The 227,520-nt window shown below is 61.7% G+C and carries 224 protein-coding genes, 1 tRNA gene, 1 pseudogene and 3 riboswitches (2 of these 229 running past the window's edge); of the genes and pseudogenes, 71 read left to right on the forward strand and 155 right to left on the reverse strand.

Going from position 1 to position 227,520, the window contains the following annotated elements; translation table 11 throughout:
- The 4 genes from glmU to NCT04_RS13800 all read right to left on the reverse strand — a co-directional run.
- On the reverse strand, positions 1-452 hold the 5' portion of the coding sequence (glmU, locus tag NCT04_RS13785) for a bifunctional UDP-N-acetylglucosamine diphosphorylase/glucosamine-1-phosphate N-acetyltransferase GlmU (protein ID WP_250465972.1). It extends 913 nt beyond the left edge of the window; 452 of the gene's 1,365 nt are visible here — the first part of the coding sequence; its start codon is at positions 450-452; its stop codon lies beyond the left edge, outside the window.
- A gap of 97 nt (positions 453-549) precedes the next feature.
- Entirely contained in the window at positions 550-1,509 is a 960-nt protein-coding gene (gene ttcA, locus NCT04_RS13790) for a tRNA 2-thiocytidine(32) synthetase TtcA (protein WP_250465974.1), read from the reverse strand.
- Positions 1,506-1,907, reverse strand: coding sequence for a dihydroneopterin aldolase (locus NCT04_RS13795; protein WP_250465976.1), 402 nt, complete (start codon positions 1,905-1,907; stop codon positions 1,506-1,508). The genes ttcA and NCT04_RS13795 overlap by 4 nt, the downstream gene beginning before the upstream one ends.
- A 34-nt stretch (positions 1,908-1,941) precedes the next feature.
- Positions 1,942-2,787, reverse strand: coding sequence for an SDR family oxidoreductase (locus tag NCT04_RS13800; RefSeq protein ID WP_250465978.1), 846 nt, complete (start codon positions 2,785-2,787; stop codon positions 1,942-1,944).
- A 13-nt stretch (positions 2,788-2,800) separates the two neighbouring features.
- On the opposite strand from NCT04_RS13800, the gene NCT04_RS13805 reads away from it, so the two are divergent.
- Together NCT04_RS13805 and NCT04_RS13810 are read left to right on the forward strand one after the other, a co-directional pair.
- A complete protein-coding gene (locus NCT04_RS13805; protein ID WP_250465980.1) occupies positions 2,801-4,006 on the forward strand; it encodes a class I SAM-dependent methyltransferase in 1,206 nt (401 codons plus the stop codon).
- 9 nt (positions 4,007-4,015) lie between these two features.
- A complete protein-coding gene (locus NCT04_RS13810) occupies positions 4,016-4,210 on the forward strand; it encodes a DUF2905 domain-containing protein (RefSeq protein ID WP_244826503.1) in 195 nt (64 codons plus the stop codon).
- Between the two features lie 3 nt (positions 4,211-4,213).
- Here NCT04_RS13810 and NCT04_RS13815 read toward each other — a convergent pair whose 3' ends face one another.
- From NCT04_RS13815 to NCT04_RS13830, 4 genes are all read right to left on the reverse strand, one after another.
- Positions 4,214-5,443 (reverse strand): multifunctional CCA addition/repair protein, encoded by a 1,230-nt coding sequence (locus tag NCT04_RS13815; RefSeq protein WP_250465983.1) that lies wholly within the window; start codon positions 5,441-5,443, stop codon positions 4,214-4,216.
- Positions 5,440-6,063, reverse strand: a complete 624-nt coding sequence (locus NCT04_RS13820) for a glutathione S-transferase family protein (RefSeq protein ID WP_250465986.1) — start codon at positions 6,061-6,063, stop codon at positions 5,440-5,442. The genes NCT04_RS13815 and NCT04_RS13820 overlap by 4 nt, the downstream gene beginning before the upstream one ends.
- A gap of 11 nt (positions 6,064-6,074) precedes the next feature.
- Positions 6,075-7,031 (reverse strand): complex I NDUFA9 subunit family protein, encoded by a 957-nt coding sequence (locus tag NCT04_RS13825; protein WP_244826506.1) that lies wholly within the window; start codon positions 7,029-7,031, stop codon positions 6,075-6,077.
- Between the two features lie 120 nt (positions 7,032-7,151).
- Positions 7,152-9,119 (reverse strand): lytic transglycosylase domain-containing protein, encoded by a 1,968-nt coding sequence (locus tag NCT04_RS13830; RefSeq protein ID WP_250465987.1) that lies wholly within the window; start codon positions 9,117-9,119, stop codon positions 7,152-7,154.
- A gap of 8 nt (positions 9,120-9,127) precedes the next feature.
- Between NCT04_RS13830 and NCT04_RS13835 the strand changes: the two genes are divergently transcribed.
- On the forward strand, positions 9,128-9,745 hold the full coding sequence (locus tag NCT04_RS13835) for a 5-formyltetrahydrofolate cyclo-ligase (RefSeq protein WP_502800667.1): 618 nt from the start codon (positions 9,128-9,130) through the stop codon (positions 9,743-9,745).
- A gap of 1 nt (position 9,746) precedes the next feature.
- On the opposite strand, the gene NCT04_RS13840 is transcribed toward NCT04_RS13835, so the two are convergent.
- Complete coding sequence (locus NCT04_RS13840; RefSeq protein ID WP_244826509.1) at positions 9,747-10,259, reverse strand: winged helix DNA-binding protein; 513 nt, start codon at positions 10,257-10,259, stop codon at positions 9,747-9,749.
- A gap of 181 nt (positions 10,260-10,440) precedes the next feature.
- On the opposite strand from NCT04_RS13840, the gene pxpB reads away from it, so the two are divergent.
- From pxpB to NCT04_RS13865, 5 genes are all read left to right on the forward strand, one after another.
- Positions 10,441-11,094 carry a 5-oxoprolinase subunit PxpB gene (gene pxpB, locus NCT04_RS13845; RefSeq protein ID WP_250466008.1) on the forward strand — a complete coding sequence of 218 codons (654 nt, stop codon included), beginning with the start codon at positions 10,441-10,443 and terminating at the stop codon, positions 11,092-11,094.
- A complete protein-coding gene (locus tag NCT04_RS13850; RefSeq protein WP_244826511.1) occupies positions 11,091-12,137 on the forward strand; it encodes a 5-oxoprolinase subunit C family protein in 1,047 nt (348 codons plus the stop codon). Before pxpB ends, NCT04_RS13850 begins: the two co-directional genes overlap by 4 nt.
- A 22-nt stretch (positions 12,138-12,159) precedes the next feature.
- The gene (pxpA, locus tag NCT04_RS13855) at positions 12,160-12,906 is read left to right on the forward strand and encodes a 5-oxoprolinase subunit PxpA (RefSeq protein WP_250466011.1); all 747 of its coding nucleotides are present in this window, start codon (positions 12,160-12,162) and stop codon (positions 12,904-12,906) included.
- A 106-nt stretch (positions 12,907-13,012) separates the two neighbouring features.
- Positions 13,013-13,732 carry a DUF969 domain-containing protein gene (locus NCT04_RS13860; RefSeq protein ID WP_250466012.1) on the forward strand — a complete coding sequence of 240 codons (720 nt, stop codon included), beginning with the start codon at positions 13,013-13,015 and terminating at the stop codon, positions 13,730-13,732.
- Complete coding sequence (locus NCT04_RS13865) at positions 13,729-14,685, forward strand: DUF979 domain-containing protein (RefSeq protein ID WP_250466013.1); 957 nt, start codon at positions 13,729-13,731, stop codon at positions 14,683-14,685. Before NCT04_RS13860 ends, NCT04_RS13865 begins: the two co-directional genes overlap by 4 nt.
- A gap of 13 nt (positions 14,686-14,698) precedes the next feature.
- On the opposite strand, the gene NCT04_RS13870 is transcribed toward NCT04_RS13865, so the two are convergent.
- The 12 genes from NCT04_RS13870 to NCT04_RS13925 all read right to left on the reverse strand — a co-directional run bounded on the left by NCT04_RS13870 (position 14,699) and on the right by NCT04_RS13925 (position 27,316).
- A complete protein-coding gene (locus tag NCT04_RS13870; RefSeq protein WP_244826514.1) occupies positions 14,699-15,805 on the reverse strand; it encodes a TraB/GumN family protein in 1,107 nt (368 codons plus the stop codon).
- A 124-nt stretch (positions 15,806-15,929) separates the two neighbouring features.
- Positions 15,930-16,934: a peptide ABC transporter ATP-binding protein gene (locus NCT04_RS13875; RefSeq protein ID WP_250466014.1), complete on the reverse strand. Its 1,005-nt coding sequence runs from the start codon at positions 16,932-16,934 to the stop codon at positions 15,930-15,932.
- Positions 16,931-17,923: an ABC transporter ATP-binding protein gene (locus tag NCT04_RS13880; RefSeq protein ID WP_244826516.1), complete on the reverse strand. Its 993-nt coding sequence runs from the start codon at positions 17,921-17,923 to the stop codon at positions 16,931-16,933. Before NCT04_RS13880 ends, NCT04_RS13875 begins: the two co-directional genes overlap by 4 nt.
- A gap of 1 nt (position 17,924) precedes the next feature.
- Positions 17,925-18,845, reverse strand: a complete 921-nt coding sequence (locus tag NCT04_RS13885) for an ABC transporter permease subunit (RefSeq protein WP_244826517.1) — start codon at positions 18,843-18,845, stop codon at positions 17,925-17,927.
- Positions 18,846-19,104: 259 nt separating this feature from the next.
- On the reverse strand, positions 19,105-20,115 hold the full coding sequence (locus tag NCT04_RS13890) for an ABC transporter permease subunit (RefSeq protein ID WP_244826518.1): 1,011 nt from the start codon (positions 20,113-20,115) through the stop codon (positions 19,105-19,107).
- Between the two features lie 149 nt (positions 20,116-20,264).
- Positions 20,265-21,896, reverse strand: a complete 1,632-nt coding sequence (locus NCT04_RS13895) for an ABC transporter substrate-binding protein (RefSeq protein ID WP_250466015.1) — start codon at positions 21,894-21,896, stop codon at positions 20,265-20,267.
- 366 nt (positions 21,897-22,262) lie between these two features.
- The gene (metF, locus tag NCT04_RS13900; RefSeq protein WP_250466016.1) at positions 22,263-23,102 is read right to left on the reverse strand and encodes a methylenetetrahydrofolate reductase [NAD(P)H]; all 840 of its coding nucleotides are present in this window, start codon (positions 23,100-23,102) and stop codon (positions 22,263-22,265) included.
- 41 nt (positions 23,103-23,143) lie between these two features.
- A complete protein-coding gene (locus NCT04_RS13905) occupies positions 23,144-23,497 on the reverse strand; it encodes a phage holin family protein (RefSeq protein WP_244826521.1) in 354 nt (117 codons plus the stop codon).
- Between the two features lie 96 nt (positions 23,498-23,593).
- The gene (gene ahcY, locus NCT04_RS13910; RefSeq protein WP_250466021.1) at positions 23,594-25,015 is read right to left on the reverse strand and encodes an adenosylhomocysteinase; all 1,422 of its coding nucleotides are present in this window, start codon (positions 25,013-25,015) and stop codon (positions 23,594-23,596) included.
- 32 nt (positions 25,016-25,047) lie between these two features.
- A riboswitch (S-adenosyl-L-homocysteine riboswitch) is annotated at positions 25,048-25,164 on the reverse strand.
- 111 nt (positions 25,165-25,275) lie between these two features.
- Positions 25,276-26,034, reverse strand: a complete 759-nt coding sequence (locus NCT04_RS13915) for a glycosyltransferase family 2 protein (RefSeq protein ID WP_250466022.1) — start codon at positions 26,032-26,034, stop codon at positions 25,276-25,278.
- A gap of 97 nt (positions 26,035-26,131) precedes the next feature.
- Positions 26,132-26,854, reverse strand: a complete 723-nt coding sequence (locus tag NCT04_RS13920) for an LrgB family protein (RefSeq protein ID WP_250466023.1) — start codon at positions 26,852-26,854, stop codon at positions 26,132-26,134.
- Between the two features lie 3 nt (positions 26,855-26,857).
- Complete coding sequence (locus tag NCT04_RS13925; RefSeq protein WP_250466024.1) at positions 26,858-27,316, reverse strand: CidA/LrgA family protein; 459 nt, start codon at positions 27,314-27,316, stop codon at positions 26,858-26,860.
- Between the two features lie 112 nt (positions 27,317-27,428).
- Here NCT04_RS13925 and NCT04_RS13930 point away from each other — a divergent pair, with 112 nt between their 5' ends.
- A complete protein-coding gene (locus NCT04_RS13930) occupies positions 27,429-28,370 on the forward strand; it encodes a LysR family transcriptional regulator (protein WP_250466025.1) in 942 nt (313 codons plus the stop codon).
- 118 nt (positions 28,371-28,488) lie between these two features.
- Here the strand turns inward: NCT04_RS13930 and NCT04_RS13935 are convergent, their stop codons facing one another.
- The gene (locus NCT04_RS13935) at positions 28,489-30,204 is read right to left on the reverse strand and encodes an OmpA family protein (protein WP_250466026.1); all 1,716 of its coding nucleotides are present in this window, start codon (positions 30,202-30,204) and stop codon (positions 28,489-28,491) included.
- A gap of 314 nt (positions 30,205-30,518) precedes the next feature.
- Here NCT04_RS13935 and NCT04_RS13940 point away from each other — a divergent pair, with 314 nt between their 5' ends.
- Positions 30,519-32,207 carry an isovaleryl-CoA dehydrogenase gene (locus NCT04_RS13940; protein ID WP_250466028.1) on the forward strand — a complete coding sequence of 563 codons (1,689 nt, stop codon included), beginning with the start codon at positions 30,519-30,521 and terminating at the stop codon, positions 32,205-32,207.
- Here the strand turns inward: NCT04_RS13940 and NCT04_RS13945 are convergent.
- The 5 genes from NCT04_RS13945 to fliE form a co-directional block, all read right to left on the reverse strand.
- Complete coding sequence (locus NCT04_RS13945; RefSeq protein ID WP_244826529.1) at positions 32,204-32,503, reverse strand: EscU/YscU/HrcU family type III secretion system export apparatus switch protein; 300 nt, start codon at positions 32,501-32,503, stop codon at positions 32,204-32,206. The genes NCT04_RS13940 and NCT04_RS13945 overlap by 4 nt on opposite strands.
- The gene (gene fliK / locus NCT04_RS13950) at positions 32,500-33,822 is read right to left on the reverse strand and encodes a flagellar hook-length control protein FliK (RefSeq protein ID WP_250466031.1); all 1,323 of its coding nucleotides are present in this window, start codon (positions 33,820-33,822) and stop codon (positions 32,500-32,502) included. The genes NCT04_RS13945 and fliK overlap by 4 nt, the downstream gene beginning before the upstream one ends.
- A gap of 75 nt (positions 33,823-33,897) precedes the next feature.
- Positions 33,898-34,227, reverse strand: coding sequence for a flagellar protein FliT (locus NCT04_RS13955; RefSeq protein ID WP_244826531.1), 330 nt, complete (start codon positions 34,225-34,227; stop codon positions 33,898-33,900).
- A gap of 29 nt (positions 34,228-34,256) precedes the next feature.
- The gene (fliS, locus tag NCT04_RS13960) at positions 34,257-34,676 is read right to left on the reverse strand and encodes a flagellar export chaperone FliS (protein ID WP_250466032.1); all 420 of its coding nucleotides are present in this window, start codon (positions 34,674-34,676) and stop codon (positions 34,257-34,259) included.
- 241 nt (positions 34,677-34,917) lie between these two features.
- On the reverse strand, positions 34,918-35,283 hold the full coding sequence (gene fliE, locus NCT04_RS13965; RefSeq protein WP_244826533.1) for a flagellar hook-basal body complex protein FliE: 366 nt from the start codon (positions 35,281-35,283) through the stop codon (positions 34,918-34,920).
- Between the two features lie 297 nt (positions 35,284-35,580).
- On the opposite strand from fliE, the gene fliF reads away from it, so the two are divergent.
- The 13 genes from fliF (at position 35,581) to fliR (ending at position 47,190) form a co-directional block, all read left to right on the forward strand.
- Positions 35,581-37,374 (forward strand): flagellar basal-body MS-ring/collar protein FliF, encoded by a 1,794-nt coding sequence (fliF, locus tag NCT04_RS13970; RefSeq protein ID WP_250466033.1) that lies wholly within the window; start codon positions 35,581-35,583, stop codon positions 37,372-37,374.
- The gene (gene fliG / locus NCT04_RS13975; protein ID WP_244826535.1) at positions 37,364-38,359 is read left to right on the forward strand and encodes a flagellar motor switch protein FliG; all 996 of its coding nucleotides are present in this window, start codon (positions 37,364-37,366) and stop codon (positions 38,357-38,359) included. Before fliF ends, fliG begins: the two co-directional genes overlap by 11 nt.
- Positions 38,352-39,023, forward strand: coding sequence for a flagellar assembly protein FliH (gene fliH, locus NCT04_RS13980; RefSeq protein WP_250466034.1), 672 nt, complete (start codon positions 38,352-38,354; stop codon positions 39,021-39,023). Before fliG ends, fliH begins: the two co-directional genes overlap by 8 nt.
- Positions 39,024-39,031: 8 nt before the next feature.
- A complete protein-coding gene (gene fliI, locus NCT04_RS13985) occupies positions 39,032-40,546 on the forward strand; it encodes a flagellar protein export ATPase FliI (RefSeq protein WP_250466294.1) in 1,515 nt (504 codons plus the stop codon).
- 71 nt (positions 40,547-40,617) lie between these two features.
- Positions 40,618-41,067, forward strand: coding sequence for a flagellar export protein FliJ (gene fliJ / locus NCT04_RS13990; RefSeq protein WP_244826537.1), 450 nt, complete (start codon positions 40,618-40,620; stop codon positions 41,065-41,067).
- A 31-nt stretch (positions 41,068-41,098) separates the two neighbouring features.
- Positions 41,099-42,541 (forward strand): flagellar hook-length control protein FliK, encoded by a 1,443-nt coding sequence (locus tag NCT04_RS13995; RefSeq protein WP_250466035.1) that lies wholly within the window; start codon positions 41,099-41,101, stop codon positions 42,539-42,541.
- A gap of 297 nt (positions 42,542-42,838) precedes the next feature.
- Positions 42,839-43,330 (forward strand): flagellar basal body-associated protein FliL, encoded by a 492-nt coding sequence (gene fliL / locus NCT04_RS14000; RefSeq protein WP_244826542.1) that lies wholly within the window; start codon positions 42,839-42,841, stop codon positions 43,328-43,330.
- 36 nt (positions 43,331-43,366) lie between these two features.
- The gene (gene fliM / locus NCT04_RS14005) at positions 43,367-44,365 is read left to right on the forward strand and encodes a flagellar motor switch protein FliM (protein WP_244826543.1); all 999 of its coding nucleotides are present in this window, start codon (positions 43,367-43,369) and stop codon (positions 44,363-44,365) included.
- Between the two features lie 46 nt (positions 44,366-44,411).
- Positions 44,412-44,804, forward strand: a complete 393-nt coding sequence (gene fliN / locus NCT04_RS14010) for a flagellar motor switch protein FliN (protein WP_244828135.1) — start codon at positions 44,412-44,414, stop codon at positions 44,802-44,804.
- Positions 44,801-45,316 (forward strand): flagellar biosynthetic protein FliO, encoded by a 516-nt coding sequence (gene fliO / locus NCT04_RS14015; RefSeq protein WP_250466037.1) that lies wholly within the window; start codon positions 44,801-44,803, stop codon positions 45,314-45,316. The genes fliN and fliO overlap by 4 nt, the downstream gene beginning before the upstream one ends.
- Positions 45,316-46,086 carry a flagellar type III secretion system pore protein FliP gene (gene fliP, locus NCT04_RS14020; protein ID WP_244826545.1) on the forward strand — a complete coding sequence of 257 codons (771 nt, stop codon included), beginning with the start codon at positions 45,316-45,318 and terminating at the stop codon, positions 46,084-46,086. Before fliO ends, fliP begins: the two co-directional genes overlap by 1 nt.
- 28 nt (positions 46,087-46,114) lie before the next feature.
- Positions 46,115-46,384, forward strand: a complete 270-nt coding sequence (fliQ, locus tag NCT04_RS14025; protein ID WP_244826546.1) for a flagellar biosynthesis protein FliQ — start codon at positions 46,115-46,117, stop codon at positions 46,382-46,384.
- 8 nt (positions 46,385-46,392) lie between these two features.
- Positions 46,393-47,190: a flagellar biosynthetic protein FliR gene (fliR, locus tag NCT04_RS14030; protein WP_250466038.1), complete on the forward strand. Its 798-nt coding sequence runs from the start codon at positions 46,393-46,395 to the stop codon at positions 47,188-47,190.
- A gap of 23 nt (positions 47,191-47,213) precedes the next feature.
- On the opposite strand, the gene NCT04_RS14035 is transcribed toward fliR, so the two are convergent.
- The 13 genes from NCT04_RS14035 to flgB all read right to left on the reverse strand — a co-directional run bounded on the left by NCT04_RS14035 (position 47,214) and on the right by flgB (position 59,919).
- On the reverse strand, positions 47,214-47,636 hold the full coding sequence (locus NCT04_RS14035) for a hypothetical protein (RefSeq protein ID WP_250466040.1): 423 nt from the start codon (positions 47,634-47,636) through the stop codon (positions 47,214-47,216).
- Positions 47,637-47,881: 245 nt separating this feature from the next.
- Positions 47,882-49,117, reverse strand: coding sequence for a flagellar hook-associated protein FlgL (gene flgL / locus NCT04_RS14040; RefSeq protein ID WP_244826549.1), 1,236 nt, complete (start codon positions 49,115-49,117; stop codon positions 47,882-47,884).
- Positions 49,118-49,128: 11 nt separating this feature from the next.
- Positions 49,129-51,054: a flagellar hook-associated protein FlgK gene (gene flgK, locus NCT04_RS14045; protein ID WP_244826550.1), complete on the reverse strand. Its 1,926-nt coding sequence runs from the start codon at positions 51,052-51,054 to the stop codon at positions 49,129-49,131.
- Between the two features lie 352 nt (positions 51,055-51,406).
- On the reverse strand, positions 51,407-52,159 hold the full coding sequence (locus NCT04_RS14050) for a flagellar brake protein (RefSeq protein WP_244826551.1): 753 nt from the start codon (positions 52,157-52,159) through the stop codon (positions 51,407-51,409).
- A 308-nt stretch (positions 52,160-52,467) separates the two neighbouring features.
- A complete protein-coding gene (gene flgJ / locus NCT04_RS14055; RefSeq protein WP_250466042.1) occupies positions 52,468-53,508 on the reverse strand; it encodes a flagellar assembly peptidoglycan hydrolase FlgJ in 1,041 nt (346 codons plus the stop codon).
- Between the two features lie 13 nt (positions 53,509-53,521).
- On the reverse strand, positions 53,522-54,649 hold the full coding sequence (locus tag NCT04_RS14060) for a flagellar basal body P-ring protein FlgI (protein WP_244826553.1): 1,128 nt from the start codon (positions 54,647-54,649) through the stop codon (positions 53,522-53,524).
- A 6-nt stretch (positions 54,650-54,655) separates the two neighbouring features.
- Positions 54,656-55,351 carry a flagellar basal body L-ring protein FlgH gene (locus NCT04_RS14065; protein WP_244826554.1) on the reverse strand — a complete coding sequence of 232 codons (696 nt, stop codon included), beginning with the start codon at positions 55,349-55,351 and terminating at the stop codon, positions 54,656-54,658.
- A gap of 27 nt (positions 55,352-55,378) precedes the next feature.
- On the reverse strand, positions 55,379-56,167 hold the full coding sequence (flgG, locus tag NCT04_RS14070) for a flagellar basal-body rod protein FlgG (protein WP_244826555.1): 789 nt from the start codon (positions 56,165-56,167) through the stop codon (positions 55,379-55,381).
- A gap of 33 nt (positions 56,168-56,200) precedes the next feature.
- Positions 56,201-56,953 carry a flagellar basal-body rod protein FlgF gene (gene flgF, locus NCT04_RS14075; RefSeq protein WP_244826556.1) on the reverse strand — a complete coding sequence of 251 codons (753 nt, stop codon included), beginning with the start codon at positions 56,951-56,953 and terminating at the stop codon, positions 56,201-56,203.
- Positions 56,954-56,987: 34 nt separating this feature from the next.
- The gene (gene flgE / locus NCT04_RS14080; protein WP_244826557.1) at positions 56,988-58,205 is read right to left on the reverse strand and encodes a flagellar hook protein FlgE; all 1,218 of its coding nucleotides are present in this window, start codon (positions 58,203-58,205) and stop codon (positions 56,988-56,990) included.
- A gap of 27 nt (positions 58,206-58,232) precedes the next feature.
- Positions 58,233-58,964 carry a flagellar hook assembly protein FlgD gene (locus NCT04_RS14085; protein WP_250466045.1) on the reverse strand — a complete coding sequence of 244 codons (732 nt, stop codon included), beginning with the start codon at positions 58,962-58,964 and terminating at the stop codon, positions 58,233-58,235.
- A gap of 11 nt (positions 58,965-58,975) precedes the next feature.
- On the reverse strand, positions 58,976-59,401 hold the full coding sequence (flgC, locus tag NCT04_RS14090) for a flagellar basal body rod protein FlgC (RefSeq protein ID WP_244826559.1): 426 nt from the start codon (positions 59,399-59,401) through the stop codon (positions 58,976-58,978).
- Positions 59,402-59,415: 14 nt separating this feature from the next.
- Positions 59,416-59,919 (reverse strand): flagellar basal body rod protein FlgB, encoded by a 504-nt coding sequence (gene flgB / locus NCT04_RS14095; RefSeq protein WP_244826560.1) that lies wholly within the window; start codon positions 59,917-59,919, stop codon positions 59,416-59,418.
- 461 nt (positions 59,920-60,380) lie between these two features.
- Between flgB and flgA the strand changes: the two genes are divergently transcribed.
- From flgA to flhA, 5 genes are all read left to right on the forward strand, one after another.
- A complete protein-coding gene (flgA, locus tag NCT04_RS14100) occupies positions 60,381-61,868 on the forward strand; it encodes a flagellar basal body P-ring formation chaperone FlgA (protein WP_250466047.1) in 1,488 nt (495 codons plus the stop codon).
- A 303-nt stretch (positions 61,869-62,171) separates the two neighbouring features.
- Entirely contained in the window at positions 62,172-62,495 is a 324-nt protein-coding gene (gene flgM / locus NCT04_RS14105) for a flagellar biosynthesis anti-sigma factor FlgM (protein ID WP_244826562.1), read from the forward strand.
- Positions 62,496-62,604: 109 nt separating this feature from the next.
- On the forward strand, positions 62,605-63,039 hold the full coding sequence (locus NCT04_RS14110; protein WP_250466048.1) for a flagella synthesis protein FlgN: 435 nt from the start codon (positions 62,605-62,607) through the stop codon (positions 63,037-63,039).
- 681 nt (positions 63,040-63,720) lie between these two features.
- On the forward strand, positions 63,721-64,929 hold the full coding sequence (flhB, locus tag NCT04_RS14115; protein WP_244826564.1) for a flagellar biosynthesis protein FlhB: 1,209 nt from the start codon (positions 63,721-63,723) through the stop codon (positions 64,927-64,929).
- A complete protein-coding gene (flhA, locus tag NCT04_RS14120) occupies positions 64,926-67,022 on the forward strand; it encodes a flagellar biosynthesis protein FlhA (protein ID WP_250466049.1) in 2,097 nt (698 codons plus the stop codon). The genes flhB and flhA overlap by 4 nt, the downstream gene beginning before the upstream one ends.
- Here the strand turns inward: flhA and NCT04_RS14125 are convergent.
- The 9 genes from NCT04_RS14125 to NCT04_RS14165 form a co-directional block, all read right to left on the reverse strand.
- The gene (locus NCT04_RS14125; protein ID WP_250466051.1) at positions 67,003-67,899 is read right to left on the reverse strand and encodes a DUF7946 domain-containing protein; all 897 of its coding nucleotides are present in this window, start codon (positions 67,897-67,899) and stop codon (positions 67,003-67,005) included. The genes flhA and NCT04_RS14125 overlap by 20 nt on opposite strands.
- A gap of 182 nt (positions 67,900-68,081) precedes the next feature.
- Positions 68,082-69,470, reverse strand: coding sequence for an L-serine ammonia-lyase (locus NCT04_RS14130; protein WP_250466053.1), 1,389 nt, complete (start codon positions 69,468-69,470; stop codon positions 68,082-68,084).
- A 33-nt stretch (positions 69,471-69,503) separates the two neighbouring features.
- On the reverse strand, positions 69,504-70,550 hold the full coding sequence (locus tag NCT04_RS14135) for an alginate lyase family protein (RefSeq protein ID WP_250466296.1): 1,047 nt from the start codon (positions 70,548-70,550) through the stop codon (positions 69,504-69,506).
- Positions 70,551-70,722: 172 nt separating this feature from the next.
- A complete protein-coding gene (gene gcvP / locus NCT04_RS14140) occupies positions 70,723-73,653 on the reverse strand; it encodes an aminomethyl-transferring glycine dehydrogenase (protein WP_250466055.1) in 2,931 nt (976 codons plus the stop codon).
- Positions 73,654-73,710: 57 nt separating this feature from the next.
- Complete coding sequence (gene gcvH, locus NCT04_RS14145; RefSeq protein WP_250466057.1) at positions 73,711-74,091, reverse strand: glycine cleavage system protein GcvH; 381 nt, start codon at positions 74,089-74,091, stop codon at positions 73,711-73,713.
- Between the two features lie 75 nt (positions 74,092-74,166).
- A complete protein-coding gene (gene gcvT / locus NCT04_RS14150) occupies positions 74,167-75,288 on the reverse strand; it encodes a glycine cleavage system aminomethyltransferase GcvT (protein ID WP_250466060.1) in 1,122 nt (373 codons plus the stop codon).
- 123 nt (positions 75,289-75,411) lie between these two features.
- Positions 75,412-75,529, reverse strand: a riboswitch (glycine riboswitch).
- Between the two features lie 22 nt (positions 75,530-75,551).
- Positions 75,552-75,665: riboswitch (glycine riboswitch) on the reverse strand.
- 105 nt (positions 75,666-75,770) lie between these two features.
- Positions 75,771-76,163: a hypothetical protein gene (locus NCT04_RS14155; RefSeq protein WP_250466062.1), complete on the reverse strand. Its 393-nt coding sequence runs from the start codon at positions 76,161-76,163 to the stop codon at positions 75,771-75,773.
- Positions 76,160-76,960 (reverse strand): hypothetical protein, encoded by an 801-nt coding sequence (locus NCT04_RS14160; RefSeq protein WP_250466063.1) that lies wholly within the window; start codon positions 76,958-76,960, stop codon positions 76,160-76,162. Before NCT04_RS14160 ends, NCT04_RS14155 begins: the two co-directional genes overlap by 4 nt.
- Positions 76,961-77,114: 154 nt before the next feature.
- Positions 77,115-78,158 (reverse strand): oxidoreductase, encoded by a 1,044-nt coding sequence (locus NCT04_RS14165; protein WP_250466065.1) that lies wholly within the window; start codon positions 78,156-78,158, stop codon positions 77,115-77,117.
- A 311-nt stretch (positions 78,159-78,469) separates the two neighbouring features.
- Between NCT04_RS14165 and NCT04_RS14170 the strand changes: the two genes are divergently transcribed.
- Entirely contained in the window at positions 78,470-80,557 is a 2,088-nt protein-coding gene (locus tag NCT04_RS14170; RefSeq protein ID WP_244826576.1) for a UvrD-helicase domain-containing protein, read from the forward strand.
- Positions 80,558-80,741: 184 nt separating this feature from the next.
- Here NCT04_RS14170 and NCT04_RS14175 read toward each other — a convergent pair whose 3' ends face one another.
- Positions 80,742-81,641 (reverse strand): c-type cytochrome, encoded by a 900-nt coding sequence (locus NCT04_RS14175; RefSeq protein ID WP_244826577.1) that lies wholly within the window; start codon positions 81,639-81,641, stop codon positions 80,742-80,744.
- Between the two features lie 304 nt (positions 81,642-81,945).
- On the opposite strand from NCT04_RS14175, the gene NCT04_RS14180 reads away from it, so the two are divergent.
- Positions 81,946-82,021, forward strand: a tRNA-Arg gene (locus NCT04_RS14180).
- A 54-nt stretch (positions 82,022-82,075) separates the two neighbouring features.
- Here the strand turns inward: NCT04_RS14180 and NCT04_RS14185 are convergent.
- The 11 genes from NCT04_RS14185 to NCT04_RS14235 form a co-directional block, all read right to left on the reverse strand.
- On the reverse strand, positions 82,076-83,107 hold the full coding sequence (locus tag NCT04_RS14185) for a tyrosine-type recombinase/integrase (protein WP_250466298.1): 1,032 nt from the start codon (positions 83,105-83,107) through the stop codon (positions 82,076-82,078).
- A complete protein-coding gene (locus tag NCT04_RS14190) occupies positions 83,020-83,355 on the reverse strand; it encodes a helix-turn-helix domain-containing protein (RefSeq protein ID WP_250466067.1) in 336 nt (111 codons plus the stop codon). Before NCT04_RS14190 ends, NCT04_RS14185 begins: the two co-directional genes overlap by 88 nt.
- 408 nt (positions 83,356-83,763) lie before the next feature.
- Positions 83,764-83,916: a hypothetical protein gene (locus NCT04_RS14195; RefSeq protein ID WP_250466069.1), complete on the reverse strand. Its 153-nt coding sequence runs from the start codon at positions 83,914-83,916 to the stop codon at positions 83,764-83,766.
- A 4-nt stretch (positions 83,917-83,920) separates the two neighbouring features.
- Positions 83,921-86,707: a toprim domain-containing protein gene (locus NCT04_RS14200; protein WP_250466072.1), complete on the reverse strand. Its 2,787-nt coding sequence runs from the start codon at positions 86,705-86,707 to the stop codon at positions 83,921-83,923.
- Positions 86,708-86,709: 2 nt separating this feature from the next.
- The gene (locus NCT04_RS14205) at positions 86,710-86,973 is read right to left on the reverse strand and encodes a hypothetical protein (protein ID WP_250466074.1); all 264 of its coding nucleotides are present in this window, start codon (positions 86,971-86,973) and stop codon (positions 86,710-86,712) included.
- A gap of 152 nt (positions 86,974-87,125) precedes the next feature.
- The gene (locus NCT04_RS14210; RefSeq protein WP_250466076.1) at positions 87,126-87,329 is read right to left on the reverse strand and encodes a hypothetical protein; all 204 of its coding nucleotides are present in this window, start codon (positions 87,327-87,329) and stop codon (positions 87,126-87,128) included.
- 2 nt (positions 87,330-87,331) lie between these two features.
- Positions 87,332-87,544 (reverse strand): hypothetical protein, encoded by a 213-nt coding sequence (locus NCT04_RS14215; protein ID WP_250466077.1) that lies wholly within the window; start codon positions 87,542-87,544, stop codon positions 87,332-87,334.
- Between the two features lie 13 nt (positions 87,545-87,557).
- Positions 87,558-88,106: a BRO-N domain-containing protein gene (locus NCT04_RS14220; protein ID WP_250466078.1), complete on the reverse strand. Its 549-nt coding sequence runs from the start codon at positions 88,104-88,106 to the stop codon at positions 87,558-87,560.
- Between the two features lie 86 nt (positions 88,107-88,192).
- Positions 88,193-88,441, reverse strand: coding sequence for an Ogr/Delta-like zinc finger protein (locus tag NCT04_RS14225; RefSeq protein WP_250466080.1), 249 nt, complete (start codon positions 88,439-88,441; stop codon positions 88,193-88,195).
- 117 nt (positions 88,442-88,558) lie between these two features.
- Positions 88,559-88,855, reverse strand: a complete 297-nt coding sequence (locus NCT04_RS14230; RefSeq protein ID WP_250466082.1) for a DNA-binding protein — start codon at positions 88,853-88,855, stop codon at positions 88,559-88,561.
- Positions 88,856-88,858: 3 nt separating this feature from the next.
- Positions 88,859-89,095, reverse strand: a complete 237-nt coding sequence (locus NCT04_RS14235) for a hypothetical protein (protein ID WP_250466084.1) — start codon at positions 89,093-89,095, stop codon at positions 88,859-88,861.
- 79 nt (positions 89,096-89,174) lie between these two features.
- On the opposite strand from NCT04_RS14235, the gene NCT04_RS14240 reads away from it, so the two are divergent.
- Both NCT04_RS14240 and NCT04_RS14245 read left to right on the forward strand, forming a co-directional pair.
- Positions 89,175-89,603 (forward strand): helix-turn-helix domain-containing protein, encoded by a 429-nt coding sequence (locus NCT04_RS14240; protein WP_250466085.1) that lies wholly within the window; start codon positions 89,175-89,177, stop codon positions 89,601-89,603.
- A 23-nt stretch (positions 89,604-89,626) separates the two neighbouring features.
- Positions 89,627-90,205 carry a hypothetical protein gene (locus NCT04_RS14245; RefSeq protein WP_250466087.1) on the forward strand — a complete coding sequence of 193 codons (579 nt, stop codon included), beginning with the start codon at positions 89,627-89,629 and terminating at the stop codon, positions 90,203-90,205.
- Positions 90,206-90,254: 49 nt separating this feature from the next.
- On the opposite strand, the pseudogene NCT04_RS14250 reads toward NCT04_RS14245, so the two are convergent.
- From NCT04_RS14250 to NCT04_RS14390, 29 genes and pseudogenes are all read right to left on the reverse strand, one after another.
- A pseudogene (locus NCT04_RS14250) lies at positions 90,255-90,843 on the reverse strand (phage late control D family protein); the annotation flags it as partial.
- Positions 90,844-90,848: 5 nt separating this feature from the next.
- Positions 90,849-91,583 (reverse strand): class I SAM-dependent methyltransferase, encoded by a 735-nt coding sequence (locus NCT04_RS14255; RefSeq protein ID WP_250466089.1) that lies wholly within the window; start codon positions 91,581-91,583, stop codon positions 90,849-90,851.
- A 299-nt stretch (positions 91,584-91,882) separates the two neighbouring features.
- Positions 91,883-92,929, reverse strand: a complete 1,047-nt coding sequence (locus NCT04_RS14260) for a hypothetical protein (RefSeq protein WP_250466091.1) — start codon at positions 92,927-92,929, stop codon at positions 91,883-91,885.
- Between the two features lie 303 nt (positions 92,930-93,232).
- Positions 93,233-94,288 (reverse strand): phage late control D family protein, encoded by a 1,056-nt coding sequence (locus NCT04_RS14265; protein WP_250466092.1) that lies wholly within the window; start codon positions 94,286-94,288, stop codon positions 93,233-93,235.
- A 2-nt stretch (positions 94,289-94,290) separates the two neighbouring features.
- Positions 94,291-94,698, reverse strand: a complete 408-nt coding sequence (locus tag NCT04_RS14270) for a phage tail protein (RefSeq protein ID WP_250466094.1) — start codon at positions 94,696-94,698, stop codon at positions 94,291-94,293.
- Between the two features lie 16 nt (positions 94,699-94,714).
- Complete coding sequence (locus NCT04_RS14275; protein ID WP_250466096.1) at positions 94,715-97,339, reverse strand: hypothetical protein; 2,625 nt, start codon at positions 97,337-97,339, stop codon at positions 94,715-94,717.
- Positions 97,340-97,341: 2 nt separating this feature from the next.
- Positions 97,342-97,455 (reverse strand): GpE family phage tail protein, encoded by a 114-nt coding sequence (locus NCT04_RS14280; protein WP_250466098.1) that lies wholly within the window; start codon positions 97,453-97,455, stop codon positions 97,342-97,344.
- 8 nt (positions 97,456-97,463) lie between these two features.
- Positions 97,464-97,793 carry a phage tail assembly protein gene (locus NCT04_RS14285; RefSeq protein WP_350030012.1) on the reverse strand — a complete coding sequence of 110 codons (330 nt, stop codon included), beginning with the start codon at positions 97,791-97,793 and terminating at the stop codon, positions 97,464-97,466.
- A gap of 53 nt (positions 97,794-97,846) precedes the next feature.
- Positions 97,847-98,356: a phage major tail tube protein gene (locus NCT04_RS14290; protein ID WP_250466101.1), complete on the reverse strand. Its 510-nt coding sequence runs from the start codon at positions 98,354-98,356 to the stop codon at positions 97,847-97,849.
- Positions 98,357-98,498: 142 nt separating this feature from the next.
- The gene (locus NCT04_RS14295) at positions 98,499-99,671 is read right to left on the reverse strand and encodes a phage tail sheath protein (protein ID WP_250466103.1); all 1,173 of its coding nucleotides are present in this window, start codon (positions 99,669-99,671) and stop codon (positions 98,499-98,501) included.
- Between the two features lie 47 nt (positions 99,672-99,718).
- Positions 99,719-100,051, reverse strand: a complete 333-nt coding sequence (locus NCT04_RS14300) for a hypothetical protein (RefSeq protein ID WP_250466105.1) — start codon at positions 100,049-100,051, stop codon at positions 99,719-99,721.
- 23 nt (positions 100,052-100,074) lie between these two features.
- Positions 100,075-100,614 (reverse strand): phage tail assembly chaperone, encoded by a 540-nt coding sequence (locus NCT04_RS14305; protein WP_250466107.1) that lies wholly within the window; start codon positions 100,612-100,614, stop codon positions 100,075-100,077.
- A gap of 2 nt (positions 100,615-100,616) precedes the next feature.
- Positions 100,617-101,870: a hypothetical protein gene (locus NCT04_RS34870; protein ID WP_502800664.1), complete on the reverse strand. Its 1,254-nt coding sequence runs from the start codon at positions 101,868-101,870 to the stop codon at positions 100,617-100,619.
- A gap of 201 nt (positions 101,871-102,071) precedes the next feature.
- A complete protein-coding gene (locus NCT04_RS14315; RefSeq protein WP_250466109.1) occupies positions 102,072-102,611 on the reverse strand; it encodes a phage tail protein I in 540 nt (179 codons plus the stop codon).
- On the reverse strand, positions 102,604-103,518 hold the full coding sequence (locus NCT04_RS14320) for a baseplate assembly protein (RefSeq protein ID WP_250466110.1): 915 nt from the start codon (positions 103,516-103,518) through the stop codon (positions 102,604-102,606). Before NCT04_RS14320 ends, NCT04_RS14315 begins: the two co-directional genes overlap by 8 nt.
- Positions 103,515-103,871 carry a GPW/gp25 family protein gene (locus tag NCT04_RS14325; RefSeq protein WP_250466112.1) on the reverse strand — a complete coding sequence of 119 codons (357 nt, stop codon included), beginning with the start codon at positions 103,869-103,871 and terminating at the stop codon, positions 103,515-103,517. The genes NCT04_RS14320 and NCT04_RS14325 overlap by 4 nt, the downstream gene beginning before the upstream one ends.
- Entirely contained in the window at positions 103,868-104,680 is an 813-nt protein-coding gene (locus tag NCT04_RS14330) for a phage baseplate assembly protein V (protein WP_250466114.1), read from the reverse strand. Before NCT04_RS14330 ends, NCT04_RS14325 begins: the two co-directional genes overlap by 4 nt.
- 92 nt (positions 104,681-104,772) lie before the next feature.
- Positions 104,773-105,252 carry a phage virion morphogenesis protein gene (locus NCT04_RS14335; protein WP_250466116.1) on the reverse strand — a complete coding sequence of 160 codons (480 nt, stop codon included), beginning with the start codon at positions 105,250-105,252 and terminating at the stop codon, positions 104,773-104,775.
- A gap of 302 nt (positions 105,253-105,554) precedes the next feature.
- Positions 105,555-105,977 (reverse strand): phage tail protein, encoded by a 423-nt coding sequence (locus tag NCT04_RS14340; RefSeq protein WP_250466118.1) that lies wholly within the window; start codon positions 105,975-105,977, stop codon positions 105,555-105,557.
- Positions 105,970-106,221 carry an Rz1-like lysis system protein LysC gene (gene lysC, locus NCT04_RS14345; protein ID WP_250466300.1) on the reverse strand — a complete coding sequence of 84 codons (252 nt, stop codon included), beginning with the start codon at positions 106,219-106,221 and terminating at the stop codon, positions 105,970-105,972. Before lysC ends, NCT04_RS14340 begins: the two co-directional genes overlap by 8 nt.
- Positions 106,109-106,549, reverse strand: a complete 441-nt coding sequence (locus NCT04_RS14350) for a protein lysB (protein WP_250466317.1) — start codon at positions 106,547-106,549, stop codon at positions 106,109-106,111. Before NCT04_RS14350 ends, lysC begins: the two co-directional genes overlap by 113 nt.
- Positions 106,546-107,379: an N-acetylmuramidase domain-containing protein gene (locus NCT04_RS14355; RefSeq protein WP_250466120.1), complete on the reverse strand. Its 834-nt coding sequence runs from the start codon at positions 107,377-107,379 to the stop codon at positions 106,546-106,548. The genes NCT04_RS14350 and NCT04_RS14355 overlap by 4 nt, the downstream gene beginning before the upstream one ends.
- Positions 107,376-107,648, reverse strand: a complete 273-nt coding sequence (locus NCT04_RS14360; RefSeq protein WP_250466122.1) for a phage holin family protein — start codon at positions 107,646-107,648, stop codon at positions 107,376-107,378. Before NCT04_RS14360 ends, NCT04_RS14355 begins: the two co-directional genes overlap by 4 nt.
- A gap of 1 nt (position 107,649) precedes the next feature.
- Entirely contained in the window at positions 107,650-107,994 is a 345-nt protein-coding gene (locus NCT04_RS14365; protein ID WP_250466124.1) for a putative holin, read from the reverse strand.
- 15 nt (positions 107,995-108,009) lie between these two features.
- Positions 108,010-108,216, reverse strand: a complete 207-nt coding sequence (locus NCT04_RS14370; protein WP_250466302.1) for a tail protein X — start codon at positions 108,214-108,216, stop codon at positions 108,010-108,012.
- Positions 108,216-108,692, reverse strand: a complete 477-nt coding sequence (locus NCT04_RS14375) for a head completion/stabilization protein (RefSeq protein WP_250466126.1) — start codon at positions 108,690-108,692, stop codon at positions 108,216-108,218. Before NCT04_RS14375 ends, NCT04_RS14370 begins: the two co-directional genes overlap by 1 nt.
- A gap of 119 nt (positions 108,693-108,811) precedes the next feature.
- Positions 108,812-109,474 carry a phage terminase small subunit gene (locus tag NCT04_RS14380; RefSeq protein WP_250466128.1) on the reverse strand — a complete coding sequence of 221 codons (663 nt, stop codon included), beginning with the start codon at positions 109,472-109,474 and terminating at the stop codon, positions 108,812-108,814.
- Positions 109,471-110,481 (reverse strand): phage major capsid protein, P2 family, encoded by a 1,011-nt coding sequence (locus NCT04_RS14385; protein ID WP_250466130.1) that lies wholly within the window; start codon positions 110,479-110,481, stop codon positions 109,471-109,473. The genes NCT04_RS14380 and NCT04_RS14385 overlap by 4 nt, the downstream gene beginning before the upstream one ends.
- Positions 110,482-110,513: 32 nt before the next feature.
- A complete protein-coding gene (locus tag NCT04_RS14390) occupies positions 110,514-111,326 on the reverse strand; it encodes a GPO family capsid scaffolding protein (protein WP_250466132.1) in 813 nt (270 codons plus the stop codon).
- A 143-nt stretch (positions 111,327-111,469) separates the two neighbouring features.
- On the opposite strand from NCT04_RS14390, the gene NCT04_RS14395 reads away from it, so the two are divergent.
- From NCT04_RS14395 to NCT04_RS14405, 3 genes are all read left to right on the forward strand, one after another.
- A complete protein-coding gene (locus tag NCT04_RS14395) occupies positions 111,470-113,239 on the forward strand; it encodes a terminase ATPase subunit family protein (RefSeq protein WP_250466133.1) in 1,770 nt (589 codons plus the stop codon).
- A complete protein-coding gene (locus NCT04_RS14400) occupies positions 113,236-114,297 on the forward strand; it encodes a phage portal protein (RefSeq protein ID WP_250466135.1) in 1,062 nt (353 codons plus the stop codon). The genes NCT04_RS14395 and NCT04_RS14400 overlap by 4 nt, the downstream gene beginning before the upstream one ends.
- Positions 114,298-115,161: 864 nt before the next feature.
- Positions 115,162-115,656, forward strand: coding sequence for a hypothetical protein (locus NCT04_RS14405; RefSeq protein ID WP_250466137.1), 495 nt, complete (start codon positions 115,162-115,164; stop codon positions 115,654-115,656).
- A 115-nt stretch (positions 115,657-115,771) separates the two neighbouring features.
- Here the strand turns inward: NCT04_RS14405 and NCT04_RS14410 are convergent, their stop codons facing one another.
- From NCT04_RS14410 to NCT04_RS14425, 5 genes are all read right to left on the reverse strand, one after another.
- Positions 115,772-115,978, reverse strand: a complete 207-nt coding sequence (locus NCT04_RS14410) for a DUF2188 domain-containing protein (RefSeq protein ID WP_250466139.1) — start codon at positions 115,976-115,978, stop codon at positions 115,772-115,774.
- A 91-nt stretch (positions 115,979-116,069) separates the two neighbouring features.
- Entirely contained in the window at positions 116,070-116,201 is a 132-nt protein-coding gene (locus NCT04_RS34430; RefSeq protein WP_284509356.1) for a hypothetical protein, read from the reverse strand.
- A gap of 173 nt (positions 116,202-116,374) precedes the next feature.
- Positions 116,375-116,806, reverse strand: a complete 432-nt coding sequence (locus NCT04_RS14415) for an ImmA/IrrE family metallo-endopeptidase (RefSeq protein ID WP_250466141.1) — start codon at positions 116,804-116,806, stop codon at positions 116,375-116,377.
- Between the two features lie 113 nt (positions 116,807-116,919).
- Positions 116,920-117,282 carry a helix-turn-helix domain-containing protein gene (locus NCT04_RS14420; RefSeq protein ID WP_250466143.1) on the reverse strand — a complete coding sequence of 121 codons (363 nt, stop codon included), beginning with the start codon at positions 117,280-117,282 and terminating at the stop codon, positions 116,920-116,922.
- A gap of 377 nt (positions 117,283-117,659) precedes the next feature.
- Complete coding sequence (locus NCT04_RS14425) at positions 117,660-119,897, reverse strand: glycosyltransferase (RefSeq protein ID WP_250466145.1); 2,238 nt, start codon at positions 119,895-119,897, stop codon at positions 117,660-117,662.
- 290 nt (positions 119,898-120,187) lie between these two features.
- On the opposite strand from NCT04_RS14425, the gene NCT04_RS14430 reads away from it, so the two are divergent.
- From NCT04_RS14430 to NCT04_RS14470, 9 genes are all read left to right on the forward strand, one after another.
- Positions 120,188-121,360 (forward strand): DegT/DnrJ/EryC1/StrS family aminotransferase, encoded by a 1,173-nt coding sequence (locus NCT04_RS14430; RefSeq protein ID WP_244826579.1) that lies wholly within the window; start codon positions 120,188-120,190, stop codon positions 121,358-121,360.
- A gap of 166 nt (positions 121,361-121,526) precedes the next feature.
- Positions 121,527-123,077: an amino acid adenylation domain-containing protein gene (locus tag NCT04_RS14435; protein ID WP_250466148.1), complete on the forward strand. Its 1,551-nt coding sequence runs from the start codon at positions 121,527-121,529 to the stop codon at positions 123,075-123,077.
- 65 nt (positions 123,078-123,142) lie between these two features.
- Positions 123,143-123,379 carry an acyl carrier protein gene (locus tag NCT04_RS14440; protein ID WP_244826581.1) on the forward strand — a complete coding sequence of 79 codons (237 nt, stop codon included), beginning with the start codon at positions 123,143-123,145 and terminating at the stop codon, positions 123,377-123,379.
- Entirely contained in the window at positions 123,376-124,443 is a 1,068-nt protein-coding gene (locus tag NCT04_RS14445; RefSeq protein WP_250466150.1) for a 3-oxoacyl-ACP synthase III family protein, read from the forward strand. The genes NCT04_RS14440 and NCT04_RS14445 overlap by 4 nt, the downstream gene beginning before the upstream one ends.
- A gap of 13 nt (positions 124,444-124,456) precedes the next feature.
- The gene (locus NCT04_RS14450; protein ID WP_250466152.1) at positions 124,457-124,678 is read left to right on the forward strand and encodes an acyl carrier protein; all 222 of its coding nucleotides are present in this window, start codon (positions 124,457-124,459) and stop codon (positions 124,676-124,678) included.
- A gap of 6 nt (positions 124,679-124,684) precedes the next feature.
- Entirely contained in the window at positions 124,685-125,437 is a 753-nt protein-coding gene (locus NCT04_RS14455) for an SDR family NAD(P)-dependent oxidoreductase (RefSeq protein ID WP_244826584.1), read from the forward strand.
- Positions 125,438-125,448: 11 nt separating this feature from the next.
- Complete coding sequence (locus NCT04_RS14460) at positions 125,449-126,198, forward strand: SDR family NAD(P)-dependent oxidoreductase (protein ID WP_244826585.1); 750 nt, start codon at positions 125,449-125,451, stop codon at positions 126,196-126,198.
- The gene (locus tag NCT04_RS14465; protein ID WP_250466154.1) at positions 126,195-126,875 is read left to right on the forward strand and encodes an acetyltransferase; all 681 of its coding nucleotides are present in this window, start codon (positions 126,195-126,197) and stop codon (positions 126,873-126,875) included. The genes NCT04_RS14460 and NCT04_RS14465 overlap by 4 nt, the downstream gene beginning before the upstream one ends.
- A gap of 1 nt (position 126,876) precedes the next feature.
- Entirely contained in the window at positions 126,877-127,716 is an 840-nt protein-coding gene (locus tag NCT04_RS14470; protein ID WP_250466156.1) for an arylamine N-acetyltransferase family protein, read from the forward strand.
- Positions 127,717-127,740: 24 nt separating this feature from the next.
- Here NCT04_RS14470 and NCT04_RS14475 read toward each other — a convergent pair whose 3' ends face one another.
- On the reverse strand, positions 127,741-128,724 hold the full coding sequence (locus tag NCT04_RS14475; RefSeq protein WP_250466158.1) for a Rieske 2Fe-2S domain-containing protein: 984 nt from the start codon (positions 128,722-128,724) through the stop codon (positions 127,741-127,743).
- 203 nt (positions 128,725-128,927) lie between these two features.
- On the opposite strand from NCT04_RS14475, the gene NCT04_RS14480 reads away from it, so the two are divergent.
- Positions 128,928-130,022, forward strand: a complete 1,095-nt coding sequence (locus tag NCT04_RS14480) for a GGDEF domain-containing protein (RefSeq protein WP_250466160.1) — start codon at positions 128,928-128,930, stop codon at positions 130,020-130,022.
- A gap of 94 nt (positions 130,023-130,116) precedes the next feature.
- Here the strand turns inward: NCT04_RS14480 and NCT04_RS14485 are convergent, their stop codons facing one another.
- The 3 genes from NCT04_RS14485 to flhF are packed head-to-tail and all read right to left on the reverse strand — an operon-like array spanning position 130,117 to position 133,564.
- Positions 130,117-130,848, reverse strand: coding sequence for an RNA polymerase sigma factor FliA (locus tag NCT04_RS14485; protein ID WP_244826590.1), 732 nt, complete (start codon positions 130,846-130,848; stop codon positions 130,117-130,119).
- Between the two features lie 18 nt (positions 130,849-130,866).
- Positions 130,867-131,787 carry a MinD/ParA family ATP-binding protein gene (locus NCT04_RS14490; protein WP_244828138.1) on the reverse strand — a complete coding sequence of 307 codons (921 nt, stop codon included), beginning with the start codon at positions 131,785-131,787 and terminating at the stop codon, positions 130,867-130,869.
- Positions 131,780-133,564 carry a flagellar biosynthesis GTPase FlhF gene (gene flhF / locus NCT04_RS14495; protein ID WP_250466162.1) on the reverse strand — a complete coding sequence of 595 codons (1,785 nt, stop codon included), beginning with the start codon at positions 133,562-133,564 and terminating at the stop codon, positions 131,780-131,782. Before flhF ends, NCT04_RS14490 begins: the two co-directional genes overlap by 8 nt.
- Before the next feature lie 404 nt (positions 133,565-133,968).
- Here flhF and NCT04_RS14500 point away from each other — a divergent pair, with 404 nt between their 5' ends.
- The 4 genes from NCT04_RS14500 to NCT04_RS14515 all read left to right on the forward strand — a co-directional run bounded on the left by NCT04_RS14500 (position 133,969) and on the right by NCT04_RS14515 (position 137,662).
- Positions 133,969-135,651, forward strand: a complete 1,683-nt coding sequence (locus NCT04_RS14500; protein WP_250466164.1) for a thiamine pyrophosphate-binding protein — start codon at positions 133,969-133,971, stop codon at positions 135,649-135,651.
- A 78-nt stretch (positions 135,652-135,729) separates the two neighbouring features.
- A complete protein-coding gene (locus NCT04_RS14505; protein WP_250466166.1) occupies positions 135,730-135,993 on the forward strand; it encodes a PepSY domain-containing protein in 264 nt (87 codons plus the stop codon).
- A gap of 12 nt (positions 135,994-136,005) precedes the next feature.
- Positions 136,006-136,566, forward strand: a complete 561-nt coding sequence (locus NCT04_RS14510; RefSeq protein ID WP_250466168.1) for a cytochrome b/b6 domain-containing protein — start codon at positions 136,006-136,008, stop codon at positions 136,564-136,566.
- Between the two features lie 196 nt (positions 136,567-136,762).
- A complete protein-coding gene (locus tag NCT04_RS14515) occupies positions 136,763-137,662 on the forward strand; it encodes an NYN domain-containing protein (protein ID WP_250466170.1) in 900 nt (299 codons plus the stop codon).
- Positions 137,663-137,733: 71 nt separating this feature from the next.
- Here the strand turns inward: NCT04_RS14515 and NCT04_RS14520 are convergent, their stop codons facing one another.
- The 4 genes from NCT04_RS14520 to hemE all read right to left on the reverse strand — a co-directional run bounded on the left by NCT04_RS14520 (position 137,734) and on the right by hemE (position 147,153).
- Positions 137,734-138,882: a branched-chain amino acid ABC transporter substrate-binding protein gene (locus NCT04_RS14520; RefSeq protein WP_244826596.1), complete on the reverse strand. Its 1,149-nt coding sequence runs from the start codon at positions 138,880-138,882 to the stop codon at positions 137,734-137,736.
- 92 nt (positions 138,883-138,974) lie between these two features.
- The gene (putA, locus tag NCT04_RS14525) at positions 138,975-142,904 is read right to left on the reverse strand and encodes a trifunctional transcriptional regulator/proline dehydrogenase/L-glutamate gamma-semialdehyde dehydrogenase (protein WP_250466173.1); all 3,930 of its coding nucleotides are present in this window, start codon (positions 142,902-142,904) and stop codon (positions 138,975-138,977) included.
- A gap of 465 nt (positions 142,905-143,369) precedes the next feature.
- On the reverse strand, positions 143,370-145,607 hold the full coding sequence (locus NCT04_RS14530) for a primosomal protein N' (protein ID WP_250466175.1): 2,238 nt from the start codon (positions 145,605-145,607) through the stop codon (positions 143,370-143,372).
- 448 nt (positions 145,608-146,055) lie between these two features.
- Complete coding sequence (hemE, locus tag NCT04_RS14535; RefSeq protein ID WP_250466177.1) at positions 146,056-147,153, reverse strand: uroporphyrinogen decarboxylase; 1,098 nt, start codon at positions 147,151-147,153, stop codon at positions 146,056-146,058.
- Between the two features lie 198 nt (positions 147,154-147,351).
- Between hemE and NCT04_RS14540 the strand changes: the two genes are divergently transcribed.
- Positions 147,352-148,134: a transporter substrate-binding domain-containing protein gene (locus NCT04_RS14540; RefSeq protein ID WP_502800665.1), complete on the forward strand. Its 783-nt coding sequence runs from the start codon at positions 147,352-147,354 to the stop codon at positions 148,132-148,134.
- Between the two features lie 4 nt (positions 148,135-148,138).
- Here the strand turns inward: NCT04_RS14540 and NCT04_RS14545 are convergent, their stop codons facing one another.
- The 27 genes from NCT04_RS14545 to NCT04_RS14675 form a co-directional block, all read right to left on the reverse strand.
- Positions 148,139-149,086 carry an alpha/beta hydrolase gene (locus NCT04_RS14545; protein ID WP_250466180.1) on the reverse strand — a complete coding sequence of 316 codons (948 nt, stop codon included), beginning with the start codon at positions 149,084-149,086 and terminating at the stop codon, positions 148,139-148,141.
- A 601-nt stretch (positions 149,087-149,687) separates the two neighbouring features.
- On the reverse strand, positions 149,688-151,418 hold the full coding sequence (locus tag NCT04_RS14550) for an AMP-binding protein (RefSeq protein WP_250466182.1): 1,731 nt from the start codon (positions 151,416-151,418) through the stop codon (positions 149,688-149,690).
- Between the two features lie 219 nt (positions 151,419-151,637).
- Entirely contained in the window at positions 151,638-152,063 is a 426-nt protein-coding gene (locus tag NCT04_RS14555) for a F0F1 ATP synthase subunit epsilon (RefSeq protein ID WP_244826603.1), read from the reverse strand.
- 70 nt (positions 152,064-152,133) lie between these two features.
- The gene (gene atpD, locus NCT04_RS14560; protein ID WP_244826604.1) at positions 152,134-153,528 is read right to left on the reverse strand and encodes a F0F1 ATP synthase subunit beta; all 1,395 of its coding nucleotides are present in this window, start codon (positions 153,526-153,528) and stop codon (positions 152,134-152,136) included.
- Between the two features lie 44 nt (positions 153,529-153,572).
- Positions 153,573-154,469 (reverse strand): F0F1 ATP synthase subunit gamma, encoded by an 897-nt coding sequence (gene atpG, locus NCT04_RS14565; protein WP_244826605.1) that lies wholly within the window; start codon positions 154,467-154,469, stop codon positions 153,573-153,575.
- Positions 154,470-154,539: 70 nt separating this feature from the next.
- Entirely contained in the window at positions 154,540-156,081 is a 1,542-nt protein-coding gene (atpA, locus tag NCT04_RS14570; RefSeq protein WP_244826606.1) for a F0F1 ATP synthase subunit alpha, read from the reverse strand.
- 57 nt (positions 156,082-156,138) lie between these two features.
- The gene (locus NCT04_RS14575) at positions 156,139-156,681 is read right to left on the reverse strand and encodes a F0F1 ATP synthase subunit delta (RefSeq protein WP_250466184.1); all 543 of its coding nucleotides are present in this window, start codon (positions 156,679-156,681) and stop codon (positions 156,139-156,141) included.
- 2 nt (positions 156,682-156,683) lie between these two features.
- Positions 156,684-157,154, reverse strand: a complete 471-nt coding sequence (locus NCT04_RS14580; RefSeq protein WP_244826608.1) for a F0F1 ATP synthase subunit B — start codon at positions 157,152-157,154, stop codon at positions 156,684-156,686.
- Positions 157,155-157,290: 136 nt separating this feature from the next.
- Complete coding sequence (gene atpE / locus NCT04_RS14585) at positions 157,291-157,560, reverse strand: F0F1 ATP synthase subunit C (protein WP_244826609.1); 270 nt, start codon at positions 157,558-157,560, stop codon at positions 157,291-157,293.
- A gap of 90 nt (positions 157,561-157,650) precedes the next feature.
- Complete coding sequence (gene atpB / locus NCT04_RS14590) at positions 157,651-158,502, reverse strand: F0F1 ATP synthase subunit A (protein WP_244826610.1); 852 nt, start codon at positions 158,500-158,502, stop codon at positions 157,651-157,653.
- 167 nt (positions 158,503-158,669) lie between these two features.
- Positions 158,670-159,149 carry an ATP synthase subunit I gene (locus NCT04_RS14595; protein ID WP_250466303.1) on the reverse strand — a complete coding sequence of 160 codons (480 nt, stop codon included), beginning with the start codon at positions 159,147-159,149 and terminating at the stop codon, positions 158,670-158,672.
- A gap of 303 nt (positions 159,150-159,452) precedes the next feature.
- The gene (locus NCT04_RS14600; protein ID WP_244826611.1) at positions 159,453-160,589 is read right to left on the reverse strand and encodes an SLC13 family permease; all 1,137 of its coding nucleotides are present in this window, start codon (positions 160,587-160,589) and stop codon (positions 159,453-159,455) included.
- A gap of 3 nt (positions 160,590-160,592) precedes the next feature.
- Entirely contained in the window at positions 160,593-161,495 is a 903-nt protein-coding gene (locus NCT04_RS14605; RefSeq protein ID WP_250466186.1) for a ParB/RepB/Spo0J family partition protein, read from the reverse strand.
- A gap of 46 nt (positions 161,496-161,541) precedes the next feature.
- A complete protein-coding gene (locus tag NCT04_RS14610) occupies positions 161,542-162,312 on the reverse strand; it encodes a ParA family protein (protein ID WP_250466188.1) in 771 nt (256 codons plus the stop codon).
- Positions 162,313-162,387: 75 nt separating this feature from the next.
- The gene (gene rsmG, locus NCT04_RS14615; protein ID WP_250466190.1) at positions 162,388-163,053 is read right to left on the reverse strand and encodes a 16S rRNA (guanine(527)-N(7))-methyltransferase RsmG; all 666 of its coding nucleotides are present in this window, start codon (positions 163,051-163,053) and stop codon (positions 162,388-162,390) included.
- Complete coding sequence (gene mnmG / locus NCT04_RS14620) at positions 163,050-165,014, reverse strand: tRNA uridine-5-carboxymethylaminomethyl(34) synthesis enzyme MnmG (protein ID WP_250466306.1); 1,965 nt, start codon at positions 165,012-165,014, stop codon at positions 163,050-163,052. Before mnmG ends, rsmG begins: the two co-directional genes overlap by 4 nt.
- Before the next feature lie 150 nt (positions 165,015-165,164).
- Positions 165,165-165,917, reverse strand: coding sequence for an ABC transporter ATP-binding protein (locus NCT04_RS14625; protein WP_250466191.1), 753 nt, complete (start codon positions 165,915-165,917; stop codon positions 165,165-165,167).
- The gene (locus tag NCT04_RS14630) at positions 165,917-167,701 is read right to left on the reverse strand and encodes a branched-chain amino acid ABC transporter ATP-binding protein/permease (RefSeq protein WP_250466193.1); all 1,785 of its coding nucleotides are present in this window, start codon (positions 167,699-167,701) and stop codon (positions 165,917-165,919) included. The genes NCT04_RS14625 and NCT04_RS14630 overlap by 1 nt, the downstream gene beginning before the upstream one ends.
- A 4-nt stretch (positions 167,702-167,705) precedes the next feature.
- The gene (locus NCT04_RS14635) at positions 167,706-168,761 is read right to left on the reverse strand and encodes a branched-chain amino acid ABC transporter permease (RefSeq protein ID WP_250466195.1); all 1,056 of its coding nucleotides are present in this window, start codon (positions 168,759-168,761) and stop codon (positions 167,706-167,708) included.
- 156 nt (positions 168,762-168,917) lie between these two features.
- Positions 168,918-170,090 (reverse strand): ABC transporter substrate-binding protein, encoded by a 1,173-nt coding sequence (locus NCT04_RS14640; protein WP_250466197.1) that lies wholly within the window; start codon positions 170,088-170,090, stop codon positions 168,918-168,920.
- Between the two features lie 247 nt (positions 170,091-170,337).
- Entirely contained in the window at positions 170,338-171,504 is a 1,167-nt protein-coding gene (locus NCT04_RS14645) for an ABC transporter substrate-binding protein (protein WP_250466199.1), read from the reverse strand.
- Positions 171,505-172,008: 504 nt separating this feature from the next.
- Positions 172,009-172,980 carry a branched-chain amino acid ABC transporter permease gene (locus NCT04_RS14650; protein WP_244828141.1) on the reverse strand — a complete coding sequence of 324 codons (972 nt, stop codon included), beginning with the start codon at positions 172,978-172,980 and terminating at the stop codon, positions 172,009-172,011.
- Positions 172,980-173,864, reverse strand: coding sequence for a branched-chain amino acid ABC transporter permease (locus tag NCT04_RS14655; RefSeq protein ID WP_250466201.1), 885 nt, complete (start codon positions 173,862-173,864; stop codon positions 172,980-172,982). The genes NCT04_RS14650 and NCT04_RS14655 overlap by 1 nt, the downstream gene beginning before the upstream one ends.
- A gap of 83 nt (positions 173,865-173,947) precedes the next feature.
- On the reverse strand, positions 173,948-175,165 hold the full coding sequence (locus NCT04_RS14660) for an ABC transporter substrate-binding protein (protein WP_244826621.1): 1,218 nt from the start codon (positions 175,163-175,165) through the stop codon (positions 173,948-173,950).
- 95 nt (positions 175,166-175,260) lie between these two features.
- The gene (locus tag NCT04_RS14665; RefSeq protein WP_250466203.1) at positions 175,261-176,022 is read right to left on the reverse strand and encodes an ABC transporter ATP-binding protein; all 762 of its coding nucleotides are present in this window, start codon (positions 176,020-176,022) and stop codon (positions 175,261-175,263) included.
- Entirely contained in the window at positions 176,019-176,798 is a 780-nt protein-coding gene (locus NCT04_RS14670; RefSeq protein ID WP_244826623.1) for an ABC transporter ATP-binding protein, read from the reverse strand. The genes NCT04_RS14665 and NCT04_RS14670 overlap by 4 nt, the downstream gene beginning before the upstream one ends.
- A gap of 312 nt (positions 176,799-177,110) precedes the next feature.
- Positions 177,111-178,787, reverse strand: a complete 1,677-nt coding sequence (locus tag NCT04_RS14675; protein WP_250466205.1) for a GMC family oxidoreductase — start codon at positions 178,785-178,787, stop codon at positions 177,111-177,113.
- A gap of 125 nt (positions 178,788-178,912) precedes the next feature.
- Between NCT04_RS14675 and NCT04_RS14680 the strand changes: the two genes are divergently transcribed.
- Positions 178,913-179,815 (forward strand): LysR family transcriptional regulator, encoded by a 903-nt coding sequence (locus tag NCT04_RS14680; protein ID WP_250466207.1) that lies wholly within the window; start codon positions 178,913-178,915, stop codon positions 179,813-179,815.
- Positions 179,816-179,903: 88 nt separating this feature from the next.
- Positions 179,904-180,443 (forward strand): class IV adenylate cyclase, encoded by a 540-nt coding sequence (locus NCT04_RS14685; protein ID WP_244826626.1) that lies wholly within the window; start codon positions 179,904-179,906, stop codon positions 180,441-180,443.
- Here the strand turns inward: NCT04_RS14685 and NCT04_RS14690 are convergent.
- Positions 180,419-180,904, reverse strand: coding sequence for an Lrp/AsnC family transcriptional regulator (locus tag NCT04_RS14690; protein WP_250466209.1), 486 nt, complete (start codon positions 180,902-180,904; stop codon positions 180,419-180,421). The two genes, NCT04_RS14685 and NCT04_RS14690, sit on opposite strands and share 25 nt — an antisense overlap.
- A 2-nt stretch (positions 180,905-180,906) precedes the next feature.
- On the opposite strand from NCT04_RS14690, the gene NCT04_RS14695 reads away from it, so the two are divergent.
- From NCT04_RS14695 to NCT04_RS14705, 3 genes are all read left to right on the forward strand, one after another.
- Positions 180,907-181,170: a hypothetical protein gene (locus tag NCT04_RS14695; RefSeq protein ID WP_250466211.1), complete on the forward strand. Its 264-nt coding sequence runs from the start codon at positions 180,907-180,909 to the stop codon at positions 181,168-181,170.
- A 282-nt stretch (positions 181,171-181,452) separates the two neighbouring features.
- A complete protein-coding gene (locus NCT04_RS14700) occupies positions 181,453-182,139 on the forward strand; it encodes a response regulator transcription factor (protein WP_244826629.1) in 687 nt (228 codons plus the stop codon).
- Positions 182,140-182,159: 20 nt separating this feature from the next.
- Positions 182,160-183,680, forward strand: a complete 1,521-nt coding sequence (locus NCT04_RS14705; protein WP_370652049.1) for a sensor histidine kinase — start codon at positions 182,160-182,162, stop codon at positions 183,678-183,680.
- A 54-nt stretch (positions 183,681-183,734) separates the two neighbouring features.
- Here the strand turns inward: NCT04_RS14705 and NCT04_RS14710 are convergent, their stop codons facing one another.
- The 8 genes from NCT04_RS14710 to NCT04_RS14745 form a co-directional block, all read right to left on the reverse strand.
- The gene (locus NCT04_RS14710) at positions 183,735-184,184 is read right to left on the reverse strand and encodes an SET domain-containing protein (protein ID WP_244826630.1); all 450 of its coding nucleotides are present in this window, start codon (positions 184,182-184,184) and stop codon (positions 183,735-183,737) included.
- Positions 184,185-184,401: 217 nt separating this feature from the next.
- A complete protein-coding gene (locus tag NCT04_RS14715; RefSeq protein ID WP_244826631.1) occupies positions 184,402-185,514 on the reverse strand; it encodes an NADH:flavin oxidoreductase/NADH oxidase in 1,113 nt (370 codons plus the stop codon).
- A gap of 101 nt (positions 185,515-185,615) precedes the next feature.
- Positions 185,616-186,344, reverse strand: coding sequence for a glutamine amidotransferase (locus NCT04_RS14720; protein ID WP_250466213.1), 729 nt, complete (start codon positions 186,342-186,344; stop codon positions 185,616-185,618).
- 145 nt (positions 186,345-186,489) lie between these two features.
- The gene (locus tag NCT04_RS14725) at positions 186,490-187,134 is read right to left on the reverse strand and encodes a MarR family winged helix-turn-helix transcriptional regulator (RefSeq protein ID WP_244826633.1); all 645 of its coding nucleotides are present in this window, start codon (positions 187,132-187,134) and stop codon (positions 186,490-186,492) included.
- A gap of 803 nt (positions 187,135-187,937) precedes the next feature.
- Entirely contained in the window at positions 187,938-189,053 is a 1,116-nt protein-coding gene (locus NCT04_RS14730; RefSeq protein ID WP_244826634.1) for a YbdK family carboxylate-amine ligase, read from the reverse strand.
- Between the two features lie 44 nt (positions 189,054-189,097).
- Positions 189,098-190,300, reverse strand: a complete 1,203-nt coding sequence (locus tag NCT04_RS14735) for a cation:proton antiporter (RefSeq protein ID WP_250466215.1) — start codon at positions 190,298-190,300, stop codon at positions 189,098-189,100.
- A 779-nt stretch (positions 190,301-191,079) separates the two neighbouring features.
- The gene (gene mnmC / locus NCT04_RS14740) at positions 191,080-192,870 is read right to left on the reverse strand and encodes a bifunctional tRNA (5-methylaminomethyl-2-thiouridine)(34)-methyltransferase MnmC2/FAD-dependent 5-carboxymethylaminomethyl-2-thiouridine(34) oxidoreductase MnmC1 (protein ID WP_350030013.1); all 1,791 of its coding nucleotides are present in this window, start codon (positions 192,868-192,870) and stop codon (positions 191,080-191,082) included.
- Between the two features lie 82 nt (positions 192,871-192,952).
- Positions 192,953-193,978, reverse strand: coding sequence for a DedA family protein/thiosulfate sulfurtransferase GlpE (locus NCT04_RS14745; RefSeq protein ID WP_250466218.1), 1,026 nt, complete (start codon positions 193,976-193,978; stop codon positions 192,953-192,955).
- Positions 193,979-194,277: 299 nt separating this feature from the next.
- Here NCT04_RS14745 and NCT04_RS14750 point away from each other — a divergent pair, with 299 nt between their 5' ends.
- The gene (locus tag NCT04_RS14750; protein WP_008352404.1) at positions 194,278-194,556 is read left to right on the forward strand and encodes an HU family DNA-binding protein; all 279 of its coding nucleotides are present in this window, start codon (positions 194,278-194,280) and stop codon (positions 194,554-194,556) included.
- Positions 194,557-194,700: 144 nt separating this feature from the next.
- Here NCT04_RS14750 and NCT04_RS14755 read toward each other — a convergent pair whose 3' ends face one another.
- Together NCT04_RS14755 and NCT04_RS14760 are read right to left on the reverse strand one after the other, a co-directional pair.
- A complete protein-coding gene (locus NCT04_RS14755) occupies positions 194,701-195,909 on the reverse strand; it encodes a GTP-binding protein (RefSeq protein WP_250466220.1) in 1,209 nt (402 codons plus the stop codon).
- 183 nt (positions 195,910-196,092) lie between these two features.
- A complete protein-coding gene (locus NCT04_RS14760) occupies positions 196,093-196,539 on the reverse strand; it encodes a lytic transglycosylase domain-containing protein (protein WP_250466222.1) in 447 nt (148 codons plus the stop codon).
- 624 nt (positions 196,540-197,163) lie between these two features.
- On the opposite strand from NCT04_RS14760, the gene gspD reads away from it, so the two are divergent.
- From gspD to NCT04_RS14820, 12 genes are all read left to right on the forward strand, one after another.
- The gene (gene gspD / locus NCT04_RS14765; protein ID WP_244828143.1) at positions 197,164-199,587 is read left to right on the forward strand and encodes a type II secretion system secretin GspD; all 2,424 of its coding nucleotides are present in this window, start codon (positions 197,164-197,166) and stop codon (positions 199,585-199,587) included.
- The gene (gspE, locus tag NCT04_RS14770) at positions 199,584-201,095 is read left to right on the forward strand and encodes a type II secretion system ATPase GspE (protein ID WP_370652050.1); all 1,512 of its coding nucleotides are present in this window, start codon (positions 199,584-199,586) and stop codon (positions 201,093-201,095) included. Before gspD ends, gspE begins: the two co-directional genes overlap by 4 nt.
- A gap of 5 nt (positions 201,096-201,100) precedes the next feature.
- A complete protein-coding gene (gene gspF / locus NCT04_RS14775; protein ID WP_250466224.1) occupies positions 201,101-202,318 on the forward strand; it encodes a type II secretion system inner membrane protein GspF in 1,218 nt (405 codons plus the stop codon).
- The gene (locus NCT04_RS14780; protein ID WP_244826641.1) at positions 202,318-202,731 is read left to right on the forward strand and encodes a type II secretion system protein N; all 414 of its coding nucleotides are present in this window, start codon (positions 202,318-202,320) and stop codon (positions 202,729-202,731) included. The genes gspF and NCT04_RS14780 overlap by 1 nt, the downstream gene beginning before the upstream one ends.
- Positions 202,732-202,848: 117 nt before the next feature.
- Entirely contained in the window at positions 202,849-203,307 is a 459-nt protein-coding gene (gene gspG / locus NCT04_RS14785) for a type II secretion system major pseudopilin GspG (protein WP_244826642.1), read from the forward strand.
- A 13-nt stretch (positions 203,308-203,320) separates the two neighbouring features.
- On the forward strand, positions 203,321-203,803 hold the full coding sequence (locus NCT04_RS14790) for a GspH/FimT family pseudopilin (protein WP_244826643.1): 483 nt from the start codon (positions 203,321-203,323) through the stop codon (positions 203,801-203,803).
- The gene (gspI, locus tag NCT04_RS14795) at positions 203,803-204,189 is read left to right on the forward strand and encodes a type II secretion system minor pseudopilin GspI (protein WP_244826644.1); all 387 of its coding nucleotides are present in this window, start codon (positions 203,803-203,805) and stop codon (positions 204,187-204,189) included. The genes NCT04_RS14790 and gspI overlap by 1 nt, the downstream gene beginning before the upstream one ends.
- The gene (locus tag NCT04_RS14800) at positions 204,167-204,838 is read left to right on the forward strand and encodes a PulJ/GspJ family protein (RefSeq protein WP_250466226.1); all 672 of its coding nucleotides are present in this window, start codon (positions 204,167-204,169) and stop codon (positions 204,836-204,838) included. Before gspI ends, NCT04_RS14800 begins: the two co-directional genes overlap by 23 nt.
- The gene (gene gspK, locus NCT04_RS14805) at positions 204,835-205,947 is read left to right on the forward strand and encodes a type II secretion system minor pseudopilin GspK (protein WP_244826646.1); all 1,113 of its coding nucleotides are present in this window, start codon (positions 204,835-204,837) and stop codon (positions 205,945-205,947) included. The genes NCT04_RS14800 and gspK overlap by 4 nt, the downstream gene beginning before the upstream one ends.
- Positions 205,948-205,964: 17 nt before the next feature.
- Complete coding sequence (gspL, locus tag NCT04_RS14810) at positions 205,965-207,278, forward strand: type II secretion system protein GspL (protein WP_250466228.1); 1,314 nt, start codon at positions 205,965-205,967, stop codon at positions 207,276-207,278.
- Positions 207,275-207,778, forward strand: coding sequence for a type II secretion system protein M (locus tag NCT04_RS14815; RefSeq protein ID WP_250466230.1), 504 nt, complete (start codon positions 207,275-207,277; stop codon positions 207,776-207,778). Before gspL ends, NCT04_RS14815 begins: the two co-directional genes overlap by 4 nt.
- 1 nt (position 207,779) lies before the next feature.
- Positions 207,780-208,559: a type II secretion system protein N gene (locus NCT04_RS14820; protein ID WP_244826649.1), complete on the forward strand. Its 780-nt coding sequence runs from the start codon at positions 207,780-207,782 to the stop codon at positions 208,557-208,559.
- 223 nt (positions 208,560-208,782) lie between these two features.
- Here NCT04_RS14820 and NCT04_RS14825 read toward each other — a convergent pair whose 3' ends face one another.
- Together NCT04_RS14825 and NCT04_RS14830 are read right to left on the reverse strand one after the other, a co-directional pair.
- Positions 208,783-210,381 (reverse strand): efflux transporter outer membrane subunit, encoded by a 1,599-nt coding sequence (locus tag NCT04_RS14825; protein ID WP_250466232.1) that lies wholly within the window; start codon positions 210,379-210,381, stop codon positions 208,783-208,785.
- A gap of 190 nt (positions 210,382-210,571) precedes the next feature.
- Entirely contained in the window at positions 210,572-210,853 is a 282-nt protein-coding gene (locus NCT04_RS14830; protein WP_244826651.1) for a hypothetical protein, read from the reverse strand.
- Positions 210,854-211,052: 199 nt separating this feature from the next.
- Here NCT04_RS14830 and NCT04_RS14835 point away from each other — a divergent pair, with 199 nt between their 5' ends.
- Positions 211,053-211,553, forward strand: a complete 501-nt coding sequence (locus NCT04_RS14835; RefSeq protein ID WP_250466233.1) for a MarR family winged helix-turn-helix transcriptional regulator — start codon at positions 211,053-211,055, stop codon at positions 211,551-211,553.
- A 96-nt stretch (positions 211,554-211,649) separates the two neighbouring features.
- Positions 211,650-213,209 (forward strand): DHA2 family efflux MFS transporter permease subunit, encoded by a 1,560-nt coding sequence (locus NCT04_RS14840; protein WP_250466235.1) that lies wholly within the window; start codon positions 211,650-211,652, stop codon positions 213,207-213,209.
- Positions 213,210-213,212: 3 nt separating this feature from the next.
- Here NCT04_RS14840 and NCT04_RS14845 read toward each other — a convergent pair whose 3' ends face one another.
- The 12 genes from NCT04_RS14845 to NCT04_RS14900 all read right to left on the reverse strand — a co-directional run bounded on the left by NCT04_RS14845 (position 213,213) and on the right by NCT04_RS14900 (position 226,279).
- Positions 213,213-213,722 carry a hypothetical protein gene (locus NCT04_RS14845; protein ID WP_244826654.1) on the reverse strand — a complete coding sequence of 170 codons (510 nt, stop codon included), beginning with the start codon at positions 213,720-213,722 and terminating at the stop codon, positions 213,213-213,215.
- A 141-nt stretch (positions 213,723-213,863) separates the two neighbouring features.
- Positions 213,864-215,477 carry a glutamate--cysteine ligase gene (gene gshA / locus NCT04_RS14850; RefSeq protein WP_244826655.1) on the reverse strand — a complete coding sequence of 538 codons (1,614 nt, stop codon included), beginning with the start codon at positions 215,475-215,477 and terminating at the stop codon, positions 213,864-213,866.
- Between the two features lie 147 nt (positions 215,478-215,624).
- Positions 215,625-216,713 (reverse strand): bifunctional DNA-binding transcriptional regulator/O6-methylguanine-DNA methyltransferase Ada, encoded by a 1,089-nt coding sequence (gene ada, locus NCT04_RS14855; protein WP_250466237.1) that lies wholly within the window; start codon positions 216,711-216,713, stop codon positions 215,625-215,627.
- A gap of 352 nt (positions 216,714-217,065) precedes the next feature.
- Entirely contained in the window at positions 217,066-218,412 is a 1,347-nt protein-coding gene (hslU, locus tag NCT04_RS14860) for an ATP-dependent protease ATPase subunit HslU (RefSeq protein ID WP_250466239.1), read from the reverse strand.
- Between the two features lie 24 nt (positions 218,413-218,436).
- Positions 218,437-218,973, reverse strand: a complete 537-nt coding sequence (hslV, locus tag NCT04_RS14865) for an ATP-dependent protease subunit HslV (RefSeq protein WP_244826658.1) — start codon at positions 218,971-218,973, stop codon at positions 218,437-218,439.
- A gap of 342 nt (positions 218,974-219,315) precedes the next feature.
- A complete protein-coding gene (dksA, locus tag NCT04_RS14870) occupies positions 219,316-219,732 on the reverse strand; it encodes an RNA polymerase-binding protein DksA (protein WP_035962045.1) in 417 nt (138 codons plus the stop codon).
- 564 nt (positions 219,733-220,296) lie between these two features.
- Positions 220,297-221,376, reverse strand: a complete 1,080-nt coding sequence (locus NCT04_RS14875) for a CobW family GTP-binding protein (RefSeq protein ID WP_250466241.1) — start codon at positions 221,374-221,376, stop codon at positions 220,297-220,299.
- A 133-nt stretch (positions 221,377-221,509) separates the two neighbouring features.
- Positions 221,510-222,709, reverse strand: a complete 1,200-nt coding sequence (locus NCT04_RS14880) for a class I SAM-dependent rRNA methyltransferase (protein WP_250466243.1) — start codon at positions 222,707-222,709, stop codon at positions 221,510-221,512.
- Between the two features lie 40 nt (positions 222,710-222,749).
- Positions 222,750-223,673: a tyrosine recombinase XerC gene (gene xerC, locus NCT04_RS14885; protein WP_244826661.1), complete on the reverse strand. Its 924-nt coding sequence runs from the start codon at positions 223,671-223,673 to the stop codon at positions 222,750-222,752.
- A gap of 7 nt (positions 223,674-223,680) precedes the next feature.
- The gene (locus NCT04_RS14890; protein ID WP_250466245.1) at positions 223,681-224,394 is read right to left on the reverse strand and encodes a DUF484 family protein; all 714 of its coding nucleotides are present in this window, start codon (positions 224,392-224,394) and stop codon (positions 223,681-223,683) included.
- A 36-nt stretch (positions 224,395-224,430) separates the two neighbouring features.
- Complete coding sequence (dapF, locus tag NCT04_RS14895; RefSeq protein WP_250466247.1) at positions 224,431-225,315, reverse strand: diaminopimelate epimerase; 885 nt, start codon at positions 225,313-225,315, stop codon at positions 224,431-224,433.
- Positions 225,316-225,394: 79 nt separating this feature from the next.
- Complete coding sequence (locus NCT04_RS14900; RefSeq protein WP_250466249.1) at positions 225,395-226,279, reverse strand: lipid A biosynthesis lauroyl acyltransferase; 885 nt, start codon at positions 226,277-226,279, stop codon at positions 225,395-225,397.
- Between the two features lie 279 nt (positions 226,280-226,558).
- Between NCT04_RS14900 and metK the strand changes: the two genes are divergently transcribed.
- Positions 226,559-227,520 carry the 5' portion of a methionine adenosyltransferase gene (gene metK / locus NCT04_RS14905; protein WP_244826665.1) on the forward strand. 226 nt of this gene lie beyond the right edge of the window, so 962 of the gene's 1,188 nt are visible here — the first part of the coding sequence; the start codon lies at positions 226,559-226,561; the stop codon falls past the right edge of the window.

Raw genomic sequence — 227,520 nt, forward strand, 5'->3', positions numbered from 1 at the left:
TGTTCGACGATTTTCTGCACGGAACCGCTGGCATCGCGCACGATCCGGCCGTAGCCGGTCGGATCAGCCACCGTTACCGTCAGCACGCCGTAGCGTTCGCCGCCGGCAGCATCGAGCAGGCGTTGCAACGTGCTTGCGCGCGTGAGCGGCACGTCGCCGTAGAGCACGAGCGTCGGCACGGAGGGATCGAGCAGCGGCAGCGCCTGTTGCACCGCGTGGCCCGTGCCGAGTTGCTTGTCCTGGACGGCGAACTGCACGTCGGGCGCGCCGACGGCTTCGCGCACTTTCTCCGCGCCGTGACCGATCACCACGACGAGCCGCGTTGGCGAAAGCGTGCGCGCCGTGTCGATGACATGCGCGAGAAGCGGCTTGCCCGCCAGCGGATGAAGGACCTTCGGCAGAGCGGAGCGCATGCGCTTGCCCATGCCGGCAGCCAGAATCACGATGTTCATTGACGGATTTCTTGCGAAGAATGGTTGCGGCCAATATAGCACGCAGGCCTTTTGACGCAGTGCGGTAAATGCCACGCTGCGCCTTGTCGGGAAAGGCTCAAAGGTCGTCGAACTGCACGATTGAAATCGCGTTTGCCGGCCCGGACGGTTCGCTCGCGCACGGTTCTTCGTCGAAGGCAATATCGCCGTTTGCGTCCGCCTCGCCCGTCGCGCGCAATCCGGCAAACGGAAAGAGCTTGTGATCCATCAAATGCGACGGCACGACATTGGTCAGCGCGTTGAACATGTTGTCCACTCGACCGGGAAAACGCTTGTCCCAATCGCGCACCAGCGCCTTCATTTCCGCGCGCTTCAAGTTGGGCTGACTGCCGCACAGATTGCACGGGATGATCGGAAACTCGCGCAACGCGGCGTATTTTTCCAGATCGGTTTCCTTCACGTAGGCAAGCGGGCGAATTACGATGTTCTTGCCATCGTCCGATTGCAGCTTGGGCGGCATGCTCTTCAGCTTGCCGCCATAGAACATGTTGAGCAAAAGCGTCTGCAGAATGTCGTCGCGATGATGCCCGAGCGCGATCTTGGTCGCGCCCAGTTCGCCCGCCACGCGGTACAGAATGCCGCGCCGCAGCCGCGAGCACAGCGAACACGTCGTCTTGCCTTCCGGCACCAGCCGCTTGACGATGCTGTACGTATCCTGGTTCTCGATATGAAACGGAATGTCGAGCTTGCTCAGATATTCGGGCAGCACATGCTCCGGAAATCCCGGTTGCTTCTGATCCAGATTGACGGCCACGAGTTCGAAGTTGATCGGCGCGCGCTCGCGCAGGCGCATGAGAATTTCGAGCATCGCGTAACTGTCCTTGCCGCCGGACAGACACACCATGACCTTGTCGCCTTCCTCGATCATGTTGAAGTCGCCGATCGCCTCGCCGACTTGCCGCGCGAGCCGCTTGAAGAGCTTGTTGTTCTCGTAGGCTTCCTTCTGCTGACGGCGCGTCAGCGCTTCGCGCGCGGGCTTTTGCTCGTCGGGCGCTTGCAGTGTCTCGGGCGCGTTCATGCTCGTTCCTCTTTGATACGGAAGACTTCGACGCCCACCGCGTCGCAGTCGGGATACACGTCGGGTTTTTCTGTCGATACCGCCACGGCCCGCACATTCGGATGCGCGAGCAGCGCGGCGGCGACATCGTCGCAGAGTGTTTCCTGCAGATGGATGTGGCCGCGCTTCACGCGCTCGGCGATGGTCGAGCGCATGAAGTCGTAGTCGACGACTTCGGCGAGCTTGTCCGCGACGGGCGTGGACAGCGCGAGCGGCACGAACAGTTCGACGTTGATCACGACGCGTTGCTCGCCGCGCTTCTCGAAGTCATGCACACCGATATTGATGCGCACTTCGTAGTTGCGCAGAAAAAGCCGCCGGCAATCGGCCAGCCGGGGATGCGAAAGTGCGGCAAGCATGGGTTCGTTCCAAAAGTTGATACGCGGCGCGCGGCTACAGCTTCGGCGCGCCGAACAGGTACATCACGTCGCGCGGGCTCGGCACGAGATGCTGGCCGCCATCGACCACGAGCGTCGTGCCGGTCATGCCGTGCGCGTTCGCCAGAAAGCACGCGGCCTCCGCGACGTCGCGCACCGTGGACGCCCGCTTGAGCGGCGTCACGCGATGCGCCGCCGCGAACGATTCCGGCGTCTGCCCGGCGGAAATCAGCGTCAGTCCCGGCGCGAGGCCGACGACGCGCAGCTTCGGCCCCAGCGCCTGCGCGAGCGCGACAGTGGCGTTTTCCAGCGCGGCCTTCGTGAGCGTGTACGACAGGTAATCCGGGTTCATGTTGTACAGCTTCTGATCGAGCACGTTGATGACAACGCCGCGTTTCGTGTCGTCATCGGCGGCGGATTCAGGCGTGATTTCGTGCAACAGACGCGCAAGCGTGAGCGGCGCGGCGACGTTGATCGCGGTCATCTCGAGCAGCTTCGCGTAGCCGAAGTCGGTGGCCGTGTCTTCGTCGAAACGCGATGCGCAGTTCACCACGCAATTCAGCGCGCCGAATGCCTCGACACACGCCGGCACGAGCCGCGCCACGTCCGCTTCGATGCCGAGATCCGCGTGCAATGCGGCCGCGCGCCGGCCAAGCGCTTCGATTTCGGCGACGGTTTCGAGCGCTTCACGCGCAGAGCCGCCGTAGTGCACGGCGACGTCCCAGCCCTGGCGAGCGAATTCCAGCGCGACGCCGCGCCCGATGCGCCTGGCGCCGCCGGTCACGAGTACGACGCGGGACCGCGCAGCCGAAGCGGGCGAAAGCGGCGAATTTGCGGAAGATAACGGCGTGGAGGCGCTCATTTACAATACTGGGATGAATCCGAAAGCTCGACAATCCGACAGTTTACCTGCTCCCGGCGCGGATGCACTCGCCCAGTCCGACGCACTTTCCGCGCTGATTCGCGAGCGTATCGCCGAGGCGGGCGGCTGGCTGCCATTCGACCGCTACATGGACCTCGCGCTGTACGCGCCCGGACTCGGCTATTACAGCGGCGGCGCGACGAAGTTCGGCCGGCGCGCGGAAGACGGCAGCGACTTCGTCACCGCGCCCGAATTGTCGCCCTTGTTCGCGACGACGCTCGCGCGGCCCGTGGCGCAGGCGCTCGAACAGAGCGGCACGCGCCGGCTGATGGAGTTCGGCGCGGGCACGGGCAAGCTCGCGGCGGGTTTGCTCAACGCGCTCGCCGAACTAGACGTGGCCTTCGATAGTTACGCAATCGTCGATCTTTCCGGCGAATTGCGCGCGCGCCAGCGCGAGACAATCGAAGCGCAGGCGCCCGCGCTCGCCGCCAAGGTCATCTGGCTCGATGAATTGCCGGATTCGTTCGAAGGCGTGGTGATCGGCAACGAAGTGCTGGACGCCATGCCGGTGCGGCTCGTGGTGCGCAAGCTCGGCGCGTGGCACGAGCGCGGCGTGGTCGTGCTGAACGACCGTTTTGCTTTCGATGACCATCCCGTGGAAATCGACGAGCAAATCGAATTGATCGATGCCGCCATCGACGAAGCCAACGACGAGCCATTCACCGAATACGTGACCGAAACGCACGAGGCGGCGCTCGGCTTCACGAAGACCGTTTGCACCATGCTCACGCGCGGCGCGGCGTTTTTCATCGACTACGGATTTCCGCGCCGCGAGTTCTATCACGCGCAGCGCGCGACCGGAACGTTGATGTGTCATTACCGGCATCGCGCGCACACGGACCCGTTTCTCTATCCGGGCTTGCAGGACATCACGGCGCACGTCGAATTCACGGGGATCGCGGAAGCAGGCACGGAAGCCGGCGCCGATCTGCTGGGCTTCGCATCGCAGGCGCGCTTTTTAATGAACGCCGGTATCACCGACGTACTCAACGAACTCGATCCGGCCGACGTGCGGCGCTTTTTGCCCGCCGCCAACGCCGTGCAGAAATTGCTTTCGGAAGCAGAGATGGGCGAACTCTTCAAGGTGATCGCGTTTTCGCGCGGCATTCCCGGCACGCTCGACGCCTTCTCGGCCGGCGACCGTTCCCATACGCTCTGAGCCATTGCCATGATCCGCTGGCTTCTGACTACGTTTGTCGCGCTGATGGTGCTGTCGGCTTGCTGGCCGTGGCTCCGCAAGCTCGGCGTCGGGCGCTTGCCGGGCGACTTCACGCTGCGCATCTTTGGACGCGAATACTCGTTTCCGTTCATGTCGACGCTGCTGCTGTCGATGTTGCTGTCGCTGATCGCGCGCGCGCTCTAGCCGTTACAGAACCGCCTTCACCGCTTCGACCCGCGCATCGTGCACGGCGTCTTTTATGCCCGCGGGCTGATTGGCGAAGCGTTGCGCGACCGCGCCGGCATCGACGGAACGGGCCGCGACTAGCGCCTCGCGCAGCCGTTCAGCCTGTGGATAAGGCTGCTGTTCCAGACCGAGCCGACCGCGCGCATCGGCAAGACATGCCTGCAGGGCTTCCGCGAAACGCGCGGGTTTGCGCAACGCGTCGGCGCGTTCGAAGAGGCGCACCAGCGCGGCCGCGCCCGCGTCCATGACGCGATGAATGTTGCCGTGCTCGCGCGCGACGAGTACCGCCAGATCGCGGCACTCGTTCGGCACGCGCAAGCGGTCGCAAAGCGGCTTCAGGAGATCGACGCTGCGCCCTTCGTGACCAATATGGCGCGGCAGGATATCGTCCGGCGTGGTCGCCTTGCCGAGATCGTGAGTGAGCGCGGCGAAGCGCACCGGCAACGCAAACCCCTGCGACGCCGCGTAGTCCACCACCATCATCACGTGGACGCCGGTGTCCACTTCAGGGTGATAGTCGGCGCGTTGCGGCACGCCCCAAAGCGCGTTCACTTCGGGGAGAATGCGCGCCAGCGCGCCGCAACCGCGCAGGACCTCGAACATGCGAGAAGGCTTCTTTTCCATTAGACCGCGCGAGACTTCCTGCCATACGCGCTCGGGCACGAGGGCATCGACTTCGCCCGCCTCGACCATTTTCTTCATCAGCGCTTCGGTTTCCGGCGCGACTGAAAAATCGGCGAAGCGCGCCGCGAAACGAGCGAGACGAAGAATACGCACCGGGTCTTCGATGAACGCATCGCCCACATGCCGGAAGAGTTTCTGCGCGAGATCGGCGCGGCCGTTGAACGGATCGATCACCGGGCCGGTCAGTTCGCCATCGGGATTCACTTCGCGCGCCATTGCATTGATGGTCAGATCGCGCCGCGTCAAATCTTCTTCGAGCGTCACGTCCGGCGAGTAGTAGAACTGGAAGCCGTGATACCCCGCCGCCGTCTTGCGCTCGGTGCGCGCGAGCGCGTATTCCTCGTGCGTCCGCGGATGCAAAAACACCGGGAAATCCTTGCCCACCGGCTTATAGCCTTGCGCCACCATTTGCTCGGGCGTGGCTCCAACCACGACATAATCGCGATCCACCACTGGCACGCCGAGCAACTCGTCGCGGATCGCGCCGCCAACCGCGTAAATGTTCATTGCGCGATTTCCTGCTTTGCATCCTCGATCCACGCCGCGACTGCGGGCAATGCGGTCACGCGCTGCGCATAGGCACGCGATTCATCGTCAAGCGACGGCTCGTAGGAATTGAAGCGCATGACGACCGGCGCGAACATGGCATCCGCAATACCGAACTCGCCGAACAGAAACGGCCCGCCCGACTTCGCCAGGCAATCGGCCCACAACGCTTCGATGCGCGCGATATTCGTCAATGCGCCTTCGCTTGCGCCTTTGCCTGGCGCGTGCGTGTGAATTTCCATGGGCATCGACTGACGCAAGTCAGCGAAACTCGCGTGCATCTCGGCGCTGATGCTGCGCGCACGTGCCCGCGCAGCGGCATCGCGCGGCCACATCGCGTGGTCGGAAAAGCGCTCGGCGAGGGTCTCCATGATCGCAAGCGACTCCCACACGGAGGCGCCGTCGTCGGTGACGAGACACGGCACCTTGCCCGATGGCGACACTTCAAGAATGCGCGCCTTGGTATCGGGCTGACCGAGACGGATCAGCGTTTCCTCGAAGGGAATGCCGAAGTGCTTCGCCAGCACCCAAGGGCGCATGGACCAGGAAGACGTGTTCTTGTCACCAATGACGAGTTTCATGCGATCGATGTTCAGCGATGCGCCGTGGCGCGAAAAGAATTGAAGCGCGAGCGATTCGACGCGCCCGTCAGATACAACGGCGCAATCGCCTCGATGCTCGCCGGTTCGCCGATGCCCAGTTCGGGCGCAAGCGGGCCGCTCGCAATATTCGGCGTTTTCATGGAATCGAGATTGTCGCGCGAAATCAGCGGTTCACCGGGCGCGAGTTCGAGCGTCATCGCCTGAAGGCGGCCAAGGCTCTCGGGCAGCTTGATGATGCGCGAATGCTTGCCGATGGTCGCGCCCGCAAAGCGCACCAGCTCCGCGAGCGTGAAGACGCCCGGCCCCGCGAGTTCGTAGACCATGCGGTTGGCCGCGTCGAGGTCCAGCACGTTGACCATGGCCTTGGCCACGTCGCCGACGAAAATAGGCTGGAACTGCGCGTCGGCGCAAGCCAGCGGAATCACCGGGAACATGCGTTCGAGGAAGGCGAACTGATTCAGCAGATTGTCCTCGGGACCGAAAACGACGGAGCTTCGGAAAATGGTCCAGTCGAGGCCCGAGTCGCGCACCGCCTTTTCGCCGTCGCCCTTCGAGCGCAAATACATGCTCGGACCTTCCGAATCCGCGCCGATCGCGCTCATGTGCAGCAGCCGGCGCACGCCTTTCGCCGCGCACGCCGCCGCGATCTTGCGCGGCAACTCGACGTGCGCTTTCTCGAACTCAGGCCCATAAGGCTCGCCGCGCCGCCCTTGCAGCACGCCGACGAGGTTGATCACCGCGTCGGCCTCCGCGACGAAAGCCGCGAGTTGCGCGGGATCGTGAATATCGGTTTCGATGACATCGACGGGAAGAAGCGTCAGATGCGCCGCGTTGGAACGGCGCCGCGTGGCAATTCGCACGTTCTTGCCGAGATCGACCAGCGCGTTGACGAGATGACTTCCGATGAAACCCGAACCGCCGATGAGCGCTACCTTTTGATGTCGCATATTCGCCTCTTGAGTCGCGGCTTTGTGAGTGCGCTTTGACGAATGCGAACGGCGAAGGGGCAGCCGCGCGCCCGTTCCGTTTATTCGTGCAACGAAACCGCGACGCGCGGTGCAAAAGAACTACGGCGCGATGTATCCCAGCCGCGTCTTCAGCGATTGCGGACGGCCTTCGAACAGTGCCGCGTAATAGACGGTGTTCGACAGCACGTTCTTGACGTAATCGCGCGTCTCGGTGAACGGAATGGTTTCAGCAAAAATCGCGCCCTCGACAGGCGCGCGCAAATCCTGCCGCCATTGCTTCGGCCGGCCGGGACCTGCGTTGTAACCGGCAGTGGCGAGCACGGGTGAGTTATCGAATTGATTGTAGATCATCGACAGGTAATTTGTGCCGAGCAGAATGTTGGTGTTGATGTCGTTCATTTGCGCGCGCGACACCGGACCCATGCCGATTTTCTTGGCGACGAGTTGCGCCGTGCCAGGCATCAGTTGCATCAAGCCGCCCGCGCCTACTTCCGAACGCGCGTTGATGATGAAGCGCGATTCCTGGCGAATAAGCCCGTATGCCCATTCGATATCGAGCCCGGTGGTTTGCGCATCGCGCTCGACGATATCGCGGAACGGCGACAGATAACGCAGCGTGAAGTCGTGCTCGGTCTTCGTCTTGTCGGCGGTGTTCACCGTGCGGTCGAACAGTTCGATGCGCTTTGCATACTGCGCGGCGGCGATGAGTTGCCGGTCCGTCATGCTGCGCAACGGCCAGTTCCATTCGCGGTTGCCTTCGAGCCGCATGTTCAGCGAGTAGAAACGTTGCGCCAGCGCGAAGCCCGGCACCGACTGCATCTGCGCGATTTCAGCATCGCTCACGGTGGTGCGCGGCGGGACGCTGATCTTCTGGCCGGTTTCTTCCAGCGCGAGCTGGCCGTAGAAGTTGTATTGGTCCGCGATCGACTGGAATTCCTGATTGGCCGTTGCGGCGTCGCCCGCTTGCTTGACCGCGCGGCCGTGCCAGTAAGTCCACGCAGGCTGGCTGCGCAAGGTGGGCGGCATCTGGTCGATAGACCAGCGCACCATGTTCCAGTCGCCCGCGAGCAACGCGCTGCGCGTGCGCCATTCATATGCGGGGTTCGACAACTGCGCGTTCGCCGATAGCCGATACCAGTCCGACGCGGCCGGCATGCGCTTGATCGCCGCCTGATAGCCGATGGTGCCCCAGCCGATCGCGCGTTCCTGCGCGGTGAGACTCGGCGCGACCGAACTGAACGTGGCCGCGGCCATTGCCGGATCGTTGCGAGCCATGCGCGTGATGGCGAGCAAGGTCAGTTGGTGCGCCGGCGTGTTCGGCATGACGCCGCGCGCGAGGTAAAGCGGCGGCTTGTTGACCGCGTCGTCGAGAAGCGAGCCTTTCGGCTTTTCCTGCCCGAGCGCTTCGACGATATTTAATCCGGTCGACGTGTAGTTCTGTTCGTAAGCGATGCGAATCTGCTGCCAGATGTCGTCGCTCGTGAACTGGCCTGACTCCGCAAGCGCGCCGATGAGATCGACGCAGCCGTCGCCGTACCATTTGGGATCGACGAGCAGCGCGCGCGCCGCTTCCGCGACGTTCTCGCCCTTCGAGAGACGCGCTTCGAGTGCATAGCACTTAACCTGCGTGTCGTCGTTGAGCACGAAGCGGGCATATTGCTGCTCGAAGTTCTTCCAGTCGTGACGGCTGCCGAGCACGACGAGATAATCGTTGCGCATGCGGTCGGCAATGGCCTGGCCGTCGTTGCGCTGCAGGAACGAGAGCACCGGCGCATCGGGCGCGTCGATGCGCGCGTGGCCTTGCGAATCGAAGAGTTGCGGCTTGATCGTGAAGTACTCGACGTAACTCGGCGCCGGATAGTTCGGGATTTGCGCGGCAAGAACGGCGGCTTTGGCCGGATCGTTCGCGCGCGCGGCATCGCGCAACTGCATGAAGATGCGGTCGTCGGACGACGGCGAGAAGTCTTCGTCGGGGCGAACCGCGGAAGCTGTTCCACAAGCGACGAGCGTCACTGCGGCAAGTGCGGTACCAGCCGCAAGATATACTCGGTCGAGGCGTTTTGACATCGTTATTACTGGAGCGCGAGGTGGTCCAAAGATCGGTTGAAAGCATAGCACGCAACGTTTGCGCGGAACCTAAAAGCGCATTGCGTTCCACGCTTCTCGCAAGCCGCGAAGCACAGCGTGACGATCCCGCGCAAGCCGAAAGAAACAAGGCGCTCGCGACACGCATCGAGGCGTTGCTCGCGGAGCATGCGGTCAAGTGCATCGGCTTTTATTGGCCCGTTGCGGGCGAATTCGATGCACGCGCTTTGCTCACGCGCTGGCTCGCGGCAGACGCGACGCGCGCCGCCGCGTTGCCCGTGGTGGTCGAGCCCAAGGCGCCGATGGCCTTCCACGCATGGCATGCGCAAATGCCGATGAACGAAGGCCGTTATCGCATTCCCGTGCCTGCGCAGGAAACCCGCGTGACGCCGGATCTGTTGCTGATTCCATGCGTCGGTTTCGATCTTCAGCGCTTGAGACTGGGTTACGGCGGCGGCTACTACGATCGCACGCTCGCCGCCTGGCCGAATGGCGAGCGCCCCGTGACTATCGGGATTGCCTACGAATCGGGCAAATGCGATGCGCTCCCGCGCGAGACTCACGACTTGCCGCTTGGAGCCATCGTCACCGAGGCTGCCATCTACTGACTCAAAGCGATGTCGCCGCGCGCGCGGCGGTATCGTAAAGACCGGATGCGTTGCGCATGAGTTGCGCGGCGTCGCCAATCTGCTCGTTTGTCAGCCCGCTCTCGCGCAGCGTCGACATAAGACAGCTCTCCCGCACTTCACGATACTTCCCGCACAACTCGCGCCCTGCCGCCGTTGCGGAAAAGAACACTTCCTTGCCCGTCTTCTCGCTTTTCACGTAACCGCGCGCCACCAGTTTCTTGAGTGCATACGTGGCAACGTGGGTATCCTCGATATTGAGGACGAAGCAGATATCGGCGAGCTTTTTCTTGCGATCGCGATGGCTCACGTGATGCAGCAGCGATACTTCCACGGCGGTCATGTCCTTCGCGCCCGCCGCCGACATGCAACGCACCATCCAGCGATTGAACGCGTTGCTCACCATGATGAGCGCGTATTCGAACTCCGATAACTCGGCGCTGACTTCTGACACGAGATGCTCGGAAGAGACGATCTTGGTAGGGTGACGCGACATGGCGAGGACCGTTGAAAAGTGCGTGGAGTGTATCCGAACGATATCGCGCAGCCGCGACCTTGCGTCACGAACTACACTCCGAACAAACGCTTATTGATAAATTGTCGATAATTTATTGACAATGTAGCATTCTGACGCGTTGCTGGCCGCATGGACGGCGCGCGCAAGGGACCAGAGAGGCATGACGAAACCACGTATTCATCCGCTTGGCGACAACGCGCTCGTGTGCGAATCCGCGCCACCGGCGACGCTCGATTGTCAGCGCCGCATCTGGGCGCTCGCCGACATCGCGCGGCTCATGCCGCACGTCGTCGAAGTCGTGCCGGGCATGAACAACCTGACCATCGTCTTCGACCCGCTCGAAGCCGATTACGAAGCCCTCGCGGCGCAACTCGAAGAAGGTTGGGAAGCGGCCACGCCATCGGACACGGGCGGCGCGGAGATCGAGATTCCGGTGCGCTACGGCGGCGCGGACGGCCCCGATCTGAGTTCGCTCGCCAAGCACGTCGGCCTTTCCGTCGATGAAGTCGTGAAGCGTCACACCGAAGCCGAATACGTCGTCTTCTTTCTCGGTTTTCAGCCGGGCTTCGCCTACATGGGCGGCCTCGATCCCGCGCTGCACACGCCGCGCCGCGCGGAACCGCGCCTCGAAGTGCCGGCGGGTTCGGTCGGCATCGGCGGGGCGCAGACGGGTATCTATCCCGCTGTATCGCCCGGTGGATGGAATCTGCTCGGCCGCACCGACCTCAAGCTTTTCGATCCGGCCCGCAACCCGCCGACGCTCATGCAGCCCGGCGACCGCGTGCGCTTCACGGCGCTGGAGGTGCGCGCATGATCGAAGTAAAACGCGCGGGCGTGCTCTCGTCCGTGCAGGATCTCGGGCGCCACGGTTATCGGCATCTCGGCGTGAGTTCGGGCGGCGCGCTCGATGCGCTGTCGCTGGAAATCGGCAATCGTATCGTCGGCAACAAGGCGGATGCGGCGGGTATTGAAGTCACGTTCGGGCCGACCGTGCTGCGCTTCTCGCGCGCGACGCGCGTCGCGATTACCGGCACGGACTTCGGCGCGACGCTCGACGACGAGCCGGTTTATTCGTGGTGGAGTTTGCCCGTGCGCGCGGGCCAGGAACTGACGCTGCGCGCGGCCAAGCGCGGCATGCGCGGCTACGTGTGCATTGCGGGCGGTATCGACGTCTTGCCGATGCTCGGCTCGCGCAGCACCGACCTCGGCGCATGCTTCGGCGGCCTGGGCGGACGCGCGCTTGCCGACGGCGACCGTTTGCCTGTCGGCGTGCCGCAACCGCACAAGGGCATCGCGTTTTCGCCGGAAGAACCGGCCTTCGGCGTGAAGGCGCCCGCGTGGTGCAAGTTCGTGCTCGTCGATGAACCCGTGCGGCGCGGCCGACATGCGCCGGGCGTCGACTGGGCCGTGCCCATTCGCGTGCTGCGCGGTCCGGAATACGCGAGCTTCACTGAGAAGGCGCAGCGCGACTTCTGGAACGAGGAATGGACCATCACGCCAAACAGCAACCGCATGGGCTTTCGCCTCGCGGGCACGGAGCTCGAACGCGGCGAGAAAATCGAACTGCTGTCGCACGCGGTCTTGCCCGGCACGATTCAAGTGCCGCCGAACGGCCAGCCCATCGTCCTGATGGGCGACGCGCAATCCACGGGCGGCTATCCGAAGATCGGCGCGGTCATCAAGGCGGATTTGTGGAAGCTCGCGCAAGTACGGTTGAACGGCGGCGTGCGCTTCATCGAAACGTCGCTGGAAGAAGCACGCCATGCGCTCGCCGAAGAGCGGCGCTATGTCAGTCAGGTGGGCACGGCCATCGCGATGCACGAGGAACGCTGCGCGCGTCTGGCTAAATCAACGTAACAACTTTGAACGATACGACATCATGGAAATCGATCTGAACGCCGATCTCGGCGAAGGCTGCGGCACCGACGAAGCGCTGCTCGAACTCGTCAGCTCCGCGAACATCGCGTGCGGCTGGCATGCGGGCGGCGCCACCGCGATGCGCGAGTGCGTGCGCTGGGCGGTGCAAAAAGGCGTGGCGATCGGCGCGCATCCGAGCTTCAACGATCCCGAGAACTTCGGCCGCAAGGAAATGGACTTGCCGCCCGAGGAAATCTACGCGGGCGTGCTGTATCAACTGGGCGCGCTGTCGGCCATTGCGCGGGCGGAAGGCGGACGTATCGCGCATGTGAAGCCGCACGGCGCGCTCTACAACCAGGCCGCGAAAAGCCCCGGGATAGCGGATGCCATCTGCTCCGCCGTGCATGACTTCGATCCGTCGCTGCTGATCTTCGGGCTCGCCAACAGCGGTCTCGTCGATGCGGCGCGGCGCGCGGGCTTGGTCGCCATCGAGGAAGTCTTCGCGGATCGCGGCTATCGCGCGGATGGCTCGCTCGTGCCGCGCAAGGAACCGGGCGCGCTGCTCGAAGATGAAACCGAAGTGCTCGACCGCACGCTCACGATGGTGCGCGAGCAACGCGTGCAGGCCGTGTCCGGCGAATGGGTGCCGCTCAAGGCGCAGACCATCTGCCTGCATGGCGATGGCGCGCACGCACTCGAATTCGCGCGGCGCATTCGCGGCGCGCTCGCCGATGCGGGCGTCGATGTCCGCGCCGCCCGCGCCGAATAAGCGATTTTCCGATGCATCGAACGCCCCGCCTGCCGGGGCGTTTTAACAAGCGCTATTTACGCGTCCGCTTCGAGGCGCGATGTCTAACCCCTGGTTTGGAGATCTCATGGCAACCGCAGTTAACTTATGGCCGCTCATCGGCGTGGCCGTCATCATCGTGGGCTTCGTGCTGCGCTTCAATCCGATGCTGATCGTCGCCGCAGCGGCGATCGTCACCGGCTTCGCGGCGCACTTTCCCGTGGAGCGCATTCTGACCACCATCGGCACCGGCTTTCTGAAGACGCGCAATATTCCGCTCATCATCTTGCTGCCGCTCGCGGTGATCGGCCTGCTCGAACGGCATGGCTTGCGTGAACGCGCGCAGACGTGGATATCGAGCATTCGCGCGGCGACGGTCGGGCGACTGTTGATCGTCTATCTGCTCGTGCGCGAACTGACGGCGGCGGTCGGCCTCACGGGTCTCGGCGGCCATCCGCAAATGGTGCGACCGCTCCTCGCGCCGATGGCCGAAGGCGCCGCCGAAACGCGTTACGGCAAGCTCTCCGACGCGGTGCGCCACAAGCTGCGCGCATATTCGGCGGCAACCGACAACGTCGGCCTCTTCTTCGGCGAGGACGTCTTCGTGGCGTTCGGCGCCATCGTGCTGATGGTCACGTTCCTCAAGGAAGCGGGCATCGTCGTGGAACCCATGCATGTTGCCGTGTGGGGCATTCCAACCGCGATCTGCGCGTTCCTCATCCACGGCTTTCGGCTGTGGCTGCTCGACCGGCGCCTGACACGCGAACTCGGCGCGCTCACGCGCAATCTCGCGGGAGAGAAAGCATGACGCTCACCATCAACTATCTCTTCTATCTCGTCGGCATCGTGCTGGTGGTGGTCGCCGGCATGATCCTCACCGACAAGTCGCATCCGCGCCGCCTGACGACGGGCGTGTTCTGGCTCGTGTATGCGCTCGTGTTCCTGATCGGCGACTGGCTGCCGCCCGCGGTCGTCGGCGTGCTCGTGATAGCGATGGCGCTCATCGCCGGACTCGGCGGCGTGACCGGCGCGAAGCCGAAAATGCTGTCGGAGCAAACGCGCCGGCAGAGCGCCGCGCGGCTCGGCAACAAGCTCTTCGTGCCCGCGCTGACCATTCCGGTCGTCACCGTGATCCTGACGCTCGGCGCGAGCCATCTCGTCTTCGGCGGGCAACCGTTGATCGAGTTGAAGAACGTGACGCTGATCGGCTTCGGCATAGGCTGCGTGATCGCGCTGGCGGTGGCGTGCGTCATGACGCGCGATACCGTCGGCCAGTCGATGCGCGAGGCGCGCCGTCTCATCGACGCGCTTTCGTGGGCCGCCGTGCTGCCGCAAATGCTCGGCATGCTCGGGCTCGTGTTCTCGGACGCAGGCGTCGGCAAGGCGGTCGCGCATGTGACGACGGCCTACATCAACCTCGACTATCGGCTCGTCGCGGTGACGGTCTATGTCGTCGGCATGGCGCTTTTCACGATGGTGATGGGCAACGGCTTCGCCGCGTTTCCAGTGATGACGGGCGGTGTCGGCGTACCGATTCTCGTCGGCGTGTTCCATGGCAATCCGGCGACGATGGCCGCCATCGGCATGTTCTCGGGCTACTGCGGAACGCTGATGACGCCGATGGCCGCGAACTTCAACATGGTTCCGGCGGCGTTGCTGGAGTTGCCCGACAAGAACGCGGTGATCAAGGTGCAGGTGCCAACGGCGTTGTCGCTTCTGATCGTGAACATCTTCTTGCTGAACTGGCTGATGTTCATCTGAATCGGCAAAGCGTTCAGCCAGCCACCACGACGAAGCCGCGCTTTCTCAGCAGTTCGAGCACGCCGCGCGACCCGCCGAGATGCAGCGCCCCGATAGCCACGAACACCGGCTTGTCGGGCGCTGCCAGTTGCACCATCCGCGCGACGAAGCGGCGATTGCGCTCATATACCACGCGGTTATCCACCTGATCCGCGAGCGGCTTCGAGCGCGCAAGCTTGTTGCCCTTGGCGTCGTCCCAGGCTTTGAGCGCGTCCGCGTCGCCGATTCGCCAGAGCCGGTGCAGCTCTTTCACGTCGGCGATGTTTTCGGTTGGCGTCTGCACGAGATCCTGCGCGAGCATCTCGCGCTGTTGCGCGGAAGTCAGACGCGTGAACGTCGATATCTGTTCGTTCAAGGTTTCGAGCCCGACGATTTTTCCTCGCACATGCAGATAGACATTCTGCAACTGCGCCTCGGTGCCGTACTCGCTCTGAAAACCGGCCTTGAGTGTGTCGTATGTTTCGATCAGCATCGACGCGAGCCACGGGCGCGTGTGCCGCAATTCCTTCAGCGCATCGGGATTGTTGCGCATGCGCGCTTGCACCGCCTGCCACATCGAATCCGGCAAATAATCGATCAGACATTCGCTGCGGCACATGCCGAAGCGATTCACGTCCTCTTGCGAAACGAGCAGTTCGTCGGGAGAGATTTCGAGCGCGAGTGTGGGCGATGCATAGAGCGCAGCCAGTATCGACTGGCGAAACGGCTGTTCGGCCGGATAGTCGGTCGCGAAACCGACATGCAGCGTGCCGAGCAAATAGATGGTGGTCGTGCCTTTGGTCGCAACGTAGAACGGCATGCGCGCCGGCGCCGCGCGCACGGGACCGCTTGCCGTCGTGCCATCGGATCGATCCACGGCCGGCGCGGGTGCCGATGCGCCCGGCGCCGCCGCTACGTCCGCGCCGCCTGCGGGCTGCGGAGTGCCACCTGCCGGCGTACGCGATCCGACGACCGCAAAACCGGATGGCGTAACGACCGCGCCTGCCATGAACAGTACGAACGACAGCACAATGGCTGTCGCTCTGGCGGACGCCACGCGCGCGGCGCGCGGCTGGTCATATGAATACGGCACGAGCGACATCTTAAAACATTCACGCGACCCGCTGGACACGCGCTGTCGCTTCGAGACGATCGACTTGGAGCTTGACCGCGCGCCGCCTTCTTTGAACGAAGCTGGCGCGCGTCAAACCGCGCGTCGATGCGATTCAAACCTCCACGTCACCTACCTCCTCGGCGCGATGACACGAGACTTGCCGCCCGTCGACGACGCGCAGCGCCGGTTCCTCGGTTCTGCAACGATCGATCGCGTACGGGCAGCGCTGATGAAACGTGCAGCCCGATGGCGGATTGAGCGGCGAAGGCATTTCGCCCTGCAGCTTGATCTTGATGCGGCGATCTTCCTCGAACAACGCGGGCGTTGCCGACATCAAGGCGCGCGTGTACGGATGACGCGGTCGCGCGAAGATGGTTTTCTTGTTGCCGAGTTCGGCCACGCCGCCGAAGTACATCACCATCACGTCATCGGCAATATGCTCGACCACCGACAGGTTGTGCGAGATGAACACGTAGCTCGTGCCGAACTGCGCTTGCAGGTCCATGAACAGATTGAGAATCTGCGCCTGGATCGAGACATCGAGCGCGGAAACGGGTTCATCGGCGACGACGATTTGCGGGTCGAGAATCATCGCGCGCGCAATCGCCACGCGTTGCCGTTGACCGCCCGAAAACATGTGCGGGTAGCGCGTCGCGTGTTCCGGTCTCAGGCCGACGGTGCGCATCATCTGCGCAATGCGTTGAGCGCGTTCGGTTGCGTTGAGCTTCGTGTTGATGGCGAGCGGCTCGCCTAGCGTCTGCTCGACGGTCTTACGCGGATTGAGCGACGCAAACGGGTTCTGGAACACCATCTGCACGCGCTGCCGCAACGCGGCGATCTTGTCCTTGCTCGCGCCCGCCACGTCCTCGCCATCGATTAGAAGACGGCCCGATGTCGGCGTTTCGATCATCGTCAACTGACGCGCGAGCGTGGACTTGCCGCAGCCCGATTCGCCGACGACAGCAAGCGTGCGCCCGCGCTGCAACTCGAACGACACGCCGTTCAGCGCCTTCACCGTGCCCTGTTCGAACATGCTGCGCTTGACGCTGTAATGCCGCGTGAGCTGATCGGCGGCGAGCACGATGTCCTTGTTGATTTCCTTCGGTACGGCGTTCATCGCGCGCCTCCTTCCACCACCACTTCGACATTCAACGGCTTGATGCAACGCGCGCGCACGGCCGCGTCGTTGGGGTCGAGCTGGAACAGATTCGGCCGCCCCTTCCAGCAGTCCTCGACGGCATATTTGCAGCGCGGCGCAAAGAGGCATCCACTGGGTCTGTCGTCTCGGCCCGGCACCATGCCCGGCAACGCCGCCAGACGATCCGCGCCGCGGCTATGTTCCGGAATCGCGGCGAGCAACGCTTCCGTGTACGGATGATGCGGCTCGCTGAAAATGGCAGGGACGTGATTCGTTTCGATGATCTCGCCCGCATACATCACCGCGACGCGCTGCGCCACTTCCGACACCACCGCGAGATCGTGCGAAATCAGCACGAGCGCCATGCCGCGTTCCTTTTGCAAGCGCACGAGCAGTTCCATGATCTGCGCCTGAATGGTCACGTCGAGCGCGGTCGTGGGCTCGTCGGCGATCAGGAGTTTGGGATTGCAGGCGACCGCCATTGCGATCATCACGCGCTGATTCATGCCGCCCGACATCTGATGCGGAAACGCGTCGATGCGGCTTTTCGCATCTGGAATGCCGACCTGATCCAGCAGTTCGAGCGCGCGTTTGTTGAGTGCGTCGCCGCGCAGGCCTTCGTGCAGTCTCAGCGATTCCTTGATCTGATAGCCGACCGTGTAGCTCGGGTTCAGGCTCGTCAGTGCGTCCTGAAACACCATCGCGATGTCCTTGCCGATGATCTTGCGACGCTCGCGCGCCGAGGCCTTCAGCAAATCGCGCCCATCGAAGGTGACCTGATCGGCCGAGACCTTGCCGGGTGCATCGATCAGGCCCATGAGCGCCATCATCGTGACGCTTTTGCCCGAGCCGGATTCACCGACCACGCCGACCACTTCGCCCGGCTTGACCGACAGGTCGATGCGATCGACCGCCTGTGTGCCGCCGAACGTCACTTGCAGATTACGGATAGTGAGTAGATCGTTCATGTCATCCCATCCGTTTCAGTTTCGGGTCGAGGGCGTCGCGCAGACCGTCGCCGAGCAGATTGATGACGAGCACCGAGATCAGGATGGAGAGACCGGGCATCGTGACGATCCACCATGCGCTTTCGATGTAATCGCGCGCCGAAGCCAGCATGGCGCCCCACTCGGCTGCGGGCGGTTGCACGCCCAAGCCGAGAAAGCCGAGCGCGGCGGCGTCCAGAATGGCCGATGAAAACCCGAGCGTCGCCTGCACGATGAGCGGCGCGGCGCAGTTTGGCAGCACTTGCGAGAACATCAGCCGCACGACGCCCGCACCCGCGACGCGCGATGCCGTCACGTATTCCTTTTGCAATTCGCCGAGCGCCGATGCGCGCGTCAGACGCACATAACCCGGCAGCGCGACGATGGCGATGGCAAGCATGGTGTTGACGAGCCCCGGCCCGATGATCGCGACCACGGCGACCGCGAGCAAGAGCGAAGGCAGCGCGAGGAGCACATCCATGATGCGCATGATCGGCGTATCGAGCCAGCCGAAGAACGCGGCCATGAGCCCCAGCACGACGCCCGGAATGAGCGCGAGCACGACCGATACGAAGCCGATCCAGAACGACAGCCGCGCGCCGTACATGAGACGCGAGAGAATGTCGCGGCCGGCTTCATCGGTGCCGAGCAGGAACATGCGGTTGCCGCCTTCGAGCCACGCGGGCGGAATCTTCACGTATTCGCGATATTGCTCGATGGGGCTGTGCGGCGCGATCACGGGCGCGGTGAGCGCCACCAGAATCAGCACGAGCACGATGAAGCCCGCGACCACTGCGCCGCGATTGCGCGAGAAGTTCGCCCAGAACTCGCGGCCCGCGACCATGCGGCCGCTGGGTGGCGGTGTTACTGCCTGGGGAGGTAGGTTGTTTTGAATGTCGGCCATATCATGCCTCTCGCCGAGCCGCCTCAAGAGAGGCATGCGCCCCCTTGGGGGGCAGCGAACGAATGTGAGCGTGGGGGTGGTACATGTCTATGCCTCTCGCCGAGCCGCCTCAAGAGAGGCATGCGCCCCCTTGGGGGGCAGCGAACGAATGTGAGCGTGGGGGTGGTACATGTCTATGCCTCTCGCCGAGCCGCCTCAAGAGAGGCATGCGCCCCCTTGGGGGGCAGCGAACGAATGTGAGCGTGGGGGTGGTACATGTTCACCTTGTATGGCGAATGCGCGGATTCAACACGCCGTACAGCAGATCGACGATCAGATTCACGAAGATCACGAGCGACGCGATCATCAGAATGCCGCCCTGCACGACGGGATAATCGCGACGCGAAATGGCATCGATCAGCCACTTGCCGACGCCCGGCCACGAGAACAACGTCTCCGTCAACACCGCACCCGCGAGCAACGTGCCAACCTGCAAGCCGATCACGGTCACCACGGGAATCAGCGCATTGCGCAACGCATGCACGATCACCACGCGTAACGGCGAAAGCCCCTTCGCGCGCGCCGTGCGAATGTAGTCCTCGCGCAGCACTTCGAGCATCGACGAACGCGTCATGCGCGCAATCACCGCGAGCGGAATCGTGCCGAGCACGATGGTCGGTAATATCAGATGACTCACCGCGGACTTGAACGCGCCTTCATCGGTGGAGAAGATCGAGTCGATCAGCATGAAGCCCGTGACGTGCGGAATGTCGTATTCCACCGCGATCCGCCCCGACACCGGCGTCCAGCCGAGCCTCGCCGAGAAGAACATGATGAGGATCAAGCCCCACCAGAAGATCGGCATCGAATAGCCCGTGAGCGCGGTGCCCATCACGCCATGATCGACCACCGTGCCGCGCTTGAGCGCCGCCGCCACGCCCGCCGGCAGACCGACGATGAGCGCGAAGATCATCGCGCAGATGGAGAGTTCGACGGTCGCCGGGAAGCGCGCCATGAATTCGCTCATCACACTCGTATTGGTGATGATCGACATGCCGAGATCGCCCTTGAGCGCATGGCCGACATAGTGGAGATATTGAAGCGGCAAAGGCTCGTCGAGACCTAAGCGCTTCATGGCTTCGGCGTGCATCGCCGGGTCCACGCCGCGTTCGCCCATCATCACTTCGATGGGGTCGCCCGGGATCAGGTGGATGAGCGCGAACGCGAGAATCGTAATGCCGATGAACGTCGGTATCACCATTCCTATGCGTCGCAAAACGAATCGGAACATGATCGCCCTTTGGTTCGTACTTGGGGATTTGGAAGAGTGACCGGCGGCGCGGATCGTTTTCGACCCGCGCCGCCGGCCCTGTTCGACTAATTATGGTTTAGTGCAAAAAGCGTTCCGCTTGCAAGCTGCGTTTTGCGGATGCTCTCGCTTCACTGCATGCCCACGCCGTCGAAACGCACATAGCCGAGCGGTTCGATCTTCAGGCCCGTTACCTTCTTGCTGGCCGGCTGATACACCGTCGAATGCGCGATCGGCGAGAACGGCAGCTGTTGCGCGAAGATCTGCTGCGCGTCCATGTAAGCCTTCGTGCGCGCCGCCACGTCGCTCGTCGAACGGCCCTTCACGACTAGATCGTCGAACGGCTTATAGCACCACTTCGAAAAGTTGCTGCCCTTCACCGCGTCGCAACCGAGCAGCGTGCCGAGCCAGTTGTCGGGGTCGCCGTTGTCGCCGGTCCAGCCGATCAAGAGTGCCTGATGCTCGCCCGCGTGCGCGCGCTTGAGATACTCGCCCCATTCGTACGACACGATCTTTGCCTTCACGCCGATCTTCGCCCAGTCGGCCTGGATCATCTCGGCCATCAGACGTGCGTTCGGGTTGTACGCGCGTTGCACAGGCATGGCCCAAAGGTCGATATCCATGCCGTTCGGAAAGCCGGCCTTCGCGAGCAGATCCTTGGCCTTGGCCGTATCGTACGGACTCGTCTTGAGGTTCTTGTCGTAGGACCATTGAGTCGGCGCCATCGGAGCGGTGGCCGCCTGGCCCGCGCCCTGATACACAGAATCGATGATCGCCTTCTTGTTGATCGCCATGTCGAGCGCGCGGCGCACGTCGGTGTTGTCCAGACCCTTCTTGGTCACGTTATAGGCCACGTAACCTTCGTTGAAACCGGCCTGCGACGGCGTATCCAGATTCGATGCGGACTTGAGCGACTCGATGTCGCCTGGCCGCGGATAGCTCATCACCTGGCATTCGTTGCTTTTCAGCTTCTGAACGCGCACGGCGGCATCGGGCGTGATCGAGAAGATCAGCTTCGACACCTGCACCGCGTTCGGCTTCCAGTAATCCGGATTGCCGTCGAAGCGAATGGTCGCATCCTTTGTATAGCTACGGAAGATGAACGGTCCCGTGCCAACCGGATACTGATTGATGTCGGCGGCCTTGCCGTCCTTCACCAGCTTGTCCGTGTATTCGGCCGAGAGAATGGACGCGTATTCCATCGCCATGTTCTGGATGAACGGCGCGTTCACTTCCTTGAGCGTGAACTTCACGGTGTAGGGATCGACCTTCTCCACCTTCGCGATGAGCTTGTCGAGGCCCATGTCCGTGAAGTACGGGAACGCAACCGGGTACGCCTTGCGGAACGGCTGGTTCGGGTCGAGCATGCGGTTGAACGTGACGAGGACGTCATCCGCGTTGAATTCGCGCGTCGGCTTGAAGTACGACGTCGTCTGGAACTTCACGCCGTGACGCAAATGGAAGGTGTAGGTCAAACCGTCCGCCGACACGTCCCACTTTTCGGCGAGACCCGGCTCGACCTTCGTGCCGCCGCGCTCGAATTCGACGAGGCGGTTATAGACCGTGAACGTGTTCGCGGTGAAGTCGGTGCCGGTGGTGTATTGCGCGGGATCGAAACCGGCGGGACTGCCTTCCGAGCAGTACACCAGCGTCTTGTTGGGGATGGCGGCATTCGCGACGTTCGTCGCGAATAGCGTTGCCGTGGCGACGGCGCCCATGAGCGCCGACACGCGGGCGACTCGCAACAGGCCATTCTTCTTCATGTTTCCTCCAGGTCGATGCCAGCTTTCAACTGACGTAGCGCGATATTACTTGATCGCATCGGCGGTGCTGCCAGCCACGCGAATCTGCCGGATGAAACGGCGCAAGCAAATTCGGGCGCTACCCTAGCATGAACAAATATTACGTGTGTGGTCGTTTTCCCCACTGGATTTACGGCTGCCGGTTGGTTCGATGCGGTTAGGTTATCGCCTATGCGTAAGCGTGATAGCTCGGATGGCGAAATATCCGCGCAAGGTGCCGGCAGCGCGCGCAAAGTGCGCCGTCGGGTACTAAAACGCCCGAAAAAAGTGCTAAACGAGGAGGAAAGTAAGGACCGCGCGGACGAACGCCGCGCGGGTAAAACAAACTCAGACACTCTTGACGCCGAGCCGCTCGCAAACCGTCTTCGACGCCCACGCGCCGTTGAGCGTGTAGAAATGCAAGCCGGGCGCGCCGCCGTCGATCAGACGCTGGCACAGACCCGTCACCACATCGACGCCGAATTCGCGGATCGACTCGCGGTCGTCGCCGTAACTTTCGAGCCGGCGCGCGATCCACTTCGGCACTTCCGCGCCGCACATCTCGGAAAAGCGCATCAACTGCGTGAAGTTGGTGATCGGCATGATGCCCGGCACGATAGGCACATCGACGCCGAGCTTTTTCGCTTCATCGACGAATTTGAAGTAGGCGTCCGCGTTGAAGAAGTACTGCGTGATCGCGGAGTTCGCGCCCGCCTTTACCTTGCGCGCGAAGTTTTCGAGATCGGCGCGCGGAGAACGCGATTGCGGATGAAACTCCGGATACGCCGCCACTTCGATGTTGAACCAGTCGCCGTGCTCCTGGCGAATGAACGCCACGAGTTCGGACGCATAGCGCAACTCGCCGACTTCACCCATGCCCGAAGGCAAGTCGCCGCGCAACGCGACGATATGGCGAATGCCGTGCTCCCGATACTGCGAAAGAATCGCGCGCAGGCTGTCTTTCGACGAGCCGATGCAAGACAGATGCGGCGCCGCTTCGAAGCCTTCCGCGGCCATTTCGAGCACGGTGTCGAGCGTGCCTTGCTGCGTGGAGCCGCCCGCGCCGAACGTCACGGAGACGAACTTCGGCGCGAGCGTTTTCAGTTGCGCGCGCGAGGCGCGCAGTTTGTCCACACCTTCCTGCGTCTTCGGCGGGAAAAACTCGAATGAAAGTTCGATCGGTTTCATGGTGGTGTGTGTACGCGCGGCGAGGCGTGGTGTGCGCGGCGTCAGCCGAAGTTGCGCTGTCCGAAGATGAGCGCCGACAGAAGCCACGACACGATGCTATAGAGAATCGAGCCGAAGAACGCGGACCAGAAACCCGTCACCTCGAAGCCTTTCAAGAGCGACGAGCACAGCCAGAAACACAGCGCATTCACCACGAGGATGAAGAGGCCGAGCGTCAGGATGGTCACGGGCAACGTGAGAATGATGAGCACCGGGCGCAGCACTGCGTTGATGAGCCCGAGCACCACGGCCACGATGAGCGCCGTGCCGAAACTGCGGATGTGGATCGACGGCACGAGATAGGTGATGATCAGAAGCGCGAGCGCGTTGATCAGCCATGTCAGCAGCACGGTCATCGAGTGTTCTCCGGTTGATGCAATGTGTCTTTGTACCGCGCACGAACCTCCCGATCCGTGCGCGGCCACGCCGCCGCGTGCCTTGTCAGTAGCGGATTAATAGCGGTAGTGGTTCGGCTTGAACGGACCGTTCTTGTCGACGCCGATATAACCGGCCTGCTCCGTCGAAAGCACCGTCAGTTCCGCGCCGATACGTCCCAGATGCAGACGCGCGACCTTCTCGTCGAGATGCTTCGGCAGCACATACACCTTGTTCTCGTACTTGTCGCCTTGCGTGAACAGTTCGATCTGCGCGAGCGTCTGGTTCGTGAACGAGTTCGACATCACGAAAGACGGATGGCCGGTCGCGCAGCCGAGATTCACGAGACGTCCTTCAGCCAGCAGAATGATGCGCTTGCCGTCCGGGAAGATGATGTGATCGACTTGCGGCTTGATGTTGTCCCACGTGTATTGGCGCGTGGAAGCGACATCGATTTCGGAGTCGAAGTGACCGATGTTGCAGACGATGGCGTTGTTGCGCATCGCCTTCATGTGGTCGTGGTTGATGACGTGGTAGTTGCCCGTTGCCGTCACGAAGATATCGGCCTTGTCGGCGGCATATTCCATCGTCACGACGCGGTAGCCTTCCATTGCCGCTTGCAGCGCGCAGATCGGGTCGATCTCCGTGACCCAGACGGTGGCGCCCAGACCGCGCAGCGACTGCGCGCAGCCCTTGCCCACGTCGCCGTAGCCCGCCACGACCGCGATCTTGCCGGCGATCATCACGTCGGTGGCGCGCTTGATGCCATCCACGAGCGATTCGCGGCAGCCGTACAGATTGTCGAACTTCGACTTCGTGACCGAATCGTTCACGTTGATGGCCGGGAACGGCAGACGCCCTTCCTTCTCCATCTGATACAGACGATGCACGCCCGTGGTCGTTTCTTCCGTCACGCCCTGGATGTGCGCGAGGCGCGTGGAGTACCACGTCGGGTCGGCATCGAGGTGCGAAGCGATCGACTTGTACAGCGCGACTTCTTCTTCATTCGTCGGCTTGCCGATGACCGAGCGGTCTTTTTCGGCCTTCGAACCGAGGATGAGCAAGAGCGTGGCGTCGCCGCCGTCGTCCAGAATCATGTTGGCGAATTCGCCGTTCGGCCACTCGAAGATGCGGTGCGAGAACTCCCAGTATTCGTCGAGCGATTCGCCCTTGAACGCGAACACCGGCGTGCCGCCCGCGGCGATGGCGGCGGCAGCGTGATCCTGCGTGGAGAAGATGTTGCACGATGCCCAGCGCACGTCGGCGCCGAGCGCGGTCAGCGTTTCGATCAGCACGCCGGTCTGGATGGTCATGTGCAGCGAGCCTGCGACGCGCGCGCCTTTCAGCGGCTGTTGCGCCTTGTATTCCTCGCGCGTCTGGATGAGACCGGGCATCTCCGTTTCGGCGATGTCGAGTTCCTTGCGGCCCCATGCGGCGAGCGACATGTCGGCAACAACGTAATCCTGGGAATTCTTGGAATCGAGAACTGCGGCGTTCATCACGCCCTCCTTTCTAAAAAAGACTAGAAATTTTGACGTGAGCGCCGTTCGATGCGGTGGCTCAGCGGGCTTGTTTATGTGCCTTCGAACCGTCCGATTAAAGCCTCCGAGCCTGGCGGGTAAAACCCGTCGCAACGCTCCTCGGGGGCGAGCGAAGATTGTAGCAAAAGTCGGCGGAATGCGAATGCGGGATTAAGCGCAGTCTGATTGATGGGGGTGACTAAGCGTAGGGAGGCGTTCAGGCTCGATCGACTATTAACTCAGCAATTGCCGGACATCGCCGTGCGGGCGCGTGCGACGAATTGTTGAATGGCCTCGGTGGTCGCCCAATGCTCGTCGAACGGCGTTTCGGCGCCTCCTGCGCGGCTGAAATACAACGCCACGTGGCTCCCCGGATGATAGTGGACGCGAACGCCTTTCCTGGCTTCCAGGCGATAACAACCGTAAATGTCGATGATTGCATTTGAAAGCGCCGAATCCTCGCCGCCATAACGCCGGAAGACTTCATCTGTAGGGAAGCCGCCGAGCGCGAGGAAGGTCGCACGCTGAATCACGAGCGTGCTCGTTACCGTGTCGCTCATGATGTCGGCGTGGCGTTCGAAGTCGGGGAAAGCACGCAGTTCGGCGGGAAAGTCGCTGAAATCGGCGCTGAAACGGACTGCGGGTTGCCGAGGCGTGTTGCGCAGATAGAGTACGGCAGTCGCCAGTGCGCCTGGCTGGTACTCGTCGTCGGCGTCGAGGAACGCAAGAATGGAGTGTGCCGCAAAGTTCGCACCGCGATTGCGCGCCCGAGCCGGACCGCCGTTTTCCGGCATCTGCACCAGCTCGACGCGTCGGTCCTTGAGGGAATAAAACTTCGCGACCGCCGCCGATGCGTCCTGCGAGCCATCGTCCACCACGATGATCTGCGCTGCTTCGGTTTGCAAAAGACAACTATCGAGCGCGCGTGCCAGCGTTTTTGCCGAGTTGAAACAAGGAATGATGACTGAGACGCCGGAGCGCTGAGAGACTAGTGACATTTGGCTCTAACCGAAAAGTTGAGCCCGGATTGTCGCAAGAGATGCTCCGAGAATCGCTAGCGAAAACTCCTAAACAGCGGCGCGTGCGCGTAATTGCCTATATCGGCAACATGCTCAAAACCGGCGCGAGCAGCACCATCACCACGCCCGCGATCATCATCGTCAAGCTGGCGACGACGCCCTCTTCGTTCCCGAGTTCGCGCGCCTTCGCGGTGCCGACGCCATGCGCCGCCGCGCCGAACAACGCGCCGCGCGCAAGCCGAGTGCGCAGCGGCACCAGCGCCAGCACGATCTCGCCGAAGAGCATGCCGCACACGCCCGTCGCGATGACGAAAAGCGCGGTCAGATCGCGCGGCGCGTGAATCTTGTCGGATACCGCGAGCGCAAATGGCGTCGATATCGAACGCGTCGCGAGACTGCGCTGCAGTTCCGGCGACAGATGCAGCAACTTCGCAAGCGCAATCGACCCGCCGACCGCCACCAGAATGCCAACCGTCACTCCGACGCTCAACGAAATCCAGTGCCGCTTCAGGAGCGACCGGTACTCGTAGATCGGCACCGCGAACGCGACGGTGGCTGGCCCGAGCAGCCACATGAGCCAGCGCGTATCGGCGAAATAGACGGGGTATGGAATGCGCGCCGTCACGACAATCGCCGCAAGCACCGCCGGGACAGCCAGAAGCGGCGTCAGCCACGGACTTTTGAAGCGCGCGTAAAGCCGCTTCGACACGAAGTACAGGACGACGGTCATCACGAAGCATCCGGCAGCGATCAGGCGTGCAGCGTCGTCTTGGAGCAGCGAAGCGTAGAAGTGGCTCATGGCTCAGGCGCGCGCAGCTTGCCGCGCGTTGAGCGCCCGGCGCAGCGCGAAGTGACGCTCCAGGCGCGCCGCCCGATCCACGGCGAACGCCACCGCCACCATCACCATGAGCGTTCCCGCGACGACAACCAGCGCCAAACGCCAGCCTTCTTCCATGAAAAGCCCGCCGTATTGGACCGCCGCCACGGCCGCCGGGATGAAGAACAGCAGCATGTCCGACAGCAGCCAGTCGGCGCCCGCCTTGACCCAGCGCGGCGCCACGCCGCCGCAGAACAGAAGCGCCAACAACGCGACTAGTCCGACGACGCCACCTGGCACCGGCAGCGCCAGCTTGCGCGCGGCCAGGTCCGCGACGAACCAGATCGCCGCGAGCGCCGCCGATTGAATCGCGATGCGCGTCACGCGAGCAAACGCCATGCGGGCGTTGGCGAAGGCGGATAGGGCGGAAAGAACGGTGGACATGGCGGGCTCGGGGCGAATGACTAGGGTTAACCTGTAGACGAAGTATAAGTGCACCATTTACATAAAAAAAATGACTTAGCATTATCCAAATCATTCCAATCTGGAATCTCACATGGAATTGCGCGCGTTGAGGTATTTCATTGAGGTGGTCAAGCAAAAGAGCTTCACTGCTGCCGCCGAGCATATGTTTGTCACTCAGCCGACCATCAGCAAAATGGTCAAGTCACTAGAAGACGAGGTCGGCTCGCCGCTTTTATTGCGGGAAGGCCGTCAGATGGTCCTGACCGATGCCGGACAAATCGTCTATCAGCGTGGCGTCGATGTGCTCGCGGCCCATGCGCGGCTCGAAGCGGAACTGAACGATCTGGGCACGTTCGGGCGTGGCACGCTGACGATCGGCATTCCGCCGATGGGCGGCGCGCTCTTCACGCCCGTCATTGCTGCTTTCAGGGAGCGGTATCCGAAAATCGAGCTGAAGCTGTTCGAGCAAGGCTCAAAGGCGATCGAGGCTGCGTTGATCGAAGGCGAACTCGAACTTGGCGGCGTGCTGCAGCCAGTCGATGCCGAAACGTTCGATGTGCTGCCCGTCAGCCGGCAACTCTTGTGGCTCGTGGCGCAAAAAGGTTCGCGCTGGGACGGTCTGAACGAGGTAGCGCTCGCCGATCTGGCAGCCGAACCCTTTGTGTTCTACGGCGAAAGTCTCGCGCTCAACGACGTCGTGCTGAACGCGTGCCGCGCGGCGGGGTTCGCGCCGACGATCGTCGGTCGCAGCGGGCATTGGGATTTCATGGCGGCGTTGGTACAGGCTGGCATCGGCATCGCGCTGTTGCCCGCGCCTTATTGTGGCCGCCTGGATGCCGAGGCGTTCACCTGCCGGCCGGTCGTCGCGCCCGAGATTCGCTGGGATATGGCCGTCGGCTGGCGGCGCAACGGATATCTGTCGCATGCGGCGCGAGCGTGGATCGAAGTCGCGCGCGAAATACTGCCCGCGAATGTCGATCAGGATTTCATGGCCGATGGCTTTCCGCGGCTGAAGCGTGGCGAGGCGCTGTAATGCGTTGAACGGGAGTTCCCTTGCCTGATGCGCCTGGCGCGCAGTAAAAAAAGCGCCGAACCGCTTCAAAGCGGTCCGGCGCTTTTTCGACGCATCGCGCCGAGATGGAGCGTGACGCTCAGTCGGCTTGCTTGAACTCGATACGTCGATTAGCCATGCGGCCAGCGGGGGTCGAGTTGTCGGCGACCGGATTGGCGTCGCCAAAGCCTTGAGCTGTCAGCGAATCAGAAGGAATGCCGTGCTGAACGAGGTACGAACGCACCGCTTCCGCACGCTTCTTCGACAACTGAAGATTCAGCGCCGCGCCGCCCGTGTTGTCCGAATAGCCTGCGATCTGAAGCTGAATGGGCTTTGCTTGCGTGTCGCAGGCCTTCAGCGCCTTCGCCGATGCAGCGAGCGCCGCCATGGCAACCGGCGGCGGCGTGTTCGAACCGGTGCCGAAGTTGACCGGCTTCAGGTTCAGCGTCTTGACGATAGCCGGAGCCGAGCAGGCATCCGCGTCTTGATTGGCTTGCGCTTCCGATGCCGGAGCCGCAACCGGAGCCGATTGCGTGCCGACCGTCCAGCCGGCGCCGAACAGCGCCTTCAGCTTGTCGACCCAGCCGAGCTTCGGCTCGCTTGCGCCGCCGCTCAAGGTGATCGTGTCGCCGGTAATCTGCAGATCGGCGCCCGGCAGCGTCATCAACGGCAGCAGGCCTTCGAGCTTGTCGAGCCAAGCGGCGGGCTTCGTGTCGGGATCGACGGTCACGTTCGCGTGGAACTTGTCCGCGCCGAGCTTGGCCGACAGCATGTCGATCAGGCGTTGACGTTCCTGCTCGCTGTTCACCGTGGCTTTCAGCGTGGGAATGCCGGAGGCGTCGACCGTCATGGACAGGCTTGCGTCCTTGCCCGGCAAAATGGTCGGCAACGATGCCTGATCGGGCGCCACAGCCGTGGCTTGCGATGCCTGATCGTCACTGGCGCTAGCGCTAGCGCTGGCGCTGGCGCTGGCTGCAGATGCGGCGTCGGATGCCGCCGAGGCGTCCGTGCGCGTTTCGGCCGTCGCGTCTTTCGACTTGTTTTCGGTCGAACAGCCGCGCGCAACGAGCGCGGCCAGCAACGCGAGGGCAGCGGCGTTGGCGACCCACAGCCATTTGCGGCGCGGACCCTTGTCGTTTGTTTGCGCGGTTTCCACGGCCGGTTCTTGTTCGCCATGAATGGGGAACGACGCTGCTTCTTGGGTAGCCGGATGACCGAGATGCGAGGACACCGCCTTCAGCCGCGAGGCCACGCCCGCGAGGAACGCGCCGACCGAGCCGAGCCCCAGCGCATTCGCGAACGAATCCGTCATGTTGGCCCGCACGACCGGCAATTGATGCCCGAGCAGCGTGGGCAACTGGCCGATATGGCCGTTGTGCTGCGTGAAATAGCGCTTGAGGATACCGAGAATGGTCGCGCCCACGACGCCCGACAACGTGCGCGATGCGCTCGCCGCCACGCCCGTGTATTCGGAAATACGCTCGGCGAGCGCATTGAGATTGTCGTGCGAGGCAATGACGCCATCCACCGTCGAATGGGTGGCGAGGAGCGTTTGCATGCCTTCGTCGTTGAGAACGAAGTGCGGCAGTTCCTCGGCGATATGCGTGTTCACGCCCGGCGACATGACGGAGGCAAACAGACTGCGTGCGCCATCCAGCGACGCCGCCTTGTTCATCATCGAGCCGATGAGTGCTGGCGCGCATAGTCCGACGACGCGCCTCGCGGACTCCTGCGTGCAGCCAACGCGTGCAGCCAGGTGTTGCAATACGCTCTCGGTCAAGGCGCCTTGAACGAGTTGATTGAGGTTGATGCTCATTGAGAAGACTTCCAGAAGAGGCCTGTAAACCTCAGGCCATAAGGGTCTCGGCGATTATAGGTTCGGCCTCCTGTCCGTCAGCCGTGGTAGCCAAACAATCGGATTTCTCTCATCCGGTTGGTCTTTAAGAGTTCGCATCAGAAAAATATAGGAATGGTTTAAGACCAAACGCGAGCGCCCGGCCAGATTGAAGCGAGCGGCAGCGCTACACGCTAGTCGGGCGTGCGGCCTATCATCGTTAAATAGAGATAGAGGATCATTTTTGACCACGCGTGTTGCGATTAGCCGACGCAAGCTCGCACGGGAGACACACGATGAACCACGCACCCTTGTTCGAGACACACGAAGTCACGAATCAGTCGCCGCCGCTTGTTGACTACGACGCCTTCGCCGCGGACCGCGCGCTCGTTGCCGCGCTCGAGCGCGAAGGCGCGCACTGGCATGCCGAGGCGCTCCACCGCGACGGCCGCGCGCTTACACAACCGGAAGTGCTCGCGCTCGCCGATCTCGCCAACCGGCATACGCCGGAGCTGAGCACGCACAGCGCGCGTGGCGAGCGTATCGACGCAATCGAGTTTCATCCGGCCTGGCATGAACTGCTGCGACGTCTGCGGCAAGAAGGTCTGCACGCGCTGCCGTTCGAACCTTCGGCGCGCGCCGGGTCGATGGCCGCGCGCGCCGCCGGTTACTTTCTGCACGGACAACTCGAATCCGGATCGCTGTGTCCGGTCACGATGACCTTCGCGAGCATCCCCGTTTTGCGCAATGAACCCGCGCTTTATGAACGGCTCGCCGCACCGCTCTTGTCGCGCGAGCACGATTCGCGCGACATCGCCCTCGAAGCCGGCAAGCGATCGATGTTGATCGGCATGGGCATGACCGAAAAGCAGGGCGGCTCCGACGTGCGCGGCAATCGCACGCGCGCGCATGCGCTCGGCACACCCGGGCGCGGCGGGGACTATCGGTTAATCGGACACAAGTGGTTTTTCTCGGCGCCGCAGTGCGACGCGCATCTCGTGCTCGCGCGCACGGCGGACGAAGGCGGACTCTCCTGCTTCTACGTGCCGCGCTTTGTGCCCGACGGCCGCAAGAACGCCGTGCACGTGCAGCGTCTGAAGGACAAGCTCGGCAATCGCTCGAACGCGAGCAGCGAAGTCGAGTTTCTCGATGCCTACGGCGTGATGATCGGCGATGAAGGACGCGGCGTGCCGACCATCATCGAAATGGCGAACTACACGCGGCTCGATTGCGTGATCGGCAGCGCGGCGTTGATGCGCGCGGCGCTGGTCGAAGCGATCCATCATGCGCGGCATCGCAGCGCGTTTGGCGCGCATCTCGCCGATCAGCCCTTGATGCGCAACGTGCTCGCCGACCTCGCGCTCGAATCGGAAGCCGCGACGGTGCTGTTCATGCGGCTGGCCGGGGCGTTCGAGCAGAGCGCATCAGCGGGAGCGGCGTTGCGCGAACGCGCGTGGCGGCGCATCGTCACGCCTGCGGCGAAGTTCTGGGTCTGCAAGCGCGCGCTCGAATTCACCGGCGAGGCGATGGAAGTCTGGGGCGGCAACGGTTACGTCGAAACCGGGCCGATGGCGAGGTTTTATCGCGAGGCGCCGGTCAATTCGATCTGGGAGGGTTCGGGTAACGTCATGTGTCTCGACGTGCTGCGTGCGTTCGAGCGCGAGCAGGACGCGGCGCACGCACTATTCGACGACTGGCGCGATACGGCAAGCGCGCATCCGGCGCTCGGCGCGGCTTTGCAGACGCTCTTGACTAGTTTGACGAGCGATCCGGCGTCGCGCGAGGCATCGGCGCGGCGCATCGCGCAGCAATTGACCTTATGTGCACAAGGCGTATTGCTGGCGAGACATGCGCCGGACGAGGTGGCACAGGCGTTCATCGAAACCCGTTTGGGCGATGCGCGCGGCGAAACCGGCCGCGTGTATGGCACGTTGCCCGCGCGCTTCGATCATGCGGCGATCGTGAGGCGAGCTTTCGAGTTTTAGCGGCGTCCCGCTTCCCTCACCGGCTCCTCGTTCTCCAGCCGATAGACCCAGGCCAGCAGTTCCGCCACCGCCTGATAAAGCGCGGGGGGGATATGCGAATCGAGATCGACCTGCATCAAGAGCGACACCATTTCCGGCGAGTCATGGACATACACGCCCGCTTCCTTAGCGCGCTGCACGATCATTTCCGCGACCACGCCGTAGCCCTTCGCCACGACGCGCGGCGTCGTTTCGCGGCTGCCCGCATCGTAAGTGAGCGCGGTGGCCTGCTTGCGCGAATACAGTGGATTGCTCATGTCACTTCTCCACCCGGCGGCGCGCGGAATAAATGCTCGAGCGGCGAACGCACCGGTTTCGGCGCATCCAGGTCGATGTCGCCCGTGGCGGCGCCCGAGCCATCCATCGAACGCACGCTGAACGACGCCAGCGCGATGCCCGCCGCTTCGAGCTGACGCTGGAACGCGGCGGCATCGGCGGAAAAGCGCGATGCGCCCGTATCGCTCGCCCTCAGACGCGCGACCAGCTTGTCGCCGGTCAGCACGAGTTCGGCGTCCACCATGCCGAGCGCGGGCAACGACAACGTGACGCGCGTGCGCCACGCGCGTTCCTCGCTGGTGTCCACGACGGGACGCGGTTCTCGCGCCACTTCCCACTCGAAACGCGTCCCCGGCCACGCTTCGCCCTGCCAGCGGAATTGCTCGTTGGCGAGTATGTCGAGTTGCTGACGCACGACCGTGAGCGTCGCTGGATGAATACCCGCATCGAGCGATGCCTGCAGCGCCGATTCATGCTGGCTCGGCTGCGGCGCGGCGGGCGGCGAAGCGGGCGCGGACGGCGCGCTTTGCGAATTCGACAGCGCCAGCGCGGGCGCATCCCGTACCGATGCCGCGAGCGCCGCCGCTTGCTGCGGCGTTTGCGGCATCGCGACGTTATGCGTTTCGGCGTGCAGATCGGACAGATCGGTTTGTGTCGAGGCAAACGCCGGTGGGCGCGTGTCGTCGAAGGCGGTATCGCGCGCGATGCTTTCGTCGCCCGGCAAATCGAGCGGCAAGGTCAGCGCGCGCGGATCGATGCGCGCCTGCGGTTCGCTCGCGAGCGACGCCGTGCTGCGCTGCCCGGCCATCCATTGCACGAGATGCGACTCGTAGAAGAGGCCGCTTTGCGCCACCGTTTTCGCAAGCTCCGATGCCAGCGCGGACGCCGGCAACGGCGGCAGATTCTGGCTCGCCGCACGCGCGGCCGCGACGGCGGCGGCATTGGAGGAGAAAGCGGTATCGAAAAGCCCCGTGGTCAGCGCGGCGAACGCGCTCGCGGGACGCGGCGGTGTCGGCCAGAGCGGGGCATCGCCGAGAATCGCGGGCGCGGCGCCGCCCAGGCGGGAAATGACATCGAGCGTGCGGGCCACGCTCGACAGTTCGGTTTGCGCGGACGCCACCGGAGCGAGCGTCGGCGCGGATGCGCCCGCCGCGGTTCCGGCGGGCGTCGCGACGGACAAGGAAACGCCCGTCTGCGTGGTCGTCTGGCCGGTCGAACCGGCGTTGGCGCGCAGCGCGGACAGAAGGAGCTCGGTCCGGCTGGCGATAATCGTGGCGATCGCGGAATCGAGTCCTGACATGCCGGCATCCTGGAAAGACCGCGCGCGAGGGCCGGGCCAGACGCCGGAAGAGTTTTCCGTCGCAAGCCGCGTTGTCTAGCGCAGTCCGATCATCTTTTTAAGTACGCGCGCCGGGCTGTTGGTCGTGAAGAGCGCGGAAAGACGCGCGAGGCTCGGCGAACTGAGGTCGCGAATCGCGGCGTCGTCGGCGAGGATCTTCTTCACGAGGTCCAGCTTGCGCGCACGGGCGGTGTCGTCGAGTTCCGAGCCGGTATCCACGTCCTTCAACCGTTCGATCAACTCGCGATACCTGCCCTGCATCGTCTTCAATTCGCTCCACTCGCCACTGCGCGCCGCAGCCAGCATCTGGCCGGACAGCGCAGCAATCGCCTCGTAGTGCGCGAAATATTCGTCTGTGGTATTCATTCTTGTCAGGCAGTCGCCATGGCTGCCGCTCAGACGGCTGCCGCGGTCGTTCTCGCCACTTCCGGTCCAATGCCGACCCACGCCTCTTCCAGCGTAGCCAGCAGATTGTCCACTTCCACGAGCATCGACTCGTCCTGGGTCAGATTCGCTTCCAGGAGCCGGCGTGCCATGTACGAGTACAGCGCGTCTAGACGCAGCGCGACTTCGCCGCCCGCTTCCTTGTTGAGCGCCTGCTGCAACCCGGTCTCGATGATGTTGATCGCCTTGCTGATCGCCGTTCCGCGCGCGCCCACGTTCTTCTGCTGCAAGTGCATCCGCGCCTGTGCAATCGACTGCCGCGCGCCCTGATAGAGCATCACGATCAGCCGGTGCGGGCTCGCTCCCATCACCCCTGTCTGAACGCCGACGCGTGCATATGCGTTGGCTCCCGCCTGTCCTGGGGAATACATCCGTGGTTCTCCTTATGCGATACCGAATGACGCCCGCGGCACGTGGCGCGCGGTGCTCGGACGGCGGCGCAAAGGCCGCTTCGTCCGACCGGTAAGAATCGGTGCTGGCGATCGAACCATCGTTCGCCGTGCTGTTATCGAGGTTATCGGAGAATCGCGGCAAAGCTTTAGGGCGCAAGGCTCTGGGGCCGTATCGGCATGATGGGGACGGATTCGAAACGCACGCGCCAGCCACAGCGCGTTACACCGAAATTTGCATGATGTCGTTGTAGGCCGACACGAGCTTGTTGCGTACTTGCAAGCCGAACTGCATGCCGACGTTGGCCTTTTGCATATCGACCATCACGTCGTTGAGCGAAACGTTCGGCGCACCGATTTCGAACGCGTGCGCTTCGGACAGCGCCTTCGTCTGGTTGTCGCTGATCTTGCTGATCGACGACTGCAGCGCGTCCGCGAACGTGCCCGCGCTCACCGCGCCCGACTGGCCGATTCCCGCGTCCTGTCCGGATACGGCACCCGTGGCGACCGTGGGGCTGCCGGCGGCCTGCGTCGCCATCGACTGCATTGTGCTCAGCGCGGAGGTGAGCGGATTGATCGGGAAGTTCATGGTGTCTCCGATTGACAAGTAAAGAGCCGGTTCAGCGCCCAAGTGCGAAAGTCGCTCGTCGCCGGGTTCGGGGCGGCGTGCGAACGGTCGTCCGAACGCTTTTACCGAGTACGAGAAAGATTAGCAGCGCGGCATTTTCCAAAGCGCCGGAAGAACGGGGGAAACCCGGCTCTATTCGCCGAATCGACTTGCAATCTTCTGCGGATAATCCATTTCGTCAAAAGTCCTCCGGCGCCGCATCACGGGCAGTACGACCGGCCAGAGGGGAACGCAAAAGATTCGGAGCTTCGACGCTAAATGGATACGCCCAACAACTCACTGATCACGCCAGACGCCAGAATGGGCCTGGCAGGCGCGCAGCCTGGCGCCTCGGCGAGCGCCGCGAGCCCCAGCCTCACCGGCGGCGCTGGCGGCGCCGACTTCGGCGGCTTCGCTCAGCGCATGCCGATGCTCTCGCAATTCCGCTCGAACCCGCGCGTGCCGCTCATCATCGCCGTGGCGATTCTGGCGATGGTCGTGGCGGGGCTCGTCATGTGGACGCGCCAGCCCGACTACCGCGTGCTGTTCTCGAATCTCTCCGACCGCGACGGCGGTGCGATCGTCGCCGCGCTCCAGCAGGGCAACATTCCCTACAAGCTTTCCGACGGCGGCGGCGCGATCCTCGTTCCGGCCGAGTCGGTGCACGAAACGCGTCTGCGCCTCGCAAGCCAGGGCTTGCCGAAAAGCGGCTCGGTCGGCTTCGAACTGATGGACAACCAAAAGTTCGGCATTAGCCAGTTCGCGGAGCAGATCAACTACCAGCGCGCGCTCGAAGGCGAACTGGAACGCACCATCGGCGCAATTTCCTCGGTGAAGTCGGCACGCGTGCATCTGGCCATTCCGAAGCCGAGCGTGTTCGTGCGCGACAAGGAACTGCCGACCGCGTCCGTCATGGTCAACCTGTTTCCCGGCCGCGTGCTCGACGAAGGACAGGTTTCGGCGATCGCGCACATGGTGTCGTCGGGCGTGGCGGACATGCCGGTCAAGAACGTGAATATCGTCGATCAGGACGGCAACCTGCTCACGAACCAGAGCGCCGCGAACGGTCTCGACGCATCGCAACTGAAGTACGTGCAGCAGATCGAGCACAACACGCAAAAGCGCATCGACGCGATTCTTTCCCCGCTCTTCGGCGGCGGCAACGCGCATTCGCAAGTGAGCGCGGACATCGACTTCTCGAAGCTCGAACAGACCGCCGAAAGCTACGGCCCGAACGCCAACCCGCAGAACACGTCGATCCGCAGCCAGCAATCGAGCGAATCCAGCGAAACCTCGGGCAGCGGCCCGTCGGGCGTGCCGGGCGCGCTGTCGAACCAGCCGCCGCAGCCGGCATCCGCGCCGGTCACGGGCGGAGCATCGGACGCAACCGGCGCTGCCGCCGCGAAGTCCACGCCGCAGAACCTGCGCAAGGACACGACGACCAATTACGAAGTGGACCGCACGGTGCGCCACTACGAACAGGCGACAGGCGGCATCAAGCGTCTTTCGGTGGCGGTGGTCGTGAACTATCAGCGTCAGGTCGATGCGAAGGGCAACGTCACGATGACGCCGCTCGCCGCCGACAAGCTCGCGCAAGTCCAGCAACTCGTGAAGGACGCGATGGGCTACGACGAGAAGCGCGGCGACTCGGTCAACGTGGTGAACAGCGCGTTCAACTCCGACCAGAACGTGACGCCCGATGTGCCGTGGTGGCGCACGCCGGACATGATCATGCGCGGTATTCAGTTGGCGAAGTACGTGGGCATCGGCATCGTCGCACTGTTCCTGTACTTCAGCATGGTGAAGCCGGCAATGCGCCGCGCCTTCCCCGTGCCGGAACCGGCGGCGCCCTCGCTCAACGCGCCAGACGAACTCTCGCTGCTCGACGGCCCGGCGCTCGAAGGCGGCGCCAAGAATGACGATGATGACAAGGATGCCGAGGTAAGTCTCCTCGGTCATGAAAGCAACAAGGCCAAGTTCGATCGCAATCTCGACTACGCGCGCATGGTGGCGCGTCAGGACGCGAGAATCGTGGCGACGGTCGTGAAGAACTGGGTGTCCGATGAACGCTGAAGGTCTCAATAAAGCCGCGCTCCTCCTGATGTCGATCGGCGAGGAAGAAGCCGCCGAAGTTTTCAAGTATCTCGCTCCGCGCGAGGTGCAGAAGATCGGCGCGACCATGGCGGCGCTCAAGAACGTGACGCGCGAGCAGCTCGACAACGTGCTGACCGAATTCGTCAGCGAAGCGGAGCAGCACACCGCGTTGTCGCTCGATTCGAGCGAGTACATCCGCTCGGTGCTCACGAAGGCGCTCGGCGAAACCAAGGCTGGCGCGCTCATCGACCGGATTCTGCAAGGCAGCGATACGAGCGGTATCGAAGGTCTGAAGTGGATGGACTCGGGCGCGGTCGCGGAACTCATCAAGAACGAGCATCCGCAGATCATCGCGACGATCCTCGTGCACCTGGACCGCGATCAGGCTTCGGAAATCGTCTCGCTGCTCAACGACCGTCTGCGTAACGACGTGCTGCTGCGTATCGCCACGCTCGACGGTATTCAGCCCGCCGCGCTGCGCGAACTCGACGATGTGCTGACCACGCTTCTCTCCGGCAGCGACAACCTGAAGCGCGCGCCGATGGGCGGTATCCGCACGGCGGCCGAGATTCTCAACTTCATGTCGAGCAACCATGAAGAGGGCGTGATCAACAACGTCAAGGAATACGACGTGGAACTCGCGCAGAAGATCATCGACCAGATGTTCGTGTTCGAGAACCTGCTCGACCTGGAAGACCGCGCGATCCAGTTGCTGCTGAAGGAAGTGGAATCCGAAACGCTGATCGTCTCGCTCAAGGGCGCGCAGCCCGCGTTGCGTCAGAAGTTCCTGTCGAACATGTCGCAACGCGCGGCCGAATTGCTTGCGGAAGACCTCGATTCGCGCGGTCCGGTGCGTGTGTCGGAAGTCGAGCAGCAGCAACGCAAGGTGCTTCAGGTGGTGCGTAATCTGGCGGAAAACGGCCAGATTCAATTAGGCGGCAAGGCAGAGGATGCATATGTCTAATCCGGCCCAGAACCCGAAGGCGCCGCTCTCCGCGTATCAGCGCTGGGAGATGGCTTCGTTCGATCCCGTCACCGTGGACCACAGCGCGGCGGATCAGGCAGCGCTCGAAGCGCATTTGCGCCGCGTCGAGGAAGACGCGCATGCGCAAGGTCTCGCCACGGGTCATGTGGCTGGACAGGCGATCGGGTATCAGGCCGGTTTCGAACAAGGTCACGCCAAGGGTTTCGAGGACGGCCGCAAGGAAGCGCTCGCCGAAGCGGCGCGTCTCGCGGAAATCGCCGATGCGTTCAGGATCGCGCTGCAAGCCGCCGATGCCGCCATCGCGGAAACGCTCGCCACGCTCGCGGTCGATATCGCGCAGCAAGTGGTGCGGCAGCATCTGGCGCACGATCCGACGGCGCTCGTCACCGTGGCGCGCGAAGTGATCGCGGCCGAGCCGGAACTCACGGGATCGCCGACGCTGATCGTGAATCCCGCCGATCTGCCTATCGTCGATGCGTACTTGCAGGAAGAACTCGGCGCGGCTGGCTGGATGGTGCGGCCCGACCCGCTCGTGGAACGCGGCGGCTGCCGCGCGCACGCGGCGAGCGGCGAAATCGATTCGACCAATGCGTCGCGCTGGGAGCGTGTCGCGGCGGCATTGGGGAGGAACAAGCCGTGGTAAATAGCGCAATGACGCATCGCATCACGCAGGACGGACTGAGCGAGCTGGAGCAGGAAATCGCGCGCGCGTCGTTCGGGCCGGAGGCTGTCGTCGAGGAAGAATCGCCGGAGGAACTCGCTGCGCGGACCATCGCGGAACTCGCGAACATGGCGGGCAATCCGCATATCGACGCCTGGCGCGACAAGCTCGACGCCCTCAAGGCGCGTACCGCGATCGCCAAGCCGCTGCGTCCGTGCGGACGTCTCACGCGCGCCGCCGGCCTCGTGCTCGAAGCGGTCGGACTGAAGATGGGCGTCGGTTCCGAATGCATGATCGAACTGCCGCCGGGCAGCGCCATTCCGACCGCCGAAGCCGAAGTCGTCGGCTTCGCGGGCGACAAACTCTTTTTGATGCCGACCACGGAAATGGCCGGCCTCTTGCCCGGCGCGCGCGTGTATCCGCTAGAAAGCGCGCCGATCAACGATCCGATGGCAGGCGCGAAACGTCTGCCGGTCGGCTGGGAGATGCTCGGCCGCGTGGTCGATGCATCCGGCCGTCCGCTCGACGGACTCGGCCCGCTCGGCGCAAAAGTCGATGCGCCGTTGTCATCGCCGGTCATCAACCCGCTGAATCGCGAGCCGATTCACAAAGTGCTGGACGTCGGCGTGCGCGCAATCAATTCGCTGCTGACGGTTGGACGCGGTCAGCGCATGGGCCTGTTCGCGGGCTCGGGCGTCGGTAAATCGGTGCTGCTCGGCACGATGGCGCGCTACACGAGCGCGGAAGTGATCGTGATCGGACTGATCGGCGAACGCGGCCGCGAAGTGAAGGAATTCATCGAACAGATTCTGGGCGAAGACGGTCTCGCGCGTTCGGTCGTCGTGGCCGCGCCGGCCGACGTTTCGCCGGTGCTGCGCATGCAGGGCGCGACTTACGCGACTTCGCTCGCCGAATATTTCCGCGATCAGGGCAAGCATGTGTTGCTGCTGATGGATTCGCTGACGCGTTACGCGATGGCGCAGCGCGAGATCGCACTTGCGATTGGCGAGCCGCCCGCGACCAAGGGTTACCCGCCGTCGGTGTTCGCCAAGCTGCCCGCGCTGGTCGAGCGTACCGGCAATGGCCCGGAAGGCGGCGGTTCGATCACCGCGTTCTACACCGTGCTCACCGAAGGCGACGACCAGCAAGATCCGATCGCCGATTCGGCCCGCGCCATTCTCGACGGCCATATCGTGCTGAACCGCTCGCTCGCCGAGGCGGGGCATTATCCGGCTATCGATATCGAACAGTCGATTAGCCGTGCGATGACCGCGCTTATCGACGACAAGCATCTCGAACACGTGCGCCTTTTCAAGCAGATGCTCTCGCGTTATCAGCGCAATCGCGATCTGATCAACGTGGGCGCGTATTCCAGCGGCCGCGATGCCCTGCTCGACCGGGCCATCGCGCTTTATCCGCGAATGGAGTCGTTTTTACAGCAAGGCTTTCGCGAGCAGGCGAATTTCGAACCGAGTCTTGATTTATTGCATCAACTTTTCAACTAGTATTTGCAGCCGCACCTATATTTGTCATAAGTTATTAAAAAAACCGCGCGACCACAGAGACCAACTCGTCCATGTCAAAGAATCTGCCGATCAACACCCTGATCGAACTCGCTCAGGAAGAACTCGACGCCGCGACCAAGAAGCTGGGCAAGCTTCAGCAGGAGCGCAACGAAATCGAGGGGCAACTCAATTCGCTCGTGACGTATCGCGACGAATATCACGCGCGTTTCACGGCGTCGGCGCAGCAAGGCACGACGGCGCAGACGCTGCGTAACTTCCAGGCGTTCGTCGACACGCTGGACTCGGCGATCGCGCAACAGCGCACGTTGCTCGTGATGGCCGACCAGCGCATCGAGGCGGCGAAGCCGGAATGGCGTCTCAAGAAGCAGAAGGTCGGCAGCTACGAGGTGCTCGCGGCGCGCGGCGAGGCGTTGCTCGCCAAGAAGGCGGCGCGCGTGGAACAGCGCGAATCGGACGAGCACGCGGCCAAGGTGCTGCGCATGCGCGCCGAACGCGCCTGAATTTAACTACCGGACTTTTTCGAGGTAACGCATGTCCTCCGTTTCTTCCATCGGCGCGCAGTCGGGCGTTTCGTCATCTTCGGCTGCCAAAAAGCGTGCAGCGGACGCAGGCGCGTCGTTCGGCCTGACGCTGCAGAGCATGACCGACAAGGCCAATGCCGACGCACAGGCAGCCAAGGCGCTGGCGGCGTCGTCCTTGTCTTCGTCCACCGCGGCCAAGTCGAGCGTGCATGACGTGCCGAAGTCCGACGACACCGCGAGCGCCAGCAAGTCGGACGACGCGAGCGACGTGAAGAAGAGCGATAGCGCGACAGACACGCAGGCGTCGTCGTCGGCCGACAAGAGCGGCAAGACGGATTCGACGAAGGAGGCATCGAAGCCTTCGGGCAAGACCGAAACGGCGGATGCGTCCAAGCCTGCCGCCCCGGCAAAGCCCGCGAAAGCGACGGATGCCGCCGATGCGGCCGAGCGCGCGGACGCCGCCCAAGCTGCGAATACCACCGTGTCCGACGTGACCGATGCGGCCGCGACGGCGGTTGCATCGACGGATGACGACAAGACCGCGACCGGCGACACGCACAAGAGCGGCGACGCCAAGTCCGCGCAAGATGCGCTGCAGGCCGCGCTCGCCGCGATGAACAACGTGCCGGCGAATGCCGTGCCGATGAACGCGGCGGCATCGGCGCATGCGGGCGCGGGCGCGGCCACGGGCGCTGGAAAGAGCGACGAGGCGCCGGGCGGCATGGTCGGCGAAGGATCGAAGGGTAATCGCTCGGGCGGCCTGCTCAACGCGCTCGCCGGCGATGCCAGGGACAACGCGGCGCCGGCCACGACCGCGGCACTGGCAAGCGATGCGGCAGCGGTTCAGGCCGCGCTGACCCCACAAGCCGATGCGGGCAGCGCGGCGTACAAAGCCATCTCGCAACAAGCCGATGCAGCGGCGCGCGCGGTGGCGATGCAATCGGCATCGGCGGGGTCGGCGGTATCGAGTGCGCAAGGCGAGATGACGGCGGCGACCAGCGCGGCGATTGCGCCTCACGTGGGCGCTGGCGGCTGGGACGATGCGTTTAGCCAGAAAGTCGTTTTCCTCTCGAATTCGCAGCAACAGAGTGCGGAGTTGACGCTCAATCCGAAGGATCTCGGCCCGTTGCAGGTCACTCTGCAGGTTTCCGAGAATCACGCGCACGCGCTCTTCGTGTCGCAGCATGCGCAGGTGCGCGAAGCGGTCGAAGCCGCGATGCCGAAGCTGCGCGAGGCGATGGAAGCCAACGGTATCAACTTAGGCTCCACCAGCGTTTCGGATGGATTCGCGCGCCAGTCGTCGCAACAGGACCGCGGCGATGGCCGCTCGTCGTCGGGCAACGGACGCGGCGTGGGCGGTGTTGGCGGCGTCGGCGGTAGCGATTCGGGCGTGGCAAGCACGGTGACGATGCCGGTGCGGCGCACGGTCGGGTTGGTGGATACGTTTGCTTGATGGCTTGACGGGACAAGCGGTGCGTTAGCCGTTTGGCGGCGGCGCGCCTTTCCTCGCCGCAAAAAGCAGCTTTAGGCCCTTCGAGGCGTAAAGCTGCTTTTTTGTTGGTGTCCACGCGGCGACCAGACCACCTCAAAGCACGAGAATCACCACCCGCGCCGCCCGATGTCCCGTAAAACCGCTGTCGCGCCGCGAATCTTTAACCCACGAGTTAGCCCCAAATCCCCCCTCTTTTCGCCCCATCGCTCAACGGCGTTATAGCCAACAATTCAACCTATCGAAAGAGGGCAAGAATTCATGGCTACCACCACTGCAAATCCGAAAGACATCGTTCCCGCGAAGAGCGGCAAGCTCAAGAAGACTCTGATCATCGCCATTGGCGCGGTCGTTCTGCTGGGTGCTGGCGCCGGCGGCGCTTACTTCATGCTCGGCAAGCAGCCTCACGGCCCCGCCAAGCCCGCACCGGTGCCGCCGCCCGTGTTCTTCCCGCTCGATTCGCTGACCGTCAACCTGCAAGCCGACGACGGCATCATGCACTACCTGCGCGTCGGTCTGTCGCTCAAGCTCGCGGACGAAAAGGCTCAGGTGCAGATCACCGAACGCATGCCTGAGATCCGCAGCCGCGTGCTGATGCTCATCTCCGGAAAGCACCCCGAAGAGATGGCAACCGTCGAAGGCAAGCGCAAGCTCGCCGACGAACTGCGCGAAGCCGTCGAGAAGGCCGCCAGCGCGCCGGATCATCCCGCCCACGTCGAAGAAGTGTTGTTTACCGAATTCGTCGTGCAGTAAGCCCGCGCACCAGATTCAAGGAAACGGAAAAGAGTCATGGGCCACGAAGAGTTCATGTCGCAGGAGGAGGTCGATGCCCTCCTCAAGGGCGTCACCGGCGAAGTCGATCAGGTCTCAGACGACAGCAAGCCCGCCGGCGTTCGTCCTTACAACATCGCGACGCAGGAACGCATTGTCCGCGGCCGGATGCCCGGCCTCGAAATCATCAACGACCGCTTCGCGCGCCTGTTGCGCGTGGGCATCTTCAACTTCATGCGGCGTTCGGCGGAAATCTCCGTCGGCCCGGTGAAGGTGCAAAAGTACAGCGAATTCACGCGCAATCTGCCGATCCCGACCAACCTCAACCTGGTCCATGTGAAGCCTCTGCGCGGCACGTCGCTGTTCGTGTTCGATCCGAACCTCGTGTTCTTCGTGGTCGACAACCTCTTCGGCGGCGACGGGCGTTTCCATACGCGCGTCGAAGGCCGCGAGTTCACGCAGACCGAGCAACGCATCATCCACAAGCTGCTCACGCTGGTATTCGAGCACTACTCCGCTTCGTGGAAGAGCGTGCGTCCGCTGCAGTTCGAATTCATGCGCTCGGAAATGCACACGCAGTTCGCGAACGTGGCGACGCCGAATGAAATCGTCATCGTGACGCAGTTCACCATTGAATTCGGTTCGACGGGCGGCACGCTGCATATCTGCATGCCCTACTCGATGATCGAGCCGATTCGCGATCAGCTTTCCTCGCCGATTCAGGGCGAAGCGCTCGAAGTGGATCGCCGCTGGGTGCGCGTGCTCTCGCAGCAAGTGCAATCGGCGGAAGTGGAACTGACGGTGGAACTCGCCGAGATCCGTTCGTCGTTCGAAAGGCTGCTCAACATGCGCAAGGGCGACGTGCTGCCGATCGACGTGCCCGAGCATGTCGTCGCCAAGGTGGACGGCGTGCCGGTGATGGAATGCGGCTACGGAATTTTCAATGGTCAATACGCGCTGCGCGTGCAGAAAATGGTCAGCGCGTCGGACAACATGAAGGAAGGTGGATATGAGTGATCTCTTGCAGGAAGGCACACTGCCCGGCTCGACCGGCGTGGGCGACATGAAGGCGGAAGAGTTGTCGATGGACGACTGGGCGAGCGCGCTCGCCGAGCAGAACGGCAACGAAACGCCTGCCGTGGCCAGCGCGGGCGTGTTCCAGCCCTTGTCGAAAGCCGCGGCGCCTTCGACGCGCAACGACATCGACATGATTCTCGACATCCCCGTGCAGATGACGGTGGAACTCGGCCGCACGAAGATCGCGATTCGCAACCTGCTGCAACTCGCGCAGGGTTCGGTCGTGGAACTCGACGGCATGGCGGGAGAGCCAATGGACGTGCTCGTGAACGGCTGTCTTATTGCGCAAGGCGAAGTGGTCGTCGTGAACGACAAGTTCGGTATTCGCCTGACCGACATCATCACGCCGTCCGAACGTATCCGGAAGTTGAATCGATGAAACGCTTTGCCGCCGTCCTGATTGCCTTCGTGCCTGCGCTGTCCCGCGCAGCCGATATGAACGCCGTGAACCACGCCGCGCAGATCGCTTCGAGCGTCGGCGCGGGAAGCGCCGTGCCGTCGCTCGGTTTCGGCGCGGTGTTGCAGACGCTGTTCGGTCTCGTCATCGTGATCGGCTTCGTGTTCGGTTGCGCGTGGCTCGCTCGCAAGTTCGGCTTGCAAGGCGGCAGGAAAGGCGGCCTCGTGAAAGTAGTGGGCGGCGCGTCGCTCGGCAACAAGGAGCGCGTGGCGGTCGTCGAAATAGGCGATACCTGGCTCGTGCTCGGCGCGGGGCCCGGCAACGTGCGCTTGCTGCATACCATGCCCGCTGGATCGGCGGATGCGGACGTAAGCGGCGAACCAACGCCGTCGGCCGCGCAAACGTTGCAAGGCAGTTTTGGTCAGCGGTTTCGCGATGCCCTCGCCGGTGAAGCGAACAAGCGTCTTCAGAAGTTCGTGGGCGGGAGCAAGTAATGCAGGTCAGTCGTAACATCGTGCGCGGCGTGAAACTGGCGCTGCCAGTCGTGATCGCCTTGTTGCCGGTCGCGGCGCTCGCGCAAAGCACGGCGGGTCTTCCCGCCTTCAATACCAGCCCCGGCCCGAACGGCGGCACGACGTACTCGCTCAGCGTGCAGACGATGTTGCTGCTGACGATGCTCTCGTTCCTCCCGGCCATGGTCCTGATGATGACGAGCTTCACGCGCATCATCATCGTGCTGTCGCTCTTGCGCCAGGCGCTCGGCACGACGAGCACGCCGCCTAATCAAGTGCTCGTGGGCCTCGCGTTGTTTCTCTCGTTTTTCGTGATGTCGCCGGTGCTCGACAAAGCCTACACCGACGCATACAAGCCCTTCTCCGACGGCACCATCGCGATGGATCAGGCCATGCAGCGCGGCGTCGCGCCCTTCAAGCAGTTCATGCTGAAGCAGACGCGCGAAGCGGATCTCGCGCTCTTCGCCCGCATCTCGAAGGCCGCGCCGATGAACGGTCCGGAAGACGTGCCGCTGTCGCTGCTGGTGCCTTCGTTCGTGACGAGCGAACTGAAGACGGGGTTTCAGATCGGCTTCACCATCTTTATTCCGTTCCTCATCATCGACGTGGTGGTGGCGAGCGTCTTGATGTCGATGGGCATGATGATGGTCTCGCCCACGACGATAGCGCTGCCCTTCAAGCTCATGCTGTTCGTGCTCGTCGATGGCTGGCAGTTGCTGATCGGCTCGCTTGCGCAGAGCTTCGTTTCGTAACGTTATCGTTTCTATTGAGGTTGCTGGAATGACACCCGAATCGGTCATGACCATCGCGCATCAGGCGATGTATGTCGCGTTGCTGCTGGCTGCCCCGCTCTTGCTGGTCGCGCTCGTCGTGGGTCTGGTGGTTAGTCTCTTTCAGGCGGCCACGCAGATCAACGAATCGACGCTCTCCTTCATTCCGAAGCTGATCGCCGTGGCGGTGACGCTCGTGATCGCAGGACCGTGGATGCTCACGACCATCCTCGATTACATGCGGCACGTGTTCACCATCACGCCTGCGATCACGGGCTGATTCGTTCGATGTTCTCGGTTACTTATGCGCAACTGAACGGCTGGCTCACGGCGTTTCTGTGGCCGTTCGTGCGCATCCTTGCCTTGATGGCCACCGCGCCGGTGCTGAACCATATGGCGTTGCCCACGCGCGTGAAGATCGCGCTGGCGGCCTTCATCACGCTGATCGTCGCGCCCACCTTGCCCGCCATGCCCGACGCCACGGTGTTCTCAGCGGCGGGCGTGTGGATCATCGTCAATCAGTTCCTGATTGGCGCGGCCATTGGCATGACGATGCAAATAGCCTTTGCCGCCGTCGATGCGGCTGGCGAGTTCATCGGACAGCAAATGGGCCTCGGTTTCGCGATGCTTTACGATCCGCGCGCGGGTGGCAATGCCGTGGTGGTATCGCGCTATCTCAACACGCTGGCGATGCTGGCGTTTCTCGTCTTCGACGGGCATCTGCAACTGATCGCCGCACTGATCACGACCTTCCAGAGCGTGCCCGTCGATGTCAATGTCGTGGCGTCCGCTTCGCATGCGCAAGGTTGGCGGGTGATGGTGGGTTATGGCGCTTCGGTTTTTTCCACCGGGTTGTTGCTGTCGTTGCCGGTCGTGGCAGCGCTTCTTATCGCCAATCTCGCGCTCGGCATTCTGAATCGCGCGGCGCCGCAGATCGGCATCTTCCAGGTGGGTTTTCCGGTCACCATGCTCGTCGGCTTGTTGCTGCTTCAGTTGATGGTGCCTAATTTGATGCCGTTTTTTCAGCGGATCTTCGAGGCGGGGCTGGGACAGGTGGGAAGGATCGCGGGCTCGATGGGCCCTTGACGCCTCATTGCCCGCATCGCGACTCACGGTGCGCGCATGCACGGCGCGACGTGCCCGACATACATGGGCCGTTCACCATACCGAACGACAGCGCCGTTACGAATAAGGAACCAGCGGCGCTTGGCTCCCGTGTAACCGCCATAGCTGTTCTTCGCGTTGATGTCCGTGCACACGAGATAACCATAAACGGCACGATGCTCCGTCATGTTCTCGATAGCCTGATCCTTCGTTGGCGTGGAGAAATCGCCATAGCGCGCCGACTCAGGGTCTTTGAGCGTCTTTGCCATGGCCGCCTTGATGATGTCCTGATAATTCGACGGATATTCACCGTAGTCAGCGTCCGGCTCCGGCAGCGTCGCGGCCCACTGTGCCCGCCCGGCGTCGAGTTGTGCCGTGTTCTTGCGGGCAGGCGGCGAATCCGAGCCGCTTCCACATGCGACAAACATGATTGGACATGTCATTGCACAGAGCACAACGAGCGCGCGATCAATCCTCATTTCCGTCACCCGTCTCACCAAGCAGTCGGTATCTCATGGCGCACGAATCCTCGACGTTGCACTTAGGTCCGGTGCGTCAATCATAGGCAATCGTTCCCGGCTTCTTCCACTGAAAAAACGAAAAAAAGAGCATCGCCAAACCGCACGATGCCCTTCTCGAAGTTCCCTAAAAAAACGAGAGACAAGGCCCCTTGTTAGCTGAGGTAATTGAACAACGACAACTTCTGGATCTGCGAAAACGCCTGCTGTGCCGCCGTCAACGAGTTTTGCGTGAGCTCATAAGAACTGATCGCCGAAACCAGATCGATGCTCGTCAGATTTGCAAGATCGCTGGCGGTCTGCGTTTGCGAAGTCGCCATCGACGTCTGCGTGGCCTTCACTTCCTGCTCGCGGCCACCCACCACCGTCTGCGCAGACAACACGTTCGTGTAGGTGTTGTCGAGCTTGGTCGAAGCCGTCGACAACGCGTTGGTCAACGTCGCTTCCGAGGCTGGCGTGCCCGTCGGCTGCTTGAGCGCGCTGATCAAATTGTCGAGCGTCGCGAACACATCGTTGTTGCCCGATGCCGCCGGCTGCACCGTGAAGCTGTCGCCGTTCGCGGGCGCGCCGCTGACCGTCACCTTCTGACCGCCGAACGAAATCGCCGTGCCGGCCGTGTATGCGGTCGGTGTCGTCGACAACGACGAGTCAGGCGGCGTCGCGGTCACGAGGTAGCTCGTCGAACCATCCGTCGACGATACCGAAAACGCGATCGAATACGTGCTCGCATTGTTCGCGTTGCCCGGATCCGTCGTGCTCACCTTGCTGATCGTGGCCGTGCCCGTATTGGTCGCCGATGCCGACGGTACCGCGTCGCTATCCGTGGGCGACACGCCCATGAAAATCGACGAGCCGGTGTCGCCCACGGGAATCGAGCGGCCCGAGCTGATCTGCACCGTGCGCTGGCCGGCATCGCCCGAATACGTCGTGCCTACGCCGGAAGCATTGTTCGAAAACGGCGCGGTGCCGCCCTTTAAACCCGAGAAAATGTAATTGCCTTCGCTGTCGGTCGTGTTCGCGACGCTCATCAACTGGTCGCGATAACCCTGCAGCGTATCCGCAATCGATTTGCGATCCGCGTTCGTGAGGGAGCCATCGCCCGCGCGCACGACTTGCGTCTGAATGCTTTGCAGCACGCCGCTCACGTCGCTCAAGGTCGAATCTTCCTGCTGCAACGACGAAAGCGCCGTGGTCTGATTCGCGCTGTATTGCGTGAGCGTGGCGGTCTTCATCGTGAGCTGCACGGCCTGCGCGGCACCGAGCGGGTCGTCGGAAGCGGTCAGAATGCGCTTGCCCGACGAGATCTGCTGATACATCGAGGCAAGCGAGCTCTGCTGGTCGCTCATCGAAGCGACGTTCATGTTGAAATACTGCGAACTGGATATACGCATCGCTAAATGCCTCAGTTAAAGATGCCAAGCAGCGTCTGAAACAGCGTCGAAGCCGTCTGAATCACTTTGCTGTTCGCCTGATAAAGCTGCTGATACTGCATGAGGTTCGCCGCTTCCTCGTTCAGGTTCACGCCCTGCACGGACTGTTGCGCCGATGTCGCCTGACTGAGCAGCGCCGTTTGGGACGAGCTCGTGCTCTTCAGCTGGTTCGTCTGGTTGCCGATCTGGTTCACGTAGTTCGCATAGGAATTCGTGAGCGTGTCGGTGCCGTTCATCGACTTGGTCGACACCAGGTTCGACATGGTGAGCGCGTTGCTGCCGTCGCTCGTGCCGCCCGTGTTCGGATTGATGTTGAACACGTCCGTATTGGCCGGCTTGCCGCTGATCGTCGCGCTGATGCCGTTCGACGTGACAGTGAGCCCCTTCGACGAATCGTAGGGAATGGTCGTGTTGGCCGGGTAATTCGTGGTGCCCACGGTCACCGCGACATTCGACGTGAAGCCGCCCGCCGTCGAGTTGTACGTGAGCGCGATAGCCGAAGGCGTGCTGTAACCCGCCGCGACCGTCGCCGAGGAAATCGTGGCCGTACCGGTGTTCGCGGTCGCCGCCGATGTCACCGCGGGCGAAGCGGCCGCGATCGCGGAGCCGTTGGTCGTCGCGAGCTGGAAGTTGTCGAGCGAGGCGCGCGTCGGCTGAATGGAGAACGAGTCGCCCGCTTGCATCGTGCCCGACGGCGTGATCTTCAGACCGTCGAACGCGTTGGGCGGCGTGAAGCTGCCGAGCGCCTTGCCGCTCTGGGTATCGGTCACGTCGAAGCCGGTGCCGTTATAGGTGACCGTGAGATCGCTGGACGTGGGCTGCGTGGCATCGGAGAACTCGGCCGTGACCGTGCCGGTGCCCTTGTTGCGCGCGTCGGCGTAGACGGTGGGCGAACCCGCCGAGAAGAGCGCGCCGCCAGCCTGGCCGTTCAGATCGAGGCCGAGCGAGTTCTGTCCGTTCAGTTGCGCGGCAAAGCTCGTCGCAATCGCGCCGAGTTGCGCTTGCGCCGGATCGAGCGTTTGCGAGCGAAAGTCCATCAGGCCGCCAACCACGCCGCCCGACAACGCGCTGGTATCGAGGTATTGCGTCTGCGCGGCGGTCGGCGTCGTGCCGTCCTTGCTCTTGAACGCGACCGTCAATTCGCTCGGGTCAGTCGGCGATGTCACCGTCTGCAATGCCGAAGCCGTGCCGCCGACGACGAGCGGCTGTCCGTTACCGACGAAGATGTTGTAGTTGCCATCCGTTTGCACGACCTGCACGCCGACCATCGAGCTGAGACTCGCGACGGCCTGATCCCGCTGATCCATCAACTGATTGGGCTGCTGACCTTGCGCGCTGGCGACGTTGATCTGCTTGTTGAGATCAGCGATCTGTTGCGTGTAGCTGTTGATCGACGAGACCGCGCTCGTCAGTTGCGTGTTGACGCTCGAACGCAACTGGTCGTATTGCTCACCTGCCGAATTGAGCTGATTCGCGAGCGTCTGCGCGTTGCTCATGAGCGACTGGCGCGACGACGTGCTGCTCGCCGAATTCGCCACCGACTGCATGCCCGAAAAATAGTTGCTGATGCCGGTTGCGATACCGGTGGTCGGGTCGCCAACGAGGTTGTTCAGCTGCGAGATCAACGAGTAATAGGTGTTGGCGGCGCTGCTCGACGCGGTCGTGTTGTTGACCTGCGTGGTCAAATACTGGCTGTATTGACGCGTGACGGTAGTCGTCTGCACGCCGCTGCCGAGATAGCCGGAACCCGTGTACTGTCCCGACGACTCCTGAAACGAAGCCTTTTCGAGCGTATAGCCGGGCGTCGCCGCATTGCTGATGTTCTGCCCGGTGACTGTCAGGCCCCATTGAGCCGCATTCAGTCCCGACAGGCCGATATTGAAGATGTTGTTGGACATGCGTTGATCCTTGTCTTGGCGGCGATGGCGTCATGCAACGCCGCCGGATAGCTGCCTTGTTTATCGGCGAAGCGCCGGGAAAGTTGAGCGTTTCGGCAAACGTTCGCGGACCGGTTCTTCAACGCGGATACCGTGGACGGTTTGCTCGACTTGGGCATTATCGGGCGCGTCGTGCAAGCGCAATTTGGCGATTTGAAGGGGGTTTTGGGGCTTATTCGGATTCGATTCCGGCGGGCGCTTTTAGCTGTATCGCGACGCGAGGGAATGGAAAAAGCCGGGAAACCTTGCAGCAGGACGGGCGGCGCTCAGAGCAGCGCCGCCGCGAGGGATGAAACCAATATGAACGGCCGCCTTACTTCGCCAGCGCGCGCCGCTTCATTTCCAGTTGCGTAATGAGCCGCTGCAGCGTGTTTTCCGCCGATCCCGGCATCGAAATGAATTTGAAGCCGAGCGTGAAGCGGCGATCTCCCTTGGCCGTCGTCGATTCCCTGTGCGACACCAGCTTGATATCCACGGTCACCTTGCCGGTGGTCGTGAAGTGCAGTTCGGCATCCTGAATCACGATGCCCATCTCCAGGTCGGCCACGCGTTCGTCCGTGGTTCGCAACGCGACGCCGCCGAGCGAAAGATCATGCACTTCGAAGCGAAAGCGCTCGCCATCCGGCAGCGAACCGCTGCAAATGTAGGGGTCGAGCACCGGCGCTTCGACGCGAAAATATTCGCGACGCTGCATGTAGTAAAGCACCGGCGGAAACTCGGCCTCGAAAGCGGGACGTCCGTCGAACACGGTCTCACGCGCGGCGCCCGTGGTGAATTCGAGTCGCACGCCGTCCGGCGCCGAACTGAAAATCAGCTTGGGCGCAGCCAGCACGTGACGATTCTGTTCCGCCATGCCGCCCCAGTCGAACGTAAAGCGATGTCCCGTAACATCGACGTCCAAAAGGCGCGTAACAATCTGCCCGTCACCGTATTGCGCGGTCAAAAAGTCGCCGCGATGGGCAAGGTTGCGCAACGACACACCGATCTCCAGCGGATTGCGTCGTCCAAAGTCCACGATCGGCGCAATGTCGTCGTCGGCGAAGTCCTGCATGTGATTGATATTCATTGTGCTGGCCGTATTCATTGGTCGCGTACCGTCCATTTCCGCTACGCCACGTGTCGAACCGGCTCACCTTCGAACCGGCAGTTTCTTCTTAGGGATAGCGGCAAACTGCCAGCAAAGTTTAGACAGGCAGCCCCGAAAAATATGTGGCGCGCCGTCCCTACGAGGACTAAAACGTTTGCACATGCACGAAGCAGGCCAAAGAGCGCGCATGGCTCTAAATCAACGTATTGAGCGCCGAGCGCAAAAAGGCAGGATCGTTCCGCCGTTGACGAAACGCCTGCCTTTCGGTCGAATTCGAAAACGCTTCGTCAGGCGATCTGACGCATGATCGAGATCAACTTTTTCGCGTATTGGGGATCGGTCGCGTAGCCTGCCTTTTGCATGCCGTGCGCGAAGCCCGCGACATCGCGCGATGCCTCCACGACCGGCGCGTAACGCGGATTGTTCTTGATGACGCTCGCGTAGTCGGTGAGCGCGGCTTCGTAGGAATCGTAGGCGCGAAAGCGCTCCACGACCTTCTTCGGCTGACCGTTGACGTATTCCGTCGTTACCGAATCCACTGTCTTGCCGGTCCAGCTCGACGTCGCCTTGATGCCGAAAATGTTGTGGCTCGTCGCGCCGTTCGCGTACTTGATCTCGCGCTTGCCCCAGCCCGATTCCAGCGCCGCCTGGCCGATGATGAAGCGCGCCGGAATGCCCGTTGCCGCGCTCGCGGCTTGCGCGGGCGTGGCCAGCCGTTCGACGAACGCGTTGACCTTGTCCGAACCGTTGCCGCGCACGCCCGGATCGAGCGCGTCGGCGCCCGTGTAGCCGTTGCCGCTGTTGAGCGATGCGCCGCTCTTGTTGGCCTGCGCCGCGGCGTAGGCCTTGGCCATTGCGTTCATTGCGGCGATGTTGCCCGCGTTCGCGTCGCTGCTGCCGCCGCCGCCCGACAGCGCGTTCATCGCGTTCATGCCGTTTGCCGCGCCGCCCGTGGCCAACGTGTCCTTGATGCCCGCCGTGCGCATGAGTTGCTTGTACATCGCGTCCGCCACCCCAATACCCTTCGACGACATCTGCTGCGACAACTGCTGGTCGAGCATCGCCGTGAACGACTTCGTATCGTTCGACTCGAAGGGGCTGTCCGAGGGCGTCGCATCGCGCATGCTCTTGAGCATCATCGTCGTGAAGACCGCATCGAACTGCTTGGCTGCCGCCTTCAAACCCTGTTGCGGCGATGCGTTGGCCTGCGCGCGCAACGCGTCGAAGCCCTGCGTATCGAGCGCGAAGCGGTTGGTCAGGTTCGACAGTCCGCCCGTCTCGGTAGATGCCAATGCCGTGTTGGCGATACCGCTCGAAGTCGAGTTCATGTGCCGTCGTCCCTTAGATGATTTCGAGGTCGGCGCGCAGTGCGCCCGCCGCCTTCATCGACTGAAGGATCGAGATCAGATCGGCCGGTGTCGCGCCGAGTGCGTTCAAGCCCTTCACCACGTCCGCCAGATTCGCGCCCGCCGAAAGCATCTTGAGCGCGCCGCTATCCTGCTTCAACTGAATCGACGATTCCTTCGCGGCGACCGTCTGGCCGTTCGAGAACGCGTTCGGCTGGCTCACCGCCGTTTTCGTGTTGATGACGACCGACAGGTTGCCGTGAGCGACCGCGCAATTCTGCAGCGTGACCATCTGATTCATCACGATGGAGCCGGTGCGTGCATTCAGAATGACCTTGGCCGCGGCTTGCGCCGGACGCACGTCGATGTTTTGCAATTGCGCCATGAACGAGACCTGTTCGCTCGCTTCGGACGGCGCGCGCAACTGAATCGTGCGGCCGTCGAGCGCGAGCGCCGTGCCCGTGCCGAACTGGTTGTTCACGGCCGCGACGATGCGCTGGGTCGTGTCGAAATCCATCTCGCGCAGTTCCATCTGCATGGTGCCGCCTTGTTGCAGCACCGTGCTCTGCACTGCGCGTTCGACGAGCGCGCCGCCGGAAATGCGGCCCACCGCGAGTTGATTGACCTGCACCTTGCTGCCGTTCGCACTTGCGCCCGCGCCGCCGACGACGAGGTTGCCCTGCGCCATCGCGTAGACCTGACCGTCCGCGCCCTTCAGCGGCGACATCAGCAAGGTGCCGCCGCGCAGGCTCTTGGCGTTGCCGAGCGAGGATACGGTCACGTCGATCGCTTCGCCGGGACGCGCGAACGGCGGCAACGTGGCCGTCACCATCACGGCGGCGACGTTCTTCAATTGCATGTTCGACGTGGTCGCTGAATTCACCGTGATGCCCAGGTTGCCGAGCATGTTGGTCAAGCTCTGTGTGGTGAACGGCGTCTGCATGGTCTGGTCGCCCGTGCCGTCGAGACCGACGACGAGGCCATAACCGATCAGCGGATTGTCACGCACGCCTTGAAAGGAGACGAGGTCTTTCAGGCGCTCGGCGTGCGCATGCGGAACGGAGCCGATGGCGACGACAGCAGCCGCGAGCGAGAACGAGAGGAAGCGAAGGAGCGAATTCATGATCGGTCAGAACGGCGCGACGTTGAGGAAGAAGCGCTGGAGCCAGCCCATGTTTTGCGCTTCGTCGATATAACCCTTCGCCGAATATTCGATCTTCGCATCGGCGATCTGCGTGGAGTAGACCGTGTTGCTGCCCGAGATGGTCGTCGGATTGACGACGCCCGAGAAACGCACGTATTCGTTACCCTGGTTGATGAGCATCTGCTTTTCGCCGCTGACCATCAGATTGCCGTTCGACATCACTTCGGTGACGGTGACGGTGAGCGTGCCGCTGAACGTGTTGGCCGCGCTTGCGCCGCCGCCCGCCGTGAACTTGTTGGCGCCCGTGGCCGACAGGTTCGTGTTGTTGAAGAGGCCGCCGAAGACGCCCGGCACGGTCGGCACGGCGAACGCGCCCGTGCCGGTGCGGTTGGTGTTCGCCGCCGACGACTTCGTCGCGTTGACGTTTTCCGAGATCACGATGGTCAGGATGTCGCCGACGTTGCGCGGACGCTGATCTTCGAACAGCGGCCGGCCCGCATAGCCCGCGTTGTAGATCGCGCCGGGCGAACGCGTGCCGATGGGCGGCTGCGGCGGACGCGCGGTCATCGGCTGCTGGATGATCGGTTCCTTCGGCACGAGGCCGCAAGCGGCAAGCGCCGCGCCGAGCGCGAGAAGCGATGCAAGGCGTGACGCGCGAACGATAGTGTTGAGTGGCGACATCTTGATGATCCGTTTAATGCTTCTGCGTCAAACCTGCATCTGGGAAAGCGTCTGCAGCATCTGGTCGGACGTGGTCACGGCCTTGCTGTTGATCTCGTAGGCGCGCTGCGTCTGGATCATGTTGACCAGTTCCTGCACCACGTTCACGTTCGACGCTTCCACATAGCCTTGTTGCAGCGAGCCCGTGCCATTCAGGCCCGGTTGCGAAACGTTCGGCGCGCCCGAGCTGCCCGTTTCGGCGAAGAGGTTTTCGCCCTTCGCTTCGAGACCGGCCGGGTTGATGAACGACGCGAGCGTGATCTGGCCGACCGTCGTGCTGGCCGTGCTGCTCGGCTGCGTGACCGAGACCGTGCCGTCCGAGCCGATGGTGATCGCGGTCGCGTTTTGCGGAATCGTGATCGCCGGATTCAATTGATAGCCGCTCGACGTGACGAGCTGGCCTTGCGCGTTGGTCTGGAACGAACCGTCGCGGGTATAGGCGGTCGTGCCGTCGGGCATCGTCACCTGGAAGAAGCCTTGACCGTTGATCGCGACGTCCTTCGAGTTGCCGGTCTGTTGCAGGTTGCCCTGCGTGTAAAGGCGTTCGGTCGCGACTTGCTGCACGCCGGTGCCGAGCTGGCTGCCCGACGCGAGTTCGGTTTGCTGCGTGGAGTTCGCGCCCGGCTGACGCACGGTCTGATAAAGCAGATCCTCGAACACCGCGCGCGAGCCCTTGAAGCCGTTGGTGCTCACGTTGGCGAGGTTGTTCGAGATCACGTCCATCTGCGACTGCTGGGCATTCATGCCGGTCGCGGCGATATAGAGGGAGCGGTTCATGTCGTTCGTTTCCTAATGTCTTGGCTGTGCGGCTTAGCTGAAGTTCAGCAGCTTGTTCGCCGATTGTTCGTTCTGGTCTGCGGATTCCATCAGCTTGGTCTGCATCTGGAACTGGCGTGCGTTGGAGATCATCGAGACCATCGCGGAGACCGGGTTCACGTTGCTGCCTTCGAGCGAGCCGCCTGCCACGACCACATTCGGGTCCGCTTCGGCGGGGTCGCCATCGGCGGTATGGAAGAGGCCGTCATCGCCGCGCGACAGCGTCGACGGATCGGGATTCACGAGCTTGAGCTGATCCACCGTCGCGATCGCCGTGGGCGGATCGCCCGGAATCAGCGCTGACACCGTGCCGTCCTTGCCGACCGTCACTTCCGCGCCCGGCGGAATGGACAGCGGGCCGCTCGTGCCGAGCACCGGCAAGTTGTTCGCCGTGACGAGCTGACCGTTCTGATCCACGTGCAGATTGCCGGCGCGCGTGTAGGCCTCGTTGCCGTCGGCCGTTTGCACGGAGAGCCAGCCGGGTCCCTGAATCGCGACATCGAGCGGATTGCCCGTTTGCGAGATCGGGCCTGCCGAGTAGTCCGCGTTCGGCGTGGACGAGAGCACGAAAGTGCGCGTCGTGCCATCGGCGGACTGGTTCTCGAACGACATCGGCACTTGACGGAACGCCGCGAGTTGAGCCTTGAAGCCCGTGGTCGATGCGTTCGCCAGGTTGTTCGCCACGACGCTCTGTTGTTCGAGCGCCTGGCTTGCGCCGGTCATCGCGGTGTAGATCAGACGGTCCATGAATCGCTTCCTTCCTTGACTGACTTGGCGACGCTTACAGGTTGATGACCGCTTGGTCGACGGCCTGCTGCGTCTTGATCGTCTGCGCGTTCGCCTGATAGTTGCGCTGCGCGGTGATCAGGCTCACGAGTTCGCTCGTCAGATCGACGTTCGAGTCTTCCACCGCGCCGCCTTGCAGCACGCCGTGGTTGGTCGAGCCCGGAACCGCGACCTGCGCCGCGCCCGAAGCCGCCGTCTGCGCGTAGACGTTGCCGCCCAGGTTCTGCAGACCGTTCTGGTTGTTGAAGTTGGCAATCGCGATCTGGCCGAGCGACTTGGTCTGGCCGTTCGAGTAGTTGCCCGTCAGCATGCCGTCCGTGCCAACCGTGAAGCCGGTCAGTTCGCCCGTGCTGTTGCCGTCCTGATGCAGATTCGCGAGACCGCTCGTCGCGCCGTATTGCGTCGTGCCGGTGAGGTCGAGCGTGAGCGACTGCGTGGTCGTGCCGCTCGGGTCCGCGCCGTTGGGAATCGTGAAGGTGTATTTCGGGCTGCTCGTCAGGTTGCCCGACGTATCGAACGTGACCGCGCCGAGATCCGACTTTTGCGTGACCGGATCGCCGTAACCCGCGAACGCCTCCCACGAGCCCGTCGCGGACTTCGTGAAGTACACCGAGACCTTCTGCGTGCCGCCGAGCGAATCGTAGGCATCGACCGAGGTCGAGGCGTTGTACGTGTTGCCGTTGGTCGGATCGAACGCGGCCTTGTCCTTCACTGCGTCCTGCGAATTCAGGTTGAACGACGCGGTGATGGTCTTCGTCGCGGTCGGCGCGATATTGGCCGTCGGCACCGACAGCGGCACCGTGCTTGCGCTGTTGACCACACCGTTCGAATCCGCCGCGTAGCCCATCAGTTGCAGGCCGGCCGAGTTGACGATCTTGCCGGTGTTGTCGAGGTGGAACACGCCGTTACGCGAGTACACGGTCGAACCGTTGTTCGACAACTGATAGAAACCGTTGCCGTTGATGGCGACGTCGAGCGCCTGGTTGGTCGTCGTGATCGTGCCTTGCGAGAATTGCTGCTGCACTTCGGACAGGCGCGTGCCGATACCGATCTGGTTGCTGACGGCGGTGGCCATCGAGCTTGCGTACATATCGGCGAATTGCGCCTGGCCTTGCTTGAAGCCGACCGTGTTCGCGTTCGCGATGTTGTTGCCGATCACGTCGAGGTCGCTCGATGCAGCGCCCAAACCGCTCAGTGCTTGTTGATAGCTCATGTGTTTCTCTCTGGAATGTCTGTTTGTTTAAAGAATCGAGGCGACGCTCGACAGTGCGACCGTGGAGCCGTTCGCGAGCTTGAGACCCGGTGCGCCGCCCGTCATCTGCACGACGCTCTGGACTTGCGAGGCCGCGAGCGTGGTCGCCGTTGCCTGCTGGCCGTTGATCGTGCCTTGCGCGGTGATCGTGTAAGTGCCGTCGGCGAGCGTGTTGCCCTTCGAGTCGACCGGCTTCCAGCCCGAGACCGGCACGACGCCTGCGCTCTGCGCGCCGAGGTCGAGCGTGTTGACGATCTGGCCGGACGAGTTCTTGACGACCACCTGAAGGTCGCTCACGTCGTTGGCGAGCTGCACGCCGAAAGTCGACGACGCGCCGCTCGATACCGACACGTTGCTGCCCGAGGCGAGCACGGTCGAACCGATGAGCATCGCCGCTTGCGTCGACTGGCCGGCGGAAAGCTGCGTGGCGAGCGAGGACAGCGACGTGTTCAACTGACCGATACCCGACACCGTGTTGATCTGCGCGAGCTGCGAAGTCATCTGCGAGCTGTCGGCGGGGTTGGTCGGGTCCTGGTTCTTCAACTGCGTCACGAGCAGCGTGAGAAAGGTGTTCTGCAGGTCCGATGCGGACGTGCCCGAAGTCGAACTGGAGCTCGAGCTGGACGACGTCGAGGAAGCCGACGACGCGCCGTTCATGGTGTCGAGGAGCGTCTGCGACACCGTGGTGCCGTTGCTGCCGATGGTTGTGCTGGTTGTCACGTTATGTTCCTTCAGGTTCCAATGGTGAGGGTCTTGAGCATCAATTGCTTCGCGGTATTGAGCGTTTCGACGTTCGCCTGATAGGAACGCGACGCGGACATCATGTTGACCATTTCCTGCACCGGATCGACGTTCGGCAGCGTCACGTAGCCGTCCGCGTTCGCCGCCGGGTTGCTCGGGTCGTAACTGGTTTTCATCGGGCTCGGGTCGTCGATCACGCCGGTGACCTGCACGCCGCCGACTTGCTGGCCGGAGCCGCTCTTCGCGCCGCCGAGCGGATCGACCGCGAACACGACCTGCTTCGCCTTGTACGCCTGGCCGTCGGGGCCAGTGGTGCTGTCCGCGTTGGCGAGATTCGACGCGGTGACGTTCAGGCGTTGCGCCTGAGCCGACATCGCCGAACCGGCCACGCTGAAAATGTTCATCAAAGAAGGCATGGTTTTCTGGCTCCTTAACTGTTCGACGTGATCGCCGAAAGCATCGACTTGATCTGCGAACTCAACACCGTCATGCCGGCTTCGAAGTGCAGCGCGTTGTCCGCGAATTGCACGCGCTCGGCGTCGAGATCGACCGTATTGCCGTCGAGCGACGGCTGGTTCGGCACGCGATAGGCGAGGCGGCCGTAGTCGTCGCTCGAACCGCCGGATGCGGTGAGCGTCGAAGTGCCCGACATGTGGCCGCGCGCCGTGACCGCCATTGCCGCGCCAGCGCTCACGCTGACCGGCTGCGCCATTGCCAGCGTGCCGGTGCTGCTCGTGCCCGCGCTGCTCGCCGTGCCAGTGGCGCCGCCTTTCTTCAGCGCGCCGGCAAGGGCGGACGAGAAATCGACGTCGCGCGCTTTGTAGCCCGGCGTGTCCGCGTTGGCGATATTCGACGAAAGCAGTTCCTGCCGATACGCGCGGACATCGAGCGCTTCGCGGCCGAAGGCGAATTCCTTGTCGAGTTTGTCTAGCATCACCGTCCTCTACAGATGTTTGGTTCGGGTCCGGCATCGCCAAGACCTTTTTGCATGACACGAATATTAGGAGCGGCGCGCAACAACTAATCCGACGAATAACCGGGAAACGGGGCCTCTATTCGACGCTTGATCGCCGCGCGGTCTATCTAGAATCTGGTTCGTGGTCGAAAGGAATGGTTTGGGAGTCGAAGCGGCTGTGATGTTCGTGGGACTTCGGGTGGATGGGCGCGGCCACCGTGGCATTGCGGCGGGTTTGTCCAGCGATGTGCAGTTGCCGTCTTGTCCGCGCCCCGGCCTGGGCAGGACGAGTCAGTCGAATGGGAGTGCCGCCGTGGAAATCGCGGCGTGTCGTTAGCGGTTTGCAGTCGCCGTCCTGTCCGCGCCCCCGCAAAGGGCAGGACGGCTCAATCGAATCAGAACGCCGTCGCGGCATTCGCGGCGCGCGAGGGAGAGAGGTAATGAGCAGGTCCGCCAGTCATTCGTCGAAGGCTCTTGCCCGCGTCGCCGCGATGGAGCGCCGCGTGCAGAAGGCGTCGTCGCTTGCGCGACGCTCGGCGGCTGGCGTGGCCCTCCTGTTCGTCGGGGCCGCTGGTTTTGGCTTTACGGCGAGCGCTTACGCGCAGCAGGACGATGGTCCCATCGTCATTCCGGGCAACGCGGAGACGAATCCGGCAGCCGCGGCGGAAATGGCGAAGGGTCTCAAGACCGCGAAAGCCGCGCCCGCGACTGCGCCCGCACCGGTGGCGGCCGTTTCTCCGGCAGCAATTTCATCCGCGATGATGTCGCGCCCGAGCGGCTACGGCGATGCCAGCAAAGCCGCCGATGCCGCCATGCGCCACGCCGCGCTCGCGCTCGAAGCGCGCGCCGAAGCCGCCGACGACGCCATGGACGACGCAAGCGGCATGATCGTCATTCCCGGTCCGGGCGAAGCGAAGGCGCAAACGGGCGTTGTATCGGCGCGCGCGGCGGCCTCTGCTAATCAGAATGCAGTAAGCGGCGCGATGGGCGCGCCCGTTTCCAAGGTTGCCGATGCTCCGGGCGCCGCTCAAACCGCAGCTCAACCCGATACCGCCGCGAACGCGAATCTGCGCAGAGTCGCCTCCGTCACGCCATCGCGCGATGTGATTCCCGTGGTCGTCACCCGCGACGACGCCATTCCCGCCCGCAACGGCGCCGTGCGTCCAATCGCGGCAGGCACGACGGCGCCCGTTTCCAGCGCGGCATCGCCGATGAAGCGCGTCAGCTTCAATCCGTCCGCCGCGGCGGGAGCCGCCGCAGCGCCCGCCGCGACGACGCTGCCACAGGCGAACGCCACCGGCGCCACCGTCCAGGACGGCGAGAGCATTCGCGCGGCTGCCGTGGCTTTTCTTCAGCAACAAACCGCCGGACTGCCGGGCAAGGTCGAGATCACCGTGACGCCTGCGTTCCCGCGAGGTCTCGCGCCGTGTTCGTCGATCGATCCGTTCATGCCGACCGGCGCACGGCTCTGGGGCCGTATGACAGTGGGCGTGCGCTGCGTCGGCGAGCGCCCGTGGACGCTCTATCTGCAAGCGCGCGTGGCGATCAACGCGACTTACTACACGGCGGCGCGCGCGATCGCTCCCGGCGAGATGCTCGGTCAGGGCGATGTGGTCGCCCACGAAGGCGATATCACCGCGATGCCGCAGGCCACGGTCACCGATCCCGCGCAAGCCGTGGGCGCAATCGCGCTGTCGCGCGTGCCGGCGGGGTTGCCGCTGCGCACCGACATGCTGCGCGCCGCCAGCTCGGTTGCGGTCGGCCAGACGGTGCACGTCGTCACGGATGGCTCCGGATTCTCGATTTCCGCCGAAGGCAGCGTGATGAACAACGCCGCGCCCGGCCAGCAAGTCCGCGTGAAGACGGCCAACGGACAGATCATTACCGGCATCGTGAAGGACAGTCAGACCGTCGAGATACGGATGTGAGACGGCTTGAGGCAGAAATCTGCGAATCAGGTCGTGAAAGACAGTAAGACCGTCGAGATGCATGACCGAAGGTGGCTTTTTTCGGCGCTCCATCGTCCGAACGAATCGGTCTGAAAGAGCCGCTAGAGCCCTTATGTGGACCAGATAACAGTTTGTTTCACTTTGTTGCAATTCCTCTGAAGCCCGCCCCGTAAGGCTTTGCGGGCGACGAGCGAGTCGATGCCCCGTATGGGTCCCCCGGTTGGGTAAAGTTTCCAAACACCCCCGCCGATAAAGGACTCAACAAGTACGGGAATAGACATCGTGAAAATCGAATCGAATAGCAACATCGCACTGGCTGGAATTCAAGACGCTACGCAACGTGCATCGCAAAACGACGCCAAGAGCGCTTCTAGCGTGGCGCAAGCCGGCACGACCGCCGCGCAGAACTCGAAAGTGAGTCTGTCATCGCTGTCGTCGGGTTTGCGCGCGTCGAACAGCGCCGACGTCGATACGGCGAAAGTCGATTCGATCAAGGCTGCACTGCGCGACGGCAGCTACAAGATTGACGCCGGCAAGATCGCCGACGGCATGCTGAGTTCCGCGCGCGACATGCTGCAAACCAGAACCGCGCCCGCTGGCGCCTGAGTTCTCTCTCCGCCGCGCCCGCTTTCGCTTCGAAAGCAGACGCGCAACGGAACCGGAATTCGACGGCGGCAGGCGCATTGTGAAACCCGCGTTTTTTTAGCGAGCTGCAATGAGAGACGCCCTGCTGTCCACCGTTACCGAAGAAGTCGCCGCCGTTCTGGCGTTCGAAGCCCTCCTCGCCCACGAGGAAAAGGCGCTGATCGCCGCGCAGCCGCTCGAAGCGCTGCCTGGAATCATCGAGAACAAGACCGAGTTGACCGAGCGCATCGCCGCGCTCGAGAAAGATCGCGACGCGCATTTGCACGCGCTCGACCTGCCGGGCGGTTTCGCCGGCATGGAAGTCGCCGCTCAGGGCGATGCGCGCATCGCCGAGCAATGGGCGTTGTTGTGCGCGGCCGCTCGCCGTGCGCGTCAAGGCAACAACAACAACGGCGTGCTGATCCGCACGCGCATGGAATACAACCGCAAGGCGCTCGCCGCGTTGCAGGTTGCGCCGTCGAAGGCGGGCTTTTATGGGCCGGATGGGCGGTTGCCGGGAGCTTGAGGATTTGTTGGAGGGTTGCATTTGACGGGTGCGCTTTCGGGCCGGCGCGGCTTGCTCCGCTGGCACTCGGTAAACGACAGCCGTTCTTTCCAACGCTTTCCCGGGCTTCTTGTCTCGATCGGGGCGCACGTCGCTTGGCGCTCCTGGCTGGCGGCCGAGGCTGGTTATCTGTCGGCGGGTTGGTTTTTCGACGCGGTCGCGCCTGATTCGATCGCCGGCTTGCTGACGCCTCTGGCTCTTGCGAAAGCCCGCTGTTTTGCAGTCGTTCGAAGCTCCGCGCAGCCTCTAGCCGGGCGGGCGCGATGAACGATCCGCGCCTTTCGAACCGTCGGCACGTGATTCCGGCGAGTGTGCCGATGGCCGCAGCGGCAAGCGTCGACGCTTCCTTTCACCGATTAGCCTCGCACTTCTTTGGGCGTCGGAGCTTGCTTTAGTCCGCTTGCGTCCGACTTTCGGCGAATGCCAACGCTTACATGCAGTCGGCGCGGCACATCGCCGGATCAACGCTTCCGCCGCGCGGCGCGTCCGTTCCAACGCCTCTCATCACCCGAATAAACCCCCTTTCCCCGGCCTTATCCGCCGATGGTGGCTCGACGTCCTCCGCAATAATCGCTTTCATCAAGAAGCGGCTTCGCGCCGCGTGCATGGCGATTAACGCAGTCGAACCGGAGTCGAAGCGCGGTGGCAGAAGAAAGCGATCTCGAAAAAACCGAATCAGCCACTCCCAGGCGCCTCGAAAAGGCGCGGGAGGAAGGCCAGGTTGCGCGCTCGCGGGAACTCGCATCGTTCGCGCTCCTCGCGGCGGGATTTTTCGGGGTATGGGGTTTGTCGGGTCCGATCTACGGTCATCTGCAAGGCATTCTGCGCGGCGCGTTCACCTTCAATCACGAGAACGTGCTCGATACTCACCAGATGATGATCGGCGCCGCCAACGCCAGCAAGGAAGGCATGCTCGCCATGCTGCCGGTGCTCGCGCTCACCGCCGCCGCCGCGCTCGCCGCACCCATGGCGCTCGGCGGCTGGCTCATCACCACGAAGCCGCTTGCCCCGAACTTCGGCCGGCTCAATCCGATCAGCGGCCTCGGCAAGATGTTCTCGTCGAACGGTCCGATCCAGCTCGGCATGTCGATGCTGAAAACCGTGGTCGTCGGCGGCATGGCGGGCTCGGCCATGTGGAGCCGCAAGGCCGAAGTGCTCGGTCTTTTGACCAAGCCGCTCGACCTCGCGCTCGCCGACGCCATGCATCTGCTGTTCGTGTGCTGCGGCATGGCCATCGGCGGCCTCTTTCTCGTCGCCGCCGTCGATGTGCCGTATCAGCTTTATTCGCACGCGAAGAAGCTGCGCATGAGCAAGGAAGAAGTGAAGCGCGAACACAAGGAAAGCGAAGGCGACCCGCACGTGAAGGGCCGCATCCGTGCGCAACAACGCGCCGCCGCCCGCCGTCGCATGATGCAGGCAATTCCGACCGCCGATGTCATCGTCACCAACCCGACGCACTTCGCCGTCGCGCTCAAATACGCCGATGGCGAAATGCGCGCGCCGAAGGTCGTCGCCAAGGGTGTGGATCTGGTGGCCGCGCGTATCCGCGAATTGGGCCGCGAGCATAACGTGCCGCTACTCGAAGCGCCGCCGCTTGCGCGTGCGCTCTATCACAACGTGGAAATCAACCGCGAGATTCCGGGCGCGCTGTACGGCGCTGTCGCGCAGGTGCTGGCGTGGGTTTATCAGCTGCGCCGGTATCGCGAAGACGGCGGCGCCAAGCCGGACGATCCGTCCGATCTCGAAGTACCGAAAGAACTCGACAAGGGCAGCGTCTCCGACGCCGATGCCGAACAAGAAGCCGCCGATGTACTCGGCGCCGATGACACCTCGAATGGAGCCGCAGCATGAACGCGCGCGCTGGATTTTTCGCCAAACGGCCCGACGCGCTCGGCACGCAGAATTTGCGCGCGCTCGCCGGTCCGATCCTGATCTGCATGATCCTCGGCATGATGATCTTGCCGTTGCCGGCGTTCCTGCTGGATCTACTGTTCACCTTCAACATCGCGCTTTCGGTGATGGTGCTGCTCGTCAGCATGTACACACAGAAGCCGCTCGACTTCGCGGCCTTCCCCGCCGTGCTGCTGTTCTCGACGCTGCTGCGCCTGTCGCTGAACGTGGCGTCCACGCGGATCGTGCTGCTCGAAGGTCATACCGGCCCGGACGCTGCCGGTCAGGTGATCGAATCGTTCGGCCACTTTCTCGTTGGTGGCAATTTCGCCGTGGGTATCGTCGTCTTCGTGATTCTGATGATCATCAACTTCATGGTGATCACGAAGGGCGCGGGACGTATCGCGGAAGTCGGCGCGCGCTTCACTCTCGACGCGATGCCCGGCAAGCAAATGGCCATCGACGCCGACCTGAACGCCGGCCTCATCAACGAAGAAACCGCGAAGAAGCGCCGCACGGCGGTGGCGCAAGAAGCCGAGTTCTACGGTTCGATGGACGGTGCGAGCAAGTTCGTGCGCGGCGACGCGATCGCGGGCTTGCTGATCATGGTGATCAACATCGTGGGCGGGCTGATAGTCGGCATGCTTCAGCACGACATGGACTTCGGCCACGCGGCGACGAACTACACGCTCCTGACTATCGGCGATGGCCTCGTCGCGCAGATTCCTTCGCTCATCATTTCGACGGCGGCGGGCGTGATCGTGTCGCGCGTCGCGACCGAGGAAGACATCGGTACGCAGTTGACCGGCCAGTTGTTCCAGAACCCGCGCGTGTTGATGATCACGGGCGTGATCATCGGCGTGATGGGGTTGATTCCGGGCATGCCGCACTTTGCGTTCATACTGCTCGGTGGCGGCTTGATCTACGCCGCGCGTTCGATGAACAAGCGCGCCGAAGCGAAGAAGAAAGCCGGCAACGTTACGGACATCACGCCGGTCGCGGCCGCGCCGGTGGAGAATGCCGAAGCGAGCTGGGACGATGTCGCGCTGATCGATCCGCTCGGCCTCGAAGTGGGCTACCGGCTGATTCCGCTCGTCGATCGCAATACGGATGGAGAATTGCTCAAGCGTATCAAGGGCATTCGCAAGAAGTTCGCGCAGGAAATCGGGTTTTTGCCGCCTGTCATTCATATTCGCGACAACCTGGAATTGCGGCCGAATGGGTATCGCATTGCGCTGAAGGGCGTGGAAGTGGGCGTTGGCGAAGTGTTTCCGGGACAGTGGCTCGCGATCAATCCGGGGCAGGTGTCGGTGACTTTGCCGGGCCCGCAGACGCAGGACCCGGCGTTCGGCTTGCCGGCAGTGTGGATCGACACGAATATGCGCGAACAGGCGCAGGTTTATGGCTACACGGTCGTCGACGCCAGCACGGTGGTCGCGACGCATTTGAATCATCTCGTCGTGACGCACGCGGCGGAATTGCTTGGGCGTCAGGAAGTGCAGGCGTTGCTGGATCGTATTGGCAAGGACACGCCGTCGCTCACCGAGGATCTCGTGCCGAAGACCATTTCGCTCACGCTGTTGCAGAAGGTGCTGCAGAATCTGCTCGACGAGAGCGTGCCGATTCGCGACATGCGCACCATTCTCGACGCGGTGCAGGAGCACGCGCCGCGACTCGCCGATCCTTACGAGCTTACGGCCGCGGTGCGCCTTGCGCTCGGCCGCGCAATTTCGCAGCAGTGGTTTCCGGGCACCGACGACCTTCAGGTGATGGGCCTCGATCCGATGCTGGAGCGTGTGTTGTCGCAGGCGCTTTCGACGGGCGCGAACCCTGGACTGGAGCCGGGGCTTGCGCAGACGCTGATGAACTCGACGCAGAACGCGATGCTGCGTCAGCAGAACTTGGGCTTGCCGCCGGTGCTGCTCGTGCAGCATTCGCTACGCGCGATGCTTGCGCGGTTCCTGCGTCGAAGTCTGCCGCAGTTGAAGGTGCTTTCTTATGCGGAAGTGCCGGATACGCGGAATGTGAAAGTGGTTAATTTGATTGGGGCTTGAGGTGTGGGCCGGCCGCGCTTCGGCTTTGCTCCGCTGTGTCGGAGATATACAGTTTGCTAGGATTGCCGTCCGCGTCGAGGTCTGCCTTGGCGAGAAAGCGCAGCGAGATTGCGCAGGCCATCGCCTCGACATAGGGATTGTTGGGGCGGTTGAAGATGGGGTCGGTGACGATGGCCGGAATGCGTGACGGCTCGCCTTCGAGCGTCACCTTGCACGCGCCGGTCGCCATGTCGAACTCGGAGATGAGGCCGTCGTACGTGGCCAGATGATCCGAGAGAACGGCTTCGGCATCGGCGAATGCCTGCTTGTGCCCAGAGTCGAGCGTGACGAAGGCGCAATCGCTGGCATACAAGTCGATGCGGTTGCAGCTTCGGCCAATAGGACTTAATGCCTGTCGTGCGGCGGAGCGGAGAGATTCGGCGAGTTTCTCGATCGTTACCATCATCTTCTCGATGGTCATTGCGAAGCGCTGACTTTCGAGCTGATTGTTGTGCAATGCCTGTTGCAACGTATCTTTCAGGAATTCCATCAGGTCTTCGTCTCCGTTCCGAGCTTTGCGTGACAACACGTACTGAACGACCGCGGCTAGCAGCGCGCCGAACGCGCCGGACCACAAGTCCTTGCTCGTCGCCAAGGTTTTGATCATCGCTAGGACCTCGAAGCAATTATGTTCCGCTACGGGAACCGCCATGACTCTAATTTCCAGCGAGTCGAGATGCCGGGCGATCTTACCTGTTCTGAGGACGTTTGCGCAGATAGCGAAGATGCGAGCGAAGCCCTGAATCGACTGGCCTAGCTGATGGAGTTCGATCTCGTGTTGCTCGGCTTCGTTGCCTTCATATCGAACGGTGATGAAAACGGTGCTGTCTGTACTCATGAAACGCCATTCCGTTGCTTGACCCAATGAGACGAAAGCGCGGAGCCGCTACTCCGGTCTGCGCGACAGTCGATACATGGTCATGCTAAGCACGGAGAATGGCGTTGAGAAGCTGCCGGATGGACGACTGGTGGGAAAACGTGTTTCATGATTCGCGATGAAAGCGGTGAAGGCGAAACGCCTCAACACTCCACGATATTCACCGCCAACCCACCCCGCGAAGTCTCCTTATACTTCGTCTTCATATCCGCCCCTGTCTCGCGCATGGTTTTAATGACCGAATCCAGCGAAACATAATGCGATCCATCGCCACGCATCGCCATGCGCGCCGCGTTGACGGCCTTCACCGATCCCATCGCGTTACGTTCGATGCACGGAATCTGCACCATGCCGCCCACCGGGTCGCACGTGAGCCCAAGGTTGTGCTCCATGCCGATTTCCGCCGCGTTCTCCACCTGCGCGGGCGTGCCGCCCATCACCGCCGCAAGTCCCCCGGCGGCCATCGAGCACGCAACGCCCACTTCGCCCTGACATCCCACTTCCGCGCCCGAAATCGACGCGTTCATCTTGTAGAGGATGCCAATGGCCGCCGCCGTCAGCAGAAAATCGATCACGCCCTGCGCATTCGATCCCGGCAAAAACCGATCGTAGTAATGCAGCACCGCCGGAATGATGCCCGCCGCGCCGTTCGTAGGCGCTGTCACCACGCGGCCGCCAACCGCGTTCTCTTCATTCACGGCGATGGCGTAGAGGTTGATCCAGTCCATCATCGATAGCGGATCGCGCAGCGCCTGCTCGGGTTTGCCGGCGAGCGCGCGATACAACACCGGCGCACGCCGCTTCACCTGGAACGGACCCGGCAGATGCCCATCCGCATCCGGATTGCCGATGCCGCAGCCGCGCGCGACGCAATCCTGCATCACGTCCCAGATTCGCAACAAGCCCGCGCGAATCTCGTCCTCGCTGCGCCACACGCGCTCGTTTTCCCACATCAGTTGCGCGATGGACTTGCCCGAATCGGCGCACATCTTCATCAACTCATCGCCCGTCTTGAAGGCGTAGGGCAAGTGTTCGATGGCCGTGAGCACCGCCGTGTTCGCCGCGCCCGCCGTCACCACGAAGCCGCCGCCCACCGACAGATACGTCGCCTCGCGCAACGGCTCGCCGCTCGCATCGAATGCGTGCAGCTTCATGCCGTTCGGATGCTCCGGCAACGCCTGCCGATAGAACGCAATATTCTCCTTCAGCGTGAACGGAATCTTGTGCGTGCCGAGCAGCGCGAGCGTCCTGGACGTGCGTACGGTTTCGAGGCGCGGCGCGATGGTGCCCGCATCGACCGTGTCGGGGGCATCGCCCATCAAGCCGAGCATGACGCCGCGGTCCGTGCCGTGGCCTTTACCCGTCGCACCGAGCGATCCGTACAGCTCGCATTTCACCGATGCCACCGCGTCCAGCAGCCCATCGCGTTCGAGCCCTTGCGCGAACATCAGCGCAGCGCGCATCGGGCCCACGGTATGTGAGCTCGAAGGTCCGATGCCGATCTTGAAGAGGTCGAATACGCTGACTGCCATGAATGCTCCTTGCTTGAGCTGCTTGAGACGGGATCATCGCGCCGGCAACGGCAGACACACCGCGAGCCACGCAGGCGGCGTCGGCGCGAGCCGCAACGCCACCGGCGCATAACGGCCGTCGAGACGCGCCGCGAGATGAAAGAGTTCCGCCGAGTTCTTCGGGTCCCACTGACCCGAGAATCCCGGCAATCCGGCTTCGCGACGCTTGGCATCGAAAGGCACGGTCGAATGCACGAATTCGTCATGCGTGCGGGTGCCGAGCGCATAAGGCGTAAGCCAGTTGAGCGCTTGCGCGAGCGTTGCGCCCGACTGCGCGCGCTCCGGCAGCCAGTTGCGGTTATGCCGTCGCGCGGCCAGCGCCGCCGTCACGAGCGGCTGAAGATCGTAGGTGACGTAGCGCAAGGCATCGCGTTCGGCGAAATCGACGGTCGACCCATCCGGCGCGATGTTGTCGCCGATATGCTCGACGAACAGCCGCTGCGCCGCGTTGATGAGCTTGCGGTCGTCGATGGTGAATGCGCCCATCGCCACCAGCTTCACGCGATGACTCTGCCAGTTGTTCCGATACGTGCCCGTGAGCGGGCGCTTCTGCTTGTCCATGTCGGCGACGTAGCCCGTCACCATCTTCGTGATGAACGCGTTCGCCGTGTTGCGCGTCTTCACCGGCAACGCGCTCGCGGTCAGATCGTAGGCGAGGATCAGCGACTCGAAGTTGGTCTCGTCGATCGGATTGAAACTCGGCTGATACGTTGTCGTCCACGCGAACAGAAAGCGGTCGACGAGACGCAGATAACGCTCGTCGCCGGTCGCGCGCCAGGCGAGCGCGGCATCGCGCATCAAGCCGAGATCCTTTTCGGCTTCGATGCTCTCGTCGCGTATGCCTTCGTGCGGCAGCGTGCCTTCGGTATGCAATTTCGCGAGCGGCTTCGGCTGGTCGTTGACGTGCGATTGCACCATCTGCACGAGCGCCTTCACGCCGGGATCGGCATTGGTGCGCTCGCTCGTCTGCATGGCGGGCGCGGCACAGAAATTCATCGCCGCATGCGCGGACGGCGCGGTGCAAGCCAACGCCCACAGCATGAATCGCGCGGCATGGAAGCGCTTCGTCTCGTTCACCTCTCGCACCCTTGTCGCCATATGAACTCCCTGTTTTGGCTTTTGGTCCGGGGTGAGATGTTAGCCCTTCTGACTCGCGCTGCAAAACCGCCCGACAATGCTTGACGTTTCCGGGCAGTTGCGCGGTTTTGATCGATTACTCGTCCGTGTACTCCGAGATCGGCACGCACGAGCACATCAGATTGCGGTCGCCATACGCGTTATCCGCGCGGCCAACCGGCGACCAATACTTGCGCGTCACGAGCGACTTCAGCGGATACGCCGCCGCTTCACGCGTATACTTGTGGTCCCACGTATCCGACGTAACGACCGCCGCCGTGTGCGGCGCGTTCTTCAGCACGTTGTCTTCGCGATCCGCGCTGCCTTCTTCCACCGCGCGAATCTCGTTGCGAATGGCGATCATCGCGTCGATGAAGCGATCCAGCTCTTCCTTCGACTCCGATTCGGTCGGTTCCACCATCAGCGTGCCGGGCACCGGAAAGCTCATCGTCGGCGCGTGGAAGCCGTAGTCGATCAGACGCTTGGCCACGTCTTCCACCGAGATGCCGCTCGATTCCTTGATCGGCCGGACATCGAGAATGCATTCGTGCGCGACGAGCCCGCCCGGCCCGCTATACAGCACCGGATAATGCGGCGCGAGGCGCTTTGCGACGTAGTTGGCCGCGAGAATCGCGCTTGCCGTCGCGGCGGTGAGACCTTCCGCGCCCATCATCGCGATATACATCCACGAGATCGGCAAGATTGCGGCCGAGCCGTAAGGCGCCGACGATACCGCGCCGATGCCCGCGTGATCGCGCCTGTAACCGGTCGAAGCCTGATTCGGCAGAAACTTGGCCAGATGCGCGCCAACCGCGACCGGACCCACGCCCGGTCCGCCGCCGCCGTGCGGAATGCAGAACGTCTTGTGCAAGTTCAGATGCGAGACATCGCCGCCGAACTGGCCGGGCGCGGTGAGGCCGACCATCGCATTCATGTTCGCGCCATCGACATACACCTGGCCGCCGTGCGCGTGCACGATCTCGCAGATTTCGCGGACGTTGCGCTCGAACACGCCATGCGTCGACGGATACGTGATCATGATCGCCGCGAGATTCGCCGAATGCTTTTCGGCCTTCGCCTTCAGGTCTTCGATATCGACATTGCCGTTCGTATCGCATGCAACGACGACGACCTGCATGCCCGCCATCTGCGCCGAAGCCGGATTCGTGCCGTGCGCGGACGCCGGAATCAGACATACATTGCGATGCCCTTCGCCGCGCGACTCGTGATACGCGTGAATGATGAGCAAGCCGGCGTATTCGCCCTGCGAACCGGCGTTCGGCTGCAACGACACCGCCGCATAGCCGGTGCACGCGACGAGCATCTGTTCGAGCTGATCGATCATAGTGCGATAGCCGACCGTCTGTTCCGCAGGCGCGAATGGATGAATCTGCGCGAACTCGGGCCACGTCACCGGCAGCATTTCGGAGGTCGCATTGAGCTTCATCGTGCAGGAGCCGAGCGGGATCATCGTGCGGTCGAGCGCGAGGTCCTTGTCCGCGAGACTGCGCAGATAGCGCAGCATTTCGTGCTCGGAATGATGGCGATTGAAAACCGGATGCGTGAGGTATTCGCTCGTGCGCTTGAGATCTGCGGGCAATGGATCGGCAAGCGATGCATCGAGCGCGTCGATATCGAACGTCTCGTTCTTGCCCGCGACTTCGGCGAACAGCGCGAAGAGCTTCGTGAGATCGTCGCGCGTCGTGGTTTCATCGAGCGACACACCGACGCGATTCGCGCTCACATGACGCAGATTCACATGCGCGGCGTAAGCGGCCTGATGCAGCGCGTTGGTGCTCGCGCCGCTTTCGATGGTCACGGTATCGAAGAACGTGTCGTTGGTGAGCGCGTAGCCGAGCTTTCGCACGCCCGCCGCGAACACCGACGCGACGCGATTCACGCGCAGCGCGATGGTCTTGAGGCCCTGCGGGCCGTGATAGACCGCGTACATGCTCGCCATGATCGCGAGCAGCGCCTGCGCCGTGCAGACATTCGACGTCGCCTTTTCGCGGCGGATATGCTGTTCGCGCGTTTGCAGCGCGAGACGCAGCGCGGAATTGCCTTGCGCGTCGATAGTCACGCCGACGAGACGGCCCGGCATCTGACGCTTGAATTCGTCGCGCACGGCCATGTACGCCGCGTGCGGACCGCCGAAGCCTACCGGCACGCCGAAACGCTGCGTATTGCCGATAGCCACGTCCGCGCCCCATTCGCCCGGCGGCGTGATGAGCGTGAGCGCCAGCAAGTCGGCTGCGGCGATCACGTAACCGCCCGCCGCATGCACCGCTTCGGCGAGCGCGCGGTAGTCGCGAACGTCGCCATTCGCGCCGGGATATTGCAGCAGCACGCCGAATGCGTTCGCGCTCGCGGCATCCGCGGCCGGTCCCACGTGCACGTCGATGCCCGCCGGCTTAGCGCGTGTCTTCACCACTTCGATGGTCTGCGGCAGCACGTCGTCGGCCACATAGAACACGTTCGATTTCGGCTTGCCGACGCGTTGCAGAAGCGTCATGGCTTCGGCGGCGGCAGTGGCTTCGTCGAGCAGCGACGCGTTCGAGATGGCGAGACCCGTGAGATCCATCACCATCTGCTGAAAGTTCAGAAGCGCTTCCAGACGCCCTTGCGAAATCTCGGGCTGATACGGCGTATAAGCCGTGTACCACGCCGGATTTTCCAGCACGTTGCGCAGGATCACGCCCGGCGTGTGCGTGCCGTAATAACCCTGGCCGATATACGTGCGAAACACGAGATTCTCGTTCGCCAGCTTGCGCAGCGACGCGAGCGCTTCCGCTTCGCTTTTCGGCTGCGTGAACGCGCCGAGCGGCAGCGTTTCCTGACGGCGGATCGATTCCGGAATCACCGCGTCGATGAACGCCGCGCGCGATGCGAACCCGAGCGCGTCGAGCATGGCGCGCTGATCGGCATCGTCGGGACCGATGTGCCGTGCCGCGAATGCGTCATGGCATTCGAGCGCGGCGAGGGACAGGGAGGTGCGGTTCATCAGGTGATCCGGATGTTCGAGCTTCATGTGAATTCCTGCAAAGCGGCCGGTTGGAAACGCAACCGCTTTCGTCATTGAGATGAGTTATTCGCCGATCGACTTGCCGTAGCCTTCGGCGTCGAGCAGCTTGTCGAGACTGGCGTCGGCGGCCGGCTTGATCTTGAAGAGCCAGCTTTCGTACGGTGCGCCATTCACCGAATCCGGCGACGAAGTCAACGCGTCGTTCGCGGCGACGACTTCGCCCGACACCGGCGCGTAAATATCGGATGCCGCTTTCACGGATTCGATCACCGCGATGGCGTCGCCCGCCGCGACTGCCTTGCCCGCCGCGGGCAGTTCGACGAACACGATGTCGCCCAGCGCTTCTTGCGCGTGATCGGTAATGCCGATGGTCAGCGTGCCGTCGGATTCGGTGCGGACCCATTCATGCGATTCGGTATATTTCAGATCGGCCGGGATGCTCATTGGATGCTCCTTGCGTAATTCGTTCGTGGGGTTCGTGATCGGATGGCGCGCGCCACGTTCGTCCGCTGTCGGGCCTCAAAGGCTCACGAGCGTCTTGCCGTTGCGCACGAACGGAAGTTTTACCACGCGCGCGGCAACTTGCTTGTCGCGGATGAGCACTTGCACCGTATCGCCGATCGCCACTTGCGTCGGGACGCGAGCGAACGCAATCGACTCCTGCATCGACGGCGAAAACGTGCCGCTCGTGATCTCGCCTTCGCCGTGCGCCGTCACGACCTTCTGATGCGCGCGCAGCACGCCAGCCGCACGCCCGTTCTCCTTGATGAGCACGAGCCCGACGAAGTTCGACTGCAAGCCGTTCGCTTCGAGCGCGGCGCGGCCGACGAAATCGCGCGGGGTTTTCAGGTCGACGGTCCAGGCGAGGCCGGCGTCGAGCGGCGACACGGTTTCATCCATGTCCTGGCCGTAGAGATTCATGCCGGCTTCGAGACGCAAGGTGTCGCGTGCGCCGAGGCCTGCGGGCTTCACGCCGGCTTCACGGAGCGCGTTCCACAGCGCTTCCACGTGCGTGGCGGAAACCACGATCTCGAAGCCGTCCTCGCCCGTGTAGCCGGTGCGCGCGAGCATCAGTTCGCCGAAGGGCGTGGTTGCGAACTTCGCCGCATTGAAGGGTTTGAGCGATTCGGTTTCGGCGCGCGTCTGTGGCAGCACTTGCCAGACCTTTTCGCGTGCATTCGGACCTTGTACCGCGATGATGCCGAAATCGCCGCGCGGGCGGATCGACAGATCGAAACCACCTTCCGCGTTCAGTTGCTGGAACCACGCGATGTCTTTATCCGCCGTGCTCGCGTTCACGACCACGCGGAAACTCGTTTCGGAGAAGTAGTAGACGATCAGATCGTCGATGACGCCGCCGTCGGTCTTGAGCAGGCACGAATACAGTGCGCGGCCGGGCGTTGTCAGCTTGTCGACGTTATTGGCGATGGCGTGCAGAAAGAAGGGCCGAACGGCGTCGCCTTCGAAATCGACGACGCGCATGTGCGATACGTCGAACATGCCCGCGTCGGTTCGGACGGCGTGATGTTCGTCGATTTGCGAACCGTAGTTGACGGGCATGTCCCAGCCGCCGAAATCGACCATGCGCGCGTTGAGCGCGAGGTGGGCGGCATGCAAGGGCGTGTGTTGAAGAGCGGTCATCGGGGCCTCGGTTCGCGAAACAAAAAGGCCACGCAGCGCGCAGATATCTGCCTTCGCCGCGACTATGCCTTTGCTCGCTGACTTTCAGCAGCGCAAAGCGCATACCGGCTGGCGGTTGCGATGCGTGACCCCTCTGTCCTCGGTACCTGAGAGATTGCGCGGATCAAAAAATCCGTCGCGCGCCCCTTCGGTGGGCTGCTGACATCGTTCGATGCCGCTGCCGCTCTCCAGAGTGCGAAAAAATTGCCCGAAAGGGCGATTTCTTCGACGCGGCCGGTCCTTTTGCCTGAGAGTTTGTGGGTGTGCCCCTTCGGCGGCGCAGCTCGCTTGGCGATTTTGAAATCGACAGAAGCCACGCGCTCTCCCGACGCGTGCGGCCGAATTTACGCGACCGAATTAGGCTTGTCAAACGGATTCGGACGGGGCTGAGTGTGCGGTGGAGCGGGTTGTGGCTGGCGACGATGCCTTGCCATGCGTCGGCCTCAGAACGTCGTTGACAGGGTCGAGTTGATTTGCCCCTGAAATGCATCGGTTTTCGGCAAGAACGCCAGACAGTTCGCGACGAGGTCGGTGGCGTCGTGCTGACTAAACGGCTCCGTGAGATGGTAATCCGCGTGCGTACGCACTTTTTTCAGGTCGATGAGCACGTAGGCCAGCGCCCGGCCTCTGTTCCCTACGGTCATGAGCCGATTTGTCAGCCGTTCATGTTGACCGGCAACCTCGCGCGTTGACGGCAAGCAGGCGTCCGCCACGGCAAGCGTTTTGTGATAAGCGGCGTAATAAGCTCGCGACGCGCCGGATCGCCATTCGCATTCGCTATTGCCTGCCGACAACTGCTGCGCCAGATGCAGCAGATCGGAAACCTGGATGCTCATTGCACCACCTCCATTAGCGCACTGCGGGATGCAAGCGCACTAAGCGAACCAACAGGGCGACAGACGAAGGTAATCACCTCTGGGTACGCGTTATCGAAGGTCGTGGTCAATGCCTCGGCAATCGCGAAGTTGACGTTTCCACACTGGCTTGCAGTTTCGTCGACATAAAGCTCGTATCTCGTTGTGTCGTCGTAAATCATCAACCTGCTGCCGCGAATCATGCAGCCCTGCGAGCGGATTGCTTCGACCGCCGTTTCCAACAAAGCAAGCCGTTGCTCGGCATCGACGCCGCAACGAAGAAAGATCTGTGCCGTCGCTTCGATGTCGCGCGGTAGCTCCGCATCGCCTTCGGCAACGGTTCCATTGAGATCATGAGCAAGCATGATTGCCGCCGCCTCTTCGGCATGCAGCGCCGTGACGAATACACGAGCTGCCTTGATCCGGCTTGTCGGGTCGCTACGCTGCGTATCGGCGAGCAAGCGCGCGTAGTTCACCGCCATGCGCGGCTCTCCGAGATCGCACATTAGCGACGCCACATTGGTCAGAATGGTGACGTCATGCCTCGCCAATGCCTGCGCGGCTTCGGAGCAACGAACGCATTCGTCGCGATCACCACGGAGGAACGCGGTGAATGCGAGTACGAGCCAACATATCTCAGGACGTTCGCGGCCCTTGCTCAAGAACGCAAGCGCTTCTCGCTCGATGCGCCTTACCTGGAACTCGTTGCTCTGCGCCGTGATCACCATATCGATCAGATCGCATAGCCATTCTGTTGCAACAGCTTTCGGGACATTCAAGGGAACGCACTCCGGATATTCGTTTGCGGTCGATTCGAAATACTACCGCCTCGATCGCGCCAGGCGTTTGTCTCTTTAATGTGAATTAAATGCCCCTGCTGGAAGGCACGGAATTATTGCCGCAATCGTTCGAGTGAGCGCAAAGGCCGCTTCGTCAATGTCGAACAAACTCCACCCGCCGCCCTTCCTTTTCACTCTGAATAGACAACTCGATGATCGCCATCACATCCACCGCATCCTGCGGCTTAACGGGGAACGGTTTGCCGTCCAACACGGCCCCCGCTAGCGCCCGATAAAACTCCACATACGCTCCGTCGCGGGTGGCGAAAGCCTGACGCAGATCGTGATCGCCATCGACTTCGCGCAGCAAGCCCGGCGGGTTCTTGCCGAATTCCGAATGCCCCGGCCGCATGCCGGAGCGCAGTTGATCTTCCTGCACATCGAGCCCGCTCTTCACATAGCTGCCGCGCGTGCCGTGAATCGTGAAACGCGGCGGATCGAGCGCCGCGAGCGCGCTTGCATGCAGAACGACTTCCTTATCCGCATAGCCGAGCACGAGATGCACGTAATCCGGCGCATGCGCGTGGTCGCGATGCGCCTTCACGAATGCCGTCACCGTCGCGGGCGCGCCGAACAACGTCAGCGCCTGATCGATCAGATGCGGCCCGAGATCGAACAGCAAGCCGCCGCCGCGCGATGCTTCCTCACGCCAGCGCTGCGGCACTTTCGGACGAAAGCGGTCGAAATGCGATTCGTAATGCGTGATGCGCCCAAGCCGCCCGCTTTCGATCAACGCGCGCACGGTCATGAAATCGCCATCCCAACGGCGATTGTGGAACGGCGCGAACAGAAGCCCGCGCGATGCGGCGAGATCGGCGAGCGTGCGGGCATCGCGCGAGCAAAGCGTCACGGGTTTGTCGACGACCACATGCTTGGCCGCCGACAACGCGCGATGCGCGAGGTCGAAGTGCGTGTCGTTAGGCGTGGCGATGACGATGCAATCGAGCGCGTCGATGGCGAGGAGCGCATCGAAATCGGCGACGATCCGTGCATCGGGATAATCGGCCTCGGCGCGCTCGGCCTGGCTCGTCGCGATGGCCGTCACCTCCGCGCGGCCGCAGTGTTCGATGACCGGCGCGTGAAACGTCGCGCCCGCCAGACCATAGCCCATCACGCCGACTTTCAGTTTTGAACTCATGCTTGGCGTCCTTTGAATCGGTAATCCGGCTGGATATTGTGGCATGTCAGTCGGACGCGGCGCGCTCGATGCGTTGTTCACGGCGGCGTCACGATCATCCACCGATTGACGGACGATGGTCCCGTTTGGCGACAAGACGCAATCGCGAGCGCCACCCATCGTCCGAACGAACGAGGGCCAAAACCCGTCGCGTTCTATCGTGTTAACATCGCGCTCTCGCGCATTTTTTGCGGTCGCACGCGCGTCGCTGCGATGCGCGCAGTCCATCAGGCACCGGCGCCGCCGCGAGCCTCAACTCAAAGTCCAAAACGATGTCCGCAGGTCTGAACGCCGCGCAAAGCGAAGCCGTGCGCTATCTCGACGGTCCCTGTCTCGTGCTCGCCGGTGCGGGCAGCGGCAAGACGCGCGTGATCACGCAGAAGATCGCGCATCTGATCGAAGGACGCGGCTTCGAGCCTAGGCACATTGCCGCCCTCACCTTCACCAACAAGGCCGCGCTCGAAATGCGCGAGCGCACCGCGAAGCTGCTCGAAGGCAAAACGCTCACGACGCCCGGCAAGGAAGGCCGCAAGGTGCCCGTGAATCAGTTGACCATCTGCACGTTTCACTCGCTCGGCGTGCAGATCATGCGTCAGGAAGCGGAACATGTCGGCCTTAAACCGCAGTTCTCCATCATGGATTCGGACGATTGCTTCGGCATGGTTCAGGAGCAGCTCGGCACGACCGACAAGGGCTTGATCCGCAAGGTGCAGTCGATCATCTCGCTGTGGAAGAACGCGATGGTCTCGCCCGATCAGGCGTCCGTGCTCGCGAACAACGAAGACGAGCATCAGGCGGCGATTGTTTATCGGAGCTACGCGGCGACCTTGCATGCGTATCAGGCGCTGGATTTCGACGATCTCATCCTGCGTCCCGCGCAACTGTTCGCCGAAAACGAGCAGGTTCGCGACAAGTGGCAGAACCGTCTGCGATATCTCTTGATCGACGAGTATCAGGACACCAACGCCTGTCAGTACGAGTTGTTGAAGCTGCTGGCTGGTCCGCGCGCCGCCTTCACCGCCGTGGGCGACGACGATCAGGCCATTTACGGCTGGCGTGGCGCCACGCTGGAAAACCTCGGACAGTTGAGCAAGGACTTCCCGAAACTGCATGTGGTAAAGCTGGAGCAGAACTATCGCTCGACGGTGCGGATTCTGACAGCGGCGAACAATGTGATCGCCAACAATCCCAAACTGTTCGAGAAGAAGCTCTGGTCCGAGCACGGCATGGGCGACAGCATCACCGTGACCGGTTGCAATGACGAAGAGCACGAAGCGGAGTCCGTCGTGTTCCGGCTGTCGGCGCACAAGTTCGAACGGCGCGCGGCGTTTCGCGACTACGCCATTCTGTATCGCGGCAACTTTCAGGCGCGCATCTTCGAACAGGTTTTGCGGCGTGAGCGCATTCCGTATGTGCTGTCGGGCGGGCAGTCGTTTTTCGACCGCGCCGAGATCAAGGACATCATCGCGTATTTGCGGCTGATCGCGAATCCCGACGACGATCCCGCGTTCATCCGCGCGATCACGACGCCGCGCCGCGGTGTCGGCAACACGACGCTCGAAGCGCTCGGCGCGTTCGCCGGCGCGGCGAAGGTGTCGCTCTTCGAGGCCGTGTTCATGGGCGGTATCGAGGCGCGCTTGTCGGCGCGGCAAGTGGAACCGCTGCGCACGTTTTGCGAGTGGATTCGCAGGCTGTCGGACCGCGCCGCGCGCGATCCGGCGAGCACCGTGCTCGACGACATGATGGAAGCGATCCACTACGAAGCGTATCTCTACGATGCCTACGACGAACGGCAGGCGCAATCGAAGTGGCAGAACGTGCTCGAATTCTGCGAGTGGCTCAAGCGCAAGGGCACGAAGCCGGAGCCATCGGCGGAAGCGGAACAGACCGGGTTCGATACGGCCGACGGTCTTTCGGATGACGGCAAGAATCTGCTCGGCCTGATTCAAACCGTCGCGCTGATGTCCATGCTCGAAGGCCGCGACGAAGACCCGGACGCGGTGCGGCTATCGACGGTGCATGCGTCGAAAGGGCTCGAATATCCGCACGTGTTTCTGGTGGGCGTGGAGGAAGGCATCATGCCGCATCGCGGCAGTTCGGACGATGACGCGCCAGTGGATTCCGCGCGTATCGAGGAAGAACGGCGGCTCATGTATGTGGCGATCACGCGGGCGCAGCGCAGCCTGCATCTGAACTGGTGCAAGAAGCGCAAGCGCGCGCGGGAAACGGTGGTGTGCGAGCCATCGCGCTTCATCCCCGAGATGCTGCTCGACGATGCACCGCCGCCGACGGCCGAAGAAGCACCGTTGTCGCCGAAGGATCGGATGGCGATGTTGAAGGCGATGTTGCAGAAGGGGTGATGAGCGCTGCGCGCTTGGCAGTCTTGAAGCGCGTCGAGCGTATGCATAAGATATAGAGCTGCAGACGCGGTCCCGGCGGCTACCGTCGAAAGGCAAGCCGGCTACTCCCCGTTCGGCGAATATCGCGTTATAAAAGCAAAGCCCCGCGACGCTCACACGCACGCAGGGCTTTTACCGCCGCCATTCACTTCGAAGCATTCACCATGTAATCGACGGCGGCTTTCACGTCCGCATCGGATGCGTTCGATCCGCCTTTCGCCGGCATCGCGCCCTTGCCGTGCAGCGCGTAGTTGTAGACGGTGTCCATCGGATCTTTCAAGCGCGGCGCCCAAGCTTCCTTGTCGCCGAACTTCGGTGCGTTGAGCACGCCGGCCGCGTGGCACGCCTGACAAACCTGCTCATAGAGCGCCTTGCCGGCTTGCGATGCATCGGCGCTTTGCGCGCCCGCTGCCGGAGCAGCAGCCTGCGGCACCGATGCCAGCGCGGCGACTGCCGCCGCAGCCTGAGCGTTCTCCGTCGAACTCGCGCCAGCCGCCGCGCCGGATGCTCCGGCTGCGGGAGCCGCGGCGCCTGCCGTTGCGCCAGAAGCGGGTTGAGCCGGTTCGGGGAACTTGGCGCCGCCATCGTTGGCCATGTAGACGACTGCGCGAGCGATTTCGAAGTCGCTATAGTCGTCGGGGCTCGTGCCGCCGCGCGCGGGCATGGCGCCCTTGCCGTTGAGCGCGTTATGCAGAAGCGTGTCGTAGCCTTCGCTGATGCGCGGGGCCCAGGCGCTGGCATCGCCGAACTTGGGCGCGCCTGCGGTTCCTGCCGCGTGACAGGCCGAGCACACGGCCTTGAAGACTTGTTCGCCGGTCTTGTAGACGCGTGGCGCGTTGGCATCGCGGATATCGACTTGAGCGGCCGGTGCAATACGTTCCTTGACCGAAGCTTCGAGGTCGGTGCCGGCGCCGGTGCGAGTCGAGTTATTCACATAGACCGCGAGCAGGATGATGATGGCGACCGGTATGCCAAACCCCGCGATCACCGCCGCGATGAGTTGGCCGGGTGTTTTTATTGGGGCTCCGTGGGGTGCTTCGCTCATGCTTGTCTCGTCTCCCGTTTTTTCTAGGTGAGTCGGTTCAGTGACAGCGTGTGGCTACCGCGATTGCCCTCCTTCTGTATGAGGGCACGGTCGATTATAGACGGAACGTTTAACGCAGGGCGTGGGCCGCCTGCTTTGGTTTCACGCGCGTTTACCCGAACCGGCGCGGGTTCCGAGCTTCCAAGAAAGGCGCTCGCGCGGGCCGCGCGATGGACGGATTCATCGAAAACAGGTATTCTCTCGGATTCGCATGGGTCTTGCAGACGCTTCTCCAGCGTCCCCCGCAGCCAAGATCCTCGTCAACGCGCCCGTAGCTCAATGGATAGAGTACTGCCCTCCGAAGGCAGGGGTTGCTGGTTCGATCCCAGCCGGGCGCACCAAGTCTGACAAGGGTTTCGGCGATTTCTCCCGTTCTGCCCTCCTTCTTATTGCAGCTAAATTGCAGCTAGTCTCGGCTTAGGCAATAGCGTCAGCGGCATAACCCACTGCGCCAAATGGTCGGCCGACAGGTGCGCGTACCTCTGCACCATCTCCATCGTCTCCCACCCGCCGAGCTCCTTCAACACTTGCACCGGCGTGCCGCGCTGCACGTGCCAGCTTGCCCATGTATGCCGCAAATCGTGCCAGCGGAAGTCGCGGATACCGGCGCGCTTCAGCGCCTTGCGCCAAGCGGCTGTCACCGTCTGGTAGACCGGCTTACCGTGATAGACGAACACGCTGTCAACATACTCAGGCGCGCGCTTCTTCGGCACCTGGCGGCGTAGCACCGCGATTGCTGTGTCGGACAGAGGCACAGTGATCGCTTTCTTTGCCTTCGCCTGGTCAGGATGAATCCAGGCGATCCGCCGCACGATATCGACCTGCGACCAGTGCAGCCCCGTCACGTTCGAGCGGCGCAATCCGGTTTCAAGGCTAAACCGCGCCATGTCGGCAAGATGCTCAGGCAGCTCAGCCAGCAACCGCTCAGCTTCCGCCGGCGTCAGCCAGCGGATACGCTTCGCGACGATCTTCGGGCGTTTCGTCACCGGCGCGCGGTCCAGCCATTCCCACTCGACGGCCGCATTAAGCACGGCTTTCAGCACGCCGATGACACGGCGTACGGTGCCAGCGCTGACGGTCCTGCCAGTGTCCACCACGCCATGTTTCGTTCTTATCACGCGAGTTTCCCTCCTCTTTGCCATTGCGATCGCGTCGACGCGGTCCCGGTCGATGTCGGCTAAGGCAACACCTGACAGGTGTTGGTCGAGCCATCGCAGATGCGTTTTCGACGTCTCCAGGCTAGAGAGCCCTTCGCGGTCGCTTATATACCGCACGACAGCATCGTTCCAGGTGTAGCGCGGCTTCATGCCAAGCCGCGCCTGATTCCACAGATCCACCCTCAGACGGTCGTAAAACTCTTGGGCTTGTTCCTTGTTGCTGGTGCCAGTGCTTCCTTGTATCGGCGATCCGCCACCAGGGGGGTACAGCTTGTATTGCCAGTTCGGACTGGACTTCCGTTTGTAGAGCGACAATTTTTGACTTCCTCCTGCTGATCGCCCTGCACAACTCGCGGAGTCCATTCTCCGGCGAGGTAGCGTTGCAAGGCAACCGTCGAAAATATCCAGCGCTTGCCGACTTTACGGCCGGGCAGCTCTCCGGCCTTCGCCTTCAGGCGAACCGTTTCAGGATGCGCGCTGAGCAGCGCGGCGGCTTGCTTGAGATCTATGGTGTTCATCGGGCTATCTACCGAGCGCGACGCAGCGGGGGAGGGGCAGCGCAACTAGTGGAATGATGGCAACGGCCAAAAACGCATTGTACGTCGTTGATTTATTTGGTTTTTCTGTGCCACTAGTTGCCATCAAAAACACGTGGCACGGTCTCCTGACTCGTGGCCCAAAAAATAGGCAGCGTCGCTGACTGATGGCAAAACGATTAAGACTCGTGGCGTGCGCATTGAGGGTCTTCCCGGTATTTCTGCCCTTCTTTCTTCTTTCTTTACAACAACTTAGAAAGAGAAGAGATAGGGGAAGCAGCAAACAGTCTACAAATGGACTAGTGGCAAAATCACAGTGACTAGTGGCAAACAGAGGGTGACTCATGGGAGTACTCTTCTCAACAATCAATGACTTACGTGAAGTCGCCATCAAAATAGGTGGGCATTCTGATTTGCCCGTGCCTTCCCCGCGCGAAAAACGGCCTCGCTCGGCGATTCGCGCACCAAAGAGGTGCCTAATTCGATGGAGAATGATGCGTCGGCGGCAGCTAGCGCCGCCAATTGGAGGTTGTTGTAGGGCATCGGACTACGCTCCCTGCAAGGCGTCGGTCGCTAGGTCTTCGCGAACGGACACGTGGAGGTTGAAGTCGGCAAGCCGCCTAAGTGAGATCGGAGTCAGGTAGGGCACACGTCGAGTGAAGATGCGGCGCTCTACTTCCTTGTCCCCAACAACGACCCCTGCATGCTTGAGCTGCGCTTTGAACACGCGGTCTGACTTAACAGGCAATCCATTCCAGATGTCACGCAAAGCGCTCGTATGTGCGATGTGGTCCATCACATGCCCGGTGCGCATCAGAAGGCAGAACTCGCCATCGACCGTATCGAACGTGTACGGATGCTTGTAGTTGCCCCCATCGATCTCCGACAACACCGTTTCCAAGATCCAGACCCATGGTTCTCGGTCTGCACTTGTTTCAGAGACGTGGCTGTTCATTTCGGCAATCAGATCCCTGATGAAATGGCCGTCATGCGCGTCAATGCCGGCGAACTTACAGAGGTACTTCCAAGCGAGGTTGACAGCCGCATAGTTGCCCGCCATGCGGGTAGCGCCGTCGTCCTCACCGCTCGCGCGACAATTCGCGAGCGCCTCGTTGCGCAATTCTGCGTAGGTCGCCATAACGGAGCGCTTATCGAGACGAGCGAGGAACTCAAGCCACTGCCGCACGGGAAAGCGCGGCAGATCGTCGGGCAGCAGCGGGCCTCGCTTGCCCGTCAAAGTGGTGCGCACGAGCTTGCCGAGCAGACTACGCACGGGCACATCCTCACCGGCCAGCATCACCGGCGCGCAGAGGAGGTATTCCGTCATGTCGGAGCCACGTCGAGTGACGGTGTACTGGTAGTTCTCCTGCAACAGTCCAACCGCCTTGTCGATCACGTCCTGTCGGCGCGCCGACAGCTCTTCCCACCCGACCGGGTGGCTCGTGTGGCTGATGCTGGTGAGCAATCGAAACTCGGTTTGCAGCGACTGACCCGAGAACATCGTGAACGCCAGGGCACGCTCGAGCCGTTTGATCAAGGTCGACTTGCCCGCCCCCTTGTTCGCCTGGACGGTGATGTGCGGCCAGAAGCCCAACAGCGCCTTGAGGTGACCGCCTAGGGCCCACACGAGAGGTATGGTTGCAGCGTTGTACTTGAACGTCGTCTGGAATGCGCTAATCACGCGGCGAGCGTCCGCGATCGGCCCGCTCGGAAACGTAAGGTTGTGATAGGGGCACTGTTTGTCCGCCTCGGTGTAGTAGCAGTCGGGACCCTCGTTCACGATCAGCCGGCCTTCGCGCCATGCAAGCCCCACGAAATTCGCGGCCTGTCGCGCCCCGAGGTCAGCTCCGCGCTCGAGGATGTTCACCATGCGCTTGAACGGTGCTGGCGACCAGATAGGTCCGAATTTCCCCCACTGATCGACGTTGTGCAGCTGGTCGTCCAGAAACACGCGGCGAATAAGCTGCGCGCCGTGACGCGCGGCCTGGACCGAGACGGCGAAATAGACACTTGGCGCCTGATCGGCGTCGCCCGTCATGGTCGATGTCGCACTGGCCACGGCGACACGACTTATACCTGCGATGCGAAAACCGCAGAGGTCCGTGATCACCGGCGTTTCGACTCCTGATTCCTCGTTGCGGTCCATCTTCGTGATGTAGCTCGTGAAGTCGGGGCGCACGCGAAAGCGCCAGTACTGCGCGAAGTCGTGAGAGGGCAAGAAGATGCGCGGCCGCCCTCGGCGCGTTGCGTCGCCCGCGAAACCAGCAATGAGCCAAGGTTCGAGCTGGTCCACCGCCCGAGCAAGCTCGGCCGCGCCGCGCAGCTGCAGATAGTCGTTGACGTCGTTGATCGGCTTGCGTGTTTTTTCGCCATCGGCGAGATCAGCAAGCCACTGAGCTTGGTCAACGAGCATGGCGCTGATGTTCAGGCTCGTGAGCCGCTCATAAAGCGCCCACGCGGCCTCCGGCCCAGGACGCTGGCCAGCGCGTGGATGACCATCAGCGAACGGCTCGTCGTTGTCCATGCAGATGACGACTTGTTTGCCTCGAAGCAATGTGAAGTCGATGGCGTCAACGTTTGCCAGACCGCGCAAGGCAAACGCTGCTGTGCCCGGCAAGGCGCACGTGTCGATCGATAGCGCATTGATTGCGCTTTCGACGACATACGCGCGCTTGGCCTTAGCTAATCGCCGAGCGTCGGCCGTCCATCCGAACCCGGATTTCTCGCCTTGGGTTTGCGTCTTGACGCCGCCGTTCAAAGACGGGTCCACGTAGCGCACATCCACGGCCACGACACGCGTGTCGGCGGGGGCACGAACCACGAACGCTGCTGCAGGGCCGCCGTAACCGACCTCGCCCTGGACGACCTTGGAGCTCGTCCAGGTGTTGAAGCCGAGGGTGCGCGCGCTAATTGCTGCATCAATCGCTGCATCAGAGATCGCGCGGCCGCGAAGATACTCGCGTGCAGATTGCGGATCGGCGAGGCAGCGATCAGCGATGTATTCAACGGTCGATTTATCCCGTCGGTCGGTCGATGTGGGCCGATCCATGGGGATGCCATAGGCGTCGCGCAGATACCGCACCGCCTCGGCGACGGTCCCGCCGCGAGTGAACATCACGAGGTCAACGCATGAGCCTCCTGCGCCGCTGCTGTGGTCCTTCCATCCGGTGCCGTACTTCGGATGGTTCATGTAGATCGACAGCGATGGACTTTTGTCTTGATGCTGCGGCGAGTGATACAGCGCCTTATTGCCGCCTCGACCGCGCTTGATACCGAGGCGATCGGCCAGATCGTGCAAGTCGATACGATGCTTCAATTCGTCGATCGTAGCCATGATTAGTCGTGTAGCCCGGAATGCTGCGCGCTTGCAGTGATTGGATTGCCATCCGTTGGCGCGCTGAACACGACCGCATTGAGCGCCTCCGCTGATTGTGGAAAGGCAAGGGCAAGGCGATCGCTTAGCGCCGCGACGAACAGACTGAGCGTCGCTTGCCGCGCGACGCTGCCAGGCCGGTTGTCAAATCGAAGGACCGCAGCCGCAGACGCGATGGCTGCTCTTAATGCCGCATCGTGCGGTGTGGCCTCTTGGGAATGGTTCATGTGTACCTCCGCTCTAGCAAGGACGCCGTCTCTCAACTGAAAAAGAGAAGGCGCAATCAACCAGATAGGGAAAACCTCGGCACCGTGCCGTTGCAAGGCGCGGAACTGCCTAGGGAAAGGTTATTGAGCGCCGAACTGCCGGCGCACTCGGTTCAATCGTCGATATCGTTCGCAGCGCGCCGCTTGGCGTCGAGCGCCTGCCGCGTACGCGCTTGTTCACGGTTGCGCCACGCGTGCGCGGCAGCTTCGACGGCAAGCCGTACAGCGCGATGGCGCATTGACGTGTCGAAGTCGCCAACCATGCGCAAGTGCTTCCAAGCCGCGCGCAGATCAGTCTCGCTCAGCGACTCGCGCATCGTCAGTGAAGAACGAGCGGGGTCAGCACAGGCATGTCGGCGCGGACATCCCAATAACATCGCAACGAGTAACCTAAGCGGTGTGCGACGCCGACGAACACAAACGGATCGATATCAGCGTGCCAGAGAGCGTGCAGGTATTCGACCCTTTGATGAGAAGACGCTTTCGCCGGATCGAACGGGATAGCTACGGGCGCTGATGCAAGACGTGCCATGTCGGTCTCCGTTTTAGTGGCCGAGCGACTGTTGCTTCAGTCCCGGCGCAAGCGTTTCAATTTCGGACACTGGCATGCCGAGCAGCCGGGAGACATGACGCAGGTTCGCGTGAAGTTCGAGCGCCAGGCCGCGCTCGCTGGTCCGAGAAAGGTCTTTGGCAAGCGTGCCGCGGTAGCGCAGTGCTGCCAGCCGCTGTGAGACGCTCAAGCGTCCGGTCTGCTGCGGTACCTGCCGACCTTCCAACACGTCGAGGACCCAAGCGCGAAAGGCCTTCGCACGCTCCGTGCGGGCCAGCATGCCGAGCAAATAGCAACCGCGCGGGCTGAAGATGCGCACCTGCTGGCGGCCGCCGGCGGTATCCAACTCGACGAGTTGCGTCATCGCGTCTGTGAACTCGTCAGCGTTGGATTCAAATAGCTTGTGGACGGATATACGGCCCTTCTCGTAGCCCAAGGCGTCCCCGATCTGGGGACCCCTGAGCCACGGCACATTGCGAATATCGACGACATCGAATTCGATGTCCTTGAACACAAGCACAGCGGATGAAGACTCTGACGTCATGCAACTCTCCTGTTTTGAGGGGCAAAGGAAATCCCTCGCGCCGTGGCGGCACGATGCAAGAGACAAAGAAATCGAGTGGCTGTCTGCTACAGAGGCAGATCTAGCTGTTGAGCCAGGCGCTCACGCACGTGTGGTGAGAGCGGCAACTTCAAATCGAGATTTGGTGTGGCGGACGGAGAAAGCGTGCGGGCAAACTCCATATTCACGACGTATGTGTGACCACATTCAGGATTCGTGCATTGATAGGTAACCTCGCGAAAGGTCAGCGAAATCTCGTGACTGCTACGCGCGACTGCGCGAGAACGACAATGCGGGCACCGATTCAGGACTGCCATATCGGTTCACTCCAATTTAGGTCGACATGCGCTGCTGCAGCGCCGGTTGTCTGCACTTTGCACAGCACGTCGATTCCGTTTCGGTAATACGGGCACGGGCCCATTCAGCACGGCGATTCAAAGTTCACCCGAGCCTTGCACGCGGCGACATTCGCCATGACCTTGTCGGGCGCATTCACAATGAACTCCGACCTCCCCAAGCGTGGCCATCGCATCAAGATATTTACGGGTCACCAGCACAAACCCGACAGCAGCAACGAGCGTATCGAGTTTGTCGATGACCACCCCTTGGCCGCCACTTAAGAATCGACTGACCTGAGAGTCGTCCCAATTTAGGGCAGCTTGTACCTCGTGGCGTTTTGGGCCGTGCAGCGACTGCCGCAACGCGGGCTCGATAAGGGCAGGGTGACGCATCGCTCAACCTCCCGCAATGATCTTTGCGTGCTTATGAGTCGTCGAGCCGCTAACTTTTGCGATGTAGAAGTCGATGCCTTCGAGGTAGATCGAACGCGCCACGCTGGAGGTGGAACTGTTGAGCGTCTCAGACAGCTCTTCAAGCATGCGTCGCTCATTCGGCATGAGTCGCATGTAGACAGGCTTGGCGGACAGCACGCCCTTGGGCGCGCGTCTATAAGGGATTTTCTTCGAAAGCACGGCGGATATACTCCAGTCGATAACCTTGCACAGGATAATAGTGAACGAATGATCACCTGTCAAACCATATGGTGAATTAGTGTCTACTTTTTTTGAGCGGCTTAGAGAAGAGAGAAAGCGCTTGCGGCTAAACCAGACTGATTTCGCCGGCGTTGCGGGCGTGACGAAGGAAAGTCAGTTGAAGTACGAGAACGGATCAAGACGACCCGATGCGACATACTTAGAAGCCATCGCAGCGTATGGAGTGGATATTCTGTACATCCTTACCGGACGGCGCGACGTCTCCACACTGTCTGCTGATGAGACCGATCTCGTTCGTCGTTATCGCGAAGCTATTCCCGGTGTGCGAGCTGCAGTTCAGGCCGCACTCACAGCGGGTAACGCCACCATCAAGGCTCAGCAAGATTTCAGAGGCGCACGGATCAATCAGCAGGTCAGCGGTGACGTGCAAGGCCCGTTTACGATCAACATGGAAATGGGCAAATCCAAAAAGAAAACCGGTGACTAAAGGACGGAAAATCTAGTTCAACTATGAAGACAAAATTTGAGTTCCGAAGTAACGTCGGTGTGGTGGCCGGTGGCGACGTCAATTCGAATGTCGGAGAAATCCATCTGTATGTCAATTTTGATCGGCAAGGCGCTGCGGAAGGGTCGATCGATGAAGAGCAGATTCAGTCTTTAACGCGAAAGATCTTTTCGGTTGCAAGCCGCTCGGGCCTAGACACATTGCGACTGACCGAAATATTACGTGCGAAGTTCGGGTTTGAAAGCATCAACGCCATAACGGCATCTGAACTCACGCTCGTGATGGCATTTCTTGGCGGTTGGGAGGAAAGTTTCGCGCAGCGCACTAAATCCTACACGCGGCCATTGTTTGGCGTGTTGAACCACCGCGCTTCACAGGCGCTTCCATTCCTGAGGAACTGGTATGTTGGTTGCCTCACCGTATTGCTGCTTTGTTTGCTCGTTCTTTGCCTCACGATAGAACATTCGCCGAAAGAACGTCCTAGCGACGAAGCACCTTTCGCCGTTCCTGCTGTCCCCGCGCTCACGCTTCCCGGCGGCCCTACCAGCATACTGCCGACGCCAAGCCCCGCGGCCTTCCGATAGCGTTAGCAATTTTATTTCTTTGCAGCAGCCGGTTCCACGCCAACGTAGATTAGGCGCCATGATGCCGAAAATGCGATCGATGCCGCTCGGAAGCCGGATCGGCGCGCACTTCAAGATCGATCGAAGTGGCAAAGCCAGCGTCGACCGTTATCGTGTGCGTGACCCGTTTGATCAACCAGGGCGTGTCGTCGATTTCGGGCTTAAATCGAGCGACGGCGACGGGTAATTTAGGGAAAAGATCGGCGCGGCCACGGGCTAACGTGTAGTCTATCGTTGCCTGACTACGCTGCACCCGCGCATATTCCGCCTTCGCTGCCGCTCGTGCCTCGGCTTCGCTCGCATAGTCTTCGGCAGCACCTTCACGTTGCGATTGTCCTCACCCCCAATCACAACGGACCGCCGCTTGCCGACACCGTTCGAATGCCAATGCACCCGCACGGCCGAGTAGCTTTCGCGCTGCGCGACGTGGTAGCGATGGCCATCTCCGTCCTTACGCGTGAGACGCACTTCAGCAAGGGCGCGCCCGCTTGCCGTCTTGCCTGTGCCGATCGGCATAAAGAGCAGGTGCAGATCCTTGACGTCACCATCGCGTCGAATCGTCCGGCAAGGCGAGTCAGAGATGACACATCATGCGTTTGCAGCCTCAGCCGTCTTTTTCGAAGACGAGAATCTGCGAGCGACCAAACATGAGTTTGTAGCCGTTGAGAAGTTTGGTAAGTGAGCTGACCCCCGGATATGTACCAGGCGGCGTCCCTTTGGCAATGCGACCCGTCCAAAGATACGAGAACGGTTTCATCATTAGGTAAAGCGGTATGAGCACCTTTCGTTTTGATCGGTCGACACATATTTCAGTGAGTCTACATCCCATGGAACCAAAGAAATAGATCAGGTGAAGAGGCGTATATGGACTGATGTGGCCGCGGTCGAGCAATGTCCCATTGCTTTGACGCATGTTGTTCGCGCCGAACTGAAAGAACGTACCTGTGAAAAGAAACTGAACACGAGAATAAAGGTTAGCGATGTTTGGTGTCGAAATAATTATCCGGCCTTGCGGCGCTGTCACTCTAACCAATTCCCGCATTAGACCTATCGAGTTAACGACATGCTCGATCCCTTCGAGGCACGTCACGACATCGAACTCTCCGTTAGGCCATGGTAGAGGAGCCTCCATGTTCGCGCGAATGGATCCTGGCCAACCGTTGATGTCTGCTTTCACCACCTGATGTCCTAGCGTTTCGAGTGTGGAACCAAAGACGCCGCACCCGGCTGGAATATCAAGAATTCGCTCGTTTCCTCGAGAGTGCTCTGCCAAATAGGCAAGCACGATTTCCATATACCTCGTCATGTCTAGACGGTCAAAGCTGAAACCCGGTTCCATTTTGCCTCGTAATTCGGATGATTAACATACGACGCTAACAGTTCAGACGTCGTTTCAACAATATGACCTGTCCGAAAAGAAGCACAAAATCGAAAGCAGCCGGGACGTCCGCGATACTGAACGCAAGCTGTAACCGCGAAGGACATTGCGAGCTAAACTTCCTTGCTCAAGAAGCGCGCTTGCAAAAATGTGCATCTCTCGTGAGTGTCGATTTCCAATAAGCGACGGCTTGTCTGATGGCTTAATCACTGCCGGTCAACGACGGCTTGTTCCGGTGCGATCAACTCATCGCCGTCAAATCATTCTGCTGAGACAAGTCGTCCCAGCTGCGACCGTTGCTTGCGCGGTGGCCAATGATGATGATAGATGTGCCCATCGGCGCTATCGCAAACACGGTCGACGCAAGCCGCAACGTGGTAAGTTTCACCTCCCCTTTCTGCGAAGGACTCAACGGACAACGTTAGGTTTTTTTCCGTGGGGCGAATCGGGCCCTCCCACTTTGCGCTAGGCGGATTCGGACCCGGCTCGTCAATCCATACTCTCATTAATGCCCATGGATCCGGGGGTAGGTTGGAAAACGTAGCCTGACCGGTGACCGAATACAGCCCACCTGCTCCGGCGTGGGTGTCCGGAGCGTCGACCTTGATTTGGGTAATTCCGGTGCCATCGGAAGCTTCGGGATGGGGAATCTGCTTCACATCCTTTATGTGCTTTTCCAGTTCGAAGACAATTGCGTCTTGCGGTATATCCGGCAGATTCGGTGGCTGTTTGCGTGCGCCCTTTTTCTGGCCCTTGGCACCGACTTTATCTCCCGCACACAGTAGCGCATCGATCGATGAGTTCGAGACGACCGAATCAAGATCGTTACTAACGTCGCGCATTCCCGCGCTCTCGCACACTCGCCTGTGCAGTTCATTAAGAGCCGCAGGGCGCGAGCCTTTGCGAATAAGGAACTGGCCTTTGGGTGCTTGCTCAAAAGGAATATCTGAGAGGATCTTTCTTGGAAGGTAAGCGTACGTTATTCCGTCTTTCGATATCTCCTTTACTACATACTCCGCGGCATGGGCGGTCGAGCTAAAAACTGAGGAGACAACGAATACAATCGGAGCACTTTCGAGCAGCGCAATTAGTAACGCCTGCCTTCCCGCTCGCTTCCATAGCCCTCGCTTAGCGAACGCAGGAAAGATACGCGAAATCCTTAACGGTAGTGCGTCGCATAGCGCATTGTGCCGGCTTTCTGCTGCATTCGTCCGCGCACAGTTGACGGAGACGTCACCTCGATGACTATCGCTAAGCATAGCAAACGAACTGATGACTCGGAGTTTCGAGGCAAGATGCTTCAGCATGACAAGCTCCTAAAGACCGGCCGCCGATGAGTCTCAACATGAGAAATGATTGCGGCCGGGCCCGCATAGAGTCCGTGCGGGCAGGCTTAGTCTAAAGGTAAGACGAGAAGAGATGACTTAAATTTTTTTAAGCACGAGCGCTCTGTTCTTTGAAATTTTCAATGAAACGTTATCGAAGCATCACGCTATCTTGCAGGCACGTGGTGCTAAACCATGCCTTGCACTAGAAGTCCGCTCGGTATAGCGGTCCTTTGTCCCAAGACTCAGTTTGAACAAGGCGACGGCTTCCCTCGCTTGAACGAGTCAAGCACCATGTTTCCCAAAGTGCGATCGATGCCGCTCGGAAGCCGGATCGTCGCGCACATCTAGCTCTATAGTGGTTGTGAACCCGGCATCGCCCGTCATCGTGTGCGTGACCCGTTTGACTAACCAGGGCGTGTCGTCGATTTCACGCTTGAAACTAGCGAGCGCGACTGGAACTTCAGGAAACAGATCGGCGCGGCCACGGGCTAACGTGTAGTCCATCGTTGCCTGACTGCGCTGCATTCGTGCATATTCCGCCTTTGCTGCTGCTTGCGCCTCGGTTTCGCTCGCATAGTCTTCAGGAAGCACCTTTACATTCCGATTGTTCTCGCCGCCGATTACCACGGACCGGCGCTTGCCCGCACCGTTGGAATGCCAATGCGCACGCACGGCCGAATAGCTTTCGCGCTGCGCGACGTGGTAGCGATGGCTATCGCCGTCCTTCCGCGTGAGTCTCACCTCGGCAAGCGCCCGCCCGCTCGCCGTCTTGCCGGTGCCGATTGGCATGAAGAGCAGATGCAGATCCTTGACGTTCATCACTGCGTCGAAGCGCCGGGCAAGCCGCGTGAGAAACGACATATCGCTCTCATGTGTTTGATCGATGTGCGCGATCGCGACCGAAGCGAGCACCTCACTCACCGCGGCTTTCAGCGAATGCCGTGATGCAATGGTGCGCACGATCGCGCCGAGTGTCTGGCCATGCCAGCTTTGTTCGCGCCGCTCGTGCATGGCATGCGTCATGGAGGCTGATCGTGCGCGAATCGTAATGATATCGGGTGCGCCGCTATGCTCGATTTCATCGACCGTGAAGACACCTTTGTCAACAAGCGACTCCCCAACCCACCCGATCGCCACGCGAATGTTTGCACCGCGTTTCGGTATGGCAAATGTGTTTTTTGAATCGTCGATGACGAGATCAAGCGTGTCGGATTCTTCGGCGCGCGACTCCGAGAGCGTCAGACTGATGAGCTTGGGCGCGATCAGGCGCGACAGATCACGACCATCGAGCGTGATGCGATAGTCGGCTTGCGGTTGTAAGCGTGCGTGCACGGTCATGCTCAGGAACCTTGCGCATTCGCTAACGCATCGTCGTCGACACGCTTGATCAACAAATTGAACTCGATCTTGCGAGCAACACCATCACGCGTGTGATAGCTCGCGGTCTCATTCAAGCTCTCGATGATGAACGCGCCGTACACGGTGCCCGCGCCGTCAACAAGCACATGCGCCTCGCCCGTGTCCCCCATGTTCGCGAGCTCGCCCAGCGAGGCGATAGCGCCAATTGAATTGTCTTGCGCGATCATGCCATTGAGCGTGATCGTGTCGTCACCGACGCCCACGTACTGACTTGCATCACGCACGCCAATGCGCGAGCTGGTTCGATGCTTCCAGTTGCGCTGGCGTTGCAATTCCTTGAGCGGCGCGGTTTTGAGACTAAAGACGAACTGTCCCAGCGACATCATCATGGCGGCTCCCTCGTGCTTACGCTCTATCCCGCAGGCTTGAGCCCAAGCGCGACTGCTTTGCGCGTTCACGGCGATCGAGCTCAGCCGCAACGGCTCGTGCGATGGCCTGCGCGTCCATGCCTGACTGCGGATAGATGTTGATCGTGACTGCATCGGTAGCGCGGCTTGCCGCACTACCCGTTGCCGTTGCCGTTGCCGCCAATGGTCCGCGTGTGTCGATTGGCACGCGCGGACGTGTCAGCGCGACGGTAGGCTCAATAGACTTGGTGAGCTGCGGCACTGCCGCGATCGCAGGCGCAGCGAACGAGCTTGCCGCGACTGCCGCCAGGCCGATGGCCGCGCGTGCGACACGCTCCTGAGCGCGGTCGATGCCGAGCGCCGCGCCCTCTCCGACGAAGTGGCCCAGCGCGCTGAAGACGCGACTTGGGCTGTGGATGCCGAGCTTTGCCTTGAACCAGCCGACGGTCGAGCTCGCCACGTTCATGATTGCATCCTTGACCGACCCCATACTGCTCGTAATGCCGCTCACCAGGCCAGAGATGATGTTCGTCCCGATCGTCGCCATCGAAGCGGGGAGTGCTTTGAGCCATGCCACGCCCCCGGCAAACGTCGATCGCATATGCTCCCAGAGCGATGACGCACCGGATTTGATCGTGTCCCAGTGCGTGTAGATGGCGTACGCAGCCAGGGCGATCACAGCGACGAGGGCCGTGATCGCAAGCCCGATCGGGTTCATCAGCAGCGCTCGCCCGGCGAACATGGCGGCAGAGCCAAACATCCGAAACGCGCCGACGGCAAGCCCCAGCCCTCGCGTCAAGAGACCGCCCTTCATGCCGAGCACCGCCATGCTAAAACGCAGCAACGCGAGCGGCCCAAGGATGGCCGCCAAAGCAATCGTCAACGTCCCGCACACGGCAAGTAGCGCGGCGAATACCGCTAACACGGTAATGACGGCCTTGGCCGCGCCCGGATGCGCTTTGACCACGGTGAGCAACCGTTCGGCTAGCGAGCGCGTTTTGTCGAGCCCCGCGTTATACAGCGGCGTGACGCGCTGACCAATCTCATTTTTGAGGTCACGCAGCTTGGCCATTGCGGCAAGCTCTTTGCCGCTCGTTTGCTCCTGCGCAATGCCGCTCAGCGTATCAATGTCCGCCGCCACCTTGTTCTGGCGCTCGTTCTTTGCAATCTGATTGCGTTGCAAGAACATCGTGGTGAACAAGTTCGAGGCGGTCGAGTTCGTGAACATCGAGCCGATCGTGCTGACGATCGCTTTCTCGTCGGTGATCCCTTTCTTCGCAAGCGCTGGTAGCAACGTCTCCTTCATCCACTCATAGGGCGAGGACTTGAACTGTTCCGAATTGAGCAGCGCTCCATCGGCGAATGCCTTGACGTGGCCGTTCTTGTCGTATTCGACTTTTTTGGAATCGAGCAGTCCGAGATTCATCAGCTTGCGCGCGGCGCGTACGGTCGTGCGCCCCTCGATCAAGTTCTGGTAGCCCGACATGAGGCCCTTACCGGCGCTGCCGCGCATCTCCTGAATGAGCGGCTCCATCTGATAGAAGAACGCATCTTTGGAAAGCGACTTGGCGGCCACGCCGCCGCGCTGAATAAACTCCATCCATTGATCGCCGCCGACGCGCCCGCCGGTCGCCGATATCACTTTCTGAACGCGGTTGGCCTCATCCAGGAACGTCGCTTGGTCCTTCGTCCCGCCTCGCAGTTCGATCACCTTGAGCATGTTCATGAACATGCGCTCATTGTCTTCGGCATGCTCTCCACCGTACACGACGTCGTTCGCAAACTTCATCTTCGACAGGATTGGTGTTGCAACCTTTGCATGGTGTGAATCGGCAAAGATCGACATCGAGTCGCGCATCATGGTCATATTGTCGGAGGTGCTCGCGCCGTACACCTTCATGCCGCGTGCGAACTTTACGGCGTCCTGCGTGGCGTGCTCGCCCAAGCCCAGAGCCTGAATTCGTGCGATCTCATTCTGGACCTTCTTGGCCTCGCCGAGCGTCTCACCCAGGCCGCCCAGAATGTGCGTGCCCGTGCTCTTGGCCGCATAGCCGCCGATGGCCATGTTGGCCCCGACGCCCTGTATGGCTTGCATCTTTGTGCGGGCGGCCGCGATGCGCTTCTCGCGCTCCGCAAGCTGTTCGAGCTGCTTGTGCTGTTGCGCGATCGATTCCTTAGTCGCGTCGATGCTCGTCTTGAGTTCGCGCTCGTGCCGAGCCAGGCTCGATGTCGCGACACCTGCATCCGATAGCTTCGTTCGCAACTCGCCCAATTTCGCAACCTGCTGACTATGCTTGGCGGTGAGCGTCGCGGCCGCTTGCTTGGCCCGCTCGAAATCGGCAATCATGGCTTTCGATGGCGGCCCTGCTGCGTGCAGCGCGCGCGTGAGCTCGCCCACGCAGACGTGAGCAGCTTTCATTTCAGCAGTCGTCTTGGCAACGCTACCGGAAAGCTCGCGAAACGCGGCGATGTTTTTCTGCGCGCTGCTCAATTTGGTCAACTGCGCACGCGTTTCTTTGAGCGATGAGGCGAGCGCTTTGTTGCCCGCGAGCATGGTCTTCAGGGGCTTGGTGATCTTGTCCACCATGTCGAACATAACCCGAAGTTTCAATGCGTTGTCCACCGCTATTCGCTCCCGCTACGTTGCCGCGCCCGCTCGCGCCACGCCATCAGTTCGGCCAGACTGAAATCATCCATCACCGCAGGCGTCCAACCAAAGACCACGGCGATGTCGGCCATCGCATCTTCTATCCTTTCAGGGATTCCAGTTTCGATTTGACGGCCTTCGACATCAAAAAACCCGCAAAGATGCCTCCCAACTCGACGAGATCAGCGGGATCGATGTTGGCGACATCGTGCTCGGTGAGCGTAGGCGTGCTGATACGCGGCAGCACCTTCGAGAGCGCCGCGACATCGAGGTTCACGAGGTCGGACAGCGACACGCCGCGCAACTCGCCCGACTTGGGTTTTCGCAGCGTGACAGTGGTGATGGTCTGCTCGCCGCGCACCAATGGCGTGTCGAGCGTGTGCGTGTTTGCATCGGCCTTCGGTTCGTTATCGATTTGGTTGGGTTCCATATTCATTTCTGTCAGTCAAAGTGGTGAAGGAACTGTGAGCGCTGCGCCCCAGCTCAAATGCCGATCGCTTTGCGAAGCGCGGCCAATAGATCCTTGCCGTTGATCTTTTCGATCGAGTTGATGAAGTCGATCTCGATGAGCTCTTGACCGTTGATCGTCAGTTTGTAGTAGCTTGCGACGGTCGTGACCTTGAACGCGGTGTCGTCTTTGGCCTTCGCTGTGCCCATCTCGATCTCGCTATGCCGACCCTTGATGACGATTTCGACCGAATCGACACTGGTTGCGTCTTCGGACTGGTAGCCGCCGGAAAAGCGCAGCAACACGCCATCGTGCGTGGTCACGCCATACTGGGCGAGTACAGGACGCATCAAGCCACCGCACGTCCATTCCATCTGAATGCCCTCTTGACCGAAATCGATCTTGATCGGCCCGCTCATGCCTCCGCCCTGATAGTCCTCCATCTTGCGGGTGAGCTTGGGCAGTGTGACTTCGGCAACTTGTCCAAGAAAGCTTTCGCCGTTGTGAAACAGGTTGAATCCTTTGAGCTTGCGAGGCATACCCATGTTTTAGCTCCTTTACGACAATCCGTTGAGGCTTAATGTGAGGCGCCGTTTGCGCCGTTTGCGCCGTTTGCGCTGTTTGCGCTGTTTGCGCTGTTTGCGCTGTTTGCGCTGTTTGCGCTGTTTGCGCTGTTTGTTCCGATAGTTACGCGCCCACGCGCGAGGCAAAGTCGGCGAGATATCGGTCTGTAATGCGTTGTCGCAGCACGAGGTTTTCAAGCGGCGGCACCGGCGTATAGTCGTAATCAATGAACGACTGCCCCGACTTCAGGATGTCGGTCGTGTTCGGCGCAGGGTCGAACCAGGCCGAACCGCCGATCAGATAGCCCTGTGAAATCCACGCCCTGAATTTGCCGTTGATCGTTTCGATGATGTCGCGAGGCAGTGACGGATGAAGCGGCCCGTCCACGACGGGCATTTGTGCTTCCGCGATCGAATCGGCGAGCACCTGTGCGGTGCGCGTCGAGTTCTCGAACGCAAACAGCGGATCACTGGAGCAGGTGCGCGAGCCCCAGAACCGGAAGCCGTCCTTGTTGATGAGCGTTGTGACGCCTTTTTCATTGAGATAACCCGCGTCGGTAGCCGGATCTTGCAGGCCCCACGAGACGTCAGCCGAGATGCCCACGACGCCATTGACGGCGACGTTCGAGAGCGTCTTGTGCCAACCGATTTGCTCGTCGATCTTCGCACGCAGACCTAATGCGTACGCCACTGACGGAACCTCGACGTTTTTCTTCGTGTCGGTGTCCCAGGCGATGAAGTTAGGCCACAGGAGCATGATCTCGCGCTGGCCGAATTGGTCTCGATACGCGGCGACCTCCTCCTTGGTTTTGCAACCCCACGCGAACGCATACGTCATCGCGCGCAGCGACTGCGCAACCGGCAGCATGGCGGCGGCGACTTCCGGCCGATCCAGTCCCGGCACACCGATGATGCGCGGCGTGACATGCAGCTTTGCGTTTGCGGCAAGAAAGGCCTTCAGGCCGGTGTAGCGGCCGTCGCTCGTCACGGTCCCGATCACATTGCCGACCGTCTCGTCCTGATCTTTACCTTCGGCCACGCGCACGACGACAGTGAGGGCCTTGGTCTGTGCACCGATGGCCCGAAGCGTGGTGGAGAGCGTGCCCTTCTTTCCAGCTTTACCTAGCGCGTCGACGACGTTCGTGAGCAGAACGGGCGTATTCAAAGGAAAGGCGTTTTCGTCCGCATCGTCTGCCGTGCACACCACGCCGATCACAGCGGTGGCCACGGTGCGAATGGGTCGCGTGCCCTGATTAATTTCGATAACACGAACGCCGTGGTGATAATCGGTTGGCATGGTGCGAAACTCCGATGATGAGGGTGAGTAGATACGGGAGGTGAGGCTTACGAGGATGTGACGTCAGGCACCACTTCGGCCTCGGTGAACACAAACCGATTGGGCGGGAGCGCGGACGAGTCGATGCGCTCAGGGGGCTGTTCGATCAGCACTCGTTCGGCAAATCGAGTCAGGTCTTCCCCCTTACCCGGCACGCCTTCTATTTGGACGGTCGCGATACCGATCGACTGCGCGCCTTGTTGTGCGACCTCGCGGTTGTAGAAGCTTGCGACCTCGACGATGCTCTGCTTCAACTGCATATCGACGGTCACTCGGCGGACGACATGAAACGATGCAGGAACGCCAATCGAGGCGATTTCAACGATTTTTTTGAGCGGCATATCAAGTGTTCATAATGAGAAATTTACAGGGGTGAAACCGGCCACACGATGTGCTTCGGAAAGCCGGGTTGAGCGGTCACTGCGCGAAGCGCCTGGCGATAGACGACGAGCGCTTTGAAAGTGGAAGCATCCAACGTCGTCGGCACGCCCGCGTCTTGCTCGTCACGATGCCGATCGACTAGCCACTGTGTCGCGGCGAGCCGTTCGTCGCGCTGCTCGCGCGCTTGGGCTGCGATGACTTCCATATCCTCCACGTAACTCGCAATTGGACCGAACTCGCCCGCGACCAATCGGGCGAATAACGCCCGACCGTGCGCTTCAACATCAGTGGGCATAGCAAAGAAGACCTGTGGTTCCGTGATGCCCATCGGATGATTGGGGAACGTCACAGTGCAGCGGATGCATTGCTTTTGTTCGGGATCCATCCATTGAGGGTTCGTGACGGTGCCGATCTCATACGGATCGCGGATCACTGGCGCATCGTGCAATATCGCGCTGGTGCTGCGAGCTGAATGCGCGGCATGACGGTTGGCATTGGTGTCGAAAAGGATTGGAATTTTCATGATTAGCTGATGCGTTGCCAAAGGTAGACATACAGCGAATGGTTGCCACCGACCTTGCACTGATCCTGCTGACGCCAGTTCCCCGAGTACGCGGCAAAGCCGTCATCAGAGGGTTGAGTCGGCGAGATATAGCCGGGACGCGAGGTGCGAAGGCAAAACGAGCCGACGCCGCCTGGATCAAGGATCGTGCGGGGCGCAGCCCAGTTGCCGAAATTAGTGTGCGTAAGGATCGCGCCGATGTAGCTGGTGTCGACATACATGTCGACATTGGCGCCCCAGTTAAGCGTTACCTTGTGGGCGGTATCACTCACGACATAGCCATACCCGCCGTTGCCATTTCGGATCGGCGCGCGTGCGTTGATGCCGTTATCACGCGCAGCGAATTGAGTGTTCAGCCAGTTGGATAGCCATCCACCCCAAACACCGCCGGAGAGGTTGCCGTCGCTGGCAAGAGAGGCGTGCCCACCGCCTGCGTAGACATAGCCCAAAGACACAAGATCAGCGCCTTGCACACGCTGATTCGAATACAGTGGCCCGTTGATCGAGCCTCCGTTCGTCGTCAAGGGATTGGGCAGATTGCCAGTGTCCCAGGGCGTGACACCCGCCCATGTCGGGCGCGCGCGCGGCAAAGACAGCACGCCGCTGTCGGACAAGGTCGCGTTAATCGCGCGATTCGCGCTATCGACGAATTCGAGTTGCCGTTGCGTCGCGTTCGAACGTACAAAAGGCGAGAAGCCGTTCGCATCGAATAAGAGCGCCGGACTATAGGGAGAGCCCGCAGACTTCAGACGAACATCGCCGCCTACCGGTCCGCCCGTGGTCGAATATTTGCCGTCTAGCGCGGCCTGCAACCCGTCGATCTCGAGAATTGCGTGGTGGTGCCCACGATTGGATTTGTCAACGATGGCGTGACCGATCGCCGCTTGAACACCGGCCGGTGTCGCCGCGCGGCGAGTATCCGTGCCCGCGACGGTCTCAGCACTGGTGGCAAGCTCTACCACGCCTTGCCGTTCCGTGGTGGCCGGCGGATTGAGGAAGGATGTCTCACCAAAGACCAACTGCGTAGCATCGATCGCCGCGAACTGCATGTCACACGAGAGCAACAGCAAGGCGGCGGGCGACTTCTCCATGATCGGCGTGTCTTGCCCGTACACAGCTAGCAGCGTGCCGTCTTCCAGATACAGCCCGAATCCGTAAAGCGAATATTGATCTTCGCTATCGTCCGTGAGCGTCGCGTGAATCGTGTCGGGGGCCACGTTCGTGCCGCCGAAGGTGGTGATGCGCTTGCGCTCGTTCGGCAGCGCCTTGAGCGCCTTGCTCGACTCGAACGCTGCGGTCGCAAGACCGATTTCGACGATCTTGTGTGCATTCGTACCGTCCTTGTTCGGCGCGACAAGCGCCGCGCGGCCAGCATCGGTTAGGGTGAGAAGGTTTGCCATCGTCTGCTAGTCGATTCGTTATTCACACAAATTGAGTCGGCGGTACACTGCCACGCGCGCCGAAGCGCCGATCGGTTGCTGAACCTGATTCGAAAATCCCTGCTTGAACGTGTAGTGCGCTCGCAGGGGCTTGGTGCGGTCGATCTCTGCACGGATGTCGGCTACATACTCGGCGGTCGGCACCTTGCCCTCATGACCGCTGACGGTCATCAGGATTTCGAACGTCCCTGGCCTGCCCACCGGCTGGAGCTCGAACCACTCGCGCAGGATGAGGTTGCCACCGAAGGCTGCGACCACCTCGCGCACCGCGGCTGCCGTGCCCTTGCGACGCGCTACGGGTATAGCCTGCTTCACACGCGCGCGCTTCACGTGTTCGGGCCAATACGCTTTCCACGTATCAACGCCCAACTGCCACGCGAGCCACGGCAGGAGATCGAGACGAATCGCATCAGGATCGATGAGCGTGGCAAGCGGCGTCGGAATGTCGTCAATAGATGCGCTCGTATCGGCAAACCGGCGTTCGAGCCGAGTCGCATTGGGCGGAAGCAATCTATTCAAGGCTGTACACCCCGTCGTCGATCAGTTCGATGCTGGTGCAATAAGGCGCTTGCGTCTTGGACGCTTTGATACTTTGGAGCGGCTGCTCAAGCACGACCTTCTGAACGCCCGGTGCGCGTGCGGCCGCATAGATTCCATCGAGCGTGACTTCCATCCCAAGCCGGTGCATCTGCTCGGCGTAGCCTTTCATGGCTTTGTTGGCCTCTTCAAGCGCGACCGCGCGATCGGGGCCGGAGAAGAAGGTCAACCTCGCGCGCACCTCATATTTGATGACTTCAGCTGACTTGACCGTGACCTTATCGGTGAGCGGTCGCACGTCGCTCGCACTCAACGCGGAGACGACGGCATCAATCAAGCTCGCTTCGGCCGCGCCATCATCCAAGCGAGACAGGATCGTGACGAGCACCTCACACGGCGCGGGACTGATAGCGGTCGCGTCGAGCACATGAGCGTGCGCGTTGCGCGCAAGCGAGATATAAGCGCCTTCGGGACCTGCCACGGAGAAACGCTGTGGCGCGAGCTGCACCCGCGCACGCAGATCGGCATTGCCCTCCATCTTGGCCTTCGTCCCTTTCTCGGGGTCCGCAGGCGTGATCGTCTGCCGTTTAATGCCGACGAGCGCGGCCAGATGATCCAGGTCTGCATCGATCGCATACGCGAGCATGATTCGGCGCGCGGCATCATTTACGCGCTGGCGCAGCGTCATCTCTCGATAGGCCAGCAGTTGCAATAAGCGCACGATGGGCTCGGACTCGAGTTTGAGTGTCTCCGAAATTTCCGCCTGCTCCTCCTTGGCATGCAGCGCCACAAACTTTGCCTTCAAGGTGGACAGCAAGGTTTCGAAATCGATCGTCTCGATAATGTCTGGCGACGGCAGCTTGGAGAGATCGATAGGGGTCGCGCTCATATCGTTCTTCCACTCAAGACGTCAACGCGCGCACGCACGGGCGTGCCGCTCACACGGGTCCAGCCCTCGATTTCAAGGTAAAGCAGCCCTTGCGCCGCCTCATCGACGACAAGCAGCACACGGGTCAACGTCAGACGCGGCTCCCAGCGCATTAGCGCAGTCGCAACGGCCGCGTACAGGCGAGTTCGCATCGCGCCGTTGGCCGGTGCGTCGATCAGATCGGTCAATTCGGAGCCGAAGTCGCGACGCTTGATGCACGAGGCAAGCGGCGTCGAAACGATCTTGCCGATCGACTGGTAGAGATGATCGAGGCCGGAGATCCAACGGCCGTTGAGTGCGTTCATGCCTCTCATACGGCTTTTCTCCGGCGATTGATCCGTCGGCGTAATGCCGACTTGCAGACCCTTGCACCAGCGGCCGCATTCATACCTCTGAAACTCGCGCCTTTGATCGGCTTACTCGTGGGTGCAGTGGAGCCTTGAGCACGGTGCAAGTGGCCCTCCACACTCACTCCGGCCGCCGTCACGTCCTTCGAGAAGTGAGCGCCGCCATCAATGCGCATCGCGTGGCCACCGCTCCCGCCCCCGCCCTGTCCGCTCATACCGGACTGGAATGCAAATGCGCCTACGACCGTCATTGATCTGCTGACCACGACTTCGCCGTCGAGCAAAATGTGCTTCGCTTCCAGCGTCGCATCATCGCTGCGAACGATGACCGCTTTGCTTTCGACGACGACGGCGCCAGGCGCGCTCAGGTTCACCGACGCGCCGTCCGGAAGACGGACTGAGAGTGAATGCTTGGCGTGGTCGTATTGCACGAGCGCGCCATCGGGGTAGGCGATCGCGTGAACGTCGGGACTGCGACTCGGCGGCGTCACCGAATCACAAAAAACGCCGCCCCAAGCCACACCTTGCGCAAGATCGCCCATTGGACAGAGCAGAATCACTTGCTCGCCCACGCTCGGCGGATTCCAGACACGGGTCTTTCCGGCTCTCAACGTGGCGAACGGCAACCAGTTCGTCGTCAAGCCCGGTGCATGCTCATCTTCGGCGTCGCCCACCGACACCCGCACGCTGGGCGGGTTCGTCGAGAGGTCAACCTCGGACACTAATCCTCTGCGGATCAGGTTGATGAGAAGGCGGCGAAATTCATTGGCGTGCATGTCGCCAATCTTGCCAAGCAGGCGCGCGCGAGGCGAACAATTGCTTGCGTTAAACTCCGGATCACGCAAAGCCGTGCGGCGCGTGTGGGGGTCTATTGGGCGAGGTGCTTGAGCAGCATGTCTTGTATAAGCTCGCGTTCGTTGTGAGTGAAACCAAGGAGCGCGCGTGCGGGGTAGCGATACTCTCGACCACCGGGCGCGACACGATCCGTTTCGCCGAATTGATGTACGCGCGCGATGCGTGCTACACGACCGATGAAGCCAATGGCAAGCCCGTTCGCATCCGCTTCAATGCGCATATAACGCGCAGTGCGAAGCTTGGGGAACATCGCTGAGCGCTTGATTCGCCCTCGCTTGCCGCGCAAATTCTTTGTGTCGGAAATCGAGCGCGGTTTGCGCGGTTCGTAAGCACTGCCGTCGGGGTTGCGTTGTGCGGCGATTCGAGCCTGCTGACTACGGCGCAGTTCGCGAGCGATATCGCGCATCGCCGCGCGCCGCGTAGCGGGTCCAAGCTTGGCAAGCAGAGCGCCGGCCCACGTCTCCAGGCTATCGAGTTGAGATTGTGAGTCCATCGTCTGCTAACCATTCAAACAGCAACGTGCTCGCCCCAGGCATCGTCGACATTGAGGCGCTTGCTGAAAAGCTTTTCTCCCAAGCGCAACAGATAGTGCATAAGCGGCCACTTCTGGCGGCGTCTCGCTCAGTAACCTTAGCCACTCACCGTATGCGCTGATATCGCCTACATAACCCACAGCTTGGCGACGGATCAGATTTGCGATCGCATCGCTTTGTTCCACGCGACTCATTGAGGTATTTGAGGACATGACTTGCTCCAACATCGAATGTTTCAACGAAACGAGCGGACGGATTCAATTCAGCTTTCCCAGGGCTGCTGGTCGGATTGAGAATCATCGACATGGGTCACTGTTCGCTCGCCGTTCTCAACCGTCACGACGACGCTTTCGGTGAGTTGCAGCTTGATCGACACATCCGCGGTGCTGTTGCCAAGAATGTCGATCTCATAGGTGATGCCACTATCACGCTGACCCCAATTGGTCACGAGATCGGATTGATGTGTGCGGACCCAATCGACCACCGCGATGAAGATGTCGTCCGCCTCGCCCGCGTAGTCGAGCACCAGTATATTGAGTACGTAACGATATTCGAACGAGCTCGATTTTGCGCCGGTCGCGGCGATCGATCCTTGATCAATAAATACCGTCAGCTTGTCTGGGTTTTCGGCAAGCGTCGGAATAGCGGCTGCGAGCGCCCCGCGCAAACTGCCAGGTTTAATCATGCTTTGCATCCTTGCTCTGCGCGGCGTTCCGCGTCTGCGCGCGAGCCTGACACTCGACGATCAGATCGACTTTCGCGGCGCACGTGGCCCACGCGCCCTTGGCTGTTGTCAGTGCTTCCTGTAACTCGCCGTTAGTGCGTGGTGACATCGCCGGTAGACCGCACGGCGTGACCGTCTGGCACTGCTGCACTAAAATCTGCGGAGCCCGTGTAGGCTGGATTGGCTGACAAGCGCATAACGTCATCAGGCAAAGCAGTGTCGGCCCAAGCGTGAACGGTCGGACTGTCATGGATGGCTTCCCTCATCGCTTGGCGTTGCATCGATACAGTCTTCTCGGCAGCGGCCGTCGCCCTATCGAGCTGCGCTTGCTGCCGCGCTTTTTCGAGAGCGTCGCGCTGCAGATTGCGAATGGTCTGATCTCGATCTGCAACGTGCTGACTCGCGACGCGCAACCGCTCGGTCTCGGCTCTCAGGTCTGCACGCAACGCGCGTACATACAGCGAGCCGCTGACCGACGCTGCAAAGAGCAGTGCGCAGACGGCAAGCTTGTATTCGACTGCAAGCAGATTCATGCGCTCGCGTCTGCCGGCGCGGGCGCGGGCTTAGGCGCAGACGTAGGCGCATAACGCTCATACGCGCGCGCAAGCTTCACGTCATAGAGGTTCGCCTTGTACGCCTTGCCGTTATAACCCTCAGCAAACGCTTCCCAACGGCGCGATTTCAACGCGGCGAGCAGTTTGGCGTCAGCGGCAACGAAACGCACGAATGCATCGAGCTGCTCGCGCTCACTTGCCTCCATGCGAGACACGAACTCTTGCGGGCTCTGATAATCGAGTCGCTTCCAGTGTTCGCCCATCACCTGGAACGCGCCCCAGCTTGTTGCCTCCCATGCGGCGACTGGTGCGAGCATCTGGGCCCAGGAGAGCCGCACATATTCCGCAGATCCGCCTTCATAGCCGCCACGGGTTTCCGACACAATGTTCGGATAGCGAGCCGCGAGTGGCTTGGGGTCGATCCCGTGGGTCACTAACCGCTCCCAAAACACGTGGCGCTCGAACAGAATGACGGGTCGGCCATCAGCAAGGAAGCCTTCACCGCGAGATTCGACCTCATTTACTGCACGCACGCACTCGACGGGAACATCGAGTGAGGCGGCCGCTTTGACGATATCTGCATCAGCGAGATGCTTGGTATCTCGCTTTCCGGTGGCAAGCGTGAGCATGGTCTTTGGCCCCGCAATGCCGTCAACCACGAGACCCGCGTCGGCTTGTACCTTTTTGACGGCAGTCTCGGTAGACTCATCAAATACATGCGTCACCGCGAGCTCGAAACCCGCGCGAAGCAATCGGTGCTGCAAAAGCGCCACCTCATCGCCCATCGAGCCAAATCGAAGGATCCTCATTGTTCGCCACTCCATAAAAGGCGCGCCACGTTGCCGCGCGCGCAGAACACAAAAAACGCGAGCAAAACTGACCGCGCGGCTTCGAGGAAGTCCACGTGTCGGGGATGCAGCGCCAGCTCGATTGCGGAACATCCAAGTACGCTCGCGAGCGACCAGGCGAGCCATGAGACGTGAGCTCGGTGCCGAGCGCCGTTGCGCCGGAAGAACACGATGCGCAGCGCCGCCACGACGTGCGCCATCAAAGCGATGCTGGCAAAAGAGAGGTTCATGTCACTTGCCCCGCTTTAGGAGCGCGAGCAGATCCGCGCTCTTGACCCGCTCGATAAGCTGCAGCGTCACGGTGATCACAAGCGAAGCCGCGAAGAAAGCGGCGACGCCGCTTGATCGCACCGGCGTCGAATGGATGATTTCCGGAGCTGCCATATAGCCCATGACGAGCGAGATGATCATGTAGGCCGCGCGCTGGACGATGCCGATGTTTTTCGATGTCACGACGACGAGCGCTGCACCCGCAAAGGCGCCGATCAGCGCATTGCCGTCGATCCCAGGGGTGAGGCTGGCAAGCCCGATCGCGGCAGACAGCGCCATAGCAGTGGTAGTGTTGGGCTCGGCCATGGGCCAGTTCCTCAATCAATCGAACAATTGCAATAACGGCGTCGTGCTAGCGACTTCACCGAGTTCTGGCGTGTTCACCAGCGTGCCAAGAGGAAGCATCAGGCCCAGATCGGCGAGACCTGGGTTCGCTTCGAGCACCGCCTCGACCGTGCCGTCCGTGCGACCATAAAATCGCCAACACAACAAATCGACGGTTTCGCCTTGCTGTGAGCGCACCTTCATCAAATCAACTCCACGGTCGTACGCGAGAGCCCTCGGAGATCGCTCAGTGCCCATCGGACATTGCGTCGCGCATTGCAAATCGTCTGTTCGAGATCCTCAGCCTTCTGCCCGCCGGACTTGGTCGTATCCCAGTCCCGATACCGCTCGGTGATATCCGCGTGCGCAAGATTGAACACGGCGCGACGATAGCGAATGATCTGAACGCTCTGGCCGTCGATGCATGCCGTCGGAATGTCGGCAAGCGTCGAATGTCCGGCTGCGATTTGTAGAGCACGCCAGGCGTGCAGTTCGTTGTTCACGCTGTCGATTGCGTCAAGGGTGGCTTCACGCAAACGCTCATGGGTGACCGTACCATCAATGCGCATCGTCGCACGCAGCTCAGTGAGTGAGATGTCGGGAAAAAAGCCGTCGTTTCGGATCAGCTCGTTGTCGGTAGCAGATGGGTCTAATGTCGGAGTCGCAATGAAACTGCTCATGACCGTTCCTCGAAAGGTGGCGGTGGACCAGCGCTCGCCCTACCACCGTCAGGTGTGGGGTGAACGCCGGTGCCGCCAGGCCGGTTGGGGCTCGTTATAGGCAGGTTGCACCAACTGGCTTAACCTGCGTTATCTACCAACTTGGTCAGCCGATCGATGTCTTTCTTCGCGCCCACGCGGTCGTTCAGCGATACTGCGCGGCGCAGATAGTCCAACGCCCGCGAGGCGTCAACATGTTCGATCGCATAGCCGAGCGCTTTATAAAGTTTGGCGCGCACTTGATCGTGCATATCGGCATCGGCCGTCAGCTCGTCGACGCGTTCAAGAAACCGGGCGGCGAATGACTGTTCGTCCATAAATGCAGAAAGCGCGGCATCGGCGAATTGTTCGGCGAGTAAAGATGCAAGTGAGCGCTCGAAGTAGTCGGGCAGGGCAAGGCCGTGCTCGATTGCGTAGGAAGCGATCGCAAGCGCACCTTCATAGTCGCCCACATCGATACGCCAGATCATGACCGTCACGAGCACGTCGTCCTGCGCCCCACGGCCGGCTTCCAAGACGCCTGCCACGTAGTCGTCGTATTCCGGCAGGAGCTTGCGTTTCACCTCGATCTTTCGAACGACCGACTGCACGCTCTTGAGCGCGCGACGATCAGTCGCGAGCTTGACGAGCATGAGTTCGTAAGGCGTCGCACCCGCCATGGTCTGACCGGGAGCCATAGCGGCGGCCGCACGCGCCGCTGTCGCACGTGCGAAATGCGAGCGGGCAGGCGTGTTGATCGTCATGCCGACACCAACTCGATGTTTTCGGCCACACATCCACAGCCGAAGTCTTCAACGACGTAGGCGTCGTTGGACGATTCGTAATTTTCAATCTGGTCGCGCTTCGGGTTATCGATAAGCGTACGTCGCCGCGCGCCTTCCTGATAATAGATCGACAGATTGTCGAGCTTCGTGACCATCAACGCATGTTTCGGGAAGAACGGCACGCGCACAGCCTGCAGATTACCGATACGCTTTTGGCTCACGATAATGTCGGCCGCGAGCTGTTCGGTGGGTGGCTGTGTCGCATTGACGATAGGAAAGTACTTGTCGTGCAGGAGCTCGCGCCCGCAGATGACGACCAGCTCGGTATCTTCCTGAAACCACGGATCGAGCATCGAATCGACGAGGTCCATGACCAGCGCGTCGAGGTTGGCGTAATCGCCCCCTTTACCGACATGCACCTTGCCCTTTTCCTTGCCTCCATCGAGCACGCGGTGGTTCGCATGCCGGCGATAATGTTCCAGCCAACCAATGTTGACGTCTTGCAGCAGCGGATACTTGCTTTTGTCGGTCATCGGGTCAGCCTTGACGCCGTTCCAGCCGATCGCAATCCGATCGAGCGCGCACTGTTTCACTATCACATTGCGGATGCGTTGCTGGAAGTCCGGAAATTTCGCCCACGCGTCGAGTTTTCGATACGGAATCGCCGTGTCGTAGTCGGTCTTCTCGCAGCGATACCGATTGCTGTCGAGTGCAGTCGGATCGACCGGCTTACGATCGGCCTTGGTGGTATCCGTGCGGCTCGCGATCGGCCCCGACACTGACAAGCCAAGCTTCTCACCTTCGAGCTCCGTCACCGGCAGGATATTGATGCGCGAAAGAAACGCGCTCGATTCCTGCATCTTTGTTTCGAGCTTTTGCTGAATGGTCGGCTCAACAGTGAACTTCGTCGACACGTCGGCCGTATCGTTCAGTTTCGCGATCTGAGCGGCGTATGCGCTATAGGCCAGGCGCGTTGTTTTTTTCATGAGGTTATTCTCTCCGGGGTGGCGAGGTGGCTTTAGCAGTCGGTCAGCACTTCGCCGGTCGAGCCGGTTGAAAGCGGACGACGAGGCGCGCCGTTGTCGGCGGTGGAAAGCGTTTCAGTCAGCTGCTCAACCGACGCGATGGCTTCATCGGCGCGCTGTCTGGCATCATTCGCGCTCTGTTGTGCGAGCTCGAGCGAACGCCGCAAGGAGTCGATCTCCTGGCTTTGCTGACCGGCGAAATTCGCGATCTCTTCAACAGCCCGGCGCACGTCCCCATTGCGTTCGTCGTCGGCGATACGGTTGCGGGCGAACATGGCCTTGACGATCGACAGCAGACTTGTCGGTGTAGAAGCCTCCTCGATCTCGATAGACGTTTCGCATGGCGCTGAGAAGAGGTTGCTTGAGCGACGCGCCGCGAACTGCAACGATTCGGTTCCGAGGCTCGCAGGCGAATCGGTCGCCGCAACGCCCACAAGGTAGGCTTCATCGAGGTCCGCAAACGACGGATTAACTTCGATGGACGTGTAGATCTTCTGTCGCTTCTTCGTGAGTGAGATGAGCTCATCGGTCGGATTGATCTGCGCATACAACGCCATCTTTCCTTTGAGCGGTCCCTCTTCAATCTCTTTGGTGCTCAGCGCGATCACATCGCCATATGAGCCAAACGGATTGGTCGCCGACATCGGCGCAAAACCCTTGACGTGCTCCACGTTGATGCGCGCGCCAAACAGCGCCGGATCATAGTGCTTTGCCATCTGCACAAGCCATTCACGCTTGATTTCGCGACCGTCAACGGTCGCGCCTTCGACGGCGACGCGAAAGAATTTCGTTTTGCTGGATGCCATGGATAGAGTCGAACCTTGCTGGTGTGAGCGTGGTCCTCATGTTCGATGCGCGTGCGTCAAAGGGCAACGATTGGCCTGCGTCGAAATCCAAAGCACGCAATGCATCAAGTGCTCGCGCGCGCGCGAGACCGTACGCTTCATCCATGTCTGTTCCAGCTACTTCCACGAACAGCGCGAGCGATGCACGCCGCGCCGCGCGCGCCCTTTATTGGCAGGGATGGCGCATTTCATCCATTGCACGACATTTCTCGTTGAACACTTCGACTGTCGCATCGTGGTGCCGACGCGAGAACTGGAAGGAAGCAACGCCGCTGGAACGCATTGAGAGCGCCGCCGAAACACGTCTCACCATGCTGATTGCGAAGGAGAGGAAGGACGGCGCGGACTATAAGGAGATCGACCTGCTCGGCCGCCAGATCGAGCGGCTCGCGCGTGTGCAGAAATACGGGGAGACGGGGAAGGAAGGCGACCTGAACCCAAACATTGCCGCGCGCAATGCCGGGCCGAAGCGCAAGCCGCCGCGCAACCAAATCAGCGAGAAACAGGAAGAGCGGATCGTGAAGGCGTTCCGCGAATCGTTGTTCGACTATCAGAAGGTCTGGTATCGCAACGGCGATCAGCAGACGCGCAATATCCTGAAGTCACGGCAGATCGGCGCGACATGGTATTTCGCCCGCGAGGCGTTCGTCGACGCGCTCGATACCGGTCGCAACCAGATTTTTCTGTCGGCCAGTAAAGCACAGGCGCATGTCTTCAAACAGTACATCGTGCAGTTCGCGCGTGACGCGGCCGACGTGGAGTTGACGGGCGATCCGGTCATTCTGCCGAACGGCGCGACGCTGTATTTCCTGGGGACAAACTCGCGCACCGCGCAGTCGTATCACGGCAACTTGTATTTCGACGAATATTTCTGGGTGCCGAAGTTCCGCGAGCTGAATACCGTGGCGTCCGGCATGGCGATGCACAAGCGGTGGCGGTTGACCTATTTCAGCACGCCATCGAGTACGACCCATGAAGCCTACGCGTTCTGGAGCGGCGCCGATGTGAATCGTGGGCGCGCGCCAGGCGATCGTATTCAGATCGACGTGAGCCACGAAGCGCTCGCGCGAGGCATGCTGGGCGAGGACGAGCAGTGGCGTCAGATCGTTACCCTACTCGATGCGATCGAGGGCGGCTGCGACCTGTTCGATCTGGAGAGACTGCGGCGTCGGTACAGCGCAGAGGCTTTCGCTAACCTGCTGATGTGCCAGTTCATCGACGATTCGGTGTCGGTGTTCAAGCTGGCCGAACTGCAGCGCTGCATGGTCGACTCGTGGGAGGAATGGGCCGACGACTTCTCGCCGCTACTGCTGCGTCCGTTCGGCTACCGCGAGGTGTGGGTTGGGTACGATCCGGCGCTGACTGGCGACTCGGCCGGTCTCGTCGTCGTGGCGCCACCGCGTGTCGAGGGTGGGACGTTCCGCGTGCTCGAACGTCACCAGTTCCGCGGCAACGACTTCGAGGAACAGGCTTCGGCGATCGAGCAGATCACGCAGCGCTACAACGTCGGTTATATCGCGATCGACACGACAGGCATGGGGCAGGGCGTCTATCAGCTCGTGCGCAAGTTCTATCCGGCGGTCGTTGCCTTGAATTACTCGCCCGAGGTGAAAACCCGCCTCGTGCTGAAGGGGCAATCCGTTATCCGCAACGGCCGCCTGCAATTCGACGCGGGATGGACCGACCTGGCCGCCGCGTTCATGGGAATCAAACAGACCATGACGGCAAGCGGCCGCCACGCAACATACTCTGCCGACCGCAACGAAGAGACGGGCCACGCCGACTTGGCGTGGGCTTGTCTGCACGCAATCGACCGCGAGCCGCTCGCTGGTGGCGACCTCAATTCTTCATCTTTCACGGAGTTCTATTCATGAGCAAGCGCCGATCGCGCGCGGCGCGCACGTTCGCGGCCGCGTCGGATTTGGGCGCCGCCGGCGCTGCGCCGGCGCGTGCCGAAGTCTTCACCTTCGACGACCCCACGCCGGTCATGAACCGGGCCGAGATTCTCGATTACGTCGAATGCTGGTCGAACGGCGATTGGTTCGAGCCGCCCGTCAGCTTTGCCGGCCTGGCAAAGTCGTTCCGCGCAAGCACGCACCACAGCTCCGCGCTGTACTTCAAGGCGAACGTGCTGGCGTCGACGTTCCGGCCGCATAGGCGGCTGTCGCGGCATGCGTTCGAGCGGTGGGCGCTCGACTTCCTGACGTTCGGCAACGGCTACCTGGAACGCCGCCGCAATCAGCTCGGCGAAACGCTGCGGCTCGAACCCGCCCTGGCGAAATACACACGGCGCAGGGCAGATTTCAGCGGCTTCGTGTACGTGAACGGCTGGCAGGATTGGCACGAGTTTGAGCCGGGCAGCGTGTTCCAGCTCATGCGGCCTGACATCAACCAGGAGGTGTACGGCCTGCCCGAATATCTCAGTTCGCTTCACTCGGCCTGGCTGAACGAGTCGTCGACGCTGTTCCGGCGGAAGTATTACGAAAACGGCAGCCATGCGGGCTTCATCCTGTACATGACGGATGCAGCGCAGAAGCAGGAGGATGTCGACAACATGCGCACGGCGCTGAAGAACGCGAAGGGACCGGGCAATTTCCGCAACGTGTTCATGTACGCACCGGGCGGGAAGAAGGACGGCATCCAACTCATTCCCGTGTCCGAGGTTGCGGCTAAGGACGAATTCTTCAATATCAAGAACGTGACGCGCGACGACCTGCTAGCCGCGCATCGCGTGCCGCCGCAACTGCTCGGTATCGTACCCAGCAACTCAGGTGGGTTCGGCACGCCGGACACGGCCGCGCGCGTGTTCGGTCGGAACGAAATCAAACCGCTGCAGGCCCGCTTCGCCGAGCTGAACGACTGGCTCGGTGAAGAGGTTGTGTCGTTCGACGATTACGAGATTCCGCCTGCGCTAGTCGCCGAGAAGGCATAACGCACTAACTGGCATTACCACGTTCAATTGTCAGGAGAATTATACAATGCGAGTCCATAAGTAATAGGAGGGTTCGCCTGAGCAATTTAAGGAGATGTGCGCTGCATCGCGACGCGTCGGGATCGGATCCACGCCTGCTTTCGGACGATGCACACTCAGGCCCGTGCTTTTCGCGACGGGTTGACGCGGTGATCGTGGTGACGTGACGCGGTGAGGTTGCCGACCACGCCGATGCGTATGCGGCGATCACCAAGGCGCGTTCGATCCGCTAGCGACCTAACGCACCAGGTCATGCGACGTCATGCGGCAGGGCCGCGCACCGGGCAACCGGGCGCGGCTTTTTTTGCGTCTGGTGCCGGCGAGGTTAAAGACGCTATGGCAGGTTGGCTGGCGCGAGGCGTACGAGCAGGGTGCAGTGAAGAAAGAGCCGCAGCGAGGCTGTCGCGTGCCCATACGGGGTTTCTGCTTGGATGGGAATAGAAGAGATGCGCGCCCGTGCCGGCCGCTGCGCGGTCCCCTCCCCGCCTGCGGGCTTCGCTTAACAGGGTGGTTTTAATGCACCCGACTACTAGGCTCGGCGGCCCTTGTAGTGCCGGGTTCAGGGCGCTTTTGAGCGCGAGGAAATAATGCATTTTGATGCGCACAGATGCAAATTGATACGTCGACACGCGCAGTTGTGACCCCACCCCACCTGTCCGCAAGAACATGCATATATGCACATGCTGCTCAGGGCCGGTCAGCGCGGGCCGCGCGGCGAGCGGCGGGCTGATTCTTCGATGCACTTTTATGCCCCTCGGTTATGCAGGTTCAGCGCTTTTCTAGCTTCCTGTACCCTCTTGGCATTCCAATATCAGTGGAGTGGTTATGACGGGGATGTGCGAGGCGCAAAGCTTGTGTTTCGAACTGGCGAAGGGTTTCCCGGCCGCAGCTGTGGCATTGATTGTCGCGCTTGGTACCGGGGCAATCGCCTGGAGCCAATACAGAGTCGCGAGGGCAAAGCTGAACCTCGATCTGTTCGAAAAGCGATACGAGCTTTTCACGATGGTCTGGGCATTCGTTTCGAACGTCGCCGCACATGGTGCACCCGCCCTGATATCTCCCGAGAAAACAGCGCTGGTGAACTCGATACCAAAAATCGAATTCTTGTTCGGCAGCGCCATCGCAAACTACGTGCAGGACATCAGTTCAAAAGCTGGGACGCTCTGGATGATCGATCAACACAAGCAAGTGAAGATTGACGTCGTGCCCGAAGAGAAGATCGACGAGCACCTCCAATTGCTGGAATGGTTCACAAACGAAGCAATGCAGGGCGTCCGAGAACGGTTCGGCGTGTACCTCAATTTCGAAGCTTGGCGGTGAGGTTGGGGCACCGTCCCGAGGAGCGACGCGGTGTGGCGCCCTGCAGCGAAAAACGGCGCTCACTGAGCGCCGTTCTGGTTTCCACTACGGGGAATGGATAGTTGGGTCTACAGCGTTACGGCTTGCGCCACTTATCCGGCGTGCCTTGAGACGTGTGGCGGACCCGCTCAACGAGCGGATCTTTTCCGTCGTTCAACTCACGGGCCCGCTCGATCGCTTCTTTCTGCGTCGGCAGTACATCGCTCGCGCGCTGCGAATTTGCACGACGTACTGCGTAATCGCCTTGCGCCCGGCGCTCGACGAACAATTTGTCTTTCGACATGTAAGCTCCTTGAGCATCTGCTCAACATCGTCAGAGATAACCCCCGGACGCGTAGGTGCCCTACTCGACCGGGGAATTGATGCATCCCCTATTACTTCACTTTCCGCACCTTGATCGGCCACGCCGAGATGCCGAACTTCCTGGCATCCAGCAGCGCGCCCGACTTAGTGCGGCGGAAGCGGCGGAAGATGATGATGTAGTCATCGTCGTCTTTGCTGGTCATTTCCGTACTCGTCAGAAATGCCTCTCCGAGATGGAACTTTTGCGCTTGCAGCAATCGAATTGGATAACTACAATTCGCGTGCCTTCGACCGAAGCGCAGAAGAGGAAGCCAGAGGCGTTTTGTCTTCCTTTTCACCCGAACGTCATTCGTGCGTCAACACGGATGACGTTTTTTTACACCACGCCAGTGCGACGGAGCCGACTTAGGCGAATCCGGGCTGCCTCCATCGATACTCCGAACCGACTAATCAGCAGTTCCTCTGTCCGCAGGCTGTAGCGGACAATCTCGTCAAGCGGCATCAGGAACTCCGCCGCGAACTGGTTCGCCTGCCACTCGGAATCCTCATACGTCTTGATCTCTTTGCCGGACACCTCGCGATTGAGCGTCCGCCGATGCCCGAGCAGCGCATGCCCCATCTCGTGGAAGACAGTGAAGACCGCGCGAGCGTCGCCTGCACATGCGCCTCTATAAATCCGATCAGTCAAATAAAGGGTCAGGCTTTCCGGAACCCAACATGCGAGGACGCCGCGCGGCAGAACTCCCACGTCCTCCACCACATCGACCGTAATCGAGTAGGTGATCAGTTGCTCAAGGAACCGGCCCATGTTCGCCGGCCAACGAAAGTTGAGTGCCGCCCGGGAACGCGTCGCTATATCCCTAATGTCTGCGATGCTTCGGGCTGCCACCCGAAAGCCTTGTAACGGACCATGGCCGAACATTATTTCCCTCCGATCTTCATGAGCAGGGATTTAAGTTGTTCAATATCCACGGGGTCCACATCGCTCAACGAAGCGCGTGCGAAGCCCGCGACCATCATTTGATGTTCGTGCGTGAGGCCTTCCAACGAAACAGATGCGTTTGACACATCCGCCAGCGGTTGCAACGGCTCCAGCCGGACACCCTTTTCTTCAAAGTACTGCTCCGCCTTTGCGACTACCTCGGACGGAATCTTCTTCCGGCCCGTTTCCATAGCGCTCAGATACGCTGCAGTGAATCCCAAAGTGGTTGCCATTTCGGAAAGCGTGACATCTGCATCCAGCCGAGCCTTCCTGACGGCTTTGCCGAACGGTGTGATCGCCATATCTTTCTCCAGTTTCGCTAACGACGTTATCCATATTGTGCGCAAATATTAACCGATTCGGTTAATATTTGCAACTCGCTGTGGCAAGAAAAAGTTCGAATTGGTTGACGGTGGACATCAAGGAGCGCGTGCCGGGTTTGTTCGGTGTGGAGACGTCCGTTGTGCTGGCGGGGAATGATCTGGAACCAGTGCAGCTAGATTGCAGCTAGGACGAGATGGATTGGCTTTGGTCGGCCTTGTGTAGCCTCGGTTTTGCGTTTGCGAGTTGCGTAAGGCTTTGATTTAAAAGGATAGCTTACGCGCTGGTAAAACTCCGAAGGCAGGGGTTGCTGGTTCGATCCCAGCCGGGCGCACCACGTAGTTCTCGGCAATGCCGTTCAGATCAACTCGACGCCCGCTTCCGTGACGACCTTCCAGTCGAATTCATCATGCCCGCAAATCTGCTCCATCGCGCTCGAGAATTCGCCCACCGTGGCTTGCAGATAACGCAGGTTGTCGCTCCACTCCGGCACCTCGCCCTCCTGCGTCGTCAGCACCACGGTCATATGATTCCTGAGCGGACCTCGCGCATGATGTCGCAAGCTGTCCTGCACCTTCCGCGCATCGCCTTCCGGGTCGAGAATCAACACGGCTGGAATCCGCTCCGGTCCACTTGCCGACGCTCCACCGAGCTTGAGCCCCAGGCCCCGCAAATACACTTCGTGATATTGCGCCAGTTGCGACTGCACTGAACCGCTCTTGTAGACGATGGCTTGCGCCGTACGTGCAAGGCTACGGCGCTGCGCCGGATTGGTGATCAAATTCGCAATCGCAGTGACCCAGGCATCGGCCGATGCCGAATCCACACGCACGCCCGAACAGGCATCGCGCACCAGGTCGCTGTATGCGGGATGCTCGCTGCCGAGCGTCGCCACGCCGGCCGCCGCGTATTCGAGCCATTCCGTCCGCGCTTCGCCATTGTCGACTTCCGACGCGGCACGCGGCATGAGGCCGATATCGAGTTCGAGTTGCCGGAAGACTTTCGCGTGCTCCTCGTAGGTTTCGGCTACGCCAATCAGGGTGACATCCGGCTGTCCCATCCAGTTCGGCGGAGGCGGCGCGCCGACGAAAACGAATTGCACGTCGCCAGCGAAGCGCGCGCGAAGCGCCATGAGCGCCGGTTCGATGACTGCGAAATTGCACGGCTTCGTCGCCGAACCCATGATGCCGATGCGTACCTCGTCCTCGTTCATTCTGACCGGACTGTAGAAGCGGTCGAAGTCCACGCCCGTCGGCAACACGTGAATGTTGCCATTCCACGGACGCATCGCCTCCGCTAGCGCCGGCGTCGTGACGATCAGCGCGTTCGCACGGCGCATGACGTACTCGACCTTCTCGCCCGCGCGCCGGCTCAAGAAGTGCAGCGGATGGGTCTCGGGAAGGTCGTGATACGGCTCGTTGGTCTCGTAGATCACCGGCTTGCCGAGCCCGAAGATCGCTTCGAGTTGCTCGGGCGTGGCGGCCATCGGAAAGCGCCGCTGCATCAAAACGATGTCGGCCGACGCAATCTTCTCCTCGGTGTTCTGGATCGGCCAGATCAGTTCCCAATGGTCGGCCAGGAGTTCGAACGGCTTCTTGACGCGCGATGTCGACCAGCGGTGCGCGACCGGCTCGGTCGTCAGTGCCGCGATCCGCCGTTTCGGGGTCTTCGGCACATTCGACGAAGCAACCCGCAGTTCGGCCGGGCGCCGAAGCGCTTTTCGCGCCGCATCCTGAGTCTTTTCCAGAAACACGGGCAGGTCCGCCCGGAACACGTTGCCGAGCGCCACCAGGGTCGGATATATCGTGTCCACGGTCGCCAGGGCGCGCGCGTAGCCATTCTTCTCGTTCGCCATGGCCGCCCCGTTGACGCCGAAGGCGAACTGATCCGGCACGGCCTTCAACCCGCCCTCGGGCAGGTAGATGACAGGGCAGCCGCACGCCATGGCTTCGTTACAGACAGACGACTGCTCGTAGGAGTAAAGCACCCGGCCGCCTTGCAGCTTCTTCGCGAGTTCGGGAAGCGTCACGGGGTTCGCCATCGACAGTAGTTCGGTGCCGGGCGGGAAAAGCGAAAAGTCGATCTTGTCGAGCGGATGCCGGTAATGGAAGACGAACGTCCGGTCCTTCTTGACCGTGGGATCGGGCTTGAACAGCTCCGTATCGATGACGGGCAGGAACAGAAAATCGACGTCCTTCTTGTTCGCGCTACCGAGGAAGTTCTCCGAAAAATAGAAGACCAGATCGTCCTTGCCCTCGTTGAGCGGCTTTCCCGACAGGAACCCGATGTGGTTGAGGATATAGCGTACGCATACATCGGCATTCATCGGGTTGCCCGACACGATCTCCGGATAAACGACGATCGGCATGCGGCCCTCCAACCTGTGTCGGGCCTGCACCTCGAATGTGGCGAGCGGCGTGTCGAACCGTGGATTGACGACATCGGTCGCGGAGATATAGGCGTCGTATCCCTCGCGATTGAGCAGGTGACAGAGCGTGTGCATCACGACGATCCCGGCCGATGACTCCCGGTAAGCCGGCGCATAGATGTAGTACGGATGCCCCTTGCGTGAAGCTCTGGTGCTGACGATGTTCATGTGGCACTACCCTGCGGTCTGGTTGCTGGCTTTCGGCCGGTTCGACGAATGGATGAGGAGCGCCGGCACTTCGCGGTCGATCTTCCCGAGCGTGAAGTCTGCGGGCAGACGAGTTCCGTCGATCACGCGAACAGACCGGTTTTGGCACGTTATCTCGCCGCATTGCCTGCGCGGCCTTGACCAGATAATTCATCGGAATCGCCCTGACAGGCCGGCATAGGTGTTTTCGGCTGGCGCGTGGGACGCCGCCAGCCGCGCGGCGACAACATCACCCTCGGAACACGAAAGACATGACAGCCAGCCTGCCTCCCGAATCAGTTTCCGCGCTACCGCTGGAGCGAATGTTCGTCACGCAGCCGCATCTGCCGCCGCTCGCGGAATTTTTGCCCTACCTCGAGCAAATCTGGGAGAGCAAGGTCCTGACCAACGGCGGGCCGTTCCATCAGCGCTTCGAACAGGCGCTCGGCGAACACTTAGGCGTCCGGCATCTTTCGCTGTTCAGCAATGGCACGCTCGGGCTCGTCACGGCGCTGCAGGCGCTGCGCATCACGGGCGAAGTCATCACGACGCCGTACTCGTTCGTGGCGACCGCGCATTCGCTGTTGTGGAACGGCGTCAAACCCGTATTCGTCGATGTCGATCCTGTCACGCTGAATCTCGACCCCGCGAAGATCGAGGCGGCCATAACGCCTCAGACTACGGCGATCCTGCCGGTTCATTGCTACGGCAATCCGTGCGATGTCGATGCAATCCAGCGGATCGCGGACAACTACAACCTGAAGGTCATCTACGACGCCGCCCATGGCTTCGGCGTGCAGACCGAAGCGGGCAGCATCCTGGCGCACGGCGATCTGTCCGTTCTCAGCTTCCACGCGACAAAGGTGTTCAACACTTTTGAAGGCGGCGCAATCGTCTGTCCGGACGCAAAGACCAAGCTGCGTATAGACCAGCTCAAGAACTTCGGTTTCGTCGACGAAACGACGGTGGTGGCGAGCGGCATCAACGCGAAGATGAGCGAGATCAACGCGGCGTTCGGCCTGGTTCAACTCGAACACATAGAAGATGCGCTCGCGCGCCGGCGAGAGATAGACGCGCTGTACCGCGAAATGCTGCGCGATGTGCCGGGTATCCGTTGCCTGCCAAGAGGCTCGCAGACCGTTGCCAACTGCTCGTACTTTCCGATACTCGTCGAAGCCGATTTCTCGCTCACCCGCGATGCGCTCTACGAACATCTGCGCAGTCGGCAGATCTATGCGCGGCGCTATTTTTATCCGCTTATCTCCGATTTCCCGATGTACCGCGGACTTCCCTCGGCGAGCCGCGCGAATCTGCCGGTCGCGGCCAATGCGGCCAGCAAGGTACTGTGTCTGCCGATCTACCCGGCCTTGAGCGACGAGCATGTCGCCTTCGTCGTCGAGACGATCTTGAGCGCTGCAAACGGCCGCTCTCACGACCTGAAATGACCGTCAAATCACCGTCTGTTCGCGCGATGAGGTCGTGCAGCGACATGGCAGAATTTTTCCTGAGATTCGGGCTGCAAGGCGCACGGCGCTAGATGTTCCGCATGACGACGACGCGCGTCAGCCCGACCGCTTTTATCGATGCTTTTTTCAGGACGCAGGCCGCACCATGATGATCAACGTGCTCGAATATTTCGAAGGAGGTGCGCTGGCACGTATGCCGGAAAAGACCGCCATCGTCGATGGCGACAAGCGCTATAACTTTCGCGAGCTCGAAGTTCATGCGAAGGCATTCGCCGCCGCCATTCGCGCGCGTACCGATGCGATCCGCAATCCGATTGCCGTGTTTCTGCCGAAGTGCGCCGAAACCATCTTCGCCGACTTGGGCATCGTCTACACGGGAAACTGCTACGCCAATCTCGACATCAAGCTGCCCGCCATCCGCCTCAAGGCAATTCTCGATAATCTGGACGCACCGCTCATCGTGACGAACGCCGCGCTGGCGTCTTCCTTGAACGCAGTCGGAATCGATGACAAGCGGATTCTCCTTATCGACGACGTGGGGCATACGGACCACGCTTCGTCGAACGTCGAACTGGATTGGTGCCTCGACAATATCATCGACACGGACCCGCTTTGCATCATCCACACGTCGGGTTCCACGGGCGTGCCGAAAGGCGTTGCACTCAATCATCGCGCGACCATCGACTTCATGGACTGGGCATTCGAACGTCTGGCGCTCGATGGCAGCGAGACGATCGGCAGCCTGTCTCCTTTGTATTTCGATATTTACTCGCTCGAACTCTTCCTGTGTCTCGCGAAGGGCGCGACCATCTCGCTGATCCCGGAACAGATCGCGGCTTTCCCGGCTTCGCTTCTCCAGCACCTGATCGATCAGAACATCAGCTTCATTTTCTGGGTGCCCACGATCATGGTGAACATCGCGAATCAGGCGCTGCTCGAACGCTTGCCGCCCGTCGCGCTGAAGAAGATTCTTTTCGCAGGCGAAGTATTCCCCACGCGGCCGCTGAACATCTGGCGCAAGCACTTGCCGCAAGCCATGTTCGTGAATCTGTACGGGCCGATCGAGGCGACGGTGGATTGCACGTACTTCATCGTCGAGCGCGACTTCGGCGACGACGAGAAGCTGCCCATCGGCTTTCCCTGCCGCAATTCGGATGTGCTGATCCTGACCGACGAGGGGCGCGCCGCGCGCATCGGCGAGCACGGTGAGTTGTGCGTGCGTGGCAGTTCGCTCGCGCTCGGATACTGGAACAATCCGCGGAAAACGGCGGATGCCTTCACGATGAATCCGCTGCAGCCGCATTATCCCGACCGCCTTTATCGCACGGGCGATACGGTTTATCGAAACGAGCGCGGCGAGATCATGTTCGTCGGCCGCCGCGACTATCAGATCAAGCATTTGGGTTATCGCATCGAGCTTGGCGAAATCGAGCACGCCGCGTTGCAGATCGAAGGCATTGCGCAGGCATGTGTGGTGTACGACTCGGCGAAGAAACAGATCGCGCTGTATTTCGAATCGGACGAGAACGTTTCCGCCGCCGCCATCCGCACGGCGCTCGGCGCGCGCTTGCCGAAGTACATGCTGCCGACCGCCTTCGTGCGTATCGACAGCATGCCGCGAAACCCCAACGGCAAGATAGACAGGCTCGCGCTCTCGCAAAAGCAAGCGGCGCCGCGCCCGGCCGTCGAGGCGTGAAACAGGCTGGAATCGCCGCGACAGAAGTCGCATTGGCGCCGGTATTCGAACACGGAGTGGAATTTATGTTGGCAGCAAAGTTGATGGATTTGCTCAAGAGCGTGCGCCCGGAAAGCGACTTCACGCGGTCCGAGGATTTTCTCGAAGACGGTTTGCTCGATTCGTTCGACATGCTGACACTGGTCTCGACCATCGACGACGAATTCGACATTTCGATCGATGGTCTCGACATCGTGCCCGACCACTTTCGCAACGTGCAGGCCATTTCCCTGCTCATCGCGAGATATGGAGTGACGCAGTGAACCTGTTCTTCAAGGGCAAGCGCATCAGCAGTCTGCTGACCGTCGTGCCCGCTCGCGAGCAATCGTTCGTCGAGGACATGAAGCGCTTCGACTTTCCAGAGGCGCGCTCGCGCAAACTCATGCAGGTCATGGGCTACGACAAGCACCGTCTCGTCGATGCCGATACCTGCGTGTCGGACCTCGCCGTCTTCGGGCTGGAGCAGTTGTTCGCGAGAAAGGTGATCGCTCGTGACGAAATCGATGCCCTCGTGCTCGTCACGCAAACGCCCGACTACCTGATGCCGCCGACGAGCAGCATCGTGCAGGGAAGACTCGGCCTGAAGCAGGACATGTTCTGCATGGACATCAACCAGGGATGCGCGGGCTTCGTCGTCGGTCTCATTCAGGCGTTCATGCTGCTCGAACAACCGAATATCCGGCGCGTCGCACTCGTCAACGCCGACGTGATGAGCCGCAGGACTTCACCCAGGGACCGCAACAGCTATCCGCTGGTTGGCGACGCGGCGTCCATCGCCATTGTCGAATCGGCGGCGCCGGATCGCGTGGTCCATGCCAATCTGAAGATGGACGGCACGCGACACGCGGCCCTGATGATTCCCGCCGGCGGAATGCGCATGCCGTGTTCGCCGGCAACGGCCGAGTTGCGGGACGAAGGCGATCACAATTTTCGTGCGCTGGATCATTTGAAGATGGAAGGCTCGGAGGTCTTCACGTTCGTCCAGACGGAGGTCCCGCCGATGATCACGGCGCTGATGAATCAGGCGGAAACGACCCTCGACGAGATCAACTGGTTTCTGTTCCATCAGCCCAACCGCTTCATGTTGCAAAAGCTCGCGGACAAGATAGGCATTCCGTACGGCAAGCTGCCCATGAACGTGGTGGAAAAGTACGGCAACAGTAGCGGCGTGACGATTCCAATGGCAACCGTCGAAAACCTGCGTGAAATCCTGACGCAGCACGAGGCGCTGGTATGTCTCGCCGGATTCGGCGTCGGTCTCACATGGGGATCGATGCTCATGCGTCTCGGACCGCTGGACGTATGTGAAATGGTGCAATATCCCTGACAGGAGTGTCCAAATGAAAGATGCTTTTTACACCAACCTCGCCGAGTTGCTCGAAGTCGATTCGGTCGACCCAGACCTGCCGCTCGACCATTACGACAACTGGGATTCCCTGACCGCGCTCGCATTGATTGCGTGGCTCGACAAGGAGCTTGGCGTCTCGATCAGCGCCAAGGGCATCAGCGAATTCGCTTGCGCCGCGGACTTGTTCGCCGCGCTCGAAAAACAGCACGCCTGAGCATTCATGTCGAATCCTTTGAACCTCGAAGGTCAACGAATCCTCGTCACGGGTGCGGCGTCGGGCATCGGTCTCGCGACCAGCCAGTTGTTCAGCGCGCTGGGCGCGGCCGTTGTCATGCTGGATCGTGACGATGCGCGGCTTCAGCAAGCAAGCGCCGGCCTCAACGCGAAGACGGTGACCTTCGATCTTCTCGATACCGAACGCCTGCCCGGCCTCTTCGCCGAGTTGGCGCAAGCCGGGGGACCGTTCTCCGGGCTCGTGCACGCGGCGGGAATCAGTTCCATTGCGCCTACCCGCTTGCTGACGCCCGCGCGCTATCGTGAAGTGTTCAGCGTGAATGCCGAAGCTGCGCTCGCGTTGCTGCGCGGCTTTCAGCACCGCAGCGTATGCCGCGCAAATGGCGGCTCGGTGGTGTTCATCTCGTCGGTCATGAGCATCGTCGGCTCCGCCGGTGCGTCGGCTTATGCCATGTCGAAAGCCGCGCTCACCGGCCTTGCAAAATCGGCGGCTCTGGAGTTTGCGCCGAGAAGTATCCGCGTCAATTGCATTGCTCCCGGATTCGTCAAGACCGCGATGTTCGACGAAAACTCCCGGCACTGGAGTGAAGAGCAGCGCAAGCAGATCGAATCCGCGCATCCGCTGGGTCTGGGCACGCCCGAAGACATCGCCAATGCGGCCGCCTTTCTCGTTGCCGACTCCGGTCGCTGGATTACCGGTTCGGTGCTGGTCTGCGACGGCGGCTACACCGCGTCCTGAGCAAGACAGTCATGAGCCACGAATTTCATAGCCTGATTACGGGCGCCTCATCGGGCATAGGCCGGGCAACGGCCATTCAGCTTTCCTCCACGCGGTCGCTCGTGTTGCACGGCAGGGACCGGGCGCGGCTGGAGGAGACGCGACAGCTTTGCGCTAACCCCGACGCCCACGCATTGTGGGTGCAGGATCTTCGCGAACTGGACGAGATCGAGTCCGGCTTCGTCGATTTCGTTTCGTCGCGCGGCATGCGTATCGAGAACTACGTCCACTGCGCCGGCGCGTGGATCATCGGCCCGCTTCGTTTGCTCGAGCGCGCGAGCGCGGTGGAAGTCATGAACGTGAACTTCATGTCGGCCATGGAAATTTCTCGCCTGCTCGTGCGACGCAAAGTAAACGACAAGGCGCTCCGCAATATCGTGTTCGTGTCGAGTACGGCGAGTCAGTTCGGCGCCAAGGGACTCGGGGTTTATTGCGCGAGCAAGGGCGCGCTCGATGCCTATATGCGCGCGCTCGCCGTCGAACTGGCGCCATCGGTTCGCGTCAACTCCATTCTTCCCGGCGCGGTTCATACGCCCATGACGGATTCGATATTCGGCAACGAGCAAGTGCGCGAGCGCATGGCGGAGTCGTATCCGCTAGGTCTCGGGCGTGAAAGCGACATAGCCGGCATGGCCGAATTCCTGTTGTCCGACAATGCACGCTGGATCACGGGCCAGCAACTCGTGGTCGATGGCGGCCGCTCGGTGAACATTTCCGCATGACACACACGCTCGCAGCCGTGACCGGCATCAGAAATCTCATTATCGTGGGCGCGGGCGCGTTGGGGCGGGAAGTGCTCGTCTGGTCGCAACAGGCCATCGCTGCGGGAACGCCATGGAAGGTCAAGGGGTTTCTCGACAGCCGCACCGACATGCTCGACGGCTTTGCGTGCGGCGCGCGCATCATCGGCTCGCCTGAAGCTTATCTGCCGCTCGACGACGACATTTTTCTCTGCGCAATAGGCGATCCATCGCAGAAGCGCGCCTACGTCACCCTGCTCGAAGACAAGGGCGCGGAGTTCGGTATCCTCGTGCATCCGACGGCGCTCGTGGGCAGGGACGTGAAACTCGGCGCGGGCTCAATCATCTGTCCGTTCACGCAGATGTCGTGCGATATCGACGTGGGCCGCCACGTGTTTATCGGCACTCACAGCAGCGTGGCGCATGATACGTCCATCGGCAGCTACACGCAGATTTGCGGCGCATGCCAACTGAACGGTCACGTCAACGTGGGAGAGGAAGTGTTTATCGCGAGCAGCGCGACGCTGCTGCCGAAGTGCAACGTCGGCGACCGCGCGTATGTCGGCGCAGGCAGCGTGGTCTTGCGACGCGTGAAGGCGCGTACCAAAGTGTTCGGCAATCCGGCGATGGTCATCGGCGAAGTGGGCAACGAGCGTTGACATGGCACGCGTTAAAACGGCCGCGCGGCTTGAACACATCGACGGTTATCTGTCGCGGCTCGGCTTTCGCGCCAGCCCCGAGCCGACGCTCGCCACGTTGCGGACCTTGCAGGAACGCCACACCCGCCGCTTTCCGTTCGAAAACCTGTCGACGCTCTTGCGGGAGCCTACGTCCATCGACGTGGCATCGCTCGAACAAAAGATCGTGCTCGGTGGGCGAGGCGGTTACTGCTACGAGCTCAACCTGCTTTTTCTCGCATTGCTCAGGCAGTTGGGATTCGACGCGCGCGGCCTGACGGGACGCGTCGTCATGGGCGGCCCGGAAACCGCGTGGGCGCCGCGAACGCATATGTCGATTCTCGTGACGTTTGGACCGGGCGACGACTACATCGCGGATGTGGGCTTCGGCCGCATGGTGCCGACGACTCCGCTGCGGCTCGATACGGATGCCGAGCAAACGACATCGCTCGAACGTTTCAGGCTGCTGCAACGCGAGGCCGGTTACGTGCTTCAGGCGCGGATAAACGGCGTCTGGCGCGCGCTATACGTATTCGACTTGCAACGTCAGGAACAGATCGACTTCGAGATAGGCAACTGGTTCATCTCGACGCATCCGGCGTCACCGCTTGCGTCGCAATTGGTCGTTGCGCGCACGGACGAGGGAAGACGCAAGAGTCTCGTCGATGGCAACTACGGCGTCCATCATCTCGATGCGGTCGCCGAGCGCCGTCAGATTTCCTGCACCGACGAACTGATGACCGTGCTGCAAGACGAGTTCGGCATCCGCCTGCCCGGCGGCGACTTGGCGAACGTGCTGGGTCGACTCATCAAGCGCGTTTGATGCGGTGGCTTACCGGCCATCGAATCACGCGCTCGTCGTCCCCCACCCAAACCCCATTCCCGCCAACCATCTCCGATACGCCACCGACATCCGGTCGCACTTCTGATGCAACTCCGCATCGAGCGCGAGCGGCAGCAGCTTCGGCCATTGCGACTCCACGATCGGCGTGTCCTGCAGCAGAATCTCCATGTTGAAGTCGTACAGCTCTTCGTCGCTGTGCGAAGTCTCGTCTTCGTGAATGGAAACGAGCCACGCGCGGGTCTCGGTCTGCGTCACGGGCGACGCCACCAGCATGATATGCAGTGCGCCCATTGCCCCCGACGCCATCTTCGTGAGCTTCGCAACCAGCGGCCGCTTCACGCGATAAACGTAATCCATCATCGCGCCGCCCTGCCCCGGCAAACCCGCCGGCTGCCAGAAACGGCACTGGCGCGCTTCGAGTCCGTCGGCGCTTTCCACGACTTCATAGTCCGGCACTTCGGTATGCGCATCCTCGCCGAGAATGCCCACGTGCACGAACGAAAAGTGCGCCATGTCCAGGAAGTTTTCGACGACACGCGGCGCGGATGACTTCACCGTCTGCGGCGCAAGGTTGATGCGCCGTCCGCCCGGAATGGCGGCTTCGGGAAAGAAATCGAGCGCGTGCGCGGGCTCGCCGAAGCACATCCATACGACGCCGTATTTCTCCCCGGCGACGAACGCGGTGGCGCACGCGCGTTTCGAAGGCCGAAGCGACGGATTCGACGGAATCAGCACGCACTGACCAAGCGTGTCGTAGCGCCAGCCGTGATACGGACACACGAGCTGATCGTTCGTCACCGCCCCCAGCGACAGTTGCGCGCCGCGATGCGGACAGTAGTCACGCCAAACATGCGCCACGCCTTCGGCATCGCGCCATACGACGATGCGCTCATCCGCGACGATGAACGCTCGCGTCGAACCCGCCGGCACGTCATCGCCATTACAGACCGCCAGCCATTCGCCAGCGAGAGAAAAGTCGTCGCTCATAGCACTGAAGCATCCGCAGAAAACGCCGTTAATCATCTGTCCGAGATGCGTTCTTACACGATTCACAGCAGCTTGGCAAAACGTTGCAAAATACCAGTCGTCGGGGACGAACATCGCGACGGGGCCGCAATAAGACAAAAGCGCGACAGCAAAGACACGCGCAAAAGACCATAACAGCAAGAAATCACCACCAGGGGTTCAGTATGGAGCAGGCGCATCAACCGGCACGCCGGGCCTATGCCTTCGCATGGTCCGGCAACCGGAATCCCGAACGCGAGCAAGCCATGCTGCGTATCGGGATGGGAGCGGCAGTTCTGCTGGCTTATGCGGTGTATGCGTGGCGGCACCCTTCGGCCAACGCGTCGCTGATCACGCGGTTGATCGCGCTCTACGTGTCCTACGGTGCAATCACACTATTGCTCGTCAGCCGGATGATGGCGCTGTCCAACGTCCGGCTCGTCATCACCACTATCCTCGATCAGGCGTTGCTCGGCGCGATGTTCTTTCTCTGCGGCACGCTCGCCTTGCCGCTGCTGTGGGTGGTGTTCTGGTTTCTGATCGGCTCGGGATGCCGCTACGGCAAGCGCACGCTCGCCATTTCGTGCGCGATGGCGCTCGTCGCGATCGTCGCGCTGGCGTTGTGGCAACCGTGGTGGGTGGCAAACCGCGCCGCCGCGCTCGGGCTCGCGCTGAGCGTGCTGGGCGCGTCGGTGTATCTGAGTGTGCTGGTCGACAGGCTTGGCAGCGCGAATCGCGTGCTGGCGCGGCAGGCATCGACAGACCCGCTCACGGGCCTCTATAACCGTTACGCGCTCGAACAAACCGTGAATCGCGCGATGTCCGCGCCCGAAGCCGCCGACGCGAATACCAGCGCACTGCTACTGATCGACCTCGACGGCTTCAAGGGCGTGAACGATACCTACGGTCACGCGGTCGGCGACGTGCTGTTGCAGTCGTTCGCGCAATTGCTTGCACGGCGCATGCGCAAGACCGACACCATCGCGCGGCTGGGCGGCGACGAGTTCGTCGTGCTCGCGCGCAACATGCGCGATCGCAGCGCGGTGCTCACGCTCACCGATGGCATCCATTCGGCGCTCGCCGACCTCACGCTGGTGCAGGAGCGACCAGTGAGCGTATCGGCGAGTATCGGCGCCTGCTTGCTGTCGAGCGCGGCAGAAGCGCATGACGCCGATATCACCGCCGTGCTGAGAGCCGCCGATCGCGCGATGTATCGCGCAAAGAGTCTCGGCGAAGGCAAGACGGTGTTCGCCGAGGCGCGCGACTTCGAGATGCATTGAGCCCATCCGCGCGCATTCGAGCGCCTTTGCAAAGGCAAAAGCAAAAAGCGCGCGGCCCCGGTTCGGGGCTTCGCGCGCCTCTACAACTCGGAACTCAAGCCTCGACGCTAGTCCACGACTGTTCCCGCAGCTTCGCACGCAAACGCGCCACGGCCTGGCTATGCAACTGGCACACGCGCGACTCGCTCACTTCCATCACCGCGCCGATTTCGCGCAGGTTGAGGCCCTTCTCGTAGTACAAGCTCATGAGCAGCTTCTCGCGCTCCGGCAACTTGTCGATGGCTTCGATCAGCGCGCCGCGCAGACTGTCGTCCAGAAGCGCCGACAGCGGGTCCGAACGATCGACGCAGTAACGGTCGAGGAACGGCTCGTCGTCCGCCGAGCGGTCGAAGTCTTCGTAATAGATCAACTGGCTGCCGTGCAAGTCCTGCAGCATCGACTGATACTCGTCGAGCGGCATCTTCATGTGCTCGGCGACTTCGGTCTCGCTGGCCGAACGGCCAAGGTTCTGTTCCACCTTGTGTACCGCCGACTCCACTTCGCGCGATGTCTTGCGCATGCTGCGTGGCAACCAGTCGTTGGCGCGCAACTCGTCGAGCATGGCGCCGCGAATACGCTGACTTGCGTAGGTTTCGAACTGGGCGCCCTGATCTTCCTTGTAGCGGCTAGCCGCATCGAGGAGGCCAATCATGCCGGCCTGGATCAGATCGTCGAGATCGACGCTCGCCGGCATTTTGGCGACGAGCTGGAGTCCGAGGCGGCGAACGAGCGGCGCATATTTCGTAAGCACGTCGGACTGCGAGAGTTTGCCTTGGGCGTTATACATCCTGTTCACCTTTCAATATCACATCGACGCCGTGCTGCTCATTGCATGATCGGAAAACGCCGCCGCTCGGTGCGCCGCTTTCCGTCCGCTTTCACCAGACTCGCCAACCGGAATGTGCGCGTCGTACTGGCTCGCTTCGTCGCCGCGCGAAAACGGCGCGGGACGCATCGGCCAGTGCAGCAGCTCGGCTGCGATGTAGCGGTAGTCGCGCGCCGCGGCCGTAGCCGGAAACGCTTCCACCGCACACCGAGAGAGCTCCCTCGCCCGAGCGACGCGCGCATCCTCGGACACATACCCTGCCTGCACGAGCGACACGGCCAGATAACGGCTCGCGACACCCGAGAGGTTGTCGAACGCGACCGCTGCATCGGCTGCGTCCTGCACGTGATTCATCAGCACGCGGAACTGGCCGATCGCGTGGGCGTAGTGCAAGCGCTTCATGCACGCATACGCCTCGGTGATCGCCGACGCGGCTACCCGCGTCACTATCAGAAAGTCATGCGCCTGCGCCGCGAGCGACGAGAGCGCGCCATTACGATCGAGTTGCGCATCGATCAGCACGATATCCGCGGGGCCGTCGAGCAGCGCGCGTGCTTGCGCCGCATCGTGGCTGATACGTTCATCGCGCGGTGCGGCGATCAGCGAAAAACCCATCGGCGTGCGCACCGCGACATCCTGCAATTCGCGACGGCCGGACATCACCGCCGAGAGCGCGCCCGCGCCATCCACACCCGCCATGCGGCTGACCGAGCCCGCGTTATGCCGCTCGTCGATGACGAGCACATCCTTGCCATGCACGGACAACGCCGCGCCGAGGTTCACTACCGCCGACGTGCAACCGATGCCCGCCGGTCCGCCCACTACAGCCACCACGCGAGAACTGGCGCGCGTCAGCAGCCTTCTCAGGCCTTCAGCCTGATCGAGCACGAACTTATCCAAAATGGACTCCATGCAGTTCTGTCGTGGCGCGTGCGGACAGTGCGGACAAAAGCGCCGGCACATCGTCGTCTTGCGGCACGAAAGGCGAGCCATCGCGCGGAATGCAGAACGCGCTCTTGATGAGGAAACGCTTGGTTGCGACGTACAAGTTCTCCGGCACCTTCTGACCGGTCGATACGTAATGCACCGGCAGCTTGTAGCGGATGACCGTATCGAGCACGCTGCCGAGGTTGGTCGCCTCGTCGAGCTTGGTCAGAATGCAGCCCGCGAGCGGCGGCTGGTCCGGCGCACTCTTGTAGGCCTGCACGACTTCGTTGAGCGTGTCGCCGTGGCTCGTGGCGTTCAGCAGCAACAGGCGTTGCACCGGCTGACCCGTGCCGCACAGCATCGCGATCTGGTCGGAGACCGTGCGATCGCGCTGGCTCATGCCGATCGTGTCGATCAGCACGATATGTTTGTTGCGCAGTTCGGAGAGCGCGAGTTGCAGGTCGGCGCCGTCCTTTACCGCGTGCACCGAGACGCCGAGAATCTTGCCGAAGATGCGCAGTTGCTCATGCGCGCCGATCCGGTAGCTGTCCGTCGTCAGGAGCGCGACCTTGCTGGCGCCGAAGCGCATCACGCAGCGCGCCGCGAGCTTTGCCGTGGTCGTCGTCTTGCCGACGCCCGTCGGGCCCATCAGCGCGAACACGCCGCCGCGTTCCATCAACGCGTCTTCGCTCGGCATCACCGGCAGATTCGATTCGAGAACTTGCTGCACCCATTCGAGCGCGTTTTCCACGTTCTCCATCGACGGCATGTTGTCGATCACCATGCGCACGAGTTGCGCGGAGAAACCGGCGGCGAAGAGGCGCTTGGTCAAGGCCGAGTTGGTCGGGTTGCGGCGCTGGCGGTCGCCCCACAGCAAACCCGAGAAGTGCTCTTCCATCATCTCGCGCATCGACGAGAGTTCGTTCATCACCGTTTCGTTGACGACTTGCTCCATGCGCGTGCGGATGGCTTCGGTCACGACGGCCGCGGCATTAGCCGGCAAGCCTTCGAAATTGCCCGATGCGGCCGGCGCTTCGTCGGCGGGTTGCGGTGCTGCGTTGATCTTCTGTGCGGCGCGGCGTGCGGCGACTTGCGCGGCTTCACGCGCCCAGTCGGGCGTTTCGATCTTTGCGTGCGCTTGCGCGGCGAGTGCGGCAGGCGCGGCGGCAACCGGTTGCGCGGCGGCTTGTGCACGCGGCGCTTGCTGGCGCGGTGCGTCGGCTGCCTTGACCGATACCGGCACGCCCATGCCGCGTGCAATTGCGGCGGACGGCGTCAGCGGCCGGTTCGACGGCACCGAAGCCTGTTGCGCGATACGGCGCGCATGTTCGATCAACCACGGATTGGAATCGGCCATCGTGCGCGGTGCTTCCATGCGCTCTTCGTCGGCTTGCTCGTCGAAATCGTCGGCGTCGGCGGTGTTGCCGAAGACGGAGGAGAAAACATCGCCGCTGGCGTAGGGGTTCATCGGAGAGCTGGGAGCGGCGGCCTGCTGCTTCATCGCGGCGGCTGCGGCTTGTGCAAGCGCGGCGCGCGGCGTGGCGCTGGCGAACGGCGCGGCGGCTGCTTGTTCGCGTGCGGCCTTCGCGGGCGAGATCGAAGCGAGATCGCTATCCGCGACACCGACGATTTCCACCGATCCATCGTCGAGCGTGCGGTTGGACAACACCACGGCATCGGGTCCGAGCGCTTCACGGACCTGGCGCAGAGCGTCACGACTGTTCGCGCCGATGAATTTACGAATGTTCAAACTGGCCCCCGATGAGGATAGATGCAGCGATATTTGCGAGGCGAGCACCCTTTGGTTATTTCCGTGCCCGCTTTTCAGTGAAGCCATTATTGCGAAGATCACTTCGGGCCTATCGCTGGATAAAGGGTGTGAAAGAGGGGTATTTCGACTGATGGAAACAACCCGGCCGTGCGGATTGCGTCGCGCGTCATGCGGGAAAAAATGCCGGTCTGGCACGATCGACGCGACGGGACGAGAGATGTCGCTTGGCGGTTTGTCCGGCTGTGAGAGGCGCGGCGGCAGGCGCGTCGCGCGCCAAGGCGGCCGGACTGCATCAGCCAGAGTCCCATCCAGCGGCGTAAGCTACGGTCTGCGGCTCGAAACCCGGGCTCACCGATGCTCACTGACAAAGGAGACTTGTTCGCATGGCATCCGCTTCTCATGGCCAGACCACCGGCGCGCGTCTAATTGTCGATGCGCTCGTTCATCACGGTGTCGAACGCGTGTTCTGCGTGCCGGGCGAGAGCTTTCTCGCCGTCCTGGATTCGCTGCACGACGAAACCAGCCAGATACAGACGATCGTCTGCCGCCACGAAGCCGGCGCGGCGAACATGGCCGAGGCGGTCGGTAAGCTGACGGGGCGTCCGGGCGTGGCTATCGTCACGCGCGGGCCGGGCGCGACGCACGCGTCCATCGGCGTGCACACCGCTTTCCAGGACTCGACGCCGATGATCCTGCTGATCGGCCAATGCGCGCGGGATCACATGGATCGCGAGGCGTTTCAGGAAATCGACTATCGGCGCATGTTCGGGCAAATGGCGAAGTGGGTCGCGCAAATCGACGATCCGCGCCGCGTGCCGGAATATTTAAGCCACGCGTTCCATGTCGCGACGGCGGGACGTCCCGGCCCGGTCGTGCTGGCGTTACCCGAAGACATGCTGACCGAAGCGTGCGACGCGGCGCCGCCCGTGCCGCGCTATCAGCGCGTCGCGGCGGCGCCGTCGCAGGCGCAGATCGAGCGCGTGCGCGAACTGCTCGCCAATGCGAAGACGCCGTTCGTGATCGCGGGCGGCAGCGGCTGGACCGCCGAGGCGACGCAGGACTTCGCGCGCTTCATCGAGCGCTGGCAGTTGCCGGCGGGATGCGCGTTCCGCTATCAGGACACGCTGCATAACGAGCATCCGAATTACGCGGGCGATGTCGGGCTCGGCATCAATCCGGCGCTGGCCGCGCGCGTGCGCGAAGCGGACGTGCTCTTCGTTCTCGGCCCGCGTATGGGTGAATCGACGACGGGCGGCTACACGCTGCTCGACATCCCGAAGACGAAGCAGACGCTGATTCACGTGCATCAGGGCGCGGAGGAACTGGGCCGCGTGTATAGCGCCGATCTGCCGATCGTCTCCGGCATGCCCGAGGTTGCGTCGATGCTCGCCGCGCTCGAACCGCCTGCGCAGATCGCGTGGTCGGGCAGCGCCGAGACGGCGCACGCCGCGTATCTCGAATGGCGCAAGCCGCGCCCCATGCTCGGCGATGTCCAGCTCGGCGAGATCATGCGCACGCTTTCGGAGCGCCTGCCCGAAGACGCGATTCTCACCAACGGCGCGGGCAATTACGCGACCTGGCTGCATCGGCATTATTCGTATCGGCACTTCCGCTCGCAAGTTGCGCCGACGAGCGGTGCGATGGGTTACGGCGTGCCTGCGGCCATCGCGGCGAAGTCGCTGTATCCGCAGCGCACGGTGATCGCATTCGCGGGCGATGGCTGCTTCATGATGTCGAGCCACGAACTCGCCACGGCGATGCAGTACCAGCTGCCGGTGATTTTCGTGGTCGTGAACAACGGGCAGTTCGGCACGATCCGCATGCATCAGGAGCGGCACTATCCGCATCGGGTCCATGGCACGGGGCTGACGAACCCCGACTTCGCGGCTTATGCGCGCGCGTTCGGGGCGCACGGCGAGCGGGTCGAATCGACGGAGCAGTTCATGCCGGCGTTCGAGCGCGCTGTGAGTTCGGGATTGCCCGCGGTGATCGAGATTCGGATTCCGGCGGATCAGAGCACGCCGGGCGCGACGCTCGAACAGATTCGGGAGCAGGGGAAGCGCTGAGGGCTAGCTTTCGATTGACTTGCGATGTCCTTCCGGTGGAAGTAGAGTGTTCGGACTTCAAACCACCGGGAGTCGACGATGTTCAAGGTACTGGCTTTGTCATTGGCAATGGGTTTTTCCGGCGCCGCGTTCGCGAAGGCGGACTGCACGGCGCATCCCAAGAGCGAGTGGATCAAGGAGTCGGACGCCAAGGCGCAACTCGAAGCGCAAGGCTACAAGATCCGCAAGTTCAAGATCGATGGCAACTGCTATGAAATCTACGGGCACGACAAGAATGGCAAGAAGGTCGAGATCTACTACGACACCAAGACGCTGGCTGTCGTGAAATCGGAAGTCGAATAATCGCGCTTCGTCATGTCTGCCAAGGCCGGCCCTCGCGTGAAGGTCTGGGATCTTTGGGTCCGGCTCACACACTGGATTGTGGCGGGCGTCGTTTCATGGAATCTTTTTGGGCCAACAAACCCGACACATCGAGTGCTTGGCTATATCGCGGCGGGGTTGGTGCTGGCGCGTATCGTGTGGGGTTTCGTCGGTTCGCGGCATGCGCGCTTTGCCGCCTGGTGGCCGGGCGCCGCGCAGCTTCGTGCCTATCTCCGTTCGCTTGCAGCGGGCAAGCCCCTACATCATGTCTCGCATAATCCATTGGGCGCGTTGATGGCCGTTGCGTTGTGGTTCCTGGTACTGGCGCTCGCGGTATCCGGCTGGATCATGCGGCTCGATGCCTTCTGGGGCGAAGACTGGCCACAAGAGATCCACACATGGCTGTCTTATCTGATCGAAATATGCGTGTGCGTGCATGTCGTCGCGGCGGTGTCGATGAGCTTGTGGACACGAGAGAATTTAATCGGCGGGATGGTGACGGGACTCAAGCGCGTTAAACAGCACGATGAAAGCGATCGAGCAACTGATGCCTAAGCGCGTCAGATTCAGCTAATCGGCAAATGACTGATAGATCGCTTGAGATTTAGGCAGCAACAAAGCGGTGACGTCGGCGCACGAGCCGATTCTTTTAAGCATTAAACACTATCAGCAGCCTGCATTCGCTTTGGATAATTGAGTTAATCGCCCATTCGGCGAGCCACCTCAGTTTGAAGAAGGAGCGAACTAATCGATGTCTCACGCAGCGAAGCAACTGACGAAGATCGGCGTCTTCTACGATGGGAATTACTTTGATCTGGTGAGCAAGTACTACATGCACCAGCATCCGAAAAAAGCATGGCTTTCGATTCACGGTTTGCATGAATACATTCGCCACAGAGTAGCGCTTGTCGAGACAGTGGACGCGCGCGATTGTCAGGTGATCGACGCGCATTACTTCCGAGGCCGATTCTCAGCGCGCAAGAGCGCGGACAAAGGCCACGACATTCTGTTCAACGAGCGCGTACTCGACGACATCCTGATGCGGGAGAACGTCACGGCGCATTACTTCCCAATGAGCTTCGCTGGCAAGGAAAAGGGCATCGATGTCTGGCTGGCTCTTGAAGCGTTCGAGCTTTCCATTTACAAGCAGTTCAATGTGGTCGTCCTTATTGCAGGCGACAGTGATTACATACCGCTCGCACGTAAGCTCAAGACGCTTGGTATTCGAGTAATGGTTGTTTGCTGGTCTTACTCATTCGAGACTACGACTGGAGAACAAAAGGGCGCAAATCCGAGTCAGATGTTGCTCAACGAGGTGAGTTATCCATTGATGATGTCCGAGGTCATCGACCGGATGGATGACGCGCGAGGAGACGAGCGGGCCGTTTTGAGCGGGTTGTTTCAGATCAGACGCGACAGGCCTCCGTCCTCTGGGGCAGCGGAGGATGTCTGGAAGATGGGCGTCATTGCAAGTCTGAAAGATCACTTCGGCTTCATCAAACCGGCGAGCGGTTCGAACACAAGCATCTACTTCCGATACGCCGTTCTGACGGATGCCGACCCGGATGGACTCGAAGAAGGCATGGAAGTGAGTTACCAAGCTAATGAAACGCCGAGAGGCTTGCAGGCCGTGAAAGTTCGTACTGGCTAAATTGCCGTTGGATCACAAATAAGAACGGCCCGGTCGCACACGACCGGGCCATCCAAAACAGCCACTAAACCTTACTTCCCACCCACGCTCTGCAGCGTCGTCCACTTCCCGCCAACGACCTTATACAGCGTGATACCGCCGTTTTTCAGATCGCCCTTCGAGTCGTACGCCAGATGCTTCGTGGTCACGCCTTGCATGTCGGTCTTGGCAAGCAGCGGCAGATACTTTGCCGGGTCCGTCGAGTTGGCCGCCTTCATTGCGTTGAACATGGCCATTGCGCCGTCGTAGGCGTACGGCGAGTACGTCTCTACGTCTTCGTTGAAGCGCTTTTTGTACTTCGCCGTGTAGTCCGCGCCGCCAGGCATCTGGTCCATCGGCAGGCCGGCGAGCGATGCCACCGTGCCATCGGCCGCGTCGCCCGCGATCTTGATGAAGGTGTCGGTCTTGACCATCTCGCCCGCCATCAGCGGTGCACGAAAGCCAAGCGTCTTCATTTGCTTGGCCATCGGCGCGGCTTGCGAATCCGCGCCGCCGTAGTACACGAGGTCAGGATTCGACGACTTGATCTTGGTCAGAATCGCCTTGAAGTCGACAGCCTTGTCGTTCGTGAATTCGCGCACGACGATGTTGCCGCCCGACGCCTTCGCTGCCTTCTCGAACTGGTCGGCGAGACCCTGGCCGTAAGCCGTGCGGTCATCGACGATGGCGATCTTCTTCACTTTCAGCGTCTTCACCGCGAACTCGCCCGCGACCGAGCCTTGCTGCGTGTCGGACGTCATCATGCGGAAGGCCGTCTTGAAGCCTTGCGTGGTGTACTCCGGCGCGGTTGCCATCGCGATTTCGGGGATGCCGGCGTTCGCATAAATGCGCGATGCCGGAATGGTCGTGCCCGAGTTGAAGTGGCCGAGCATGCCCTTGATGCCGTCGTCGACGAGCTTCTGCGCGACGGTCGTGCCCGTGCGCGGGTCGGCCTGATCGTCCGCCGAATCGAGCACGATGCGAACCGGCTTGCCGCCGATCACCGGCTTCGTGGCGTTGAAGTCCTCGACCGCGAGCGTGATGCCGTTCTGGAAATCCTTGCCGTAGTGCGCCTGCGCACCGGTCATCGGCCCGGCGAAGCCGACCTTCACATCTTCTGCTGTTTGCGCGAACGCAGTCCCCGCGAGCGACAGGCCGGCGAGCGTCAGGGCGGCTGCCAGCTTGTTCATCGTGTGCTTCATAGCTTCTCCTAGTACCAGTGTGAATGGCAGCTCGTCGCCGGGATCGCCGTGCCTGCTGCCGTTTGTTTGAATCGAGCGCGAGAGGATACTTCTCAACCGATCGTCATCAAATTCGCATTGCCGCCCGCCGCCGCCGTGTTCACGCTCACCGAGCGTTCCGTCAGCAGACGTTCGAGCGCATAGTCTTCGCCGTCATGATCAGCATCGGCAAATGTTCCCGCCGCCACGCCCTGCACCGATACGATCGGTCCCGGGCGCTTCGCGACTTCCTTCACGAGCGACAACAGTTCATCGCTGTCGCCTTCGAACAGCACGGCGTCGAACTCCGCCGCCGCGTCTTTCCTGACCGCCGCATACGGCTTGAGCGATGCCGGCAGCGACGCCGCCAACTGCTCGCCCGCCGAACCGGCGAACAGCGCCTTGTTGCCCGTTGCCAGCACGGCGGCAAACTGCGCCCGCGCGCCGCTCGGGGTTGCCGCCACGCACAGCACCGTGCCGCGCGCGCCGAGCGTGTACGTGTTGCGCTCGCCGGTCGGACCGGACAGCACGGCCGTCGCGCCCGCGAGCACGTGTTGCAGATAACCGTCGCAACGCGCCGCGGTCTGCGGATCGCGTTCGCCGATGGACCAGTCGCGCAGCGCCGTGAGAGCGGCGGTCGGGGCATCGGCGGATGCCGCCTTGTCCACCACGAGCGCGCTTGCCAGCGACTTCGGCAATCCAGTGGGACGCTTGGCCAGCAAGCGCTGCAAGTACAACGCGCCGCCCGCCTTCGGACCCGTGCCCGACAAACCTTCCCCGCCGAACGGCTGCACGCCGACCACCGCGCCGATCACATTGCGGTTCACGTAGATGTTGCCCACGTGCGCGCGCGAGATGACATGCGCGATGGTTTCGTCGATCCGCGTATGGATGCCGAGCGTCAGTCCATAACCGGTCGACCGAATTTGGTCGAGGAGTTTATCAAGAGACGAACGGCGGTAACGCACCACATGAAGCACCGGGCCGAAGACCTCGCGCTTGAGTTCGTCGATGCCGTCGAGTTCGATCAGCGTCGGCGGCACGAATGTGCCTTGCGCGCAACCGTCCGGCAGCGGCAGTTGCACGACCTTGCGGCCCTTCTCGCGCATCTGCGCAACGTGCGCGTCGATGCCGCGTTTCGCGTCGGCATCGATCACGGGACCGACATCCGCCGACAGCCGGTCAGGATTGCCCACCGCGAGTTGCTTCATCGCGCCGGTCAGCATTTCGAGCGTGCGATCCGCGACATCGTCTTGCAGACAAAGAACGCGTAGCGCCGAGCAGCGTTGACCCGCCGAGTCGAACGACGACTGCATGACGTCCGCGACGACCTGTTCCGCAAGCGCCGAGGAATCGACGATCATCGCGTTCTGGCCGCCGGTTTCGGCGATGAGCGGAATCGGGCGGCCGTCCGGATCGAGCCGTTCGGACAGCGTCTTGTTGATGAGGCGCGCGACTTCGGTCGAGCCGGTGAACATCACGGCGCGCGTGCGCGGGTCGGCGACGAGCGCTGCGCCCACGGTTTCACCGTTGCCCGGCAACAGTTGCACGGCGCCCGGCGGCACGCCCGCTTCGCGCAGAATGCGCACGGCTTGCGCGGCGATCAGCGGCGTTTGCTCGGCTGGCTTCGCGAGCACCGGATTGCCAGCCGCGAGCGCCGCCGCGACCTGACCCATGAAAATCGCGAGCGGGAAGTTCCACGGGCTGATGCAGACCACCGGTCCGAGCGGACGATGCGTGTCGTTCGAAAATTCCTCGCGAATTTGTGCGGAGTAATAGCGCAGGAAGTCGATAGCCTCGCGAATTTCCGATACCGCGTTCGCGAGCGACTTGCCCGCTTCGCGCACGACGAGGCCCATCAGCGTGTGCATCTGCGCTTCGAGCAAGTCGGCGGCGCGCGTGAGGCAGTCGGCGCGGTCATCGACGGGCGTCGCTTGCCAGATCGGCGCGGCGGCCACGGCGTTGGCGATCGCGGCGCCAACTTGTTCCTTCGACGCTTCCACCACCGTGCCGACGAGATCGCGCAGATCGGCGGGATTGCGAATGTCGCGTGCGACGCCGTTGTGCGGATCGTCGCCTTCGAGCATCGGCTCGGCGCGCCACTGATGATTCGCGCTCGCGAGCAACGCCGACGACAGCGACGCCAGGCGATGCTCGTTCGACAAGTCCAGACCCATCGAATTGGGCCGCTCGTCGCCGTACAACTGACGCGGCAGCGGAATCTTCGCGTGCGGCGCGCCGAGCGGCACGATCTTCTGCGCTTCGTCGATCGGGTCTTCGACGAGATCCTTCACGGGGATGGATTCATCGGCAATACGGTTCACGAACGATGTGTTCGCGCCGTTTTCGAGCAGACGCCGCACGAGATACGCGAGCAGCGTTTCGTGCGTGCCGACCGGCGCATACACGCGGCATGGCCGGTTCAGCTTGTCGCGGCCCGTGACTTCTTCATAGAGCGGTTCACCCATGCCGTGCAGGCACTGAAACTCGTACTGGCCGGGATAGTAATTCTGTCCCGCGAGGTGATAGATAGCCGACAGCGTGAACGCGTTGTGCGTCGCGAACTGCGGATAGACGGCATCCGGCGCGCCCAGCAGTTTTTTCGCGCAGGCAAGATACGAGATGTCCGTATAGATCTTGCGCGTATAAACCGGATAGCCTTCGAGTCCGTCCACTTGCGCGCGCTTGATTTCGGTATCCCAATACGCGCCCTTCACGAGACGAATCATCAGCCGATGCCGGCTGCGGCGCGCCAGGTCGATCAGGTAATCGATCACGAACGGGCAGCGTTTCTGATAACCCTGCACCACGAAGCCGATGCCGTTCCAGCCCGCGAGCGCCGGGTCGAAGCACAGCGCTTCGAGCAGATCGAGCGAGATTTCGAGGCGATCCGCTTCTTCCGCGTCGATGTTCAGGCCAATGTCGTAACGACGCGCGAGCAGCGCCAGCGCGCGCACGCGCGGCAGCAGTTCGCTCATGGTGCGTTCCTGCTGCGAACGCGAATAACGCGGATGCAGCGCCGAGAGCTTGATCGAGATGCCCGGGCCTTCGTAGATGCCGCGCCCGCCCGCCGCCTTGCCGATAGCGTGAATCGCCTGCTCGTAGGACGCGTAGTAACGCTGCGCGTCTTCCTCGGTGGTCGCTGCTTCGCCCAGCATGTCGTAGGAATAGCGGAAACCGCGCGCCTCGAACTTGCGGCTGTTCGCGAGCGCTTCGGAGATGGTCTCGCCGGTGACGAACTGCTCGCCCATGAGGCGCATCGCCATGTCCACACCCTTGCGGATCAGCGGCTCGCCGCCTTTGCCGATCATGCGCGTCAGCGCCGACGACAAACCGGCTTCGCTATTCGTCGTGACGAGCTTGCCGGTGATCATCAAGCCCCACGTCGCCGCATTCACGAACAGCGACGGCGCCTGGCCCATGTGCGAACGCCAGTCGCCCTTGCTGATCTTGTCGCGGATGAGCGCGTCGCGGGTCGCGCGGTCGGGAATGCGCAGCAGCGCTTCGGCGAGACACATCAACGCAACGCCTTCCTGACTCGACAGCGAGAACTCGTGGATCAACCCTTCCACGCCGCCGCCCGTACTCTTCGCGCGCAAGGCTTCGACGAGTCTGGTCGCGAGCTTTTCGGTATCGGCGGAAACGCTGGCCGGCAAGCGCGCTTGTCCGATCAGGAACGGCACGCATTCGGGTTCCGGGCGACGATACGCCGCCGTGATCGCCGCGCGCAACACCGACTGCGGTTGCACGTTCTGCGCGAAATCGAGGAAAGGTTGCGGCGCGCTGTCGTCATCGCCCTCGACGGCTACGGTCTCGCCCGCTTCGCCCGAGCCGTTCGTGCCCGAGAGTTCCGGCGGAAGCTGACCATGCTCGATACGCTCCAGATAGGCGAAGATCGCCTGCTTGATGAGCCAGTGAGGAGTGCGCTCGAGCCGGGTCGCGGCATCTCTGAGCCGTGAACGCAGCAGATCGTCGACTTTGACGCCAAGGGTTGTGCTCGCCATGATTCCTTCGTTTGCCGGACGTGCTCACCCGGCCGTAGACCTAAAAGTTGGCGAATCGTACTCCGCTGAAATAAAAGGTGCAACCGACAATTTCGAGAGGGTTGCACCATGTTGGAACCCTTGTGGGACAAGGCTTTGCGGGATGCAACGCCGAACGGACATTGGCGGAAATCACCTAGTAGTTTCCCTAGGCGTTTTTATTTTGGGACATGCCCTAAGTAATTGCCCGAGTGCAGCCGATATAAACGCCATGCGCGCCGTCGGCGCCACATTCCGCGGAGGACCACCGCGGGGCTCTCGGAGAATAACGAGCATGAGCACTTGGATGGTGATAGCCAGCGTTTGGGTGATGTTCGCAGTGTGCGTCGTCTTGTTTGTGCGAGGCGCATCGCCGCACGTAGGCCGTTCGGACGATCTGCACGACGACCTCGAATCCGCATCTGGAAGCGCCACGCGCGCCGAGTATTAGACGTCCAGCGGATCCACTTCCACGTTCCAGCGCAGTACGCCCTTCAGCGCGCGCAACGCCGGTTGCCACGCGCGCAGGGCGGATTGCAGCGCAGCCCGCGAGCTGCTTTCGAGCAGCAATTGCGCGCGGTGCACGTTGAACACTTTCACGATGGTAAGCGGCACGGCATCGTAGACCGTCACGCGGTCCGCGCCCGGCAAGGGCGCGAAGGCGGCCGCCGCCTGCCCGAGAAACGCCAGCGCCGCTTCGAGCGTGCGGCCTTCCGCGCGCAGCATGGCCTGATAGACGAATGGCGGCAGACGCGCGTCGCGACGTTCCGCGAGCGTCGCGTTGGCGAATCCCACGTAATCCTGCCGCGATAACGCCTGATACAGCGCGTGACGCGGGTATCGCGTCTGAATCATCACTTCGCCGGGAAGTCCGGCGCGACCCGCGCGGCCGCTCACCTGCGTCAGTTGCGCGAAAAGCCGTTCGCTTGCGCGAAAGTCGTGAGAAAAAAGCGCGGTGTCGGCGTTCAGGACACCGACGAGCGTCACACGGCGGAAGTCGTGGCCCTTCGCGATCATCTGCGTGCCGACGAGAATATCGACCTCGCCCGCGTGGACATCCGAGAAAAGCGCCTGCGCGCTGCCCTTGCGCCGCGTGCTGTCCGCGTCGATGCGCAACACCCGTGCGCCGGGCACCACGCTCGCGAGCGTTTCCTCCACGCGTTGCGTGCCGCGTCCCATTGGCGCGATATCGATGTTGCCGCATTCCGGGCATGCCTTTGGAATGCGCGATTCCCAGCCGCAATGGTGACAGCGCAACGCGCGCTCGGGCTTGTGAAGCACGGCATAGGCGCTGCATCGCGGACAGCCCGCGACCCAGCCGCAGGCGTCGCACGACAGAATCGGCGCATAGCCGCGCCGATTCAGGAACACGAGACTCTGTTCGCCGCGCTCCAGACGCGCCTTCAGCGCTGCGATGAGCGGGCCCGACAAGCCTTCCACGGACGCGCGCCCGCGCTGCCTTTCCTCTTCGAGATCGATGAGCCGCACGCTTGGCAACGCCGCATCGGCGACGGCGCGGCGCTTGAGCGTCAGGCGCGTGTAGCGGCCCTGCTCCGCCTGCCACCAGGTTTCGAGCGATGGCGTCGCCGACCCGAGCACGACGGGAATACCAAGCTGCTTCGCCCGATAAATGGCCAGATCGCGCGCGGAATAACGCAACCCTTCTTGCTGCTTGTACGCCGGGTCGTGCTCTTCATCGACGACGATCATCGCCAGTTTTGGCTGCGACGCGAGGATCGCGAGGCGCGTGCCAAGCACGATGCGCGCGCTTCCCGTGTGTGCCGCGAGCCAGTTGCGGGCGCGTTCGCCCTCGGCAAGACCGCTGTGCATCGTGACGATGGAACCGGGCGCAAGCATCGAAAAACGATTGCGGAACGCCGCCTCGAACTGCGGTGTCAGGTTGATTTCGGGCACGAGCACGAGCGCCTGCGCATCCGCTTGTCTGGCGAGCAGCGCGGCAAGCGCGTGCAGATAAACCTCGGTCTTGCCGCTGCCCGTCACGCCGTGCAGCAGAAATGGCGCGAAGCCTTGCGCGCTCGCGATGGCATCGACGGCTTCGCGTTGCTCGTCGGTCAGGCGCGGCGGCGCTTCGGTCGCCGCGAGCGTCGGCGCGTGATCCGCCGGCGATGCGTCTTCAACGCTTTCGATCCAGCCGCGCGTCAGCCATTCGTCGAAAGTCGCGCTTGCTTTGGGATGTACGGCGCGCGCTTCGGACAAACCCAGCGTCTCGCTCGATCCCAGCGCTTCCGCCAGCCGCCGCAACGCGCTCGCCCGCGCGGGCAAGGCATCCGGAAGTTCGGCTCGTCCGGCTGCCAGCATGCGGTAACGCGGCTCGACCGCGAATAGGCGGTTCCAGCGCGATGCGTCGCGTAGAGCTTGCGGCAACGCGGGCAGCGCAACTTCGCCGAGCCCGCGCTGATAGTATTCCGCCGCGAACGTCGCGAGCCCGATCCATTCGGCGGAAAGCGGCGCGCAGGCATCGCAGATGGCGCTTACGTGGCGCAGTTTGTCGGCGGGGACGTCGGTTGAGGTCGCGATCTCGCAGATGAGCCCAACGACGTCGCGCCGCCCGAACGGCACCTGCACCAACGAGCCGACCACAGGCTCGACGTCGAGTTGATAGACGTAATCGAACAGCACGGACATCGGCTGATCGATAGCGACGCGCACATAGAGGCCGCTCATGCCACGCGACGCCTTTCGGCAAGCCACAGCGGGCTTTCCGACAATGACATCAGGCTTCGCGCGACGAACTTAAAGTAAAACATCAGAATCGCTGGTAAACCGAAGATTATTTTTAGATTTCCGATGCTTTCCACAGGCCTGTGGATAACTTTGTTGAGAAGTGCATTACGGCCTGCCGCAAACCGTGTCACCGATCACTTATGTGCGTCGGCCCACATTTCGGGCAGACCACAACAAACATTAATGCAAACAAGCACTTACGCAACAAATAGCGACATTTAATTGATCGCGGAAGGCGATATGTCTGATGGCGCGCCGCAACGTACAAAATGTGTATAACTGCTGTCTTGACATCTTTCGATTCCACCAAGGGCGGGCGTTTCAGACAAATCCGACGATTTCTGAAACGCTGCACCCGAGGGTATCGCGCTGCACTGCAACATACTGTTCAACGTACCAACGCGGCCGCGCGCATCGCCCGGCTGTGCGAATGGACTTCATCGACCAGTTCGACAACGTGTTCGGGCGGCGTGAACTGCGAAATGCCGTGGCCAAGATTGAAGACGTGCCCCGGATGATTGCCGAAGCTTTCCAGCACGCCACGCGCTTCGGCGCGAATCGCCTCGGGCGGCGCAAACAGCACGCTCGGATCGATATTGCCCTGCAACGCCACGCGAGCGCCCACTTTCTCGCGCGCCGCGCCGAGGTTCACCGTCCAGTCCAGCCCGACAGCATCCACGCCGATTGACGCGATCTGCTCAAGCCACAACCCGCCGCCCTTCGTGAACGTAATAACCGGGACCCGCGCGCCGTCGTGCTCGCGCTTGAGGCCTGCGACGACCTTCGCGATGTAGTCGAGCGAGAAGCGCTGATACGCGCCGTCGGCGAGTGCGCCGCCCCACGTATCGAAGATCATGACCGCCTGCGCGCCGGCTTCGATCTGGGCGTTGAGATACGCGACAACCGCTTGCGCGTTCACATCGAGAATGCGGTGCATGAGATCGGGCCGCGAATAAGCCATCGATTTCACGGTGCGATGATCGTCCGAGCCGCCGCCTTCCACCATGTAGCACGCAAGCGTCCACGGACTACCCGAGAAGCCGATGAGCGGTACCCGCTGACGGCCTTCCGCGTCGGTGAGCGCGCGGCGAATCTGGCTAACGGCGTCGGTGACATAGCGCAGCGTGGCGTCGATGTCCGGCACGGCCAAGCGCTTTACGTCGTCTTCGGTGCGCACCGTGCGTTCAAAACGCGGACCTTCGCCCTGCACGAAGTTCAGCCCGAGGCCCATTGCGTCGGGAATGGTGAGGATGTCGGAGAAGAGGATCGCCGCGTCGAGCGGATAACGTTCGAGCGGCTGAAGCGTCACTTCGGTGGCGTAATCGGGATTCTTCGCAAGACCGAGGAAACTGCCGGCGCGTGCGCGCGTGGCGTTGTACTCGGGCAGATAGCGCCCGGCTTGACGCATTAGCCAGATCGGCGTGTATTCGGTCGGCTGCCGCAAGAGCGCGCGCAGAAAGGTGTCGTTCAGAAGAGTGTGGGCCACGGCGCTCGATGCTGAATGCGAGGAATCATCCATTCTACCGGACGACGCGCGCGTCATCGGCGACTGAGAATGATGTTCAGACTCACGCGCGCTCGTTATGATCGACGGCGGCAACCAATACGAATAGAACACGGAGAATCGATGAAACGCGCGTTTTTAACGTCCATTAGTGTCGCAATCGCCGTCTTTGCCGGGTCGATGTCCACCACCGCACTTGCTCAAACGGTGCAGGCGGGAAGTGTCGGCACCGTGCCCGCGCCTCCGCCGCCCGTCGCGCCGCCCACGCGGCTCGACGACATCCTCGGGCGCCACACGCTGCGCGTCTGCACGACCGGCGACTACAAGCCGTACACGTTCCTGCGTACGGACGGACAGTTCGAAGGCATCGATATCGACCTGGCGGAAAGCCTCGCGAAGTCGCTTGGCGCCAAGGCCGAATACGTGAAGACTTCGTGGTCGAACCTGATGAACGATTTCATCGACAAGTGCGATATCGCGGTCGGCGGCGTATCGACGACACTCGACCGGCAGAAGCGCGCCTTCTTCACCGCGCCATATATGGAGGACGGCAAAACGCCAATTGTTCGCTGCGATGACGTGGACAAGTATCAGACCGTCGAACAGATCGATCAGCCAAACGTGCGCACGATCGTGAATCCCGGCGGCACGAACGAGCGCTTTGCCAAGCAGTTCCTCTCGCATTCGCAGTTGATCGAGTACCCGGACAACGTCACGATCTTCAAGCAGATTCTGGACGGCAAGGCGGATGTCATGGTCACGGATGCCTCGGAAACGCTGCTTCAGCAGAAGCTCAATCCAGGCCTATGCACCGTGCATCCGGACAAACCGTTCCAGTTCGGCGAAAAGGCGTATCTGTTGCCGCGCGGCGATGTCGTCTGGCAGCAGTATGTCGACCAGTGGTTGCACCTCGCGCGCGGTTCGGGCGAGTTTCAGGCTGTAGTGGACAAGTGGCTCAAATGAACGATCAGCGCGCGGCGCGCAACCACTCGCCCGCGCGCTCGCCGATTCGACGCAGCCAGGCAAGCGCGGCTTCGGATCGCGGATGCATGCGGGCGAAGCCGTGCGTCATTTCCGCAGCGTCGATCAATTCGACGCGGCCGCCGTTGGTTTCGAGGAAGCGCTTGAGTTCGTGGGCATCGTCGTAAAGCGGGTCGTAGGCTGCCGCGACGATCAACGCGGGCGCAGGCGTCCGCTCGAACGGCTCGGCGAGCGGAAAGGCGCGCACATCATGGGCGTCGGGCATCACGCCGGACAGGAACTGAGTCCAGTACCACTTCATCTCGTCGTTGGTGAGGCCGGGGCCGTTCGCGTTTGCAAGACAGCTCGCGCTCTCGAATTGCCGCCGCATCACCGGATACAGCAGAAGCTGGAGACTGACGAGACCGGCCACGCGCTCGTTCGCGCCGCGCGCCGCGACCACCGAGAGATGCGCACCCGCGCTATCGCCACCGACAGCCAGCCGGTCCGTCGCGAAGCCAAGCCGCGAACGATGTTCGGCGAGCCAAATCAGCGCGTCGAGGGCATCGTCGCAAGGCGCGGGAAATGGATGCTCCGGCGCCAGCCGATAATCGACGCTCGCGACTGCGCACTGCGAATCGCGCGCGAGGCGGGCGACCAGCGCATCATGCGTCTCGATATCGCCGACCACCCAGCCACCGCCGTGAAAGTAGACGATTAGCGGCAGTGGACCGTTCGCCGACTTCGGCTTATAGATGCGCGTGGCAAGCGTGCGCCCGGCAAGCGGAATCTCGATGTCCTCGACGAAAATGGTTTCGTCCGGCGCCGGGGCGTAGGCTTTGGCCACTTCGCTGAAGCGCTCGCGCACTGCCTTCGCGTCGGCATCGGGACCGAGCGGCGGAAAAGCTTCGGCAACGGCGGCGTAGTAGCGAAGCAGGGCGGCGTCAATTGTCATACGAGTCTCCAAGTGCGTCTTTTACGGGAAGTTTTGGCGGTTCAGGCCGAATGAGTATCGATTTCATACGTGCGCCCGTTCGATTTTCCCGGAAAATGCCGATTAACGCAGCGGCCCATATAACCGGAAAAACTCAGGGAGTTTTGGCGGATCGAATAAATCAGCTTAATAACTGACAATATCTGCACGGCTTTGCACGCATCCGCGACCGAAAATTTAACGAGAGCCTTATGGGACGGGGGTTACAACCTGAAACACTTTGTTACGGCGGGTCAGAATCAATTCGCCCACAATCTGTTCAAACGGTTTCAACACGGATGTGTCCGGGCGCGCGGTTGCAAATGCGGCGTTTTCCGGTGGTCGCCTTGGGCGAATCTCTGAAAGGGACATCAGTGTTGGGATCGTTCGTCGATTTGACGTTGAATCGAATCCCACCTTTGGTCTCCTCGCGCTAACCCCGTAGCGTGTGGTTTTTAGCGGGCTCCAGGCCCGCTTTTTTTTCGCCTGCACAAACGTTTGCGCTAGTTGCGAGTTTCGCCGCCGAACGTTTCGTGCCATGACAGGAAGGGAGCGCTTAATAGCGCTCCCTTCGTCGTTTCAATTACGCCGTTTTGGCTTCTGCAAGCTTCAGGTCGTCGATCATCTGCGCGCGCATCACAAACTTCTGGACCTTGCCTGTCACCGTCATCGGCAATTCGTCGACGAACCGGATGTAACGCGGAATCTTGTAGTGCGCGATTTGTCCTTGGCAAAAGTCGCGGATCTCGTCGGCGCTGGCCATCTCGCCCGGACGCAGCACGACCCAGGCGCACACCTCCTCGCCGTACTTTTCGTCCGGGACGCCGAACACCTGCACCGACTGCACCTTCGGATGGCGGAACAAGAATTCCTCGATCTCGCGCGGATAGACGTTCTCGCCGCCGCGAATCAGCATGTCCTTCAGGCGTCCGACGATGTTGCAGTATCCTTCGGCGTCGAGCGTCGCGAGGTCGCCGGTATGCATCCAGCCATCGACGATTGCCTCGCGCGTCTTTGCGTCGTCGCCCCAATAGCCTTTCATCACCGAATAGCCGCGCGTGCACAGTTCGCCCGTCTGGCCGACCGGCAAGATTTCGCCGAGCGGGTCGATGATCTTCACCTCCAGATGCGGCTGAACGCGCCCGACAGTGGTCGTGCGTTTGTCGAGCGGGTCGGTGGTCGAGCTTTGAAACGAAACCGGACTTGTCTCCGTCATGCCGTAAGCGATGGTGATCTCGTCCAAATGCATGGTGGAGACCACACGCTTCATCGTTTCGATGGGGCACGGCGAGCCCGCCATGATGCCCGTGCGCAGCCGGCTCAAGTCGTAATTCGCGAACTCGGGATGATCGAGTTCGGCGATAAACATCGTCGGCACGCCGTGTAGCGCCGTGCAACGCTCCTCGTGCACGGCGGCGAGCGTCGCGGCGGGATCGAATGCCTCGCCGGGGAACACCATCGCGCAGCCGGTCGATACGCACGCCAGCACCGCGAGCACCATGCCGAAGCAGTGGTAAAGCGGCACGGGAATGCACAGCGAGTCGTTCTCGGTGAGGCGCATGGCCATCGCGATATAGCGCGCGTTGTTCACCACGTTCCGATGCGTAAGCGTCGCGCCCTTCGGATTGCCCGTCGTGCCGCTCGTAAACTGCACGTTGATCGCTTCGTCGGCGGCGAGTTTGGCTTCGAGCGCATCGAGCTTGGCGGTATCGACGAGCGCGCGGCCTTCTTCCATCAACGCGTCGAAGTTGAGCATGCCGGGCGTCTTGCCTTCGCCCATTCGGATGATGGCGCGCAGGTCCGGCAGCTTCGCCGCATTTAGCGCGTTCGGTTGCGCATGGGCGAGCTCCGGCGCGAGCGTCTGCAACATCTCCAGATATTTCGACGATTTGAACTGCTCCGCCGCGACGATCGCCTTGCAGCCGACCTTGTTCAGTGCGTATTCCAGTTCGGCAAGCCGATAAGCCGGATTGATATTCACCAGCACCGCGCCGATGCGCGCCGTCGCAAATTGCGTCAGCAGCCATTCCGCGCGATTCGGCGACCAGATCCCGACGCGGTCGCCTGCTTCGATGCCAAGCGCAAGCAAGCCGCTCGCAAGCACGTCGATCTCGTCGGCGAACTCACGCCAGGTCCAGCGGATGTTCTGCTCACGAAACACGACAGCGGGACGCCCGGGAAAGCGGCGCGCGGTATCGAGAAGAAAGCGCGAAACGGTGGCGTCGCTCAAGGGCGTGTCGGTCGCGCCGCGGACGTAGGAAAGACCGTCACGCGGTTCGACTTGCGCGCTGGCCTGCGTCGGTTGAGTTGCCATCGAAGGGTCTCCGCTATCGACCGTGCAAGATATGCAGCCTCAAAAACGTAGGCTGTTTGGAAGGCTATTTTGCACGGTGGCAAGCGGCGCTGGCATCAAGTGTTACCCGCAATCGGGGTGCACAACGGTCATGCAGATTTGCCGGTAAGCAACCCGGACTCGCCATAAAAAAAAGCAGCCCGGAGGCTGCTTTCTTCGATTCGCTACAAGCGCGCTGGCTTAGTGCTTCGAGCCAAGCTTGCGCAAACGCTGAATGGCGGCGAGCTGTGCCGTTGCGTACGCGAGTTCCGCTTGCGCGGTCGCGTATTCAAGGTTCGAGCCCGTGTTCTGCAACGCTTCTTCCGCGCGCTTCTTTGCTTGCTCGGCCTTTGCTTCGTCCAGATCGGCGCCGCGAATGGCGGTATCGGCAAGAACGGTCACGACGCCCGGCTGAATCTCGAGGATTCCGCCTGCGACGAACACGAACTCTTCCGAACCGTCTTCCGCTTCGATGCGCACCGCGCCCGGACGAATGCGCGTGATGAGCGGCGTGTGGCCCGGCAAAATGCCGAGTTCACCTGCTTCGCCCGGCAGCGCGACGAACTTCGCCTGGCCCGAGAAGATCTGCTCTTCCGCGCTGACGACGTCTACTTTGATGGTTGCCATATCGACTCCTGAGCGTATTACGAAGGCGCGGAGTTTTGAGATCCGCGCCCGCTTCGTCTACACCCGACCGTTACTGAATCTTCTTGGCCTTTTCGAAGGCTTCGTCGATCGTGCCAACCATGTAGAACGCCTGCTCCGGCAGATGATCGCACTCACCTTCGACGATCATCTTGAAGCCGCGAATGGTTTCCTTCAGCGGCACGTACTTGCCCGGCGAGCCCGTGAACACTTCAGCAACGTGGAACGGCTGCGACAGGAAACGCTGGATCTTACGAGCGCGCGCCACGGCGAGCTTGTCTTCCGGCGCGAGTTCGTCCATGCCCAGAATCGCGATAATGTCGCGCAATTCCTTGTAACGCTGCAGCGTTTGCTGCACGCCGCGCGTGATCGAGTAGTGCTCTTCGCCGATCACGTTCGGGTCGATCTGACGCGAGGTCGAATCGAGCGGGTCCACTGCCGGATAGATACCCAGCGATGCAATGTCACGCGACAACACGACCGTTGCGTCCAAGTGGCCGAAAGTCGTAGCCGGCGACGGGTCGGTCAAGTCATCCGCAGGGACGTACACAGCCTGAACGGACGTGATCGAACCGGTCTTGGTCGACGTGATGCGCTCTTGCAGCTTGCCCATTTCTTCAGCCAGCGTCGGCTGATAGCCCACTGCCGACGGCATACGGCCGAGCAGTGCCGACACTTCCGTGCCCGCCAGCGTGAAACGGTAGATGTTGTCGACGAAGAACAGCACGTCGAGACCTTCGTCACGGAAGTGCTCGGCCATCGTGAGGCCGGTCAGCGCCACGCGCAGACGGTTGCCCGGCGGCTCGTTCATCTGGCCGTACACCAGCGCGACCTTGTCGAGAACGTTCGAGTCCTTCATTTCGTGATAGAAGTCGTTCCCTTCGCGGGTACGCTCACCCACACCGGCGAACACGGAATAACCGCCGTGTTCCTTCGCGATGTTGTTGATGAGTTCCATCATGTTCACGGTCTTGCCCACGCCAGCGCCGCCGAACAGGCCAACCTTGCCGCCCTTGGCAAACGGGCAGATCAAGTCGATAACCTTGATGCCCGTTTCGAGCAGTTCGGTCGAAGGCGACAGCTCGTCGAACTTCGGCGCGAGCTGGTGAATCGAACGCGTGGCGGTCGATTCGATAGGACCGGCTTCGTCGATCGGACGGCCGAGCACGTCCATGATGCGGCCAAGCGTCGGCTTGCCGACCGGCACGCTGATGGGGTTGCCCGTGTTCTTTACGATCGTGCCGCGGCGCAAACCGTCGGATGCACCCAGACAGATGGTGCGGACCACGCCGTCGCCCAACTGCTGCTGGACTTCCAGCGTCAGCTCGGTGCCTTCCAGAATGAGCGCGTCGTAAATCTTCGGCATGTGCGAGCGCGGAAATTCCACGTCGATAACGGCGCCGATGCACTGTACGATCTTGCCTTCTACCAAAGCAGTAGTACTCATCGCATTTCCTTTAGATACTGTGTTCTTTCACGCGGTCATCAAGATCAGACCGCAGCGGCGCCGCCGACGATTTCCGACAATTCTTTCGTAATCGCGGCCTGGCGGCTCTTGTTGTATACGAGCTGCAGTTCGTTGATCACGGTCTTCGCGTTATCCGACGCGGCCTTCATTGCGACCATGCGCGCCGATTGTTCCGACGCCATGTTTTCCGCCACCGCCTGATAAACCAGCGCCTCGACGTAGCGCACGAGCAATTCGTCCACCACGGTTTGAGCGTCCGGCTCGTAGATGTAGTCCCACGAGGTCTTCGGCGTGTCGTTCGCAATCGCGGCTTCGTCTGCCTTCTGCTGCAGATCTTCGGCCGTCAACGGCAGCAATTGCTCGATCACCGCTTCCTGCTTCATCGTATTGACGAAGCGCGTGTACCCCAGGTACACCGCGTTGATCTTGCCTTCCGAATACAAGTCGAGCTGCACCTTCACCGCGCCGATCAGCTTTTCCAGATGCGGCGTGTCGCCCAGATGCGTGACTTGCGACACGACCTTGGCGCGCAACCGGTTCAGGAAGCCGAGACCCTTGGCGCCGATAGCCGACGCTTCGATGGACACGCCGGTCTGCTCCAGCTCCTTGATGCGCTGCAACGACGCACGCAGCACGTTCGTGTTCATGCCGCCGCACAAACCCTTGTCGGTCGTGACGAGGATCAGGCCGGCCGTCTTCGCGCCTTCGTTCTTCACCATGAACGGGTGACGATACTCAGGGTTCGCCGCGCTCATGTGCGCCGCGATTGCACGGACCTTGTCGGCATACGGACGGGCGGAACGCATGCGCTCCTGGGCGCGGCGCATCTTCGATGCGGCGACCATTTCCATCGCTTTCGTGATCTTGCGCGTGTTCTGCACGCTCTTGATCTTGCCGCGAATTTCCTTCATTCCAGCCATTGCTTACTCCTTGATCGAAGCCGCGCGGTGTTCATCGGTCGATGCACCGCGCGTTGCTCCTCAGTCCCGATCAATAAGCGCCCGACTTCTTGAAGTCCTTCAGCGCGGTATGCAGTGCGCCGTCGTCGTCCTTCGACAAGTCTTTATTGTCTTCGATGCGCTTAACCAGATCGGCATGGCTCGTCTTCAGGTATTCGCGCAGGCCCTTTTCGAACGGCAGCACTTGCGCAACTTCCAGATCGTCGAGGTAGCCGTTGTTAGCCGCGAACAGCGCCACAGCGAGTTCCCACACTTGAAGCGGCTGATACTGCGGCTGCTTCAGCAGTTCCGTCACGCGGCGACCGCGCTCCAACTGCTTGCGGGTGGCTTCGTCCAGGTCCGACGCGAACTGCGCGAACGCAGCCAGTTCACGATACTGCGCCAAGTCGGTACGAATACCGCCCGACAGCTTCTTGATGACCTTGGTCTGAGCCGCACCACCGACGCGCGACACCGAAACGCCCGCGTTGATGGCAGGGCGGATACCGGCGTTGAACAAGTCGGTTTCCAGGAAGATCTGGCCGTCGGTAATCGAGATCACGTTCGTCGGAACGAACGCGGTCACGTCGCCGGCTTGCGTTTCAATGACGGGCAGTGCCGTCAGTGAACCGCTCTTGCCCTTCACTTCGCCGTTGGTGAACTTCTCGACGTAGTCTTCCGAAACGCGAGCCGCACGCTCGAGCAGACGCGAGTGCAAATAGAACACGTCACCCGGATACGCTTCACGACCCGGCGGACGGCGCAGCAACAGCGAAATCTGGCGATACGCCCATGCTTGCTTGGTCAAATCGTCATAAACGATCAGCGCGTCCTGGCCGCGATCGCGGAAGTATTCGCCCATCGTGCAACCGGCGTACGGCGCGAGGTATTGCATCGCGGCCGATTCCGAAGCCGAAGCCGCCACGACGATGGTGTAAGCCATTGCGCCGGTTTCTTCGAGCTTGCGCACCACGTTCATGATCGACGAAGCCTTCTGGCCGATCGCGACATAGATACAGAAAAGGTCCTTGCCCTTCTGATTGATGATCGCGTCGACAGCCACCGCGGTCTTGCCGCACTGACGGTCGCCGATGATCAGCTCGCGCTGACCACGGCCGATAGGCACCATCGAGTCGATGGACTTCAGACCCGTTTGCACCGGCTGCGACACCGACTTACGCCAGATCACGCCCGGGGCAATCTTTTCGATTGCGTCGGTCATCTTCGCGTTGACCGGACCCTTGCCGTCGATGGGGTTACCCAGCGCGTCGACCACGCGGCCGATCAGTTCCGGACCGACCGGCACTTCGAGAATGCGGCCCGTCGTCTTGACGATGTCGCCTTCCGAGATGTGCTCGTACTGGCCGAGAATAACGGCGCCGACGGAGTCGCGTTCGAGGTTCAGCGCGAGGCCGAAGGTGTTGCCCGGAAACTCGAGCATTTCACCCTGCATCACGTCCGACAGGCCGTGAATACGCACGATACCGTCGGTCACGGAGATCACGGTGCCCTGGTTGCGAACATCCGCGCTCGCTTCAAGGCCCTGGATCCGGCTCTTGATCAGCTCGCTGATCTCAGAGGGATTGAGTTGCATTATTCGCTCCTGATAGTCAATTCTGTTGCGTGCCAGCGATTCGCTTCTAACGAAGCGTCAGGCGGTCAGAGCCGTCTGCATGCTGGCGAGGCGCGCGCGGACCGAGGTATCGAGCACTTCGTCGCCAACCGTCACGCGAACGCCGCCGATCAGCGACTGATCGACTTCGACGGTCGGTTTCAGCTTGCGTTCGAACTTGCGTTCGAGGCTTGCGACTAGGTCGTTCAATTGTTCGCCTTCGAAGGGGAACGCGCTTACGATCAGCGCGTCGGCCGCACCTTCGCGGGCGTTCTTCAGCTCGTCGAACTGCACGGCGATTTCAGGCAGCAGCGACAGACGATGATTGTCCACCAGCATGCCGACGAAATTCTTCGCCTGTACATTGCCTTGAGCCAAAGGCGACTTCACTGCGGACAGCAGCAGATCCGCTACTTGATCGCGGCTCACCTTCGGGCTCGAGGCGACCGACTGCACTTCGGGCAGACGCGCAACCTGGGCCAGTTCCTCGACGAAAGTGGACCAGCCCGCGAGATCGCCGCTCTCGGCTACGCGGAACAGCGCTTCTGCGTAAGGACGAGCGATGGTTGCAAGTTCGGCCATGATCAGAGCTCGGTTTTGAGTTGATTCAGCAGATCGGCGTGAGCCTTCTGATCGACTTCGCGCTTCAGAATTTGCTCGGCGCCCTTCACGGCCAGGGCCGCGACTTCGGCGCGCAGCGACTCGCGCGCCTTGACGACTTGCTGTTCGGCGTCCGCCTTGGCTTGCGCGACGATGCGCGCGGCTTCAGCCTGAGCGTTGGCCTTGATTTCTTCGGCGACGGCTGCGGCGCGCTTTTCGGCGTCAGCGATACGTTGCTGACCGTCCGTGCGAGCCTGCGCGAGTTCCTGGTCGACGCGCTTGTGCGCGGCTTCGAGTTCCGCCTTGCCCTTGTCGGCGGCGGCGAGGCCGTCGGCAATCTTCTTTGAGCGCTCGTCGAGGGCATTGATCAACGGCGGCCACACGAACTTCATCGTGAACCACGCGAGGATCAGAAACACGACCATTTGCGCAAACAGGGTTGCGTTGAGATTCACGGTGTTTCCTTAAACGTTGCTTAGTCGGAGAGTGAAACGGTTAAAAGGCGCTCATCGGCCCGTTGTGCTCGATCAGCGCCTCACCCGTTCCGTCTTGCGTCTCATCGCAAGAAGAGACGCACACTTCCGAGGAACCTCAGCCTGCGAGCTTCGAGAGCAGCGGGTTCGCGAACGCAAACAGCATTGCCACACCAACGCCGATCAGGAACGCCGCGTCGATCAGACCAGCCAGCAGGAACATCTTGGTCTGGAGCGGGTTCATCAGTTCCGGCTGGCGGGCGCATGCTTCAATGTACTTGCCGCCCATCAGGCCGATACCGATACAGGCGCCGATTGCACCCAGGCCGATGATGATGCCGATACCGATGGCGGTCAGACCCTGGATGTTGGCGATGAAAGCGTTCATGTTCACTCCTTTGATTAAAGACTTTGGAACTGGATTTATAAAAATTGAAAACTAAAACCTAAGCGATTCTGGACCTGCCGCGAACACTCTTTAGTGAGAGTCGTGCGCCTGACCGATGTACACGAGCGTCAGCATCATGAAGATGAACGCTTGCAGCAGCACGATCAGAATGTGGAAGATCGCCCAGACCGTACCCGCGACCACATGGCCGATAAAGCCAAGTACAGAGGCGTCCGCGCCGAAGTGCCACATGCTGCCGAGCAGCGCGATCAGCAGGAACAGCAGCTCACCCGCGTACATGTTGCCGAAAAGCCGCATGCCGAGCGAAACCGTCTTGGCGACGAACTCGATGATGTTCAGCGCAAGATTCGGAATCCACAGAAGCGGATGCGCGCCAAACGGAGCGGACAGCAGCTCGTGCACGAAGCCGCCTGCGCCCTTGATCTTGAGGTTGTAGTAGATCATCAGCACGAACACGCCGAGCGCGATGCCGAGCGTGCCGTTCAGATCGGCCGTGGGCACGATGCGATGATGCGGCAGCACTTGTTCGAGGCCCAGCCAGCCAATCACGCGGCCTGGCAGATCCACGGGGATGAAGTCGAGCGAGTTCATCAGGGCGACCCAGACGAACACGGTCAGCGCGAGCGGAGCGATGAAGCGGCGGCTGCCGTGGATCATCGACTTCGACTGATCTTCGACCATTTCGACGAGCATCTCGATCGCGCACTGGAAACGTCCGGGAACACCGGACGTCGCGCGGCGCGCCGCGATACCGAGAATGACGATGGTCAGGAGACCGCACACGATGGACCAGAACAGCGTGTCCAGATTCCAGACGTGGATGTCGAAAATCGACGTCTGCGTGTGCGTGGAAAGATTCTGCAAGTGGTGCGCAATGTACTCGGACGGGTCCAGAGCGTGCGTTCCTTCGCTAGCTGCCATATCGTTAAAGCCACCCAAATTGTCAAAAATCTTTCGTCGCCAGACGCTTATCCGAGCCACCGCTTCGCGTTGCGGCTCCGGGCGTCCGGCCCGAGCGCGGCGTTCATAACCGCGCTTTCATGTGTGATGCTACATACTTGACTTCGGGCTGGCGATTACCCTGGAGGTCAACGCAAAGCCATGGCCAGCCAGTAAGTCTTCAACGCGACGATGTACGTAACGAGCAAAGGCAACCACAGCGCGCTCTTGTACCAGAAGGCGACCGCTACGAACATAGCAATCGTCGCTCCCATTTTCATCGCTTCGCCGATCATCCAACTCATGATGGTCTCGGCTCCGCTCTTCGCCTTCAGGCGCGCCGCGAACAGTGCACCGGGCAGCCAGCAGATCGCGCCTCCGAGGAAGGCGGACAGCGCAGCATCGCCCGGCGGCTTGTAGAACAGCCACCACAACAGCGTCGCACCCAGGGACAAAACCATTTGCGCGGCCACTACCTTGAAAGGCGTGACCCGCGATGGACGACTCACATCAGGACCGAACAGCTTCTCTGCCTGGCCCCGCGTGAGCGGAACGATATTGTTATCTTGCGCCTCAACGTCCCACGAGTCGTCAGACGAACTGCGGGGCTGATTTCCTGAAGCGTGAATGTCTCCGCGTTTGTTTTGAGCGCTGTCTTGCCCGCCCACCGGCGCTCGATTCTGCTCTCGCACCGTCTTCAAACCCCTTCAACACATCAACCGACAGTTCGGAAACCACCCTGCGCTTTCGCCGCGCTTTCTAGGTGGCCTAGCTGATAAATCCGGGGGATTGTAAGCGATTGTCCTCGGGGATTCAATAGTTTAGGTGCGTCAAAAGCCAAGCGGACAAAGCTTAAAAAATGGTCTCGAAAGCGAGACTTTTCTTGCGGTTACAAGCAGATTTTCAGACGACGTGAGATTGCGTCGCGAAACTCAGATGAGCGCCCATCCAACAAGCGCTGCAACAAACCAGAAAGGGATCGAAACGAGGTGAAACGGACCCCACATGCCCTTCTCGCCCGACAGACGCACGGCGATGAGATTGGCGAGCGAGCCGATTGCCACCCCAAAACCACCGACGCTCACGCCGAACGCAAGCGCGCGCCAGTCCTTCGAAAACTCGGCGAGCACGATGGCCGCCGGCACGTTACTGATGGCCTGCGACAGCACCGCGCCCGCAGCATACGCACGCATCGGCGTGCCGATACCCAACTGCGCAATGAAGCCGTGGATGGCCGGCAACGCGGCCGCGCTGCGCAGCACAATGAACATCAGCATGAAGATGAGCAGAAGCAGCCAGTCGATCTTCAAGACAACTTCGCGGCGCCAAAGCAGGAACGCGACGGCAAGGACAGCAAGGCCGGGCCCGGCATGATGCGCGTCGGCCAGTGCGACGAAGCCGGCGAACGCAAGCACGCTCACACCGCATAACACACGGTCGACGCCGTGCTCTTCGGCATCGCCAGAAAGGTCGAGCGGCGCGTTGCGAAACATCGCGCAAGTCACGGCGCCGAGCATGAGCATGAGGACCGCGCAAAGCGGCAGCAACGCCCAGACGAACGCGCCGAAGGAGACGCCGCTCGTCTGCCAGAGGAAGAGGTTTTGTGGATTGCCGAGCGGCGTGAGGATCGATCCCGCGTTCACCGACAACGCAATCACGATGACGAGACGCTTGATGGGCAAGGGCGCGAGCCGATGCAGCGATAGCGCGAGCGGCACGACCGCGAACAACGCGACATCGTTGGTCAGCACCGTGGACAGCGCCGCCGCCAGCGCGACGAGGAGCAGCGCCAGGCCGCGTTCGCCGTGGATGTGATGCACCAGCCGATGCGCGGCCCACATCAGGAATCCTGACAATTCGATCGCTTTGGTCAGGATGAGCAGGCCGGCGAGCGTGAGCACGGTCTGCCAATCCACAAGACCTGGCAGCGAAGCCCACGAGCGCGGATGAACCACTTGCAACACGCCGAGCGCGAGCACGAGAATGGCGAGGACCGGCTCTTTACTGACGGTCCTCCAGACGCGCGTCAGGAGGTCGGAGCGCGATTGCTTGACGTTGTATTCCGACAAGACTCACGCGGCCGAATTAGGCGCTTCAATGCTGCCGCGTAGTTTGCTCAGAATGCCTTCGAGCGCGTCGAGGTTGCCGAAATCGATCATCACCTTGCCGCGTCCTCGTCCGCCCAGCTTGATCTTCACGCTCGCCGCGAGCAGATCCGACAGCTCTTCCTCGAGCCTGCGCGTGTCACGGCCGCCATCGTTCGCGGGACGCGCCTTGACTGCCGGCGCTTCCTTCGTCGTCGCGGCGACGAGGCGCTCCGTTTCACGCACCGACAAGCGTCGGTTCACCACGTGATTAGCCAATTGAATCTGCGTGGCGGCATCGACGGCGAGCAGCGCGCGTGCGTGCCCCATGTCGAGATCGCCTGCGAGCAGCATCGTCTGAACGGGCGTGGCGACGTTCAAGAGACGCAGCAGATTCGATACCGCGCTACGCGATCGCCCGACCGCTTCGGCCGCCTGCTCGTGCGTGAACGTGAATTCGTCGAGCAGGCGCTGGATACCCTGCGCCTCTTCCAGCGGATTCAAATCCTCCCGCTGGATGTTTTCGATCAACGCCATCGCGGCGGCGGCCTGATCGGGCACGTTCTTCACCAGCACCGGCACTTCGTCGAGCCCAGCCAGACGCGCCGCGCGAAAACGTCGCTCGCCCGCGATGATTTCGTACTGATCCGGGCCGACGGAGCGCACGAGAATCGGCTGCATGAGGCCTTGCGCGCGAATACTCGCGGCGAGCTCTTGCAACGCGCCCTCGTCCATTCGGGTACGCGGCTGATACTTGCCCGCCTGCAGCTTGTCGAGCGACAGGACTGACGGCGTGCCTTCGCCGCGTACGGCTTCGGTAATGTCGACGCTGCCGCCGAGCAATGCATCCAGGCCTCGGCCCAAACCCTTCTTCTTCATCACAGCGCTCATTTCGATTCCTCCGTTGGCGTCGTCCGCCAGATCGAATGGGTTTGCGTTACAGCGCGCGTACGCGCTCGATCATTTCCGTGCCGAACTGGATATACGCCTGCGCGCCACGCGACGACTTGTCGAACACCACGCCTGGCAGGCCGTAACTTGGCGCCTCGGCAAGGCGCACGTTGCGTGGAATGACGACATCGAAAACCTTGTCGCCAAAGTGTTCCTTCAACTGTTCGGACACTTGCTGCTGCAAGGTGATGCGCGGATCGAACATCACACGCAACAGTCCGATCACTTTCAGATCGCGGTTAAGGTTCGCGTGGATCTGCTTGATGGTGCTCACCAGATCCGACAAGCCTTCCAACGCGAAATATTCACACTGCATTGGAATGACGACGCCATGCGCGGCGCACAGCGCGTTCAATGTCAACAGCGACAATGCAGGCGGACAATCGATCAGGATAAAATCATAGTCATCGACTATATCCGCGATGGCCGCGCGCAGAATGTGCTCGCGGTCGTCCATATCCACAAGTTCGACTTCCGCGCCAGCGAGTTCACGATTCGCAGGCAGAACGTGGTATCCCACGCTCTCCGGTCGCACTACCGCCTCACGTAGTGTCACCCCGTCGACTAACACTTCGTAGATTGTCTTCTCGCATGCGCCTTTATTGACGCCACTGCCCATCGTCGCGTTCCCCTGCGGGTCCAGATCGATGAGTAGAACGCGTTGATCAAGTCCCGCGAGACTTGCCGCGAGATTGACCGCCGTGGTGGTCTTTCCAACGCCGCCCTTCTGATTTGCGACGCAGAAGATTTTTGCCATCGTTTTATGTCCTCGTTTCTTCGCTGTCAGAAGATCAGCTGCCGTTACGGCCGTGACGAAAGCGCCCGCGACGTGTTACTGCGCGCCGACGGCTACATGGATCAAGTGGCGCTCGGCATCGAGCATCGGAACATTCAGACGCTCGATGCGCTTCACCGTCGCGCCATCTGGCAGACGCGCGATTTCGTCGTCCGGTTGCAAGCCCTTCATCGCGAGAATCCGGCCGTCGTCCGCGACCAGATGACGCGCAAGTGTAACGAAATCCGCGAGGTCTGCGAACGCGCGCGAGACAATTACGTCGAATTTTCCCGGGACTTCGCAACCCGGCCGCAGATTCTCAACGCGTCCCGTCACGACGGAAAGATTCGCCAACCCCAACTGAACCTTCGCTTGCGACTGAAAGGCGGTCTTCTTGTGAACGATGTCGTTCAGCGTCACTTTCACGTCGGGTAAGACGATTGCCAGCACGATGCCCGGCAGGCCGCCGCCCGAACCGACATCCAAAATCGATTTTGGTTGGCGCGCCACGAGCATCGGAACGATGGCAAGCGAATCGAGAATATGCTGAATGAACATTTGCTTCGGGTCGCGGATCGCCGTCAGGTTGTAGACGGCGTTCCATTTGCCCAGCAGCGCAACGTAATCGAGTAGCTGCTGTTTCTGCGATGAAGTCAGCGCAAGCTCGAGTTCAGTCGTACCTCGGTCGAGCAAGTTAGCCAGCGATTCGTTTTGGTCCTTCATTGAACCACCGAGTTGCTGCTGGCCTGATCCTGATCGCTGCCTGCGTCGCGTCCGCGCCGGCCGAGGCCGCGCTTGAGATGCACCATGAGTAGGGAGATAGCAGCCGGCGTGATGCCCTGAATACGCGATGCCTGCCCGATCGTTTCTGGACGATGCTGCGTTAGCTTTTGTCGCGCCTCAAAGGAAAGGCCGCGCACTTCGCTGTAGTCGATCGTCTCTGGTAAACGCGTGTTCTCTTGCGCTCCGTTGCGCACGATCTCGTCCGCTTGCCGGTCGATATAGCCTTGGTACTTCACGCCAATCTCGATCTGTTCTTTGATCTGCGCGAGGAGAACTGGATCATCGGCTAGCGATTCGGCTGAACCGCATTCCCCGTTGCGCAAAGCGCAGACGCCATCGTACGAGACACCAGGGCGTCGTAGCAGGTCGGCCAAACTGTACTCGTGATCGATCGGCTTGCCGAGTAACGCGGTCGCCTCTTCAGCCGGAAGCGTCTTAGGGTTCACCCAAGTGGAGCGCAACCGCTCTGTTTCACGTGAAACAGCGTCGCGCTTGCGGCTGAAAGCATCCCAACGAACGTCATCTACGACTCCAAGCCCCCGCCCTGTTTCGGTCAGACGCATATCCGCGTTATCTTCACGTAGAGACAGACGATATTCCGCACGGCTCGTGAACATTCGATACGGTTCAGAGACTCCGCGCGTTACCAAATCGTCGACCAGTACACCCAAGTACGCCTCATCACGGCGCGGTGTCCAGGCATCCCTGCCCTGCACTTGAAGCCCTGCGTTTATGCCGGCTAATAGTCCCTGCGCGGCAGCCTCCTCATAACCCGTCGTGCCGTTGATCTGTCCGGCGAAGAAAAGCCCGCTGATGGATTTCGTCTCTAATGAAGCCTTAAGCGCACGCGGATCGAAGTAGTCGTATTCGATTGCATAGCCAGGACGCAAGATATGGGCGTGTTCGAGACCACGCATGGAACGCACAAGATTTAATTGGACATCGAAAGGCAGACTCGTCGAAATTCCATTGGGATAGAACTCGTTCGTAGTCAGCCCTTCCGGTTCCAGAAAGATTTGATGTGCGTCCTTCGATGCAAACCGATGAATCTTGTCTTCAATCGACGGGCAGTACCGCGGCCCAACGCCTTCAATCACCCCTGTGTACATCGGCGACCGATCCAAGCCCGATCGAATAATGTCGTGCGTTTGGGCGTTCGTGTGCGTCACCCAGCACGGCACCTGACGCGGATGCTGCTCGACGCGGCCAAGAAAAGAGAAAATCGGAACCGGATCCAAATCGCCCGGCTGCTCTTCAAGCTTCGAAAAGTCGATCGTGCGGCCGTCGATGCGCGGTGGCGTTCCCGTCTTTAGTCGGCCCTGCGGCAAATTCAACTCTTTGAGACGTGCGGATAAAGATATCGCAGCAGGATCGCCCGCGCGGCCGCCCACGTAGTTGTTCAACCCCACGTGGATCTTTCCGTCGAGGAACGTCCCCGCTGTCAGAACCACGGCACGCGCCCGAAACCGTAAGCCAACTTGCGTAACGGCACCAACGACGCGGTCACCTTCCACCATCAAATCGTTGACGGCTTGCTGGAACAGCCAGAGATTCGGCTGATTTTCCAGCCGATTGCGTATTGCCTGCTTGTAAAGAATGCGGTCGGCTTGAGCGCGCGTGGCTCGCACTGCAGGACCCTTCGACGAATTGAGAATGCGAAACTGAATACCGGACTCGTCGGTGGCGGCAGCCATCGCGCCGCCCAACGCATCGACTTCCTTGATGAGATGTCCTTTTCCGATGCCGCCGATCGATGGATTGCAGCTCATCTGGCCAAGCGTCTCGATGTTGTGCGTTAGGAGCAGCGTCCGACAGCCCATCCGCGCCGAGGCAAGCGCAGCTTCGGTGCCCGCATGACCACCGCCAACGACGATCACATCAAATTCTGAAGGAAAAAGCATGAAGATCTCGCATCGAGCGATGCGAACCTGAAGAAAGAATATCGACGAATTATATCGGGTTCTCGTTCGCCGGTTTTCCAACGATCCGGAAAAGGCGAAAAAAATGGCGTGTTTCACGTGAAACACGCCTTCGATATTTGACGCAACCTTTTAAACGGCCTTCTTTACCAACCCGAGGTAAGTCTCGATGACTTGGGGATTGTGTTGCAAATCTTGCGCGGGGCCTTTCAGGGCGAATTCGCCTGTCTCAAGAACGTAGCCGAAGTCAGATATCTGTAGTGCCGCGCGTGCGTTTTGCTCGATCAAAAGTATTGCGACGCCCGTCTTGCGAAGCGCGCTAACGATATGAAAAATTTCCTTCACGATCAAAGGTGCCAGACCGAGACTAGGCTCATCGAGCAACAACAATTTTGGCTTGGCCATCAACGCTCGACCTACAGCAAGCATTTGCCGCTCACCGCCGGATAGCGTTCCTGCCGCCTGCCTGCGGCGTTCCTTCAACCGGGGAAAAAGGCGAAAGACTGGTTCAAGCTGATCCAAGAAGTTTCGCTCCCCCGCTCGCTTGCGCCGATAGGCGCCTAGGACGAGATTGTCCTCAACCGACATCGAAGCAAACAGTTCCCGGCGCTCAGGAACAAGGCACATTCCACGTGAAACACGACGCTCGATAGGCAGCGCAGCGACATCCTCGTCCAGATACCGGATCACACCATTAGACGATCCTGTCTGCGGCAAAGCCCCCATGATTGCATTCAAAAGAGTGGATTTGCCCGCACCATTTGGACCGATCACCGACACGATTTGTCCGGCGCCGACCGTAAGCGTCGCATTGTGCAGCGCCTCGACTTTCCCGTATCGGACGGATAAACCATCGACTTGAAGAATCGGTACACTTTTTTGCATTACTCCACTCCACCAAGATACGCTTCGAGCACAGTAGGATCTTTCTGAACTTCTGAAGGCAAGCCTTCCGCAATCTTCGTCCCGAACTCCATCACGACAAGGCGGTCGGTGAGATTCATCACGAAGTCCATATCGTGCTCGACCAGCAGGATGCTCATTCCCTCTGCGCGAAGCCTACGCAGCAGGTCGGCAAGCTGAAGCTTCTCCTGGTATCGCAAACCAGCAGCTGGCTCATCGAGAAGCAAAAGCGTCGGATCGCAACACAGCGCGCGCGCAATTTCCATGATGCGTTGTTGCCCCAGCGCCAAACTTCCGGCCTCAGTGAATACATGCTTTTCCAGGCCGACGCGTTCGATTTGTCGCGCCGCCTCGGCCATCAGCCGACTTTCCTCCGCACCGTTCAAACGCGCGACGCTCCGCCAAACGCCGGTCTTTCCCCGCAGATGCGCGCCGATCGCGACATTTTCCAAGACGCTCATACCCGGAAGCATTTTCACGTGCTGGAAGGTTCGCCCGATGCCCCGCTTTACGATCTCCCGCGATGTCAGCTTCTCAATACGCTCGCCCCGAAAGCTGATCGCGCCGCTTGTAACCTGAAGCACGCCGGTCACGAGATTGAAAGTGGTGGATTTTCCAGCGCCGTTCGGCCCGATCAGCCCGATGATCTCCCCTGCCTTTATATCGAAACTCACATCGTTTACTGCGATAAGCCCGCCGAACTGTTTGCGCGCGTTATCGACGACAAGAAGCGATTCGCCCGCCACCGGCTTGCTGCGCTGCGGCAACGCTTCGCCGCGCTCCGGCACGCGCGCTCGCGGAGCGCTTGGAAACAAACGCGCCACGAACGGCCACACTCCCTGACGCGCGTATTGAAGCAGCAACACCATCAACACGCCGAAGACAATAACCTCGAAGTTTCCGTTCGCACCGATCAACTTGGGCAGCAGCGTCTGCAGATAATCTTGCAGAACGGTGAGGATAGTCGCGCCCAGAATTGCACCCCAGACATGCGCCACTCCGCCAACCACTGCCATGAACAGAAACTCGATGCCATGATTAAGCCCGAACGGCGTCGGATTCACCGCACGCTGCAAATGCGCGTAAAGAAAGCCGGAAATGGATGCAAGCACCGCCGCATAGACAAAGATAACGACGCGCATCCAGCCGGTATTGACGCCCATCGCCTCCGCCATCGTGCCGCCGCCGCGCAACGCGCGGATAGCGCGGCCTGGACGACTATTAAGCAGATTCTGAACAGATACGACGGCGAGCAGCACGACGACCCAAATCAGGTAGTAGATGCTGCGCCCAGACTCCAAGTGCCATCCAAAAAGGTTCAACACAGGAATTCCATTGATCCCGTCGTACTTGCCGAGCAACTCCATGTTTCCAAACAGATAAAACAACGACAGTCCCCACGCGATTGTGCCGAGCGGCAGAAAGTGCCCGGAAAGCCGCATCGTAATGAGGCCCAGAAACAGCGCGATGATCGCCGTCAACACCACGCCCGCGATCAACGCAAGCCACGGTGACACACCGTATTGGGTCGTCAGAAACGCCGTTGCATACGCGCCTACGCCGACGAACGCGGCCTGCCCGAAGCTCGTCATCCCGCCTATGCCCGTCAGCAAGACGAGCCCTATCGCGACAATCGAATACAAGCCGATGTAGTTGAGCAGCGTTATCCAGTACTCGGGCACGGCCACCGGTTTCGGCAACACGGGCAACGCAAAGACCACGACGAGGAACAGCCAGAAGAAGCGGTATCGATGAAGGAATGCCATTGCGTTACTCCTCGTCTTCATCGGAATGCGGGCTTGCCAGGCTTCGCCATAGCAGCACCGGAATAATTAGCGTGAAGACGATCACCTCTTTGTACGCGCTCGCCCAGAACGACGAATACGACTCCAGCAAGCCGACGAGCAGCGACCCCGCTGCCGCCAGCGGATAACTCACCAGACCGCCCACGATTGCCCCGACGAAGCCCTTCAAGCCGATCAGGAATCCCGAGTCGTAATAGATGGTCGTGATGGGTGCGACGAGTACGCCGCACAGCGCGCCGAGCCCCGCCGCCAGCGTGAACGCGAGCCGCCCCGCCTGCGTCGTGCCGATGCCGACCAGGCGCGCGCCCAGCCGGTTCACCGACGTCGCCCGCAACGCCTTGCCAGAAATGGTCCGGTCGAAGTAGAAGTAGAGCGCCACGATCAGCACGACCGCCGTGCCCACCACCCACACACTCTGCCCGGAGATCGACACGCTGCCGAGATTGAAGGTGGCGTCGGAGAACGCCGTCGTGCGCGATCCTTCCGCGCCGAACATGACGAGCCCGAGCCCGACCATCGCGAAGTGCACGGCCACCGCGACGATCAGCAGCAACAGGGTGCTCGCCTCCGCGATCGGCTCGTAGGCGAGTCGATACACGAACGGTCCCATCGGCACGACGATCAACAGCGTCAGCGCGATCTGCACGAACATCGGCAAGGGCTGCGCGAAGATTGCCTGCGTCAGTACCCATACGCCGACGGGAAACAGCACATACTTTCCCGCGAGCGTTGCGAGCAGCCGTCCAATCTGCCGATACCGCGTCGGATGCCGCACGATCCCCGCAAGTTCGGCGACGAAGCAACCCGCGCCCATGACGATGAGCAAGTAACACGTCGCCGGCAGCTTTTGCGTCTGCAGCGCGGCAAGCGTGAGCGCGCCATAAGCGACGAACTCCCCTTGCGGGATGAAAATGACGCGAGTCACGGAAAACACGAGCACCAGGGCGAGCGCGAGCAATGCGTAAATCGCGCCCGTGGTGATCCCGTCTTGCGCGAGGATCGCCGCAATCGATAAGTCCATACTTCCTCTTCAGAGCTTCCGCAAAAAGGTCGGGCTGCCGGATCGGCCCGTGAACATGGGAAAAAGCGGCGCGCCGCATACATCGGCGCACCGCTTTGCTATCTTGAAAATCGGAGAAAAGAACGCGCCTTTAGCAGAGCGCGCGCTCAAGTCCGATCAGTCGTTGAGCAGCTTCCACTTGCCATCGGAGATTTGCACCATCACACGCGCGCGATCGTCGAAGCCGTTGTGATCGTTCGATGTCGTGTTCATGATGCCGTGCGCGACGGGCAAGTCCTTCAGATTCTCCAACGCGGCGCGCAGCGCTTCACGGAACTCGGGCGTACCCGGCTGCGCTTTCTTCAGCGCTTCGGGGATCGCACGCTGAAGCATCTGACCGGCGTCCCACGCGTGACCGCCGAAGGTGGAAAGCGTACCCGCCCCGTTGGCCTTCTCATAGGCGTTCTTGTACGCCGCCGAGGACTTCTTCACCGGATTGTTTTCCGGCAGTTGCTCGGTCACGAGAACCGGCCCGGCAGGCAGGATCTCTCCTTCGCAATCCTTGCCGCATACGCGCAGGAAGTCGTTGTTCGCCACCCCGTGCGTCTGATAAACCTTGCCCTTGTATCCGCGCTCCTTCAACGCCTTCGCCGGCAGCGCCGACGGCGTTCCCGCGCCTGCGATCAGCACGGCATCCGGATTGGCGCCCACCGTCTTGAGCACCTGACCGGTGACGGACGTGTCCGTGCGGTTATAGCGTTCGTTCGCGACGATCTTGAGCTTGTGCGCGCTCGCCGCTGCGTTGAAGACGTTGTACCAGCCGTCGCCGTAGGCATCCGCGAAGCCGATGAAGCCCACTGTCTTCACGCCGTGCTTCTCCATGTAACTGGCGATGGCGTCGGCCATGAGCGCGTCGTTCTGCGGCGTCTTGAAGACCCACGCTTTCTTGCCATCCATCGGTGCAATGATGGAAGCCGATGCCGCCATCGAGATCATCGGTGTCTTCGAAGCCGAAGCGGCATCGATCATCGCGAGCGAATTGGGCGTGACCGTTGAACCGACGACTGCATCGACATGATCCTCGTCTATCAGCTTGCGCGTGTTCTGCACGGCGCGGCTCGTGTCGGAGCCGTCATCCAGCACGATGTACTCGACGGACTTGCCGCCAATTTCCTTTGGCAACAACGCGATGGTATTTTTCTCGGGAATCCCGAGCGATGCCGCCGGTCCAGTGGCCGAGAGCGTCACGCCAATCTTCACTTGCGCGAAGGCCGCGCCTGAGCTTACGAGCGCGCCCCCCGCGATGGCGAGCGCGACGCTTGCCCTGATCCATGTGTGCTTCGTTTTCATTGCTTGTCTCCAAACGCGACCGGCTGTACGCGCCGATGCGAGTTGTTATCGATGAAGCTTGCTTACTGCCGTCTGAACAGCCGCCCCAATCTATGTACCGCGAAACCACGTGCCTAGGCTGGTTTTCCCTGACCGTCGGCAGGCGCTGCATGGGGTTTTCGCGCCCTCTTCTCTTCCATTACGGCATGCAGAAAAAAAGGCGCGACCATGACAGACGCGCCTTCTTCGTTTGCGTGATTTCACATGCTCAGTTGCCCGAGAGCTTCCACTTGCCGCCGACGATCTCCACCATCACGCGAGCACGCTGATCAAGACCAGAGTGATCGTTCGCGCTCATGTTGAAGATGCCGTGCGATGCAGGCAAGTCCCTGGTGCCTTCGATAGCCGCGCGCAATGCCTCGCGAAACGCGGGCGTTCCTGGCTGACCCTTCTTCAAGGCAATGGGAATAGCGCGCTGGAGAATGAGGCCCGCGTCCCACGCATGACCGCCGAACGTCGAGACCGAACCCGCGCCGTATGCGCCTTCATAAGCCTTCTTGTAAGTGAGCGCGGCTTGCTTCACCGGATTGCTGTCCGGCAGTTGCTCGGCGACCAGCAACGGTCCGGCGGGCAGGAACGTGCCTTCGCAATCCTTGCCGCATACACGCAGGAAGTCGTTGTTGGCAACGCCGTGCGTCTGATAGATCTTGCCCTTGTAGCCGCGCTCCTTGAGCGTCTTCTGCGGCAGCGCGGCGGGTGTTCCCGCACCGGCGATGAGTACCGCATCCGCGCTCTGCGACATCATCTTGAGCACTTGCCCCGTGACCGATGCGTCGTTGCGCGCGAAGCGCTCGTTGGCCACGACGCGAATCTTCGCGAGCTCCGCCGCCTTCGTGAACTCCTTGAACCAGCTCTCGCCGTAGGCGTCCGCAAAGCCGATGAAGGCAACCGTCTTCACGCCATGATTCGACATGTGCTGCGCGATAGCGGTCGCCATGAGGATGTCATTCTGCGGCGTCTTGAAGACCCACGCCTTCTTCGCATCCATGGGTTCGACGATGCTGGCCGCGGCCGCCATCGAGATCATGGGCGTGGTGGTCTCGGCGGCGATGTCGATCATCGCGAGGGAATTGGGAACGACCGTCGAACCGACGAGCGCATCGACGTGGTCTTCACTCGTGAGCTTGCGCGCGTTCTTCACGGCTTGCGTGGAGTCCGTGGCGTCATCCAGCACGATGTACTGCACCTTCTGCCCCGCCACTTCCTTCGGCAGCAACGCGATGGTGTTCTTTTCCGGAATGCCGAGCGAAGCCGCCGGGCCCGTTGCCGAAACCGTCACGCCTATCTTTACGTCCGCGAAAACCTGAGTGCTGAATACCGCCGATAAACCCGCGACAGCCATTGCGACCGTCTTAACGCGTAAAGCCCACTTCATTGATTTGCGCCCCGTCTTGATCGTGAAACGTCCAGTTTGAAGCCCGCGTCTTTTCACCGACCGATGGGTCGGGAAATGCAGTTTAGCGGAGGCGCGTCATGCACAGCAAGCGTTTTGCAGGGCTTATGACGGCTGTCGAACGTAAGCTGCGACCGGGTGTGAATGCGAGTTTTTTGAATCCGCCGAAACGGTATGCGGATTATATTTCGGCGACGCGAAATATCGACGTAAAACAAAACAGCCAATAAAAAAGCGCTGTTGGAATCATCCAACAGCGCTTTCGGTCGGGCACTTGGTGCCTCATGTCTCCTCGTTCTCCACCTCAAAAATCTGGGTGCAACAGAACTAAGCAGAATGTTATCGACTGTATTGTTTCGCAACAACCTAGCATTTACCCTAGTGGTGCATAAAAGCACCTTAAGAGGGCGATTTCGGGGTCGTTAACCGTGCATTGCGCGCGTGCCGTTGCTTGAACAGTATTTGTTCGGATATCCAACTAAATGGTTAACCCTGTAGCGGTCTGACACGCGCCACGATTTCACCCACAATGCCACGTCGAAATGCCAGCACGCATGCGATAAAAATCAGGCCCGTCACGATAGTCACGGATTCACCCAGCGAATTGAACCAGTCCACGCCGGTGAGTCGCGCAAGTCCGCCGCCGATATCGCCGAGCCGGTCTTCCAGCGCAACGATGATCGCCGCGCCGAGCAACGGACCGAACATGGTGCTCATGCCGCCGACGAGCGTCATCAGCACCACCAGGCCGGACATCGTCCAGTAGGCATCGCCGAGAGTTTCGAAGCCGAGCACGAGCGTCTTCAGCGCACCGGCAAGCCCTGCGAGACCCGCCGACAACACGAACGCAAGCAGCTTGTAGCGCGCGGTATCGTAGCCGAGCGATACCGCGCGCGGCTCGTTCTCCTTGATCGCGATCAGCACTTGTCCGAACGGCGAATGCACGATACGCACGATCAACGCGAACGCCAGCAACATGACGACGAGCACGACGTAATAGAGCGTAATGTCACTGCCGAGGTTCAACGCGCCGAAGAGCTTGCCGCGCGGCACGCCTTGCAAGCCGTCTTCGCCATGCGTGAACGGCGCCTGCAGGAACACGAAGTAGACCATCTGCGCGAGCGCGAGCGTGACCATCGCGAAGTAGATGCCTTGGCGGCGAATCGCCAGAAGACCGACGATCAATCCAAGCACGGTCGCCACCGCCGTTCCCGCGATCACGCCGAGTTCGGGCGTCAACCCCAATGTCTGGATGGCATAGCCCGCGGTGTAACCCGCGCTTGCCAGAAACATCGCGTGCCCGAAAGACAGCAAGCCCGTATAGCCGATCAACAGATTGAACGCCGCCGCGAACAACGCGAAGCACAGCACTTTCATCATGAAGACCGGATACACGCCCGCGAAGGGCGCGACGATCAAAGCGATCAGCAACAAGCCGTAAAGCGCTTTTCTCTGCATCATTTTTCCTTGCCGAAGAGTCCGGCGGGCCGCACCATCAGCACGAGCGCCATGATGACGAAGACAACCGTCGCGGACGCTTCCGGATAAAACACGCGCGTCAGGCCTTCGATGATGCCGAGCAAAAGACCCGTGAGAATCGAGCCCATGATCGAACCCATGCCGCCGATCACCACGACCGCGAACACGGTGATGATCATCGACTGGCCCATCAGCGGCGACACTTGAATCACCGGCGCGGCCAGCACCCCCGCAAAGGCCGCAAGCGCGACGCCGAAGCCATAGGTGAGCGTGATCATGAGCGGCACGTTGATGCCGAATGCCTCGACGAGCTTCGGGTTCTCCGTGCCCGCGCGCAGATAAGCGCCAATGCGCGTCTTCTCGATCACGAACCATGTCGCGAAGCACACCGCGAGCGATGCCACGACGACCCACGCGCGATAGTTCGGCAGGAACATGAAGCCGAGATTGGTCGCGCCCGTCAGAAGCGAGGGCACGTCGTAAGGCTGACCCGACGAACCATAGACTGAACGGAACACGCCTTCGATCACGAGCGTGAGGCCGAACGTAAGCAACAAGCCGTAGAGATGATCGAGCTTGTACAGCCAACGCAGCATCGAGCGTTCGATAACCATGCCGAAGAGGCCGACGATAAGCGGCGCGAGCACGAGCATCGCCCAATAGGGCACGTTGAGATACGAGGCGCCCATCCACGCGAGCATCGCGCCAAGCATGAACAACGCGCCGTGCGCGAAGTTGATGACGTTGAGCAAGCCGAAGATCACCGCGAGCCCGAGACTCAGGATCGCGTAGAACGAGCCGTTCACCAGTCCGAGGAGCAACTGGCTCATCATCGCGGCGAGCGGAATGCCGAAAATTTCCATTGAACCTGCCGTCAGGAATGGGTCGATTAAGTCATCGCGACAAGCGGCCAATGACAGCCGCTTGCCGCATCAACCGTGTGCGCTTACTTCCACGCCGCGCAGCGCGACTCCGCCTTCGTGCCGAATGCCTGATCGCCGGGAATCGTCGCCGTGATCTTGTAGTAGTCCCACGGCTCCTTCGACTCCGACGGCTTCTTCACTTCCATGAGATACATGTCGTGGATCATCGCGCCGTCCTGGCGGATGGTGCCCTTCGCGTAGAAGTCGTCGATCTTCGTCTGCTTCAACTGCGCCATGATCTTGTCGCTGTCGGTCGTGCCCGTGGCCTGCACGGCCTTCAGATACGTCGTGACAGCCGAATAGTCCGCGGCCTGCAGGCTCGTCGGCATCTTCTTCATCTTGTCGAAGTAGCGCTTGGCCCACGCGCGCGTCTTGTCGTCCTTGTTCCAGTACCAGCTATCCGTCGCCACGAGGCCTTGCGTGGTTTCGAGTCCCAGGCTGTGGATGTCCGTCAGGAAGATCAGCAACGCGGCGAGTTTCATCGACTTGTTGATGCCGAATTCCTTCGCTGCCTTGATCGAGTTGATGGTGTCGCCGCCCGCGTTCGCAAGACCGAGCACCTGCGCCTTCGATCCTTGCGCCTGCAACAGAAACGACGAGAAGTCCGACGCCGACAGCGGATGGCGTACATCGCCGAGCACTTGGCCGCCGTTGGCCTTCACCACGTCGGCCGTGTTCTTTTCGAGCGCCTTGCCGAACGCGTAGTCGGCGGTGAGGAAGTACCACGACTTGCCGCCCTGCTTCGTCACGGCGGAACCGGTGCCCTTGGCGAGCGCCATGGTGTCGTACGCATAGTGCACGGTGTACGGCGTGCACTGCTCGTTCGTGAGGTTGTCCGCGCCCGCGCCGATGTTGATGTACGGAACCTTCTTCTCGCCCGCGACCTGATTGGTGGAAAGCGCGGTAGCCGAGTTCGTGCCGCCGATGATCACGTTCACGCCATCGCGGTCGATCCACTCACGCGCGCGCGATGCCGCGATATCCGCCTTGTTCTGGTGATCCGCATACACGAGTTCGATTTGCTTGCCGTTCACCTTGCCGCCGAAGTCCGCAATCGCCATGCGAATGGCTTCGAGACCGCCCTGGCCGTCGATATCGGCGTAGAGACCCGACAGGTCGGTAATGAAGCCGATCTTCACCGTGTTGCCGTCGGCCGCGTGAGCAGCGTTCATGGACGCCACACTCGCCGCCGCAGCCGCAAAGCAAAAAGTGGAAAGGCGCGCGAGGGTCTTCATTTTCATTGCAGTCTCCGTGAGTTTTTGGTTGTTGCGTGCTGCCTGAGCCGTGCCGCTTTACGTGCCGCTTCAACGTGCCGCGTTTGTCGATTTAAGGACGATTACACCCCGAGCAATTCGTGCAGCACCGGCATCTTCGCTTCGAGTTCCCCCGCGCCGAAATGCTCGACGATGTTTCCATGCTCCATCACATAGAAGCGGTCCGCGAGCGGCGCTGCGAAACGAAAATTCTGTTCGACCATGACGATGGTGTAGCCACGCGCCTTCAGCATGAGGATCATGCGCGCGAGTGTCTGCACGATGACGGGCGCAAGCCCTTCCGATATCTCATCGAGCAGCAGCAAATTGGCGCCGGTGCGCAGAATGCGCGCCACCGCGAGCATTTGCTGTTCGCCGCCCGAGAGCCGCGTGCCCTGACTCGCGCGCCGCTCCTTCAGATTCGGGAACATGGAGTAGATCTCGTCCAGCGGCATCGCCTCTTTCGGATTGCCGGTCACCGGTGGCAAGAGAAGATTTTCTTCGCAGGACAAGCTCGAAAAAATGCCGCGCTCCTCCGGACAATAGCCGACCCCATGATGCGCGATCTTATGTGTGGCAAGCCCAATGGTCTCGCGTCCGCCCACGCGGATAGAGCCCGTGCGTTGCCCGGTCAATCCCATGATGGCGCGCATCGTGGTCGTGCGCCCCGCGCCGTTACGGCCGAGCAGCGTGACCACTTCGCCGCGATTCACCTTCAGATCGACACCATGCAGAATGTGCGATTCGCCGTACCACGCCTGCAAGCCTGCTATTTCCAGCGCGGGCACATGACCCGCTGCGCCGTTCGCCTCTTGCGAGCGGCGCGCTTCCACGATCGTGCTCATGCGTGCGCTCCGGTGAGCGCTGCATCGGCGCTGCCCATGTAGGCTTCCATCACGAGCGGATTCTTCGATACTTCCGCATAGCTGCCTTCCGCGAGCACTTCGCCGCGCTGAAGCACCGTGATGGTGTCGGAGATGCCCGCGATCACGTTCATGTTGTGCTCGACCATCAGAATGGTGCGTCCCGCCGAGACCTTCTTGATGAGCGCCGTCACGCGATCCACGTCCTCGTGCCCCATACCTTGCGTCGGTTCGTCGAGCAGCATGAGTTCGGGTTCCATCGAAAGCGTCGTGGCAATTTCCAGCGCGCGCTTGCGGCCGTATGAAAGCTCGACGGTTTTCGTATCGGCGAAATCGGTCAGGCCCACTTGCGTGAGCAAATCCATCGCGCGGTCGTTGAGGGCATCGAGCGAACGCTCGCTGCGCCAGAACTGGAACGACGTGCCGAGCTGCCGCTGCAGGCCGACGCGCACGTTCTGCAGCACGCTCAAGTGCGGAAACACAGCGGAAATCTGGAACGAACGAATGATGCCGCGCCGCGCGATATGCGCCGGGCGTTCGCGCGTGATGTCGGTGCCGTTGAAGACGATCTGGCCCGCGGTGGGTTCGAGGAACTTGGTGAGAAGGTTGAAGCAGGTCGTCTTGCCCGCGCCGTTGGGACCGATCAGCGCGTGGATCGAACCGCGGCGCACGCGCAGGTTCACGCCATTCACGGCCGTGAAGCCTTTGAATTCCTTCGTGAGCCCTCGCGTTTCCAGAATGGTGTCGCCGAGAATCATGTCCCCTTCCATGCGAAGTGAAACGCTAAGCGGATGACTTCGCCTGCGCCTTATTTTTTATCCGCGCATACCGGACGCGGGTTTCGCGCCGATACCGCTTCGCCTCGTGCGCCGCTGTTGCGGTTGCACAAAAGTGTGCGCGCGATAAGCCGAGCATCACCTGATTCGAGGCCATTGTCGCCGCAATGATGCAGCGCAATCATTGGGATTTGCACTTACTTACGCCGTTGAAAGCTCGGGCTGTCGGACATGCGAAGGCCTCGCATGACGCCGTCTCGTGCGAGGCCGCCAAACGCGCCGTTCATCGTGCGGTCATGCAAGCGCGGTTGCGATGACCTCTTGCGCTTCCATGCCGCGCCGGTCTTCGCGAATCATGTCGCTTGCGCGTTCGGCGATCATCAGCGTCGGCGAATTCGTGTTCCCGGAGGTGATGACCGGCATCACCGATGCATCGACCACGCGCAATCCGCGCACGCCGATCACGCGCAGACGGCTATCGACCACGGCGGCGGGATCGTTGTCCGTGCCCATGCGGCATGTGCCGACCGGATGAAAAATCGTCGTGCCGATATTGCCTGCCGCTTCGATCAGTTCTTCCTGCGTCTGGAACTGGATGCCGGGCAGAATCTCTTCGGGCGCATGTCGCGCCAGCGCGGGCGCGCTGACGATACGTCGCGTGAGCTTCAACGCGTTGACGGCAACTTCGCGGTCGTGTTCCGTGGAAAGATAATTCGGCGCGATGAGCGGTGCCGCGTGCGCATCCGGCGAGCCGATATGCACGCTGCCGCGCGACGTAGGCCGCAGATTGCATACGGACGCCGTGAACGCATTGAATGCGTGCAAGGGCTCGCCGAAGCGTTCGAGCGACAACGGCTGAACGTGATATTCGACATCGGAGCGCTTGATGGATGCGTCGTCGGGATTGGATTTGGCGAACGCGCCGAGTTGCGACGGCGCCATCGACATCGGGCCGCTGCGCAAGAGCGCGTATTGCATGCCGATGAAAAGCTTGCCCCACCATTTGGCCGACAACGTATTGAGCGTGCGCACGCCGTTCACTCTGTATGCCATGCGCAATTGCAGATGGTCCTGCAGATTCTCGCCGACCCCGCGCAGATCGCGCACGACATCGATGCCGAGCCGCTGCAGCCGCGCGCCATTGCCGATGCCCGAGAGCTCGAGAATCTGCGGCGAGTTGACCGCGCCCGCGCTGAGAATCACCTCGCAACGCGCCCGCGCGATGTAATCGACGTCGCCGCCGCGATATTCCACGCCCGAGCACCGCATGCCCTCGAACACGAGCCGTTGCGTGTGCGCGCCGGTGATGGTCGTGAGGTTCGGGCGCTTCATCGCTTCACGCAGGAAGGCTTTGGCCGCGTTCCAGCGAATGCCGCCGCGCTGGTTCACATCGAAATAACCGACGCCTGTGTTGTCGCCGCGATTGAAGTCATCGGTTGCGGGAATGCCGCTTTGCTGCGCGGCTTGCGAGAAGGTTTCGAGAATCTTCCACTTGAGACGCTGTTTTTCCACGCGCCATTCGCCGCCCGCGCCATGCCACTGATTCGCGCCGCCGTGATGATCCTCGCTGCGCTTGAAGATGGGCAGCACGGAATCCCACGACCAGTTCGGGTCGCCGCTGATATGCGCCCAGTCGTCGTAGTCTTCGCGCTGGCCGCGCATGTAGATCATGCCGTTGATGGATGAACATCCGCCGAGCACGCGACCGCGCGGATAAGACAGCGCGCGCCCGTTCAGACCCGCTTCGGCTTGCGTCTTGTACAGCCAGTCCGTGCGCGGATTGCCAATGCAGTACAAGTAGCCGACGGGAATGTGAATCCAGTGATAGTCGTCCTTGCCGCCCGCTTCGAGCAGCAGCACGTTCACGTTGGGGTCTTCGCTGAGGCGATTGGCGAGCACGCATCCGGCCGTGCCCGCGCCGACGATGATGTAGTCGAATTCACCTTCCAGCTTGCGGGCGTCCTGTTTCATCGCTGTCTCCTGATGGCCGGCAATGCCGTCTGTCGCGGCATGGTCTGGCGAGAGTAACGCCGCAAGCCGCAGCAAATCCAATGAGATATGTTCATCGGCGATATAAGTCGCGCTAATATCAGCGCATGGACTACACACTTCTGCGCGCTTTCATCACCGTCGCTCGCGAAGGCAATCTCACGCGCGCGGCGGCGCAATTGCATGTCACTCAGCCAGCGGTCAGTCTCCAGATCAAGAATCTTCAGGAGATGCTCGGCGTCGTGCTGTTCTCGCGGACATCGCACGGACTTTTGTTGACGCGCGACGGCGAAGCGCTGCTGCCGCACGCGGAACGCGCGCTCGTCGCCGCTGCCGATGTCCAACGCGCCGCCGCCGCATTGCGCGACGAAGTGAGCGGCACGTTGCGCATCGGGACGATCCTCGATCCCGAATTTCTGCGCCTTGGCGGCTTTCTGCGGCAACTCGTGGAAGCGTATCCGCGCATTGAAACGGCGTTGCGGCATGGCATGTCGGGTTGGGTGCTCGAACGCGTGAAGGCGCGCGAACTGGATGTCGGCTACTACATCGGCGACCCTGCGGCAGACGGCACGCGCGATGGCGAGCGCTTTCATGTCGTGCGGCTGACGCCCTTCGACTATCGCGTGCTCGCGCCCGCCGGCTGGCATAACCGCGTGAACAAGGGAAAGCGCAACTGGGCGACGCTCGCGCGGTTGCCGTGGATCTGGACGCCGCCGGAATCCGCGCACAACCGGCTGCTATCGAAGATTTTCCGCGACGCCAACGCGTCGCCGACCATCGTCGCCGAAGTGGATCAGGAGCCGTCGATGCTCGATCTCGTCAAATCGGGCGTGGGCCTTTCGCTCGCCCGCGATTCGATCGCGCTTCGGGAGGCGCACGCGCATGCGCTGACAATCGTCGAGGGCGTCACGGTATCGACACAACTGTCGTTCGTGACGCTCGCCGAACGCCGCGAGGAACCGGCGATTGCGGCGGCGCTGCGGCTCATCGACGCCCAATGGTCGATGTAAGGCGAAGTTCAAGCGGCCTTCATCGAAACTTTGCTAGGCTTGAGCGCAGATGCTTCATTCAAGGCAAACCGCTCAACCGGAGTCCTCCATGGCACGCAACATCGAAATCAAGGCACGCGCTCATCAGTTCGACCAATTGCGTGAGCGCGCCGCCGCGCTCGCCACCGACAGGCCGCTGGTGTTTCGCCAGCAGGACTTCTTCTACGACGTTCCCACCGGCCGTCTCAAGTTGCGCCAGTTCGACGACGGCACGCCATCGGAGCTGATCTTCTATCAGCGCGACGACCGCGACGGCCCGAAAGTCTCGTATTACTCGCGCAGTCCCGTGACGAATCCCGAAGCCATGCATACGCTGCTCGCGCAGGCGCTGACCACGCGCGGCATCGTCACGAAGGAAAGGCATGTCTATCTGGTCGGGCGCACGCGTATCCATCTGGATCGCGTGGATGGGCTTGGGGACTTCATCGAACTCGAAGTTCTGCTGGGTCAGGAAGACGACGAAGCCGGCGGCGAGGAAGAGGCGCACGCCATGTTCGCGCGTCTTGGCGTGGAACAGACGGATCTGGTGCCGGTTGCTTATGTCGACTTGCTGAATCCGACGCTTCAGGCGGAATCGGTCGACAAGTGACCTAGCGGCAGCGGACCGTTGCGCTTGAATGTCGTGAGCACGATGTTCGAGCGCACGCTATCGACGCCGGGAACGCGCATCAGCTTCTTCATCACGAAGGTGGACAGCGCGTTCAGATCGGGCGCGACGATCCGCAGAAGGTAATCCGCATCGCCGACGGTCGCGTGGCATTCGAGCACTTCGGGCAGCGTCTCGATCTGCTGCTGAAACTCCTCGATGATCGAATCGCCGTGATGCTTGAGCTTCATGCTCGTGAATGCGGTCACACCGAGGCCGAGCTTTTCTGGCCGCAACACCACCCGATATCCTTCGATCACGCCGGTCGCTTCGAGCCGCTGCAGTCGACGGCCGATCTGCGACGGCGACAGCGGCACCTGCTCGCCCAATTGCTGATGCGTGGCGCGGCCGAAGCGTTGCAGCACATCGAGCAAGGCGAGATCGAAATGATCGAGTTCCAGCATGATTGGGCGCGCGCGAAAGCGAAAACGAAGATGCGACTTTAGCGCATGAAAATGCCATCACTCACATACCCGACGCGCCGAAGGGCCGTTTCGCGCGGAGCTTAACGCCTGCTTACGGCAACCGACAAGGTAACAGCCGTATTACCAACCGTGACATGATCGAAAGGATCGAAAAGCGCCTTTTGCCAGCTTCCCGTCATGGATGGAAGCCGATGCGAAGCTTGGAGAAAGAAATCGTGCTGAAATCTTTCGGTCGTGCAGGCTGATTTATAAGCGCGTGTAATGTAGCCGCGTGACGCGCGCCCGTGGACCCGGCCGATCGACCGGCACTTCTGACTGACGCTGTACAATCAGCAGCGCAACTAGCCTGGGCAACGTTCAGGCAGAAAGTCATCCGGTGTACGGCCGCTCGCGGCTCGAGGTTACGTTCGCGCGACGCCGCATGAGAATCAACGGATTTGATCCGGCTCGAACCCGCGCCGCCGCGTCGTGCATGTCACCGGCTTGGGCGCCGGCTCGGGTTAAACCCATCGTACTTGAGCGAGTTCATGCGAATCCTTCTGATTGAAGACGACCGCCCCATTGCGCGCGGCATCCAGAGCAGCCTCGAACAGTCGGGCTTCACGGTCGATATGGTCCACGACGGCATCTTCGCCGAGCAAGCGCTCGCGCAGAACCGCCACGAACTGGTCATTCTCGATCTGGGCCTGCCGGGCATCGACGGCATGACGCTTCTGGCGCGCTTTCGCCAGAGCAACCGGCATACGCCGGTCATCATCCTCACCGCGCGCGACGAACTGCATGACCGCGTGCAGGGGCTGAACAGCGGCGCCGACGACTACATGCTCAAGCCCTTCGAGCCGCAGGAACTGGAAGCGCGCATTCGCGCCGTGATGCGCCGTAGCGGCCCGCACGGCGACGTGCCGCGCCCCGAAGTCACCTTGGGCGGCTTGCGTCTGTCGGGCGTGGATCGCCGCATTTTCAACGACGAGCGTCCGCTCGAACTGTCGCCGCGCGAATTCGCCGTGCTGGAAATGCTGCTGCTGCGTCATGGCCGCGTCGTCAGCAAGGCGCAATTGCAGGATCACCTGACGCATTTCGGCGGCGATCTCGGCGATACGGCCATCGAAGTTTATGTGCATCGCGTGCGCAAAAAGCTCGAAAACACGCGCGTGGAAATCGTGACGGTGCGCGGCTTCGGCTATTTGCTTCAGGAGATCCGTCAGGCGACGTGATGTCCCGGCGGTAGAACGGTTTGCGACTTCCCACCCGGCGCGCGGGCGATCAGCGTTTCGCCCGCGAAGATTGGCTCGATCTGGCGCGATCTAAGGCCACCGAAGTTCCCGCGTCACCGAGCCTGCGGCGCACGCTGTTGCGCCGCCTGGCCGCGCCGCTGTCCCTGCTCGCGCTGATGAGCGGCCTGATGGCGTACTGGCTCGCGTGGCAGTACACGCAGCACGTGGTGGACCGTTCTCTCGCGGATCTCGCCACCGCCATCTCCAAGCAGATTCAGCTCGCGGGCGTCGATGCCCCCGTCACCGTTCCGCCGCTCGCCCAGGCGATGTTCTCCGATCCGGTGGAGCAACTCGTCTATCGCATCAGCACGGGCGACCAGGAAATTGCCGGCGAGCCCGATCTGCCGCTGACCGGCACCGCCGTGCGGCGCATCCACTATGCATACGTTTTCGAAACGCACTATCAGGGCGTGAGCGTGCGCGCCGCGCAAGTGCGCGTGCCGCAGCCGACGGGCAATCCTATCGTCGTCGAAGTGGCGCAGCGCGTGGGCTCGCGCTACAGAATCGCGGTGGAGTTTCTCTTCGCGATCATGATGCCGCTGCTGCTTTTGCTGCTCGCAGGCTGGGTGATCGTATGGCGCGTGGTGAATCAGCAATTGAACCCGCTCACCGATCTCGCCGACACGCTCAACCAGCAGACCCACATCTCGCTCGAACCCGTCGACGAAACCTTCGTGCCAAGCGAAATCCGTCCGCTCACGAGCGCCATGAACGGCTTGCTCGTGCGTCTTCAGGCCGCGCTCGATGCACAACGCAAATTCATCGCCGATGCCGCGCACCAATTGCGCACGCCGCTTACCGCCGTCAAGCTGCACGCGGAGCAAGCGCTTAGTTCGCGCGATCCGGCGAAGGCCATCGAAGCGGTGAAGGAACTGCGCGCATCGGCGGATCGCGCGGTGCGTTTGTCGAATCAACTGCTTTCGCTCGCGCGCGCCGAACCGGGCGAGCAAGCCGCGCGTTTCACCGACTTCGATCTCGCCACGCTCGCGTTCGAAACCGGCGCGGAATGGGTGCCGCGCGCGTTGTCGGCGGGCGTGGATTTGGGCTTTCAGCGTCTCGACGACCCCGACAACGAACACCCGATGATGGCGCGCGGCAATATCGTGCTGACGCGCGAGGTGATCGCGAATCTCATCGACAACGCGCTCAAGTATGTGCCGCCGTCGCGTCATGAAGGTTCGCGCATCACGCTGACCATCGGCGACTGGCACGATGCGCAAGGCAAGCGTTTCGGCGAGGTGGTCATCGAGGACAACGGTCCCGGTGTGCCGCCGGATCAGCAACCCGATCTCTTCAAGCGCTTCTTCCGTGGCGACGGTCAGATGGTGGAAGGCGGCGCGGGACTCGGGCTCGCCATCGTTCACGACATCATCTCGCTGCACGGCGGCACGGTGCATTACGAAGACGCTCCGGAAGGCGGCGCGCGCTTCATCGTGCGTATGCCGCTCAAGGACGGCGCGGCGCCAGCCGCCGCAAAATAAAAAGCCACGGCATGATTCCATGCAGTGGCTTCTTTACCATGGCGTTGCAAGCGCCTATTTCTTCAGCGCGAGCATGGTTCCGCGACACTTCTTCGCGCCGCAACGGCATTCGTATTCTTTCTTGAGCTTCTTCGTGATGCGGCCTTCGATCACGAGGCCGTAGTCGTAATTGAGCTCTTCTTCCGGCTCGATGTCGCGCAGGGCGTGGATGAACACGCGCCCTTCCACTTCCTCGGCTTCGCAATTCGGCTTGCACGAATGATTGATGTACTTCGCGCTGTTGCCGTCGATCTTGCCGTCGATCACGCTGCCGTCGTCGAGCGCGAAGTAGAACGTGTGATTCGGCTCATCCGGATTGTGCGGATGCCGGCGCAGCGCTTCCTTCCACGAGATACGCTCGCCCTTGTATTCCATCACCTGCTCACCCGCCGCGATGTGCTTCACGGCGAATACGCCCTTGCCATGTACTCCCGAGCGGCGGACGGTGATCCTGCGTGAACTCATCGAACGAATCCTTAATAAACGAGGTGTGGGGTTGGCTTCATGTCCACTTCGTCTTGGATCGTCTCGACGAAAGCGGATAAAAAAAACGCGGTGGCCGCTGAGGCGCCGCGTTGGCATGGTTGAACGTGCTGTTCAACTCAATCGTTATCGTACACTCCCGGGGCGCTGTCGAACAACTGGCCCGTGAGTATCCGTGGGTATCGACTGATGATGTTGGTTAGCGCTGGCCGAACGCCACGTCGCCGAACAGGTTCTTCAGTTCGCGCGGCTGCGAGCGCCAGTATTGCGGCGGCGCCGTGACGGTCGCGCCGAGCTCGGCGGCGGCGTGCCACGCCCAGCGTGGATCGTACAGCGCGGCCCGCGCGATGGCGACGAAGTCCGCCTTGCCGCTACCAACGATAGCTTCGGCTTGCTGCGGCTCCGTGATGAGACCGACCGCGATGGTCGTCACGCCCGTGGCTTCCTTGACCGCCTGTGCGTACGGCACCTGATAGCCCGGCCCGAGCGTGATCTTCTGCAGCGGCGATACGCCGCCCGACGAGACATCGATCCAGTCGACATCGCGCTTCTTCAGTTCCGCCGCGAACGCGATCGTGTCCTCGATGGTCCAGCCGCCCTCGACCCAATCCGTCGCGGACACGCGCACGCCGACGGGCTTGTCGGCGGGAAACGCGGCGCGCACGGCCTCGAAAATCTCGAGCGGATAACGCATGCGATTTTCGAGCGAACCGCCGTATTCGTCGGTGCGCTGATTGGCGAGCGGCGACAGGAACTGATGCAGCAGATAACCATGCGCCGCATGCACTTCGATGCCGTCGATACCAAGCCGCGCCGCCCGTTTCGCCGATGCGACGAACGCTTCCTTCACGCGAATGAGGCCGGCCGCATCGAGCGCGAGCGGCGGCGTCTCGCCTTCCTTGTGCGGAATGGCCGAAGGTGCGTGCGTCATCCAGCCGCCGTCGGCAACCGGGATCAGCTGGCCGCCATCCCACGGCTTGTTGCTCGACGCCTTGCGGCCCGCGTGCGCGAGCTGCATGGTCACGGCGATATCCGAATACTGGCGGATGGCCGCGAGGACCGGACGCAGCGCGGCTTCGGTCGCGTCGTCCCAGAGACCGAGATCGCCGGGCGTGATGCGGCCGTCAGGCTCGACCGCGGTCGCCTCGATGACGAGCATGCCCGCGCCCGAGAGCGCGAGTTGGCCCAGATGGATCATGTGCCACGCAGTGGCCTCGCCGCGTTCGGCGGAGTACTGGCACATCGGCGAAATGACGATGCGATTGGGAAGCTGAAGGCTGCGTAAGGTCTTGGGAGTGAAAAGCGCGCTCATGTCGAAGGCTCGGTGAGAAAAGATGCGATCGAGAATAGCATCGGGATTTCTTCCGTGCAGGATGCATGCGGTGCGACCCGCCGCAATCCGCGCCTTGACCTTCAGCCCTGACGTTCGGTGCAGGGAAACTTGTCGAGCCATTCGTGGAACATGGCGCGCGCCGCGCGTTCGAGGGCGGGACCGTGGCGCGCCGTCTCTTCACGCAGCGTGACGGCCGTGGCGCCGCTCCTGGCGATATCCGCGGGATAGGTGACGAGCCAGCTCTCGAACCGGTCTGGCAGCACTTCGGGATGGCACTGCAGCGCAAGCACATGCTCGCCCCACGAGAACGCCTGATGCGCGCAAGCTTCCGTCGATGCAAGCAAGCTCGCGCCTTGCGGCAAATCGAAGGTGTCGCCGTGCCAGTGAAATACGGGAATGGGTTTGCCATCAGCTTCGAGATGACGCAGCGGCGACGCGCGCCCGGCGTCGGTCAGCGCAAGCGGCGACCAGCCGAGCTCCAGCTTTCCCGACGAATACACGCGCGCGCCGAGCGCACGCGCGATCAGCTGCGAGCCAAGACAGATGCCGATAGTCGGCAAGCCCGCCGCAATGCGCTTTTCGAGCATCGACAAAAGCGGAGCCAGATGGGGATACTGCGCATCGTCGTAGGCGCCGATCGGCCCGCCGAGCACGACCATGAGCGATGCATCGAGCGGATCGGGCGCGTCTATGCGTCCGCGGCCCACGTCGAGATAACGCACGAGATGGCCGCGGTCGCCGAGGACCAGTTCGAGGCTGCCCAGATCTTCGAAATAGACGTGGCGAATCGCCAGGACTTCATGTTTCATCGGCGGGTTTCCGTGGCTCGGACTGCGGAGTAGAGACGAGCCGCGCCTCGCCAGGAGGCGCGACGCGCACAGTCTAACCGACTCGACGCGGCCTCACAGCGTACCTTTGCACCGATCGACCCGGGTTGTCCCGGGCCGTTGCCGTTCAGGCGATTTGCGCGAAGACCTTCCAGCTCTTCTTCTGCGTGGCGACGTCGGCTTCTTCGTATACCGAACAGTCGAGACGCAGATTGGTATCCGCCATGTCGATCTGAAGCAGTGCGCAATGATGCAGCACCTTCTTCGGATTCTTGCTTGGCTGGAAATGCGCGCACGACAGACACATCCGATGCGCCGGAATCTGCTGTTGTGTTTCGAGCTGGCGGATGGTCTTGAGCAAGCTGCGGTAAAGCGCCGCTTGCTCTTCTTCACGCAATGTGCCGACCGCCTTCGCGAGGAAGTCCGGCCATTGCAGCGCGCGCTTGGCGGCCGTGCGGCCGCGTGCGGTCAGACGCACCGCCAGTGCGCGACCGTCGTCGAGTGCACGGCGCTTTTCGACGAGCCCCTTGCCTTCGAGCGTGCTCACGGCGTCGCTGGTGGTCGCGGCGGTCAGCGCGGTTTCCCGTGCAATCTCGCCGAGGCGCATAGGCCCCTTGCGCTGCATCAGCAGTACGAGAATTTCACCCTGGGTTGGCGTAAGCCCCGCGCCTTCCGCCCATTCCCAGGCCTGGCTGCGCATCGCTGTGCTCAGCCTCAGCAGGCCGTGGGTCACCCGCCCCGTCGCCTGCTCTCCGTATAAACCTTCACTCATGATCTTTCGCTTGTTGTTCCGCTTATGGGTTTTGACGGCATGTTCGCTAACCAACGAACACCACGTCCCCTAAGCCGCCCCAGGAACCTGCTGCCTGTGCACTGCTGTCAGTATTCCAAAGACCGCCTTCAGGTCGTGGTCCCCGCCGTCTCAAAATTCAGGCGTACCAAGCCAATTCGCTTTGCCTGAATGGGGGACATGCAACCCTCTTCGTTATGCGCCATCTTGTCACCAGCCACTTCACCACCCTGCTCGACAATCTTCCTTTGCGTCCAAAGTGACCGGTTGCGGCGCTATGTTTTTGCCGACTATAACGCGCCGTCGGCAACGTCGCCATTCTAAGCGACCTAGAACAAACGTACACCTTAATTATTCACGCAAAACTGTGGATAACCCGTGGAAAAACGTAGCGTTTGGTTGTGAGCGAACTCTCGATAAGCCAAGGCATCTTTCGACCACCCTTTGTCTTATCCTTGGCCGCGCGCATCCATTCAACTTTGATTCACCGCCTTATCGTTTTTCCAATTCGTTGACCTTGCAGCGCTTTTTAACGTTTTCCATAGCGTCGCGCAGCCCTCGTTACCTTCTATTACGTAGGTATACGGACTTCTCACGGGAAACCTTAGAGATGCCGTATCGATTCACGTAACGTTCAGGCAACGAGCTTATTCCTAAGTTCCGCATGCACGCGTTTCATACACAACATAGCGAGACCGAAGTTTCAAAGCACGAAGGCCGTTTCGACTTTCATCGAAACGGCCTTTCGTCTTGATTCTCACTTCAACGCGTGTGTAAGGGCAGCGTCATGCGCGCCATTGCAGGCATTGCTGACGTACGGCTTCATGGAGCGACTTCTCTTTGTCGAAAACGCCGCGCAACCAAGTGGCGTCATTCATGCCACCGCGTGCAATATCCGCGATTTGCGCGAGCGCCGCTTGCGAACCCAATGCTTCGGCATGCGGTGCAAGTACATCCAGCGTTGCGAGAATATCTTCGCCGATGGTGTGCCGCTCACCCGACTGCGGATGCACGCAAGTGCCTTCCAGACCGAAGCGGCAAGCTTCGAAACGATTGAATGTGTAGACGAGGTAATCGTCTTCTTGCGGCGTAAGCGGTTTATCGAGCAGCAAATACCGCGACAACGTTTGTATATAGCAAGCAATCGCCGCAGCGCGATCGACAGAAAGTGGCGTATCCATCACGCGAACCTCGATGGTGCCGAAACCCGGCTTTGGCCGGATGTCCCAGTAGAAGTCCTTCATGCTGTTCACGACGCCCGTGTGCACCATCTTCGAAAAGTATTCCTCGAAGCTGTCCCACGTGAGGACAAACGGCGCGCGTCCGGAAAGCGGGAACGCGAATACTGAATTGAGTCGTGCCGAATGGAAGCCGGTATCGACACCCTGGATATACGGCGACGATGCCGAAAGCGCTATGAAGTGCGGAATATAGCGCGACATCGAATGCAACAGGAACAGCGCGCTATTCGGGTCCGGGCAGCCGATATGCACGTGCTGGCCGAACACCGTGAATTGCTTGGCCAGGTAGCCGTATAGTTCGGAGATGTACTGGAAGCGAGGCGCGTCGTAGATCTGCCGGTCGCTCCATTGCTGAAAAGCATGCGTGCCGCCGCCGGCAAGGCCGACATTGAGTTGATCCGCCGCCGCGACCAGCGTATCGCGAATCTTGCGCAGGTCGGTGACGGCCTGTTCATGCGTCGTGCAGATGCCGGTCGAAAGCTCGATCATGCTTTCGGTGATTTCCGGCGTGATGTTGCCCGGAATCTCTTCGTCCTTGATGAGACGCATGAGGTCCGACGCGGCGCGGGTCAGATCGTAGTCGTGCGTATTGACGACCTGGATCTCAAGCTCCACGCCGAAGGTGAACGGCTCGGAGTCGATAAATGGTTCGAGTGCCATGACGCCTCTAAAAAATTCAATGCCCGTGCGGTGCGGTGCGGCGCCTATTCGCGCCGCTCGCCCACCGCCGACAGGCTACGGTACACCAGGAACGGCGACACGATTTGCAGCACGACGATCGAGCACATGACGATCGCACGAAGCGTCGGGTCGTAGCTCGGATAAAGCACGTACATGTCGTCGACGAGCAGGTAGGCAAGCGCGGACATCGGCGTGAGCGCGACGCCCAACGCCGCGCCCTGCTTCCAGTCGAGGCCGCTCGGCTTTGCAAAAATCATCACGCCGGCCAGCTTGCCGATGAAGCGCGCGACGATCAGCGCGAGCGCCGCTACACCGCCAAGCGCGATATCGCGCCATTCGAATGACGTCAGTGTCAGCGCAAAAAGAATGACGGTCAGCAGCCATCCAGCGGAACCGAAATGCGTAGGCCAGAGTTGCGGCTTTTCATCAGCGTTCTTAACGATGATGCCTGCTGCAAGCAGCGCAAGAATGATCGACAGTTTGAAGATATGCGCGATCGCGATAGCCAGCAGCACGAGACCGAACAACGCGACGAAGGAGTGCTCGTCGTTCGCATTCAGACGCCGATACAGCAGGTTGCATGCACGCGCGAGCAGGAAGGCCAGCACGAGCGAACCGATCAGCAGATAAAGCGGCTGCAGAATGGTTGCAAACGCATTGCCGTAAATTTCCTGATGCAACACGCCGGCCGCGAGTTTTTCGACGATCACCGCGTACATGCTGTTCAACGCGGTCAACGTGAGAAGACGCTGCGTAACCTGTCCTTCGGCGCGCAATTCGGTCTTCAATTGGATGACCATTGCGGGCGACGTCGCCATGGCGATGGCCGCGATGACGATCGAAGGCATTGTCGGCACGTTGCATAACATCAACGCAATCAGCACGAAGCCGAAGGTAAGCGTGGCTTCGGCGATGCTCGACAGAATCAGATACGGATTGCGGCGGATCCAGCGCAAATCGAGCCGGCCGCCGAGTTCGAAGAGCAATAGCCCGAGCGCGACATCCAGCAGAGGCCGTGAGATGGCGCCTGCGCTGACGTCGATCACACCGAGCCCCGCGTTACCGGCGATCAGCCCGATGACCGCATAGCCCGTGATACGCGGCAGACGCCATGCGCGCCAGAGCAATTCTCCGGCGAGGCCGGCGGTGACGAGCGCAAGACCTGCCCAAAGAATGGCATTGGGTTCGAGCGGCCAGGCGGGCAAAAACGAAAAGGCCGAATTCATCGTGTTTGCTTCTCCTTCGTTGCAGCAGAGGATGCACGTTCTGTTGCGTGACTTTGCGCGCGCGGCGCATCCGAGCGGCTCGCCTGTTCAGGCGAATGAGTTCATTCAAATGAAACGAAAGCGAACGAACACGGCGTCACGGAACCAGCCGTGCACGAATTAGACGACGCACCCGGCTCCATCGCGCGGCTTACGACTCGCGCGCATTGAGATGGTGACGGATGCGGGCAAGACAAGCGGCGCTTGCCCGGAGGCGGGCCGACGGCCAGACGACAGCGCGGCCTGGTTGATCAGATTCGTGGCGCGCGCTCATCGTTCCGTTGAAGCGGTCGCCGTCTGAACGGCGCGACGCGGGAAGAAGCGCGATTGTGCCATACCTCGATGACCGTGACAGGGAAGTCCAGGCTCATGATTTTTATGAAGTAAAAGCGACAGCCGTGCACGCGTGAAGGCGGCAAGGCTGACCGGCGGGCGGTTTTCGGATTCGATTTCCCTCTTCCGATAGCCTCTGTGTCAGGTGTTTACAGGTTTACTGTATATACATGTAGTAGTAGTTAACAAGCACCTGCCTCACCTGTGGATAAGACCAATTCTCCTTTCCAAACAAGCGATTGTGGAAAGCAGAACGCAGCGGTAAACATGTTCAGGCATGGCGGTCAACTTTGAACAACTTTCGGGACGCTCGGGCACTCGCGCGGGTTGTCCCGTTTACGTGCACAACGAGTCCACAACTCGTTCTTCGGTAAACCCGGGTCTTATCCACAACCCGGCTTGGATAACTACGTTGCTTCGAATTGACCGTGACGCAGCGCTCGCAATAAAAAGCGCGCGGGATCGATCGACTCGGCGAGTTCGCGTTCGATGACCCAAGGTTCGCCTTCGATCTGCGAGACGATGAGTTCCGCGGCGAGCGTCGCCCAGACGAGCCCGCGCGAACCAAAGGCAAACGCGCCATACAAACCCGGCATGCGCGGCAGGTCGAGCGGCCACGCGCCTTTGAGGCGGGCGGCGTCGGCGCGCGCGGCGGCTTCATCGGCGAACTGGCCGATCATCGGCATGCGGTCGCTCGTCACGCAACGGAACGCGACGCGGCCTTGCTTCACATGCGCCGTCGCTTGCAGTGCCGGAAGCATGGCTCCAACGCGCTCGATGTTTTCCCGATGCCCTACGTCACGAACTTCGATATCGGGATCGTCGATGTCATAGGTCGCGCCGATCAGCGTGCCTCGTTCGCCCAAAGGCACCGCATAACCTTCGCCGATGACGGGAACGCGCAATCCATCGAGCGTAGTGCTGTCCAGGACGCTGAGTTGTCCGCGAACGCTGCTCGTCGTTGCATCATCGAGATGTGCGAGTCGCGCAGCTTCATGCGCGTTCGCCAGCACGAGAATCGGCGCTCGCGCGACCTCCGCGTCGTGCGTGTCGAAGACGCGCCAGTTGTCACCATCACGTTCGATGCGCGCCACTTCCGTGTTCATTCGCGTCGTTAGTGCGGCGCCGGCATCGGCAAGCTGCGCCGCGCAGACCGATGCCGGCGAGATCGCGCCGCCGTGCGGGAAGAACCATCCGCCGCGCGCGATATCCACGCCTGCGATACGCGATGAATCGGCGCTGGATACCGAACTCACGTAGTCGCGCGGATACGCGAAACGGGCGATGGCGTCGGCGATCGCGGCGGCGTCTTCGGGCGTGTCCGCGATTTGCAGCAAGCCATCGCGGCTACGTTGCAAGTCGTATGAGCGCGCTTCGAGCGTTTGCCACTGACTCAGCGCGAACAAAAAGCCCGCACGGGTGAGCCGCGCGGCGACGCTGTCATCGCGCCAGACGATGGGATGAAACACGCCAGCCGGATTGCCCGACGCGTCGCGCGCGGGCAGCGCGTGCCGGTCGATGAGCGTGACATGCCAGCCGCGCGCCGCGAGACGCGATGTCATTGCAGAGCCCGCGAGTCCCGCGCCGATCACGATGGCTTCGCGCGACTGGACAGCGGACGCGCGCGGCGGTTCGTGACGACGCACGCGCCAGCGCGGGGCGAAGCGCGCGCTTCGGTCGTCGGCACACGTGAAACCCGAAGCCTCCAATGCGCGTCGCAGCGAGGCGGCGTCCGCGATGTTCGTCGCCGATACGGTTGCATCGTCGCCCGCGAGCCGCGCGATGCCCTTGCACAACCATTGCGGATTGTCGAAGGCGGCGGCGTCGAGATGGAAAGCATCGGCGCGCAGCCACAGTCTCGACAGCATGTCGTTCGCATCGCCGATGGCGAGCGTCAGCACCACGCGCCCTGCATCGAATTCGAGCCGATGCATGCCGGAGACGCGCATCGGCCAGGCGTTTATCAGTGCGTCCGCGAGCGGGTCGCCGTTCTTCGACGGCGCTGCATCGAGCGCATGCAACGGCACGATGACGACTACATGCAGACGTTCGCAGCGCGCGTTGTCATCACGCCAACGTCGCCAGATGTCGAGAAAGCGGTTGGTGTGCGCGAATTGCGTATCGATGAAAATAAAGACGCGCCGATGCCGCCAGCGCGCGGGAAGATCGTGCAGCTCGAAAAGCTTGTCCGTAGGCAACGATGATTCGGTCATGCGAAAAGGGAAGGGAAGCGATGGCGTCCGCTATACCGGACGAAGACGGCAAGACATCGAGCATGTACTAGACAGACGGCGCTTTGGCCGCATGCAAGGCGTTGGGCATCGTGCCTTCGAGCGCGATCGGTTCGACCGCGTGACCGGCGGCGCGCCATGCTTCGAGACCGCCGAAGAGCGGCGCGACATCGTCGAAACCATGCGCGATCAGGTCTTTTGCCGCCAACGCCGCGGATACTTCGTTCGGACAATCGCAGTAGGTCACGATCTTGAGATCGCGCTCGATGCCCGCAAGCTGCGCCGCGATGCCGCCGTGATCGAGCAGCAGCGCGCCCGGAATGGCATACGGGTCCATCGCGCGACGCTCGCCGCGACGAACATCGATGACGAGCGGCCGTGGTTCACTCGCAAGCAACGCGCGCAACTCCGCAACCTCGATGCGCGCCATGCGCAGGCGTCGCAACAACGTGACGCGCCGCCACCAGCGCGCGCCGAGATAAAGCGCGAGCACGACGACCGCGATTGCCAGGACGCCGCGACCGAGCCAGTCGAGCAGGGCGAGCGCCTTATCGACGAGATCGGCGAACATCGCGCCGAATGTCACGCCGAGTCCCGACCAAAGAATCGCGCCGAGTGCGTCATAAAACAGAAAGGTGCCGAAGCCGACGCCGGTCGCGCCCGCCACGGGAATGGCCAGCGTGGAAAGGCCGGGGATGAACTTGGATACCGCGAGAATACGCACGCCGAAGCGGCCGAAGAAGTCGAGACTGCGGTTCACGCACGTGTCGCGCGAGATGGAAAGCTTGCACAGAACGCCCAGCACGCGGCTGCCATAACGGCGTCCGAGCCAGAACCAGAGGGTGTCGCCGAGCAACGCGGCGGTGCTTGCGACCACCACGATAGCGACGAGCGGCGCGAATGCGGAGGCGGGAAACATGGCCGTGAGACCGCTTCTTCCGAGGCTCGCGGTGACTGCGATGGCGCCCGTCAGAACCAATGTGGGCAAGGCTGGCAGCGGCAGACCGAGGCATTCCAGCAGAACGTTGGCAAAAACCAACGGCAGCCCGTATTCGATGATCAGCTCGCGTAGCATGGACCGCACCCCGGAGTTCTGTGCTCAAAAAAACCGCCCGCAAGCCCGGAAAATATAAGGGTAAATCTTTGAAACCCTTGTCCTGATTGGGTTTGCGCTGCGCTATCATACCAAGCGCCGCGTATAGAGGCGGCGCGAGGGCAATGAAGCGAAGCATGGCCGTAGAAGTGGCGCGAAAGAACGCCAGTTCGTCGCAAAGGCGCGCCGGAAGGCCGTCCCTACTCGACTGCACGGCCCGCGCACGTATAATCGGCGCGTTCGCGCTGTTCGTGTCAACCTAAACTGATAAAGGAACCTTAATGAACAAACAGGAATTGATCGACGCCGTAGCCGCTCAGACCGGCGCAAGCAAAGCTCAAACCGGCGAAACGCTGGACACCCTGCTCGAAGTGATCAAGAAGGCTGTCTCGAAAGGTGACGCAGTGCAGTTGATCGGCTTCGGCAGCTTCGGTTCGGGCAAGCGCGCAGCGCGCACCGGCCGTAATCCGAAGACGGGCGAGTCCATCAAGATTCCGGCCGCAAAGACGGTGAAGTTCACGGCTGGCAAGGCATTCAAGGACGCAGTGAACAAGCGGTAAGTTTCTTGCCGATTGTGGCGCTACGCGCTCTTAGCGCGGCGCCTCGGAATCAGGTTAATCCGCGTGCGCGCAGACAGACCGCAGCAACACATAAACCCGCCTTCGGCGGGTTTTTTTTCGCGCGCTCGACTCGTGCGGTTTGGCTCAGTGCGTCTGGCCGTCGCAGCCGCAATCCGGACCGTGCTCGTGATCGTCATCGCCGTGTTCATGCTCGTGATCGTCAATATCCCAGGCAGGAAACGGATCGTTCAGATGCCGCCAGCCGTCCGAGCCGAGCAGCCATTCCTCGTCGGTGAGCAGGCATGCATCGAAGTTGGCGTCCCATGCCGCCACGTCGAGATTGAGGCCGATCAGCACCAGCTCTTGCCTGCGATCGCCAACGCTGTTGTCATCCGGGTCACCGAACCATTCCGCGACGATATCCGCTTCGAGCTCGGGATCGTCCGTTGGCCATTCGCTGCGATCCTGCGCCGCCCACCACACGCCCGCCGGACCATGCCGCAGCGTCCCGCCCGCTTGCGACAACGCCCCGCCCACTTCGCTTCTCGTGGCGAGCCAGAAGAATCCCTTGGCGCGCAACACGTCCGTCCATTCGCGATGCAGCAGTTCCCACAGTCTTTGCGGATGAAAAGGCCGGCGCGCGCGATAGACGAGATGCCCGACACCCGACGCATCCGGCTCGCCGTTCGACGGATGCTCGTCGTTGAGAATCGCGAGCCAGCCAGGCGCGCTTGCCGTGTTGTCCAAATCGAAGCGGTTCGTATCGAGCACGTCGGCTATGGGCGCCTTGCCTGACTGCGTCTGCACCTGAAGCGCGCGCGGATTGAGCGCATGAAGAATGCTCGCGAGCGTTTCGAGCGCCTCTTCGTCGACGAGGTCGATCTTGTTGATCACAATGACATCGCAGAATTCGATCTGCTCGATGAGCGACTCGACCACCGTCCTGCCTTCTTCGTGCGCCTCATCGTGCGATGCAAGGCCGCGTTGCGCGAGCGAATCCGTCGATGCGTAATCGCGCAGGAAGCTCGCCGCATCGATCACGGTGACGAAGGTATCGAGCACGGCCTGACCGCCGAGCGTCGCTTGCTCGTCGTCGCCGAAAGCAAGTTGCTCCGCGATATCGAGCGGGTTCACGAACGGCGGCAACTCGACGACGATCGCATCGAATCGCTGCTGTTCGGCAAGCGCTGCGATGTCGCGCTCGATTGCTTCGACCGGGTCCGCTTCGTGAGCGACGCTAACGGCGCCAACGCGCACGCCTTCATCGTTGGCGAGCATGGCATTGACGAGCGCGGACTTTCCCGCGCCGGTGAATCCGGAAATCACGGTGACTGGGAGTGGCGTTGAGTTCATTGCGATGATGACCGGCGAGCGGCAATTGGGAGGCAGGCGGACACGCGGCAAACGGCAAGCCCCGCGCACAGGCGAAGCGACACGCCGGACAATGGTCAACGGTGCGCGCTGTCGGAGAAGGGATTTTGCATCAAATGCAGATGAAAGGCGCAAGGACGCAAGCGCCTGAGCGCCGGGCCGAACTTACTTGGAAGCCTGAAGCAACTTCCAGCGACGCAGGATATCGATGATCTGCGAGGAATACTTGTCGCGCAATGCGGGTGTTTCGGAATGGTAAGCACCGACGGCCTGCCATGAATTGCCATACTTGTTCATCTTCTGGCGCAGATGCCATGCGGCCACGTACACGGCCTTGCACGGTTCCATCAGCGTGCCGCTGGAGATACCGTATTGAGCCAGCGTGTTGAGATGAATCGAGTTGATCTGCATCAGACCGTAGTCGGTCGAGCCGTTGGCGTTCTTGTTGATGGCGTCGGGTTTGTTGTGCGATTCCTGCCAAGCGATGGCGCGCAAGATGAGCGGATTGACCTTTTGATACTTCGCTGCCTCGTCGAAGCAGTCGGCGTGTGCGGAAGCAGCCGCGAGCATCACGCCGCTGGCCATCGCAAGTAATCGCAGGAATATCTTCATCTTCTTTCTACTCCATCCGCCCACGCGGAAAAGCGTCACGCCGCCATTTCGGCGACCGGGCGCCTAACGTCATTCATCCGCGTCGGCGCCAGTCAAAGCACGCTCGCAGCCGTATGGCATCGGGAAAACCCACCCCCGATGTCGCCGCCCGGAATGCGGAACCGCCCGTATCATACCCGCTGAAGTTTGACGCCATAAGTTAGCCACCAGACATACACCCCGGCGAGGGCGCGCCATAGGTCAGCCGTTTTCCGCCAGCCGCGCGGCGGAAGGCGTTCTTAAACGTCTGAATAATAAGACTTCGAGTCGGGTTACAATTCGTCTCCCGCGCGCATGGGCCAGCCTGTGAAGGCTTCACAGACGGTTTATCGGCAAGTTCGTTGAAAGCTTGAGAGCGGCGGAATTCAGTAAGCGAAGGCGGCTAGAGAAAATTCTGGTCTTGAACGATTTTTTGAATAATTTCGTTACGCGTTGCTGCTATCGTCACAATTTTTTGAAATGATCGTCGCCCGGGCAAGCTAGCCCGGAAACGATCGGCGGCGCCTCTGCTTGACGAGCGGTGCTGCCTTAGCGGGCTTTACCCGAGAAGTTCGCTTAGACAACACATTCATGAGAAGACAACCTATCGCACTGCGTCGCATCGCGACGGCACTGCTGGCGGCGGGACTTATCGTCGCGCAAGCCGCGCACGCGCAAGTGACATTGAATTTCGTCAACGCCGATATCGACCAGGTCGCAAAGGCGATCGGCGCCGCCACTGGCAAGACAATCATCGTCGATCCCCGGGTGAAGGGGCAGTTGAACCTCGTCTCGGAAAATCCGGTACCCGAGGATCAGGCGCTGAAGACATTGCAAGCCTCACTGCGCATGCAGGGTTTTGCGCTGGTGCAGGATCACGGTGTATTGAAAGTCGTGCCCGAGGCCGACGCCAAGCTGCAGGGCGTGCCGACCTATGTCGGCAACTCGCCTGCCGCGCGAGGCGATCAGGTCATCACGCAGGTGTTCCAGTTACGCAATGAATCGGCCAATAACATTTTGCCGGTGTTGCGCCCGCTGATCTCGCCGAACAACACCATCGCGGCCTATCCCGGCAACAACACGCTCGTGGTCACCGACTACGCCGACAACGTGCGGCGGATCGCCGGAATCATCGCGGGTATCGATACCGCCGCCGGGCGCGAGGTGGACTTGGTCCAGCTGAAGAACGCGAACGCGATCGACGTGGCCGACCAGATGAACAAGCTGCTCGACCCCGGCACGATCGGCAGCACGGACGCCACGCTCAAGGTCGTCGTCACCGCCGACCCGCGCACCAACTCGCTGATGTTCCGCGCTTCCAGCAGCGCGCGGCTCGAAGCCGCGAAAACGTTAGCGAAGAAGCTGGACTCGCCGACTTCGCAGCCGGGCAACATGCACGTCGTGGCGTTGCGCAACGCCGACGCCACGCGTCTTGCCAGAACCCTGCGCGGCATGATGGGCAAGGGCAACGGCAGCAGCAACGACAACTCGTCGAGCAATTCGAACTCGAACTCGTCGAATTCGTTCGGCCAGAGCGGCGGGCTCGGCAATTCGTCGAACTCCACCGGCACGTCGGGCGTGCCGCCGTTGCCAGGCGGTTTTGGCGGCAACAGCAGTTCGGGCAGCGGCAGTAACCCGATGTCGGGATCGGGCGGCAATCGCGACAGCGGTTTCTCGTCGAACAAGGACAGCGACAACGGCAACGACTCGGGCGGCGGCATGATCCAGGCGGATTCGGCGACGAATTCGCTCATCATCACGGCGGCGGACCCGGTCTATCGGAACCTGCGCGCCGTGATCGACCAGCTCGACGCGCGCCGCGCGCAGGTCTATATCGAAGCGCTGATCGTCGAACTCTCGGCCACCACCGGGGCCAATCTCGGCATTCAATGGCAGGGTCTGCTGCTTTCGAACGGCGGCAACAACGCGGTGTACGGCAGCACGAGCTTCGGCTCGGGCAATACCAACATCTTCGATTTGACCGTGCAGGGCGCAGCCGTCGCGCAAAACACGTCGGCGATCACCGCTTCGACGGGTCTTTTGGCGAACGGCCTGAACATTGGCTTGCTGCACCGCTTCGGCAATCTGTTCGGTCTCGGCGGTCTCTTGCAGGCGTTGTCCACGTCCGCCGACGCCAACATCCTCTCCACGCCAAACCTGATCACGCTCGACAACGAGGAAGCGAAAATCGTCGTCGGCCAGAACGTGCCGGTGGTGACGGGCTCCTACGCCACGCCGACCGCCAACGCCGCGACGTCGGTGACGGCGTTCAACACGTTCGACCGCCGCGACGTTGGCGTGACCTTGCACGTCAAGCCGCAGATCACCGACGGCGGCGTGCTCAAGATGCAGATCTATCAGGAAGATTCGAGCGTCGATGCCACGACCAAGACCGATCCGGGCGGCGTGACCATCAACACGCGCTCCGTGCAGTCGACCATTCTCGCGGACGATGGCGAAATCGTCGTGCTGGGCGGCTTGATGCAGGATCAGTACAACAATAACAACAGCAAGATTCCGCTTCTGGGCGACATCCCATTCATCGGCAGCCTGTTCCGCAGCGAAAGCAAGACGCGCACGAAGACCAACCTGATGGTGTTCCTGCGCCCAGTGATCGTGCGCGATCAGGCGACGGCTTCGCAGATCGCCAACACGCGCTACGACTACATGCGCCAGCAACAATACGGCTCGACCACGGACAACCGCCTGATTCGCGATCAGAACGTGCCGGTCATGCCGCCGAAGCCGCTTGGACCGAGCGAAGGCGGTGGCGCCCCGGCCCAGAATCTGCTGGACTGGAGCAACCTGACGCGCGGTACGCCGAGCACGACGCTGCCCCAGGACCCGAACGCGGGTCCCGCGCCGCAGCCGTATCAGCAAGCGCCGCAGCGTTCGGAGTTGCCACAGCCGCAGCAGCCGCCGTACGGCAATGCGCCAACCAATTACGCGGTGCCCAACAACCAGCCGAGCACCACGCCGCTGGATAACAGTTCGAGCAATTCGAACAGTTCGTCAGGAGCACGGCCGTGAATACGCTGAACGCCGAAGCCGATCGCACGAATCTCGCCCACAACGCTGAAGCGCCGGCCGCAGCGTCGCCGCTCGCGGCCAGGCTCGTGCCTTACAGCTTCGCGCGAACCGGGCAGATACTGCTCGCGCATCAGCATGCGGACAACATCGAGGTTTGGATCAGCGAGCGCACGTCCGACGCCGCGCTCGCGGAAGTCGCGCGCAATTTCGGCGCGCTGTCCATCCAGCGCAAATCCGCCGATGAACTGGCCGCCGCCATCAATTCCGCCTATGCGCGCAACGACGGCAGCGCGGCGCAGGTTGTCGGCGAAGTGGAGGGCGAAGTCGATCTCTCGCGCCTGATGCAGGACATTCCGGAAGTCGAGGACCTGCTGGAATCGGAAGACGACGCGCCGATCATCCGCATGATCAACGCGCTTCTGACGCAGGCGGCGCGCGAACAGGCGTCGGACATACATATAGAGCCGTTCGAGAACGCGTCGGTCGTGCGTTTTCGCGTGGACGGTACGTTGCGCGACGTCGTGCGCCCGAAGAAAGCGCTGCACGGCGCGCTGATCTCGCGGATCAAGATCATGGCGCAGCTCGATATCGCCGAGAAACGTCTGCCGCAGGACGGGCGCATTACCTTGCGTGTGGGCGGGCGTCCGGTCGATGTGCGCGTGTCGACGCTGCCGACCGGACACGGCGAACGCGCGGTGCTGCGTCTGCTCGAAAAAGACGCGCAACGCCTGAATCTCGAAAAGCTCGGCATGGCGCGCGACACGCTCGTGAACTTCGACAAGCTGATCGGCCGTCCGCACGGCATCGTGCTCGTCACCGGGCCGACGGGCTCGGGCAAGACCACGACGCTTTATGCGGCCATGTCGCGGCTTGAGACCACCACCACCAACATCATGACGGTGGAAGATCCGATCGAATACGACTTGTCGGGTATTGGCCAGACGCAGGTGAACGAGCGCATCGGCATGACCTTCGCGCGCGCGCTGCGTTCCATTTTGCGGCAGGACCCGGACATCATCATGATCGGGGAAATTCGCGACCTGGAGACGGCGCAGATTGCGGTGCAGGCGTCGCTCACGGGTCACCTGGTGCTCGCGACATTGCACACGAACGACGCCGCTTCGGCCGTCACGCGTCTCACCGATATGGGCGTGGAGCCGTATCTGCTCGCATCGTCGCTGCTTGGCGTGCTGGCGCAGCGGCTCGTGCGGCAACTGTGTCCGGTGTGCAAGGAAGAGCGCGTCGAGGAAGACGGCGTGACGCATTGGCATCCGGTGGGCTGCGACCGCTGCGGCCAGTCGGGTTACGCAGGACGCCGCGGCGTCTACGAACTTCTGCTGATGGACGATGAAATCCGTCCGCTGATCCACCGCAACGCCGCCGATGCCGAAATTCTCGCGGCGGGCCGCAAGCAAGGCATGCGCACGCTGCGCGAGGACGGCAACCGCTGGCTCGCGACCGGCGTGACGTCGCTCGAAGAAGTGCTGCGCGTGACGGGCGGAGATTAACGCGTATGCCGGCTTTCCGTTTCGAAGCGATCGACCACGCGGGCAAGACGCAAAAGGGCGTGCTCGATGCCGACAGCGCCCGCGCCGCGCGCAGCCAGTTGCGCACGCAAGGTCTGACGCCGCTTATCGTCGAGGCGGCGGGTACGCGGACGCGCGGCGAACGGCAGCAACGCCTTTCGCTCGGGCGGCGTCTGTCGCAGCGCGAGCAGGCCATTCTCACGCGTCAGCTCGCGAGCCTCTTGATCGCGGGTTTGCCGCTCGGCGAAACGCTCGCGGTTCTGACCGAGCAGTCCGAGCGCGATTACATCCGCGAACTCATGGCCGCGATCCGCGCCGAAGTGCTCGGCGGGCATTCGTTCGCCAATGCGCTGGCGCAGCATCCGAAAGACTTCCCCGAGATCTATCGCGCGCTCGTCGCGGCGGGCGAGCATACCGGCAAGCTGGGTCTCGTGCTCTCCCGTCTCGCGGACTACATCGAGCAACGCAACGCGCTGAAACAGAAGATCATTCTGGCGTTTACGTATCCGGGTATCGTGACGATCATCGCGCTTGGCATCGTCACGTTTCTTTTGAGTTATGTCGTGCCGCAGGTCGTGAACGTGTTCGCCAGCACCAAGCAGGCGCTGCCCGTTCTCACCGTGATGATGATGGCGCTCTCCGCGTTCGTGCGAAATTACTGGTGGGCCATGCTGATCGGCGTCGCGCTTTTCGCGTGGATCGTCAAGAGCATTCTCGCGCGGCCCGGGCCGCGCATGGCGTTCGACCGCTGGCTGCTCACCGCGCCGCTCATCGGCAAATTGGTGCGCGGCTATAACACCGTGCGCTTTGCCAGCACGCTCGCCATTCTGACGGCCGCCGGCGTGCCGATCCTGCGCGCGCTGCAGGCCGCGGGCGAAACCCTGAGCAACCGGGCGATGAGCAATAACGTCGAGGACGCCATCGTGCGCGTGCGCGAAGGTTCGTCGCTGTCGCGCGCGCTCGGCAACACGAAGACGTTTCCGCCCGTGCTGGTGCATCTGATCCGCTCCGGCGAAGCCACCGGCGACGTCACCACCATGCTCGACCGTGCCTCCGAAGGCGAAGCGCGCGAACTCGAACGCCGCACGATGTTCCTGACGAGTCTGCTCGAACCGCTGCTCATTCTGGCGATGGGCGGCGTCGTGCTGGTGATCGTGCTCGCGGTGATGCTGCCGATCATCGAACTGAACAATCTGGTGCAGTAATGAACAGCCTGCAAATTCGCCTGATATCGCTCGCCGCCCTCGCGCTCTTTTGCGTGACCGTGACGTACTGGGTCGTCACGCTGACTTCGCGGCAGACCGCGCCCTTGCCCGCCGCCGCCGCCACGCGCACGCCGTCGGTGGAACAGGCCGCGACTATTTTCGGCGGACAACTGGAACGGCAAGCGAATCAGGATGTGCATCTGTTCGGCATCCTGGCCCTGCAGCACGGCGCGGCGGCTATCGTCAGTTATGGCGGCGAGCCGGCCCGCGCGATCTCGCTCGGCGGTCCGCTCACGCAAGGCGTGAAGCTTTCGGAAGTGCGCGCGCGTTCGATCATCATCGATCGTAACGGCTCGAAGTCGGAGATCTTCCTGCCGCAGATGCCGCCGGGACCGACGATCTACGTGCGCTAAAGCGCCGCGCGGCGGGTTCGTTCGCGTGTTCATGCGAACGCGCTCGCTAGAATGCTCGGCGGGAATTTTCAATAACAGCGGGCGCAAGCCCCGGATTCATATCAAGAGGTAGTAGTCATGCAATTGTGGACACAACGCCGCATGAACGTTGCAAAGGCGCGCCGTCAGGGCGGTTTCACGCTGATCGAAATCATGGTGGTGATCGCCATTCTCGGCATTCTCGCCGCGCTCATCGTGCCGAAGATCATGAGTCGTCCGGACGAGGCGCGCCGCGTTGCCGCGAAACAGGACATCGGCACCATCATGCAGGCGATGAAGCTGTATCGCCTGGACAACGGCCGTTATCCGACGCAAGAGCAGGGTTTGCGCGCGCTGATCGAGAAGCCGACCACGGAACCGGCGCCGAACAACTGGAAGGACGGCGGCTATCTGGAACGTCTGCCGGCCGACCCGTGGGGCGCGCAGTATCAATATCTGAATCCGGGCGTGCACGGCGAAATCGACGTGTTCAGCTACGGCGCGGACAACAAGGCGGGCGGCGACGGCAACGACGCCGACGTCGGTTCGTGGCAGTAATCTCATCGAAGGAATGATCGTGGGCAGGCGCGATATGCATAGAGGCCGTGAAGCAGGCTTCACGCTGCTGGAAATGCTCGTCGTGCTGGTGATCGCGGGTCTGCTCGTGTCGCTGGCTTCGTTGCAGCTCACGCGCAATCCGCGCACCGACCTCAACGAGGAAGCGCAGCGTCTCGCGCTCCTGTTCGAATCCGCGGGCGACGAAGCGCAAGTGCGCGCGCGGCCCATCGCGTGGCAGCCTTACGACGGCGGTTTTCGCTTCGATATCCGCACCGAGGACGGCTGGCGTCCGCTGCGCGACGATCTGCTGCGGCCGCGTCCGTGGGAAGGCGGCGTGACGAGCGCGACGATCCAGTTTCTCGATTCCGACAAGTCGGCAAGCCGCCTCGTCTTCGGCACCGAGGCCATCGACACGCCCATGGAAGTCACGCTCGTTTCGCCGGCAGGGCGCGCGACCATCGTCGGCAGCGGCAATGGCCGCTTTCAGGTGCGGTGATGTGCACCCGGCGGAAGGAACGCGGCTTCACGATGATCGAAGTGCTGGTTGCGCTGGCGATCATCGCGGTGGCGCTTGCCGCGTCGCTGAGGGCGGTCGGCGCGATTGCCAACGGCGAGGCGGATTTGCATCGGCGTCTGCTTGCCGGTTGGAGCGCGGACAACGAGCTCGCGCAGATTCGGCTGGCGCACACATTCCCGGAGATCGGCTCGCGCACCTTCGAATGTTCGCAGGGCAACCTGAAGCTGGTCTGCACGCAGCGCGTCACCGCGACGCCCAACCCGATTTTCCGGCGCGTCGAGATGTTCGTCACGACGCCGGGCCGTTCGGGCTATCTCGCGCAAATGGTCACGGTGGTGGCGAATGAAACGAACCGCTCCCTCTGACGCCGCGAGGCAGCGCGGCTTTACGCTGCTGGAAATGCTGATCGCCATCGCCATTCTGGCGGTGATCGCGGTGCTGTCGTGGCGCGGGCTCGACTCCATCATCCGCGCCCGTGCGACCATCACCAATTCGATGGAAGACGAGCGCGTGGTCGCGCAGTTGTTCGACCAGATGCGTATCGACGCGCGTCAGGCCGCCACCGACGACGAAGCGGGTCAGCCCGCGGTGTCGATCGACAACGGTTCGCTGCAGATCGTGCGCGGCATGTTCGCGGTCGGTGCGCCGCCACGTTTGCAGGTGGTGCGTTACCGTTTATCGGACGGACGCATCGTGCGCTTCGCGTCGCCGCCGCTCGCGAATGTGGGCGAAGTGCGGCGCGCGTTGTCATCGAGCGATAAGGCGGACGGCTGGAACGCGGTGCAGTTGATGGGCGGCGTGGCTTCGCTCGCCTCGCGCGTCTATATTCCGCAGAAAGGCTGGACCACGAGGATGAACGACGTGTTCTCGCAGATCAACGAGAACGACAACAACCTGAAGGTGCCGCAGCTCGGCAACGCGCCGCTGCCGCGCGCGGTTTCGGGAATTCAGGTGGCGGTCGGCGCGCGCAATCTCGCCGTGCCGATCACGCGTGTATTCATGGTCGGAGAATGACGATGCGCGCCAGAAGCCGGAAAGAACGCGGAGTCGCGATCATCAGCGCGTTGCTGGTGGTCGCGCTGTCGGCCATTCTGGTGTCGGGCATGTTGTGGCGTCAGCAGGTGCAGGTGCGGCGTATCGAAAATCAGCGGCTGCTCGCGCAGGCGCAGTGGATTTCGCGTAGCGCGCTCGACTGGACGCGCCTCATTTTGCGCTCGGAAGCCGATACCTCGCCGACCGTCACGTATCTCGGCGGCGTGTGGGGTGTGCCCATCGCGAAGACGAAGCTGTCGGACTTTCTCGGGCAGATTGGTGAAGTGCGTTCGCAGGAAGGCGCGCAGACGTTTCTGTCCGGATCGATTGAAGACGCGCAGGCGAAGTTCAATCTGCGCAACCTCGTGTCGACGCCAACGCCGGGCGTACTGACCATCAACGTCGAACAGATTCAGGCGTTCCAGCGGCTGCTTACGCTTCTTGGCATCAACGGGTCGCTCGCGAAAACGGTGGCGCTGCAGATACGCGCGGGTCTCGCGCGGTCCGCGACGCGTTTTCAGACGCAAACGGGCAACAGCACCACGACGAGCACGACCACGCCGGAAGCGACCATCGCGGCGATTGCGCAGGGCGGCGGCACGGGCGGCGGCAATTTCACCGACGATCCCGGCCTGAAGGACGCGGATACCGACGCGCCCGTCGCGCCCTTGCAGATGATCAGCGTGGACTCGCTGCTCGACGTGCAGGGTTTCTCGCCGGAAGCCGTCGCGAAGCTCAGGCCGTTCGTCACCGTTTTGCCGACGACGACCGCCGTGAACATGAACACCGCGCCCGCCGAAGTGGTCGCGGCCGTGGTGCCGGGAATGAATCTATCGCAGGCGCAGGCGTTCGTCGCGCGCCGCGAGACGGTGTTCTTTCACGATACCGGCAACGTGCAGCTCGCGCTCACCGGCGCGGGCGTGAAGACCGCGACATCGATCGATCCCAGCGAGCTCGATGTCACCACACGCTATTTCGTGATCCGTGGGCGCGTCGAACATGAGCGCGCGCAGCTGGAGCGCTCGACGCTCGTGTACCGCGATCCGACCACGCATACGACGCGCATCGTCTATACGCGCGACGCGCTTTAAATGAGAGGAAGTGGCCTTTGAGCACACTGATCGTTCTACTACCGCCGCGCGATCCGGCGGTGCGCTCGGAAGAGTGGCATCTGCCCGACCTGCCGTTCGTGCTGCTCGACAAGCGCGGCGAAACTCAGCGCGCTGGCCGCGCATCGCTCGGCTTGCTGCCGCGTGCGAACGCGACCGTGCTGATCGTCGCCGCGCGCGACACGCTGCTGCTCGCCGCGCAAGTGCCGCCGCTGAAGGGGCCGCGCTTGCGTCAGGCGCTGCCGAACGTGATCGAGGATCGGGTGATCCAGGACGCGCAGACTTGCCATATCGCCGTCGATCCCGTCGCGCTCGCCGATGGCCGGCGCGTGCTCGCGGTCATCGATCGCGGCTGGTTCCGCTTCGTGCGCGAGGCATTCTCTGGCGCGGGGCATCGCAATGTGAAGGCGGTGCCCGCCATGCGTTGCCTGCCGATTCCGTCCCGCGAAGCCGATGAAGCACTTGCCGCGCCACCGTTCGTCGCCGGACTGCTCGGGCATGTGGTTTCGACCGCGCCCGCGCTGATCGGCGAAGTGGCCGCGCCGGCCGCGCTTGTCGCGCCGCGCATGGAAGTGGCGATTGCGCGCGGCGAGCACGCGGCGCTCGGCGAGGGACTCGCCTTGCCGTCCGATTCCATCGCCGCGACGCTCGACGCTCTCGCGGGCGATCAGCCGGTCACCGTGTATTCGCTTCTCGATCTTCCGGGCGACGAGCCGCGTCTCGCGTCGTCGCGGGCGGCGGCGAGCATCGTCGGCGCAGAGCCGCTCGCGTTCGAGTCGCTCGCACGCAATGCGCTCGCGAGCCGCTTCGATCTGTGCCAGTTCGAGTTCGCCGCGCAGCCGTGGCGGCTAGACCGCACGACGATGCGCCGTCTGCGCGTGCCGATCGCGCTCGTGGTGGCGTCGATCGTCGTGTCGATCATCGGGATCAACGTGCAGTGGATTCAGCTTGCGCGTCAGCGCGACGCGATCAGCGCGCAGATGACGGAGCTGCTGCTCAACGCCTTTCCGAAAACCACCGTCGTGCTCGACGCGCCCGACCAGATGACGCGCAATCTCGATCGTCTGCGCGTGGCGTCGGGCGAGCTGTCGCCATCGGATTTTCTGACACTCGCCGATGGCCTCGCGCGTTCGCTCGGGCCGGTGCCGGTGAACGGCATCGCGGGGCTGGATTATCGCGATCGGCATCTCGAAGTGACGTTCAAACCGGAGACGAAGGTCGATGGCGATCTTTCCCGGCGTCTTTCGGCCAACGGGCTGAACGGTGCAATCGACAGCAACACGGGTAAGTGGACGATCAGGAGCGGTCAATGAAAGCGGAACTCGGACGTTCGCTCGGGGAGTTTTGGGAGGCGCGCACGGCACGCGAAAAGGCGCTGCTGTTCTGGGGCGGACTGGTTCTCGGCCTCGCGCTCGTGTATCTGGTGCTGTGGGCGCCTGCCTTCGAAGGGCGCGGCCGCTTGCGCGACACGCTGCCCGCCATGCAACGCCACCTCGCGACGATGACCGCGCAAGCCAACGAGGCGCGCTCGCTCGCGGGCAATTCGGATAGCGTGACGCCGACGGGCGGCGCCTTGCGCGATGCGCTCACCAAGTCGCTGGCGGACAGCGGCATGCAGGCGACGCAGGTGCAGGTGATCGGCGCGGCGGTGCAGATTCAGTTGAAGAACACGTCGTTTCCGAACTGGACGCTGTGGCTCGACGACGCCCGCAAGCAGTTCAAGGTGCAAGTGTCGGAGGCGCATGTCACGGCGCTTCAGCCGGATGGCCAGGTGGATCTGACGGCATCGCTGCAACCGGCGAGCGTGAAGTGACATGAGCTATTGGACTCGCCGAATCCGGTACGCGCTGCCGGCGTTTTTCGTGATGATCTTGTCGGTCGCCGGCACGCTGCTCGTAATGCTGCCCGCCGCCTGGATCACGCCGCAATTCGCGCGCGTGACGGGCGGCCGCGTGAATCTCGTCGATCCGGCGGGTTCGCTCTGGCGCGGGTCCGCCACGCTCATGCTCGCGACGGGCGGCGACGTTTCCGGCGCGACGCTGCTGCCGGGGCGTATCGAGTGGACGACGGCGTTTTGGCCGCTTTTCACGGGCCGCGTTCACATGACCATGCGCCAGAGCGAAGCGATGCCCGACGCCGTGATCGTCGATGCCACGCCGCGCGGCGCGTTTCTTTCGGCTGGCGGGATCGCCGTGCCGGCCACGTTGCTTTCCGGACTCGGCGCGCCGTTCAACACGCTGAACTTCGATGGTTCGGTGCGGCTCACATGGACCGAGTTCCGCGTGCTTGGCAGGAATGCGTATGGGCAGGTGGTCGTCACGCTTGACGACATGTCGTCGAGAGTATCGCGGGTGAAGCCGCTCGGGTCGTATCGGGTGGCGTTGCAGGCGCAGGGTGAATCGGCGGAAATCGATCTCACGACTACGCGTGGCCCGCTCCTGCTGAAGGGAAACGGCACGGTGTCGCAGGGTTCGACGGCGTTTAACGGCACCGCGACGGCGGCGCCCGAGCAGCGCGAGAATCTGGCGGGACTGTTGAATCTGCTAGGCCGGCATACGGATCAGGATACGGTGGCGCTGACCTTGGTGCGGTGAGGCGGTGCTGGCTTTCGGATGTCTTTAGTGCCGGTGCGGTTGTGCAAGTTGTCTTTCCAACGGCGCTTCGGATTGAGCGGTTCGTGCGCGCACGTTGAAAAACGAAGGCGCACTGAGCGCACCGCTTGCGCTCGCGAGATTTTTTGCTCAGCTGGCTTGTGCTTGCTTGCCCGCAACGCGGCGCACCAGGCAACCCGCATGCGTTCGAGCTTGCACGGGCGTTTTAGTCGGCTGACGCGCGCTTGTCGCTAGCCGATAGCGTCTGACTGACGATATCGGAAGCCGAAGCCGAAGCCGAAGCCGAAGCCGAAGCCGAAGCCGAAGCCGAAGCTGGCGGCTGCGCCGTCCCCGTTTCCTGATCCATCTGCGCGACATCCCACCCGCCGCCTAGCGCCTTCACCAATCCCACCGACGAGACCATCCGCTGTCCCGCGATATTCGCCAGCTTCTGCTGCGCCGTGAACGCCGTGGTTTGCGCGGTCAGCACGTTGATGAACGCGACCGTCCCCGCCTTGTACTGATTGTTGATGATCGCGAGCGCCTGCTGCGCCGACTCCACCGCCTGCTGCTGCACGACGACTTCCTTCTCGAGAATGCGCAGCGAAGCGAGATTGTCTTCGACATCCTGAAACGCCGTCAGCACCGTCTGCCGATACGTCGCGACATTCTGGTCGTAAGCGGCACGCGCGGCGTCCGTGCGGGCGGCGCGCAAACCGCCATCGAAAATGGTTGCGGCGATGTCCGGGCCGAGCGTCCAGAAACGCGACGGCGCGCGCAGCAATTGCGACAACACCGAGCTTTCGAAGCCGCCCTGCGCGGAGAGCGTGAGCGTGGGAAAGTACGCCGCGATTTCCACGCCGATCTGTTCGTTCGCCGCCGCAGCCTTCCGTTCGGCCGATGCGATATCCGGCCGCCGTTCGAGAATCGCCGATGGCATCTGCGCGGGCACGGTCGGCGGCGTGGCATCGAGCGGCATCTGCGCCAGCGAGAAGGTCGAAGCCGCCTCGCCGATAAGCACCGCGATGGCATGCTCGTACTGCGCGCGCGCGACGCCGTTATCGATTGCCGATGCCTGCGCCGACTGCAACTGCGTCTGCGCCTGAATCACGTCCGAGCGCGCGACGATTCCCTGCCCATACTGATTCTGCGTGAGCTTCAGCGACTGCTGATAAGCGGCGACGGTATCGTCCAGAAGCCGTTGTTGCGCGTCGAGCGAGCGCAACTGGAAGTAGGTCTGCGCGAGCGTGCCTTGCGCGGACAGACGCGCGTTCGCAAGATCGGCTGCCGCGCCCTGCTGGCCGGCCTTCTGCGCCGATACCGTGCGGCTCACGCTGCCCCAGAGATCAGGCTCCCAAGTGGCATCGAGCGATGCGCTGAAGCTGTTGCCGACGGTGCTGGAACTGTTGCCGAACGTCGAAGTGCTCGTGGAACGCGTGCCGGCACCTTGCCCAGAGCGCGACCCCGAAGCCGACGCACCGATGGTCGGGAAATATGCCGCGCGCGCCTCGCCGACGAGCGCCCGCGCCTGCCGATAAGCCGCCGCATATTGCGCAACCGTCTGGTTCGACTGATTCAGCCGCGCTTCGAGGTCGTTGAGCGTTGCGTCGTCGTAAATGGTCCACCACGTTCCGCGATCGGTCTGATCGGCGGGCTGCGCGACTTTCCAGCCTTCGGGCGCTTCCTTATAGGACGCGGGCATTGCCGTGGACGGGCGCTGATAGTCGGGGCCGACCGCGCAACCGGCGAAGGACAACGCCAGCGTGGCCGCAAGCGCAGTGGCGGAAAGGCGCAGCGAGGATGAAACAGCGAGGCGAGACGGCATCTGCTTTCGAAATTCCTGTCGGCGGCGCTTCGTCCGATACGACGAATGCGACTGCCGAGATGGTAACGGAACGCTCGCGAAGCAGGTCGGGGGACTTGCGCGCGAGCGTCAGGCAGACGTTAGGGTAACGGCTTCGGCGTAAGGTGGGTGTTACGCGGTGGCGGAAATCGGTTACGACGCGTTACGCGCTTCAGGCGCCGCCTGCTCCGCCGCTACTGGAGCAAGCGCACGGCGCGGGAAGCAAGGTGCGGTTGGATGCACGCGCCGGCTTTTCAGTCTTGCGCCGCTGCCGATTCTCGAACCATCCCATGGCCAGCACGATGAACGAACCGCCCGGCATCAGGAACACGATCAGATACAACGCGAATTTCCACGAGTTCAGATTCGGCGGAACGAACTGACGGGATGCGTTGGCGATCGAGCTGCTGACTTGGCCGAAACGTCGGCCGGCGGTGCGGGCAAAGCGGGTCATCGAAGGGTCCTTGGGGCGTCGCGAACGACGCATCGGGCGATCAGAACATGGTCTCGGGTGGCGCATGTCGCGCGTAACTCGGTGGCTTAAATAATATTGACTATGCAAGTAGTTTTCAAGATACTACCGATTGCTTTTTTCGGAATGTTGCTTTTCCGGGACGTTGCATGGCTTTGCGCGTCGTCCCACGGACCGTCGAATGACCAGCGAACCGCTTTACGATCCGGCCACGATTCAACTCGACACCAGCCTCGGCTACTACCTTGCGAAGGCTCGCAACGTGTTGATCGCGCGAACTGACGAAGCGCTGCGGCCGCTCGATCTGACGTCGCAACAAATCGGCGTGCTGCTTTTCCTGGCAGCGGGTCGAGCGCGCACGCCGCTGGAACTGTCGCGCGAGATGTCTTACGACAGCGGTTCCATGACGCGCATGCTGGACCGGCTGGAGAAGAAGGGTTTCATCGGCCGCACGCGTAGCGACGCGGACCGGCGCATCGTCGAACTGAATCTGACGGACCGTGGCCGCGCCGCCGCCGCGCAACTGCCCGCGCTTGGCGCTGCGGTGCTGAACGAGCAGTTGGCAGGCTTCAGCCGGGCCGAACTCGATCTTCTGACGTCGATGCTAGCGCGCATCATCGGCAATTCGCCTGGTGCTGGCCGCGCAGGTTGTGTCGGATGTGCGGAAGACGCCGAGGAGTGACCAAGCAGCGGCAACGTAGCCGCCAAAAGCCGCGCATTTCGCTGTCTGGGCAGAGAATGCCGCGGCACGGACTTTCGAACGCATAAGAGAAAAGATATGTCGACGACCGCGACTGCCGAACCCGCCACGCCCGCGCCGCGTCCGCTCACGGGCGGCATCCTCGCCTTGCTGACAATGGGCTTGGCGCTCGGCACCTTCATGGAAGTGCTCGACACATCCATCGCCAATGTCGCCGTGCCGACCATTTCAGGAAGTCTGGGCGTCGCGACGAGCGAAGGCACGTGGGTAATTTCCTCGTACTCGGTTGCATCCGCGATCGCCGTGCCGCTCACCGGCTGGCTCGCGCGCCGCGTCGGCGAAGTGAAACTGTTCACTATCTCCGTGCTGTTGTTTTCCGTGGCGTCGGCGCTTTGCGGCTTCGCGCATAACTTCGAATCGCTCATCGGTTTCCGGCTGCTGCAAGGCCTCGTATCCGGCCCCATGGTGCCGCTGTCGCAAACCATTCTCATGCGCAGCTATCCGCCGGAAAAACGCGGACTCGCGCTCGGTTTGTGGGCAATGACTGTCATCGTCGCGCCAATCTTCGGTCCCGTGATGGGCGGCTACATCACCGACAACTACACGTGGCCGTGGATCTTCTATATCAATGTGCCGATCGGCATCTTTTCGGCGGCGATTGCGTACTTTCTCCTGCGCGGACATGAGACCAAGACGACGCGACAGCGCATCGACGCCGTCGGGCTCAGTTTGCTCGTGATCGGCGTCGCGAGCCTGCAGATGATGCTCGATCTCGGCAAGGACCGCGACTGGTTCAACTCGACGTTCATCGTCACGCTAGCGATCGTCGCGGCGGTATCGCTCGCGTTCATGTTCGCGTGGGAGGTGACGGAAAAAGAACCGGTGATCGACCTGTCGCTGTTCCGCGACCGCAATTTCGCAATGGGCGTGATGATCACTTCGCTGGGCTTTCTCGCGTTCTTCGGCTCGGTCGTGGTGTTGCCGCTGTGGCTGCAAACCGTGCTCGGCTATACGCCGTGGCTCGCGGGTCTTGCAACCGCGCCGGTCGGCATACTGGCGCTCGTGCTCTCGCCGATGATCGGGCAAAACATGCATCGCATGAATCTGCGCGTGGTCGCGAGCTTCGCGTTTATCGTGTTTGCGTTCGTGTCGTACTGGAACTCGACCTTCACGCTCGATACGCCCTTTAGCCACATCATCTTTCCTCGTCTGATTCAGGGCATTGGCGTCGCGTGCTTCTTCGTACCGATGACGACCATCACGCTATCGAGCGTCTCCGACGAACGGCTCGCCGGCGCGGCGGGGCTGTCGAATTTTCTGCGGACCTTGTCGGGCGCGATAGGCACGGCGGTTAGCACGACCTTCTGGGAGAACGACATGATCCGCCATCATTCGGTGCTCACGGAGTCGGTGAGCGCCTATTCGCAGGGCACGACCGCTTATTCGGACCTTCTCTCGGGACTGGGGCTTTCAGGGCAGGCACTGACGGCGCAACTGGACCGCGTGGTGTCGGCGCAGGCGTACATGATGTCGACCAACGACTTTTTCCGCATTTCCTTCTATGCGTTTCTCGTGCTCGCCGCGATGGTCTGGCTGACGCGCCCGAGGAAAGGCGCGTCGGCGACGACGGGACACTGACGCCTATTGCGGCGTGAGCGGTTCGCCCGACTGGCCCGGCTGGCTGTCGAGATTGAGCGGTACAGGTTGCGGATTCGTCTGCACGGCTTGCGGCGTTGCGCTCACGGGGCGCGTCGCGCCATTGCGCACGAACTGCTTGAAATCCGCGCCCGCTTGCCACGGACCCGGCTGGCAGCCGAGCGGACTGTCGCAATGCGCGGCGAAACCGATCGTGGCCGTGCCTTCGTTGCTCGGCGTCTTGGTGATCTGATAAGCAAGCGCACGCTTGCCGCTCGACGGTCCTGCCGTCTGGATGATCGAATCCGTGATTGCCTGAAGCTTGTACTCCGAATGATTCGTCACCCAGACTTGCGCGCGCGCCCACCAGGCGTCGCATTCCAGCTTGCTCATGCAGGTGAGCGGCGCGGTGGCCTGCTCCATCGTCTGACTGCTGACCTGGCCTTCGCTCGTGCAGCTCGCGAGCAGAACCAGCGCTGCCGTCGCCGATGCGGCCTTCAGTAATTTGGTGCTCATTGCATCCCCGCTAGTCGATAAGTCCTTGATCATTTTGACTGATCCCGCCGGGCGGCGTTTCTGCGCGTTTCGGGTTGTTTCAAACACGCGTAACGCTTGCCGCGCGCACGAGGCGCGGGCAAGGTAAAACTACGCGCCGGTTCAGCGCGCGCCCGCCTTGTAGTCGCGATACGCGGTGACGAATTCGTCGAACGTTTCGGTTTGATTGCGTTCGATCTCGGCTTGCTCTTCCAGCGACTTCGCGGCAAGCGCGGCCATCTCGCCTGCTTCTTCGGGCGAAAGCGGACGCTCGCGGAAGAACTCCGCATGCTGGCGGCTCAAGTCGAGCGCGAAGGCATCGAACGATTGCTGCTTGTCGCGCATCGTCTGAAGCACGCGTGCCGAAGGCGTCAGCGATGCATCGCGAATGCGCGGCCGCAGTGCTTCGAGCACGCGCGTGGTGTCGTTCGTGCCGTCGAGTTGATCGAGGATCTTCGCAACCGGCGCAATGGCGTCGAACAATTCCTCGGCCCATTGCTGCATCGACACGGACGCGCCGTCGCGCGTAAGCGTCAGTCCTGGCTTGCGCCCTTCCTTCGATACCTTGGTGAAGTTGCCGTTCGCTTCGAGATTCGCTTCGCGCGAGAGCAACGGGCTGTCTTCGAGCGCGCAGTAAAGCAGATAGGCGTCGAGAAAGCGCGAAGTGGCGAGGGAAATGCCGGTCGGCTCGAACGGATCGATATCCAGACAACGCACTTCGATGTACTGCACGCCGCGATCGGCCAGCGCATGCAGCGGACGCTCGCCCGAACGCGTGACGCGCTTAGGCCGAATGGTCGAGTAGAACTCGTTTTCGATCTGCAATACGTTGGTGTTGATCTGCACCCACTCGCCGTTACGCTGCGTGCCGATGGCCTGATAAAGCGCATACGGCTGGCTCACGGCGTTCGCGAGCACGTCGACATACGCGGCGAGATTGTCGTAACTCGGCAATAAATCCGCCTGCGCGGGATTGTTCGTGTAGCCGAGATCGCTCATGCGCAGACTGGTGGCGTGCGGCAGATAGAACGTGTCCGCGTCGAGCGCTTCCAGGCTATGTGCCTTGCCTTCGATGAAGCGCCGGTTCAGCACGGGCGATGCGCCGAACAAATACATCAGCAGCCAGTTCGTGCGCCTGAAATTGCGGATGAGCGCGAAATAACGCTCCGACTGGAAGTCTTTCGCCGAGAGCGTGCTCGACGGATCGAGCGCTTGCCACGCGCGCCAGACGTTTTCGTCGAGCGAATAGTTGTAGTGGATGCCCGCGATACATTGCATCGTGCGGCCGTAGCGCAGCGCCAGCCCGCGCCGGTACACGTGCTTGAGCGTACCGATGTTCGACGTGCCGTAAAACCCGAGCGGAATGTCGTCTTCCGGCGGCAGCGAACAGGGCATCGAATCGTTCCACAGCAACTCGTCGCCGAGATGCGCGTAGGCGAAACGATGCAGCAGATCGAGACGATCGAGCGTCAGCGTGATATCCGTTTCCGCCGGCGTGATGAGTTCGACGAGCGCTTCCGAATAGTCGGTCGTGATGAGCGGATGCGTCAGCGCCGAGCCGAACGAACGCGGATGCGGCGTCGTCGCGAGCTTGCCTTCGGGCGTCACGCGCAGGCTTTCTTTCTCGATGCCGCGCAAGCCTTGACGCAACGCGTTGGCGTGCGGTCCGGACGCGAGCGCGGCGAGCCGGCGCTGATAGGCGCCGGCCTTGGGGTGAGCGGATTGCTGGTTTGCCATTGAAGCCGTTGAGCGAGGAGCGCAGGTGTTTCGCGCCCGGTCTTATTTTCGGGTAGCGGGCACTTTAACATCTCGGTGTTCGACGTGCTTGGGCCCAATGGCAGCGGGCGTTTGCGGGGATTTCCGGGGTTTGCGGGGCGGCCGCGCTCAGGACTTCGCGTCCCTTTGCGCGCGTTCGGTATCGAGCAGGGCCTCCTTGCGCGTCACACCCCAGCGATACCCCGTGATCGCGCCGTCCTTGCCAATCACGCGATGGCAGGGAATCGCGAGCGCCACCGGATTCGACGCGCACGCGTTCGCCACCGCCCGCACCGCGCGCGGCGCGCCGAGCGCTTCGGCGATCTCGGAATAGGTGCGCGTCTGCCCGTAGGGAATGTTGCGCAACGCTTCCCAGACGCGCCCTTGAAACGCCGTGGCGCCGATGTCGAGCGGCAAATCGAAACGTTCGCGCGTGCCCTGCACGTAGGCCAGAACTTGCGCGACGAACGGCTCCAGTCGCGTGGCATCCTCGATTCGCTCGGCCATGGCGAATTCCACCGCCAATTGATCGATGAGTGCGCGGCCATCGTCGCCGAAAGCGATCTTGCAGATGCCCTTGTCGGTTGCCGCGACCAACACGACGCCGAGCGGCGTGTCGGCCGTCGTATAGCGCACGGTCGAGCCCGCGCCACGGCGCTTGTAGGCCGATGGCGTCATGCCGAGTTCGGCGGGAACGGCGTCGTACAGACGCGAAGGCGAGCCGAAACCGGCGTCGTTGGTCGCGCGGGTGACGTCCTGGCCGTGCTGCAAGGCTTCACGCAGCACGCCTGCGCGCCTCGCCGCCTGATACTGCCGCGGCGATACGCCGACGATGCGCGAAAACAAGCGCTGCAAATGAAACGGGCTGACGTGCACGGCGTCGCTCAGTTGCGCGAGCGTCAGGCGCCGCTGCGGATCGGCGTCGAGTACCTTGCACGCGCGCTCGACAATCGCGAGTTCGCGCGGCAGGCCGGTCGGCTGGCAACGCTTGCATGGCCGATAACCCGCTTCGGCGGCGGCATCCGTCGTCTGGAAAAATTCGACGTTCTCGCGTCGCGGCGCCCGCGACGCGCACGACGGACGGCAGAATACGCCCGTGGTGCGCACCGCGAAGAAAAAAGCGCCGTCGGCGCGCGCGTCGCGATCGACCACGGCTTGCCAGCGGCCGGCGTCGGTATCGAAATCAGGGACGATATGAAAGGTTTCCGCGATGTTCATGGCTGCTCCAGTGGAAGGGCGTGAATCCACTGTAAGGCCCTGTGAGAAAGGTTACGCGCCGTTTCTTGCGCTGTCATCGCGCGCCGCGTCCAGCAATTTCAGAATTGTGACGCACAGATGCCACACTTCGGCGCCATAGGGGTTTTTACTAAAAAAACTATTGCGTCGCATCAAGTGGCTGTGTAGTATTGGAACTGTCTCCTCCATGTCTCCTCCTGATATGGATTCAGCCCGCCAACTAGGCGGGCTTTTTTTCGTCTGTCGTTTTTGGCGATGCCGCGCGCCGCGTGGCTTTCGGGCGTAAAAAAACCGGGCGTCTGAAGCTCGCCCGGTTCGTTTTCACCGAGCTACATCACAGCACGTAGCGAGAAAGATCCTCGTCCTGCGCCACGTCGTTCAGTGCGCGATCCACATACGCCGCGTCGATTCGCACCGGTGTGCCCGTGTGGTTCCCCGCCGCGAACGACACTTCCTCCAGCAACTTTTCGATCACCGTGTAAAGCCGCCGCGCGCCGATGTTCTCCGTCTTCTCGTTCACCGAGAATGCGACTTCGGCGAGACGCCGGATGCCGTCATCGGCGAAATCGAGTTCCACGCCTTCGGTCGCGAGCAGCGCCTTGTATTGCTTGACGAGACTTGCATCGGTGGAATTCAGGATCGACTCGAAGTCCTGCACGGACAACGAATCCAGCTCGACGCGAATGGGAAAACGCCCTTGCAGTTCGGGAATCAGATCGCTCGGCTTGGCCAGATGGAACGCGCCACTCGCGATAAACAGAATGTGATCTGTCTTGATCATCCCGTATTTCGTGTTGATGGTCGTGCCTTCGACGAGCGGCAGCAGGTCGCGCTGCACGCCTGCGCGCGACACTTCCGCGCCGCCGGTTTCGCTGCGCGACGCGATCTTGTCGATCTCGTCCAGAAACACGATGCCGTTTTGCTCGACGTTCTGCACCGCGCGGCTCTTGACCTCTTCGTCGTTGAGCATCTTGCCGGCTTCCTCGTCGGTGAGCAGCTTGAGCGCTTCCTTCACCTTCACCTTGCGGCGCGTCTTCTTGCCGCCGCCGATGTTCGCGAACATCGAACGAATCTGCTCGGTCATGTCTTCCATGCCCGGCGGACCCATGATGTCCATGCCGACTTGCGGCTGTTCGACATCGAGTTCGATTTCCTTGTCGTCGAGCGCGCCTTCACGCAGCCGTTTGCGGAAGGTCTGACGCGTGACGTTGTTGCTGTCCTCGGCCGATTCCGCCGCGCTCGACGCGCCGAAGCCAACCGGCCGCGCGCTCGGCAGCAGAATATCGAGAATGCGGTCTTCGGCGCGATCCTCGGCCTTCGTGCGGACTTTCTTCATCTCCGATTCGCGCGTCTGCTTCACCGAAATCTCGATCAGATCGCGCACGATGCTGTCCACGTCGCGGCCGACGTAGCCCACTTCGGTGAACTTGGTCGCTTCGATCTTGATGAACGGCGCGTCCGCGAGCTTCGCGAGACGTCGCGCGATCTCGGTCTTGCCGACGCCCGTCGGCCCGATCATCAAAATGTTCTTCGGCGTGATTTCCTGACGCAGCGGCTCGGCGACTTGCTGACGGCGCCAGCGATTGCGCAGCGCGACCGCGACCGCTTTCTTCGCGCGGCCCTGGCCGATAATGTGTTTGTCGAGTTCCGAGACGATTTCGGCGGGAGTCATGGTGGTCATCGTTGGTCCTTTGCGCGCGTGCGCTTACTCGATCGTCTCGATGACGCGATTGTGATTGGTGTAGATGCACATGTCGCCGGCGATGGTCAGCGCCTTCTCGACGATTTCGCGCGGAGAGAGTTCGGTGTTTTCGGCGAGCGCCTGTGCCGCGGCTTGTGCGTACGCGCCGCCCGAGCCGATGGCGCAGATGCCGTTTTCGGGATCGAGCACGTCGCCGTTGCCGGTGATGACGAGCGTGGCTTGCGCGTCGGCGGCAATCAGCATGGCTTCGAGACGTCGCAGCATGCGGTCGGTGCGCCAGTCCTTGGCGAGTTCGACGGCTGCGCGCGTGAGATTGCCCTGATGCTTTTCCAGCTTCGCTTCGAAGCGGTCGAGCAGTGAGAACGCGTCGGCCGTGCCGCCGGCGAAGCCGACCAGCACCTTGCCGCCATAGATACGGCGCACTTTCTTCGCGCCGCCTTTCATGACGATATTGCCGAGCGTCACCTGACCATCGCCGCCCAACGCGACTTTGCCGCCGCTTCGCACGGAGACGATGGTCGTGCCGTGAAATTGTTCCATGTGCGTTCCTTGAGAAAACGAAGGACGCGGGCGGCTCGATCTAAAGAACCGCCACGCAGTCGAGAATTCGATGGAGTGCACGGCGCGGGGTTCCGCCCGACTCGAAAAGACGAGCGTCCGGCGCCGCGCACGCGCCGTCGTCGTGAACGGGCGCGTCGGATTCATTTTAGGGCGATGGGGAATTTATCAAGACACGCGATGCGCAGGACGCGCCGCGCAAACAAAAAGGCACACGCGGATGCGTGTGCCTTGCGTGTACCGGAGCGTTCGAACACGCGAATTTCGCGGCGGCGTCTTCCCCGTGGCGGGCGGCCCCGCGACGTTCGCCGAGAAAGACGCGCTTCAGTCGCCGAACAGCTTCTGACGCAGTTCGCGGCGTTCCTGTGCCTCGAGCGAGAGCGTGGCGGTCGGGCGCGCGATGAGACGCGGAATGCCGATCGGCTCGCCGGTTTCCTCGCACCAGCCGTAATCGCCGGACTCGATGCGCGCGAGCGACTGCTGCACTTTCTTCAGGAGCTTGCGTTCGCGGTCACGCGTGCGCAGTTCCAGTGCATGCTCTTCCTCGATGGTCGCGCGATCCGCCGGGTCCGGCACGATCACCGTTTCCCGCAGGTTCTCGGTCGTCTGTCCGGCATTCTTGAGAATGTCGGCTTGCAACTGTTCGAGCCGGTTCTTGAAGAAGGCGAGCTGTTCCTCGTTCATGTAGTCCTTCTCGCTCATCTTCAGGATTTCGGCTTCGGTCAAGAGTTTCGTTGTCATCTGCTTGCTTCTTCAATGTAAGGCGAAGTCTTCCGCAACGCCCCGACTACATTACCCGCATGCAGCGTCATGGCATCACGCGACACGTCGATGCGGGGCCGAACTCCTCTGGAAACCGATTACGGATGTATCCGGTACGCGGGGCATTTTTTCGCATGTCCGCGTTCCGGGCCTTCCTGCGTTGTTTCGATTCGCCTTCCCCCGCTAAATCGAGATAACGCAAAACAGGCCATCCCTTCTCCTGACATCCGACAGCGTAAGGCTCAGATGTGACTTCAAGCCATGCGCCAAACGGATTTGCCCTTCTCCAGTGGGGCTGTATTGTAACTGAACCGCAATTTCCGACGACAACGAGAAAACCCTGTCAATTTATGTCGGAATTTCAAAAATATAACGCGTGGACGTACAAAAAGCGATGCTGCTTCGTGGTCGCGACTACACACGCCACACGAAAGTCACGCTACGAAAAACGCCGCGCGCGATAGGCCGCGGCGGCGTTTCCAGCTTTTCGCGCACGCTTCCTGAAGACGGGAACCGCGGCTATCAAGCGATATGCATGCCAATCTATTTGACGAGGCAGGCGTCGAGGCCGTCGAAAATCAGATCCTTCGGCAACTCGATACCGATGAACACCATCTTGCTGTTCTTCTTCTCGATCGGCATCCACTTGCTGGCGAGGTCGCTGCCCATCATCTGATGCACGCCCTGGAACACGACCTTGCGATCCACGCCCTTCATATAGAGCACGCCCTTGTAGCGCAACAGACGCTCGCCGTAGATCTGCAAGATGCCGCCCAGGAAGTCTTCGAGGCGGTTCGGATCGAACGGCTTGTCGCTGCGATACACGAACGACTTGATCTTGTCGTCGTGATGCGCGTGATGGTGATGATGATGCTCATGGTCGTGGCTATGATCGTGACCGCAAGTGGCGTGATCGTGGTCGTCGCCGTGATCGTGCGCGTGGTCATGGCCGTGATCGTGGTCGTGGTCGTCTTCCGCGAGGAAATCCGGGTCGATCTCGAGCTTCGAATTCAGATTGAAGCCGCGCAGGTCGAAGATTTCCTTGATGTCCGCATCGCCGAAATTGACGACGCGAATGGCCGCGCGCGGGTTCATGTGCAGCAGGCGATGCTTGAGCGCTTCGAGCGCGGCGGCATCGACGAGGTCGGACTTGGTGATGAACAGGCGGTCTGCGAAACCGACCTGACGCTGCACCACTTCGTGCTGGTCGAGCTGCGCGTTCGCGTGCTTTGCATCGACGAGGGTGATGATCGCGTCGAGCAGGAATTCGTCGGCAACCGTGTTGTCCATGAAAAACGTCTGCGCCACGGGGCCCGGATTCGCGAGACCCGTCGTTTCGATCACCACGCGGTCGAAATCGAGCGTCCCCGCCTTCTTGCGGTTAGCGAGGTCTTCCAGCGCACGCGCCAGATCGCCGCGAATCGTGCAGCAGATGCAGCCGTTGCTCATCTGGATGATCTGCTCGTTCGTTTCCTGCACGAGGATTTCGTTGTCGATGTTCTCTTCGCCGAACTCGTTCTCGATCACGGCGATCTTCATGCCGTGCTGCTCGTTCAAAATGCGCTTCAGCAGCGTGGTTTTGCCGCTACCCAGAAAGCCGGTCAGGATGGTTACGGGAATCATGGTGTCGCCTGTGTCCTTGTCTGTGTTCGGGGATTGCGCGGGCCGCGGCAGGCGCAATGAGTCGAATATTGAAACATATTTGCCGAACCGGTGCTCCGTGCGACCCGGTTACGTGGCCGCTAGATAAGGGCGCTCACGCAATTTGCAACAGCAGCCCTTTCAGGTATTCGCCTTCGGGAAAAGCCGTCAGCAAAGGGTGATCGACGCCCGCGCCGAGCCGCTTGAGGATGCGCGCATCGACACGCGCGTCCGACGCCGCGCCCGCGACGATCTTCTGGAAGAGGTCCGAATCGATCGCGCCGGAACACGAATACGTGAAGAGCAGCCCGCCCGGACGTAGCAGCTTGAAACCGCTGAGGTTGATGTCCTTGTAAGCGCGCGCGGCGCGCTCGACGCTCTCCTTCGACGGCGCGAACTTCGGCGGATCGAGCACGATCAAGTCGAAGCGCTGGCCTTCGTCGTAAAGACGGCGCAAGGTCTTGAACGCGTCGGCGTCGAGCCATTCGGCGCGTTCGGCGTCGAAGCCGTTTGCCGTGACGTTGGCGCGCGCCAGGGCGAGCGCGTCGCCGGACGAATCGACGGACACCACGCGCGTGGCGCCGCCCTTGAGCGCCGCGAGCGAAAAGCCGCCCGTGTAGCAAAAGCAGTTGAGCACTTCGCGGCCTTCCGCGTTTTGCTGAACCAGCACGCGGTTGTCGCGCTGATCGACATAGAAGCCTGTCTTGTGGCCGTGCATGACATCGACGTGATAGCGCACGCCGCATTCGTTCGTGATGAGCGTCTCGGGCGGCGCGTCGCCGGCGAGCACGCCGGTGGTTTGCTCGAGCCCTTCCTTCTGGCGAATCGACACATCCGAGCGTTCGTAGACATTTGGACAGCCGGTGGCGTCGATGAGCGCCTGCACGATCGCCTCTTTCCAAGCTTCGACGCCCGTCGCCATGAACTGGCAAACGAGTTGCGCGCGCGCGCCTTCGTCGGCGACGTAGTAATCGACGATCAAGCCGGGCAAGCCGTCCGCTTCACCGAAAATGAGACGCGTGGCGCCGGTATCGCGCACCATCGTCTGCCGATGCGCGACCGCGCGCTGCACGCGACGCTTGAAGAACGCGTGATCGACAGGCTCGGCTTCGTCGAAAGACCAGACGCGCGCGCGAATCTGCGAATGCGGGCTATACGACGCGCGCGCCAGAAAGCGGCCGTCGGCCGCGCGCACGGCGACGGTCGCGCCAGGCGCGGGATTGCCGTCGATCCGCGCGATGGCGTTGGCGTAAATCCACGGATGGCGGCGAACGAGCGACCTGTCCTTCGCCGGTTTGAGCGTGATGGTATGCATGAGAATGTCAGGCGCGGGCGCTCATGCAAGCGCCCGCAGGTTAATCGCGCTTCTTCGCGCGCGGGTGCGCTGAATCGTAGACGCGAGCGAGATGCTGAAAATCCAGCGATGTATAGACCTGCGTGGCCGTGATGCTCGCGTGACCGAGCAACTCCTGCACGGCGCGCAGGTCGCCGCTCGATTGCAGAACATGCGTGGCGAACGAATGCCGCAACACGTGCGGATGTACGTTCGACGGAATGCCCGCGAGCAGCGCCATGCGCTTCACGCGCTCGCGCACCACGCCGGGTGCCATGCGGTTGCCGCGCACCGAAATGAAGAGCGCGTGCGGGTCGTGCTTGACGAATTCGCCGCGTACCGCGATCCACGCGCGCAAGGCATCGACTGCCTTGCGTCCGACCGGAACCGAACGCCGCCGGTTGCCCTTGCCGAGCACCGTCACTTCCTCGTGCGCGAGATTGAGCCAGCCTTGCGAGCGGTATTCGGCGGTCTCGACGAAATGCACGTCCAGCCCGACTAGTTCGGCGAGTCGCAAGCCGGACGAGTAGAAGAGTTCGAGAATCGCGTGATCGCGCGCGGCTTCGGTTGTGCTGGCCTGGGGCGCGTCCATGAGCGCCATGGCGTCATCGACGGAAAGCGCTTTCGGCAAGCTCTTCTCGCGTTTGGGCGCGCGAATGGTCGCCACCGGATTCGCGGGCATGTCGACTTGCTGCGCGAACCATCGATAAAACGCCCGCCACGCCGACAGCCGATGCGCGATGGAGCGCGACGACAGCCCCGCCGAATGCGCCCTGACCACCGCGCCGCGCATATCGAGCGCGGTCAGCGATTCGAGCGGACGGTCTTTGGCGAGCGCGCGCAGTTCGCTCAGTTCGTACGTGTAGCCACGCAAAGTGTGTTCGGACAGACGCCGCTCGTGTTCGAGCATCGAAAGATACGTGGCGATGGCTTCGGCGGCGTCCATGGCGATCTCAGTAAGGCATCAGACGGCTCAAAGCCGCGCTGGCCAATGCGCCGATCTGCGTGAGGAAGTCGGTCGCCATGCCGTCGTGAAAGCGGCGCGGATCGGGCGAGCCCATGACGAGCAGGCCGAAGGTGGGCGCATCCGGACCGGCTTGCGGATCGCGCAGGGCGATCAGCGAGATCGATTCGATCTTGCGCTGCGCGGCGCCTTCTCCGGCAACGGTCGTAGCCGACGCCGAGTTCGGCGCGCCAAGCCACTGCGCCGCCGCGAAGCCGCTGTTCGCGCCGCAATACGGCACTTCGAGGTTATTCGCGAAGATGCGCACTTCCTCGCCGACCTGACGCGCGAAGTCGGCCTGGCGATACCCTTCGTCGACATCCCAGACGCGCAGCGCGGCGTGCGGAACGTCGAAGACTTCGCACAAGCCGCGACTGATGGTCGAGGGCAACGCGTATGGATCGCGCTGCGCGATCACGCGCACGGTCCAGCGGTTGAACTTCGTCGAGATGCTGTCGTTTTCGTGGCCGTAGCGCAGCAGTTCGGCGAGGCGCCGTTCGAGTTGCTTGTTCTTGTCGCGCAGCATTTCCATCTGGCGTTCCTGCAGCGACACGGCGGATTTGCCGTGCGGATTGGACAACCGGATCGTGCCGAGCACTTCAGCGTGCTCGGTGAAGAAATCGGGGTTGTCGAGCAGATAATCGGCGACTTCGCGTGGATTCATGGTCGATGGTCGTAATGATGCGATGCGTATGCAAACTCAGCCGGCGATGCGGTCGAGGTCGATCTCGCCTTCGAAAACCGTCGCGGCGGGTCCGGCCATGAAAAGCGGCGCGGATTCGTCGCGTGCGCCGTCCCAGCCGATGGTGAGCGTGCCGCCGTGCGTCTCGACGCGCACCGGCGTGTCGAGCACGCCGCGCCGGATGCCTGCCGCCACCGCCGCGCACGCACCCGTGCCGCACGCGAGCGTTTCGCCCGCGCCGCGTTCGTAGACGCGCAGCTTGACCGAATGACGATCGACGATCTGCATGAAGCCCGCGTTGACGCGCTTCGGAAAGCGCGCGTGACGCTCGATCAGCGGACCTTCGACGAGCACGGGATACGCTTCCACGTCATCCACGATCTGCACGGCGTGCGGATTGCCCATCGAGACGACGGAAATCCAGCGCGGTTCATTCGCGTAGCCGTTCAGATCGAGCGGCCAGAGCGTGTCGTTGCCTTCGTTGCGGCCTTCGAGACCGTGCGCGTCGAAAGGCACTTCGGGCGCATGAAACACCGGCGTACTCATGTCGACCGTCACTTCGCCATTGGCTTGCATGGTCAGCGTGATGACGCCGTTTTGCACCTGCACGCGCACGGTGGCGGCGTCGGTCAGCTTGCGGTCGCGCACGAACTTCACGAAGCAGCGCGCGCCGTTGCCGCAATGTTCGACCTCGCCGCCGTCGCAATTGAAGATGCGGTATTTGAAATCGACGCCCTCGATGGTCGGCTTTTCCACCAGCAGCAACTGGTCCGCGCCCACGCCGAAATGACGGTCAGCGAGCGCACGCACTTGCTGCGCGCTCAGATCGAGCGCCTGCGTGTAGCCGTCGAGCACGACGAAGTCGTTGCCCGCGCCTTGCATCTTGGTGAATTTGAGTTTCATGGCGCTATTGTATGTGAGCCTCACCGTCACGTTTCATGACGTTTCGCGACGATCTGCGCCACCACGGCGCCATGCGCGCTCAATAGAAGCCCGGCTCGCCCGGCGGACGCGTTTTGAAACGCTTGTGCACCCAGTAATACTGCTCCGGTATGTGCGGAATCTGCTCTTCGAGGAACTCGTTCATGCGGCGCGCGTCGGCTTCGTCGTCGCCAGTTGGGTAGTTCTGCCACGGCTCGAAAATCTTCAGCCGATATCCCTTGTAGTTCGGCAGCACCTCGCCGATGAACGGCACCACTTGCGCCTTGCCCGCTTTCGCCAGCCGGCCGACGGCCGTCAACGTACACGCCTGAATGCCGAAGAACGGCACGAAGGTGGAATTGCGCATGCCGTAGTCCATGTCCGCGCCGAGCATCACCGGTTTGCGGTCGCGCAGCCAGCGCAGCACGATACGCGCGCTGTCCGCACGGCTCGCCATGTCCGCGCCGAAGCGAGCGCGCTGCGCTTTCGCGATTTCCTCGACCTGCGGATTCGAGAACGGTTGATACAGCGACCCGCATTGCCGATGCAGCGAGTAGTTCAGAAAGATCGATCCCGCCTCGATGCCGACGAAATGCAGGCCGAGAAAGAGCGTGGGCGGCAGGTTCGGGTCGGAGAGATCGACGGCGCTGTCCACCTCGATCAGTTTTTCGAGTTTCTTGGCCGAGCCGAACCACTGCACGCTGCGCTCCACATAGCTGCGGATGGCGTGGCGGAAATGCTGCTGCGCGACTTCCTCGCGGCGCTCGGGCGACCAGTCCGGAAAGCAGAGCGCGAGGTTCGTATGTACGATGCGCTTGCGTCTGCTCGGGATCTGATAGAGCAGCCAGCCGAGTCCGTCGCCGAGCCGTGCCGTGATGCCGTAAGGGATGAGCGCCAGAAACTTGAGGAAGCCGAAGGCGAGCGCCACGCCAATGCGCCCTAACATGAGGTGCTCCAGCGAACAGACGGAGGTGAACTATGGACAGAAGATTGTTTCGGGACGAATGGGGACAAGCGTTCGGCTCAGTAAAAACACGGGAAACCGGTATAATAAGACCTTCGCCGAGTTAATGGACAACTTGCGGGGCGAAGCCGGCCGGCCTTCATGCAATCTGTGGAGAAGGGCTGGAGTTTAATGACATCCGCTAAAGCGTCGCCGCTTCAGACTCCGAACGAAGTCGGCTACGTGAGCAAACCACAACGTACTTTAATTGGAGTCTGAAGCGTGTCGAACGACTATCTGTTTACATCCGAATCCGTTTCCGAAGGCCACCCGGACAAGGTCGCCGATCAAATCTCCGACGCCATCCTCGACGCAATCCTGAGTCAGGACAAATACTCGCGCGTCGCAGCGGAAACGCTCTGTAACACCGGCCTCGTCGTCCTCGCGGGCGAAATCACCACGACGGCCAATGTCGACTACATCCAGGTTGCGCGCGACACCATCAAACGCATTGGCTACGACAACACCGACTACGGTATCGACTATCGCGGCTGCGCGGTGCTCGTCGCTTACGACAAGCAGTCGCCGGATATCGCGCAAGGCGTGAACAAGGCGCACGACAACAACCTCGATCAAGGCGCGGGCGACCAGGGCCTGATGTTCGGCTACGCATGCGACGAAACGCCCGAACTCATGCCGCTGCCTATCCACCTTTCGCATCGTCTGGTCGAGCGTCAGGCGAACCTGCGTCGCGACGGCCGTCTGCCGTGGCTGCGTCCGGACGCGAAGTCGCAAGTCACCGTGCGTTATGTCGATGGCCGTCCGCATTCCATCGACACCGTCGTGCTTTCCACGCAGCATGCACCGGACATCGATCTCTCGGACCTGCGCGAAGCCGTGATCGAGGAAGTCATCAAGCCGACGTTGCCGGCGGATCTCATCAAGGGCGACATCAAGTTCCTGGTGAATCCCACGGGCCGCTTCGTCATCGGCGGTCCGCAAGGCGACTGCGGTCTGACGGGCCGCAAGATTATCGTGGATACCTACGGCGGCGCAGCCCCTCACGGCGGCGGCGCGTTTTCGGGTAAGGACCCGTCCAAGGTCGACCGCTCGGCTGCCTACGCCGGCCGCTATGTCGCGAAGAACATCGTGGCAGCGGGCCTGGCCTCGCGTTGCCTGATTCAGGTGTCGTACGCTATTGGCGTGGCGCGCCCGACTTCGGTCATGGTCAACACGTTCGGCAC

This window comes from Caballeronia sp. GAFFF2 (assembly GCF_023631485.1).
Classification (GTDB): domain Bacteria; phylum Pseudomonadota; class Gammaproteobacteria; order Burkholderiales; family Burkholderiaceae; genus Caballeronia.

Bases quoted from the DNA above. Each gene is read 5' to 3' on its own strand.
- ttcA (WP_250465974.1), bottom strand. From the start codon at position 1,509: ATGAACGCGCCCGAGACACTGCAAGCGCCCGACGAGCAAAAGCCCGCG.
- NCT04_RS13795 (WP_250465976.1), bottom strand. From the start codon at position 1,907: ATGCTTGCCGCACTTTCGCATCCCCGGCTGGCCGATTGCCGGCGGCTT.
- NCT04_RS13800 (WP_250465978.1), bottom strand. From the start codon at position 2,787: ATGAGCGCCTCCACGCCGTTATCTTCCGCAAATTCGCCGCTTTCGCCC.
- NCT04_RS13805 (WP_250465980.1), top strand. From the start codon at position 2,801: ATGAATCCGAAAGCTCGACAATCCGACAGTTTACCTGCTCCCGGCGCG.
- NCT04_RS13810 (WP_244826503.1), top strand. From the start codon at position 4,016: ATGATCCGCTGGCTTCTGACTACGTTTGTCGCGCTGATGGTGCTGTCG.
- NCT04_RS13815 (WP_250465983.1), bottom strand. From the start codon at position 5,443: ATGAACATTTACGCGGTTGGCGGCGCGATCCGCGACGAGTTGCTCGGC.
- NCT04_RS13820 (WP_250465986.1), bottom strand. From the start codon at position 6,063: ATGAAACTCGTCATTGGTGACAAGAACACGTCTTCCTGGTCCATGCGC.
- NCT04_RS13825 (WP_244826506.1), bottom strand. From the start codon at position 7,031: ATGCGACATCAAAAGGTAGCGCTCATCGGCGGTTCGGGTTTCATCGGA.
- NCT04_RS13830 (WP_250465987.1), bottom strand. From the start codon at position 9,119: ATGTCAAAACGCCTCGACCGAGTATATCTTGCGGCTGGTACCGCACTT.
- NCT04_RS13840 (WP_244826509.1), bottom strand. From the start codon at position 10,259: ATGTCGCGTCACCCTACCAAGATCGTCTCTTCCGAGCATCTCGTGTCA.
- pxpB (WP_250466008.1), top strand. From the start codon at position 10,441: ATGACGAAACCACGTATTCATCCGCTTGGCGACAACGCGCTCGTGTGC.
- NCT04_RS13850 (WP_244826511.1), top strand. From the start codon at position 11,091: ATGATCGAAGTAAAACGCGCGGGCGTGCTCTCGTCCGTGCAGGATCTC.
- pxpA (WP_250466011.1), top strand. From the start codon at position 12,160: ATGGAAATCGATCTGAACGCCGATCTCGGCGAAGGCTGCGGCACCGAC.
- NCT04_RS13860 (WP_250466012.1), top strand. From the start codon at position 13,013: ATGGCAACCGCAGTTAACTTATGGCCGCTCATCGGCGTGGCCGTCATC.
- NCT04_RS13865 (WP_250466013.1), top strand. From the start codon at position 13,729: ATGACGCTCACCATCAACTATCTCTTCTATCTCGTCGGCATCGTGCTG.
- NCT04_RS13870 (WP_244826514.1), bottom strand. From the start codon at position 15,805: ATGTCGCTCGTGCCGTATTCATATGACCAGCCGCGCGCCGCGCGCGTG.
- NCT04_RS13875 (WP_250466014.1), bottom strand. From the start codon at position 16,934: ATGAACGCCGTACCGAAGGAAATCAACAAGGACATCGTGCTCGCCGCC.
- NCT04_RS13880 (WP_244826516.1), bottom strand. From the start codon at position 17,923: ATGAACGATCTACTCACTATCCGTAATCTGCAAGTGACGTTCGGCGGC.
- NCT04_RS13885 (WP_244826517.1), bottom strand. From the start codon at position 18,845: ATGGCCGACATTCAAAACAACCTACCTCCCCAGGCAGTAACACCGCCA.
- NCT04_RS13890 (WP_244826518.1), bottom strand. From the start codon at position 20,115: ATGTTCCGATTCGTTTTGCGACGCATAGGAATGGTGATACCGACGTTC.
- NCT04_RS13895 (WP_250466015.1), bottom strand. From the start codon at position 21,896: ATGAAGAAGAATGGCCTGTTGCGAGTCGCCCGCGTGTCGGCGCTCATG.
- metF (WP_250466016.1), bottom strand. From the start codon at position 23,102: ATGAAACCGATCGAACTTTCATTCGAGTTTTTCCCGCCGAAGACGCAG.
- NCT04_RS13905 (WP_244826521.1), bottom strand. From the start codon at position 23,497: ATGACCGTGCTGCTGACATGGCTGATCAACGCGCTCGCGCTTCTGATC.
- ahcY (WP_250466021.1), bottom strand. From the start codon at position 25,015: ATGAACGCCGCAGTTCTCGATTCCAAGAATTCCCAGGATTACGTTGTT.
- NCT04_RS13915 (WP_250466022.1), bottom strand. From the start codon at position 26,034: ATGTCACTAGTCTCTCAGCGCTCCGGCGTCTCAGTCATCATTCCTTGT.
- NCT04_RS13920 (WP_250466023.1), bottom strand. From the start codon at position 26,854: ATGAGCCACTTCTACGCTTCGCTGCTCCAAGACGACGCTGCACGCCTG.
- NCT04_RS13925 (WP_250466024.1), bottom strand. From the start codon at position 27,316: ATGTCCACCGTTCTTTCCGCCCTATCCGCCTTCGCCAACGCCCGCATG.
- NCT04_RS13930 (WP_250466025.1), top strand. From the start codon at position 27,429: ATGGAATTGCGCGCGTTGAGGTATTTCATTGAGGTGGTCAAGCAAAAG.
- NCT04_RS13935 (WP_250466026.1), bottom strand. From the start codon at position 30,204: ATGAGCATCAACCTCAATCAACTCGTTCAAGGCGCCTTGACCGAGAGC.
- NCT04_RS13940 (WP_250466028.1), top strand. From the start codon at position 30,519: ATGAACCACGCACCCTTGTTCGAGACACACGAAGTCACGAATCAGTCG.
- NCT04_RS13945 (WP_244826529.1), bottom strand. From the start codon at position 32,503: ATGAGCAATCCACTGTATTCGCGCAAGCAGGCCACCGCGCTCACTTAC.
- fliK (WP_250466031.1), bottom strand. From the start codon at position 33,822: ATGTCAGGACTCGATTCCGCGATCGCCACGATTATCGCCAGCCGGACC.
- NCT04_RS13955 (WP_244826531.1), bottom strand. From the start codon at position 34,227: ATGAATACCACAGACGAATATTTCGCGCACTACGAGGCGATTGCTGCG.
- fliS (WP_250466032.1), bottom strand. From the start codon at position 34,676: ATGTATTCCCCAGGACAGGCGGGAGCCAACGCATATGCACGCGTCGGC.
- fliE (WP_244826533.1), bottom strand. From the start codon at position 35,283: ATGAACTTCCCGATCAATCCGCTCACCTCCGCGCTGAGCACAATGCAG.
- fliF (WP_250466033.1), top strand. From the start codon at position 35,581: ATGGATACGCCCAACAACTCACTGATCACGCCAGACGCCAGAATGGGC.
- fliG (WP_244826535.1), top strand. From the start codon at position 37,364: ATGAACGCTGAAGGTCTCAATAAAGCCGCGCTCCTCCTGATGTCGATC.
- fliH (WP_250466034.1), top strand. From the start codon at position 38,352: ATGTCTAATCCGGCCCAGAACCCGAAGGCGCCGCTCTCCGCGTATCAG.
- fliI (WP_250466294.1), top strand. From the start codon at position 39,032: ATGACGCATCGCATCACGCAGGACGGACTGAGCGAGCTGGAGCAGGAA.
- fliJ (WP_244826537.1), top strand. From the start codon at position 40,618: ATGTCAAAGAATCTGCCGATCAACACCCTGATCGAACTCGCTCAGGAA.
- NCT04_RS13995 (WP_250466035.1), top strand. From the start codon at position 41,099: ATGTCCTCCGTTTCTTCCATCGGCGCGCAGTCGGGCGTTTCGTCATCT.
- fliL (WP_244826542.1), top strand. From the start codon at position 42,839: ATGGCTACCACCACTGCAAATCCGAAAGACATCGTTCCCGCGAAGAGC.
- fliM (WP_244826543.1), top strand. From the start codon at position 43,367: ATGGGCCACGAAGAGTTCATGTCGCAGGAGGAGGTCGATGCCCTCCTC.
- fliN (WP_244828135.1), top strand. From the start codon at position 44,412: ATGAAGGCGGAAGAGTTGTCGATGGACGACTGGGCGAGCGCGCTCGCC.
- fliO (WP_250466037.1), top strand. From the start codon at position 44,801: ATGAAACGCTTTGCCGCCGTCCTGATTGCCTTCGTGCCTGCGCTGTCC.
- fliP (WP_244826545.1), top strand. From the start codon at position 45,316: ATGCAGGTCAGTCGTAACATCGTGCGCGGCGTGAAACTGGCGCTGCCA.
- fliQ (WP_244826546.1), top strand. From the start codon at position 46,115: ATGACACCCGAATCGGTCATGACCATCGCGCATCAGGCGATGTATGTC.
- fliR (WP_250466038.1), top strand. From the start codon at position 46,393: ATGTTCTCGGTTACTTATGCGCAACTGAACGGCTGGCTCACGGCGTTT.
- NCT04_RS14035 (WP_250466040.1), bottom strand. From the start codon at position 47,636: ATGTTTGTCGCATGTGGAAGCGGCTCGGATTCGCCGCCTGCCCGCAAG.
- flgL (WP_244826549.1), bottom strand. From the start codon at position 49,117: ATGCGTATATCCAGTTCGCAGTATTTCAACATGAACGTCGCTTCGATG.
- flgK (WP_244826550.1), bottom strand. From the start codon at position 51,054: ATGTCCAACAACATCTTCAATATCGGCCTGTCGGGACTGAATGCGGCT.
- NCT04_RS14050 (WP_244826551.1), bottom strand. From the start codon at position 52,159: ATGAATATCAATCACATGCAGGACTTCGCCGACGACGACATTGCGCCG.
- flgJ (WP_250466042.1), bottom strand. From the start codon at position 53,508: ATGAACTCGACTTCGAGCGGTATCGCCAACACGGCATTGGCATCTACC.
- NCT04_RS14060 (WP_244826553.1), bottom strand. From the start codon at position 54,649: ATGAATTCGCTCCTTCGCTTCCTCTCGTTCTCGCTCGCGGCTGCTGTC.
- NCT04_RS14065 (WP_244826554.1), bottom strand. From the start codon at position 55,351: ATGTCGCCACTCAACACTATCGTTCGCGCGTCACGCCTTGCATCGCTT.
- flgG (WP_244826555.1), bottom strand. From the start codon at position 56,167: ATGAACCGCTCCCTCTATATCGCCGCGACCGGCATGAATGCCCAGCAG.
- flgF (WP_244826556.1), bottom strand. From the start codon at position 56,953: ATGGACCGTCTGATCTACACCGCGATGACCGGCGCAAGCCAGGCGCTC.
- flgE (WP_244826557.1), bottom strand. From the start codon at position 58,205: ATGAGCTATCAACAAGCACTGAGCGGTTTGGGCGCTGCATCGAGCGAC.
- flgC (WP_244826559.1), bottom strand. From the start codon at position 59,401: ATGCCTTCTTTGATGAACATTTTCAGCGTGGCCGGTTCGGCGATGTCG.
- flgB (WP_244826560.1), bottom strand. From the start codon at position 59,919: ATGCTAGACAAACTCGACAAGGAATTCGCCTTCGGCCGCGAAGCGCTC.
- flgA (WP_250466047.1), top strand. From the start codon at position 60,381: ATGAGCAGGTCCGCCAGTCATTCGTCGAAGGCTCTTGCCCGCGTCGCC.
- NCT04_RS14110 (WP_250466048.1), top strand. From the start codon at position 62,605: ATGAGAGACGCCCTGCTGTCCACCGTTACCGAAGAAGTCGCCGCCGTT.
- flhA (WP_250466049.1), top strand. From the start codon at position 64,926: ATGAACGCGCGCGCTGGATTTTTCGCCAAACGGCCCGACGCGCTCGGC.
- NCT04_RS14125 (WP_250466051.1), bottom strand. From the start codon at position 67,899: ATGAGTACAGACAGCACCGTTTTCATCACCGTTCGATATGAAGGCAAC.
- NCT04_RS14130 (WP_250466053.1), bottom strand. From the start codon at position 69,470: ATGGCAGTCAGCGTATTCGACCTCTTCAAGATCGGCATCGGACCTTCG.
- NCT04_RS14135 (WP_250466296.1), bottom strand. From the start codon at position 70,550: ATGCTGTGGGCGTTGGCTTGCACCGCGCCGTCCGCGCATGCGGCGATG.
- gcvP (WP_250466055.1), bottom strand. From the start codon at position 73,653: ATGAAGCTCGAACATCCGGATCACCTGATGAACCGCACCTCCCTGTCC.
- gcvH (WP_250466057.1), bottom strand. From the start codon at position 74,091: ATGAGCATCCCGGCCGATCTGAAATATACCGAATCGCATGAATGGGTC.
- gcvT (WP_250466060.1), bottom strand. From the start codon at position 75,288: ATGACCGCTCTTCAACACACGCCCTTGCATGCCGCCCACCTCGCGCTC.
- NCT04_RS14155 (WP_250466062.1), bottom strand. From the start codon at position 76,163: ATGAGCATCCAGGTTTCCGATCTGCTGCATCTGGCGCAGCAGTTGTCG.
- NCT04_RS14165 (WP_250466065.1), bottom strand. From the start codon at position 78,158: ATGAGTTCAAAACTGAAAGTCGGCGTGATGGGCTATGGTCTGGCGGGC.
- NCT04_RS14170 (WP_244826576.1), top strand. From the start codon at position 78,470: ATGTCCGCAGGTCTGAACGCCGCGCAAAGCGAAGCCGTGCGCTATCTC.
- NCT04_RS14175 (WP_244826577.1), bottom strand. From the start codon at position 81,641: ATGAGCGAAGCACCCCACGGAGCCCCAATAAAAACACCCGGCCAACTC.
- NCT04_RS14190 (WP_250466067.1), bottom strand. From the start codon at position 83,355: ATGAACACCATAGATCTCAAGCAAGCCGCCGCGCTGCTCAGCGCGCAT.
- NCT04_RS14195 (WP_250466069.1), bottom strand. From the start codon at position 83,916: ATGCCCTACAACAACCTCCAATTGGCGGCGCTAGCTGCCGCCGACGCA.
- NCT04_RS14200 (WP_250466072.1), bottom strand. From the start codon at position 86,707: ATGGCTACGATCGACGAATTGAAGCATCGTATCGACTTGCACGATCTG.
- NCT04_RS14205 (WP_250466074.1), bottom strand. From the start codon at position 86,973: ATGAACCATTCCCAAGAGGCCACACCGCACGATGCGGCATTAAGAGCA.
- NCT04_RS14210 (WP_250466076.1), bottom strand. From the start codon at position 87,329: ATGCGCGAGTCGCTGAGCGAGACTGATCTGCGCGCGGCTTGGAAGCAC.
- NCT04_RS14215 (WP_250466077.1), bottom strand. From the start codon at position 87,544: ATGGCACGTCTTGCATCAGCGCCCGTAGCTATCCCGTTCGATCCGGCG.
- NCT04_RS14220 (WP_250466078.1), bottom strand. From the start codon at position 88,106: ATGACGTCAGAGTCTTCATCCGCTGTGCTTGTGTTCAAGGACATCGAA.
- NCT04_RS14225 (WP_250466080.1), bottom strand. From the start codon at position 88,441: ATGGCAGTCCTGAATCGGTGCCCGCATTGTCGTTCTCGCGCAGTCGCG.
- NCT04_RS14230 (WP_250466082.1), bottom strand. From the start codon at position 88,855: ATGCGTCACCCTGCCCTTATCGAGCCCGCGTTGCGGCAGTCGCTGCAC.
- NCT04_RS14245 (WP_250466087.1), top strand. From the start codon at position 89,627: ATGAAGACAAAATTTGAGTTCCGAAGTAACGTCGGTGTGGTGGCCGGT.
- NCT04_RS14255 (WP_250466089.1), bottom strand. From the start codon at position 91,583: ATGGAACCGGGTTTCAGCTTTGACCGTCTAGACATGACGAGGTATATG.
- NCT04_RS14260 (WP_250466091.1), bottom strand. From the start codon at position 92,929: ATGCTGAAGCATCTTGCCTCGAAACTCCGAGTCATCAGTTCGTTTGCT.
- NCT04_RS14265 (WP_250466092.1), bottom strand. From the start codon at position 94,288: ATGACCGTGCACGCACGCTTACAACCGCAAGCCGACTATCGCATCACG.
- NCT04_RS14270 (WP_250466094.1), bottom strand. From the start codon at position 94,698: ATGATGATGTCGCTGGGACAGTTCGTCTTTAGTCTCAAAACCGCGCCG.
- NCT04_RS14280 (WP_250466098.1), bottom strand. From the start codon at position 97,455: ATGGCCGACATCGCCGTGGTCTTTGGTTGGACGCCTGCGGTGATGGAT.
- NCT04_RS14285 (WP_350030012.1), bottom strand. From the start codon at position 97,793: ATGGAACCCAACCAAATCGATAACGAACCGAAGGCCGATGCAAACACG.
- NCT04_RS14290 (WP_250466101.1), bottom strand. From the start codon at position 98,356: ATGGGTATGCCTCGCAAGCTCAAAGGATTCAACCTGTTTCACAACGGC.
- NCT04_RS14295 (WP_250466103.1), bottom strand. From the start codon at position 99,671: ATGCCAACCGATTATCACCACGGCGTTCGTGTTATCGAAATTAATCAG.
- NCT04_RS14300 (WP_250466105.1), bottom strand. From the start codon at position 100,051: ATGCCGCTCAAAAAAATCGTTGAAATCGCCTCGATTGGCGTTCCTGCA.
- NCT04_RS14305 (WP_250466107.1), bottom strand. From the start codon at position 100,614: ATGAAAATTCCAATCCTTTTCGACACCAATGCCAACCGTCATGCCGCG.
- NCT04_RS14320 (WP_250466110.1), bottom strand. From the start codon at position 103,518: ATGAGCGCGACCCCTATCGATCTCTCCAAGCTGCCGTCGCCAGACATT.
- NCT04_RS14325 (WP_250466112.1), bottom strand. From the start codon at position 103,871: ATGAGAGGCATGAACGCACTCAACGGCCGTTGGATCTCCGGCCTCGAT.
- NCT04_RS14330 (WP_250466114.1), bottom strand. From the start codon at position 104,680: ATGCACGCCAATGAATTTCGCCGCCTTCTCATCAACCTGATCCGCAGA.
- NCT04_RS14335 (WP_250466116.1), bottom strand. From the start codon at position 105,252: ATGGACTCACAATCTCAACTCGATAGCCTGGAGACGTGGGCCGGCGCT.
- NCT04_RS14340 (WP_250466118.1), bottom strand. From the start codon at position 105,977: ATGATTAAACCTGGCAGTTTGCGCGGGGCGCTCGCAGCCGCTATTCCG.
- lysC (WP_250466300.1), bottom strand. From the start codon at position 106,221: ATGACGTTATGCGCTTGTCAGCCAATCCAGCCTACACGGGCTCCGCAG.
- NCT04_RS14350 (WP_250466317.1), bottom strand. From the start codon at position 106,549: ATGAATCTGCTTGCAGTCGAATACAAGCTTGCCGTCTGCGCACTGCTC.
- NCT04_RS14355 (WP_250466120.1), bottom strand. From the start codon at position 107,379: ATGAGGATCCTTCGATTTGGCTCGATGGGCGATGAGGTGGCGCTTTTG.
- NCT04_RS14360 (WP_250466122.1), bottom strand. From the start codon at position 107,648: ATGAACCTCTCTTTTGCCAGCATCGCTTTGATGGCGCACGTCGTGGCG.
- NCT04_RS14365 (WP_250466124.1), bottom strand. From the start codon at position 107,994: ATGGCCGAGCCCAACACTACCACTGCTATGGCGCTGTCTGCCGCGATC.
- NCT04_RS14370 (WP_250466302.1), bottom strand. From the start codon at position 108,216: ATGAAGGTGCGCTCACAGCAAGGCGAAACCGTCGATTTGTTGTGTTGG.
- NCT04_RS14375 (WP_250466126.1), bottom strand. From the start codon at position 108,692: ATGAGCAGTTTCATTGCGACTCCGACATTAGACCCATCTGCTACCGAC.
- NCT04_RS14380 (WP_250466128.1), bottom strand. From the start codon at position 109,474: ATGACGATCAACACGCCTGCCCGCTCGCATTTCGCACGTGCGACAGCG.
- NCT04_RS14385 (WP_250466130.1), bottom strand. From the start codon at position 110,481: ATGAAAAAAACAACGCGCCTGGCCTATAGCGCATACGCCGCTCAGATC.
- NCT04_RS14390 (WP_250466132.1), bottom strand. From the start codon at position 111,326: ATGGCATCCAGCAAAACGAAATTCTTTCGCGTCGCCGTCGAAGGCGCG.
- NCT04_RS14395 (WP_250466133.1), top strand. From the start codon at position 111,470: ATGTCTGTTCCAGCTACTTCCACGAACAGCGCGAGCGATGCACGCCGC.
- NCT04_RS14400 (WP_250466135.1), top strand. From the start codon at position 113,236: ATGAGCAAGCGCCGATCGCGCGCGGCGCGCACGTTCGCGGCCGCGTCG.
- NCT04_RS14405 (WP_250466137.1), top strand. From the start codon at position 115,162: ATGACGGGGATGTGCGAGGCGCAAAGCTTGTGTTTCGAACTGGCGAAG.
- NCT04_RS14410 (WP_250466139.1), bottom strand. From the start codon at position 115,978: ATGTCGAAAGACAAATTGTTCGTCGAGCGCCGGGCGCAAGGCGATTAC.
- NCT04_RS34430 (WP_284509356.1), bottom strand. From the start codon at position 116,201: ATGACCAGCAAAGACGACGATGACTACATCATCATCTTCCGCCGCTTC.
- NCT04_RS14415 (WP_250466141.1), bottom strand. From the start codon at position 116,806: ATGGGCCGGTTCCTTGAGCAACTGATCACCTACTCGATTACGGTCGAT.
- NCT04_RS14420 (WP_250466143.1), bottom strand. From the start codon at position 117,282: ATGGCGATCACACCGTTCGGCAAAGCCGTCAGGAAGGCTCGGCTGGAT.
- NCT04_RS14425 (WP_250466145.1), bottom strand. From the start codon at position 119,897: ATGAACATCGTCAGCACCAGAGCTTCACGCAAGGGGCATCCGTACTAC.
- NCT04_RS14430 (WP_244826579.1), top strand. From the start codon at position 120,188: ATGACAGCCAGCCTGCCTCCCGAATCAGTTTCCGCGCTACCGCTGGAG.
- NCT04_RS14435 (WP_250466148.1), top strand. From the start codon at position 121,527: ATGATGATCAACGTGCTCGAATATTTCGAAGGAGGTGCGCTGGCACGT.
- NCT04_RS14440 (WP_244826581.1), top strand. From the start codon at position 123,143: ATGTTGGCAGCAAAGTTGATGGATTTGCTCAAGAGCGTGCGCCCGGAA.
- NCT04_RS14450 (WP_250466152.1), top strand. From the start codon at position 124,457: ATGAAAGATGCTTTTTACACCAACCTCGCCGAGTTGCTCGAAGTCGAT.
- NCT04_RS14455 (WP_244826584.1), top strand. From the start codon at position 124,685: ATGTCGAATCCTTTGAACCTCGAAGGTCAACGAATCCTCGTCACGGGT.
- NCT04_RS14460 (WP_244826585.1), top strand. From the start codon at position 125,449: ATGAGCCACGAATTTCATAGCCTGATTACGGGCGCCTCATCGGGCATA.
- NCT04_RS14465 (WP_250466154.1), top strand. From the start codon at position 126,195: ATGACACACACGCTCGCAGCCGTGACCGGCATCAGAAATCTCATTATC.
- NCT04_RS14470 (WP_250466156.1), top strand. From the start codon at position 126,877: ATGGCACGCGTTAAAACGGCCGCGCGGCTTGAACACATCGACGGTTAT.
- NCT04_RS14475 (WP_250466158.1), bottom strand. From the start codon at position 128,724: ATGAGCGACGACTTTTCTCTCGCTGGCGAATGGCTGGCGGTCTGTAAT.
- NCT04_RS14480 (WP_250466160.1), top strand. From the start codon at position 128,928: ATGGAGCAGGCGCATCAACCGGCACGCCGGGCCTATGCCTTCGCATGG.
- NCT04_RS14485 (WP_244826590.1), bottom strand. From the start codon at position 130,848: ATGTATAACGCCCAAGGCAAACTCTCGCAGTCCGACGTGCTTACGAAA.
- NCT04_RS14500 (WP_250466164.1), top strand. From the start codon at position 133,969: ATGGCATCCGCTTCTCATGGCCAGACCACCGGCGCGCGTCTAATTGTC.
- NCT04_RS14505 (WP_250466166.1), top strand. From the start codon at position 135,730: ATGTTCAAGGTACTGGCTTTGTCATTGGCAATGGGTTTTTCCGGCGCC.
- NCT04_RS14510 (WP_250466168.1), top strand. From the start codon at position 136,006: ATGTCTGCCAAGGCCGGCCCTCGCGTGAAGGTCTGGGATCTTTGGGTC.
- NCT04_RS14515 (WP_250466170.1), top strand. From the start codon at position 136,763: ATGTCTCACGCAGCGAAGCAACTGACGAAGATCGGCGTCTTCTACGAT.
- NCT04_RS14520 (WP_244826596.1), bottom strand. From the start codon at position 138,882: ATGAAGCACACGATGAACAAGCTGGCAGCCGCCCTGACGCTCGCCGGC.
- putA (WP_250466173.1), bottom strand. From the start codon at position 142,904: ATGGCGAGCACAACCCTTGGCGTCAAAGTCGACGATCTGCTGCGTTCA.
- NCT04_RS14530 (WP_250466175.1), bottom strand. From the start codon at position 145,607: ATGAGCGGCCTCTATGTGCGCGTCGCTATCGATCAGCCGATGTCCGTG.
- NCT04_RS14540 (WP_502800665.1), top strand. From the start codon at position 147,352: ATGTCCACCACCGCACTTGCTCAAACGGTGCAGGCGGGAAGTGTCGGC.
- NCT04_RS14545 (WP_250466180.1), bottom strand. From the start codon at position 149,086: ATGACAATTGACGCCGCCCTGCTTCGCTACTACGCCGCCGTTGCCGAA.
- NCT04_RS14550 (WP_250466182.1), bottom strand. From the start codon at position 151,418: ATGGCAACTCAACCGACGCAGGCCAGCGCGCAAGTCGAACCGCGTGAC.
- NCT04_RS14555 (WP_244826603.1), bottom strand. From the start codon at position 152,063: ATGGCAACCATCAAAGTAGACGTCGTCAGCGCGGAAGAGCAGATCTTC.
- atpD (WP_244826604.1), bottom strand. From the start codon at position 153,528: ATGAGTACTACTGCTTTGGTAGAAGGCAAGATCGTACAGTGCATCGGC.
- atpG (WP_244826605.1), bottom strand. From the start codon at position 154,469: ATGGCTGGAATGAAGGAAATTCGCGGCAAGATCAAGAGCGTGCAGAAC.
- atpA (WP_244826606.1), bottom strand. From the start codon at position 156,081: ATGCAACTCAATCCCTCTGAGATCAGCGAGCTGATCAAGAGCCGGATC.
- NCT04_RS14575 (WP_250466184.1), bottom strand. From the start codon at position 156,681: ATGGCCGAACTTGCAACCATCGCTCGTCCTTACGCAGAAGCGCTGTTC.
- atpE (WP_244826609.1), bottom strand. From the start codon at position 157,560: ATGAACGCTTTCATCGCCAACATCCAGGGTCTGACCGCCATCGGTATC.
- atpB (WP_244826610.1), bottom strand. From the start codon at position 158,502: ATGGCAGCTAGCGAAGGAACGCACGCTCTGGACCCGTCCGAGTACATT.
- NCT04_RS14605 (WP_250466186.1), bottom strand. From the start codon at position 161,495: ATGAGCGCTGTGATGAAGAAGAAGGGTTTGGGCCGAGGCCTGGATGCA.
- NCT04_RS14610 (WP_250466188.1), bottom strand. From the start codon at position 162,312: ATGGCAAAAATCTTCTGCGTCGCAAATCAGAAGGGCGGCGTTGGAAAG.
- rsmG (WP_250466190.1), bottom strand. From the start codon at position 163,053: ATGAAGGACCAAAACGAATCGCTGGCTAACTTGCTCGACCGAGGTACG.
- mnmG (WP_250466306.1), bottom strand. From the start codon at position 165,014: ATGCTTTTTCCTTCAGAATTTGATGTGATCGTCGTTGGCGGTGGTCAT.
- NCT04_RS14625 (WP_250466191.1), bottom strand. From the start codon at position 165,917: ATGCAAAAAAGTGTACCGATTCTTCAAGTCGATGGTTTATCCGTCCGA.
- NCT04_RS14630 (WP_250466193.1), bottom strand. From the start codon at position 167,701: ATGGCATTCCTTCATCGATACCGCTTCTTCTGGCTGTTCCTCGTCGTG.
- NCT04_RS14635 (WP_250466195.1), bottom strand. From the start codon at position 168,761: ATGGACTTATCGATTGCGGCGATCCTCGCGCAAGACGGGATCACCACG.
- NCT04_RS14640 (WP_250466197.1), bottom strand. From the start codon at position 170,090: ATGAAAACGAAGCACACATGGATCAGGGCAAGCGTCGCGCTCGCCATC.
- NCT04_RS14645 (WP_250466199.1), bottom strand. From the start codon at position 171,504: ATGAAGTGGGCTTTACGCGTTAAGACGGTCGCAATGGCTGTCGCGGGT.
- NCT04_RS14650 (WP_244828141.1), bottom strand. From the start codon at position 172,980: ATGCAGAGAAAAGCGCTTTACGGCTTGTTGCTGATCGCTTTGATCGTC.
- NCT04_RS14655 (WP_250466201.1), bottom strand. From the start codon at position 173,864: ATGGAAATTTTCGGCATTCCGCTCGCCGCGATGATGAGCCAGTTGCTC.
- NCT04_RS14660 (WP_244826621.1), bottom strand. From the start codon at position 175,165: ATGAAAATGAAGACCCTCGCGCGCCTTTCCACTTTTTGCTTTGCGGCT.
- NCT04_RS14665 (WP_250466203.1), bottom strand. From the start codon at position 176,022: ATGAGCACGATCGTGGAAGCGCGCCGCTCGCAAGAGGCGAACGGCGCA.
- NCT04_RS14670 (WP_244826623.1), bottom strand. From the start codon at position 176,798: ATGATTCTCGGCGACACCATTCTGGAAACGCGAGGGCTCACGAAGGAA.
- NCT04_RS14675 (WP_250466205.1), bottom strand. From the start codon at position 178,787: ATGAAACAGGACGCCCGCAAGCTGGAAGGTGAATTCGACTACATCATC.
- NCT04_RS14680 (WP_250466207.1), top strand. From the start codon at position 178,913: ATGGACTACACACTTCTGCGCGCTTTCATCACCGTCGCTCGCGAAGGC.
- NCT04_RS14685 (WP_244826626.1), top strand. From the start codon at position 179,904: ATGGCACGCAACATCGAAATCAAGGCACGCGCTCATCAGTTCGACCAA.
- NCT04_RS14690 (WP_250466209.1), bottom strand. From the start codon at position 180,904: ATGCTGGAACTCGATCATTTCGATCTCGCCTTGCTCGATGTGCTGCAA.
- NCT04_RS14700 (WP_244826629.1), top strand. From the start codon at position 181,453: ATGCGAATCCTTCTGATTGAAGACGACCGCCCCATTGCGCGCGGCATC.
- NCT04_RS14710 (WP_244826630.1), bottom strand. From the start codon at position 184,184: ATGAGTTCACGCAGGATCACCGTCCGCCGCTCGGGAGTACATGGCAAG.
- NCT04_RS14715 (WP_244826631.1), bottom strand. From the start codon at position 185,514: ATGAGCGCGCTTTTCACTCCCAAGACCTTACGCAGCCTTCAGCTTCCC.
- NCT04_RS14720 (WP_250466213.1), bottom strand. From the start codon at position 186,344: ATGAAACATGAAGTCCTGGCGATTCGCCACGTCTATTTCGAAGATCTG.
- NCT04_RS14725 (WP_244826633.1), bottom strand. From the start codon at position 187,134: ATGAGTGAAGGTTTATACGGAGAGCAGGCGACGGGGCGGGTGACCCAC.
- NCT04_RS14730 (WP_244826634.1), bottom strand. From the start codon at position 189,053: ATGGCACTCGAACCATTTATCGACTCCGAGCCGTTCACCTTCGGCGTG.
- NCT04_RS14735 (WP_250466215.1), bottom strand. From the start codon at position 190,300: ATGAATTCGGCCTTTTCGTTTTTGCCCGCCTGGCCGCTCGAACCCAAT.
- NCT04_RS14745 (WP_250466218.1), bottom strand. From the start codon at position 193,978: ATGCTACGCGAGCTGATCATCGAATACGGGCTGCCGTTGGTTTTTGCC.
- NCT04_RS14750 (WP_008352404.1), top strand. From the start codon at position 194,278: ATGAACAAACAGGAATTGATCGACGCCGTAGCCGCTCAGACCGGCGCA.
- NCT04_RS14755 (WP_250466220.1), bottom strand. From the start codon at position 195,909: ATGAACTCAACGCCACTCCCAGTCACCGTGATTTCCGGATTCACCGGC.
- NCT04_RS14760 (WP_250466222.1), bottom strand. From the start codon at position 196,539: ATGAAGATATTCCTGCGATTACTTGCGATGGCCAGCGGCGTGATGCTC.
- gspF (WP_250466224.1), top strand. From the start codon at position 201,101: ATGCCGGCTTTCCGTTTCGAAGCGATCGACCACGCGGGCAAGACGCAA.
- NCT04_RS14780 (WP_244826641.1), top strand. From the start codon at position 202,318: ATGAACAGCCTGCAAATTCGCCTGATATCGCTCGCCGCCCTCGCGCTC.
- gspG (WP_244826642.1), top strand. From the start codon at position 202,849: ATGCAATTGTGGACACAACGCCGCATGAACGTTGCAAAGGCGCGCCGT.
- NCT04_RS14790 (WP_244826643.1), top strand. From the start codon at position 203,321: ATGATCGTGGGCAGGCGCGATATGCATAGAGGCCGTGAAGCAGGCTTC.
- gspI (WP_244826644.1), top strand. From the start codon at position 203,803: ATGTGCACCCGGCGGAAGGAACGCGGCTTCACGATGATCGAAGTGCTG.
- NCT04_RS14800 (WP_250466226.1), top strand. From the start codon at position 204,167: ATGAAACGAACCGCTCCCTCTGACGCCGCGAGGCAGCGCGGCTTTACG.
- gspK (WP_244826646.1), top strand. From the start codon at position 204,835: ATGACGATGCGCGCCAGAAGCCGGAAAGAACGCGGAGTCGCGATCATC.
- NCT04_RS14815 (WP_250466230.1), top strand. From the start codon at position 207,275: ATGAAAGCGGAACTCGGACGTTCGCTCGGGGAGTTTTGGGAGGCGCGC.
- NCT04_RS14820 (WP_244826649.1), top strand. From the start codon at position 207,780: ATGAGCTATTGGACTCGCCGAATCCGGTACGCGCTGCCGGCGTTTTTC.
- NCT04_RS14825 (WP_250466232.1), bottom strand. From the start codon at position 210,381: ATGCCGTCTCGCCTCGCTGTTTCATCCTCGCTGCGCCTTTCCGCCACT.
- NCT04_RS14830 (WP_244826651.1), bottom strand. From the start codon at position 210,853: ATGACCCGCTTTGCCCGCACCGCCGGCCGACGTTTCGGCCAAGTCAGC.
- NCT04_RS14835 (WP_250466233.1), top strand. From the start codon at position 211,053: ATGACCAGCGAACCGCTTTACGATCCGGCCACGATTCAACTCGACACC.
- NCT04_RS14840 (WP_250466235.1), top strand. From the start codon at position 211,650: ATGTCGACGACCGCGACTGCCGAACCCGCCACGCCCGCGCCGCGTCCG.
- NCT04_RS14845 (WP_244826654.1), bottom strand. From the start codon at position 213,722: ATGAGCACCAAATTACTGAAGGCCGCATCGGCGACGGCAGCGCTGGTT.
- gshA (WP_244826655.1), bottom strand. From the start codon at position 215,477: ATGGCAAACCAGCAATCCGCTCACCCCAAGGCCGGCGCCTATCAGCGC.
- ada (WP_250466237.1), bottom strand. From the start codon at position 216,713: ATGAACATCGCGGAAACCTTTCATATCGTCCCTGATTTCGATACCGAC.
- hslU (WP_250466239.1), bottom strand. From the start codon at position 218,412: ATGACCACCATGACTCCCGCCGAAATCGTCTCGGAACTCGACAAACAC.
- hslV (WP_244826658.1), bottom strand. From the start codon at position 218,973: ATGGAACAATTTCACGGCACGACCATCGTCTCCGTGCGAAGCGGCGGC.
- dksA (WP_035962045.1), bottom strand. From the start codon at position 219,732: ATGACAACGAAACTCTTGACCGAAGCCGAAATCCTGAAGATGAGCGAG.
- NCT04_RS14875 (WP_250466241.1), bottom strand. From the start codon at position 221,376: ATGATTCCCGTAACCATCCTGACCGGCTTTCTGGGTAGCGGCAAAACC.
- NCT04_RS14880 (WP_250466243.1), bottom strand. From the start codon at position 222,709: ATGCATACCATCACGCTCAAACCGGCGAAGGACAGGTCGCTCGTTCGC.
- xerC (WP_244826661.1), bottom strand. From the start codon at position 223,673: ATGGACGCCGCCGAAGCCATCGCCACGTATCTTTCGATGCTCGAACAC.
- NCT04_RS14890 (WP_250466245.1), bottom strand. From the start codon at position 224,394: ATGAATCCACGCGAAGTCGCCGATTATCTGCTCGACAACCCCGATTTC.
- dapF (WP_250466247.1), bottom strand. From the start codon at position 225,315: ATGAAACTCAAATTCACCAAGATGCAAGGCGCGGGCAACGACTTCGTC.
- NCT04_RS14900 (WP_250466249.1), bottom strand. From the start codon at position 226,279: ATGTTAGGGCGCATTGGCGTGGCGCTCGCCTTCGGCTTCCTCAAGTTT.